The following is a 230686-nucleotide window of genomic DNA, read 5'->3' as shown; positions in this document are numbered from 1 at the left end:
CTCCTTCCAGCTGCCCCAGGGTAGTGTGGTTACCTCACTGTCGCTCTGGATCAATGGCCGGGAAGAAAAAGGCCTGCTCACCACCAAAGCCCAGGCAGATACCGCTTATAAAACCATTGTAGGCGTGCAGCGGCGCGATCCTTCTGTGGTGCACTGGCAGGAGGGGAATATTATTACCGTACGGGTGTTTCCGGTGCTGCGTAACCAGCACCGTAAGTTTAAAATAGGCGTTACCAGTCCGCTGCAGTTGCGGAACAATCAATTGTATTACACCTCGGTATTTTTTAAAGGGCCAGACTGGTCTGGTGCAAAAGCCACTACCGAAGTACAGGTAATGGGCCCGCAAACAGCTGTACACCTGCCGTTGAGTTTTGTGCGCGCAGGCGAACAGACTTATCTGCAATCCGGCAGTTACAAAACCGATTGGGAAATGAGTGTGAGCAATACAGAACCGTCCGGGGAAGCCTTTGTTTTTAATGGTAAAGCCTGGCACCCGGAGCCGTACACACCCGTAACCGATACTACCAGTTTTACCCATGTATATCTGGATATTAATGAAGCCTGGACCAGTGAGGAATGTAACACGGCCTACCAAATGGTAAAGTATAAAAAGGTGTATGTGGCCAATGAAAAGGATGAGCTAACGCAGGTAACAGAAGAAAATAAAAGCAGGCTGTTTAAAGAATTACGGCAGTACCGGTTCAGCCTGTTTCCGTTTTTCCGGATAAAAGAACCGTTTTCGGCGCTGGTGGTAAGTAAAGGTACTTTTACCTCTCCGGTGTTGCACGATTTAAAAGGGCACGGATTTTTACAACAGCTGCAGCAATGTTTTGCCAATGGCCAACGCATAAAGCTGTTTAATATAGGCGATACGCTGTCACCCTATATCCGTACTTTAAAAGAGTTCCGGGCTTTTCACTATGCAGCGGGCAATCTTATACAGTTAAGCGGGCTGCTGCGTAGCAGGCAGTTTGTAGCCGGTACAGAAAACGATAACCGTATAGAGTTACCGGAAGCAGGAATGGCCATTATACAAAGCGATAGCGCGCTGGCCCGTTCAAACGGTACTGCGCCAGACCATCTGATGCGTTTGTTTGCTTACAACCATATTCTGCAAAAATCAGGTACCGCCCTGCTGGCGGGGGAAGAGGTGCCCGAACCGGTAATTACTGAGGCACAGCAGGCCTATGTGGTATCGCCTGCTTCCAGTTTAATTGTATTGGAAACACAGCAGGATTACGACCGGTTCGATATCAAAGCCAGTAAAAACAGCCTGCAGAACGCCGCGCATCAGGCCACAGGTTCTGTGCCCGAGCCGCATGAGTGGGTGCTTATCATTATTGTATTGCTGGTATTAATTTTTGCGGTATACCGCCCTTCTCTTCTTTAAATCAATACGGGAATGACTGCTGATAAAAAATGGTTGTTTTTTTTACTGTCGGGTTATGTAGCCATTTTAATAACCGGTTTACATAACTATGTGCTTTGGCATTCCCTCAGCGTACAACTGGGGGGCCTTACCATCCTGTTGTCGCTGCTGTACCAACCCCAGGGGCCGCCGGTACGTCGCTATCGTTTTGGTATAGCAGCACTGGTGTTTCTGGTCTTGTTCTGTTGTTTACCTTTTAAACATTTTCTGCTGGCGGCATTGGTATGCGGGGCATTTTTTGCAGTGGAATGTTTTATTAAAAGGGTGCCCCTGGCTGCGGTGCTGGCGGTGTGTTTTGCCAGCAGCGCGGCCGATTTTGCAGCCAATCTGTTTACCTTTCCCATCCGGTTACAATTGTCAAAAATAGCATCGGGTATCCTTACCGCCTGCGGGCTAACCGCCTATGCAGAGGGTAATGTTATCCGGTGCGGCAGTACCAGTTTTGCGGTAGACCCTGCCTGTATGGGGCTACAGATGCTTATGGCCTCGCTGCTGGCTGCGTTACTGCTGGTAGTGGTGTATCAGAAAAGGTATGCCCGCCGGTTGCCGGCGCGCTGGGTGGGGCTGTTGCTGGCAGCTGTGCTTGTGCTGAATATTGTAGCCAACCTGTACCGCATTACCTGTCTGGTGTATTTTGCGTTACTGCCGGGTACCTGGGGGCACGAATGTATGGGCATCTGCTGCTGGTGTATATGCGTACTGGTGCCGGCTGTTTTTCTTACCCGTAAACTGGTGCAAACAAAAGGAGCGCTGCTGCCATCCACTCAACCGGTATTGCCTGCACGGCGGGTTAGTTCCATACTGCATGTACTGTTACTGGCAGGTGTTGGCGCAGCGCTGGCCCTGCGCGGCCATTACCAGGCGCCCCCGGCTACTTCCCTTACCGGCCGGCTGCCGGGGTATCAGAAAACACTGCTGCCCGGTAATGTAGCGCGTTTTGTAAGCAGCAACGGGTTAATTTATGTAAAAGCTATTCCGGGCTTTTATGCTACAGAACATCATCCTATGATATGCTGGAAGGGTAGCGGCTACCAGTTTACCCATGTGCAGGAGCAGCAGGTGGCCGGGCATACTGTGTATATGGCACAGTTGAATCAGGATACCAACCGCCTGTATACCGCCTGGTGGTATTATAATGGTAGCCATCATACCATCAGCCAGCTTGCCTGGCGTAGCCAGGCAGCTACAGGCGCAAACAATTACGCGCTTATCAACATTACCAGCCATTCGGAGGATACCCTGGTAAAAGAAATTATAAATTTTACACATCAATACCATTTCTAGCAACAACGGGCGCGTAAAACCCTATTTTTAGGGCTGTTTAACCCTCAACGGCTTTTTTTTATGCGTACCCGATTTGTGTATAAGCCTGTTCTGGAAAAAACGTGGAAGTATCTGATAGGAGATGCGGCGGAATTTGCGCCGGAAGAGCAATCTTTCCATGGCATCTGTGTGCTGTCATTTGCCATCCTGTTATTCCTGCTGCCATTTAATGCCATTATTGGCTTGTGGAATGTGTGTGTTATGATGGCGGTATTATTACTGCTCATCGCCCTGTTTTATTACCAGGCGCGTTTTAAACACAGGCACCTGCTGGGTATTGTATCCTATGCGGTGGCGTCTTACATTACCCTTATCATTAATTACCTGTTTAATGCCGGCAGCCTGGGGCCTACCTTGTTTCTGTTTCTGCTCACTTTTCAGCTGTTAATCGCTTTCAGTAAACGGCAGTTGCATCTGGTATGGTTTTGCACCCATTTGTGTATTACGGCCGCGTTGCTGGTAATGGAACTCTGGTACCCGCGGTTTGTACCCTATACGTACGATTCCAAACAGTCCCGGTTTATCGATGTTATTTCCAGCTTTCTCATCATACTGGTGTGTATGTACTTTGTAACCATTTATCTGCGTAACAAATACAATACAGAACGGAAGGTGGCAGAGGAGCAGGCGGCAAAAATACTGCTGCAGAACCGCCAGCTGGAGCTGCTGAACCTGCAGAAGAACAAACTGTTTTCGGTAATGGCGCACGATCTGCGCGGGCCTTTCAACAGCATTGGCCAGGTGGTGGATATGCTGGATAACCAGGAACTCACGCCCGAAGATCATGCATTGTTTATGGGCCACCTGAAAGAGTTTACCGTAAGCACCTCCGATATGCTCAGCAACCTGCTCTCCTGGTCGTACAGCCAGCTACAGGGCATGCGGGTAAAACTCATCAGCCTGCCCGTAAAAAAAGCCGTGGAAGAGGTGGCTGCCACGCAGCGCGCTTTTGCCGATAACAAGGGCATTGCCCTTATGGTAGATATAGAAGATACCCACGTAGTACTGGCCGATCAGCAGATGCTGGAAATAGTGCTGCGTAACCTTATCAACAACGCTATCAAGTTTACGCCTGCCGGTGGTAGTATTCAGGTGCATTCGCAGCTGCAGCAGCATTACTGCGTTATTCATGTGCAGGATACCGGTATTGGTCTGGCACCCGAAGCCATCAGTCAGCTGTTTACTTTTAACCTGTCTTCTACCCGCGGCACCGGTAACGAAAAAGGGCTGGGCCTGGGCCTGCATCTATGCCGCGAATTTATGGAGCTGCAGTATGGCAGCATTACCGTTACCAGCCGCCCCGGCGCAGGCAGTACCTTTACCATTCGCCTGCCACTGGCAAATGCATAATATATACGCCGCAATAATGTTAACGTAACATACAGGCAGCAGGTAATAGGGCTGCTTTCCCTATTTTTATTGTATATGGATAACAGAAGGGAGTTTTTAAAAAAAGCGGCTTTATTATCCGGTGCGGCTGCACTGGCACAGTTGTTACCGGCATCTATACAAAAAGCACTGGCTATTGAGCCGGAAAAGGGAAGTACCTGGCTGGATGCAGAACATATTGTTATTCTGATGCAGGAAAACCGCTCGTTCGATCACTGTTATGGTACCCTGCAGGGTGTGCGGGGTTATAGCGATCCGCGGGCTATTCAGCTGCCCAACCAAAAGCCGGTATGGTTGCAAACCAATGCTGATGGCGATACCTATGCCCCCTTCCGTTTACATATGTACGATACCAAAGCCACCTGGATGCAGTCTTTACCGCATTCCTGGGATAACCAGGTAAATGCCCGTAACGATGGTAAGTATGATGGATGGCTGGAAGCCAAACGCTCCGGCACCAGAAGATATAGCCGTATGCCTTTAACCCTGGGCTACCATACCCGGGAAGACCTGCCTTTCTACTACGCCCTGGCAGATGCCTTTACGGTGTGCGATCAGCATTTCTGTTCTTCCTTAACGGGTACCACCCCCAACCGCCTGTATTTATGGAGCGGCACCATACGCGAAAAGGCGGAAGAAAACTCCCGGGCCTGCGTATGGAACGATGATGCAGGCTTTGGCTCGCTTAACTGGCGCACGTTTCCCGAGTTACTGCAGCAGCATGGACTTGACTGGAAAGTATATCAGAACGAATTAAGTGTAACCGGCCTGCCTGGCGAAAAAGATGATTGGCTGGCCAACTATACCGATAACCCGCTGGAGTTTTTTGCACAGTACCACCCGTTTCTGCATGGTGCATACCGGCAAAAACAGGCTCCGGATAAGGCGCAGCAACTGGCAGCGGAGTGGGAGGCCCTGCCCGGAATAGCAAAACAGATTCACCGCCGCGCTTTTACTACCAACGCGGGCGATGCGGATTATCATACCCTCAGCAACCTTACTTATGATGATGGTGGCGAAAAACGCGGGCTGAAAGTGCCTGCCGGTGATATTCTGCACCAGTTTCGCAAAGATGTACAGGCAGGAGAGTTGCCGCCTGTATCCTGGCTGGTGGCACCGCAACGTTTTTCCGATCATCCCAGCGCGCCCTGGTACGGGGCCTGGTATGTATCGGAGGTAATGGATATTCTTACCCAAAACCCGGAGGTATGGAAGAAAACAGTGTTTATTGTTACCTATGATGAAAATGATGGTTACTTCGATCATCAGCCTCCCTTTGTAGCACCCCATCCGCACCGTACCGATACCGGAAAAGTAAGTAAGGGCATTGATGCTTCGGTTGAATATGTAACTGCCCAACAGGCGCGTGACCGCAACGGTTTTCCCACCGCTTTTGAGCGCGAAAGCCCTATCGGGCTGGGCTTCCGCGTACCGTTGGTCATCGCTTCTCCGTGGAGCCGCGGTGGCTGGGTAAACAGTCAGGTGTTTGATCATACTTCCTGCCTGCAGCTGCTTGAGCAGTTTGCCAGCCATAAACTAAAAAAACAGGTAACAGAAACCAATATCAGCGCATGGCGGCGTGCTGTGTGTGGCAACCTGTCTTCTGTATTCCGCCCCTGGAATGGCGAGGTCATTGCGCCGCCACAGCCGGTAAACAAAACTGCTTTTATAGAAGCCATACACCGCGCACAGTTTAAACCCCTGCCTGGTGGTTATGAAAAAAATCCCGCCGCTTTTGTATCACCACAGGAAAAAGGGATACGCCCTTCCTGCGCCCTGCCATACGAGTTGTATGCAGATGGGGGATTGGATAACAACCATAAACAGGTTACACTAAGCTTTACAGCAGCAGACGAACTGTTTGGTAAAACAGCAGCAGGCGCGCCTTTTACGGTATATGCACCGGGTAAATACCGCGCAGCCTCCGGCAACCATCAGTCACCGGCAGCATGGGAGCAGGCCAGAAGCTGGAACTATGCAGTACGTGCGGGCGATATGGTTACAGATCACTGGCCGCTGGCACATTTTGAAAATGGAGTATACCACTTGCGGGTATACGGCCCCAATGGCTTTTACCGGGAAATAAAAGGAAGCGCGGCCGATCCGTTGCTACAGGTAACATCCCGCTATAAAGCACCAGGCTATCATTTGCAGGTGCAGTTACACAATACCGGCAATGAAAGTATTATTGTACAGTTGCAGGGGCGCTCTTATCATAAACAGCAGCAGCAGGTGCAACTGCCCCCGCATAGTAAGCGTACGGTGCAATGGAACTGCAAAACCAGCCACGGATGGTATGATTTCCATATCAGCATACCCGGGCACCCTGCTTTCGGAAAGCACTATGCAGGTCGGTTAGAAACCGGTGCACACAGCTACAGCGATCCGCTGATGGGAGGAGAGGTGTAAGTTGGGAGTAGGGAATTTGAAGTTGGGAGTTTTGAATTTTTACTTTTTACTTTTGATTTTTGACTTCAATGCGGCGTATTACAGTTGCCTTTAAAAAGATACCAGGCCAGCAATGCGCCTGCGGTTACCGCCGTAAGGGTAATCCAGCGCCTGCGTTTGCGGCGGCTGGTAACCTCTGCCTCGTCCTCTGCATATTCTTCCGGTTCTTCCGGTTCATCGGGTAACTGCGTTTCTGCTTCCGTAGGCTCCGGCTCCGGTTCGTCCACTACCTGTGGTTTAGATACAGGTGGCTCCGGCGCTGTTACTATTGGTGGTGGTATTGCCACTGGCGCCTGTTCAGCGGGTGGCGTAGGTACATATGTTGTTAATTTAGGAGCAACTGGTGTTATTACCGGTGTTTCCGGTACTGCATCCGCCACAGCGGTTACTACAGGCATATCTGCCGGCAGGGTAGGCGTTAGTTCCGTTGTAAGGCTGTGCAGCAAGTACACCAGCTGTGCGGCATTCAGCTGCCGGGCCACTGCATGCTCCCGTACAGTAACAAAAACAGCGGGCGCTGCCGCACACAGTATAAAGTAAGCAGAAGTACTTTTGATGCCCGAAAGATGTATTACTGCCCGGGTTACATCTCCTAACTGCTTGTTAAACAGGCGGTCCAGTAAACTTTCCCCGCCAGGCGCGGCCGAATTATCCAGCAGTTGCCGGGTTAATAACTGTGCGCCGCCGGTTACCTGGGTAATCATTCCCGATAAAATAGTGGGTATGGCGGCGTACAAAGCTTTGCCAATCCCTGTTTCAGTTTCATCCAGCAACCGGGCCTGTTGTATAATAAAATCGTTGTTAAAATGCTTATTGGCTGTTTCCAGCAAGGTAAATACCATCGCTTCTGATTTTAATCACTCAGAAACAATAACATAGCGATGAAAAAAAAGTTTAACGCCGGCCCAGCCAGCCAAAAAGGCCTTTGCCGCCGCTTTTGCGGGCCAGTGGGTTTTCCTCATCCGGTATTTCGGCTATCAGGGTTTTCCACAATGGTTCGGCTATAAACAAGGTGGCTGTGTACTGGCTCCATACCGGGGCCAGTATGGTGTGCATAGCGGTAGCGTGTCCCGTAGTATGTATAAATTGCTGTAACTGGTCTTTCTCTTCCGGGGCGTCGGTATCGGCAAAGCGTTTTTGTACCAGGCGCTCCATTTGTTCTTTTTCTATGGCGCTGCTTTTGTCATGCGGTTTTTTCAGTCCCGGTAGTATAATGGTGCAAATGGTTTCAAACAAATGCTGGTCAAAATCTGCTACCTGTACCAGGTTTTCCCGTTGCTGCCACAATTGCAGTATCAGCTGGCGCATCAGTTTTTCAGTAAGGGGCTCAAAACCGGTAAGGGTAGCCAGAAAGCTGTATACCTTGTGTTTATGCATCTGTAGTAACCGGATAAACGCCTGTTCTTCTCCCTGGGAAGACAGTTGAAGCAGTTCCGTTTCGTCGTATGATAAATGGGTATACATGTTATATGATAGCTTAACCCAAAGTTACTCTTCTTTGTTCAGGTGCGTGTAATAATTTGTTAATACTTAGCCATGGTTGGTTCGTGCTAATTTGCATGCTCAAAACGTACGTGTACTTTGAAAACCACAGACCAAATACAATGGCTGAAGGTAATGCAGGGCAACCAGAAGGCTTTTACCGCCTTGTTTGAAACCTGGTGGGAACCTTTATTTCAATATGCTTATAAAACCACCGGCAGCACCGTTGCAGCGGAGGAAATAGTGCAGGAGCTGTTTATTCACCTTTGGTGTAAAAGAGAACAGTTGCCTGAGGTACAGTCTGTACGCGCCTATCTTTTTACAGCACTTAAAAACAGAATACTCAATTATTTTACGGCCCGTAAAATGACGGTGGTGGATATTGAAGCGGCGGTAGAGCTGCAGGCTGTGGCTACCGCTTCTGCCATTATAGACCGTAAAGAAGCCGAGGAGCAACTGCAACAGGCGGTTGCTGTATTGCCCGATAAAATGAAGCAGGTGTACGAAATGCATTTTATTCATGGCATCAGCGTGGCCGAAATTGCACAGGCCACCGGTAATTCTGCCCAAACCATCCGCAACCAGTTAAACACGGCCCGTAAAAAGGCCATTGTTAACTTAATATTAAGCCTGCTTCCTTAATAGTTACCCGCTCTTTTTATCCTGTCTTATTACAAAAGGGTTTTATTGAACAAGGAGCATATACAGAACCTCTTACATAAGTACGAACAGGGAATCTGTACCGGAGAAGAAACAGTAGCCTTACAGCAATGGCTGGATGTGCTGGCCGAACGTGGGGGAGACTATGCGTTTGCTGCTGAAGAAAAGCAGCAGGTAAAAAGCAAGCTGCTGACATCGGTGCTTAAACGTGGCAACCGCCGGGGTGGTAACGTATTGCTTATACGCATGCGCCAGGCAATGGCAGCTGCGGCCGTAATAACGGCAGCGGCGGTGGCGTGGTGGTGGTTTCAGCATCCGCGTTTAATAAAAGTAGCGGCGGATAACGAAGTGGTGCGGATGGTATTGCCCGATAATAGTGTGGTGTGGCTGAATAAGCATTCCGCAATAGCCTACAATAACGGGTTTACACAGCACCGGTATGTTCAGTTGCATCAGGGCGAGGCTTTTTTTGAGGTGAAAAAAGATACCGCGCATCCTTTTTTAATTCAGTCGGGCGAGGTAACTACTACTGTAAAAGGTACTTCGTTTTCTGTAACAAAAGATTATTATAACAATGGCATAAAGGTATCCGTACTCACGGGCAGGGTAGCAGTAAGTACCGGTAAAGATACTATGGCCATATTAACGCCAGGCTGGCGCGTAAAGTATGTACCCGGCGTAAGTACCCATGTGGAAGACGCCATTCAGCCGGCAGAGGTAAATGGCTGGGTACAGGGCGAAACTGTGTTACAGCGCGCTTCGGTAATGGAAGTGGCCAGCTGGTTGCATACTCACTTTAATGTTACGGTAAACAACAGCAGTAAGAAATATACAGGAAATTATTATCTGTCGTTTAAAAAAGGAATCACGTTGCCAGAGGCTTTGCGTATTATCAATCTGGTTAGTTCCGGGCAGCATGCACATTTTTCGTTACACAATAACGAGGTTACTATAGACTAAGCACTCAACCAATAACCATCATATGAATTATTCTCTTTTCCCGGGATTAAAAGCACGGCGTGTGCTTTTAACAGCCGGTGTATTGTCCGGCCTTTGCCTCAGCAATGCCTTGCATGCACAGCAGCCGGCATCCAATGTACTGAAAACAGCTGTTCATGTGAATGCCAGAAAGCAATCGCTGGAAGCCATACTTACACATTTGTCTGCCAGTACCAAAGTGAAATTTGCGTATAACGCAGATGATATGAAGCAGCAGATAATCACGCTCCGCGAACAAAAAGACATTACGCTGGAAGAGCTGCTGAACAAAGTGCTGGCGCAAACAGCGTTAACCTATGAAATACATGCCAATACTGTAGTTATATTTCCTAAAGAAGATGGTGGTGCTGCTGCCATGCCCGGTAATGTACACCTGGCCAGCTATGTAATGCAGGCCCGCAAAGAAGTACTGAAAGGTCGTGTAGCAGATGGTAACACGCCTTTACAAAATGCCACGGTATATATTAAAGGCACTTCGCAGGGTACGGTAACCGATGCAGAAGGTAACTTTTCGCTGGAAACCGAAGGGCAGGAGGTGCGCCTGGTAATTTCACTGGTGGGGTACCAAACCCGCGAAATACTGGTAAAAGCCGGCGCCTTTACCGCTGTGCAGCTGGAAAGGGCTAAAGAAAGCCTGGACAGTGTGGTGGTAGTGGTAGGCTATGGTACCCAGAAAAGAAGTAAGGTTACCGGTGCGGTGGCCGAAGCTAAGCTGGATGCTATGGGCTCCCGCTCTTTCAACAACCTCAGCGAGGTGCTGCAGGGTAAAGCGCCCGGTGTAATGGTGCAGAACGAAGGGGGCGATCCTACAGCCACTCCTACCATCAGCATCCGTGGCCTGGGCGGTATCAACGGCGCGGCGCCGCTGTATGTAATAGATGGTAGCATCTATCCCGGCACACCCGTATTAAACCCTAACGAAATTGAATCTGTTTCTGTATTAAAAGATGCCTCTGCAGCTATCTACGGTGCACAGGCTTCCGGCGGGGTTATACTGGTAACTACCAAAAAAGGGCATAAGGGCGAAATGGCTGTTTCGCTGGATGCCAAATATGGCACACAGGCTGCATGGCGCAAGCTGCAGGCTACCAATGCCAAAGAGTTTGCCGATGTAATGAACCTGGCGGCGGATGTGGCAGGTAAACCCAGGCTGGATGCGTTTAATGCAGAAAAATATCCCGACGGACAAATTACCCGCACCAACTGGGTAGATGAAGTGTTTCGTTCCGGTACTATACAAGATTATAACCTTAGCATGGATGGTGGCAGCGAAAAGTCTAAATACTTCCTGGGCCTGGGTTACCGCAAAAACGAAGGTATTTTGCTGAATACCTACAACCAGCGTTATACCCTGCGTTTGAATTCGGAGCATCAGGTAAAGCCCTGGTTAAAAATAGGAGAGAACTTTTCTTATTTTACCACCAACGGCAATGGTGCCAATACCACCAGCGGTTATACCGGTGCTATTCTGGCAGCTATCTACTATCCCACCAATGTGCCCGTATACAATGCTGATGGCAGCTTTGCCGGTTTGCCTGCACAATACGCCGGTGCGTATGGCGATGTGCTCAATCCGGTTGCATATCTGAAAAGGCTGGATGCCAGCACGCCGTTTACAACCGTAGTGCTTAACCCTTATGCAGAAGTGGCACTGGTGCGTGGTTTAAGCTTCCGTTCTAACTTTGCCTATACCCAGTCATTTACTTTTGGCAAAGAGTTTCAAACCAGAGTGCCCGAAATAGGTCGTATTTCTACCAGCAACTCCCTTAATCAGAATGCTGCTACCGGTTCCCATATTCTGGCAGAACAAACGTTAAACTATACCAAAGCATTGGGCAAACACAACCTGAATGCTACTGCCGGTTATATGTATAAAAGCGATAAAGACCGCAGCTTCGGAGTAGTTACTACGGGTTTTGAAGATGAAAATCCTATTTACCGTTATCTGCAGAATGGTACGGTAGATCCTAATAACAAGCCTTCCAGCAGTTATAGCCGCGAGGTGCTTATTTCTTATATCGGCCGTGTTAACTACGATTATAACGGACGTTACCTGTTAAGCGCCCTGCTGCGTCGCGATGGTACCTCACTGGTAGCCACCAACAAGTTCAGAAACTATTATTCTTTATCTGCCGGTTGGGTGGTTACGCGGGAAGGCTTTATGGAGGGTGTTACCTGGTTAAACAACCTGAAGCTGCGTGCCAGCCATGGTGTTATTGGTAACCTGGGCAGCTTAGGCAGAAGTGCAGTAAGCCCGCCATTGCAGCAAATGCAGATTTATATGGGGCAAAACCCCACTACGCAAACCGGCTTTACCGCTACACAGGTAGCTAACCCGGTGCTGGGCTGGTCAGAATCTAAACAAACCAACTTTGGGGCAGACATTGCCGTGCTTAACAACAAGCTTACTATTACAGCCGATTATTTTATCAAGGAAACCGACAAAATGCTCATGCAGGTTACGCCTTTTGCTACTTCCGGTGCAGATGGTAAGTGGGTAAATGGTGGTAACTCCCGCGATAAGGGTATTGAACTGGGTATTGGTTATAACGACAAGGTGGGTAAAGACTTTACCTATGGTGCAGGTGCTACCATTACTACGGTAAGTAATAAACTGGTTTCTTTACCCGATGGTAACACACAAATCAGTGGCTTTCCTTCTGTAAGAGGTACGTTAAATCCGGTATTAATTCAGGTAGGTAGTCCGTTGTATTCTTATAACGTTATTCCTTACGCCGGCATTTTCCAAACACAGGAAGAAATTAATAATTATAAAAACAAAGACGGGCAGCTGATTCAGCCGAATGCAAAACCTGGCGATCTGAAGTTTATTGATGCCAGCGGTGATGGTAAAATTACCAATGAAGACCGTCGTATCAACGGCAGCGCGTTTCCTAAATTTACGTATGGCTTTAGCTTTAACGCGGCTTACAAAGGTTTTGATATTAACATTTTTGCACAGGGTGTACAGGGCAATAAAATATTCAATGCCATGAAGTATACTTCCCTCAACGCTGCTATTGGTCAGAATTATAATATGCTGAAGGATGTGCTGAATGCCTGGTCCGAAACCAACCGCGGCAGCAACATTCCACGTATTTCTGCCAGCGATGCCAATGGTAACTTTGGTAACACCTCTTCCTGGTATCTGGAAAACGGCTCTTACCTGCGTGTTAAAAACGTAACCGTAGGTTATACACTGCCTGCACCGCTGATGCGTAAATGGCATGTAAACAGTGTTCGTGTATATGCTACCGCTAACAACCTGTTCACCTTTACCGGTTACAAAGGTTTAGATCCCGAAGTGGGTATGAACCAGTACGGGGTTGATCTGGGCCGTTATCCGCAGTCAAGAACTTTTATGGCAGGTATTAATGTAAACTTCTAATCCATTACAATTATGCAATCTGTGTTTAAATATATCACCGGTAGTCTGGGCGCGCTTGCGCTTACTGCCGCTGTATCCTCCTGTACAAAGCAGCTGGATATTACGCCCGAAGGTTCGCCTTCTCAAAACAGCTTCTGGAAATCGTCGGTAGATGCGCAGAGTGGTGCCAATGCTATGTATTCTTTTTTCGACGATGAAAACTTTTACGGTCGTGGCTTCTGGTGGTTTATCAATGCCAGTGATGATATGGTTACCGGCCGTGTAAAGGCAGAAGGCGATAATATTAAAGATTTCAATGCCACTTTTATTGGTGGTAGTTATACCGAGTCGCAGTGGAGCATGCGCTACAAAGTAATCAAGCGTGCCAACGATGTTATTAACAATGTGCCGGGCATTGCTATGGATGCCAGCCTCAAAAACCGTATTGTAGGTGAGGCGTATTTTTTAAGCGGCCTTATGTACCTGCAGCTGGCAGCCAACTACGGCAGCACTGCTTCCGGTGTACCTATTGCCAACCGTGCCAACCCTTCAGATATTGAGGTGGTACCCTGTGCAGCCAGTGTAACCGATAACTACCGTTACCTGGTGAACGATTTAAAACAGGCGGCTGCGCGTTTGCCTTATTTTGATACCTATTCGCCAGACCTGTATGGCCGCCCGCATAAAACCGCTGCCTGGGCACACCTGGCAAAAGCGTATCTGTATATGAAGCAGTATGATAGCGCGGCCATGTATGCCGATTCGGTAATCCTGAGCGGAAAACATCAGCTGCTGTCTAAGTTTGAAGATGTGTTTACTACGGCCAATAACTGGTCTAAAGAATATATCTGGAGTGCCTACAGCACGGCCAAAGGTCAGGCTGGCTGGGGTAGTATTCTGCCAGGGGTAATGATGGAAAACAAAGGCTGGGGTAAATACAACGGCTGGGGTTACTATATGCCTACCAAAGAATTGTACGATGAATACGAAAGCGGCGATAAAAGAAGAGAAGCTACTATTCTGAAGCCGGGCGATAAACTGCAGTACTTTGGCGAAACCATTACTTATAAGTCAGACAATAGCCTCAGTGGTTACCAGTTTAACAAGTACACCGAGCCTTTCCGTTATGCCAACCCCGTAGGTACATATCTCAGTCCTAATGGCGATCATCCTACCACATCCCTGTGTCTGCCGCTGATGCGTTATGCAGAGGTGATTCTTATTAAAGCAGAAGCCAAAATTATGCTGGGGCAGAATGCCGATGCAGAACTGAACATGATACGCAAACGTGCCTGGCAAAGTGCAGATGACAACAGTTATCCTAAAGTTAGTAATGCTACCCTGGCGCAGTTGAAGCATGAGAGAAGATGTGAGCTGGCAGGCGAGTGGGCCGACAGGCACCGCGATCTGGTACGTTGGGGCGATGCGAAAGAGGCCTACAGCAAACCTCTGCACCATTACAATGGCAGCGTGGCGTGGCCCGCACGTAATTTCGATCCGGCTACCAAAGGCATCTGGCCTATACCGCAGTCGGTAATTGATAACAGCGAAGGTTTAATTCATCAGCGTACCGGCTGGTAACAGCAGCAGGTCAATACAAATACATTCATACAACCGGCTGCTTCCTCCCTGGGTGGCCGGTTGTCTTTATTTTTACAAGGCATGAAAAAAATATTCTTACTGGCAGCGGCCCTCCGTGCCTGGTGTGCTATGGCACAACCCGCAGTATATACTGCAGCTAACCTGCATTCGCATAACGATTATGAACAGGTGGTTCCTTTTCTTCCGGCTTTTCAGGCTGGTTTTGGTTCTATAGAAGCCGATATATGGCTGCACAACGGCCGGTTGCTGGTGGCACATACTTACGAGTCCCTTTCCCCTGAACGTACACTGGAAAAGCTGTACCTGCAACCGCTACTAAAGGTGGCCAATGCCAGCCGGCCCTTGCAGGTGATGATTGATATTAAAACTGATTCCATAGCAACGCTGGATTCGCTGGTGGCCCTTTTACAGCGTTACCCCACGCTGCAGCAGCAAAGCATCCGCTGGGTTATCAGCGGCAACCGCCCGCCGGTAAGCCGTTACAACAGTTATCCTTCGTTCATTCTGTTTGATGGGGAACTGGGTAAAACCTATCCGGCTGAAGTGCTGCCTAAAATAGCCATGATCAGTGGCCCCTTTTCGCAGTATACCTCCTGGAATGGCAAAGGCGTACTTACCGTAAACGAAAAAAATACCCTGCAACAGTTCATACAACAGGTACACAGCCTGCACAAACCCATCCGTTTCTGGGAAGCACCCGATGCAGTAAATGCCTGGTATCAGCTGATGCATCTGGGGGTAGATTATATCAATACCGATCATATTGAGGCTGCTTCCACTTTTATGCGCCAGTTGCCCTTCCGCAGTTATACGGCTACCCAAACGCATACGGCCTATACCCCCACTTATGCGGCAGACGGCAGTTCCAAACAACCTAAAAACATTATCCTTATTATAGGCGATGGTACCGGGCTGGCACAATGGTACACGGGCTACACGGCCAATAAAGGGCAGCTGAGTGTATTTAATGCCCGCTTTACCGGTTTATCTAAAACCACCTCGCACGATGCGTATATTACCGATTCTGCTCCGGGCTCTACGGCCTTCTCCTCCGGTGTAAAAACCAATAACCGCTATGTAGGGGTAGATCATACCGGCAAACCACTGGTATTGCTGCCGCAGATACTGCAACGCAGCAAAAAGATAACCGGTATTATTACCAGTGGCGATATTACCGATGCCACACCGGCCGATTTTTATGCCCACCGTGCAGCACGGGATAGTGCGGCGGCTATTTTGTCCGATCTGGCAGCGGCTCCCGTACAGCTGTTACTGGGCGCACCCAACAGCGGTTTGCCAGCTGCTTTACCACAGTTGCAGCAGGCGGGATATCGTGTAACCAGTTCGCTGGATAGCTTACCTGTTTCCGGCACGCAGCGTTACATTGTGGCCGATACCCGTGCGGGGCTTTCTATGCTTAAAGGGCGTGGCGCATGGCTTACCCAGGCTTTTGATAAAGCAACAGCAGCTTTGCAGCAACACGGCAAGGGCTATTTTCTGGTGGTAGAAGGAGCGCAGGTTGATTATGGGGGGCATGCCAATCATATAGGCTATATAGCAGAAGAGGTAAAAGATCTGGACCAGGTGATTGGCCGGGCTATGCAACTGGCCGATGCGGATAAGGAAACCCTGGTAATTGTCACTGCCGACCATGAAACAGGCGGCCTGTCATTGCTGGATGGCGATATTGCCAAAGGATACGTAAGTGGGCATTTTTCCACCAACGATCATACAGCCATACCGGTGCCGGTATACGCTTACGGTCCGCAGGCGCAGTTGTTTACCGGCGTGTACGAAAACACGGCCATTTTCTTTAAAATATTGCAGGCCCTGGGCCTGCAGCAGTCAGCCACCCGCTAAAATCAGCGGGCGGTTTTCTGCGGGTTTTGCCTACTTTAGCGTTTTGCCTTTATAACGCAATATCTGTTTGAAAGGGGAGAGCCATTATAGCAGGGATCATGTGCCGGATAGCGAACAATTGTTATTGCAGCAGTTGCAGGGTGCCGAAGCAGGCGCCTATCAGGCGTTTACCGTCTTCTATCATCAGTACTATCAACTACTGTATCAATATGTATTTCCGTTTGCGCAGCGCTCCGCTGCCGATACACAGGAAATTATTCAGGTGGTTTTTGTAAAACTCTGGCTTAAACGGGAAATGCTGGTAGGCATACGCCAGTTTAAACCTTATCTGTTCCGCATGGCCCGTAATGCCGTGATGGATTTTTACCGCCAGCGGCACAACCGCCATAAATACGAAACCTTATCTGCCGCCGCAGGCGATGCGCATTCGCACAATGCGGAGCATGATATGGCGTTGAAGGAATATCATCAGTCTGCCCAACAGGCCATCAATCAGTTGCCGCAAAGGCGGCGTACCATTTTTCTGCTGCGTACGGCAGACGATTTATCGCTCGATGAAATCAGCGGGCAGCTGTCCCTGTCTAAAGATGTGGTTAAAAAACAGCTGTATGCGGCGGTGGATGCCGTTAAAAAACACCTGCACGATAAAAACGGAATCATTTTTTTTCTCCTCACCGTCCTCTTTTGCTATGTAGCCGCGTCCTTATGGTAACGTACCTACATGCAGTACCATCTACTATTACAAAAACAGGCCGCAGGCACTGCTACCGAAGCAGAACTGCAACAGCTACAGCAATGGCTGCAAACGCTGGATGAGGCGACTTTGCGGCAGGTAATGCGCGAATATGCATTGCTCATGAATACAGAACGTTTACAGGCCACACCTGGTAACGCGGCCGTATGGCAGCAAATCAATGCCACGCTGCAGCAGAAGGGGGCTTTGCCACAAACGTCTGCACCGGGCATATCGTCTGTAACGGAAAACCGCCGTGTGCGTACACTCTGGCCACGTGTGTCGGTAGCTGCCGCGGTATTACTGGCGCTGGTTTCCGGCACCTGGTGGTGGATGAACAGAGGGTCCGTAGAGCCTGCAGAAGTGCGCACACTGGCAATAGCCGGCGATAAAGCACCGGCTGTTAACCGGGCTACGCTTACCCTGGCAGATGGCCGGGTAATTACGCTGGATAGCGCTGCCGGCGGCACGCTGGCACAGCAGCAGGGTATGGCGGTGGTAAAATTGTCAGATGGTGCCATCCGTTACCAATCGAACGGCACAACGTCTGCGGGCAATGCCGCCGCTGCGGTTAACACGCTGCGCACGCCCCGCGGAGGATTGTTTCAGGTAACCCTGCCCGATGGTAGCCGTGTATGGCTCAATTCTGCTTCCAGCTTACAATATCCGGCTGCGTTTACCGGCACCAACCGCACGGTAACGTTATCAGGCGAGGCGTATTTTGAAATAGCTGCCGACAAATCAAAACCTTTTCTGGTAAATACGGCCACCCAGCAGGTACAGGTGCTGGGCACTGCATTTAATATTAATGCGTATGATGATGAGGGAGCTACCCGCACCACCCTGTTGCAGGGCAGTGTGCAGGTGGCATTGCATACACCTGGCAACGGCGCTGCACAGCAAAAGCTCAGTCCCGGTAAACAGGCAGTGGCTACCCCGGCAGGTATTACCGTGCAGCAGCCCGATCTGCAGCAGGTAATGGCCTGGAAAGAAGGGGAGTTCCGGTTCAGTCATCTTAAAATCACCAGCATTATGCGGCAGATAGCCCGCTGGTACGATGTGGAAGTGGAATACCAGGGCCCCATTCCCCAAAATGAGTTTTATGGTGTAATACCCCGTAAAGAATATGTGTCACAAATACTAAAAGCGCTTACGCTTACAAAGAATGTGCATTTTGTTATGAAAGGAAATACTATTGTGGTAATAGCCGGTCCTGCTTAACCGGTAATTACATACCAACTATATCTGTATACACCGCAAGGTAAGCCCACAAAAAAAGCCGGCAGCGTCTGCTCACGCCACCGGCCGGTAGTATGGGTTTACGCAGTGTGTCATTTTGCGAACAACAATCAGGTGTAAACCTCCAAAACCTTAACAAAAGTATGAATTTGACTATTCATTCCGGGTGGCTATTGTCCCGAAAACTGCTCTTGATTATGAAATTATCTGCAATGCTTGTACTCGTGGCTACGCTGCACGTAAGTGCCCGCACCCATGCTCAAAAGGTGTCTATCTCCGGTAGCAATCTGCCGCTGGGTAAGGTGTTCGAGTTAATTAAGCAGCAAACCGGCTATGCTTTTGTGGCAGATCAGTCGGTGCTGGCGCGGGTGCCTGCGGTTACCCTGCATGTAAAAGAGGCTTCGCTGGAAGAGGTGTTGAACCAGTGTTTCCTGCACCAGCCGCTTACCTATACCATTTCCGATAAAATAATTGTAATAGCCCGCAAGGCGGAAAATACACAGCAGCTGAACAGCTATTATGTGCCGCCAGCTACCGCACCCTTAACCGGTACGGTAACAGACGAGGCAGGGCAACCGCTAACAGGCGTTGCCGTACAGCTGAAGCAGCAAAAGAAAGCTACCCAAACCAATGCAGAGGGGCGTTTCGAATTTGCCGCGCTGGAAGCAGGTACTTATGTGCTGGTGTTTTCCAGTGTGGGGTATGGGGAAAAGGAAGTAACGGTTGCCTTCAAAGGCACCGCACAGCAGGTGCGTGTTACCCTGCAGCAACAGGTAAACAACCTCAACGAAACGGTGGTGAAGGGCTACTATCAAACCTCCCGCCGCCAGAATACCGGTAACGTAAGCACCGTTAAGGCTGAAGATATTGCCCGCCAGCCGGTGGGCGATCCGCTGGCTGCCCTGCAGGGAAGGGTGGCCGGCTTATTTATTAGTTCCTCCAGTGGTTTGCCCGGCGCGCGTTTTAATATACGCCTGCGCGGACAAAACTCTATGAACCTGGGTAACGATCCGCTGGTGATAGTAGATGGTGTACCGTATTATACCGAAACACTTACCACTGTTACCAGTGCCAGCGGTACACAAAGTCCGCTCTCGCTCATTAATCCGGCCGATATCGAGCGTATTGATGTGCTGAAAGACGCAGATGCCACTGCCATCTATGGCTCCCGCGGTGCCAACGGGGTAATGTTGATCACTACCAAAAAAGGAAAAACCGGTAGCACCAAATACAATTTCAATGTATACACCGGTGGCAGCAAGGTGGTAAACACGGTACCCATGCTTAACACCGCACAGTATCTGGAACTGCGTAAAGAAGCGATGGCCAACGATGGTACGGCCCTTACCGATGCCAATGCTACAGATATTCTGAAATGGAGCCCGGATGAAAACAGAAACTGGCAGGATTACATGATGGGGCATACCGCCAAACTTACCGAAGCTACCGGCAGTGTATCCGGGGGTAATGCACAAACCCATTTTCTGCTCAGCGGATCGTACCGCAGAGAAAGTACTGTATTAAAAGGCAACCCGCTGTATCAGCGTGGTTCGGCACACCTTACGGCCGATCATACTTCTGCCGATGGTAAGTTTTACATCAGCGCCAACGTAAGCTTCAGCCGCGATAACGATCAAACACTGGCTTCTGCCTTGTCTGCGTTTTACAACGTAGCGCCCAATTATCCGCTGTACGATAGTACCGGCGCTTACTACTGGTTCAGTAACGAGCAAAACCCCGAAGCGTATCTGCTGCGTACCTCCCGCAGCAATACTTCCAACCTGGTAGCGGGCAGTAATCTGCGTTATACCTTGTTGCCGGGCCTGCAGTTGAAAGCCAACCTGGGTTATAACCAGAGTACCATGAATTCCACACAGGTGTTTCCCGATAAAACGTTTAACCCGGTTACCAGTACCGGTAGCATCAGCTACTTTGGTGCCAGCAATCTCAACTCATATATACTGGAGCCCCAGGTAGATTATACCCGCAAACTGGGCACCGGTACTTTGCAGTTACTGGCTGGTGCCAGCTGGCAGCAAAGCAAACGCGATGGCTGGCGTATTAACGGGGCCGATTTTCCCAGCGATGATCTGTTAACTGATATCCGCTCTGCCGGTACCTTAACGCCTTTTACTTCCGATATTGACTTCTATCGCTATACAGCGCTGTTTGGCCGGGTAAACTACAACCTTAGCGATAAATACATGGTCAACGCCACTTTCCGCCGCGACGGCTCAACCCGTTTTGGTCCGCAAAACCGCTTTGGTAATTTTGCAGCCGTAGGTGCTGCCTGGGTATTTACCAACGAGGCGTTTATGCAGCAGCTGCCGCTCATCAGTTTTGGTAAACTGCGGGCCAGCTATGGTTCTTCCGGTAACGATCAGATTAATGATTATGCCTATCTCGCCAGTTGGCGCTCGCCCGGTTATCCCTATAATGGTACCGGTACTTTAACGCCTACCCGTTTTGATAATCCGTATTATCAGTGGGAGTTGACCCGCAAGCTGGAAGCAGCGCTGGAACTGGGCTTGCTGAAAGATAGGGTGATGTTAACCGCCAGCTTCTACCGCAACATCAGCAGCAACCAGCTGGTTAATTATACTTTGTCGCCACAGGCGGGCCGTCCTTCGTACATAACCAACCTGCCTGCTAAAATCCTGAATACAGGGTGGGAGTTTGATGTCAGCACTACCAACATTCAAATGAAGAACTTCACCTGGCGCAGCTCGTTCAACCTTACCATTGCTAAAAACAAACTGCAGGAATATCCTGATTTTGAAAAAAGCAGTTATGCCAAAACCTATGTGCTGGGTCAGTCGCTCACCATTGTGAAAGGTTACCAGTTTACCGGCGTAAATACACAAACGGGTGTGGCTGAGTTTGCAGATCTGAATAATGATAAAGCGTATTCCGATCCGGAAGATATGGTGGTGCTGGGTAAAACCATGCCCGACTTCTATGGTGGTTTTCAAAACAGCTTTACCTGGAAACATTTTCAGCTCGATTTTCTGTTTCAGTTTGTACAGCAGGAAGGTACCAATATCAACTATGGCGGCCTGTCTTACTCACCCGGCACCGCTTACCGCAATCAGGAGGTATCTGTGTTAAACCGCTGGAAAAAGCCGGGCGATGTTACCAATATCCCCGCTGCCAGCGCCACTTCCGGCAAAGCGGCTTACAATGCGTACATGAACTATTACCGGTATTCCACCGCTGCCTGGGGCAATGCTTCTTATATCCGTTTAAAAAACCTGTATCTGAAGTACGATCTTACTTCCTGTGTGCAAAAATGGAAGCTGAACGGACTGGGCGTATTTGTACAGGCACAGAACCTGCTTACGTTTACGGATTACCTGGGCTTCGATCCTGAAACACAGGGCCAGGCTACACCGCCTTTAAAAACCATTACCGCCGGGGTGCAACTGTCATTCTAATAAACGTTACAAACATGAAAAGATTTTATTTATATATCCTCTTCCCCGCGCTGCTGGCACTTTCCTGCAACAAGTACGTAGATACGCCGGTGCCGCAGAACGAGCTTATTTCTGCCAAAGTATTTGAATCTGATAAAACAGCCACAGCGGCAGTAGCAGGTATTTATACGGAAATGAATAGCCTCAACTATTATTTCAGCAATGTGTTGATGAACTACCTCACAGCCATGTCGGCCGATGAGTTGTATTATGCCTCAGCCTTTGCCAGCTTTGATGTGTTTAAAAACAATGCACTGCTGCCTTCCAGCCAGTATGTAAATACGATGTGGACGCAGGCTTACTACTACATCTACAACGCCAATGCCTGTATCGAAGGGCTTACCGCCGCTACTAAGCTTACAGAATCTGTGCGTAAGCAATTACTGGGCGAGGCTTATTTTGTACGTGGTTTCCTGCATTTTCATCTGGTAAACCTGTATGGTCATGTGCCGCTGATTACCAACACTAATTATCTGGAAAATACCAACCGTGGCCAGGATCATCCGGATAGTGTATACAACCAGGTAATACGCGATCTGCAACAGGCCAAAGCATTGATGGGCGATGACTATCCCACTGCTGCCCGCACCCGACCCAATAAAGCAGTAGCTTCCGCTATGCTGGCGCGTGCTTACCTGTACACCCGCCAATGGGCCGCAGCAGAAAAAGAAGCAGGCGAGGTAATTGCCAATACGCGTTATCAGCTGCTTACCGATTTAAATACCGTTTTCCTGCTCAACAGCAAAGAGGCGCTGTGGCAGCTGCAACCGGTTAACGTGGCCGGTGGCCGCAATACCTGGGAAGGCTTTACCGCGTTACCTACCACGGCTACTGCGTTGCCGCTGTACCGGTTAGATAGTATGCTGGTGCGCTCTTTTGAAACCGGCGATGCGCGGCTGGCCAACTGGGCTGGTACCAGAACCACCAGCGCCGGTGTAGTAGTGTACTTTCCTTACAAATACAAGGTGCGCACCAATGCTGCCGCAGGAGTAAGTGAATATTCTATGGTGCTGCGTTTTGCTGAGCAATATCTGGTACGTGCCGAAGCCAGGGTGCAACTGAATAAGCTGAGCGATGCCCGGGCCGATCTGGATACACTGCGCCACCGTGCCCTGCTGCCTTCCTTACCTGCCGGTCTGGATCAGCCAGCGCTGCTGCGTGCCGTAGAACAGGAGCGCAGGGTAGAGTTGTTTACCGAGTGGGGCCACCGCTGGTTCGATTTAAAGCGTACCCAACGTGCTGATGCTGTAATACGCCCCCGCAAAGGCACCACCTTCTGGCAGGCTACCGATACCTTGTATCCCATTCCTGCCGATGCTATCAGAACTAATGTAAATCTTGATCAGAATGATGGTTATCGTCAGTAACAGTAGTAATCGTCCCCGTTACCTCACCCGTTCCGCCCTTCACCGGGCGGTTGCGGTGCTGGGGGTACTGGCAGGCGTTTCCATAGCCGTTAAAGCACAGCAGGTAAGTATTCAGCCGCAATTTCCACAGCGCCTGCAGCCGGTTACCATTACGTACACGCCGGCCCACCCGCAGCAGGCAAACGCCCCGGTGCTGGTATTTACCTATTCTAATTTTTACGGGCTGCCCCGGCAATTGCCACTACAAAAGAAAGATAGTGTATGGCAGGTTACCTTTCCGGTGCAGCATTATGCCACCTATGCTACGTTTTTTGTAAAAGATGGTAACGATACCATCCGGGCAGCGCATAACCGGCATTTTGGTATTCCGGTGTACCGGGCAGATCGTGTGCAGGTAAAAAACGGAAGACTTTACGAGAGCTACAGCCTTACGGCACAAATGGGCAAATCGCCCCGTCTGTCTGCCTTTCAGCGCGCCTTGCTACAGCTGGAACTAAAGGATTATCCGGATAATTTTGAAGCACAGGTGCGGTTATATGCCAACCGCATGGCTGTCGCTGATGAGCAGGAGAAGGGCGTATTAAAAAAAGAAGCTTACGCCTATATAGCAAAGGTGTTTGAACAGGATCCGGTAAAAAACGTAAACCTGGCTACCATGGGGTATCTGATTCTGGGCGATAACCGCAACGATTCTGTATATACCATTATCCGCGAACGTTATCCGCAGTCTGCTATGGGCACTGAAATGCGGATAAGCCGTATTGCAAAGGAAAAAGACACGGCGCTGAAAATTTCACTGCTGGAAAAAGAAATAGCTGCCACCACTGCTGAAAACCGCAGCGGCCTGGAAGAAGCGCATGAAATGCTGTTTGAATACTACACTTCCCAAAAGCAGGCCGAAAAAGCCTTACAGCATGCCCGGCAAACATTCAACCCCACCAGTCCCTATTATCCCAAACAGGTAATGCAGGTAGCAACCACCCTGGCGCAAAGCGGCCTGGCGCCGGATAGTGCGTTACAGTACGCATTACTGGCCCGGCAGCTGTCGCATCAATATCCTGCCGGGCTCATCCTGTATTTTAAAGAAACCGGACATATCCCTGCGTATGTAAGCGATAGTGCGCGCACTGCTGCACACCGCCAGGCAGAAGCATCTGCTTTGGCACTGGCAGGCATGGCGCTGGTAAACAAGGGCGATAGCACACAGGCTTTGCGCTATCTGGATAGCGCACTGGCCACTGCACAGGAACCGGCAGTACTACAATTTGCTGCTACCGCTTATCAGCGTTTACACCGTTATCAGCAGGCCTGGCAATGCTACCGGCAGCAACTGTTGTTACAAAAGGTAATGGACACTGCTATGGTGCAACTGGCAAAACACAGCTATACACAATGGCAGGGCGCAACAGGTAATTTTGAACAGGAATGGCAACACATACAGGCGCAGCGCCGCCAGCAAATGCGCCAACAACTGCAAAAGCAATTACTGCACGCACCTGCACCCTCCCTGGCAGATATGGTAAACCTGAACAACCAACCCGTACTGCCCGATACCTTACAAGGTAAGGTAATACTGATTGATTTCTGGGCAACCTGGTGTATACCCTGTATGCAGGAAATGCCTTATCTGCAAAAAGTGTACGATCAGTACAAACACCGCAGCGATGTATGTTTTATGATTGTCAACAGCGGCAGCCGCAACACACTTGCCGATGCACAAAACTGGTTTGGCAATAAAAAATACAGCTTCCCGGTGTACTTTCATACCAACCCGGGTGTAGCAGATCGTTTCGGGTTTAACACCATACCGGCGTTGTTTATCATAGATAAGCAGGGGAAACTGCAGTATAAGCATATGGGCTTTGAAGGCCCGCAGGTAGAGGAGCATCTGAAGGAACTGATTGATTTGTTGTTGTAGGTAAATTACCAGGACAAGAAAAATACATACTGGTTGGGTAGTTGGGAAACAGGCGTGTACATAATGCGTTACCTCTTTACTAACCAACCGCCAGACAAGCGGTTCCTGCCAATAACCTGTACATATCTTTTATAGCCTGTACAAGGTGTAAAGGGTGCAGCAAGCGGCTGCTTTTGCTATATTTGGCCAAACAAATATCCTTTGCAACTAACCGAAGAACAGGTGCTGGCGCTTGCGCCGGATGATGCGTCCCGCAAGGCCGGTAAAGACCTGGCTAGCCCCAATAAATGGCTTACCAAAGCCACCGGGCCGCAGGCGCTCTGGGGCGAGTGCCAGGGTAGTGGCAGCAAACCCTATCAAACCCAGGTTGATCTGGCAGGCATGGCTTTTAAATGCAGCTGCCCCAGCCGTAAATTTCCCTGTAAACATGGGGTGGGTTTACTTATCTTATATGCATGCAATGCAGCATCCTTTACACCGGCTGAACCGCCGGCATGGGTCAATGAATGGCTGGCCAAACGCTCGGAGAAGGAAGAAAAGAAAGCCGATAAAAAAGACAAGCCGGTAGATGAGGCAGCGCAGGCGAAACGCTTGCAGGCCCGCGAGCAGGGCGTGGAAGACGGACTGGCCGAGTTGCTGTTATGGATAAAAGACATAGTACGCAACGGTCTTATAGGCGTTCCCGAAAAAGATCCTGCCTTTTTTTCCAATATGGCCCGCCGCATGGTAGATGCCAAAGCCACCGGGCTGGCTGCGTTGGTGAAAACCGCAGGCAATACTAATTTTTATGCAGAAGGCTGGCAGAGCGGGTTTATGGATTTGCTGGTGCGTATGTATCTGCTTATTACCGGTTTTACCCACCGGGCACAACTGCCTGCTGCTTTGCAGGAAGATGTGCGCAGCCTGATAGGCTTTACCCAGAGTCAGGACGAGCTGAAAGCACAAACCGGTATTACAGATACCTGGCTGGTACTGGGCAAACAAACTACCGAAGAAGACAATCTTACTGTAGAGCGCAACTGGCTGTATGGTATACAAACCCAACGCAGCGCGCTGGTATTACAGTTCAGTGTAATGGGGCAGGGTTTTACCTATAACCTGCTGCCGGGTACTGCTATACAGGCAGAGCTCGTGTATTATCCTTCCACGCAACCTTTACGGGCTATTATCAAACAACAGCAGGGTACGGGGCAGGCTCCCGTTCCTGCCATGCTAAATGGCTGGCAGCAGGTGGCAGAAATAGAAGCCACGCTCCACAGCACACTTCCTTTCAGCAGTGAGCGCCCTTATATATTACAGCAGTTAACGCCGGTGCAATACCAGGGCCGGTGGTGCCTGGCCGATCAGCAGCAGCATATCATGCCCGTTACACCAGGCTTTGCGGGTATCTGGCAACTGCTGTCGGTAAGTGGCGGGTTACCGTTAGATATGGCGGTAGTGGGTAAGGAGCATGCGTTTGAGCCACTCGGTATATGGAGTAACGGGCAGTATATAGGTCTGTATCATTAATCAATCACAAACGTATTCAGCAAATGGAAATGTGGAATACCATTGTACAAACAGCCATGCTGGGCACCGCCAAAAAGCCGGTGCCGGTAAGCGACCTGGGAACGCAGGGAAGCATCGTTGCAGCGAATGATACCTTAGACAGGGAGGAGCAGTTGCTGCAACTGGCTGCGCTGGCTTTCAACTACCGGCAGGCAGGCGTACAGCCTTTATATAAAGAGGGGGTAGGTATTACACCGGCACCCGCCGAAGAAAAAACATACTGCAACCCTGCCGCAGCGCAGGCATTGAAAGAGGTGCTGGACGAAGATAGTATAGGCTTGCTGCAGTTATGGCTGCAACAGTGCGTGCGGGCGCAACAACTATTACCGCCGTTGTTGTTACCGGCGCTGCTGCAAAAATCTGTACAGCAAAAAACATTACGCCCCGCAGTGGAGCTGTGCATGGGTAACCGGGGCCGCTGGCTGTGCGGCTTTCATAAAGAATGGCTGGCTTTGCCTGCTATGTCAGAGGAAGACCGCTGGCAAACCGGCACACCCGATATGCGTAAGCAGGTGTTACAGCAGATAAGGGAAACCGATCCTGCAAAGGCGCTGGAATGGCTACAGCAAACCTGGCCGCAGGAAAATGCAGGTACCCGTGCTTCCCTCCTCAAACTGCTGCACACGAATATATCAGAGCAGGATCTGCCCTGGCTGGAAACCTTATTAACTGATAAAAGTCAGAAGGTAAAAGACGAAGCCCTATTGCTGCTGCAAAAACTGCCCGGTTCTACCGTTATACAACACTTCTGGCAGCTGGCGCAGCAGGTCATCAGCTTATCGCCTTCCGGCATCAGTATACAGTTACCTGCAGAGGTAGATGACCGTATCTACGAACTGGGTATTGATAAAACAGCCGGTAAAAACAATCAGGCCGATGAAGCCGGCATTATTTATCAATTATTCAGCTTTATTCCGCCGCAATACTGGGAGGGCTTTTTTGCTCAAAATGCCGAAGGGGTATGGCGCTTATTATCAGCAAAGCCACATACGGCAGCGGTACTGCCTGCTATAGGCCTGGCGGCGGGCCGGTTTAAAAATGCAGACTGGGCCGAACTGTTTACGACCGATGATCAGCGGTATTATCCGGAGTTGCTGCCACTGCTTACGCCTCAATTGCGCGAAGCCTATCTGCTGGCGCGTTTCAGCGAGGTGGGAGAGATGGCGGTTACCTGGCTTACAGAGCATACGCAGGAAGAGTTGTCGCTGCCGCTGGCCAAAGCGGTGCTGGGGTATACCTCGGCCAACCCTTATTTGTATACCCGCATTTTTTACAATAAAAATATCCGGTTGTTTCCGGTGGCGGTAGCGGCTGAGCTGGCTGCCTGTGCGCCGGCCAACGAATATCAGCGCAATGCCTGGAACAATACCTGCGAATATATCCGGCGGCTGCTACAGTTAAAACAAACGATTATACATTCATTTCCTTCCTCCTTATCATTCATAAAATAAACGCACCTATGTCACAGGTATTACGTGGTCATGCAGAAGATTTATACGCGCTGGAACTGGAAGAGCTGAAAAAGCAGGACAGCGGCAGGCGCCCCGCCAACTGGCAGCTTACACCGCAGTCGGTGGTTACCTATCTCGTTGGTGGTACGTTATCCAACGGGTTTGAAGTAAGCCCCAAATACATCGGCAACCGCCGTTTAATGGAAATAGCCGTAGCAACCCTCACTACCGATCGTGCCCTGCTGTTGTACGGTTTACCCGGCACTGCCAAAAGCTGGGTGAGCGAACACCTGGCAGCAGGCATCAGTGGCGATAGTACGTTGATTATACAGGGCACCGCCGGTACCAGCGAAGAAGCTATCCGCTATGGCTGGAACTATGCACGCCTGCTGGCCGAAGGGCCCAGCGAAAAAGCATTGGTAGAAACACCGGTGGCCCGTGCTATGAAAGATGGCAAAATAGCCCGTATTGAAGAGTTGACCCGCATAGGGGCCGATGTGCAGGATACGCTCATTACCATTCTCTCCGAAAAAACATTACCCGTACCGGAACTGAACACCGAAATTCAGGCGGTACGCGGTTTTAATATCATTGCTACAGCCAACAACCGCGATAAGGGCGTGAACGATTTGTCCAGTGCCTTAAAGCGTCGTTTCAATACCGTTATACTGCCGGTGCCCGATAGCATGGAAGAAGAAATGGATATTGTAAAACGCCGGGTAGAAAGCTTTGAAAAAGTGATGGAAGTGCCTGCCGAGCCACCTGCATTACAGGAAATTCGCCGTATTGTAACCATCTTCCGCGAGCTGCGGAGTGGCGTAACCATCGATGGCAAAACCAAACTGAAAACACCCTCCGGTACACTCAGTACTGCCGAAGCTATTTCGGTGGTGAACAATGGTATGGCCATGGCCGGCTATTTTGGTGATGGTCGTTTAACGGCCGAAGACCTGGCAGCGGGCATTACCGGTGCTATATTAAAAGATCCGGTGCAGGATAAAGTGGTATGGCAGGAATACCTGGAAACGGTGGTGAAAAGCCGGGAAGACTGGAAAGATATTTACCGGGCCTGTAAAAACGTGCTGTAATGAATCATATACTGGGTATACGTCACCACGGTCCCGGCAGCGCCCGCAATGTTAAGGCGTTTCTGGAAGCGGTGAAGCCGGATATCGTGCTGATAGAAGGGCCACCCGAAGCGGATGAACTGCTGCGCTGGGTGAGCGATGAAGGCTTGCAGCCGCCCGTGGCTATTTTGCTGTATCAGGCCGATGCCTTACAGCAATCGGTGTTTTATCCTTTTGCAGAATTCTCGCCCGAATGGCAGGCCATGTTATACGCACGGCAACACAACATTCCCGTGCGCTTTATGGATCTGCCGGTAGCGCATACGTTTGGCATACAGGCGCAGGAAGGGCAGGAGCCCGCTGTACCGGTAGCTATGGCTACAGAAGCACCGCCAGATGCAGAACTACCCGCTGTAGAAGTGCCGGAAACAGAAGATATATACGGTAACGCCCCGCTCCGCTGGATGGCGCATGCAGGTGGACATACCGATTCTGATAAATGGTGGGAGCATACGTTTGAAAACCGCGTCAGTAACGAAGAAGTGTTTACGGCGGTAAGTGAAATGATGCGCGCCGCCCGGGAAGATAAACCGGTGAAAGACCGGCAGGAACAACTGCGCGAAGCCTGGATGCGTAAAACCATACGCCAGGCGCAGAAGGAAATGTATACCGAAGTAGCGGTTATCTGTGGTGCCTGGCATGTACCGGCGTTAACACAAATGCCGCCGCAGAAAGAGGATAATGAACTGCTGAAAGGCCTGCCTAAGGTAAAAGTAGAATGCACCTGGATACCGTGGACCTACAGCCGCCTCAGCTTCAGCAGCGGTTATGGTGCAGGTATCAACAGCCCCGGCTGGTATAGTCACTTATGGCATTATCCGGAAGATGATGGCACCCGCTGGATGGCCGGTGTAGCCAAACTGCTGCGCGAAAAACAGATGGATACCTCTGTAGCGCATATTATAGAAAGCGTACGGCTGGCCCATAGTCTGGCTGCATTACGCGGTTTAACCAAACCCGGTCTGGAAGAACTGAACGAAGCCACCCTCAGCGTAGTATGCCACGGCGAGCCTATGCTGATGCAGCTGATTAAAGAAGAACTGATCGTCAGCAACCGCATCGGTACCCTGCCCGCAGGTATACCCAAGCCACCGTTGCAGGCCGATATAGAAAAATGGCAGAAAAAACTGCGGCTGCCTGCTACGGCAGCGTGGAAAGATTATACGCTGGACCTGCGTAAAGAAACTGATCTGGAACGCAGTATGCTGCTGCACCGGCTGCAACTACTGGGTATACATTGGGGCAAGCCTTCTGGGGTAAGCGGCAAAGGCACGTTTAAAGAACAATGGCGTTTGCAGTGGAATCCCGAACTGGCTATCGATATTATTGATAAAGGCAACTGGGGCAATACCGTAGAAGCTGCTGCCACTGCTTACGTAATACATCAGGCCACAACCGCTGCTTCGTTGCAGGTGCTGTGTACTTTGTTGCAACAGGCGTTACCGGCAGAACTGCCACAGGCCGTGGAGGCACTGATAGTACAGGTGACCAACCAGTCTGCGGCCACCGGCGACGTAATGCAGCTGATGCAGGTAATAGCTCCGCTGGTTACCGTAAGCCGGTATGGCAACGTACGTAAAACAAATGCGGCGCTGGTTACCGGTATTGTAACGGGTATGATTACCCGGGTATGTATCAGCCTGCCTGGTGCCTGCACCGGCATTGCCGATGATGCTGCCCAAAAAATGCTGGCCCTGTTTCTGGAAATGAACAATGCCATCAGTCTGCTGCAACAGCATGATAGCACACGCGAATGGCAGCAAACCCTGCAACGCATAGCAGGCAGCAATTCTACGCATCCGGTAATAGCCGGTTACTGCACCCGTTTACTGGCCGATTATAAACTGCTGGAAGGCGAAGCATTGGTGAAAGTGTTTTACAGTGCCGTATCCGCTGCTGTAGCGCCCGCATTGGCTGCCGCCTGGATAGAAGGCTTTTTAAAAGGCAGTGGCACGCTGCTGCTGCTGGATGCCGATTTGTGGCTGGTGGTGAACGACTGGGTAAAACAACTGCCGGAAGAAAGCTTTATTCAGGTATTACCGCTGTTGCGCCGCACCTTCTCGCACTATACCACACCAGAGCGTAGAAAGCTGGGTGAAAAAGTAAGGCAGGGCGATACTCCAACCGGCAACCGTACAGCAGAACAAACGGTAGATGCCGCCAGGGGCGAACGGGCACTGCCGGTTATTATGCAATTACTGGGCTATCCTGCCCTTTAAAACAAACTGACACCAATGACACCGGAAGAACAACATATACGCAAATGGCGGCTGGTACTGGGGGGCGATGATAATGATGGTACCGCTATGCAGCTGGAGAAAAACGATCAGCAGATTGACAATGCTTTGTCGGCCCTGTACGATAGCGACCGCAAAGGTGGCCTCGGCCCTTCCTCCCCCAATGTAAGCCGCTGGCTGGGCGATATCCGCAGCTTTTTTCCCAATACCGTGGTACAGGTAATGCAGCAGGATGCCCTGGAGCGCCTGAACCTTACCCAGATGCTGTTTGAAAAAGAGATGCTGGAACAGGTAGAGCCTGATGTACATCTGGTTGCCACGCTCATGAGCCTCAGCAAGGTAATACCCGATAAAACCAAAGACACCGCCCGACAGGTAGTACGCAAAGTGGTAGATGCCCTGCTGCGCAAACTGGCGCAACCCATGCAGCAGGCCGTTACGGGCAGCCTTAACCGCAGCGTGCGCAACACCCGCCCACGGCATAACGAAATTAACTGGCATACCACCATCCTCAAAAACCTCAAACACTACCAGCCCGATTACAAAACCATCATCCCCGAACAACGCGTCGGCTACGGCCGCAGACGCAGTGCCTTAAAGGATGTGGTGCTATGTATCGATCAGAGTGGCTCTATGGGTACCTCTGTGGTATACTCCGGCATCTTTGGCAGCGTAATGGCCAGCATACCCGCCGTAAACACCCGCATGGTGGTATTTGATACAGCCGTAGCCGATCTTACGGAAGAACTGAATGATCCGGTAGACCTGCTGTTTGGCGTACAACTGGGCGGCGGTACCGATATTAACCAGGCACTTACGTATTGCCAGCAGGTAATTACCCGTCCGCTGGATACGGTACTGGTATTGATTACCGACCTGTACGAAGGTGGCGATGAAAAAGCCATGCGCAAAAGAGCCGCTGAACTTACCGAAGCCGGTGTGCAGGTAATTGTACTGCTGGCGTTGAACGATGAGGGAGCCCCTTTTTACGATGCCAGTAATGCGGCGTATTTTTACAGCCTGGGCATACCCGTGTTTGCCTGTACGCCCGATCTGTTTCCCGATCTGATGGCAGCCGTGTTAAGCAAACAGGATATTACCGGCTGGGCAGCGAAGGAAGATATTGTGTTGAAGAAGTAAGTATACTACTAAACCCCTGATATGAACAAAATGAACAAGCTGCTGCGTTGTGTGCCTTATGTGCTGGTTGGCATTATTCACTTGTTTGCCTGGGTGCAGATCCTGGCAGGTGCCAACGAGCCAGGGCTCCGGCATTACCTGGCTTTATTGCTATTGGCAATAAATGGAGTGCTCTATTTCAAAAAACACCAGCAGGCACTGATTCTTACTGCGCTGATTTTGGTTTTGTCTTCTCTGAACCTGATTGAATTGTATACTTATACAGGCTGGTACAGCTGGTTTGTAAGGCTTGGAGGGTGGGAGGTTTCCTTGCCGGGGCTTCAATGGAAGTCAGTGGGTTTGTTGTTGCTGTATGCCCTTATGACGGGTCGTTACTGGGTAAACAAATATATGGATAAGAAATATGGAAAGCTGGAAACAAGTGAGCAGGACGTAAATGGCACCTCGTTATGATGCAGGAAATAAGGGATAGACTGGATGGTGAAATTGTGCGTGCTGTTCATATTGAGCGTTGTGAATATGACGATGAAGTAGATGATCCGCCTCATTTTGTGGAGCGTATGGTGTTGGAAACGGATAACGTAGCAGTAGAAGTAACGGTGGATGCTGATACTGACGAACTGATTGTACAGTGTGGGGAGAAAGGTGGGTTTGATTTAAAACCAAATGCACAATCGCACCGTTTTCCGGAACTATTGGATAAATATATTATCGGTGTTTGGTTTGCGGTAAATCAGAAAGGGTACTTTGATCTGTTCGCGCTGGGGGTAGACGAGTTTTTACCGAATGTAATCATCAGTTGTCAGGCTTCTTCTTTATATATCAGGCTTGCAGGTGCTGCCATAAAATAAAAAGCCCTGTAAATGCCGGTAACTGATTTTCTTATTGTCTTGCCCGTAACAGATGCCCATATGTTTGCAGTAGCGATGTGCTGTCTTTGCTAAGGGTGTCTGTTATCTCTGGCTTTATATGCAGCAGATAATATTCGCTGCTTACTATTGATTCCGCTTTTTCCGGTTCTACACCATCTTCTATACTACCGGAGGTGTCATCCGTTAATTGATATAGTGTATTGTCTTTGGTGCGGATGAGCCAACTGTTTATCGTCTCCCAGTCACCTGCGTCTCCCCAATTATAGGCTATATCGCTTTTAAAGTGTAGCTGCCTGCGGGTATGGTTAAATACCAGTAATACTATGCGGTTGCTCCAATAATCTCCGGGTACGCGCGCAATCAAAGCGGTGTTGTCGGCATCCAGCGCAAATTTGCTTATTGCAAAACTGGAATCAACCCCGGAAATTTCTTTAGGAAATAGTGCAGTCATAGCACTATCCAGACCAATACCCATAAACGGCGAATCTCCGTTTTCCAGATCGGGCGGGCTCACTGCCAGTGTATCAAAGTTTATTTCTGTAAACTTCGCCAGTAGCTGGTCGTAGGAGGTGCCAAATGTAAGCGGTGGAGACGCTGCTGTAGCTGCTTCATTTGCGTTTGCCTCTTGTTGCTGTGTGTCACAGCCCGATAAGCTTAGTAAGAGTAGTATAAAGAAAACGTTGCGCATGAGTGTTTGATAAGGGTACGTGAAAATAAGATAAACACCCTAAATCCGGCATTGAATTTCTAATTTGCTGCCTGTAACCCTTAAGTTGACTCACCTGTTTACTCAGGGGCCTTTAAAAAATGAAAATAAAGCGGTATGAAGCAGGAATATTTCAAATTCAAAAAATTGTTTACAGGGTTCGGATGTTCTTTTGGTATGATAGGGGTAGTCGTGGGCATTCTTTCACTGGTAGAACTAGTACCCGTGAACATTAATGGAAAACCTTATTATGGAATGAAGGGTTTGTGCGGAGGAGTTTTGTTTGGAGGAATGGCAACCGTTTCGATGACCTGTTTCAGCTATATTTTTCTGAACATAGGGGTGTTTGTATTCAATTTGTTTAGCGGCCAGCAGCGATAAAACGCAATTGAAAATGGATACAGAAATCATGTAGAAGTATTCAAAAAGGTATGAAGAAGATAATGGTAATTATACTGTTGCCGTTTTGGGTAAAAGCACAACGATTCAATACGGCATGGATTAATAATTGCAGAAGCTGCAATGTTTTTTTGGTTAAGGTTTTTATGGATACTGATAGCATTAGTAGCCAGGGGTTCAGTGGTAAATTGCGGAATGGAAAAATTACTGAATTGAACAGGTGGCATAATAACGAACTTGAATGGCGTGGCCAATATCAGTATGATTCTAAAGGGCGTGAAATAAGAGAAGTCTCTTTTGATCCCGTGCTGAGTAAAACACGTACTACCAAAACGTTGCTTGATGTAAAGGGGCGAACCGCTGGGGTAGTGGTGTCATCTGGTAAAAGGATGATAGAAAGAGCCAGGTTTACTTATTTCGGAGATTCAGCTGTTTTTACCTGGTTTGAGGCCGGGAGGAGCAGGTTGGCTAAGAAGGTTGAATTGAGAGATAAATGGCAACGTTTGGTGGCTGTTAAAGAAAATGGTTTTTCTGACGATCCGGCAGATGCCTGTAGAGATTCTATTGTTTATAGTTCTAACATATCTGGCGACTCCGTTATCAGCGTTTTTTCGTTTCAGAGCAGTAGTTACTGTTTTGACTGTCTCAGAGATGTTGAGGATAGCGTTTTCGATAAAACTACTAAGCAGTTAAAGCGGATAGTTGGGTCGTGGGAAGGGGAGGTAGATACTATGTATTATCACTACTATGATAGTGCTGACTGTAAAATTGTTAAGCGGTATACAGGTGGCCAGTTAACCCGGTATAACATAGACAGGGAGGTTAATGGAGCTTTTTTACCTATTATGCAGTATGCCAAATGGCACAATCATCTTTATTACTACGATGATAAGAATCGTACCCGAAAGGTGGTTTATCAGTATGGATATCCCGTTGTATGTAGTACGCGTACCTATGTTATCAGTTATTTCTAAAATAAGTATGCCGTTCATGAAAGGTTGTGTTGTGTTGATATTGTTGCTGGCGTTTAATGAGAAAGTGAACTGGTAAACGTGAGGTATTAGTAGACTTGAATTAATATGGTTGAAATTAAATTGATATTTTCTGTTGTTGGGGCTTCACTTAACCCTTTAAGTTTGAGTGAAGTAATTAAAATAGCAGCTACCAGATACTGGTTCAAAGATGATGTAATACCCAACAGGGCGAAACTGATAAGAAGAAAAGAAACTTGCTGGGAGTATGCTTTTGATGTTTTGAATACGCTGGATGTAAATGAGGTGACAGGGATGTTTTTATTGAAATTTGATTCTGTGCTGGAAGCATTGGCATTATACATTAACGGGAATAACCTTGAATCAAAATTGTCTCTTGTCGTTAAAATGTATGGTGAAACACCTGCAGTTCAATTTGATAAGGAATTTCTGAAAAAAATAGCTCAAATAAATGCTGAATTAGAAATTGATCTTTATATGATTGATGAAAATGATAAATCAGACGTTTAAGCTTAAGACCCTTATTGCATGGCGCTATTAAAACTGTTTTATACAGCTATAGAGTACAACATGAAATATCTTTTTTTTCTGTTCACATGCCTGGTTTCTCCATTATTGCTTACAGCTCAGTTGACCAGACTGGAGCACGCTGATAGTTTGTTCAGCACGTATAAGCAGCCGGTTATTGATCAGAAAGTATACGACCAGTTGCAGCAGGATGAAGCGGCAATTTACATTGGGTGTTATTATGCTACTGATAACAGGGGTAAAATAACATCTCAGCGGCTATTCCCACTTGATGGAATAGGCAATGATTACCTGCTTACCGATACATTGTGGAAGTCTGTGCTATCATCAATGAAAGAGGCGGCGGATAAATGGGTATTCAAGCCCATTGTATGGAGTACGAAAAATAGCGCGCTGGATGTAATAAACAAAAACCCGGCACAGCGCCCGTTTTCCGGTCGTTCGCATTATTTCGTCATTTTTGAATTGTCCGGCGGGCCAATGCCGGCCATTCACAGAATCAGTTTCAAAAAAATATAGCAGTCTCTATAGTCGTAAGAAAATACGTAAGGGTGAATAAACATTTACCCGATGTACCTGCTGCGGAAGTGGTGGTGAAGAAGGGGTTGACCTGGGCGAAATGCAAAAGCAATTACTGAAGAAAATGGAAGAAATGACCTTGTATATGATTGAGCAGGAACGCCGGTTGAAACAACAGGAAGCCCGTATTCAACAATTGGAGCAGCAGCTCAAAATAAAACCTTAGCAAAAGTGTAGGTAACCAATGGCCGTTTTTTTAAGGAATTCCAGCTAAGAATCGTTACTTTGTACTAACCCAACTTAAAAAATACGCATGTCGTTATATTCTACACTAAATGCTAACTGTATAAAAAGCTGCCTGGTACTGGTTTGTTTTTTATGTGTAGCCGCCAGCCGGTTGTCCGCACAGTCCGACAGCAGTTTGCAGCAGATCAGCAAATCGTACGATCAGTTGAGTACTTCCACCTTAAAAAAGCTGGAATCTAAATACGCAGGCCTGGAGAAGCTGGTACAGAAAAAGTCTGAAAAAATGCTGGCCCGCATGAAGCAAAAGGAGGCGAAACTGCAGAAACAGCTGGAGGGTAAAGACAGTGTAGCCGCCAAACAATTACTGGCACAGCAACAGGAAAAGTATAAACAGCTGGAAGCGAAGCTCAAAAACACAGCTGGCAGCACCAGTGCCAATCCACTCAAAGAATATATTCCCGGGCTGGACAGTCTGCAAACCTCTATGCGTTTTCTGGAACAGGCAAAAGGTAAAATTCCAGGTTTGCCGGCTGATAAACTGGAGCAGGTGCAGGCACTGAATCAGCGCCTGAAAAGTTTGCAAACGCAAATGCAGCAAGCCAATGATATCAAGTCGTTTGTTAAAGACCGGCAGCAGCAGCTTACATCCCAGCTGAGTAAGTTCAATATGGGCAGCCAGCTTACCGGTATCAACAAAGAAGTCTACTATTATCAGCAACAGCTACAGGAGTACAAAACGCTCATCAACGACCGTAAAAAGCTGGAGCAAAAAGCATTGTCTGTTCTACGCGAAACACCCGCTTTTAAAGATTTTATGAAGCAGCACAGTTATCTGGCTCAGTTGTTTCCTTCTTCTCCCGGCAGTAGCAATGGCGCCGGGCTGGCAGGTTTGCAAACCCGCTCACAGGTAAATCAAATGATCAGCGATCGGCTGGGCAGTGCAGCCAGTGGGGCTGCCGGTGCAGCAGGGGGTAGTAATCCGCTGCAGGCACAATTGCAGCAGGCGCAGGGCCAGCTGGATCAGTTGAAAGATAAAATCAATAAAATGGGGGGCGGCAGCAGCGATATGGCTATGCCCGAAGGTTTTAAACCCAACGGACAAAAAACAAAAAGCTTCTGGAAGCGTATTGAGTATGGTGTTAACCTGCAAAGTCAGCGCAGCAGCAACCTGCTGCCTTCTATCAGCGATATCGGATTATCACTCGGATACAAACTGAACGATAAAGCCACCATCGGCGCAGGCGCCAGTTATAAACTGGGCTGGGGGCGTCCTTTTAACAATATTAAATTCACCAGCGAAGGCGTAGGCCTCCGTTCCTATATCGACATTAAAGCCAAAGGCAGTATCTGGATCACGGGCGGGTATGAGCTCAATTACCTGCAAAGCTTTGGTAAACTGGAAGAAATCAGTAACCTCGATGTTTGGCAAAAAAGCGGTTTGATTGGTCTCTCCAAAAAATACAAAATCTCCAAAAAACAGGGCAACATGCAGTTGCTGTGGGATTTCCTCAGTTATAGCCAGAAGCCGCAGAGCCAGGCTATTAAGTTCCGGGTAGGGTATACGCTCTAAACTGTATACTCTTTTTTCAACCTTAATTCCTTTATATTTTATACCATACTATATGAGAATAGCTGTCTTATTTGTACTCCTGCTATCCGGGGCCGTAACCCAAATGTGTGCGCAAACCAGTTTGCCGGCATTATCTAATAATGCAATACCCAGCATCATTCCCCCTGCGCCGGAAGCGTTTGCATTAACACGATACGGGAATAATCCTATTGGTCTATCTACCGGAGCTGTACAATACAGCGTACCCTTGTATACTATCAGTACAGGAACTTTTTCTATGCCATTGTCTGTTAGCTATAGCTCTAACGGACTAAAAGTAGATGAAGTAAGCGGAAGGGTAGGTATGCAATGGAAAATGGATTTTGCCGGTATTATTACCCGAACAGTTATCGGCGATCCGGATGAATTGCCGTCTTATATGTCTCCTACCAGTGATGTGTTTAGCAATGAATTCTACGATTTCCTTCGCTTTGTGGGGCCCGGTGGAAACGGAGCCAAATCTTTTCAACCAGATATATTTACTTATGCCTTTCCAGGTTATTCCGGCAAATTCATTATTCATGAGGGAACCATTGTGCAGATTCCTTACAATAACCTGAAAATAGAAAAAACAACGTTAGACTTTACCATTACAACACCCGATGGAATCTTGTATTCTTTTGGAAATGGTTATTACGATGGTACTCTAAGTAGTTCAGCTGGCGGTAACTCCGGTGTCTGTATACCGGAAAATGGTGGTTCTGTTCAATCCAACAGCTGGTATCTCACCAGTATCCGTTTAACCAATGGCGATCTTATCAACTATATATACGAATCTATCCATCCGTCTAACGGGTTACAAACAGTTAAATATCTTACCGGTGTAAACCAAACCTATACTTTTTTACCGAGCAATCGTTTTCAGAATCCACCGTTAAGTTATGTGCCCATTCAGCCGGTGCAAACCTGTTTTCAGTTGAGTGAATATACCAGTGTGGTGCTGAAAGAAATTCAGTTCCCGGGAGGGAAAGTGAGTCTTTCGTACTCAGGCAGGGAAGATATTATGGGGGAGAAAAAGCTGGATGTCTTGCAGGTTACCAACCAGGCAAATCAGGTAGTAAAGCTTTTTGGGTTTAACTATGAATACTCTTTTTACGGTAATACAGACTACGATATCGGGGTTCCTTTACAGCCCACTATTCAGGCTGCCTATCCCGAATTACGCAAACGGCTGTTTTTAACCAGGGTTGAAGATCGTACGCAGGATGTGCTTGCCTACACATTTGAGTATGAGAGTATTCATTCGTTGCCGCCCCGCCTGAGTTTTGCGCAGGATTACTGGGGCTTTTTCAATGGTATTAAAAACCAGTCGCTGTTTCCGGCATATACCTACGCGGGGCAGTTTAATGAAGGGGGGTATGATGTAGGGGCCGATAGAATGGGTGTTTTTGAGCACAGTTGTAAAGGAATGCTGAAGCGTATAACGTATCCTACAGGTGGTTCCACCAGTTATGAATATCAGCCGGCATTTAAGGCCGATTATCAGGTAAACAAGCTTTCCTACAATCATATCACCTTTTACGGTAACACCGCTTCCACGTACACCCGGTATGTGTCTGGTAACTATACTTTTAGTCAGAATCGTTATGCCAAAATCCGGTTTTCCTGCAGCGCTACGCCTTGGCAGGGCAAACCGTATACCTAAAAATCCTACCTCCCGATGCAGATCCTTATAACGACTGGATTACACCACTTTATTCCACCTGGGCAAACATTAATACGTCTTTTGATTTCAATTTTTTAAATCTGTATGGGGCTGCTTTCAAAATTGTGGTGTATTCAGCGTATCCTCTGCCGGTTCATTTTGATGTAAACATTGACAACCCAGATGATCATGCTGTTCGCCCCTTAAAACCTGTAGGTGGCGTAACAGTTAAATCTGTTGCAGATCATGATGGTGCAGGCAATCTGGTAAATCGCCGGAATTTTATCTATGAGTTTGGTACTAACCAACCCGATTTACTCATGAGTTATTTTCCGGATAACCTGTCAGACGAAGGACTGTTTTATACTACCATCAGAGGTACAGAAAACGATTATTTCTTTTACATGTATCAGATTATGTCCAATACCACTTACGGAATGTATGTAAACGATTACTCCACTATCACTTTCCCCAAAGTAACAGAACAATGGGTGGATCAAAATGGAATAGTTACCGGTGGCATAGAGCATGAGTATATGGCAGGTGGAAAAAGCAGGCCTGTGTCTTTTGGTAATAAGGTAATTCCGGATTATGTGCATGAGTATAGTTCAGCTATACCCGGTGGCGCACAAAGCAGTAACGGCGATTTGCATAATGGAAAAGAGCTGACAACCCGTACTTTTAAAATGGTGGGCCAGGTAAAAAGATACATGAGCGAGACGGTGAATCATTATTCTACAGAGCCTTCTACCGCTTTTACAGGAACCTATTATGCCGTACAGCAACTGATATCGCGTCCTTATTATGGGTATGAAGCTGGTGTTCCTTACTTTGCCGATTATAACGTAAGCCGGTATTATGTGTATTCCAACTGGCTAAAACTAGATGAAACCATTACCACCACTTATACCGATGCGGGTGAGGCACTGCAACAAACACAACAGTTTCAATACGCCAATACTACACACATGCAACCTACCCTGGTTAAAACATTCAATAGTAAGGAACAGATAAAAACCGTCATTAATAAATATCCGCACGATTTTGCTGCTACCGCACCTTACGGTGATATGGTAAGCCGCCATATTATTACACCGGTGGTAGAACAGACACAACGCAATGAAAGTATCCTTTTGCAGGAGCTTGCCCGCACCAAAACCAATTATAGCTATCTGGGACAAAATACCTTGTTCCGTGCCGCCAGTATTGCCAGTTCCATAAAAGGTAATGATCTGGAAACAGATGTCAGCTTCGACCAGTATGATGATAAAGGAAATGTTTTGCAGTATACAGGCAGAGACGGCGTAATTACTTGCTTTGTATGGGGCTACAATAAGCAGTTTCCGGTAGCAAAAATTATCGGTAAAGCCTATGTGGATGTAATAAACCAAAGCGGTGTTAATATGAGTATTGTCAACAGCCCCGCCACGGATAATGCATTGCGCACAGAACTCAATAAAATACGGACATTGTCTAGCTGTCAGGTTACCAGTTTTACCTATGCGCCGTTGGTGGGCATGACCAGTCAGACCGATCCTGCAGGGCGTATTACTTACTATGAATATGATGCTGCCGGAAGGCTGCATTTGGTGAGAGATCAGAGCAACCATATTGTAAAAATGATTTGTTATAATTTTTATGGCCAGCCTGTAAATTGTAATTAACCTTAAACCCAAAGCAAAATGTTTAGTAAGAAAAAATTTTATATAACATTCAGAGGTATTTGCGTTTTCCTTGCACTGGTTTTACAGCGGTGTTACATTCAGGCTCAGTCAAATGGGCCTTCCGGCGTGAGGCAGCCTGCTGCATCTGCACAAGCTACTCCGGGGGCTTATAATGCGGGTGTTCCGTTAAATTATGTGCGCGCCTGGGTGCCATTAAAACCTTATACGCTGGAGGCGGATGTAATCAGCACCTCCCGGCAGGTAAGTGAGGTAAATGGTTCCACGCAGTATCTGGATGGTTTGGGGCGTCCCCTGCAGGTTGTAAAATGGCGTGCTTCCCCTTTGCAGAAAGATGTGGTAGCCCCCAGCATATATGATGAGTTTGGGCGTGAGCGTTTTCAATATCTGCCCTACAGTTATACAGACAATGCAGCAGACAATACCGATAAAAACGGATTGTTTAAGAGTAATCCATTTGAGGAGCAGAGCCTGTTCTACAGTACCAGGTATAATACGGCGCAGCAGCAGCCGGCTTTTGCGGGAGAGAGCGTTTTTTATAACCAGACCAATTTTGAAGCATCGCCGTTGAACCGGGCAGAAAAAATCATGCAGGCGGGTAACAGCTGGCTGGGAAGTAACCGCGGGGTGCAGCAACAATATCTGGTGAATACTGCTGACGATGCTGTACGTGTATGGACAATCGGTTTCTCAAATGATCTCACAGCAGCTGCTCTTATACCTGTCTCCGGTGCTATTTACCAGCCAGGGCAGTTGTTTAAAAACGTAACTATAGATGAAGCTAACCATCAGACCATAGAATATAAGGATAAAGAGGATCATGTAGTACTTAAAAAAACAGAAGCAGGAGTGCTGCCAGGCACCACAACCATTGACTGGTTGTGTACTTATTATGTATATGACGATTTGGGGCTGTTGCGGTTTATTATTTCTCCGCAGGCGGTGAAAATGGCTGAAGTGGCAGGATGGAGTCTGACCGGTCTGGCAGATGGTCTTTGTTTCCGTTATGAGTATGACGGTCGCAAGCGGATGGTAGCTAAAAAGCTGCCTGATGCAGGTTGGGTGTATATGGTTTACGACAGCCGTGATCGTCTTGTGTACACACAGGATGCCAATATGAGAACGCCCAACAATTGGTGGCTGGCTACCCTGTATGATAATCTCAACCGCCCTGTTCAAACCGCTATGTTGGTGAATTACACAGGCACGCGGGAAGCGCTGACCGAATTTGCAAAGGGGTTACCGGACAATGGTGTTACGGGGCCGGTTTCTACTGCCGGAAATGGGGTTGGTACGCCGGCCATGGATATTTATATCAATGAATGGCAGGCGGGCATTAATTATGATGCGGGTAACTCCATCGAATTTTTGCAAGGCTTTGAAAGTGGTAGCAATGCTGAGTTTACAGCTCAGATTGTACCGGTTACCACTTCCTCCCTAACCGGCAGCCAGGATGTTAATGGTTATCTGGTGCCGGGTACGGGACAGTTGGTGCCGCTTACGTATGCCTATTATGATCATTACCTGTGGGGTACTCAAAAGCAATATAATGCTGCCAATAACAGCAAGCTGGGAATTGGTGCCAATGTATATGGCGATCCGTTGCCCTCAACGCGTAGTGTTTTAACAAAAGGGGTTATTACCGGTTCGCGTGTTCGTGTAATAGAAGACCCGGCCGATCTTACCAAAGGTGGTTGGCTGGAAACAGTGAGTTTTTATGATGATAAAGGGCGTGTGATACAAATAGTGAGTGATAATTATAAAGGAGGGCAGGACGTGGTAACCAGCCGCTATAATTTCTCTGATAAAGAAATCAGCCAATATCAGGTACATAATAATAACAGGGCGGGTGTTTCCAATAACCGCGTGTATACAGAAACGGATTATGATCATGATGGCCGCGTTATTGAAATACGGAAAACGTTGAATGATGATGCAGCTACGCAGCGTATTATTGCGCACAACAGTTATGATGCTATGGGTAAGCTGAAAACGAAACAACTGGGAAAGAAGGCGGGTGGCGGCAGCTGGCTGGAAACACAGGATTATGCTTACAATATTCGTGGGTGGCTGAAAGGCATCAACTGGCAGGGCTATGAAAACAGCACCAGCGCTACCACTCCTGCTGCTGACCGCTGGTTTGCGATGGATCTGAGTTATGACTGGGGTTATGATACGCGCCAGTACAACGGAAATATAGCAGGGATGCGCTGGCAAAGCAAGGGTGATCAGCATGAACGGAGCTATGGATTTGGGTATGATGCTGCAAATCGGTTACTGTTTGGCGATTTTAAGCAAAATGATAACGGCTGGAACAACGATAAAGGTGTTAACTATAGTATGCACCTGGGAGATGCCAGTCTTAATAACACCTATGATGCCAATGGTAATATTAAAGAAATGTGGCAGAAAGGCTTTATGGCACCTGGCACAAGTGATTGGGTAGATCGCCTTAAATATAACTATGGTAATGGAAGCTCGAATCGTTTACTTTCTGTTACTGACGAGGTTAGTAATGAAGCTTCCACACTTGGAGATTATCACACACCTGCAGGAGTTACTCCCGGCTATGTGTATGATGACAATGGGAACATGGTAACCGATAATAATAAACAGATCCGCACAAACGGAAGCAAAGGTATTATTTACAATCACCTGAATTTGCCCTGGGAGCTTACCATGTACAATGGTGCTGCCAAAAAAGGTACTATTACCTATATATACGATGCAGCTGGCAATAAGCTGGAAAAACGCGTAGCTGAAGAGCCTGCCGCTTCTAATGGCAATGCAGGCAATCATGTAATAACCACTTACCTGAATGGTTATGTATATGAGAATGATGTATTACAGTTTTGGGGTCATGAGGAAGGGCGTATCAGACCTGTAAGAAATCCGGCTGCGGGTAGTGTTACCGGTTATGGCTTTGATTACTTCCTTAAAGATCATCTGGGTAATACCCGTACTACATTAACAGACGAAGAGAGCGGGGTTAAAACCTACAGGGCCACAATGGAGGAAGCTGCAAGAAATGCTGAGGGGGCTTTATTTGAAAATATTCAGGAAACAGAATTTGTCAAACCCGGCGGTTTTGATACCGATCCGGATAATGTCCGGGTAAGCAGGTTATATGGTAAGGTGAACAACAATAAGCGGTTAGGACCAGGCATTGTACTAAAAGTGATGAGAGGGGATAGGTTTAAAGCCAGAGTACAAGCCTGGTATGATGCACAGGTACAGCAAGGCGTAGAAAACGATCCCAATTATAATATCATCGCATCTATTGCATCGGGTTTGGTGGGAGGTGCCCCAGCAGGGGGAATCCATAGCAGCAACCCGGTTACATTTCAGAACAGTGTATCCGGAGCCATTGGCGCGTTTATGGGTATTTATAACCCGGACCCCGGAACAACAAGCAGGCCTAAAGCGTATTTAAACTGGATATTACTGGATGAGCAGCAGCTAGAACTGGTAAACATATCCGGAAACAGCGGCGCTGTAATTGTGCCGGCAATATCGGCTAATGCCATAAAGTATCCCGTTCAGGCTGCGGGAGGTGATGAAATTCAGGTGCAGCGCAATGGCTACCTTTATGTATATGTGTCGAATGAAAGCAAAGGGGATGTTTATTTTGATGACCTGATAGTGGAGCATACGGCCGGGGAATTACTGGAAGAAACCCATTACTACCCATTCGGACTAACGATGGCTGGGATATCTTCCAGGGCTTCACTGTTTGGAATTCCGGAAAACAAGATAAAGTATAACGGTATCGAGCAAAACAATGACTTCGATTTAAATATGTATGATGCCTTCTATCGTAATCTTGACCCTCAGATTGGAAGGTTTTGGCAAATAGATCCTAAGATTGAACAAGGATATGAAAATGTTTCTACATATTCTTCCATGCACAATAATCCAATCTTAATAAGCGATCCTTTAGGTGATTTTGATGATTACAAGTTGAAGCAAGACGGGAATATTGAATTAGTGAAGACAACAAATGATAAGACTGATAAACTATATGCAACTGATCAGAATGGAAATGTGAATAAGGATAAATCTATTACCGTTCAAAAGGGAATAATAAATAATGTACAAAATAATCCACCTACCAGCGAAAATCCAAATGGTACTACTACATTGGGCACAATATCTAATAAAGCAGTGGCGAACAGCGTGTTTAAGTTTTTGGCAGATAATTCCTCTGTAGAATGGGGCATGATTTCATTTGGTCAGGCAGCCACTGGCTCAGCGGTCCAGGATACAAGGATAACCACTAGTCATGATAAGAGTAGTAACAGATCATTAGGCTATCTTTTGGATAAGTATGCAGAAGAGGCTAACGAGTCCGGGCGTTTAATTTTCGAAGTAACTCATAGCCATCCTGCTACTCCAGGCAAGATTGTTGACTTTCCTTCAGGATTTCACAGAGATGGATCAACAGCCCCCTTAGATGGGGATCGGTATAAGGCTGCCCAAATAGAAGTTTCTTACAAAAAAAATAGAGTATATTTAGGTGTGTATGACGTTGCTACACAAAAGTATATTTGGTATAATTCACAACGATTCATCCGAAAATAGCATTATCAAATGAAAGCCATTTGTTTGTTTTTTCTAATTGTGGTGGTAATAGCCTGTTCAGAAATTAAAAATGAAAATTCCTATGATGTCCCCATGCTCAGTGAGAAAATTAACGCTTTTATCAATGCTAAAAAGTGCTTTGGTGAGAACACTGATATTTTGTTCGTAAATCTTGATGTGCAAAGAGATACTCTTTATCTGGATATTGCAAATACCTATCCAAATCTTAAAGTAATGCAATTTGTTTACGATACAACTATGTATGGAGTACGAACTTTGTTTCTTGGTAAAAAAATTAAAGGATTTTACAAAAAATCATCAAATAATAACTTTCCTTCTGATATTGTTGAGATAAATAAAAACCAACGATGGCTATTGGAAAGAGAATTTACAAATTGGTACTTTGTGTATTATAAGGGGATATTAATTAGAAAGTCTCTTGGATGCGATGCCGACACATTAGCTAAGTAGGGGAAGAATATCGAAACTCTTGTATGCAAAGCAAGAGGTTAAAAACCGTGAGTGGATTACCTGCATTTTTTCTGTGCCTGTGTTGGTTTTGAGGCGGGGACAGTGTTATATAACATGTAACTGAAGGGTGGGTGGCGTTATGGTGCTGGCAGGCGTATGCAATAGGGCATTCAAAAAAAGCCCCGGTTACCGGGGCTTTTTTTGAATGCTTGCGAAGAAGTAACTGAAAATCCGGAAGTTAGTTGCAGGCTCAATGATATGATGAGGGATGGGGGGAGAATGCATAAAATTGTATTTTCTAATGCAGCACTTGTGAGAGCTGCACAGATTCACCCTTAATAATTCTGTTGCAGCTTTTGCGGGGTGGGCGATGTTGGCAGGCGGGAAGTACTAACTGGCTTACGGGAGCGCCAAGTCATATCCGAACACCAAGGCTGGGAGATGATGGATGATAGGTTACCCCAACCCCTCCCTTAACTCCTTCACCGCCTCATAAATCTTATTATAAATAGTCCGCTCAGATAGCCCGGTTACCCGGGCTATCTCTGTATACGACAGTCCTTGGTAAAACTTCAGCTGTATCAGCTGCTGCTTACGCTCCGGCAGGCGGCTGATGGCTTGGTTCAGGTGCTGCTGTATATGCAGGTCGTTTTCGCGGCTCAGGTGCAGCAACTCGGGCGAGGGAGAGGTATGTATATGCAGGTGCTCATCGGTAAGCGGCTGCTCCGTTGTGTTTTGTTTAAACAGGCGTCTTTTAAATGCGGTGGTAATATAGGTAAGCGGGTGCGTTATGTGTGCCAGCTGGTGGCGCTGCTCCCATATCTGCATAAACTGCTGGCTCAGGGCGTCTTTTACTTCATCCCGGTCGTCTGTTATCTGTAAACCTATTGCCAGCAGGTACGGAAAAAACAACCGGTACAGGGCGTAAAATTCTTGTTCCCCCTGTCTGGATACGAATACACTCCATAACGCCTTTATCTCTGCTGCTTCCTTCGCTCCCATGTAAAAAGGCGGATTTTTGCGCGAAACTAGCCGCGCAGGTGAACGGCGGGCTTACGATATCAGGAAAAAAAGCACTCCGGCAATTGTTCCCGATTTCGCAAATGGATCGGAACGGCTTGCTGGTATTGGATTGTAGCGAATGGCTGACGCAAACATGACAAAGCGCTCTCAAAATGCCAGGGTAAAAAAACGTGGCTTGCTGCTCTATTCAGCAAATCATTTTCATGCAGGCTCCTTCCTTACCTGAGGATTTTTTAATGAACGAATCTTTTGTGCGCTACTGCCTGGATACAGCTACCCCGGCAGAACATAGTTACTGGGCGGTGTACCAGCAGCAACAGCCGCACCTGCAGTCTGCCATGGCACAGGCGAGGGATATGGCACTGGCCATGTACCAGTGGGGGCAGCAGCAGGAAATTACAGCCGCACAGCAGCAGTTGCAGCAACTTATGCAACAGGCAGCATTACCACCGGTAAGGCCATTACACCCGGTAAAAAGGCACTGGCTGGCATGGTCTGGTGTGGCAGCGGCTTTAGCGCTGGCAGCCGGGGCGTGGTGGCTGGCTGTACGTACACAACCGGTGCAATGGATAAGCTTGCAGGCCGGTACAGGTAAGGTTACGCAGTTTACGCTGCCAGATAGTTCGCGCCTCTGGTTGAACAGCAACAGCCGCCTGCGGTATGCCAAAGATTTCACACACAACAGACAAATCATACTGGACGAAGGGGAAATGTTTTGCGAAGTGCAATATGCGTTGCAGGCACCCTTTTCTGTTACCACCGCTTCCGGGTTGGTGGTGCGGGATATAGGTACGGCCTTTTCGGTAAAAAGCTATCAGGCCCTGCCGGAGGAACAGATAAAAGTTACCGATGGGGTGGTAGCGGTGCAACAGGCGCTACAACAACTGCCATTGCAACTGCGCAAAGGCAGCGGCCTGGCGGTAAACCGGCAAACGGGTAAAACCACAACAGAAGCGGTGCAGCAGGGTGATACAGAGTGGATCAACGGCCGGGTAATGCTCAACAACGTTACGTTCCGGGAGTTTCTGCTGGTGCTGGAAAATCATTATGGCATGCCCGTAAGGGTTTCTGATGCGGCGGTGCTGAACTGCCGTATCTCTGCCAGCTTTTCAGCGGGTGAACCCATACAGCAACTGCTCGATAACCTGAAGCTGATCTATGGCATTGACTACACCATTCATCAAAACCAAATCAGGCTGCATGGCAAAAAATGTAACTAAGCATAGCAGGGTAAGGTGGATGTTGCTGCTGGCGGCCTGCTGGTGTTTCCTGCAGGCGGGGGCACAATTAACCGGCAAACAAACCCTCTCGTTTACGATAGAAAACGGCTGGCAGTTGGATAAGGTGCTGATGGAGCTGTCGCGCCAGTCAGGTGTAAACATTGCTTTTAACCCGATGGAGCTGAAGCAGGTTGCGGTAAAACCACAAAGCTTTACGGCTACCAGTCTCGAAACTATCCTCAACAAAATACTCGGCGCTACACCATTCACCTGGCAACTGCAGAACAGCCGGCTGGTGGTATTCCGTCGCCTGGCTAAACCGGTTACTTCGGCTACAGATCAGTTGCTGCATAATCAGCAGGTACCTGCTGTAAAAGCATCGTATGCGGTTAGTGGTGTGGTGCGCAATGAAGAAGGCAAACCTTTAATGGCAGCCACTATCTGGTTACCGCAATGGAATCAGTATTATATCACAGATGCGGCGGGGCGGTTCTACATCACCGTAAAAGCAGCTGAAAGCCTGGTGCTGGAAGCGGTATATGTAGGCTATAAGCCGGTGGCTATTGAGTTATCAGGGGTAACCAATGATACCCTGCTGCCCGATATTCAGCTGAAAGAAGTGAGCCTGCGTTTAAAAGATATTGCTGTTACCGCCGGCCGCAATTTTGAAGGCAGTTCCAACTCTTCTTTTATCATCAGCCGCGAGGTAATTGAGCAAACGCCTGCGTTGAGCCTGAACGATCTGCTGGGGCAGCTGCCCAACAAAATGGTACCATCGCCTTCGTTGCAGAATGTACAAAACCTCAACCTGCGTTCGGTGTTTCAGGCAGGCGATAAAAATCCTTTTCAGTTAAACAATGCCTTTGGCATTGCCATCGTAATGGATGGTAATGTTATTTCCAATAACCTCAACATGCAAAGCTATAACCCTGGTATGAGCGGGGTGGGTAGTTCTTTTGTAAAAAGTGGCAACGGATATGGCTTGTCGGGTTCGGGTACTACATCCTATACAGGCGATTATACCTATGGGGGTATTGATCTGCGGCAGATTGCACCGGATAATATTGAAAGTATTGAAGTGGTAGCCGGGGTGGCTTCTGCTAAGTACGGCGATTTGAGTGATGGGGCTGTGATTATTGAAAGACAGGCGGGCGTATCCAAAGGCAATGTGCGTATGCAGCTGCGGGATAACGCTACCAGCTATAGCTTTTCCAAAGGGTTCCGTTTGTCTGAAAAAGCGGGTGTGCTCAGCACCAGCCTGGGGTATGTAAGTTCTTATGCCGATGCGCGGGATAAGCTGAAAGCCTACCGCCGTATGAACAGTAATGTATCGTATACCAATTACCTGGGCAAGGCAAAGCGGTTGAAAATGACGGCTATTGCCGATTACTCCCGCAATCTGGATGGTATCCGGCAGGATCCGGATGATCTTACTGCCACCCGGGTAAAATTCGATTCTTGGAATGGTTCGCTGGCGGGCCGGTTCAATTACCGGGTAAATGGGGGCTTCATAAAAGATGTAAGTGTAAACCTCCGGTACAGTCACAGTCATCAGTACTCGTACCGGGAAGAGTTTATCAATAACTCCTTTGTGTTGTATACCCATGCTACAGAAACGGGTATGCACGAGGGTATTTACGACAAAGGCATTTATACCGCTGTAAGTATTATAGATGGCCGGCCGGTGAATATTACCGGTACGGTAGATGTGGCGGCGGCTTTCCGCACCGGCAGGGTAACCCATGCGCTGAGTATGGGTGCATCGTATAACTGGGGTAAAAACATGGGTAAGGGGCAGGTGGTAGAACCCGGTATGCCGCGTACGCTGGCTGCCAACAGCACTACTTCTCTGTCTGCAGGCCGGGCAGAGCGGTATTACGATTTCAGCAGGGTAATTGCCCAGAAAGATATGGGTTTGTATGCCGAGGATATATTTAAAGTGCGGGTACATAACCGCTACCTCAATGTACGCTCAGGCATCAGGCTCGATGTGCAGAATGGTTTTCTGTCTGCATCGCCGCGTATCAATACTTCATACGAACTCAGCCGCAGGCTGCGCGTGGGGCTGGCTTATGGTATCTTCTTTAAATCGCCTGCCCTGGCACAGCGCTATCCGGGGCCGGTGTTTAACGAAATTATGGTGGCTAATTTTTACAATGGTAAGGTGGAAGAAAGCCAGAGCCTTATTTATCTGTACCGGTTTAATCCGGTCAACAACCAGCTGCGCTCGTCCCGCAACCAAACGCTGGAGTTTTCTTCCCAGTACCGGCATAAAGGCTTTTCAGTGGGTATGAACGCTTATGCCAAATGGGCGGATAATGGTATTACCACCGTTACACAACGGCAAATACAGGAAGTGCCGGTGTATAGCGCCCAGTACCAGCCGGGGGCCAAACCTGTGCTTACGCAAACAGGTACCAGAAAGCACAATCTGCAGTATTATGCTTTTGCCAATACACTTACCTCCAATTCGCAGGGGGTAGAGCTGATGGGCACTTCCCCGCAGGTAAAGGCCATGGCTACTTCTTTCTCGCTCAGTGCGGGTTTTACACGTACGCATTATTTCGACAGGGCACCCAGTTATAGTTCTGTTACCCAGGATGGGCCTACGCTTACCATACCCACCTTTGGTTATATGGGCCTGTATCCGCCGCGTGAGTATACTACTTATTTCAGCAGCGGACGTTTTACCTCTGTTACACACGTGCCCCGTATCAGCCTTATACTTCAGTTTACGGCAGAATGTATGATTATGCAAAAAACAGTACGTGCGGCTTCGCAGGGTATTCCTTATGCGTATTATAACAATGCGCAGGAATATATACCTATTACCAAATTCAATCCTGCCGATCCTATGTACGGGCATTTGTATAAACCGGAATCAGAACTGAACGATCAGAATGTACCCCGTATGGTTATGAACTATCACCTTACCGTAGGCAAGGAAATCCGTAAAAAGTTCCGGGTATCGTTTAACGTGTACAACGTATTTAATTATCAACCTTATTATATCACTTCTTCGGGTACGTATCAGTACCCCAACACAGCACCCACTTTCGGGGCTGAACTATCTGTAAAACTGTAAATACAATCAACGAATGAAAAAAATGATCTGGTGCGTGTTGCTGCTGGCGGTTGCCGCGGTATCGTGCAAAAAAGACAACGAGCGCACGGGTATTACACCGGTAAACCTGATAGTGAAATTATCCTACGGGTTAGATTCCAGTAAATATACGCTGCCGCTGGCAGGGGTAACTGTGCGTATTAAAAATACGTTCACCGGCAGTACGCAAACCTTGGTAGCGGCCGATTCGGGTATTGTTCACTTTAACGGCATTCCCGCAGGCGCTTATGATATTGATGCCGTTATGGCTTTCAGCCCGGCAGGATACATGCAGTACACCGGTTTGGAAGTAAGTGATTCTATTACGTTCAACGGATCTGATAAAAACAGGCAGATCAGCATTGGTGCCAATCAGGTTATTAACCTGAACCTGGTGGCGGGTACTACCGGCGAATGGGTCATCAAGCAGGTGTATTATGCCGGCTCTGATACTAAAAATGGCGCTATTTTCCGCGATCAGTTTATTGAAATTTATAACAATACCGATCATGCGCTGCTGGCCGATAGCTTGTATGTGGCACAGCTGTTTGGCCGTCAGAACAATACAGAATCTGCCCACTACCTCCAGGCAAACAGGCAGCTGGACTGGAGCAAATCGAAAGATATGCCGGCTGGTATTGATGCCAATAACGACTATGTGTATGCACGTAATCTGTTAATGGTGCCTGCTACCAAACGTATGGTACAACCTGGTGAAAGCATTGTAATTGCACAAACGGCGCTTAACCACAAAGCGCCTTTTACCGGTGCAGATGGTGAAACTATCACGGTATTAAATCCTGCCCTTACCATCGATCTCAGTGGTGCCGATTATGAAGCGTATTATGCGCCGTATCTCCCCAATCCTTATCCATCCGATATAGACAATCCCGGCGTGCCTAATATGGAAGTGATACAGATGGATGGCAGAGATCTGGTTATTGATAACCTGGGGCGCGACTCCTATATCATTTTCAAAGTAGATGCTTCGCAGAAGGTAACAGAGTGGCCGCGTTACAACCTGCCTAAAATAGCGGCATTAGGTTCTACAGATAAAAAATATATGCAGGTGCCTGTAAAGTATGTGATAGATGGGGTGGAAGTAATGCAGGCTGCTGCCAGTGCCCGCGCACCTAAAAAGCTGGGCGCGCTTATTGATGCCGGTTTTACGTTTGTACCGGGTGGCAGTTATTCTTCCCAATCGGTCATCCGCAAAACAGCCGGTATGGTGAATGGTGTGCGTAAACTGAAAGACACCAACAACTCAACAGAAGACTTTGACTATTTCAGCATAGCAAATCCACGTGGTTTTAAATGAAACAACTGATTTTTTTAACCGCATCTTTATTATCGGGTTGCTTTGTCCTGGCGCAGCAACCCGATTCTGTAGCCATACAGCTGGCGGGCGATTCTGCAGCGTACGCCGTATACCGGTTTGCACAGCTGTCGCCCGCTTTTATTCAGCAGGGTATGCCACAGGCGTTTAATCATGTAAAGGTGGGCGTACTGCATACCAGCGGTGGTTTGGCAGCCACGCAGGATGCTTCACGTACCCAAAGCGTGCAGGCAGCTACAGATGGTAAGGTGGTACTGGGTAAAGTACACCTGTGGGGTGCTTTTGCTTTTGAACGTACAGCAGAAGACAGCACCCGTTTTGCCCACCAGACGCGTAATATTACCGCTGCACCTTTCTATTATGGATCGCCGGGTAAGGTGCATTACCAGCGCAAGGTGTATAAAGCCAACGCTATGCTGCTGCGGCCGTTTTTCAACAACCGGCTGCCACTGGGTGCCGGTATTGATTACCGCATAGGCAACCACTTTTCGGTAAACGACCCCCGGGGAAACATTACCGAGTTTGAACTGAAAATGAACGCCACGGCAGGGTATACACTGGTTAAAAATGTTACAGCAGGTGTACAGGGTTATTATGGTTACGGGCAGGAGGTGTTGAGTATAGGGTATAAAAACCCGCAGTACCGGCAAAGCCCGCTGTATCCGCTGTATCAGACCTACGTAATTAACGGTTATGGCGAGCCGGAGTATCAGCCTAACGATCTGCGTTACCGCACCGCCCGCCAGATGCGCGGGGCAGGGGGCACGTTACAGTATAAAGTCGCGAATAGCTGGTTAGCACTGCATGGCAAATGGGAAAAAGAAGAACAGAAATACCGCGATCAGAATGCCACAGGGTTTAACGAACTGGCAGTGTATGATGTGCATACCACACAACTGAACCTGTTATGGAACAGAAGAGGCCCCCACAATGGCCTTACTGCACAGCTGCAATGGCACCAGCAGCGGGGTAAAGATTTTAACCTGAAATACCAGGCCAACAATTACCGCTACAATGCCTTTAGTTATACCGGTGCCCTGGCTTATACCGTGCACAGCACTGCTGCTACGTTTAACTATGGCCTCCGGGCCCAATATAGCAGTCAGCAACGTATCGATGGTATTTATGCCAACCATCTGCGGTACGTACGTGCTTCTGTAACACCCTCCTGGGGTGTTAACTTCCGCACTGCCGGTAAACTCAACTGGGGTATAGGTGTAAACGCGGTGTACGATAAAGCGCTGGATCATACCGCCAATATCTCTGCCATTAATGTGAGTTATTTTACCCGTGAGGTGATGTATCATGATTATTATTATCAGACTGCCGACGTTGCAGGTGGTGGGTTAGGTATACACATCAACCATGCTTTTGATGGCTTTAACGCCGGTATAAAAATCAATGCCAGCTACCGCCGTGCCCTGCAGTGGAATGGGCGGGAATGGCCGCAGGCCCTGTATCCCGGCAGGGATCGCTTTATGGCAAATGCTGCGTTGGTTTTCTTTTTTTAAAAGGTATTTTACAGTGGTATGAAAAAGATAGTGATCGTTATTCCGATAGTGCTTGTTTTTATTACATTATGCTCCTCCCGGGTAGCACGTTATTACGCTGCCGAAACTGATTCGTTGCGGTTGTTGTATGCCAGAACCATTAAAGAATGGCCGCGCCCCACTATAGACAGTGGGGTGGTATGGCAGGAAATGCAACCGCTGCCTGCAGAAAACGCCTGGGTAGCGGGTATGAACAACCCCGAGGTACAGCTGGGCTATAAACTGTTTTTTGATCCGCGTTTATCCAGCTCCAATCAAATCTCCTGCAGCAGCTGTCACCATCCCGATCTGGCCTGGGGCGATGGTAAAGTGGTATCTGTGGGGCACGATCATTTGCCCGGCACCCGCAACACGCCATCGCTGCTGAACCTGGCCGCACACAAACAGTTTTTCTGGGATGGGCGTTCGTCCTCGCTGGAAGATCAGGCTATTAACCCGCTGGCCACGCATCACGAAATGGATATGGATGTGCCGCTGCTGGCTTCCAAACTACAGGCTATACCCGGTTATGATTCGTTGTTTAAAGCCGTATACAAAACCAAACACATTACCATAGATCATATAACCGCTGCGCTGGCTGCGTTTGAAAAAACACTGCAGAGCCGCAAAAGCCGGTTCGATTTGTTTATGCAGGGCAAATACAGCGCCCTCAACACCGAAGAAATTAAGGGGTTACACCTGTTCCGCACCAAAGCCCGGTGTATGAACTGCCATAACGGCCAGTATCTTACCGATGACCAGTACCATAACATCGGCCTTACGTATTACAAACGGAAGTATGAAGATCTGGGGCTGTATAAGGTAACCCGCAAACCGGAAGATGTAGGTAAGTTCCGTACCCCTTCTCTGCGCGATCTGGCTTATACCGGCCCGTATATGCATAATGGGTTGTTTCCTAAACTGGAGGGCATTATTAATATCTACAACAGCGGCATGCAGGTTAAACCCAAACCGGGTATGGAAAACGATCCGCTGTTTCCGCAAACGGATAAGCTGATGCAGCCGTTGGATTTGCAGCCCGATGAAAAAGCAGCGCTGGTGGCGTTTTTACAGGCCATGAGTGTGCAGCCTTTCCGCATGAAGCGGCCGGAATTGCCTGAGTAAATACCAACAGTATTTTGGGTTTTCCGGTCATGCCAACCAATGGTTTGTAGGTATACGTTGGAGAAAAAGTATGGTGATAATGAAAACCTTAAGGCGTAGGATAATAAAGGATACTATAACCGGAAATAATATGCACAGGATAAAACTGGTGATTATAGTTGTTTTACTGCTATTGTATGGTATTGCGGATATTTATTTTCTTTCTTACTACTCAGGCAGTTTTTCGCTATTCCGGCTTGTGAATCCTTTGCTGGAGTTCATCACTTATTATAATCTTAGCCAAACAGTATTCAGCATATTGTTTCATGCTCCGGCTATTGTGTTACCCGTATGTTTGTGCTGTTTGATGACAAAGCGGGTGAGGCGGTACTATATTGTAGCAGTTATTTTTATTTTGTTTGTACCCTCTTTAATAAACGCGTAAAATAAAGGTGAACCATACGGCCGGATACCGGTTTTTATGTAGGCACTTCATTTGTTGCGGATACTTTTGTTACAGGTAAATTTTATCCCATGGCAGGTAGCTGTTGTACAACAACTACCCGGCATGGGATTTTTTATGGATAAGAGGTTATCGGCCCATAATAGGTATAGTCCATCTGCTTTAGTATATACCCGTTCTGGTCTTTTATCAGTTTCAGGCGCATGAAATTATCGTATTCGTAAAAAGTGGTTTTGCCGCTGGCATCTGTTTCACTGGTAATACCTGCGGAAGGCAGATAGGTATAGGTAAATACCTGGGCGCCGGGCAGGCCGGTTCTTATTTTGTTTAGTTCAGTTCGCAGCTGGCTGTCGGTATATTGGCCGTTTGTGTTGTTGAGAATGGCCATGTTTACCAGACTGCTGACTGTTGCATAGGTGCTGCCAGCTACTTTGGCTACCGGATAGGCATTGGAATAGCCGTATAGGTACACATATTTTACATCATCCGGTTTTTGCTGTTCCAGCGCGTTGCCTTTGATATCGTACTGATTAATAAGTAGTCTTGTTTCAGGCGTAAGTGTGGTGTATCCTCTGGATATACTTTTCAGATAAATGCTTTTGCCTGTATGCCATAAATCGTGATTATAAATCAGTTGTTCTGTAAGCTGATTGTTTCGGTAGCTCTTTATAGTAACCGGAACTTTTAACATGTTCCTTGCCCGCATGGAATCGTAAACAGCAGTACCGGTAAAATTATTAGCATACGCAAAGGTCGTTTTTAAAGTGCCGCCTGTACTGTTGTCACTTTCTTCCTGTGTGGGGTTAAAGTTTGCAATGCTTTCAAATAATGTTTTTTTCCACGTGGTAATCACTTTTAACGGACTGGCGTTTTCATACATCTTCACTGTGTCCTGTTTGTATTTTAAGCGGTAAGGCTTATAGTAGTACACATCAAAATAGGCCTGGCTTCTTCCGTATACGCCTGATGATAGCAGCTGGTCAGCCTCGCAGGTGGTGTAGGGCATTACCTTAATGTTTTTAATAGCTGGTATGCTGGCAACAGTATCATACAGGTATACCGATATTTCTTCCCGCAGTTTAGCCTTCCCGGCGTTATAGTAAGTTTTCCGTTTGGGCAGGCCTTCTTCCCAGCTGTTAAATACCGAAGTGAAGGGAGGTACACGTAAAGCGGTAAAATGTTGCGGCATGGTAAATTCATAGTCTATCTCACTTTGGTCTGACAGTATTTCTCTGGCTTCCGGATAAATTACATAGCTCCCTGCCGAAATGCCGGGAATGTTTTTGGGGTAGGTGCTGCGGGAAGTAATAGGGCAGGCATTAGTGCAGCCCGGAAATGCATTCGGGCTCAGCCTTTCTACCGTGTATTTAACCATCTGATAGTCGTAAGTTGGTTCTGTTAACAGAATACCGTTTGATAAAGTTGAATCTGTACGTTTATCGTAGTTATAGTTTCGGACGATATTGTTGAGATGGTTTATCCCATCGTGCTGCGTTATCCTCTTAATGCGTAGTCCGCCTCCAGGCCATCTTTTGATGGGTTTGGTGGAGTCATATCTGAGATAAGCAAAATTCAGATAGCCAAAGTCAAATGGCTCAGGTGTCGTTCCTCCAATGGTATAGGTGCCCGGCTCCAGAAACAGCGTGGTGCCTCCATAAGTATTGGTGTTGGAATTAGTGGTGGTTGCTGTGTAGATGCGCTGTCCATTGGGAGCGTTTATATACAGTGTGGTAGAAGGGGGCATTGAAGAATAGGAAGTGCAGTTGGTAGCGTTTTCACCCTCCATGCAGTTACCGATGCGGAATGCCACATCTACCGACTGTGCATAAGGAATGGTGATCGTCTTTTCTAAAAAGCTGTTACCACTGTTAGATACCGTTACACTCTGAGAATTAAATACCGGAATGTACATGTAGGGTGGCAATGCCCCCACCATCACTGAGCTATAGTCGTTCGCTTCAAAATCAAACTGCGTGTATCCGCCGGTGGGGTAAATAATTCTTTTTAATACCCCCGACCGGATTTGTACAGTGTCAGTTTCCCGGTTGGCTCCGGGAATATATACCCCATTAGGATTGATATAAGCAGGTATCAGCGTGGTATTGTTTTTAGCATTGTAAAATCCCCAGTGATCCTGTGCTTTGCTGGTAATTCCTTCGGCAATATTGTTATAATATTCAAACAGATGTTGTTTTTCAACAGCATTCAGGCGACCTTCTTTTACACCTGTCAGTTTTAGCTTGTAACCTCCGTTAAAATAATCGTAAACCAGGTTGGTTCTTTTCATCTCTTGCCCCCATGCATTCAGTTGTATAATGGTATCTATCTTTTTATCATCACAATCAGTACGGTTGCCATAAGCAAAACGCAGGCTTCCCTGTGTGCCGGTTATTGAAGTAAGCAGTACGCCGGCTATTATCTGATTTTGTGTTCTTATAATGGTTTGGTTAGGAAATTGGGTCTGGCAGGTGGTATTGCCGGGTGCAGTTTGTAACAGCGTAGTGGAATAGTCTGCATTGTTATGGTATACATGACCTGTATATTGGAAGGTGATAGAGTCGCTGTTGTTGGGAAACAGTATTTTAGAAATATACCAGGCGGTAGGCGCAAATATTTCAGAGTCTCCAATGTCTGTCTGCGTGGTTTCAACAGCGCCGAACAGGTATTTATAACCATTGTCGTCTGTAATTTCAAACGCATTGCCGCTTATGGTGATTTTGTAGTTGCTCAATGGCAATGTCTGAAATCCGGTACCCGTATTAATAAACCTGCCTCCCCCGCCTGGCAGGTTAAAAGTGTAAATGTCCGATTCGCCATCGTTCTCTCCAATGGCAAAGTACCGGATGCTATCGGTATAAGGTTGAATAGCCTGGCCGTTGCCCAGAGGCAGGGCATTGTATGTATAGTTAAATCCTTTTCCATGCTCATCGGGTAACCCTACTATACTTCTGGTAATTACGCCTCCTGTATTCATACTCCAGCCAAACCCCACCCGCGAAGCTGCAGTTTGAACCTTTATATCAGAAGCGTCATATTGCAATACAAGGGGGATGGAGAAATCTTTGTTAAATGCTACATTAAACAAGGGAATAGAAATGTCAGGTTTCCCTGAATACAATCCTACCGGTACTTCTCCATAACGAGCAATAGCTGCTGCATTGGGAGGGGGAATAACCACATTGGCGTTTAATGGCGCCAGATTCTGAGAGTTTACTGATAATGAGAAGAATAGAACAGATGCTATAAAGGCCGTGCGCTTTAATATCAGGTAAAGGGTAGTCATGGTTAAGGGTTGGTCGTTGAATTTAAAATAAATGTAATTTATTTTTTGTATATTGCTGTAGTAACCTTAAGCAAATACTTATTCCTTAAAAAACACTTATGCAAAAAATAATACAACCTGTTTCTCTTTTATCTATTTAATTATCACGGTTAATAACACAGAGTCAGTTACTGTTATGTCCTTGTTAATCAGTGATACATTGCTTCAAAAAATATTTATGAAAGAGAAACAGTTATACCTTGTTATATTGGTAATTATTTTTTTTTATAACAAAAATATCCGCTCAGGTAAAACCTATAGCAGAAACGTTGCCCGTTGCTCAAACAGTAGCTGCCCGGCCCGCGGCTTATGCTTCTGGTCTTCCATTAAATTACGTAAAATCCTGGACGCCTCTTCGGCCAATTACTACAGAAGCGGATGTGGTGTCTTCTTCCAGAACCGTCAGGGAAGTAAGCAGAGCTACTACCTATGCAGATGGACTGGGCAGGCCTCTGCAAAATGTTAACTGGCAATTTTCTCCTGCCAATGGCTCCGGTCAGAGTTTTGATGTGGTTACTCCTGTTGTGTACGATGAGTTTAGCCGTGAGAAGTATAAATACCTCCCCTATACAGCTGCCTCTGCTAATGGTGATTTTAAAACTACTCCTTTTGCGGAACAGGGCGCGTTTATGACGGCTCAGTACCCTGGGGAAGAGGTGTTTTACAGCCAGACTAATTACGAAGCTTCTCCATTAAGCCGGGTATTGGGTATTATGTCACCGGGCAACAGTTGGTCGGGTAGTAGCAGGGGCGTGCAGACGGCTTATGAATGTAATGCTGCCAATGAAGTACGTATATGGGCCATTAGTGCCACATCCGGCGCTGTTCCGGTAAGCTCCGGTTATTACAATAGCGGTGCTTTGTACCGGACTGTTACAACTGATGAGCATAGCAAACGGGTGGTGGAATATAAAGATAAGCTGGGGCAGGTAATTCTGAAGAAGGTAGAAATTACCAGTGGCGCTGTTGTAACAGCCTTTGCAGGATGGCTGCATACCTATTATGTATACGACGATCTGGGTTTGCTGAGATATGTTATACAGCCCAAAGGGGTGGAGCAACTTAGCGCCAGCTGGGTGTTTGATGCCGCTACCTGGGCTGCCAGTAATATAGCTAAAGAGCTTTGCTTCAGTTACGAATATGATAACCGAAATCGTATGATTATTAAGCGGGTGCCTGGTGCCGGTGAAGTATATATGGTGTATGATGCCCGTGACCGGCTGGTGATGACGCAGGATGCCAGAATGCGTGCCGCGCAACAATGGCTGGTAACACAGTATGATGAGCTAAACAGACCTTTCAAAGCCTATTTATGGACAAGCGCTGCCGTTCGTACTACACATGCTGCTTCTGCTGCCGGTAGCATCAATTATCCTGGTGTAGCCTCGCCTGCGGATGGCTATCTTTCTGTAACATTTTATGATAATTATGATTGGGTAAGTACTTCTGGTAGTGGTTTAACAGCTGCCTTTGCTTCCGCTGAAACTACCGCAGATTTTCTCACAGCTTCCGATGCAACTTTTCCTTATTCGCGTGCTATTACGCCTGTTACAACTGTAAGGGGCATGGTTACCGGTACGCAGATAAGGGTATTGGGAACTTCTCAGTATCTGTTCTCGATTAATTTTTACGACGATCGTGCGCGCCTTATTCAAACTAAAAGCACCAATATAAGCGGTGCTACCGATATCGTAACCAACCAATACAGTTTTGATGGTAAAGTGCTTATGGCCAAAGCCTCACATAGTGCCACGGGAATGACGCCAGGTACGGTAAAAGTGATCACGAAGCACGATTATGATCATGCCGGCAGGTTGCTTTCGGTAAAGAAGCGGGTAAACAGCGGTTCGTGGGTTACCATAGATACTTTATTGTATGATGCAGCCGGGCAGCTTTTAACAAAACAACTGGGGCGTAAAAAACCGGGGGGTGTGTACAATAATCAGCCGATAGAGACGCTTACATACGCTTATAACATCCGCGGGTGGTTAACGGGTATTAACAGGAATTACGTAGCCAATCCTTCCGGAACAAGCAATTTCTTTGGGGAGGAGTTAAGCTATGATTATGGCTTTACGCAGAAGCAGTACAATAGTAATATAGCCGGTGTTACATGGTGCAGCCGTAACGACCAGCAGGTGCGATCCTATGGATATACTTACGATGCAGCCAGCCGTTTACTAAAGGCTGATTTTACCGAGAAGATCAATGCTACCACCTGGAACACTTCCCTGGGCCGGGACTACACTACCGTTATGGGCAATGGCACAGACGCTGCCCAGGCTTATGATGCCAATGGCAATATTTTACGGATGCAGCATTACGTTACGCCTTCCACCAGACTTGATGATCTTACTTATAATTACGATTTTTCTATTGGGGGAAATCGTTTAAAGCGGGTTACAGATGCTTTTAACAACCCGGCCAGCACCCTGGGCGATTTTAAAGAAATTACCGGCGGACAAACACAGGATTATGACTACGATGGCAATGGTAATATGGTGTATGATTTAAACAAAGGCATCAGCAGTATTGCCTATAATCATTTAAACCTGCCTTCCTTAATTACGGTTACCGGTAAGGGTACTATTGCTTATACCTACGATGCTGCCGGTAATAAGCTTAAAAAGGCTGTAACCGATGCCACTAACAGTAATACGGTTACCACTACCACCTACATAGGCAGTTTTCAATATGAGAATAACGACTTAAAGCAGCTGGCGCATGAAGAAGGCCGCATACGCCGCAAGCCTGATGGCAGCTACGTATACGATTACTTTGTAAAAGACCATTTGGGTAATATCCGGGCTACGCTTACCGAGGAAGAAACGGTTGCTGTTTATCAGGTGGCTACAATGGAACCGGACAGTGCTGCGCAGGAAGAAACCTACTACGCCAACCTGTCGGAAACGCGCGCGTTAAAGCCGGCCGCTTATCCGGATAGAGATTCTGCCAATAAATATGTGGCAAAACTGGATGGCAAACAGAATAAGCTGGGGCCATCGCTATTGCTGAAAGTAAATGCCGGTGATAAGATTAATATACGGGCCAAAAGCTGGTATCAGCGTAACGGAAAAAACGAGGATCAGTCGCTGCCTTTTACGGGGGCTGCTTCCGGTTTATTGGGTAATGCTGTAGAGGCAGGAATACTTCACAATGGGCCGGTTTTACAGGCAGCCTCTGGTGCTAGTACTATTTTACCGGGCGTTTTAAGCTTTTTACAAACACGCGATGCGCAGGACGAGAAAATAACGCGTAAACCCAAAGCGTATCTCAATTGGGTGCTGCTGGATGAAGATTTGAAACCTGTTAAAGAGGATACGATAAGGAAATCACTTAAGCAGCCGGAGTATGCAGGTTTTCAACGTGTTGGGGAGGAGGGGGAGCTTTCGCAGCATGTAAAAGAGGGATGGGAGGTAGAAAAGAGTGGGTACGTATATGTATTTACGAGTAGTGAATCTGCGGATGCCGAGGTGGTATTTGAAGAATTAGGGGTAACTTCCATACAGGGGCCGTTGCTGGAAGTGGATCACTATTATCCGTTCGGATTATCTATAGCTAACATATGTAGTAAGTCCGAAGGGAAGCTATATAATAAGGCAAGATATAACGGCATCGAGTTTAATAAAGATATAGGTTTGAATAATTATGAGGCGTATTATAGGATGCTTGATCCCCAGCTGGGACGTTGGTGGCAACTAGATCCTAAACCAGATCATTCAGTAAGTTCATATTCATCTATGGGGAATAATCCTATAATGAATATGGATTTTCTGGGTGATACAATGCGAGGAGTGAATGAGAGTTCGGGACAGCGGATGCTAGCGGCTCTTCATCAAAATTTCAGCGGCCTGCGGGGTACTGAACAATTATTGAAACTATTTACAATGGGCAGTGATAAGGTTTCTTTGTCAATGATAGATGAGAAAGCGTTTAATGCGGCTATAAGCGGATTGGATAAAGATGTTCAAGCTTTAGCTACAGGTTATTTCAATGTAATAAATTCAACAAGCACGCAGTTTGCAGCTATTATCGATTCCAGGAACGGAGAAACTGTAGACCTGTCTCAGGCAAAAAACATAGATAAAAGTTTATTTTCATCAATGGAGGGATTGGACGGTGCGAAAATACAGGGTGGGAAGTCTATAAATTGGGGGCCAGATGGAAGTCGAAACGGACAAGGATTAGTTGCAATTAATATAGCGAATACTACTAAAATTGAGGATTTGACTACTTTTTCGGGAAGGTCTGCTTCATTTGGCCAGATGCTGCATTTTCCTTAAACCATGAAATGATTGGTCATAACCTTACCTCGGAAGTTCGATGGGGAGATGGGTATACTCAGAGAAAAGGCGCTATTCAGGTCGGTGCGACTATGAGTGACAACATTTATCTTAGAGCACATGGAGCTCCTTATTACAGGAATGGTGCTGATCATAATGGAAATGTTCCAATGCCTGCTAATTCTGCCAACTCTATTCCTGATCATTTAAAACCTAAGAATTAAATGTATAAGCTTTTTGTGCTGCTATTTACTGTTTTACTTTTCTTAAAATCCGGGATTGGGCAGGAAGTTTATTCTTGTGATACTAGTCGGAGTGAATTTGAAGAAATCGTTGGCAAGGATATGCAAAATATTATAGGTTCTGGTGCCGCTACCTGTCTTAGTCTATACGAAGGACAACGTGGATATAGTTCTTCCTGGAGTTTTGTTTTTTGGGTTAATAAACGTGGGAAAAGTATAAGTCGACTGTATTACAACGTACGATATGTAAAGGGGAAACTGAGATTTAACAAAAAGAAATCGTTCTTAAAGACGGATTTGTCAATTGACAAGCTCATACTTATTGGTAAAGAAATAGCTCAGGTTCCTGGTGATACTTTGAGCGATTTATCTCATGATCATGTGTTTAGAATAGATGCATATCTGGATGGAAAGTCTGCTAAGATTCAGTTCTGTGAAAAGCAATGGTTATTCTTTACAAGTAAGATGCATGACAGATATTTTGATGATTTAATTGCATATTTAAGAGGTGAAGCTGATTGCTTTAGTAATTGATGTAGTATCCGGGATAGAGCAGCGTTTAATAAAACATGCTCATTGTAAACAGAGAGGTAGTATACGTAAATTATGCTTATACCTTTTTGCATGTATTTTAAGCTTGGGATGTTCTTTTAATAAGAAAAGTGATGGGGATAGTGCTAATAAGCCTGTTTCCTTAGTCAAGGATAGTGTTCAGGCGCGTGACGTAGCTATAGCTGCTTTTGATGAATATGCTTCACAGTCTAAGGATTCTGTAGTGAAATATGGTTTGCGTAATCTGAATGACTCTTGCACTAAATACATTTATGGTATTAATGGTCGAGATGTGGTAGATACTTTGAGCGGCATTGTTGTAGCTCAATGTAGTATTAAAATGGTTGGTTTTTCTTTGAATAATAAGAAATGCAAATTTGAGTATGCTATTTTTGTTCACGATTCAGTTCCTGAAGTGTTTACTTGGGCAAAGCAGCCTTTAATTCATGCTTTCGAATGCGATATGATTACTCAGAAAATAAACAAAGCTTTTCTGGGACAACATTTTTCTTTTACTTATAAGAAAGATCTGGATAAGTGGTACAAGCAGTCGTTAGAAGAGAGCAGAAAGACTGATTTTTTTAAAACTGCAAGCTTGCATCCGGAATTCATAAGGCTTGTGGGAATTGGTGAGTGAAACTAGAACCGGACAGTGCTGCGCAGGAAGAAACTTATTACGCCAACCTGTCGGAAACCCGTGCTTTAAAACCTGCGGCTTTTCCGGATAGAGATTCTGCCAATCAATATGTGGCCAAACTGGATGGGAAACAGAAGAAGTTGGGGCCATCACTGTACATGATGGGCCGGTGCTACAGGCGGCATCCGGTGCCACCCCTATACTTCCTGGGGTGTTAAGCTTTTTACAAAAGCGTGATGCGCTGGACGAGAAAATATCGCGTAAACCTAAAGCATATCTTAACTGGGTGTTGCTGGATGAAGATTTGAAGCCTGTTAAAGAAGATACCGTAAAGAAGTCACTCAAACAGCCGGAGTATGCAGGTTTTCAGCGTGTTGGGGAGGAAGGGCAGCTATCCACGCATGTAAAAGAGGGTTGGGAGGTAGAGAAGAGTGGTTACGTATATGTATTTACGAGTAGTGAATCTACCGATGCTGATGTGATATTTGAGGAATTAGGAGTTACTTCCATACAGGGGCCGCTGCTTGAGGTGGATCATTATTATCCGTTTGGATTAAATATTGCGGGAATCAGCAGCAAGGCTGAGGGTAGGTTACGGAATAAGTTGAAATATAATGGTAAAGAGCTGCAGGATAGAGAGTTTGCTGATGGTAGTGGGCTGGAGTGGTTTGATTATGGAGCCAGGATGTATGACCTGCAGGTGGGTAGGTGGTATAGTTTAGATCCATTGTCAGAGAAAATGAGAAGGTATTCGCCATATAATTTTGCTTTTGATAATCCTACCAGATTTAGTGATCCTGATGGAATGGCACCATTTGATCATGTTTATTATAATAGTGGTGGCGAAGAAGTTCATAGAATTAAAGATGGAAGTAAACGTATAACTCCGGTAGTAATACATGAGAAAAGTCAGGCATCATTTGATGCAAAGATAAAAAGTGGAGGTGCGACAGTTGAAGATTTAAAAGGTTTTGGCTATACATATGACACAAAGGCGTTTTCGAAATTTTACACAGATAATGAAACTAAATTTCAGGCAACATCCGTTGGCGGGGTATCACTGACGGGGGCAGATAAGGTATTAGTAGACGGAAAAGTAACCGATAAAAATAGCCTTTATTCGGAAGCCACCGGCAATACCGTTCTAAAAGACGGTGTTGTGACTGTTGGGGAAAATCCTGCAAAATCGGCTTACTCCATGACTGGTTCGGTTTCGGATGCTGGCGATGAACCAGGGGCGGTTGGGGCGGTACACCTACATCCAACTTCTGGCACTATGATGGTGCAAATTGAAAGGGGAGCTTCCATATATCAAAGGGAAATAATTGGCGGGCGGCCATCTCCCGGGGACTATGACGAACATCAAAGAAAATTTGAACAGGCAGGCTCGCCTGCAGGACTTTCCGCGATCCGTTGTAGTTGATAAAAAGTATATCTACCTGCATAATTCAGGGGCATCTAATACAATAAAAATTCCAAGATTATGACAAGGTATTGTTGGATAATATTTTTAATTTCTGGTTTAGGACATGGCTGTGATAATCAAACCAGAAATGATGGCAATAATAGGAATGCATGTTTTGTTTATCCTAAGGAAATAGATAGCTTGCATTTACAGGAATTATATGACAGCGCCAGATGGTATGTGTATACGTGGCACTGTGATGGTATATATAATGCTGGGAATAAGGTGTCAAAAAATATGTCGTTTGGTGAATTGCCTTTAAAGTTCAGAGGTGTGTCTTTGAGAAAAGATGTAATAGAAATAAACTTTTATTTTTTCGACGAAATTGAAATGCGTTCGATATTGACTAGTATGACAAAGGATAATAAGCAGTTTTTGTCGGGTGTTGCATTTGATGTTAAGACAAGGAAAAGAGTCTATATGCTTTCACCTTCTGGGTTTCATGCTGTTGAAAAAGGAAGCAATACCAGATACGATAACCCTCTGCAGCCGGAGGTTTTGGACTATATAAAAAACAACTTTGGTAAGTTAAATATCTGCTTTAGGGAAGAGGTCGAACGCAGAGGAGTAATGTCTTTAAAATAACCGGATTAAACGAGCTTTATTGCTTCATCCCTCGCTCCACTCCTTCACCGCCTCATACATCTTATTATAAATAGTCCTCTCTGATAGCCCGGTACCAACGTTCAGATTGAGAAAGGTTTTTTTGTCGATCTTTATAAAGTTTATGGTGGTCACCCTTCTGGAATCCCGGGAGAAGGGTCGGGAGATTATCAGGAGCATACAAGGTCTTATCAGGCTGGCCAATCAAAAAATGGAGTTCGGTCAATAGTATTAGATTCAAAGAATATTTATTTATATAATTCCAGTCCTAATCAAACAATTGTAATTCCGAGATCATGATGCGTTTATTTTCTTTTATCACCTTATCGCTTTTTTTAGCGTGTAGCTCGCCAAAATCTGAGAAGGATTCTGCATATTCAAAACAGATAGATAGTTTACAGGTCAGGGATTTATATGATAGCGCCAGGTGGTATTTATACACGTGGAATTGTGATGCTCTTTATAAGCCAAAAGAAGATAGCCTGGTTAGTAAGCCTTTGTCTGAAATTGATTTGAAATTGAATCACCTCGTGGTTAGACATGATACTTTAATCTTGTTATTTGATTTTGTAGACAAAGGAAAGGTTATACTGGCTGGAATGACAAGAGATAACCGACAGTTTGTGTCAGGAGTTGGGTTCAATATTGGAAACAGGAAGAAAATATTTATGGTTGATTCTAATGTCTATTTTTCTCATAAGGATGATCCTGAAAGTAGATATGTAAATCCTCTACAGCCGGATGTTGTCGGATTTATAAAAAGGAATAGCAAAAGGCTGAATCCGTGGTTTAGGGGAGAAGCTGAACGTAGAGCTGTGATCTGATTATCCTGTGTATGTCCGGAGTTGCCTGAGTAGTGTATCAGATGGGACGAGGCTATCTGTTATGTAAACAAAGCGGGCGTGAAGATGCCCGCTTTGTTTTTTTTAATCTGTAAAGCGTGTCCATTGCCTGCGCAGCAGCCATCGTATATAAAAAGCATACAAAATGCTGGCTGCCATGAGCGACAGGGTATTTTTTAGCCGCTTTTCCCATTTGTTGATGCCGCTGTAGCTGTAGGCTTCCTGCCATATACCAGCTGCTATGAGCGCGAAAAGTAACATGCTTACAAACAGAATAACACCAAAAGATAGATTATGCACCCTCAATATAACTTCCGTTATTATGAATAAAACAAAAATCGCAGACGTGTATATGTTAAACCAGAGGACGGCTGCATAAAATAAAGCGCGCCCTGCATAATCTCTCCACACCGGGAAATCAGATGGCATACGGTGTTTCATAAAATGATCTCCCAATGCAATTAGTAATCCTCCTGTTAGCGCAGCTACCAGTATCTCAAGCGTATTTATCAATATTAGTTTCAGTCCCGTTATCAGCATTTGAGCTCCTGTTTAAGTTGTTCCAGTGTAATTTCTTTTTTCAGGTATTGTTCCAGTAGTTCAAAGTTAATCCGGGCAACGGAATCTGTTTGTTTAGCAGCAACGCCTTTATTATCGTTGATGAATTGTGCAAAGTTGTCTATAATCCCCCGCCATAACTTGTCTGCGTCCTGATATCCGGTGGTAGAAAATAGTCCTTTAATTCCGCTTGCTAATGCAATGGCATTGGTAGTGTATTTGTCCATACCGCCAATATAGAAATAGCTGGAGCCGCTACCATCAGACCAGGTGCCAAACCTGCGGTTACCGCTTACCGGATGTCCGCCATCTAATGGGGTTTTCATAGTCGTGAATGTAAATTGATAATGTTGTGTTGCGGTGCTGGGCGAAGTATAAGAGGACTCTATCACCGTTCCATCCAGTGGCATGTTTATATGAACCAATGCACCGATAGAATTCTCATAAGGAGCGTTCCATAGCTGCGTGTCGTCCACACCGTTGTGTACATAAGGACTGAAATTGACAATGCTCGGCCTCTGGATAAAATCGTTGATATGCAAACGGAAGTATTCCAGCAGTGTTTCATTGGTTGCAGTTACCTTATTGATTTCCGGCATGGTAGTGATTTTTATCGGGAACATATCCGAATTGGCTACCAGCGAATGCGTTTGGGTAAGGTACTGGAATGCAAATGTACCATAAGTAGCATGTAAGGAATTGACCCTGTTTATTACCTGTATCATAGGCTGAAATTCGTATAATTGCTGAAAGAAGGGGCCATGCTGCTTCACATGCTGTAGTTCAGGGCAGGCGAGCAGTAAGGTTGCGTCTGCATTTAATGCCTCTTCCAGTTCATTCAGGCGTTCATAGTAATAGCCGTTTTCATCTTTCAGCAGGAATTCTCCACCACTGCCGGGCAGTATGGGGGTAACTGGCGGGTCCATGTAAACTGGCGGCGGTTGAGGGCCGATAGGCAAATGCGGATCCAGCCAGGGACTGGGTACGGTAGACCCCCCCCCGCCGCTACCGCCGGAGCCTCCTCCGCCGCCGGGCAGTGTTGAGCCTGGTGTGGTTCCTGTGCCTCCGCCATTGGTGGCATCTGTTTCCATGATAGTGATTACCCATTTACAGTCTTCTGTTTCGTAACGGCAGTCCCCCGCTACGCGCCTCAACTCACCACATCCGGTTTGTACATAACCGATACATTCATATACGGCTGATACAGTAGTTCTTGCATTCCGCTGTGCCGGCGATTTTATCAGCGGATGAAATGTGCGTGGCAACCTGTGGGTAGCGTTGTCGTGATTGAATAACCGGCCGTCCACCACTTTAAAGGTGGTATCGCCAAATATCCGGTAGTGATGATACATCAGTTGTGTGGCCACAAAGGTTGCATTGAAGGTATGGGGTTCGTTGCCAAAGCCGTATAATTCGTAATCTTTGGCCTGAATATGCATAAACTCAATGCCTTTACGCGTGATACGGCAGGCCAGTAATGCTTTTACTGCTCTTGCTGCTGAATCAGCAAAGGGCAGCATTACCAGGGTGTCGCCGGCAGCGTTTACTGGCATTACAATGACTTTATTCCAGACTGCCATTCCGTTTGTCTGAATAATGCGGTCCAGAAAATGATACTGGTTTTCCTGGGTGGCAATAGCATCGGAAATGCGTTGCAGTACAGGTGGGTTACCCTCAGGTACCGTGAGGAATTTGCGTACTGTTTCCGGGGTGTCGTTGCGGTTACTCAGGTACTCCTTTTTGGAACAGGAGTTAATAAGCAGTGCAGTCAATAATACTGCACATCGTAGAAGTGTTCTCAGGTAATGCATGGTTATGGTTTTGATCAGGATATTCTAACGGGTGTTGGTTTAATTGCAGTTTGCAGCAGGTTGGATGATGTAAAAGTAGCAGATGTATAAGGCATTTAAACAGGTGATAAAACGGTATATTGCTCCGTTTTTTCACCGGGTGATGCCGGGTGTTCGGTAATAAGATATCTTCTTTGTTTGCAAAAAATAGGGAGGATAAAGTTTTTTATATATATTGCTGTAGACAACCTGATGCATTGTATGCACTCTTTAAAAAACACTTGCTTTCTTACTCTGAAATGTGCGTCTGGCCTGTACAAAAGCTTTAAACACAACCTAAACACTTATATATGTTGCTATATCTTACACACATGCGAAGGCTGATGCAAAACAACTTTGCCCTGTCTGTTGTCCTGCTTTGTATTACCACTGCCGGTGCACAGGTAAAGCCTGTTACAGAAAGTGTACCTGCTGCACAAAGTGTGGCCGGCAAGCCGGCTGTTTATTCCGCAGCCATACCACTGAATTATGTAAGAACCTGGACACCTGCACGTCCTTTTACTGCTGAGGCAGATGTAACTGCTGGCGGTAGAACGGTGCAGGAGGTGGCACGTACTACACAATATGCAGATGGTCTGGGCCGGCCGCTACAGGCCGTAGCCTGGCAGGCATCGCCCGCCAACACGCTGGGGCAGAGTTTTGATGTGGTGGCACCGCATGTGTATGATGCGTTTGGGAGGGAGAAATATAAATACCTGCCGTATACTGCCACTACCAACAACGGGGTGTTTAAAACCAGCCCTTTTACAGAGCAGGAAACATTTATGGCGGCACAGCATCCCGGCGAGCAGGTGTATTACAGTATGCAGCAATTCGAAGCTTCTCCCTTAAACCGTTTACTTACCGGTTATGCCCCTGGCAATAGCTGGGCGGGTAGTGGCCGGGGGGTACAAACGGCTTATGAAGTAAATGCGGCCAACGAGGTGCGTATGTGGTCTGTAGCAGTTTCTGCAGGTTCGGTTCCATCCAGTTCCGGCTTTTATCCGGCTGGTGTTTTGTTCCGCACGGTGGTTACCGATGAACATGGAAAAAGGGTGGTGGAATACAAAGATAAAACGGGACAGGTGGTATTAAGTAAGGCAGAGGTTACGGCTGGTGCGGCGGTAACTACCCATGTGGGATGGTTGTGTACCTATTATGTGTTTGACGATCTGCAATTGCTGCGGTACATTATTCAGCCCAAAGGTGTGGAGGCTTTAAGCAGCTCCTGGGTGTTTGATGCCGGTAGCTGGCAGGCCAGTAATATTGCAAAAGAGTTGTGCTTCAGTTATGAATACGATAGCCGCAACCGTATGGCCATAAAAAGGGCGCCGGGTGCGGGAGAAGTGCATATGGTTTATGATGCAAGAGATCGCCTGGTGTTAACGCAGGATGCTAAAATGCGTGTGGCTCAGCAGTGGCTGGCAACGGAATATGATGAGCTCAACAGGCCGGTTAAAACGTTCTTATGGGGTAATGCTTCCTCCCGCGAAACGCACGCTGCTGCAGCGGCGGGCAGTAGCAGTTATCCGGCTGTTGCCAATCCGGCAGATGGCTATTTAACAGTTACTTACTATGATAACTATGATTGGGTGGCAGGGGCTGGAAGCGGTTTGGCAGCAGCTTTTGCCAGTGGTGAGGCTTCGTCCGATTTTATGGCAGCTTCTGATGTAACCTTTCCCTATCCGCGAAGTGTGGCTGCTTCTGCCTCGGTTAAAGGGCAGATAACCGGCGTAAAAGTACGGGTGCTGGGTACGACCCAATACCTGTTCAGTATCAATTATTACGACGACCGTGGGCGTGTAATACAGGTAAAAAGCACCAATATCAGCGGTGCCACCGATATAGCCACCACGCAATACAGCTTCGACGGCAAAACACTTATCACCAAATTATCGCACGGCGCTTCGGGCACAACACCGGGTACAGTAAAACTGGTTACCCGGCAGGACTATGATCATGCAGGCCGCGTGCTCAACATTAAAAAGCAGCTGAACAATGGGGCATGGGTTACGGTAAGCAGTATGACTTATGATGCCGGGGGACGGATGCAAACCAAACAGCTGGGCCGCCAGAAACCGGGTGGTGTGTATAATAATTCCCCGTTGGAGACACTTACCTATCATTATAACATACGCGGCTGGCTTACGGGCATTAACAAAGATTATGTGGCCAACCCCACCGGCTCCGGTAATTATTTTGGTGAGGCACTGAACTATAATTATGGGTTTACACAAAAGCAGTATAACGGCAACATAGCAGGCATTACCTGGTGCAGCCGTAACGATCAGCAGGTGCGGTCTTATGGTTATACCTACGATGCCACCAGCCGTTTGTTGCAGGCCGATTTTACAGAAAAGATCAACGCCACCACCTGGAACACTTCCCTGGGGCGCGATTACACTACCATTATGGGCAATGGAACAGATGCCGGTCAGGCGTATGATGCCAATGGCAATATTTTACAAATGCGTCATTACGCTACACCGGGTGGTTTAATTGACAACCTTTCCTATAACTATGAGTTACCTTCCGGTGTTAATGGCAACCGGTTGAAAAGCGTAACTGACGGCGCTAACAACCCTGCCAGCACATTGGGTGATTTTAAAGAAATCACGAGTGGGCAGGCGCAGGATTATGATTATGATGCCAACGGTAATCTGGTATACGATCTCAATAAGAACGTTACCGGTATTACGTACAATCACCTGAACCTGCCGTCTCTGGTAACGGTTGCGGGAAAAGGCAATATTGCTTATACCTATGATGCCACCGGCAATAAGCTCAGAAAAACAGTTACCAATAATGTGAATGGGAATACCGTTACCTCTACTACCTATATAGGTAGCTTTCAGTACGAAAATAACGATCTTAAACAGCTATCACATGAAGAAGGTCGCATCCGCCGTAAGCCGGATGGCAGTTATGCCTATGATTATTTTGTAAAAGATCATCTGGGCAATGTGCGCGCCACCCTTACGGAAGAAGAAACAGTAGCTGTTTACCAGATAGCTACCATGGAAGCAGACAGTGCGGTGCAGGAAGAAACCTATTATACCAATGTGGCAGAAACCCGTGCCGTAAAACCAGCGGCTTATCCCGATACCAGCAGCAGTAACCAGTATGTGGCCACACTGGATGGCCGGCAGAAAAAGCTGGGGCCATCTATATTACTGAAAGTAAATGCAGGCGATAAAATTAATATCCGTGCAAAAAGCTGGTATCAGCGTAACGGTAAAAACACAGACCAGTTATCGCCTTTCACTTCGCTGGCTACCGGTTTATCTGGTGGTGGAGGCATAGAAAGCAGTATGTTGCATAACGGCCCGGTGGTACAGAATGTATCGGGTGCGCTTACGGTGGTGCCGGGTATACTCAGCTTTTTACAAACCCGTTCGGCCAGCGACGAAAAGGTTTCCCGTAAACCGCTCGCTTATGTAAACTGGGTATTGCTGGATGAAGATCTGAAACCTTACCCTAAAGATACCCTCTCGAAATCTTTGCATCAGGCAGAATACGCCGGATTTCAGCGGGTGGGTGAGGAGCAGGAACTGAAGCAGCATGTAAAGGCAGACTGGGCTATAGAAAAAAGCGGTTATGTATACATTTTTACCAGCAACGAATCTGCCGATGCTGATGTGGTTTTTGAAGAATTAGGGGTAACTTTCGTACAGGGGCCGCTGCTGGAGGTTGATCATTATTATCCTTTCGGTTTGGCCATCGCTGGCATCACTTCTAAAGCGGAAGGCAAATTGTACAATAAATTCAGATATAACGGTATTGAGTTCAACAAAGAACTGGACCTGAATAACTATGAGGCCTTTTACCGTATGCTCGATCCGCAGATAGGTCGTTGGTGGCAGGGCGATCCCAAACCCACGCATTCCGTAAGCCCCTATTCTTCCATGGGTAACAACCCTGTACTGAATATGGATTTCCTGGGCGATACCATGCGGGGTGTAAACGGGGCTTCGGCAGAGCGTATGCTGGCGTTGCTGAAACAAAATTTCAGCGATATAAAAGGTACGGAAGCCCTGCTGGGGTTATTTAAGATGAGCAGCGACGGCGTTTCTATGGCAGGCATTGACGCCAAAGCGTTTGATGCTGCCATAGCAGGGCTGGACGAAAGTACACAGGCTTTGGCCCAGGGATTTTTTACGGTGATTAATTCTAAGAATACCCAGTTTGCGGCAGTGATTGATTCTGATAAAGGAGAGAAGGTGAATTTGTCGGAAGCTAAGAATATGCAAAAGGGGCTGTTTGATGACAAACAGGGAAAAGATGGTGCCTATATTGGAGGCGGAAAAAGCTTGTATTGGGGGCCGGACGGAGGCAGATCTGGTCAAGGCCTTGCTTTAATAAATCTTGCCAGTAAAGAAAACGTAAATGGGGTTAGAACTTCTGACGGAACAGAGGTGCCTTATCCTGTTAGTGCTGCCTTTTCTTTAAATCATGAGATGATTGGTCATAATCTTACTGCGGAGGTTAACGGGCATCTGATGAACTTTCAACGCGCACCAATTATAGGTAAAGGTGCCATCAATAGCGATAATATTTATCTGAAAGCACACGGAGCTAAGTTGTATCGTGATGAAAAAAATCATAATGGCGGTCAATTGATGGGCAAAGAGGCGGCAACGGCTGTTCCTGAACATTTAAAACCTAAAAATTAATGAACAGAATCTTTCTATTATTCTTCTTTCTGCTTTTGGTTTCTGTTGATGTCAGGAGCCAGCAACAACGTGCCTTCTCCTGCGATACTGCCAGAAGAGGTTATGAGCAGTATCTGGATAAGGAGGTGCAAAAAATCGTTGCTGCGGGGGCCTCTGTTTGCCTTAGTTTATTTGAGGAAGGGCGCGAAAATGCAGATGCTTATGCTTTGGTGTACTGGATTAATAAAAACGGCAAACGGCAAAACCGGTTATATTATAACCCGGATTACGAAAAAGGGCAATTCACCGGCCTTAAGAACAATTTTCTTTCAAGGCCGGTGGCTTTTGATAGTCTGTTACAGGTGGCGCGGCAAATTGAAGCAATACCAGGCGATACCATGAGCGTTATGTCTATGGATCACATATTCCGGTTGCATTTCTTTCGCAATGGAGCGCACCAGGTAGTTCAGTTTTGTGAAAAAGAGTGGTGGAAGCACGGAGTGGGCGCGTATGATAAATATTTTGAGCAGTTGGTGTTTTACCTGAGAAAGAAAGCGCTGGCCTATACCGGATTGCCGGGGTAAGAGTGTTTTATATGAACAAGCCTCTTTTCTTTCATTGTTGCTCTTCGTTACATTATTGCGCTGCTTAATTTGCTGAATAGTCCCGTCAGATGGTTTTTTTTAATGGGACTATTCAGCAAATTTTTATTCGGATGAACAGGTTTTTACTTCATGAAGCAGGCCATCCTTTAACCTGAAAATGATGATGGAGGCTACATTGGGGTTTGATCCGGAAACAGTAGCAACGTTTACATAATATCCATCAGGGGCACTGTCAAAGCCAGTCAGACTTTCATACATCCTGTGATGAATATTATCAGGGTAAAAATGTACCGAAATATACTTAAAATAGGGATTGGAGTAGCCTAATTGAAAGGGCCCTAAAGGTGCGGAGCCGAAGGAGGAAGGAGTGGCTAGTTTTTCACACATCTCACTTAATGATGTACAATAGTAGTACAATGAATAAGAATAAGAACTGCCGTCTAAAGGATTATAAATGCTTTCGATCCAGGGCGGCATTAAAGATGAATAACAGACACCATTGTCATTAGCATATTTTTGTGCATGGAGGCTGATGCTATTAGATGCTTTTCTATCTGCATCTTGCTGAGAAATGTCGGAGGTGTATGTGCCTGCCGGAACACTGTATTTTATGGGGATGGTTTTTCCCGGACTGCAGTTCACGCTGGTAAAAAAGTCATGTTTTTCCAGGTTGTAGAAAGTTGGCCAGCTGGCTTGCAGGCAAACCCCATGTTGATTAGCATATGCTTGTCCCTGATTATCTATGTCGTTTTGCGTCATTTCGTCAGCAGCGGCCTGAGAAAAAGTGGAACTAAAGGTATTGGCGGCAACTGTATAGGGTACAGCTGTACCGTTTTGTCCGGCCGGGCAATTGTCTTTGTAAAAAATGCTTGTCTTTGCAGTGTTGTAATAAATCGAACTGGTGGGGCCGTTAGTAAGTGACACCCCTACCTCGTATTCCATTTTTTTTATAATATACTGATCATTGTCTTTTACATGAAATAACCTGTTTTCTGAATCATATTCATAGTATATAGCCTTTCCACGCGTATCTGTTTCACTGGTCATACCAATTAATGGCATGTATTTATAGGTGTTTATTATTTTGTCGCCCAGGTGCGTGTATAGTTTGTTTAATTCATCCTGCATCTGCTGGTCAGAATAAGCGCCTGCCGCATTGTTTAATACAGCTGTATTAACAATACCGGTAGCTGTAGTGTAGCTGGTTCCTGTAATTCTTGCTACCGGATACTGCCCCTGATATCCCCATAGGTAGGTTTCTTTTAATCCGTTTCTTGAGTCAATTTCCAATAGGTTTGAGTTTGGGTCGTACGCAAGAACATGTTGGATCGGCTCTAAAGGGTTATTCAGGGTCGATCCTTCAATCCATTCCGGTAGTACCCTGTTATTTCCCCAGTCTTTATAGGTGGTTACGTTAGTGGCAAGCAATGCCTGGTTGTTATAGGTTTTGGTAATTAAGGGTTGAGATATCCGATGCTGGTCAATCAGTTTTTGCTGGGCAACCGTTGGTGAGCTGATGTCCTGGGCATATTGGTATTCGGTAGTTATTACCTCGTTTTTACTGTTTATAGCTTCTGTTTTTCTTAATTGTACGTAACTGTCTTCTGTGTAATGATATTTTTCAACTTTTGTCAGTGCCCCTGAAGAGGATAGGATTGTGGTGGTTTGTTCCGTTTTTCTGAAGTCGCAGGATATGTCCTGATACAGGTTGACGGTATAGGATGCTTTCAGGTCAGGTCTATCCAGATCAGTTAAGGCTACAACATAATTGTTGAACGTTTTTTCGTTGAATTTCTGGTATAAAGAAGAGGTTTCTTCTTTTAACTGAAATTCATTATTCTCAAATATGAACTTTTTCTCCCCAATCAAAAGTCCACTTCGCCATCCGTTTGTGTTGGAAGAGGGTGTAGTAAATAAAACCGTTCCCTGAATGGTAAAGGGAATAGGGTCCGCATCTGTGGCAAATGCGCGCTCTGTGGCTCCTGTTATCTCTCCGTTTGCATCTTTTTCCAGCTCTGTTACGTAGTTATACAGGTGATTTGATTTTCTGTTACTGTAAATGGTATTAATGCTTGCGGATGATAAGGTGTAGGTTTTTACCCCCAATCCTTTATCAAAAAAACGGGGTTCTGTGGTTTCTACAATGGATGAGTTGGCAGAGGGAAACTTTGCTGCGGCATTATAATAGATTTCTCTTGAGCGTGCCAGTTTGTGTCCATCGTAATCTCTGATGTATTTCACCCGTGCACCGCCGTATAATTTTTTGTTTACACCGTAATTGGGTTCGTAATGAATGGTGGTATAGCCTTTTGTAGGATAGGTTATTTTGGTAAGCATGCCCAGATTCACATAGTTGGCTACAGGAAGGCGGTTGCCGAAGAAGCCTTCCCGGGTAGCCAGAAAATCAATCAGCGACTGTGGAATGCCCTCGGGTGACCCGGTTGTATTATCCGGGTTTACCAGCAGGCCCTTATTGTTTATTTGTCCATTATAATAGCCATAGTAATCCTGTGCAAAGGACAGGCGTTCAGGTAACAGTTCGGGATTTTTGTATTCAAATGAATAAACCTGTGGTTGGTTTATGCCATTTAACCCTTTGCCTTTCATCGTTACATTTTGAAGATACTGTCTGCCATTGACATGAGCGTGGCTGAATTCAATGGTCTGAACAACACTATTATTGCTGTTTACAACTTCTATTTTATCAAAGCTGAGGGGCATAACAGAAAAAACCGGACTAACCTCATAGGGGTTATCATATACTATACCACGCGTTACAGGATCGGGTCGTACACCATTGAACATGAGTTGAAAGTCGAAAGGAATATACAGTCCGGACGGAAGTTGGCTGCTGGTGAAATTAACGCGGGTTATTTCAGATGCGTCTGGCTGCTTCACAATAATATTACTCACCGTTTTAGATCTGGCGAAGTTTCTCCAGTAAGTAATACCACTGTTCTCCCATTCGTAGTCATTGTTATGCATTTCTGCCTGTTGCGTAATGGAGGAGGTGTATTTGTAATAGTTGTCGATGTAATTAATGGTTATTTCACCTCCGGAGTGGGTTACCAGTTTCTTTAAATAAAAAGTGGTGGTGTTATCAAATACCTGCTGTAACCCGCTGCCTGTATGGTGCATTTGCAATGCGCCTGATATTCCATTTACCGGGGCAACCGTAAAGCCTATCTGAAATATTCTTTCTGCGTAGTGCTGTCCGCCAAATTCGTATCGGGTTCCGTCGGGTGTGGTAACGGTAAAAACGAGTATATTATTAAAATCTATCAGTTGCAGGTTGGGGTCGTTTAACACCGGAGGTGGTTCATTCACTAGTGCTACTTCTATATGAACTTTGCTGTCACTGACTGCCTGAGGTTGATTGTTTTCATCAAGATAAAACGTTCCTGAATAACCATTGAAATTAAACATGAACCAGTCTTTCTGCGTATCTACTCCGTATTTCTTTGGACTGGCAGCATAAGGGATGTTTATATTGTTTCCGGTGGTACCCAGTATCTTTTCCCGGTTCCAGAAAGTACCTTGTTCATCTGGTAAGCCGCGGATAACACGTGATATTGCCCCTCCTGCCTGTAAGCTCCAGTTCATTCCTATGCCATTGTAATTGTCATCCATCTTTATTCCATTTGAATAGTAGTTGAGCGACAATGGCATTTGCAGTTGCCCCAGTTTAATAGTATACAAAGGGAGCGTGTAACTCATGGCCCCCGATGCATAGCTTATTGGTAAGTTGCCATGTCTGGCAAACTGGTAAGAAGTGGGGGATGGGGAAATGATATTGGATAAATGGCTTTCCTGGCTGTTGGCTGAAAGTTGAAGAAACAGTATCATCAGGAAAGTACAGATTTTAATAACGGAAGCATACCACGGTTGTGGTGTACGCAATGAGAAAGGGCGCATAGGCATTTAGTTTTGGATTTAGGTGTTATAAATATAAGCATTTAATATAAAAGCCTTAATTGCTGATTGCATTAAAATACCTGGATTCGGGTATTTTTTTGCTTCAAATCATAATTAATTTGCATAATCACTATTCATATGTAATTCACTGCTAATGAAAATTTGCCGCCTGCTTTTTTGCGCCTTTATCCTGCAGTTTTATGCGTTTTACCCTGCAGCTGCACAAAAAAATGATACACTGGTAGGTGTTATAGATGACGCTTTTGATGTAAATCCGCTCGGCACCTATAATCATATTATTCCGCTCAACATTCCGCCTGGTGTAAATGGATTGGTTCCTTCGCTCAATCTCGTGTATGATTCCCGGCAGGGGATGTCTGAGCTGGGATATGGCTGGTCATTAAGCGGGCTCTCTACCATTACCCGTTCCGGCAATAATTTCGCGCAGCACGGAAGGGTGAATGGTATTCGCTTTAATGCTAAGGATGCCTTCCTGCTCGATGGTCAATTCTTATCCTGCGTGGAGAAAGTGAATGGCAGTGCCAATTCAGTGTACCGGACCGAGAATGAGAGCTTTGCCATCATCCGGGCCATAGGCGCAATCCCGTACAGTCAGGCATCACCCGAATATTTTGTGGTGAAGTATCCCGGTGGATTAACCTATTACTATGGTCTGTCAACCCAGTCAAGACAGGCTGTATCTCCCCATCCGGGAAAAACAGAAGTGCTTGAATGGCATATTTCAAAAATAGAGGATAACTATAACAACTATATTGAGTTTGAATACAGCCTGCAATCCGGCAACACCATACGGGTAGAATCTATCAGTTATACCGGAAACACCAAAGCAGGTCTCCGGCCTGCCAGCAAAATTTTATTCAATTACGAAGATGGCGCTGCTAAAGTCAAAGCCAATGTCTCCTTTCTGGCCGGCAGCAGCTTTGAAAAGCCTGACAGGCTCAGTTCCATTCAGATGCAGACCAATGGCAGAAATACCAGATGCTACTTCTTTGAATTCGATCCTGGCACGCATCAGCATCTGGTGCAGATAAAAGAGTGTAGCGATGTCATGGGCAAAAGTTGTATTCCTGCTACTACTATTCAGTGGAACAGGGATAGTGCTTTGCAATATGCCGGTGCTGAAACAATCAATTATCCTGAAGCGCTGGGGGCTAATACTTTTCTGAAGGATCTGAATGCCGACGGCGAAAAAGAGTTTATCAAAGTAAGTAATGAAAAGGTAGGTGGTAAGGATTCTGTTTCGCTACATATTTACGCACGCAAAGGGAGTGTATTTGCCTTGCAGAAAAGTGTACGGATTGCCGGCGGGCCATTTTTTAACGTGAATGATATTCTGTTTCCTGATCTCAACGGAGATCATCTTGCCGATATTGTAAGCGCTACGCTTGTTTTCGTTAACAAAAGCACACTGTCTGATTTCCATTTCATGATGGATACCTGCTTTCCATGTAATGGTGCTCTTTTCAATCCCTATCGGGAAAGAAAGGTGGTAGATATGAACGGAGATGGTAGGGATGAAATTATGATCAACGCATCCCTTAGCGTCAATTACCGGTTTGAGTTTTATGGTCTGAACGATCAGCATAAATTTACGCAACTGGGAAGTCTGGCTTATTCACTCCCTAATGTAGTAAGGCAGTTAGAGGGTGATTTCATCGCATCGGGAAAAACAGGCCTGTTGCCGCTTATGAAGGTGAGTAATATGCTGGCCGGACCACTGTTTTACGCAGATAATACATGGCCGGGAAATTTTAATATAGAAGCAGACACCATGACTTATGTTTTGCCTGCTGTATTTACAGAGGCCCATGTGGCTAATATGAAGTTTATTGATATCAATGGCGACGGCTTATCCGATCTGACTATTCAAATGCCTTACCAACCTTTACAGATCTGGTTATTTAATGGCAGAAATTTTACTACAGCAACAGCTATTCAACCTCTGCCGGCGTTACCGCCTGCTACCAGAACCTCCTTTGGATATTTTACATCCACTACCTTCCTGCAGTATCTGGTTGCCAGGGCTGATAATGATGTACAGGTGTACGATATCATTGTAACCGGTGCGGGTTCGGTAGATTTTGTAAAGTCCGCTACTCCATTCAAAGATGTGGCTGGTCTTAAGCTTTTTACAGATTGGGATAAGGTGAGCTTTGAAGATGTTAACTGGGATGGTATGCCCGACCTGATAAAAAGAGGGGCATCTGAAACCCGGTATGTCGCACTTACTGCGCATAACAATACGGTGAAGTTGGTAAAAGATGGCTTTGGTAACGTTGTAACTATTCAATATACAGGGCTGGGTGATAGCGCCGCTTACTCATGCGACTTCACTCCATTGCGTAGTAACTATTTTCATTACCGGGGTTCATTTCCTATAGTGCGTTCTATATCCTATTCCAATGGTGTTTTAACAGATGGTGAGGGCTTAAATACCGTGCAGTACCGCTATAAAAACCTGATAGCAGAAAAAACAGGCAGGGGGCTGGCGGGATTTCAGACGGTAACAAAAAGGCAAAAGGAAACCGCTATTGAATTGGTTCATGAATATGCGTATGAATTTCCGCTAACAGGCAAGCTGCTGAATGAAACCAGGAAACAAAATAATATTCCTTACTTTCAGCAGGAAAATACATGGAGCTTCCAGTTATACCGCAAGGGTAGCGAATACGATGAGCAGGCAGATAGTTCTGTAACAGCAAAGTTGCTGCCTGTTGAAGCAACGCTGCTTAAAAATAAGTTTCTCCAATCTAAAGCATCGGATAGCAGAACGGCATTGCAGCTGCTAACTGCTTTTCCCGATAATATCGACTACAACGTTATTAAAAATGACTCATCGGCCATAACTACTGCCGGTGCACAACGCTCTGCCGGTGTGGTACTTAAGTCTATAAGGCAGTTCAGCCTGTCGCAACTCACTTATTGTCCTTTGTTGTCGTCGTCCCGCATCAGTAAGTATGAGCTGGATGGGCAGCTTATTTCACGGGTAACCGTTCAAAACCAATTCAACCGATATGGTAATACCACCCGTTGTGATATTGACTTTGGAGAAGGAACTGTATCCACTACCGAAAAAACATTTGTTCACTTTAACGCCAATACCACACCTGACGGAACTTATATCATAGGGCTGCCGGTTACGGAGGTTACTTATGTCAGAAATCAGAAAATCAACCAGCAAACAGCCAAAAGAACAATAGATTGTGAGTACAGTAAAACCACCGGCGCCCTGGTAAAAAAGATCCGCCAGAAAGCAGATCCCCAGCTGCGGCAATTGGTGGAATGGAAGTATGATGAAACCGGCAATGTTGTTCTGAAAAAATCGTACAGAGATGCGGGTAAACCTGTTGTGGAAACCTTTACCTATAGTGAAGATCGCCGTTTTGCCACCGGTTTTACCAATGCAATAGGTTTTGTTACTACACGGGAATATGATGATTACACCGGTCGTAAATTATCAGAAACCGACGCCAATGGCTTTAGCATGCGTTTTCAGTTCGATAAGGCTGGAAATCTGGTTAAGGAGATATTTCCTGATGGAAATTTTGCCTCTTACAGGTACCGGTTAAACGATGGCGATTTACACGATAAAGATAAAATAGCGTATTGGGTAGCAACACAATCAGGTAAAGAGCAGGCAACTATCCGTTGTTTCGATCTCAAAGGCCGCTGTGCTGTTTCTACCTTTCCGCTGGTAGATGCAGAAGAAGATGAAACCGGTTCCCGGGCAAAGGTGGCAGTAAAAGGGCAGTCGTATGACCGGCAGGGTAATCTAAAAAATGTTATCAAACCCTGTTATGCTTACCAGCAGATAGAGGGCGATAAGGTGGATATAGAAGAAGATACCAAACAGAAAAAGTTAAGTACAGTATATGAGTATGATATGCTGGGTAGGGTAACAAAAGTGATGAATCCCGATCAGAGTTATTCCACCATCGTTTACCAGGCTAACAGTAAAACCGAAACCAGTTTCAATGGTTCTAAAAAAACAATTATATACGATGCCAAAGGGCAGGTTATTGAAATCAGAGATGCAGCAGGTCATAGTCTGAAATATCAGTATGATCTCTGGGGCAATCTTTCAAAAATTGTTCAGCCCACTGGTACCATCGATATAAGTTATGATCTTATAGGCCGTAAAACGCGGGTAAAAGACCCTAATGCCGGCATTATTGAATATACTTATGATGAATTTGACCGGTTGCTTACAGAAACGACCAACGGCAAAAGAACCATCAGGCTGGAATACGATGCGCTGAGCAGAATTTTACGCAAAATTACCCCGGAAGGTGTTATTGAATGGAGTTACGATCAGTCTGTAAAAGGAAAGGTAGATCGTATCAGAGATAGCAATGGCAATATTACAACATACGGGTACGATCATCTTGGCAGGCCTGTTCAGCAGATTCAGATCATCAACGGCGTTACCTATACCTATACTTTTGGTTATGACTCTTTATCAAGGGTGATATCCAAAACATATCCTTCAGGTTTAACGGTATTATCGTTGTATAAAAACAATGCCCGGGTAGGTATAAAGGTACAGTTACCCGGTTCCACGGTAAAAGAGATATGGCAGGCAGATGCCATATCTGCCACAGGTCAGTTATTACACAGCAGGGCAGGCAATGGTGTGGTTACCACTTATTCTTATGATGAAAGAAACGATCTGTTAAACGGAATCAAAGCGGTGAGTACCGGCAGAAATACGCCCGTTACTGTTCAGCATCTCGCTTACCGGTTTGATGGCGATTATCGTATAACCAGCAAAGCAGATTCTGTATTCAATATAGCGGAAGCCTACGGTTATGATGTTGTTGGCAGATTAACACAGCATTCCATGCATCGGAACAATACCGGAAGTACATGGCAGTTTGAATACAATCTTTCCGGCAACCTGCAGCAAAAAGGCGGTACAGGAGTGTATCAGTACGATCCGGCTGCCAATCAAAGAGTACGGTATATATACAACAATGGCAACAAAACACATGAATTTTCGTACGATGACTACGGTAATCTCATTGCTGATAAGGCAAAGCAGCTTTCGCTTGATTACACTTATTTCAATAAACCGCGGCATATAGAAACGCCCGTTACACAGTACGATATAGGGTATGGCTGGGATCAGTCGGCCACCAATACCGTGCTGAAAAAAGACCAGCATATATCCCGGGAATCTGTTCACCCTTCTGCTGATTTTGAAATCATCCGCTCCAACGGCAATACCAGCCGCATTCATTATCTGTCAGGTGGGGGAGGTCTGGTAGCTGTTGTAACCATAACAGATTCGGGTAGCGGCAGTTTTACCAATATTGCTTACGTACATAAGGACCATCTGGGATCGGTGTATGCCTTAACCGATAGCGTGGGCAATCCATCAATTGCCTATTATTATTCCCCTTTCGGAGAAAGGCAGGTACTGCCCTCTTACAAATACAACGACACTACTTCATCCATCGCAAAGGGATATACAGGTCATGAACATCTGGAAGCATTCGGATTGTTAAATGCCAATGGGCGTTATTACTTTCCCGAAACAGGGCGTTTTCTTTCTCCCGATCCTTTTGTGGAAGATCCTGCCACTTTACAAAGCTTTAACCGCTACAGCTACGTGCTCAACAATCCTGTTAATAATGCCGATCCTTCCGGCTTCTGGTCTATCAGAAAACCATTCAATTTTAAAAAGGAAACCAGGGCCCTGAATCGTGGAATTAAAAATATAGGCCGCGAGCTGGGGCAGGCTACCGATAAAGTATCCCGTTTTCACCAGGATATTTACAACGAAGGAGATCGCTTCCTGGACAAATATGGTAAGCAGGTTGTGATTATTGCGGCAGCAGCTACCATCACCTACTTTACCTGCGGGGCAGGCACAGCTGCTTTCTGGGGTGCCGTTGGTAAGGGGGCATTGGTGGGCGCAGGTATCAGTGGTGGTATGACGGCGGCACAGGGCGGAAATTTTAAAGAAGTAATGAACGCGTCTTTAAACGGCGCCATGAATGGTGCGGCCGGTGCAGCTATGTTTTATTCAATAGGTTCTGGTTTTGAAAAACTGGGTAAAGAGGGCCTGAATCCCGAGCTGGGGTTTGCCGGTAAAACGGTGGCGCATGGAGTTGGAGGTGGTATTAGTTCTGAAATTTCAGGTGGCAACTTTCAGCAGGGCTTTATAGAAACCTCTATTGTACACGGCCTCAGCCCTGTTAACGAAAGTCTGTTTGGGTTACATCCCGATCATAAATTTGCCCGCATAGCCTTTTCCGGGTCCGTAGGTGGTATTGCTGCTTATGCATCTGGTGGTAATGTTTTGTCAGGCGTTACCACCGGCAGTTTTTCCCGCTGGTTTAATTGTGAGGCACATTTGCCGCCAACAGACAATCCCTTATATCAATTTCTTGATCCTGCTTACGAAGCCTGGAAATGCGACCAGAAAGTAATCAATCCCGGATTCAGAAATTCTAACCTGGAATTTGAACGGGGCGGAGGGGCTATGGAGTGGGGAGACGCTCTATTCCCGATTTATGAACAATGGCGAATGAAAGATGCCAGAAAGCAGGAGTCGGTGCCTCAGCAAATGAAGGTGCATTGACAACGCCCGGAGGAAGCCTGTAAGTCTTCCCGATGATAAGTAGCATACTCAGGAAAGCGTAGACTATACTGCAACCGTTACTCATCCAAAAGAAAGTAAAGTGAAGGTTACTAAACCGTTGTTTTTACTTGTAAGTATCATGCTCTGTTCAGTTGCCAATGCGCAGAAAGGGCTTCTTCGTGAAGAAACAGGGGCGTCCTTTACACAAAGGGAGCCACTTGTTTATTCACCGCGTTCTCTGTTTAGTGAGGCTACCATTGCTGCCGTAACGTTTGCCAACGGGCAAAAGGGGGTGGAACTGGCACTTGTCAAAGGCAGAGGCAAAAAATGGCCTCCCGTGGTAGATCTTGCAAAGATGGTTATGAAATCAAATCAAACGGAGGTTGTTACCACCACTTCTATAAAAGATTCCGGCAGTTTTAAGGCTGATAAAAGTATATACAGGTGTGCATTGTATAAGCTTACAGAGCAGCAGATTCAGTTGATCAAAAATGCGGAGTACTTAGAAATCATGTTTACTGTTAACAACAAGCCATATGCTATCCGCATTAAACGGCACTCACTGGAAGCTGTGAAAAAGTTATTTGCACCTCTTTAAATAAGAAGCCCTGCGCAAACAATGCCTCAACAGAAGCGTTTTTAAACATTCTGACTGCGTGGTTATTCTGGTAGATTCCTGCGGGCGGCACCAGGAACAGGTGCACCACCAGTAAGGTAAATGGCTTCAGGGCTAATGCCACCAGGCTGGCTCATTTACAAAAGCAACCTTTACAGCAGGTACTATCTACCTGCTTTACTAAAGATCATCGCATAAAATCCCAATATAAATCCTGGCTGGTAGAGTTGGTGTGGTATTGTTACCCGCATCAGGTAATGGTGCTAACGCTGCCTGGCCAAACGCCTTAATATCTATTGGAAATTCCGCTTCCGGTCACCTTTATATCTTCGAATACATTTGATTAATAAAATATATGTGATGTTTTGTTACGCGCTCCTGATTGCGCGTATTCTGAAAATCAGCCATTTATATTACTTTTTAAGGCAAGCACTTTATCTGTTGTAACGTCAATGGCAAAGGCGAAGAGGAAAATATTGATGAGCTCATCGGTGGTGCCTATAAAACCCGGGGCATAATATTTATAGGCAATCATGCATATAATCAACGCCAGTAATATCGTCTGCAATAAGGCATATATCCACCAGTTTTTTGCAGCAGCCTGTTGTAATGTTTGTATGGTTTCAAGCGAGAGTATTGTTGTTTCGTAGTATCCTTCGGCGTCTGGCTGGTTTGCAACGGCAGGGGTGGGGGCTGCGCCGGCTTGTTGCGGGCCGCCAAACCTTGCCTGTGGTTGCTGCCAGGTGTTCTGTAACCGGGCGGCGGCAGCGGGTACCTGAGAAAAATTGTGATTTTGTTGTGTTTCAGAAAAAGCAGCTGACCAGGCAATGTAGGCAGCCTGAAACGCATTCATTTGTGGACTGTTGTCAGCTATAAATCCGGCTTTAAAGGCTTTTTCTGTTTCGTGGCATATGGTGGCTAAAGCAGCCTGCACATTGGCTTCCAGCGTGTTTGCCCATAATAAAGATTGGCTTGTTGTTGCTGTTTCCGGGGCCGGTGGTTGCGCCAGTAACCGGTTAATTTCAGCGAGTACGTTGCTGATTAAATCCGGTATTACGTTCAGGCCGGATGGGTATAACTGGCCGGCAGTTCCCAGAGCAGTAACAAGAGGTGTTATTTGTTGGGTATAGGATGTTACAAATGTTGTTGCAATTTGTATAATGCTATTAAGTCTGGCACTAGCAGTTACTGCGTCGTTTTTTGATAATGCAGTTACGGCCATATCGTATTTTGCATACGCTTCCTGCAGGCTGGTGGTAATATATGGTTCCCGGTCCTTTTTTTCAAAAAAGGAACTCATTCCCTGCAATTGAGTGTTAGCAATATTCATGCGGGTTTCCCAGTCTGTTTTTAATGCCGCATAGTCTGTTGTTGCTTTGTTTAATGCCTCTTCAATGGCCTTATTCCTTGCTTTCCATCTGCCCGGGCTGGCTGTAGTTAAAAGCAGCAGTTCTTCCATAATTGTTTTTACTCCTTTTTTCAGCTTGCTGTCTTCTATATTACTGGTTGCCCTCCTTATTTTTTCCATCACCTCATACAATTTCGTTTTGGCGTTTTCATGGTCTTTTTTATCCTGCAAAAAATGCCGTATACAAAAACCTGCCAGTAAGCCCGCCAGTATTAGTATTACAATCCAGCATTTACTACGTGTTTTTGTAATTTCAACAGGTACAAAAAGGGGGGCTACCAGTTCCGGGGCACTCACTTTTATTTTGCCGCGAGTTACTCCCCGCGGTAGATTAGCAATTGCTTCCTTATTGAGGCTGTATTTAAGAGAAGCATTGGTGTTGGCTTCAGAAACGTAGGGCGTTGCGGGAAACGTTAGTAGCTGCTGCTGGCCAGGCAATGTAAGCCAGAGGGCCATTTGTAAAGCGGCTACCCTGCTTCTACCGCTGGTTTCTGTAATATCAAAATTACCTTCTTTTATATCACTGTCTGAAATGTGTATGTATACAGTACTTACGGTATCCAGGGTAGCAAAGGGTCTTATCAGGCTAAAGGGAACATGTATGGTGGTGCCGCCGGGTCTATCTGTAAATGCAACAAGTCCTTTATACGTACCTGGTTGCCGCAACTGATCTGTTTGTATAGTAAATAGCAGATAGGGGTTTTCTCCTTTAATAAGCATTAGTCTGCAACTTGTCATATAAATGCTGTCAAAACAGTTATTTAACTGCATAAAAACCGGATAGTTATATTTAAGCGCTACCGTCTTCTGCAGTTTTTTTTCCAGCTGTAGTGGAATGGTTAGTGTTTGCTGCTGTGCCGTTGCTTGTATAGAAAATGTGTCGGGTACTGCAAAACGTATCTGGGCTTGCAGTATAAGTATACAACAGAGGCTTATTAAAAGCAGGGTGATTTTTTTCATAAGAAATTATTGTTTGGTGAATGTTAAGTCGGTACTGCCATAGCAGGTGAATACAAAGGGCGGCGGATTACCGCATTGTACCAGGTTACTGTTAAATAATTGAATGGCATCGCCTAAAGGCACGCCGTTCAGCAAACTTCCGGTTACTTCTTCCACAAACCGGGCTGCAAGGCCGGATGTAATATCGCATTCAGTACCCACTATGGCACATGCGCCGGATGTCCAAAAGCCTCTTACTATAGAAGCAGGGCCTGTTACGTTCAATTGTGCTGATGAGCAGTTTATAAGCAATACCAGTGGCAAGGGGGCATCTTTCCATCTTTTCTTCGTGTAATAGTAGTTAAACAGTATTTCTTCATAAATCCATTTATCCTTTGGAATGGGGGTGCTGTTGTTCCACTCAGATGGGGGAAAGGTAAGAATACGGGGTTCTTCCGGTTCATTGGCTTTTAGCTGGGTTTCCATATGCCCTACAACAATCAGCATCACTGGTCGCCTCTGGTTGTCCCATAACCAATCCATCAGGTTCATGGTTGGGTTTACCAGTACTACCTGGTCTTCTCTTAGTTGCGCATGCTTTTTCAGGGTAGTGTGCAGGCGGTCTGTATCGGGGTCTTTGGAATTACAAACGAGAAGTATGGAGGAATTATCGGACAGTTCTATTTTCCGGTGATTGTCAGAAGGGGTGTCTCCTGTAATAATCTGTTCTATCTTATGTCGTAATCCCCAGAAGCCTTCCACACAAAATACTTCTGTATCCGGATTATGGGGGCACCCAAATCCTTTTTTGTTTCTGAAGGCAGCATGCTCATCCGGTGCAAATGGCCGGCCCATACATACCGGAAATGCTGCTTCCCGTGCAGCGTCTTTGTACGGAAGTATGTAGTCGTATAAAAGAGGCCAGGGAAAGGCATTGTTCATGTTATGTCTTCCTATCTGTATGTTTAGTGCGTGCTGCTCTCTAACCAGGGCAAGCGCGTCTCTCAACTGCTGCGTACCTCCATGTAACTGTCTTAATAACCGCTCTCCGCTACGCGCCATTTTTTTTATGGCCTGCAAAAAAGCATCATCCGGCGGGGTGCCGGGTGTTTTACGAAATGAGAAACGTGCATACCCCTCCGGTGTAAAATACAGGTTAGTGAGTAACTGGTTATGGGCTTTCTGCGCTTCTTCAATCATCTGCGGGGTAAGGGCATGTACCTCACAGGTAACATCGTCTTTTTTTACAAACAGGGTATGCGTGCCGCCTGCATCTTTGTTCATGCCTATATACAGGTCTCTGGCAGGCATTTCATCCAGATTGGTAAATTTTTCGGAGGTGGCCAGATCTGGTTTAACACTCAGGTTTTTCGAAGAGGATGCATCTTGCTTTTCCCGTATTATACCTGCTTCCAATATAAAAGCCTGTAAAAGGCTGTTTTTGAAAAATACACAAATGCGTAACTGCGCTTCCGGAAGGGCAGGTGCCACCAGTAAAAAATCTGCCTTTTCAGATGCGCCCAGTAAGGGCAGCTTTACCTGTTGAAGGGCGGCTGTTTGCAGCCTAAATTCTTTTGCAAATACTACTATGTCCAGCAAATGTCCTTCTTTGTTTTCAGGGTCAGGTAACAGTGGGTCTATCGCCTGCACCAGCCCCTCCACCAGGTTCTCCTGTAGCGATTGACCAATAAGCACTGTTAAACGATAAGTTCTGCCGGTATAAAGTGGTTTGCCGGCATCCACCGGCGTAAATGTTAGTGTGTCTGTAAACTCATCTAACATTACATTTACCCGCCGTTCCTGTTTTTTCCGCAGCAGCTCAAAAACGTCCCGGTTGTTCACCAACTCCTGCCAGGCAGTTTGTATATGTTTTATATGGCCCATTTGCTCTGTAAGGCGTTGTTCGCAAAGGGAGAGGTTGGTAAAGCCCATAAACCCGCGCTTAGGAAAAAGTGCTTCCATGCCGGAAAATGAATCTGTTTCCGATTCCCGCTGTAACTGAAGAAAATTACGGATTTCAAAACCGGCGGTTGAATCTTCATTTACCCGTGTAATAAAATCCATGTTGTTGCCGGGATGAGTGGTGGCAGCCAGGTGCTGTATTTTATTCAGGTAGGTGTCAGCGGCTGTGCTTATGCGTAGGTAGTGGCCAGATTCCGGAGAGCTGTATACAGTTATTTCAGGGTAGGGAACTGACGATTGAAAATCATATTGCAGCAGAATTTCGGGTAGCGAAAAATCTTCCAGCAGCCGGGTAAACAATATTTTCAGCCAGTCAGCAGTGGCGGTAGGTGAAATGTTTTCCAGAAAAATGAGGTTAGTTGCGGGCAGTTGCTCTTTTAGCTTAGGGGTGGGCAGAAAATCATCCGGATAGCTGTATAAAACAACTATCAGCCGGGGCAACCGTCCGGGTTCCTGCAGATAATGCAGGTAGCTGCTAAACGAGCCAGCGGCCAGTATCAGTATATCCAGGTCCGCTTCCCAGGTGTAGTAAGTACGTATTCCGGAAGATTGAACACTTTCGTTGTGTAATCCGGGAAGGCTTTTCAATACGTTTTGTACCAGTTCTTCATATTCCTGAACAATGTTTATGTTTAATGGTAAAGAAAAGGGGGCATCAACAGCGCCCTTTACGTACTCCATTACTATAATTTCGTTGTTATACTGTTTAAATATTCCGGGGAAAAAACTGCCTGCTATATGCCGTGCTAAAAATAAGGGAAGTCCTGCGCCAGCAATAGAAGCCGGAAGCTCCAGATATACAGAAGTGGGAAATATGCTTTGCTGCCCCCCTGTATTTCTGAACCGGGGTTCCATCTGGCACATTTCAGCAAAAAGAATATCTGTTTTTACGGGTATGTAAATGTTGTCATGAAGCCATTCAGCAGCAACCCTGCGGCTTTCGTCCCTGGTCTCACTTTGTTCATTGGTGGTACGGCCCAGGCCATCTTCATACAATAATAATAAACGATCGCCTGCTTCCTGTATAGAAAGCTTCACCCATTTGTTTTTTTCCGGACTTTTCATACGTTGGTGTTTATCATAGGTACTTTGGGCGAAATGATTATCTTATTACGGAAGTCCTGTAACTATATCGTAAGCTTTGGTTACTTAATTTGTATATGGGTATATTTTCTGAGTGTATCTCCTGAGGCGGCTACTGTTTTCGCCTCCACTCTGAAACTGCCGGTTACATGGGCAGGATTTTTTAAGGTTACGCTTACTTTGTTTTCTGTAGAATAACCCATTTCAGGTAATACCAGGCTTTCGCTACCTGTACCGGAAACCGAAAACAATACCTGGCAGGGGTCTGTAACAGTTCCTTTAAAAGGAGCGCGTAATAAACCAGCTGTAATAGTGGGGTTAGTAAGCGTATCAACTACCGTAGTATCTGCGGTAAGTAATAATACATCCGGTAGCGCTGCAATAAATTGTATACTGGTATCCACCTGAACAGATTTTGTTTTAGCAGAAAACAGGGCTCTTCCCGGAGTTCCGCCTACTATTTCTGCTATAACTTTTCCGTAGGCGTCTGCTGTTAAGGTATCTGCTGTTTGTTTGTTGCGAAACGTTGCATTTTCTACCGTTACTATAATAGATTTGGCGGTGGCATCTGCCTCTGCATTTACCTGTATATATATTGTTGCCACTGAGGAATTGTCTGCTTCAACGGTGGTATTGGTAATGCCCGATATGCTGAGTATGCTATTAATGGCTGTGCCTCCTGAGTTTCCGGTTGTATAAATTTCATCATCTTTTTTACATCCCGTAATTAAAAGGCAACCGGATAAAAGCTGCAGTATTAGTTTCATGCTGTATTACTTAATGATGATAAATGAGTTGCATGCCGATTTATATCCCTGTTTACTCGTGGCTTCCAGGCGAATACTACATCCGGTGGGCAGGTTTAGCCCGCCTGTATTCATACTTATGGTAAAGGTTTTCTGAAGTGTTCCGTACGTGAAGGGAAAAGCCGCGCTCCATGATATGGATTTTACTTTTGTTCCTTTGTCAATCAGATAAATTTGAAAGCCCGGGTCTACATAAAGTTCCAGGGTTACATTATTGTCTGCCGCAGCATCCGCTATAGCTATCCAGCTTATTGTTACAGAGATGGTACCGTTTGCTACGGTGTTAGGGGTTGCTTTCAGTTTGGAAATATCAATTGCCATATTTTAATGAATTATTGGTTATTAAATATGCCTGTGAACACTCCGGAGAAAATTTCTTTTAATCCAATGTCTACAGAAAAAGAAACAAAAGGACTTAACGATGTGTGATAACGGTCGGCGTTAAAAACAGGAGAAGTGTCATACCGGTAATGAACAAGTGCTCCCACGTTAAACCGCGCAAACCGCCATAATCTATTGCCAACCCCTATTACCAGCGCCTTATCTCCTATAAAACCTTTTCTTACATTGGGCTTTTCTATAGAGCTAAGTGTTAGCCCTATCAGAAAAGAAGTAGTGGCGGCAATCCGGTCCCATCCTGTGTAATACCGTAGCGGTGTTTGCTTGTTTACTTCTCTGAAGTAAATGTTAAATCCGGTATAACTGATATATCTGTCTATACGCGCAGCATAGCCTGCAATTCCGGCATCCAGTGTTATAAACAGCCGCGCATTGGTTACAAAATCCAGTTCAATTAAAACCGGCGTTACCGTAAAGTACTCTACATTGGGTAAAATAATATTGTTGATAACCGCATCCATAAATGCAGTTTTTCCGTCAATTGCATCATCAGCATAATTAATTAATCCACGTATAACGCCCTGGCTCACACCTGTTGGAGGCGTGTGAAATGCCTTTTCAATGTTGCTTACATCATTCACCAGTTTGTCATAATCTGCATTACCTGGCGTTTTTTCAATCTGGCTCCAGTTGCTCATTGCCAAATCAGCGGTAAATGTATTCAGAGCAGTAATTATTTGGGCAGCGTTGCTATCGCCGGTCACCAGCGGGGCTGCCCGTAAGGTAGTTACCTTATCCATCAGGTCTATGTGGCTTTTACAAAACTGCAATAGGTTTTCCAATGGCGGAATAATGTCAATTTCCTTCCAGATATAATTGGGGTCTATTTGCTTTACAGCTTCTTTAAAATAAGCTACCAACTGTGTTTTGCTGTTGGCTAAAATAGTGGCATAGCTGGGAACGGGGCCCCCTGCTGCCCGCGCTTTCTGTTCTGCCTGTGCACGTGCTGCCAGCAGTTGTAACGCCGCCGAAATGTTTGCCTCCCGGGTAAGTGCTGTTTTCAGGCTGCTAAACTGAGCGGGTGTTAGCGGCCCCGGAGCAGAGGCTTTTATTGAAAAGTCGTATTGTTTTGCGGGCGAGCAGCCCGGTATCACAAATTCTATTGATGTTAAACCGTTTAATGTCTGAGGAGCTTCCGGTACAATAATGTTTCCGTTTCTTTCTGAAACCGCTACGGAAACCTGCTTTACAGTGCCGGGAAGATTAATGATTTTTAGTGTGAATGGAATGTCAAAAGGGATTTTTACTGAGGTGCTCTTTTTAGTGAAATCAACTTCAACTATACTAAGCCCGGTGGTGGATGTGCTTTGAGATTGGCTATTGTTGTACACACATAAGGCAGCAATAGCAAATGCTATATGTAATAGATGCTTCATACAAATGCTTCTTACAGGCGCATTCAATGCATGAAAAGATTTTTCCTGCACAGATGCATTCTTAAATGATAAATAATGATATTATGTTAATAAGGCGGGGGAGATATGCTAAGCACGTTAGTCGTTATTCACGGCTCAATATTACTAATCTCTGTTCATTTATGCAAGTTGAGCGTACTGAAAAAATGTAAAATACCTGGTATCAGGTATTTTATTGAATAAATGGTTAAACTGCGTTAGGAAGATGCCGGCTGGTATAATGCGCAAAGTAAAAGAAAGCGCCCGGAAAGTTTCCGGACGCTTCTTTGTATTGGTTTTTCAGGCAAATCTTTGCAATCGTTTACTGCTTTATTATTTATTAATGGGTATTATAAACATGCCATGCCTTACGGCAGCAGCCGGAATCATACATCCCATTCTATTGTTACTACAAAATAGTTAGCCGGTCGGAATTTCTTAGGACTGTTGGAGAAGTGCAGCCTGTAAATGAGGCTGGTTCATAACGCTGGTGTAAGCGTTTGCTAATACTAATTTGAATAAAATATTAGTACTGGCCAATTAAAATTGTGGTTCATTTTTATCTTGCCTGTGCCACACCGGCTTTTCCGGATCGGCTACACTGTCCCACATCCGTTAAAAAACGGTACCCCCTCCGGTGGTTTCACCAGCCCCTGTCTTTTGTTCCGCTTTTACTTATTTGTTAGCTTTAGTACACCTGCTAACACCCGCTATACCTTTTTTTACAGCAACCATGCAAAATCATCTCCTAAATATCTCTTATGAAAAAACAATTACTATTACTGTCGGCAGCCTTGCTGCTAAGCACACTTATTTTTGCCCAGATAATTGTTGAAGACTCTATTAACATCAGCCGTGAACGATGGCGGGATAGTACTTTCCGCATCAATAAACAACTGGTGCCTACGGGCTTACTACTGGAATACTCTATGGCCCCCTTTACATCCCTGCAATACAGTGGTGGCAGCAGTGTGGATACCATAAAAAGTGGCAATTATATTTTAATGCTGCACAATCTGCTTGGCTTAAGTAAAGTAAATAACAATGCCAGCCTGCAGCTGACTGATTCTTTGTATGTACGGGCAGTTACTTACTATCAAAACACGAAGGTGATCCCTTTTATTACCCTGTTTAAAAACTACAATACCATCCGTAGTACGGCATTAACAGAAGGGCTGTTTACTGTAGCGCCAGACAGTGTGGGGCTGCTGGATGTGCCGGGGCGTACCGTGTCTCCTTACAATACCAACCAGCTATTTGCTCTGGCTCCTTATATCAGCGATATAGAAGCGTTCGATCCGCTTGCATTTGCTTTTCCTGCTAACTTATGGGAAACAGGGGGCATTACTGGTATGACGGTTGATTTTGGCGATGGTGCCGGCTTCCGTACCATTACCGCAGGTAGTACCGTAAATGTTTCATATGCAACCCCTGGCAGTAAAGTAGTTACCGCGCAAATGGTATCAGGCGCGCAAACCTTTACGGCTAAATGCCAGTTACATCTTAGCCGGCCCACTGTTTTTGTTACTCCCAAATACAATTGGAAGGTAGAGGAACCTCCCGTATATCGTAACGATGCAGAATACTTTGGTACGGCTATCGCGGCAAAACAAATGATTTTTTTTACAGGTGGAATAAGTGGGGCCAATGCATTTGTAGAAACCAGTTGCGATGATGTTTTCGACAAACCTGTTATTGTAGTGGAAGGGCTTGATCCTACAAAAGCACTAACCCCGGCCGTTATGCGGGCACGGCTGAACAGGAATGCTTTTGTAAGTACCATGCTTTCTTACGGGTACGATTTTGTGTTTGTTGACTTTAATAATAACTCTTCCTACATCGAAAATAATGCTAAGCAACTGGAAAAAGTAATTGAACTGGTAAACGCTAATAAAACGGGCAACTTCAAAAGCACCGTTATTGGCTATAGCATGGGCGGGCTAATTGCACGATGGTGTCTGAAAGATATGGAAGACAGGGGCCTGCAACACAACGTAGAAAATTATATAAGTTATGATGCGCCGCACCAGGGCGCTAACATACCACTGGGGATGCAATATATATTCTCCGAAATGCTGAATGATATGCCCTACCTGGCCTGGTTTGGTGGCGATTTGGGTGGTGTGTCAAATAGCTTTTCAAGCCCTGCCGCCCGGCAGATGCTGAATATGCGTGCGGTACAAAGCGGCAACCCCTTTCTTCCTTATACCACCAGCATAGATCCGTTAAGAACCGCTTTTGCGGAGAGATTGAAGGCCAAAGGCTATCCGCAGCAAACGCATAATTATGGGGTGGCTTTTGGGCGTGGTGATAATGTGCCGGGTAACAAAAACGCCGGCAATGGCAGGCAGTTTACACCCGGCGATCCCTTTGGCCCGGGCACTAAAATATTTGAAGGGGGCGTTACCTTTTTACTGGTTAATTTTTCCAGTCAGGCTTATGCCTTACCGGAAAATAATACCGATTATATAGCCCGTTATCGCTTTTACGGGGTAACCATCCGAAGAATATTCGGTATCCCCCTGCTGCCTTCTATTAATATTAAAGTAAGGAATTTCAGAATAAGCAATCTTTATTCCTACGATGATGCGCCTGGCAGCTATGGTAATACACAAGATCAATTTGTAACCTCACTTAATGCCGGTGACAACAATGGCTTTGCCGGTGATGCCAGTTATTTTAATCACAAGGCACACAACTTTATTCCTACTGTAAGCGCTTTAGACTTGCAGAATCAGAATTACGGCCCTGCGGGCAACTACCTCAGCACCAATTTATACGTTAATGTAGATAATCAGATTACCAATACTTCTGGCATAACAGGAAATACATTTATCAATGCAGGCCTCTCACCATTTGAGGCAGCTATTACGGCTACGTCCAACATTACCGACGTAAATAATGATCACAATGGCGGAATGTCCTGGCAGGTTACTAACTTCCTTTTCCGTAAACTACTAAATACTTTAAACCCAAATTACGATTGTAACACCACCGGTTTCTGTAATCTTACCCCTGTTATTAATGGTAACTATTACATATGTTCTTCCGGTGGGTATACTGCTACCAATCTGCCCCGCGCAATTACCATCAGCTGGCGCAGCAAGTACGGTTATTTTTCCATCAGTGGTGGTCAGGGTACACCATTCATAACGCTTAATAAGGTGGCTGACGGGGTAGATGTGCTGGAGTTAACCATTACAAACGCCTGCGGCATCAGCAGAAAATTTGAGAAAGAAATTAAAGTAGGTGGTACCCCTGTTACATTTTTGCCATATGGGCCTGCCTGCAGCTTTCCTATTACGCTCTGTGCTAATCCCATACCTGGCAGTACCTACCGCCAATGGACGTTGCAAACAAGCGGTGGCACCACCAATCCATCCACCTCCTCGTGGTGTATTAATCTTAACTCCTCTACGTTACGGGCCACCTTAAACACAGATAACGAATGCGGTTTTGTATCCGGTTCACAACGCATTTACCTGCAGCCTTGTGCATTTGGTGTATCACCCAATCCGGCGCAGAATCATATTACCATTACTGCAGAAAATAACACGGTCTCTTCCGCTACGAAAACCGCAGACAATGGTGTAGTAACAGAACCTTTGCTTATTAAACGCATTGTTATATATGATGCCAGTGGCAATCTGCGTAAAACCATACAATGCTCAGGCGTCAATAGCAGGGAAGAATTGAATGTAGGTAACTTAAACAACGGATTTTATATAGTAGAAATTCAAAGTAATCAAAGTACTGTAAGGAAAAATCTGATTATACAGCGGTAATCCTGAATGGTCACATAAAGCAGGCTATCTCCTTTTGATAAAACAACGGGAGGTGGCCTGTTTGCATTCCGGGCACTGTCAGTTGTGATTGTAATGCTTTAATGCCGGCCTACAGCAGCTTTGAGCTGTGTCTTAATGGAAAAACTTTGTCTCCGGGCCAGCGAAGCCATTTTTTAGATTGCCTGCGCGTTATTAATGAATCACCTGCCACATTCATTTACAGAGGGGAAAGCAGGCACAATTTGTCAGCCCGGTATAGTACTAAGCTGATAATGAGAAATGATACGCGGGTTAGTGAGGCTGAGGCGCGAATATTAAACCAGCAGTTCAATGAACGTTTGTTCATGCTGGGCCAGGTTTAATATAAAAATCCCGTGCGCATCAGGCCCGGGAAAGAATAAAATCCGCAAACAGGGCGATACCTGTCTGCCAGTATAACTGTTCAGCTAAGATCAGATAAAATAGCACACCTTCCGTGGCCTGAATAAAATGCACAGGAGTTCCCGGGTATACCTATACTTTCCTGTGCTGCCGCGGTGGCTTTGCTCTCCGCCAGGCGGTAATTTTTTTCAGCAACATCGTTATCACAAAACTTACTACTGCCCCTACCACCGCCAGTATAGCTGTTTTAGCAAGGTCTGTACCATTTACAATAGCTACCAGGTTCAGCAGGTTGCCGCCGGCAAAGCCGGCGGCGGTTACTCCTTTGTCACTGCTGTTCATGGGGCAGCTCCTCCCATAGCTGTTTTACTTTGTCTTCTACGGTGGTTTGGCTTACGGCCGATAGTACGGCACCTGCAACGGCTATATAGCCTGCTACCTGGGTAATAATACCGGGTAGTGGTGTTTTAATACCTGCTATGGCTGCACTAATGGTTAGCAGCGCCAGGCCTATCAGGCGCAGCTTTTTAAAAAATACCGGCGTTGGGGCCAGCGCTCTTTGCGTAATACTGGATAGTTGGTTCATGGTGTGTTTTTAGCGTTTAATAATTGTTTTTCAGATAAGGTTTCCTGCTGGCTGATAATGCGTAGCCATACCTCTTCCTTTTTTGCCAGTGCGGCGTACACAATCTTTAACAGCTTTACAAAAGGCGCTCTGGAAAGGTTGCCACAACCCGGCGCGGTTAAGGTGGTTACGGGCGATATACAGCCCTCCAACTCGGCCATGGCGTTGTTGGCCGGGTGTATCAGTATATGGCTGCGTTTAGGTACGCCTGTTATCAGCAGGTGGTCGCCATGGTTTTCACTGTTCCGTTTTTTTATTTTATAGCTGCCTTCCGGTATACAGGAAATTTTCGTCTGGTTGTTTTTATCAGGCAGTTCTATGGTAAAGCAAAAGGGCTTGCCGTTGAGCATAAGTGTTCCGTTCGTACCATTTTTATAGTAGGTACGGGTAATTAATAGTTCCATACAATTTTGTTTAAGAGAAAAAGAAAACCGGCAGGGCAGGTGCGCCTGCCGGTGATGGTGTAGAGGGCTGGTTAGCCGCCAAACAGGGTAAACACAATGTCGCTTTCCTGGCCAATTTCTGTAGCATTGTCCCAGTAGCGCGCCAGGTATTCCCTGGTTTCGGCCACGCCTTCCTGTTGTAAAGGCCGCTCATCTTTAAACGGCGATACCGAGGTGCCGCTTATCAGGGTATCCCAGCCATGGCTGCCTTTCAGTCGGCTGTAAATGGTAATGCCCTTCTGGCGCTGCTTGTTAAAGCTGATGGCTACATAGCCCACTTCTGTTTTCAGCTTTAAGGTAGGGCGTAAGGGGCTGCGGCCGGCGTTTGACTGTGTGCCGATAATACCCAGTTCCCGGCCCATGTTTTCGGTATACAGCGGGTGGCGTTTAATGGCAATGGCCAGGCTCACCAGTTTCTTTACGTCCCGTTTGCGTAATACTTTTTTATACGCAACGGCTTCCTGCTGCTCCTGTTTTTTTACAGCCGATTTTTCAAAGCCGTCTTCTATTATCTGGGCGGTGTCTGCTGCTTCTGTAATAGTGGCGGCAGGTAACTCAATCTGTGCGCCTACCGTTGCAATCTTCAGCCTGAAGTTGGCTACCCATAGCACCAGGTCTGCGTCTGCTTTAGGTATAAAATGATAGTATGCTGATAGCATAAATAATAATCATTGGTTTTAATAGTGAAAAAAAATGTTGTGCCGTAAAACAGCGCACAACTGCTGAAAAGCGCTGCACATCTGCCCGTTGTTAGTGCAGTTGTGCCATTTTTCCGGTTAGAGGCGCCGCATAAAATGGCAGTACTGCTAAACAATATGTCACCTGTGCGCTTTTTTGTGTGGCTACTGCGCTTTTGCGCCGCACTACTGAAAACAAAAGCGGCAGTAGTGTCCGGAAAAAACAGAGCAATGCATTTTTTTGTGTGGTTACTTCTTTTTTTCCGGTTGGCTGTGCGCAAAAAATGCGTGCAGCTGCGCTTTTATTTTGCAGTGCTGCTTTTTCTGCTGTTGCTTGTGCGGCTTTTTTGCGCACAGCTGCTGCATAAAAAATCAGTTGTACTTTTTTTCTGGTGGTTACTGCGGTTAATAAAAGCAGTCATCCACTTTTTTTGTACAGCTGCGCGCTTTTTTGTGTCAGTAGTGCGGAAAAATGGGGCAGTTGTGCTGCTGTTTTTTTCGTAAGCCACTTGTTACGCAAAAGGGGGTATATAACCCGGGGCACTGCTGCTGTTTCCTGTACAGTATCCGGCAAAACAGCGGGCAGTTACCACCGGGCGAACGGCCGTTCTATACTGCCCTCCCTTGTTGGTACTGTAAAATTGTATCATGCTGTACAGTATTCCATAACAGATTATCTGCAGACACACGGTAATGCAGTAAATACGCGGCTATTTTCCTTAAAAAAATTTTCTAAATACTATCGTAAAAAATGTAATGTATTTTATTGTACTGTTTGTCAATCCTTTGCGGCGGGTTTATACAGGTTTTGTATCCGGGGTATCTCTGTTTTTATCCCGCGTTCCTTATCCGGTAAGTGTTTCAGCAATTGCCGGCAATAACTGGTCTGGTGCTCGTTTACGGCAATCAGGTATTTTACACGGTCGGTATTCAAATGTTTGGGCTGTGCATACTGTGCAAAGTTGGCGGCATTTACCGGTTTGCCCGAAAAACGGATAATGCTGCTCACGCTGCCCAGCATGGCTTCCAATGGATCGCCGGGTGGCACAATGGTTTGCAGCAATAGCCGGAAAGCCCAGGCGGTATCGTACATGTTGGCTTTCTGAAAATCAAGAAACAGATGAGGCGAAAGGGGAGCTGTTATCAGTTGTGCTGCGGCATAGTCAAAAAACGGCGCCAGCTGCTCCTCCATGCCCGGTTTGCCGGCATCCGCACAGGTTGCCGGCAAACCGCGGTGTTGCAGTGGCGCCGTTTTAACGGTATATATGGCCTGGTCTAGGCGCTTTTTTTTTCAGTAAGGGTTCCGGCTTCCTGTATCGTGTTTTTTATATGCCGGGTATACCATATGCTAAACTGCCCGGTGTTACAGCGCAGGGCCAGTAAGGTAGTAATAACATGTTCCTCTGTAGCCGGTGTTATCTGGTTGTTCAGTAACTGCTGCAGGTGCGTTATCAGTTGTTGGGCATACTGCCACTGGCTGTAAGTAATTACCTGCCCGGCCGGCGCCTGTATCAGTACCAGCGCTACTTCCAGTGCCATGGCAACAGGTAGGGTAAACGCCAGTGTGGTAAAACTGTTTTCTATGGCTTTATAAGCACAGGCCATCAGCGGGCGTTCTCTGGTTACAAATGCTTCCGGTAGTTTGCAGTCCGGCGGCATATGCGCTTTTAACCATCCTGCGCCCAATGTATCATACAATTGTAGTACCTGTTGCAACTTCGCGTTTACAACAGTGGGCTCTGCTACAGCGCGTTCGGCTTGTTTGGTTAAAAAGTCCAGGCTGCAAACCACATAGGGTATGTATTCCTGAAACAGGGCGGTAATGGCCGGATGGTTAGGGTGTTCTTCTGCTAACTGCAATAACTCATTGCAGCCCTGTGCCAGTTCCTGTAAAGCATTCGTGGCGTTTTTCTCATAAACACATCGCGTAACCGTGTTAAAACTGTTTTCAACTTTTTCAATGAAGGCAGCGCTGCTGTTTGGGAAATTGTTTAACATATTTCGGTTTAGTTTTTTGAAATGAAGCAGTGTTTGTTTTATTCAGTAGTCAAAATTTTATATAAAGGAATACCTCCCGGAATGCCCGCATTCCGGCTCTCTCGCACGTTTGTAGGATATGTGAATTCTACTTCTTACAAAAACATTGTATATCTACAATGTTGTAACAAGTACCAGGGCAGCTTTAGCCAGGATGATGGATTATAGGTAGCTAACAGGTAGCTGATGCTTTTTTTAAAGCGATGCGAATATAAATAAAATGTTATCAAATTAACAATCGTTTGTTTGATAGCTGAAATTTTAAGGTGGTTCCTTTTCTGCCGGGGGCTGTTCCTGCTTGCCGCTATCCTTTTTTGTTAATTGGGGTAAGCCGGGCTTTAGCAGCAGGCGTTAACAGTAATGAAAAAAAACGCCTTATTGGTATACGTGCTTTTCTGCATGCAGTTGGCTGCGTTTAGTCAGCACGCTGTAATACAGGGTAAGGTGTGCGATAGTGTTTCCCTTTCTGCTGTAGAAGGGGCAGATGTATTATTACTGGCACCCAAAAGCCATAAGCCCCTGTTGCAAACCCGCACCGGCAGTAAAGGTTTTGTATTTAAAAAAGTACCCGAAGGCAGCTATGGGCTGGTAGTGCTGGCTATGGGGTTTGTACATGATACGCTGCCGGTGTGGGTAAAAAGTGGCGATACGCTAAGGCTGGCCATAGCGCTGCGCCCGCAGGAGAATGAATTAAGCGATGTGGTGGTAAAAGCGGCTCCACGCCCGGTTTCTATACGGGGCGATACGCTTTCTTTTAACGCAGCCGCCTATGCGTTACGGCCCGATGCCCAGCTGGAAGATCTGTTGCGGCAGCTGCCGGGGGTAGAGGTAGATAAAGATGGCAATATTACCTACATGGGTAAGCGGGTAGATAAAATTATGATTAACGGGCAGGAATTTTTTCTGGGCAATACCAAAAGCGCCAACAGCCTGCCGGCAGAAATCATTGCCTCTATTGAAGCCTTCAGCACCCGGTCTAACGCAGCTACATTCAGTGGCATCCGCGAAAACAGCGAAACCCATACGCTGAATATAAAAACCAAAAAGGGGATGGAAGAAGCCTGGCTGGGCAGTGTATATGGCAGTAAGGGGCAGGATAACAATTATGCGGCTGGCGGCACCCTTACCAAACTGGGTAAAGAACTGATGCTGAAGGCCAACCTTATCACCAATAATATCAACAACCGGTTTACCGGCGTGGAAAGCAAAAGTTATACCCCGCAGGCAGGCCTGCAATCTACCACTGCCTGGGATGTGAATGTGATGAAAAAGTGGGGTGATAAACTTACCGCTAACCTGGCTTTTAATGGCAACGATGAAAAAACAGAGGTGCTGGAAAGCGCCGGCCGGCGTACTTTTTTAACCGATTCCAGCCTGCAGGAAAACCGGCAGGGCCATAGCCTGGTAGCTGATAAAAAATACCCGTTCAACTTCCGGCTCACGTATAACGCCAATGAACGGAATCAGTGGGAATTGGCTTCCTCCGTTACCTATAACCAGGCAGGCAACCGCCGGGAAGATACGGCGGCTATACAAACCCTGCAGCACAGCGGGGCAGGGTATACCAGCAGCCGTGTGCAAACACGGAATACGGATGAGCAGGAGGGGATAGGCATTACCAATCAGCTGGACTGGCGGCATCGTTTCGGCCGCCCCGGCAGAACGCTGCAATGGTCGCTCAGGCAATCTTCGCAAACCGGCAACAGTACCGGCAGCTTGTATTCATTGCTTAACGGGTATGCCCCCACCGGCGCCCTGCAGCAGCAAACATTCGTACACCAGCAATACCAGCAGCATACCAAGGGGCAGCAGTATGGTAGCGTACTTACTTATACGGAGCCTTTATCTCAATTATACAGCCTTTTACTGGCGTATAATGTTATTACATCAGTACAGCAGAACGATAAAGCCAGTTATGATTACGATAGCCTCACCGGCGGTTTCAACACGCCTACCCCCCTTACCAGTAACCGGTTCCAAAACCGGAATACCACCCATATGGTAGAAGGGGCTTTTGTTAGAAACGAGCGGAAGTTTAACTATAACCTGGGTTTGGGCTGGCAATACAGCCTTTTTAATAATATCAGTTTTTTGCCCAACCGGCATATCCGCCAGCATTTTACCAACCTGCTGCCCAAAGCCAGCCTTAACCTGCTGCTGCGTAATGGCAAAACGTTCAGCCTTAACTATTTTGGCTATAGCACAGCACCTGCTATAGATCAGCTACAGCCGTTGCCCGATCTCAGTAATCCGCTTTTTGTAAAATCGGGCAATCCAGATCTCAGGCAGTCTTTCCGGCACTCTCTGTCTTTAATGCTTAATACGGTGAACAAGAAAAACTACAACGGGCTTTCTATGGGCATAGATGCCAGTTTTGTCCGCAACCAGATTGTACCCTCCATCACGCTGTTACCGGGTGGGGTACAACAGCAGCAGTTTGTAAATGTAAACGGCAATTACCAGCTGGGGGCAGCGGCGGTGTACAGTTTTGGTTTTGCCGGAAAACAGGGAAAGAAAAACCGGGGCAGCCTGCAGAGTATTGTATCGCATGGTAACGATGTAAGCCTGATTAACGGCCGGCCCAACCATACCCGCAGTTTTTCCTGGGCCGAAAACTTAAGGCTCAGCTATAGTTTGGGTACCAAACTAATGGCTATTGTAACCAGTGGCAACCGTTTTACCCTCTACCGCTATTCCTTAAGTCCGCAGCAGAACACCCGTAGCTGGAACCACAATGCTACGCTCTATCTCAACTATGAATTACCGCTGGGTATTACGCTGCAGAGCAGTTATACCTGGCTGCGTATGGGTACATCGGGGCTACTGCCCGCACAATCCAGCAGTGTGCTTAACGCCGCCATTTATAAACGCTTATTTGCCGGTGGCAAATGGCAGCTGCGGCTAAGCGGGTTCGATTTGCTGAATGCCAACCGCAACTTTACCCAAAGTGCGGGGGCCAATTATATATATACCCGGCAAACCAATCAACTGCAGCGCATGTTGCTGGTGAGTTTGTTGTACAATTTTAAAATTTTACACGCTTCAGAAAGGTAATCAGGCGGCCTGAGGCTTCAGTAAGGCCTGTGTTTCTACCTCCAGGTGCATGGCTATTCTTACCAGGGTGGTGTATTGCATATTAATACGGCCATGCACATATTTATTAATCTCACTGCGGTCAATGTCCATGGCGCTGGCCAGGGCCTCCTGGCTCATGTTTTTTTGCTTCAGTAATTGTAAAATACAGTTGGCTATTATTTTAAGTACACGGCGCAGCCGGTGGGATATCATTTTGTCTGTAGGGGCCAGTTTGCGCTTTATAGCGCTGGCTGGCAGGCGTAGATGTTCAAACACGGGCAACTGCACAGCAAAACTCACTTTTATCAGCGTTAACAAATCTACATTGGAGGCGCCTCTTTCTACTTTTCCTAAATGGTTATAGTGTAAATTACATAAAGCCGCCAGTTCCTTCTGGCTTAGCTTTGGGGTCAGTTGTTTTCGGGTGGTGCGTATCTTTTCACCTGTTGGCTGTAGTTCTATCTCGGCGCGTATTTGTTCCGGAGTCATCCGGGCAATGTGCGCAGTGTTGGGTAAATTGTTGTTGGGTTTTGAATGTTATTTTAAAGTGTTCATTATATTCGCATATAGTGTAGAAAAATCTTTGGCACATTTGATGTTAAACGATTAGTTTTAATATTTTAACGGTGCAAACACCGTTTTTTAAATCCATATCCGCTGAATTTGGCAAGCCTTTTAGGGCAGTTTCCTGTGACAATGCCTTGATGAATAACATGAGATCGTAATGATAATCGGACGGATCATTTATGGATAGTGATACAGAATTAGATATACAGTTGGATAAACAGCTGCTTGCCGGCATAGCTGCCGGTAATGCAGATGCGTTCAGCCGTTTTTTTGAACTGCACAAGAAGCGGGTATTTGGCATTGCGTTTAAAATGACCAGATCGGCAGAGTCTGCGCGTGAGTTATCACAGGAGTTTTTTCTGAAATTATGGGAGAAGAAGGGGGATGTGGTTACGGTACACAACCCGGGTGCCTATGTGTATATGAGCGTATATTACCTCAGTATCGACTTCCTGCGCCGCAAGGGTAACGAGCAGCGGGTACTGGAGCTGAAAAAGATGGTTACCCGCGATTATACCAACGAAACACAGGAGTGGTTAGATGAACGGCAGCTGTTGGCTTATATTCAACAGGCCGCCGATAAACTTACCGGTCAAAAAAAGCGCGTTTTTGAAATGCGCTATGTACATCAGAAGTCTTACGAAGAAATTGCCGAGGCCCTTAAAATAAGTAAGGTAAGTGCGCATACCTATTTTTACGAAGCCCTGAAAGTCATCAGAGCGTATATTGATACTGCCCTGCCCGGGGCAGGTTTACTGGCCCTGTATTTTATCCTGCAGGATTAGTGTGTTAATTCCAGATAGCGCCAGAACAGCCACATTATCAAAATAGCAGCCACTGCTATCAATAACCGTAGCGCCAGCTGCCCAGGCGTAAAATGGCTGTGCTGCTTTTTCTGCAAGGGTACGTAGTTGACGGCTTCTTCACCTGGTGGCGTAACGGTGGTTTTCAATACCTTAATCAGTGCATCCACCTCACTGTAATCCATCCATTCTTCCGGTATTGCGGGCGCACCTGCGCCTGCCTGCTGTTCGTGTTCGGCAAGCAGTTTTTCCTGCCGCAGCAGAAATATCAACTCTTCCGCCAGCTGTGCCTGTTCAAGTGGGGGCATGTAGCGGGTGTTCAAACTGTCTAAGGTAAAAAGGGCAGCAGGCTTTGTCATATTCCGCTATTTGGCACTGATGGCGGTGTTGGTTTGTTGTTGCTGTAGCTGCTGACTTAACTTATTGTTTTCTTTTTTATAAAACAGGCATAGAATAAGGGTGCATTTCATGGCCAGCCAAACTGCAACAAACAGCCACACCCATCGTTTGTGTATCCGGATGGTAGGGTTTTTTACTTCGCTGTACACATCTTCCACGGAGGAAGTGCGGCGTTTGTTTTCAGGTAACGCAATGGCAAGGTCTGTTGACCGGGCTGTTTTTATCATGGTATCGTTGTTGAAAAAACCGGTAGTAATAAAATTACATTTTTTCCGGCTCAAAAAAAATATTTCAGATTTACCATAGAGATTGCTTTTCCCCGTTCGTCGTATTATTTATACGAAGTCACGTACCTGTTTATATGAGCATACAAGAATTACTCGCAGCAACGGAAAATAATGCGGAATTGGTTGATTTGATTTTGTGGGATCGCTATGTCGGTTTAACAAAACAAGGCAACGCCCGCATGCAGCAGCTGATGCAGCAGCCCGGTGCGGAGGAAGCTTTTTTGCTTTGTGAATATTATCTGGATACAAATGCACTTCCGGAACAGGAAGAGCAGCAGCAATTATTATTACTGCGCAAAGAACTGCTTGAGAAAAGCGCTGCGTTGCCCGTATTTATCACTACTCCGGAAACTCCTGTCCATACCACGCGCGTAAAATCAGTGATTTTCAGGCAGTGGCATTACTACGCCGCCGGTTTTGCCGCTGCGGTAGCAGGCGTTTACTTCTATTTTCAGCATCCCATAACCACGCACAAACCCGTTACTAAAGATGTTGCTATAGTAGCACCTGCCAAAGATGTAGCGCCGGGAAGAGACCAGGCGGTATTAAGGCTGGCCAATGGCGATACGGTATTGCTGGGTACCCGGCAGCCGGGCAATATTGCTACAGAAGGCAATACCCATGTAATACAAATGAATGGCGGTATGTTGTTTTACGAAGCCGCCTCCGGTAATGCAGCCTCAGGCACGGCTATGGTGTATAATTCCATTACCACGCCACGGGCGGGCAAATATGCACTGGAGCTGGAAGATGGCACCAAAGTATGGTTGAATGCAGCCAGCTCGCTGCGGTATCCGGTAGCTTTTAATGGCCGGGAAAGAGTGGTGGAGGTAAGTGGTGAAGCTTATTTTGAGGTGGCAGCCAACGCCCGCAAACCCTTTATAGTAAAAGCGGGCAAGCACACGGTACATGTATTAGGAACGCATTTTAATATCAGTGCTTATCCGGAGGAAACAACGGTAAACACTACGCTGCTGGAGGGGTCAGTGAGGGTAACCAACGGGGAGGTAGCTCAATATCTGAACCCTGGACAGCAAGCTCAGGCAAGCAATGGTGCGTTTAACATCAAACTGAATCCCAACCCCGACCTGGAAGATGTAATGGCATGGAAAAACGGTGTTTTCTATCTCAATGCCAGCAGCCTTAACCACCTGATGCTACAGGTTTGCAGGTGGTACGATATGGATGTGGAATATATCAATGTAAATAAATCAGCAGGGCGTTTCATGGGTACTATTCCCCGTGATGTACCCCTTTCTCAGGTGTTATACCTTTTGGAGCTTACGGGCAGCATTCATTTTTCAGTAGAAGGAAAGAAGATTTTAGTCAGACAATAACCAAACGTACCACTATGCAAACTTTTGCCCCATGCCATCCTGATGAGATGGAAGCTATTCTTATGCAGTTCAGGGAAGGAAAAGAAGAGGCTTTAAAACGGATTTACAGCATGTTCGCCACCAACCTCCTGTTTACCGCCAGGGGCATTGTAAAAAATGAACAGGAAGCCGAAGACATTGTGCTGGACGCCTTCAGCAAATGCTGGCTTAAACGGGAGTGCTTCGAAACCCTGTACAAGATTAAATGCTACCTGTATGTGGTAATTAAACATGCCTGCTTTCATTATGTAGACAAGCTGAAAACAAAAGCGAGCAGCCACCGCGAAATTTTTTACATTTCAGAAGAGGCAGATGGGTTTGTGCTGGAGCATATGATTAAAGCGGAAATGGTAGAACGTATTCACAAAGAAATTAATCTGTTGCCGGAGCGTGCCAGAACCATGCTTAACTGGCTGTATGTAGATGGGTTAAGCAACACCCAGATAGCGCAGAAAATGCAGATTCCGGTGGAGCATGTACGCGTAAACAAATCACGCGCCCTTAACCAGTTGCGCCAGGCGCTGAGCGGCAAACTGGCCTGATAGCAAAATTCTGCAACGGCCATTGGCAATCGTAAGCTAATTTTAAGGAAGTTTTTGTTTCTTTCTTCCAGAGAAACGCTTCTTATATAAATAAAATTACTCAATCATATGCCAATACTTATGAGAAATCAACCGTTGCAGATAGATGTAAATACCCTGATTTGCCTGCTTACAAAGGAAAGAGAAGGTAGCCTTGGTTCAATAGAGGCAGAACTGCTTACCGAATGGAAACAGGAAAATCCGGAAATAGCCAGCAGTATCAACAGCTGGAATAATGTAGCTGCTTTACAAAAATTATTAGAACAATATATTGCTGCTGCCGTTCGTGCGGAGGCCTTATGGCTGAAGCTGCAGCAAAAAGTGCAGACAGAAGAATTGTAAAACAAGTTCCCGCTGTTTTGGCGGATGTTCCTGTACAATGCTATGGCCATGAGGTAAATTGCCTGTATGGCCATATTTTTCCTGCGAAAAAACACAGATGTATTATTGGTGCTTGTGCTGTTTGTATTGTTGTTGCCTGGTTGCCACCAGCAGCGTACACGTACAGAAAAAGTATTTGCCGGTAAACAGCTGATGTATCAGTTGGTGCAGTTAGATAGTATTCCTATGGTATCGCCCTTGTTTTATACAGAAGGTTTTTTTCGGGTACACAACCATCGCATTTATCTTTTTGATTATGACCATTGCAGTGTACAGGTTTTTGATACAGCGGGGAATTTTCTGGATACTTTGCTTACAGAAAATACTATTGGTGAATACCGTTATGGCGGTTTTACGCCGGATGGCAGTATTTACCTGCTGGATAAAAATAATCAGATGCGTTTTTTTGACAGCACGGGCAAGCAGCGGGGGCAGCCTGTTGCACTTAACTGGCAGCGATCCAAATTAACTTATGAAAAAGAAGAATATACTGCTATTGGCACTTATAGCATCGATATTCAGGAGAGGCCATACGATACGCGCTGGTTGCCTTTTGATGCACAGCAGCGGCTGCTGATTCCGCTCTGGATTTCACCTCATATCAATAAACAGTTTAACCGGTACCGTTGGCAATCTGGCTATTACCAACAGGCGGCATTGCTGGGTGCGGTGCAGCTACCGGCTGCTCAGGTGCAGTCTGTATTCTGTAAAAGATCCTCCCTATATACTGCCGTGTTTAATAATATTCCCGATTTTGATTTTGGAAGCGCAGATGTGCGTGATGATACCATCTATGTAAGTGAAGCCATTGATTCTGCTATTCATGTATACGCACCGGATCAAAGCTATCTGTACTCTTTTGGGCGTCAGGGGCAGCATATGAATCAACAATATCCGCAAACTACAAATGAAAAAAAAGATAGAGTTGCCAGTTCAAAAGCTTTGTCTGAAACGGGTTATTACTATCACATTTTCTGCGATCCTTCCTCCCGCCTGGTTTTCCGGTCGCATACCACCCAAAAAGGATCTGGAAGCGGTTTGCAGGTATATCAGCATGGTGTGCTGGTGGCGGAAGCGGCTGTGCCGCAGCGTTTTAATGTGATTGGTAAAATAGGCGATTGGTATTATGCGGATGGAATGGTGGGTGGGTATAACCGCTTGTTAGGTGTGTTTCGTTTTCAACTGTTGCGGCGCTCCCTTTAGCGGTAACATGTGTTCCCTTTTGAACGCATTTCAGAGTGGTATTTTATAAAAATTACTACTCTATTATGCAACAGGCCCTTACCGTAAATCCGGTTAGTTTCCGGCAGTTTGTATTTGTACATTATAAGCAGCAGTTGTTGTTCTCTATACTGGGTATGCTTACGCTATTTATAGTGTACAAAATATTGTATCCATTTCCCGATACTTATGTAGATTCTTTTCATTACCTGAGCCTTGCGGAAGATGGTAATTATATTTCCGTATGGCCCATGGGGTATAGTTATTTCTTACGGGCAGTCCATTTTATTACTCCTTCACATTTGTTTTTGATAACAGTGCAGTTTGCATTACTGCAGGGTGCCTGCCTGTGGATGGCTTTTACGCTGTTTTATCTTTTTCAACCAGATGAACGCCTGAAGAATGCTGTATTAATATTTCTGGTGTTTAACCCCATGAGTTATTACTTGGCCAATCTTATTTCCAGCGACGTTTTTTTTGCCGCACTCAGTGTGGCATGGCTTACTATTCTTGTTAAAATGTTATATGAGGCCCAATATTGGCATATTTTGTTGCAGGGGCCGCTGCTGGCTTATCTTTTTTTGGTGCGCTATCAGGCGGCTTATTATCCTATAATAATGATAGTAGCTTTGTGGCTAGCGCCTATTAACCGGGTATGGAAAGTGCTTTCTGCGACAATAGGCGTTTTATTGCTGGTATGGATAGTAAATACTACCCTGCAAAAAAACCTGCGGCAGTATGGCAGAAAGGAATTCTCAGCCCAGAGTGGCTGGATTCTCGCAAGCAATGCCTTGTTTATGTATCCTTACATACGGATAGACACGGCAGCTTTTCAGGGCGAACGTCTGCAACAAATGGATCAGGTGGTGAGTACATATTTTAAAGCGAATGATTTAATGCAGCATCCGTTTTACCCTTGGGACGGTCCTCAGTATATGTTGGGGGGGCGGGGGGCGGTTATGTGGTATCATCTGGCTACGGTAGAAGAGGCTGCTCAGCCTGATAAGCCGGTGTTCTGGTTGTATAACCGCATGGGCGTGCATTGGGCTAACTACGCTAAAGCCCTAATAAAGCAACATCCCTGGGCATATGTGCAATATTATCTACTGCCTAATGTAATTACTTATTTTCTGCCTGTAATTGAACAATTTACGGTGTATTCTATGGGGCGTAATAAAGTGCCCACACGGGTAGCCCGTTGGTTTGGCCGGAAGGATAGATATATATCAGCTGTATGGCCAAAGGGTTCTTATTATTTGCTATGGGGTTTTCGTCCGCTATTTCTGCTGTTAAACCTGGTATTGCTGGTATGCGGAATTCAGCTTTTAAAAAAAAGAAAACAAATTCAGATGCATCCTGTACAACAGAAAATTCTGATTGTGCTAGGGTTGGCGTTTGTGGGTAATGCGGCATTGTTGATTATCTCTATACCTGTTATGCTGCGCTACCAGGCATTCGCCCTGTTTCAGGGTGTTTTACTGCTACTGGCTATCATAGCCGTATTGCAAAAGAATGCTAAACTAAACGAAGTCTTGTTTCGGCCGCAGAACTAGCTTTTTCCTGCAAAGAAGCAATAATCGTGAATAGACTGATGTTTTATAGAAGTGGAATGAAGATATTGAATTCAAATATAATATGGTAGTGCCTATCAGTTGTGATAAAGGCTCCCTTATGGAGGATTAGCGTCCCTGGAAAATGAATTTGAAGTGCTGTATTTTACAGTGTTATTTCATTTCGATATTTGTCAGATATTTACAGGTAAAGTTTCTTGTTTCACTTTTTGATACTTTCTCTTCTTTTAACAAATAAAGGAACCGATGATCAGGTATGGATTTATATTGTTTGGGTTAATAGCTTTTAGTTGTGGTATTGCACAAAGAAAAATCATTGATTTTGACACAATTGAAAATTGGGAATCTGTTTCCAGTACAGCAATTATAAGCAATAATGGGAAGTACATAATTTACGGTATTGAGAAGAATAATGGGAAACAACTATTGTGTGTGAAGGCGGTTTCTTCCCGGTGGAATAAGAAATATTCAGGCTGTTCGGTAAAAGCGGCCGCTTTTACACATGATAGCCGTTTTTTGATATTTAGCTGTGGTAAGGATAGTGTTGGAGTTCTACAGTTGGAACAAGACAAGTTATATTATTTGTCTTCTGTACAAAAGTGGGAAATGGTTCAGAAAGGCGGTAATGAGAATTTGGCATATATCAGCTATGATTCAGTTGGAACTCGTTCGTTTATTCTGATGGATCCTCTGATGAAAACTATGCACCGGATTCCAGGGGTGAAAGACTTTTGGGGTAATAAAGGGAAAGGGCAGGTTTATCTGAGTTTTCAAAAAGAGGATGGAATTGGATGGTGTGATATATTATCTGGTCTTGTTCAAACTATCTGTTCTGGAAAGAAAATTTCAAGTAAGGTCGCGGACGGTAGTGGTAGAAAGCTGGCTTATACTGTCGAAGTAGATGGCGGTAATTTACAATTATGGTTATACGACGCACGAATAAATACCTCTACACTGCTTAGTTCTCTAATTCCCGTATTTAGTGACAGTGCTGTGTTTGCCGGCATAGATGGCTTTAGTGCTAATGATAGTGTATTATACATTGGATTACAAAAGTCCGCTGTAGATTCTTCAAACAGTTTGACGGCTGCTTCAGTTTGTATTTGGGGTACAGAAGATATGTCGGAGCCAATTTTTCGATATTGCAAAGATCTTCCCAGTCAGCGGACCAATAAGAGTTATGCTGCCATGCTGCTGTTACATTCTAAAAGTTGTATCAGGTTGGCGCAGGGAGATACTGTTATAAGTCAGCCAGACCAGCGTAACAAAGATTGGTTTATCAGGTCTGTGTTTGTAAACGAAGGTAAGGTTACCGGTTCCTGGAGTGAAATAATATCCGGTAATACCGGAGAAATGCGAGTTCTGACGAATATTTTGCCGGACATTGATGCGAACTTTGTGACTATATCCCCTTCAGGGAGGTATGTTATGTATTATGATAAAACTCTAAAAAGCCATTGTAGTTATGATATATCGGAGCAGGTTACAAGACAGGTAACTGCATCTGTTAATAATGAATGGGGGGTGCCATCCGAAATTGATAGTAGCGTGGTTTTAGTACCTGAATATTCCGGCTGGCTGGGGGGAAGGGAAGATAAGGTGTTTGTTGGAGATGGATATGATATCTGGCTTTTAGATGCTTCCGGTAAGCAAAATCCCATGAATGTGACAAGAGGGATTGGAAGGCGACGGCATTATGTGTTTAATATTACAGATCAAAATAGTCTCTTATACGCTAAAGAACAGCCATTGCTGATAAATGCTTTTGATAAGAGTTCAAAATTATTTGGTTTTGCATTTCTGATGCCTGGACAAAAACTGGATACTGCTCGTTTGATATTGCAGCCTTATTTCTATTTCGCTGCTCCCTATATGGATCTTGGAGTGATGAGAACCAGTTTTTATCCTGTAAAGGCTACTGCTGCTGCTGTATACCTTGTTCAAAGGATGACAGCCAGTGAATCTCCTAATTATTACACTACTACCGATTTTGTAAATTTTTCTTTGCAGTCAGATGTTTTTCCTGAAAAAGTGTATTCTTGGGGAACTTCAGAACTAGTACACTGGCTTACACCCAATGGTAAGAAAGTACAGGGGCTTCTTTATAAGCCTGCAGGGTTTAATGTAAACGAAAAATACCCTGTAATCATAAACTACTATACAAAACAGTCAGATGCTTTGCATGTATTTCGCCGACCGGAGATGATGACTTTTGATGTTAACATTCCGTGGTTTACGAGCAGAGGTTATCTTATATTGAAAGCAGATATTGATTTGAAAACAGGTAGTCCTTCGGAAAGTGCTTTTCAGTGTGTTAATTCGGCGGCAGATTGGTTATGTTCGTTAAGTTTCGTTGATAAAAATAAAATTGGATTAGAAGGGCACAGTTTCGGCGGATATGAAACCAATGCGATTGTAACCAGGACAAGTAGATTTGCAGCAGCAATGTCAGCAGCAGGAATTAGTGATCTGGTTAGTTTTTATGGTGGTTATAGGCCAGGCTATTATTGGTCTTTGCAGAGTGATGTTGAATTGCTAAGTTTTAAAATGGGAGGAAGTTTGTGGCAGAATCGTGATGGTTATTTAGATAATTCTCCCATCCTCGCTGTAGATAAGGTGACAACTCCATTGCTGATTATTCATAATATTAACGATCTAAACGTTCCATTTACCCAAGGGGTCGCTTTGTTTATGGCTATGAGAAGATGCAATAGAAAGGCCTGGCTTTTACAATATGACAGCAGTAAGCATCTCGTTAGTAAAGGTTTAGAAAGTAAGGATTACACTCTGCGTGTTACTGATTTTTTTGATTGCTACTTAAAGGGAAGGCCAATGCCACGGTGGATGAGTTCAAAAGAAGATGCACAGTTTAAGCGATTTTTTTAAATTAAGGATATATGTCATTCACTTTTGTTTGAACATAAATTGCCTCCATTTCGAAGATGCTATTTGTCAGACTTCATGTTATAGCCCAATGCTTTCATTGTAAAAATGAAATAATATTTCCTGGGATTAACTTAAATAACTCGAGGTTATGCCGTTTTTAGAAATGAACTTTTGGGGACTGTGCCACTTTGCACTTATCGAGAACAATAAAATAGAATATGGCCCTATTCCACAGGAATGAGTGATATTCTTAAGTGTGTCCGTTACGGGCGCAAACTCTGGTGGGTAAGTCCTGAATGTGCCTTGACAATGGGAAGCGTTAACCACTGGCAATGGGTCTCAGTGAGGAAAAATTGGGCTACGCACGTAAAGGCTAATAGCGAGGTGTTCAAAATCATATACTGAGACAATTGAGCAATAACTGCTTAAAGTAAGAAGGCTTCACAAGTCTACTCGACATCGTAAAGCCTTCTAAACTGTTTATGTTTAATGAACCACCATATGCTGAACGTAACATACGTTGGTTTGAGATGACAGTAAGGAAAGTAATCCCTTACATCCTACTCGATTTTGCAAGTACTAGTTGAAAATTGTGTAGTACTTCCGGATACAATCTTTAGTTTCTGCTTGTGTGATGGTCGCGTAGTTGTACTGATAGCCTGATAATGCGCTTGTGGTTACATAGCCCAAAGCGTCAGTTGTACATACACCGTCACGGTTTTGATCTAAAAGAATGTGTGCGCCGGTAACTTTACTGCTTTTTAATGCAAAAGCGCCGCCAATAGCAGCGATAGTAGCAACTGCTGATAATACAATTTTTGACTTGTTCATAACTAAGTGCTTTTTTGATTCCAAAAAGCTAAAGTTGTTTATTAAAAAATTGCCTACTCTTTTCACTGGTTTTCGGTAACCCAGGTTAGTTCTCTGATGCATCATAAGATTTAACAGTCTAAAATTAACTGATACGGGTGGCTGGTATGGAATATTTATGTGTATGAGCAGGTACAATCTGGCGAGCAATGTACTCTATATGCATCGTATGTTGAGTTAGACACAGTAGTTTTTCAGTATTCCCGTTTTGTTCAGATGAATCGGGTTGTTCGAACCTGTTTTAAAGCAAATGACTTAATGTAGCACTTTATCCATAGTATTTGGGAAACATACTAGAAGAATGAAGGCATGTTCCAGCCGCAGAATCAGGCTGTTCCTGCATAGGAGAAAGAATAGCGGAAATTGTTGCCTGCTAAAGATGTAACAGATGAAAAAAACTGCCATTATAATAGGAGCCGGCCCCGCCGGATTAACCGCCGCTTATGAATTGCTCACCCGTACTGATATTGTACCGATTGTACTTGAAAAAGGCGGAGATATTGGTGGTATTTCCAAAACAGTGAATTATAAGGGAAACCGGATTGATATAGGAGGACATCGCTTTTTCTCGAAAAGCGACCGGGTAATGAACTGGTGGCTACAGTTTATGCCGGTGCAGCAAAGTGGGGAAACGGTAGAGATTACCTATCAGAACCAGAAAAGAAATCTGGTGGTTGCAGGTAAAGAAGCGCAGCCGGAAGGGGATAGGGTTATGCTGGTTCGTAATCGATTGTCGCGTATCTATTTTTTAAGAAAATTCTTCTCCTATCCTATAAAGTTATCCTTAGATACATTACTAAAGCTGGGGCCGCTTACTACGCTTCAGATTTTGTATTCTTATTTGCACGCACGCGTATGGCCTGTAAAGAATGAGCAAAGCCTGGAAGATTTTTTTATTAACCGATTTGGTAAAAAGTTGTATCATCTTTTTTTTAAGGATTATACCGAAAAGGTATGGGGCGTATCTTGTAATAAGATATCGGCTGAATGGGGGGCTCAACGCATCAAAGGGGTTTCTATCAGTGCTGCTGTTGGACATGCGCTGAAAAGCATGTTTCCGAAAAAGAAAATGGACGAAGATATTCATCAGAAAGATGTAGAAACCAGTCTTATTGAGAAATTCCTATATCCGCGTCTGGGGCCGGGGCAACTATGGGAAGAGGTTGCCAGGCAGGTGCAGGAACTGGGAGGCACCATTCTGTTACATGAGAATGTGCAATCCATTGAGGGAGATAAGGGGAGGGTTATTTCTGTAACCACTTTTAACGATTACAGCAAAACCGAATCTGTTTGGGAAGGGGATTATTTTTTCAGTACCATGCCTGTACAGGAACTGATAGCCGGGCTGGATGATGTGGTACCCTCTGCTGTACAGCAGATTGCAAAAGGATTACAATACAGGGATTTTATTACTGTGGGGGTGTTGTTGAAAAAATTGACCGGTAAACTGGAGGATACCTGGATTTACATACAGGAGAAAGATGTGAAAGTGGGCAGGCTGCAATTGTTTAATAACTGGAGCCCTTATATGGTTAATGATCCGGATACCATTTGGGTGGGTATGGAATATTTCTGCAACACTACCGACTCATTCTGGCAGCAGCCAGATGAAGTGATTAAACAAACCGGTATTCTGGAATTGCAGAAAATGGGGCTGGCATTGGCTTCTGATGTACTGGATGCTACGGTATTGCGGATGGAAAAAACCTATCCTGCTTATTTTGGCACCTACGAACGTTTTGAGGAGATAAAGCATTTTACAGATCAGTATACCAATCTTTTTCTGGTAGGACGAAACGGTATGCATAAGTACAATAACGCCGACCATAGCATGCTTACTGCAATGGTGGCCGTAGACAATATTGCTGCGGGTATTACCAGTAAAGAGAATATCTGGAGTATTAATACCGAACAGGAATATCATGAGGAAAAAGCGGATAGCAAGGAACCTGTGGTAAAAGTGATAAACCCTACTTCTACTAAAACTTACGATTTTGCCAACGCTGAAAAATAGCCATATGCAACAGTTTGCTTTTGCCAAACCTTTATTTTATTACCGGCAGCATCGGGTTGCAATGATTATTATACTGACATTGCTGGTATTGCAGTTTATAGCATTTAAACTGCTATACCCACATCCGAATTTTATGCCTGATTCATATGGATATCTGGAGTCTGCCCGTAATAATGAGGTGATTAGTACATGGCCTACGGGATATTCCCGTTTTTTAAAGTTATTAAGTGTTTTTTCACGTAACGATGTGGTGCTGGTTTTTATACAATACTTTTTTCTTCAAGGTTGTATTTTATATTTTTTATTTGGTACAGCTCATCTGCTTGAGTTGAAAAAGGGGTGGTTATATTTTCTGGCTTTTTTGTTTACACTTAACCCCACCGCGTTGTTGATTAGTAATTATGTGGCGTCTGATGCGCTGTTTATTGGTGGTAGCATCTTATGGTTTTGCCTGATGTTGCAGTTGCTGATGAAGCCGGAGCGATGGATGGTATGGGCGCTGGTCGCAGTTTTGTTTTTACTCTTTATTGTACGTTATAATGCAATTTATTACCCGGTAATAACAGTGGGAGTGCTTTTGTGTTCCAGGCTGAACCGGGGCATTCGCCTGAAGGGGGTAGGGCTGATAGTGCTGGTGCTGGGACTGTTTGTGGTGCAGAATTTATGGGAGTACAAAAAGCTGACCGGTACTGCACAGTTTTCTCCGTTTGGCGGCTGGATGCTGGGGGGCAACGCATTATTTATGTATAGCCGGTTGCCAAGGGATACCGCAACACCTCCAAAGCAATTTGCACGTATGCACGCGCTGGTAAATCACCATCTGGATTCGCTGGATACCGTAAAGCACAGGCCTGATTCTATGATGGGAATCTATTATATCTGGAGAGGGCCACAACGTATTAATATGGACAGGAAGTATCAGGGGGATAGCACTGCATCGGAACTAAAGCGCTGGGCTACGATGGCCCCCTTTAATCAGGCTTATGCCAGCTGGTTGATAAAGAAGCATCCGACAGCTTATGCCAGATATTTTATGCTTCCCAATGTAGGAAATTATTTTACGCCACCCGGTGAGTTTTTAGATGTATACAATCAGGGCAGAGATAGTGTCCAGCGGGTCGCCCGTATTTGGTTTGGATATTCGAATGGTTATGTGAAAAACTTTTCCAAGCACCTGAAGGTAACCGGATATGTTGCTGCACTGAATACCTTGTTTAATATACTGTTTTTAGGTGGGTTACTTGGTTTTCTACTTTTAAGCGGATTTAAGGCGCCTGCTGGTTCCGCAGTGCTTAACAGGTGTCTTCTGCTGGCAACTATAGTTTGGCTGGGTAATTTTCTATTCAGTGTAGCCTTGGCCCCTATCGTATTCCGTTACCAATTGATGGCTATGGTGCTTTCAGCTTTTTTTGGATGTGTGTTAATGAATCTGCTCTACCGCATGAGCAAAGATGAAGCAGCCAATCGTACTGCTGTAACTCATTTGCAACCTGCTTAATATTAACATATGATAACTGTACAGGATATAGAAATGCCAGCCGCTTACCGTGAATGGCTGGTTCAGAAGCATATGCCTTTTGCAGACAAGGGAATATATATTCAGGTAGGAGAGTTGCCGGCTATTACTGGTTGGATGCTGGAGTTGAGTGTGATTGCATTACAGCTGGATAGTTTTATGAACAAAATGCTACCCTTTATTGCGGATGAACGTGTGACTTTTATTTTGCCTGTGGAAAAAGAGGCGGCGGAAGTGCTTATAAGGGCGGGGGCGGGGTATGCGCAGGCTGCCCGTATTATAGTGCTTTATTCAGTCCGTCAGCAGGAAATAGCAGCATTGGCGGAAAAGCTAATATCGCTTACTGAGGAGTTTCGTTCACCACAGATACCTGGCACTTGCTGGTTGGGAGGATGCGTATATGTACGATACGGCCCCTTTCGGGTAATGCAGGAGTCTGCTGAAGCTTTTTCGGTTCCCAAAAATGTATCCTGGCCGTTTGGTGTCAGGAGGCCTTCATCCAATAGTTCCGGTAAAAAAACACTGAACAATACCTATCGGATTACGGAGTTGATCAAGCATAACCCTAAGGGAGATGCGATGAAAGCAATATATTATAAAGGTTTTTTTCGGGTAGGCAAATGTTTTATTAAGCAGGGGCGGATTAACACTTTTATGGATCCTGTTGGCAGAGATGTGCGGGACCGCCTGAAATGGCAATATCAATTGCATCAGGAATTAGAGGATATGAAAGGTTTGCCAAAGGCATTGGATTTGTTTGAAGAGGATAGGGATTGCTATCTGGTAACGGAATTGATAAATGGATATCCGTTTACACAAATGGTGCATGGTGCTATGTTATTTAATACATGGGCAGGAGTGCCGGATAGAAGCCGGCAGCAAATATTGGGGGTGCTGCTGCAGATTGTACGGTTGGTTGGGGAGATGCATGCGAGGGGATATTTACACCGGGATATTGCTCCGGAAAATTTTTTGATAGTAAATGATCAGGTATTTATGATAGATCTGGAGCTGGCCTGGAACAAACGTACCGGACAGCCATCTCCTGCATTTATATTAGGTAGTCAGGGATATATGTCGCCTTCTCAGGAGGCTGCTCTTATACCGGTGGAGGAAGATGATATTTATGCATTGGGAGCACTGATGGTATTTACTTTTTGCAGCTATCAGCCGGCCAGAGTAAATGAAAATCTCATCGAAATGCAACAGCGTCTGCATTATTTTACAGGGTCTTCAGCATTGGCTGATTTGGTAATTGCCTGTTTGCAGCCTTTAGCAGAAAAGAGGCCTAGGCTTTCTGAAATCGAAGGTGGGATAATTGGATACAGCAATCTGTTGTTGGCTGGAAATATTTGGGAAGCCAATTCTGTAGAAGTGAACGGATTGCAATTAAGGAACTGTGTACAGAGATGTCTGAATGCAATCAATAGTCCTTTAATGGCCAGCGAGGAAGGCATATGGTGGTCTTTGCCTCGTCAAAATCGCCTTAGGCAGGAGCTTTTAGTGCAGCGGGTAAGGACTGTATATCCTGCTTTTATAGATGGTATTTCAGGGGTATTATGGGTATTGGCTGTGGCTGAAAAGGCGGGGTTAGCGGCTGGTGAACGCACCCGCTATCAGACTAATCTGGAGGTGCTGAAAACTAAGTTTTTATATGCCGGTAATACCGGGCATGGATTGTATGAGGGACTGGCAGGACTGGGGGTTGCTTTATCGGCAGGTATTAAAGCGGGTTTTATATTGGATGATGCAACTGCCAGGCGGGATATCTTGCATTGTCTTCAGCAGGATGTTACAGGAGTTGATGTGGCGGTCGGTGTTTCCGGCCATGGATTGGCTGTTTTATGTTGTTTGTCGCATCTTGATCCGGATAAAGCACAGGAATTACTGGAGAGCGACATAAAATATTTATTGCAGGAAGCGAGCCACTGGAAGGGAAAGGGTATTGGAGCAGGCTTTTCAAATGGACTGGCAGGTGTACTTTACTTTTTTTGGACCTACCTGCATTGGTTTGAGCATGCTGAGGTACGTAAATGTGCTATATCAGGCATGGAACGGCTGCAAAAGTTACATCGGCAGGGAATTGAAAAAGACCTGTGGCTGGAAGGTTGTACCGGGTGGATAAAAACATACTTGCGGGCTTTTCAGATTACGGGTGATCCGGAATACAGACGAATGGCGGAATCTCTACTTGACAGAATACCATTAACTATTGGTTCAAATTCGTATGGTTACTTACAGGGCGTATGGGGCCTGGGAGATGTGATGGTTGAAGCTGTAAAAGTTTTGAAAAGAGAAAATGATAAAAAGCGCGTGGAAAGTCTGGTTGGCCGTACTGCATGGCTTTTGTTTAATGATACGGAGAGCGAAGCCTATTGGGTTTTACAGACGGGAGATGCGCCGGTGGCCGGGGGAGTGTCCGATAATGCAGGCGGGCTTTTTTTTCTGTTGCGGGTTCTTTATCCTGACTCTGTAAGTGCTTTGTTTGACCCGCTTTAAAAAATATCGCCTTTGTGGTTTCATTTTTTAATGTAGAACCTTCTTACAAAAAATACTAACATCCGATGATCAGATACGGCTGCATTTTATTGGCGTTGCTAAATTTGGGTTATTCCAACGCTCAAAAAAAAATAGTTGATTTTGACGCCATCGATAATTGGACATCTGTTTCCCGTACTGCTGCTATAAGTGGCAATGGAAAGTATATGGTATATGGCATTAACAAAAATGGAAAAGCTAGGGCGTTAAGGATAAAAGCAGTTGAGGGTGCGTGGAACAGGGAATTTGTAAACTGCCCGGCGGCAGGTGCAACTTTTACAGGTGACAGCCGTTTTGTGGTGTTCAAGTGTGGCAAAGACAGTCTGGCGCTTCAGCAATTGGGCCTGGATAAAGTGTATTATCTTTCTGCTGTACAAAAGTGGGAACTGGTTGGGATAGGAGATAGAGAAAGGTTGGTGTATATAACTTACGATTCTGCCCGGAATCCATCATTAGTACTACTTCATCCCCAAACAGGAAAGTCGCACCGTATTGAAGGAGTGAGAGATTTCTTTGGGAATAAAGGGGAGAATTCCGTTTTTCTGGATTTTATAAAAGATGACAAGCTGGGATGGTTAAACACAGAGTCGAATCAGGTACAGGTGATTAATTCCGGAAAAAAGATCAGTAACAGGGTTGTAAATAGCAAGGGTAATAAGCTGGCTTATTTGATAAAAGCAGAAGGAAGTTCGCCACAACTCTGGTTATATGATGCCAAAACAAACGCTTCAGCCCTGCTAAGTTCTGATATTCCTGTTTTTAAAGATAGTGCTGTGTTGGTAAATATAGATAGGTTTAGTGGAAATGACAGTGTATTATATCTGGGTTTACAAAAGCCTATGGCGCGTTTTTCCTCAGGAGATAAACAAGCAGCAGGTGTTTGTATCTGGGGTACGGAAGACGTATCTGATCCGGTCTTCAGATTTTGTAGAGATTTACCGGAAATGCCTGAAAGGAAGGAGTATGCCGCTATGTTTTTATTACAGCAGAAGAAATTCATCCGCCTGTCTGAGGGCGATACTGTTGTTATTAGGCCAGACAGGAATAATTATGACTGGTTTATCAGGTGTGTATCCATTGAAGGAGGACAAATTACGGGGCGGTGGAACGAGCTTGTTTCCGGAAATACGGGTGACAGGTGGAAACTCGATAATCTGAGACAAAATATACGTGGTGATTTTATGAGTATATCGCCTTCCGGAAGATATCTGGTGTATTATGATCGTATATTCAAGCAACATTGTAGTTATGATCTTTATGATCAGGTTACCAGACAAATTACAGCATCGGTGAACAACCAGTGGGCTTTGTTACCTGATCATGATAGCGGCGGAATTTATGTGCCCGACTATTCGGGTTGGCTGGAAGGCAGCGAAGAATTGGTATATATCAGTGATGTTAGTGATATATGGCTTCTGGATGCTTCCGGCAGGCAAAAACCTCTGAATGTAACCTCTGGAATAGGCAGACGCAATCAGTATATATTTAACATGGTGAATAATGGTTCTGGTAAACGAATAGGTAAATCTGCCATATTGTTGAGTGCATTTAGTAAGAAATCCAAGTCTATGGGGTTTGCTTTTTTGGCACCAGGGAAACTGCTGGATACCACTCGTTTATTATTACAACCTTATTTTTACTTTGTAGCACCCGGGATGGATATCGGGGGCTTATATGTTGGTTTTGATCCTGTTAAAGCTACAGGTGCTTCTGTGTATCTTGTGCAGAGAATGACAGCTAGTCAGTCTCCTAATTATTTTACCACTACAGATTTTGTAAATTTTAAACTACAGTCAGATCTGTTTCCTGAAGCCCAATACGATTGGCCTGCTTCTGAGCTGGTAAGTTGGCACACACCGGATCACCAGGAGGTACAGGGAATTCTATTCAAACCTGCAAGCTTTAATCCCACTAAAAAATATCCGGTAATTATTAATTATTATGAAAAACAATCTGATGGGCTGAACGTATTTCGGGAGCCGGAAACGATGACTCATGATGTAAATATTCCATGGTTTGTAAGCAGGGGATACCTTGTGTTAAAGGCGGATATCAAATACAAAACGGGGCGTCCTGGCGAAAGTGCCTATGAGTGTATTAATGCTGCGGCTGATTTGCTTTCCACCCTTCCTTATGTCGATAAAGAAAAGATAGGCCTTGAAGGCCACAGTTTTGGGGGGTATGAAACCAACGCTGTTATTACCCGTACAGGTAGATTTGCGGCAGCTCTTTCAGCTGCTGGTATTAGCGATCTGGTGGGCTTTTATGGGGACTACCTGCCTGGTTTTTATGTATCTCTGCACAATCTTGTGGAGTATTTTTGCTTCAGAATGTCAGGAAGTCTTTGGCAGAAACGGAACGATTATCTGGAAAATTCTCCTATACTGGTTGCGGATAAAGTGACTACTCCTTTGTTGATAATGCATAATATTAAAGATTTAAATGTTCCTTTTACGCAGGGGACTGCTTTATTTATGGCTATGCGCAGATGTAAAAAGAAAGCATGGCTGCTACAATATGATAAAAGTAATCATTTAGTTAGCAAAGGGGTAGAAAGCAGAGATTATACGACCCGTGTAAGCCAGTTTTTTGACTATTATTTAAGGGGGGGGGCGTTGCCACAGTGGATGGAATCTAGGGAGGATGCGCAGTTTAAGCGGTTTTTGAAATGATTTGTTTTTGATAGCAAATTCATTTATATGCTAATTCTTGTCCGTCTTTTTATTTAAAACAACTGTTGCTAGAGATGTATGATAATTGAGAAAGGAGGTGATTAGATAAAAGAATGGCTCTGTGTTTATCTAGATAGCGCCATTCTTTGTTTAGTATTTCTTATGGATGAGAAAGGTAATAGGCTCGGTTGCACAACTTGAAGTCGGCAGCAGTTATGGTTACATAGTTGTAAAGATATCCTTGTTGATATATCGTACTCTTGAAGCCAATAGCTTCAGATGTACAAACGCCATCTCTGTTCTGATCTAAAAGTATGCGTGTACCCATGGTTTTGCCAGTTTTTAAAGCCAAGGTGCCGCCAATGGCTGCGATTGCTGCAGTGATGGATAGAGCTATTTTTGCTTTGTTCATAAATAATGATTTTTTGATTCAAAAAAGCTAAAATTGTTTATTGATGATATAGAATATGGTTTTTTATACAAGTGTAGATCCATATTTTTAAGTTTAAGGATGAGCCAGATAATAGGAACTTGAACATAGTTTGCTTTCAGCAGCCGTTGCAGTTATATAGTTGTAAAGATAACCTGATTGAAATGTTGTGCTTTTGAAACCCATGGCTTCTGTTGTGCAGATTCCATCCCGGTTTTCATCCAAGAGAATTGCGGTGCCATCGAATTTGCTTGTTTTTAAAGCCAACGCGCCCCCTATGGCTGCGATAGTGGTAGCAGCAGACAAGATAATTTTAGACTTGTTCATAATATGATGCTTTAAAACAAAAAGCTAAGGTTGTTTAGTGAAAGATATTTACTCTTTTAACTGGTTTTCGGTAATCCTATATTCTACTCAGATGTGTAGAAATATTTGTAAATGAAATAAATTTTTAAATGGTGCTGGGGTGGAATAGTTCTGATAAGTTATGGTGCACTGGGTTTTATAATAAAGTATTGTTAGTTTATGCGACGTGTTGTGTGATGAGTTGAATGGCTATGTTTCTTGTATAGAGTCACATTAATTAGCATTAGGGCGTAATTAGTTAATAAGCTTTTTGACAGGCGTTACTCTCCTGTTGTGTTAGTGTTACATATCTATACAAAATTTAATAGAAAGAAGTTTTTAGCTGACTATTGATTTAGTGTTTCTGGTGCACACCGGTAGTATTTTTTTTGACAGAATTTGAATTCCTGTTCTGTAATGGTAGCATAGCCATAGTTGTAATAATATCTTTCGATTAGTAAAATATGGGTAGTGGCTATGCCGACGCCGCAGGGTATGTAACAGTAGCCAGGAGTGAAGTCGTTGCTTAGGTAAAGAGAGCCTTCCTGCTTTTTTTTAAGTGAAAAAAAGGCCCCTAAGCACGTTGTTCCTGTTAAAAGAAATATATATGCTCTTGCTTTTTTCATTTGATGTTCGTATCACATGCTTAATTGTGAAGGTTTTTTTAGTAAATACTATTATTAAATTAGGGGTTAACTAAGTAGTATTTTTTTGCGCATTGCTTTTCATCTTCCGATGTTGCAGTTACATAACCTAGTACATAGCCACGCTGATATGTATTGCTTACGAATCCTGTTTCCTTGCTTGTACAAACACCATCCTGGTTTTGGTCATATAGGAACTGGTAGCCACTAATATTTCTGAATTTTAATGCAATAACTGTACTTGTTATGGCGAGTGCCGCAATGCTTGTTAGTGCAATTTTTGATTTTTCCATGTCTTTTTGATTAGAGAGGTGAGGGATAAAAATATTGCTGGCAGCGGTTGAGAGGAATAAGGCTCTATTCCTAGAGGATAGAGCCTTATTAATGGAATACTATGGAGTAATTTGATAGTAAGCTCTGGAGCAGTCTTTGCTTTCTTGCTGAGTTACAGTTGCATAGTTAAATAAATAGCCTTGCTGATATGCGATGCTTTTGAAGCCCAGAACTTGAGTGGTACAAGTTCCATCTTGGTCTACGTCAATCAGTAAAGGGGTGCCACTAAACTTGTTGGCTTTCAATGCAAAAGCGCCGCCAATAGCAGCAATAGCAGCAACTGCTGATAGAATTATTTTTGAGTTGTTCATAACTAAACGCTTTTTGATCCAAAAAGCTAAAGTTGTTTAATAAAGAATGGCCTACTCTTTTTACTGGTTTTCGGCATCTCCATATTAACTCCCCCCGATGCATCTAAGGTTTTAACATTCTAAAAGTAGCGGCTATTTGAATGTTAGAGTGGAATAGTTAGATGAAATATTGGTACACCCTTTTTTGTTATGCTTATCCTTTCTGTTCCTTCTTAATCTGAAGCCCAAATGGCAGGATAATAAAACTATTGGAATATGAAAATAACTGCTGTATTTAAAAAAATGCTCCTACTAATTGTACTGGCCAGTTCTCAGCAACTTCTTGCCAGTCAGTTTTTTACTATCTCTGTAAAAAAAGTGACTTTTAAGCAGGCAGCCATCGAGATAAAGGCGAAAACCGGTTATGTTTTGCTCTATAATGAAGAGCAAACAGGGATGCCTTCAGGCATCTCAATTCAGGTAAAAGACGGAGATATCGATGAAATAATGCATCAGTGCTTATCTGGCTTACCTCTTTCTTATGTCATAGCAGGTAAAAATGTGGTGATAAAGGCAGAAGCCTTTAAAAGGCTTATACGACAAACAGATGATAAGGTCTTGTCTGGCTATATATTTGATGAAATCGGTGGGCCGCTGGGAGGTGCTACTATAGCCGTAAAAGGGAAGAAAATGGTAACTGCTTCCGCCAATAATGGCAAATTTACACTGGCGGGTGTTTCAATTGGAGATGTGCTTGTTGTTTCTTACGTAGGATTTGCTACTCAGGAGGTGGCAGTTTTGAATTTCGACAACAAAGTGATCAAACTTAGCATATCTAAAAGTCAACTTGATAACGTAGAGATAATTGCCTATGGCTCTACTACAAGGAGGCTGAGTACGGGCAACAGCTCGTCTGTTAAAGCCGCTGATATTGAAAAACAGCCGATTAATAACCCTTTGCTTGCCCTGCAGGGTAGAGCAGCGGGGGTAGTAGTAACGCAGTCCACCGGTATGCCTGGCGCTACTTTGAATGTAAGAATTCAAGGTACCAATAGTTTGATGGCAGGTAATAACCCCTTTTATGTAGTAGATGGCGTGCCTTATACCTCTGCGTTGCTTGCTACCAGCGGTGGTAGTGGTATTTGGGGTACTCCACAGGGAAGACTTGCCGCTGATGGCTCCAATATACCATCGCTTGCAAATGAAGGCAGCGGGAATCCATTTTCTTATCTTAATCCAGCGGATATTGAAAGTATAGAGGTACTTAAGGATGCAGATGCAACGGCCATATATGGTTCGCGGGCGGCTAATGGAGCCATACTTATTACTACAAAAAAAGGTAAAACCGGACAGACGCGGGTTGACTTTAACCTGAAAGCGGGTTGGCAAAATGTTGCTAAAAAGCTGCAGTTGTTAAATGTCCGTGAATATCTGGATTTGAGGAGAGAAGCGAAGAGGAATAGTAATGAAGCCATATTGTCAACAGACTATGATTTAAATGGCACCTGGGATACAACCAGAGCAACAGATTGGCAAAAGGAGATTTTTGGCAATGGTGCAGGTTATTTTGATGGCCAGATAACAGTGTCTGGCGGTAACAATAGTGTGAATTACCTGATTGGAGGCGGAGTGCAGCGGCAAACAACAGTGCTGCCGGGTGATTTTTCTGATAAGAAAGCATCGATGCATTTTTCGCTTCGTTCCAGTTCTGCCAATCAACGGTTTAAAATACAGTTAAGCAGTAATTATATGGTGGATAATAACACCTTACCCACTATAGACCCTACTGCATATGCCATTAGTTTAAGCCCCGTGGCGCCCGCCTTATATAACGCTGATGGTAGCCTTAACTGGGCGTTGAATAGCAGTGGAAGAACGACCTGGCCGCTGGGGCATCCATTCGCCGAATTAAATAATAAATTAAGGGTGAACGTAAATAACTTGGTTAGCAGTTTGGTGCTGGGGTATATGGTGTTACCCAATCTGGAATTAAAAACCAGTATGGGATATACTTATATGCAGTCAAACGAAATTGCTTCTTCCCCATTATCTGCTAAAGAACCAGCTTTGAGAAATAACAGCTACAGGCAGGCCACTTTTACTTATAATAACATAACAAGCTATATAACAGAGCCGCAGCTTAATTACAGGCTTTCTTTAGGGAAAGGTAAGCTGGATGCATTGGCGGGGGTTACGATTCAGCAGAATAACAGCAGAGGGCGTTCGGTAACAGGGATGGGGCAGATAAGTGATAACATGATGGAAAATCTTTCTGCGGCAACTTCAATATTCTCCAGTGGTGAACTGGCTACTAATTATAGATATAATGCTTTCTTTGGGAGGTTCAATTACAATTATCTGGACAAGTATATTGTTAATTTTAACGGAAGACGGGATGGTAGCAGCCGTTTTGGGATAGATAATCGCTTTCATAATTTTGGATCTGTAGCAGGCGCATGGTTGTTCTCAAATGAAAGTTTGATACACCTTCCCAAATTTTTAACTTTTGGAAAATTGAAGGCCAGTTATGGTACAACGGGAAACGATCAGCTTGGTGATTATACTTATATGGATTTATACGGCGCTTATCCGGTTGGCGTGCCTTACCAGGGAATTCCTTCTCTTGTTTCCAATGGTCTATTCAATAGCAAGTTGCAATGGGAGATAAACAAGAAGCTGAATATGGGTTTAGATCTTGGTTTTTGGGGTGAGCGGATTTTGTTGGGGGTGAACTACTCCAGAAACCGCAGCAGCAATCTTTTGCAGAGGGCGCGTTTACCTATTACTGCCGGGTTTCCCTCGGTGATTGCTAATTTTAACGGGATAGTACAGAATACCAGTCTGGAGGTAACGCTTAGCACAGTCAATTTTAGGACTAGTTCTTTCAGCTGGAATACTAATTTTAATTTAACCCTGCCTAAAAACAAGCTGGCTTCCTTTCCGGACAGAGATAAGCTGACTAATTTTAACTATCAGCTTGATGGTCCTTTGGGCGCGAGAAGGGTATTACGTTATGGTGGAGTGAATACGCAGACAGGGGTTTATATGTTTAAGAATACACAGGGTGACCTTGTTACTGCTCAGGCAAATGCTGATTTTGTATTTGTTAATATGCAGCCAAGATTGTATGGGGGATTAGATAACAGTTTTTCATATAAAGGGATAAGGTTAGATGTATTATTTCAGTTTACAAAACAAAATGCACAGCGATTTTTGATGAATGACCTTCCCGGAAGAAGCCTTGTAAACCAGCCGGTGTCGGTATTAAACAGATGGAGAAAGCCGGGAGATATAGCACTTATACAGCGTGCTAGCAGCGCTTTCATTAGTAATCCTATTACCCTTACCGATGCTGCATTTGAGGATGGCTCTTTTATCAGGTGTAAAAATGTGTCTGTTTCCTGGGAGTTACCTGCGAAATGGATATCTGTTATGAAAATGAATAGCTGCAGGATTGCCTTAAATACCCAGAATTTATTTACCTGGACAAAGTATTCCGGCATTGATCCCGAATCAGGGGCATCTGCATTGCCGCCTATGCGGGTGTTTGTGCTGGGAGTACAGGCTGGATTTTAATTGTTTAGTAGTACATAACATCATTAATTATGAAATTGTATAAAAATATTCGTTTCTGTGCAGCTCTTTTATTATTGCTTACTTTGAATGGGTGCAGTAAACTGGTGGAGGTAGACGTACCTGTAACCTCTGTTACAGGGGAAAGTGTTTTTGCTTCCGGAGAAACAGCAATTGCATTTGTTACAGGTATCTATGCCAAAATGGTGGAAGCGCCGCCAACCGGCACGGGCATAGGTTCCTTATCTCTTTTGCCCGGCCTGAGCGCTGATGAGTTTGCCTTGCTTGCAGGCCAAAGTGATGCTCTGTTACAGGCATATTACAGAAACCAGCTAACAGCTGATGTTACCTCTAGCAGAGGACATTTTTGGACAATACTGTATCCGTATATATATACGACAAACCGGGCCATAGAAGGTTTGAGAGACAGCAAAACACTGGATAAGGTAATCAGAGAGCAACTGCTGGGTGAGGTTTTGTTTCTGAGGGCTTTTTGCTACTATTATCTCGTGAATTTTTATGGAGATGTTCCTTTATTGTTAACCTCCGATTATCACCAAAATGGAACTGCGTCACGAACTGGGAAAGAGGCTGTTTATAGGCAGATCGTTGCCGATTTAACAGATGCTAAAAGTTTGCTGCGTAACAGATATCCGGAGGCCGATCTGATTTCAACGTCTTCTGTAACGGCCCGTGTAAGACCTGTGAAATTTGTTGCGGCTGCTTTATTGGCCAGAGTATATATGGATCTGAAAAGCTACTCCCTGGCTGAAAAGGAAGCACTGTCTGTAATTGGTGAAGGTGGGCTTTATGCACTGATGCCTTTAGATGATGTATTTACATTGAACGGGAATACGAATAGGGAATCTATCTGGCAGTTGCAGCCTATTGAAATTGGGAAAAACACACAGGAGGGATGGCTATTCAACTGGCCATCCGGATCGGGGCCTTCAACTTTTACTGATTATCCGGTGTTTCTGACCGATCTTTTATTAAACAGCTTTGAAGCCGGCGATATGAGGAAGGAGAAATGGGTGAAGACGGATACTGTTCAGGGAATTGCCTATTCACATCCGTATAAATACAAAAGTGCTGCGTTAGGAACTGAGGTTACGGAGCATACTGTTGTATTCAGATTGGCAGAGCAATATCTGATTTGTGCTGAAGCACGTGCAAGGCAAGGTAATACTGGTGGAGCTGATTCTATGTTAAATGTTGTTCGCAAACGTGCGGGGCTTTCTGCGATTACTTCATCTGGTATGAGCGAAGCTGTTACCTCTGTTATCCAGGAAAAGCAGATTGAACTATTTTCTGAGTGGGGCAGCCGATGGCTTGATTTAAAAAGAACGGGTTTAGTTGATCAGCGGATGCAGACGGTTACCCCTTTGAAGTCGGGAGAAAGCTGGCGATCTTTTCAGCAGTGGTATCCTGTGCCGATGTCTGAAATATTGGCAAACGCAGGACTCGCAGGGCAGCAAAACGATGGTTATTAATCATCTAACTATATCACATCATATATTTCGACTATGAAATTAACGATAGTTTTTGGAGCGGCAATATTGTTTTATATTACGGTAAGCTGTAAAAAATCCATTCCGGAACCTGAGCAGGTTGCAGCATTGAATGTTGTTAATGCTGTAGTAGGGGGAAAACAGATTAAACTGAATAGTTGGTTAAGAGACAGTGCGCGTGCCTATAATTACAGAGCCTGGGGGGTAACTGCAGGGGAAAGCCGTAAAGTATATTTATACCCGGTGGGAGATTCATTGAAGCCATATTACAACCAGGCTCTAGCCTTGAAGAGCGGACATTTGTATTCATTGTTTTTATGTGGGCAGCCAGGGGCTGTGGATACGTTATTAACTGATGATGCCATCCCTGATTTTTACACGGACAGCAGCATGGGTATAAGGTTGATTAACCTTTCTTCAGGGAAAAAGACATATTCAGTCACAAGGGCATCTAACGTGCAAAATCTCCTTTTTTCCAATATTGGGTACAAAGCCCCTACGGACTTTGTAAAACTGTCGCTCCGGAGTCCTGTGCCTGCTTCTGCTGTAACTTTCCAGGTGAGGGATGCATCTAATAAAATATTAGCCAGCTACACTTTGCCGGAAAACGCTAATTCCACTTATGCCAATGTAGGCATTCGTAATGCACGCGGCCGTAATCTGACGCTGGTTATAAGAGGGGCAGAAGATGCCGCTCAGGCTGCTAATGCCATAGGCTTATTCCCGGTTCCACATTACTGATTATTGGTATAGACTTGTTCCTTAATATGGTATGTAGGTATTCCCTTAAGCAGGGGTTACTTACATACCTTTCTTTTTTAACAATCTAGCTATGCCGTTATCTGAAATAAACAATTTACTCGGTAATAAATATCAGATTACTGAAAATGGTGTTGCGGAAACATATAATTACCTGACTGCCAGTTTTATAAATGAAAACGGTGATATCTCCAATTGTATCATTGTTTTTGGAGAACCGGATAACATTGCGGAGTATTACGACCGTTGGGTAAGAATTGCCCCGAGAATACAATTGCCGGAGATAGTAGACTCCTTTTTGGAGAATGGAAAAGCATACCTGGTAGTAGGGGATACTGCAGATGCTGATTGGGCTAATGCTATCCACATTGTTTTTGGTCATGCGGGTTGGTGGCTGCTGCCTTACGAAAACCAAAAGCTGTTGCTAAGGTATATTAAGGAAGTGCTGATGATTCTCCAGAGTCTGGAGGCTATGCTGGAGCCCGTTTTTGTTTCTCCGGATCTCTTTGGGCTGCACAATAAGAAAATACATTTAAAATTACTGCCGGATGAAATGCTTTGGAACAGGCAGGACTTGTTTGCACAGAAACAGAATAGTTATAATCTGGCATTAATGATTGTTCATTGTTTAACTGATCTTGTTCCGGTTAAATTAGATTATCAGCATCCTGTTCGTTTGCGTAGGAGTTTATTGTATTTTATTGCAGACAGCGAACTTGTGGATGTTTTGATAAGATGTTTGAGCCCGGATAATGGAGGTTTGGTTTCGCTGCAGGAACTATTTACTCAGGTTTTTGCTTTTGAAAGACGGGTAGCTGCGGGAAAGTTTTCTTCTGATGTGTTTTTTTTTAATGCCTCTTTTAATTTTCTGGAAGGCCTGGAGCAGTTGGTGATTAAAAGTTTAGATGAGATTGCCACCTGTGGGCAGCAGGAACGCAGGACTGGGGCTAATGGGTTTGCTAATTCTTATGTAGAAAAATGTTTTCTTCTACATAAACTTACGACTATGATTTCAGTACCGGTTGAATATGCCGAAAATAAACACGGTGCTGACAAATTCTCCGATGCAATGGATGTTGCGTCTGGTGTGGCAGGAGCATATTTATATACACTGGCATGCTCAAGGCAAGGCGATGGACAGGAAATTAGCACAAAGACAGAGGGATATATTAATAAGCTGATTGGCAGTCAGTTGGCTGACGGAAGCTGGGATGGTCTGACTATTGGAAGTAGAAGTTCGGCTGCAGCTTTTTGGAATGGTGTTGCCGGAATAGCTTTTGTATTATGGTTGGAATATAGGGTTTCCGGAGAGCAACATGTATTGCTGGCTGCCAGACGAGCGATGGATTGGCTGAAGAAACAGGCTGTTTACAAAGATGGACATGTTTATTGGTATAGGGCCGGGGGACGTTTGTTGTTACCCGGTTTTGCTGGAGGAGTAGCAGGCATAGCTTTTACTTTCATTGTGGCTGCTGAAGCAACGGGAGATGCTGATTACCGGGAAGTTGCTGAAAAAAGTTTAATGGCTTTGCCGGACAGGATGTATATGAACAGGTTTGGATATTTAAATGGTTTGGCGGGCCTGGGTGATGTTTATATGGAAGCCTGGCGTGTTTTTAATAGTGCTGTGTGGAAAACAAGAGCTCATACAATAGCTGAAACATTGTATTATACCAGTAAGTTAAATGAAAGCAATTCTTTATGGTGGTCAGGGGATGACGGTAACAGCATTTCCAACAATAGCTTATTTACAGGAGACGCGGGGATTCTTTATTTTTTATTGCGGTATTTACGGCGGGATGTAAGCCATTTGTTTGAGCAATAATTGAGGACTGCCTCTTTTTGCTGTTTAAAAGAAGCAGTCCCCATTTATTTATTAGCGTGCCAGCCAGGTAGGCTCTCCTTTTTCCATCTTTTTCAGCGCTTCCGCAAAGCTTTTAATTTCTGGTCGCAGTGCTACTGCTTTTTGTTGCCATTCGATTGCCTCCTTATTGCGTCCGAGTTTAAATAATAGGTTTGCATAAGTATCTATATAGCCTGCATTCAGTTTGCCAGCTTGTTTTTCTTCTGCATCAATAATGTGTTTTTTTGCAACCATAGCTGCTTCTTTTAATATTCCGGTGTCGTTGACGTGAAAAAAAATGTCGTACCAGATTTGGTTATTCGCCATGGCAAATCCCCATTTTTCAGATGGAGGGTTCTTTTGGATACTATACAGCTGACTTTGTGCAAGCTTATTCCAGTCAGGCTTTGTAATTTTATACCAGTTTTGCTGGGCAATATTTATCAGGTTATCTGCATTGGTTGCATCGTAGCGTTTTGTAATCACTTGCTTCATTTTATTCCAATCCGGATTGTTAATTATCGGTTTGTTAAAATCATTGTTCTTCACAAGCATTGCATTAATCTCTTTTTCAATAGCGCCGCTGGCAATGCCTGCCGATATCCCTTTTGCCTGTAAAAGGGAGTCTGTTATTTGTCCGTTTTTTTCCGGATAAAACAGAGTAAATAGCTTTTTGTCGGAAGTTAGCAAATAAGGCCCGGTAGCGGCCAGTAAATCAAGGTTGTATAACGCAGCACCGGTAAGCGTAGGTATATATTTTTCTATGCAATTGCGGGCCAGCGAGATAGCTGTTTTAGAATCCCTTGTGCGTTCTGCTTTTCGGATCAGGGAAGGAGCCAGCGTATAGTCTTTTTTTCCGGCTTTCCAGTCGGCTAGCTGGCGGGCATATACCCGGCCGCTATCTGCAGCCGTTTGCATAATTTCAGTAAAGGTTGTTGCCCTTTTCGCACCGGCCTCCCGGTATACGATGTCTCCGTCCGGCGCTATTATCAGGTAAGAAGGATAGGCTGTTACGTGAAAACGCTGACGTATCTGACTAGCCTCCGAATACCAGGTTTTAATTTCCTGACTATCGTTGTCTGCGGTATCCATCTGGACTTTTACCGATACAAAATTCTGATTAACAATTGCCCCAACCGCTTCCTGAGGATAAACTTCTTTATCCATTTTTTTGCACGGGCCACACCAGGTAGTATAACAGTCTACCAATACCAGCTTATTTTCTTTTTTTGCTTTTTCCAGTACTTGTTTCCAGTTAAGGCCGGTAGTAAATTGGATGCCTTGTGCGGCTACTCCCATAAGGGCGTATAGGTAGATACTTCCTGTTAGCACAAAAACTTTCTTCTTCATGTTTTGACTTTGACGTTGATTCGTCAGAAGTCAGGAATACACGAAGCGTAACGTTGAATTAGGGTGTTTGTTTTGCCAACGAAACTAACGTATTCAGACTGGACTGATTAGGTATAATAGAAATTAGTACTTTATCCGCCGAGTAAACCTGTTGGTACGGCGTTCCCTTTGGCCGAAAATGATTGAAGAAGCTTCGGGCAGTATCTACACCCATGGTTATATAGGGGAAGTTTTGTAGCTGCATGGTGCGGTACAAAAAACGGGTTTTGCTAAAAGAACCGGAGGTAATAAAATAGAACCGGAGTTGCTGCGCAGAATCACGTTTTTGAGTGATTTCGATCAATTCTGCCTGGCAATGGCTGCAATCTGGCTGAAAATAACTTAATACAATTGGTGTGCCGGTAGGAATGTTTTGTGAATACAGGGTGGTAGCGCTGTCCATCAGCAATAAGCTAAAGGGGGGTATAGGATCACCAGCTTTTGGGGGTATACCCTTGACGGTACCGGTAGAAGCAACGGAAATAGCGCCCACAATAAGTATGAGAATTACCGTACCCATGCTGCCGTATAAGAATTTGTGCGCTCGATAAAAAAGTGGCCGTTGGCTGTTTTTTTTGTGCAGAATAAGTGCTACCAAGGCCAGCAGCGTAAATGCAATATTGAATATAAGATGCTGCGTCCAGTTCATATTTTCCAATATGCCACCACAGCTGCACGGAATATCGGATGCGTATTTGAGTATGTAAATGATGTATACAGTAAACCCCATCATAAGCAGAAAGCTGCCAAACAAAGCTGCTTTACGGGTACGATGTATAAAAAGCAATATGCTAAGCAATATTTCTGTAGCTGGGGTGATCCAGGCAACAATGCCGGCAAAGCGTTTAAGGGGTGATTCCTGTAGCTGTTCCGTAAACTTTTGATAATCGATCAGTTTGCTGAGAGCTGCATACATAAACAGCAGTATATACAGCAAACAAATGATTTCAATAATCCACTTTTTCATGTTGCCGGCTGCTAATATTCGTTTACTGCACTGGTATCGTTAATTACCACCTGTTTAATGCTGGCGATGTTGGCACCAATAGGCTTGCTGAATATAGGGTAGCTGCGCAGGCCAGCTTTCTGCAGCAGGTACTGCATACTTACCCGCAGCACGCCCATGCCATATACCACGCTGCGGCTGAAGTTGATAGATGATGCTTCGCGGAAGTATTTGGTAGGACAGGTGATTTCAGCAATATCATAGCCATGGTAAAACACCTGTGCCAGGAATTCATTGTCAAATACAAAATCGTTCGAATTTTCGTGAAAGGCAATGTTTAACAGCACATCGCGGCGGTAAGCGCGGTAGCCGGTATGGTACTCGCTCAGCTTTTGCCGCATAATGGTGTTTTGACAGCGGGTGAGAAAACGGTTGGCGATGTATTTATACAAAGGCATGCCTCCCTTGCGGGCGCCACGGCCCAGCATGCGCGAAGCCAGCACCACGGGGTATACATTATTGGCTATAATAGTAACCATGCTTTCGATAAGCGTAGGGGTATACTGAAAATCGGGGTGTACCATAATCACAATATCCGCCCCTATTTCCAGCGCCTTCTGGTAAATGGCTTTCTGGTTGCCGCCATAGCCCATATTGGTTTGCTGCCGTACAATATGCTTAATACCCAGTTCGCGTGCCAGTGCTACCGTATTATCGGTACTGGCGTTATCGCCCAGTATAATTTCATCTACCAGTGACTGGTTAATCTCTTCGTAGGTTTGACGAAGGGTTTTTTCAACATTGTAGCCGGGCATTACCGCTACTACTTTTTTACCGTTAACCATATCATTCCTTTTTTTAAAGGTAGCAAGGGGCGGCAGGGCCGGGTGGAACAGCCAACAGATATTGGGGGGCAGTTGCCGGTAAAACAGCAAATTTAAGGTAGTTATTTTGTTATGCTTTTGAACTTTGGTACTTATTAATGTACCATATGAAAGGATTAACGAATAAAGTGGTGGCCCTGCCGGGAGGTTTGGGCGACCTTGGCTATGCTACAGCCCTGCGACTGGTACAGGAGGGATGTAAGGTAGCCATACTGGATATTGATGCCGGTAAAGAACACCTGGCCACAAAAGCAGGGTGTGCTTTTGTACAGGCCGATATAGCTAACGAAACACAGGTACAGCAGGCCTGCGAAAAAATACGTACACAACTGGGGCCTATAGATATACTGGTAAACGCCGCTGCCTGTTTTGTGTTTAAAGGCGTGGAAGCTACGGCGGCTGACTGGCAGCAGATACTGGCCGTAAACATACAGGGCACCTCGCTGATGGCAAAGTATGCTACAGAACAGATGAGGGCAACGGGCAAGGGCTGCATTGTCAATTTTTCATCGGTAAGTGGTTTTGTGGGGCAGGCTAATTTTGCTACCTACAATGCTACCAAGTTTGCCATACGTGGCTTAACCAAATGCTGGGCGCAGGATCTGGCCCCAATGGGCATACGCGTAAACAGCATTTGCCCGGGTTACATTTATACCAGCGCCTTTGTAAACAGCTGTAAAAAGTTAAATCTGAACATAGAAGAGGAAGACAAACGCGCTGCTGCGCTGCATTTGCTGGGCAGGCAGGGACGCCCGGAGGAAGTAGCCAGCGCCGTTGCCTTTCTGGCCAGTGATGAAGCATCCTTTATAACAGGCAGTGACCTGCTGGTAGACGGAGGCTACCTGGCACGATGAAAACATTATACTATCCGCAGTTTGATGAGCTGGTGGTTACCGAGCAGCCGGTACCCGAAGTGGCTGCCGGTGAGGTGCTGATGGAAGTAGCGGCCTGCGGTATCTGCGGCAGTGAGCTGGAATCGTTTGCGCACCGCAGCGCCAAGCGTACACCGCCTATTATTATGGGCCATGAGTTTTGCGGCGTAATTGCGGCTACCGGCACAGGCGTAACGCAATACCACACCGGTGATAGAGTGGTAAGTAATGCACTGGTGTTTTGCGGGGAATGTGACGCCTGTCGTGTGGGCGCCACCAACCTGTGCCGGAAGCGGCAGGTATTCAGCATACACCGCAATGGTGCTTTTGGCCAGTTTGTAAACGTGCCGGTAAGCAGCCTGCTGCCCTGGCCCGAAGGGGTACCGGCAGAACAGGCCTGCCTGGCAGAACCACTGGCAAATGGGGTGCATATGGTAGCGCTTACAAAGCACGTGGCTTGTAAACGCGTGCTGATACTGGGCGCCGGCCCTATTGGGCTGATGGCCCTGCAGGCGTTTAAGGTACTGCGCAATGCTACCTGTTATGTATCGGACATTAATACACAACGGCTGAACACCGCCCGGCAACTGGGCGCAGCGGATACGCTGAACCCGGTGGAGGATGACCTGCCCCCACGCATACGCGAAATAACCGCCGGAGAAGGCGTGGATATAGTGGTAGATGCCGTGGGACGTATGGTTACCACGCAGCAGGCCGTGCAGGTGGTACGGCCCGGCGGTGCCGTGGTGCTGATAGGCTTGCAGGAAGATGCAAAAGCCATCAGCAATTACGACCTGATTGTAACGGAGAAAATGGTAACCGGCAGTTATGCCGCTACCCAGCAGGATATGGCCACGGCTTTGGAAATGATTGCCAGTGGGGATGTGGATGTAAGCAGCTGGGTGCATACCTACCCGCTGAGCGATGGGGTAAATGCTTTTAAGGATATGCTGCACGCGAAAAACGGCCATATAAAATCAGTTATTATACACGGATTACAAAACGAACAGCTATGACAAAAGGGAAAGTAGTGATAACCGACTACGGTTTTAAAAATATAGACAACGAAATGCGGGTATTGCAAACGGCCGGTTACGAAGTGGTAACCGCACAATGCAAAACTGAGCAGGAAGTGATACAGGCGGCCGCCGGCGCCAACGCGCTGCTGGTGCAATGGGCCCCCGTATCGCCGGAGGTAATCAACAGCCTGGACCAATGTAAAATAATAGTACGCTACGGCATAGGGGTAGATAATATTAACCTGCCTGCAGCCGCACAGAAAAACATACCGGTATGCAACGTGCCGCAGTACTGTATTGATGAAGTGGCAGACCATACGCTGGCGCTGGCTTTATCGTTATGCCGGCAGCTGACTGCCACCCGGCAGCAGATGGAAACACAGTGGAAGATAACACCGCCTTACCCGATGGAAGCGTTGCGTTACCGCATGTTTGTAACCGCAGGTTTTGGCCGTATTGCACGCGAGGTGATGGCTCGCGCCAGAGGGTTTAAATTTAAGCTGGCAGCGTACGACCCCTATGTAAGTGCGGAACAGATGGAGCAACTGGGCGTTACCAAACTAACACTGGAAGAAGCGTTAACACAGGCCGATGTGCTGAGCCTGCACCTTCCACTGATGGAAGATACCAAACACCTGATAAATGAAAATACCCTGCGCCGCATGAAGCGCAATGCCATTGTGGTAAACACTTCACGGGGCGGGTTGATAGACAACTACGCGCTGGCCACTGCCCTGGAGCAGGGCCTGATAGCCGGAGCAGGGCTGGATGTGTTTGAAGCAGAACCCCTGCCTGCAGAACACCCTTTACGCAACAGCCCCAACGCGGCCCTTACCTCGCACACGGCCTGGTACAGCGAAGCCAGTGTACCAGCTTTACAGCAGCTGGCAGCAGAAGAAGTACTGCGCGGACTGAAAGGACAGGATTTGTTAAACCGCGTAAATTAAAGCCATATGTACATTATTGAAACCTATTCGTGGGCGGTAGCTTGCGCGGTAATAACCATGATATGCTGGGGTAGCTGGCCCAATGCCCGCAAGCTGGGGCGCAGCACCTGGCGGTTTGAATTGTTTTACTGGGATTATGTAATGGGGGTATTGCTGGTGAGCAGCGTGATGGCCTTAACCTGGGGCGCGCATGGCACCCAGGGCCGGAATATATGGGACGACCTGCAGCTGGCCAATACCAGCGCCCTGTTATCGGCAGCAGCAGGCGGGGTAATATTTAACGCAGGGAATATATTGTTTATGGCGGCCATTGCATTTGCCGGCCTGGCGGTGGCTTTCCCCGTAGGGGCGGGCCTGGCCATGGTGCTGGGCATACTGGTAAACTATATAGCCGTACCGGCAGGCAGCCCGTATTTTTTATTCGGTGGTATGGTATGTATTGTACTGGCTATACTGCTTTCCGCAGCAGCCTATCGCCGGCAGGCGCAGCAGCTGAATAAACCACCGTTAAAGGGTATACTGCTGGCGATAAGCGCCGGTATACTGTTCGGTTTTTTCTATCGTTTTATAGCCGCTTCTATGGCTACGGATTTCAGTAACCCGCAACCGGGGCTGTTAACGCCTTATACGGCGGTATTGTTTTTTGCCATAGGCACGGTGGTAAGCAATCTGTTGTTTAACACCCTGCTGATGTACCGGCCGCTGGAAGGCAAACCGGTGCGTTACAGCGACTATTTCAGCGGAAGCCTGCGCGATCATTTTTCGGGCTGGCTGGGTGGCGCTATATGGGGCCTGGGCATATCGCTGAGTATACTGTGTGCCGGTAAAGTGGGCTATGCCGTATCGTTTGGCCTGGGGCAGTGTAATGCCATGATTGCTGCTATATGGGGCGTATTTGTATGGAAAGAATTTAAAAACGCACCGGCAGGCACCAACCGGTTGCTGTACGGCATGTTTGCCTGTTATATGATGGGTATACTGCTGATTATTGGTGCCAGAGAAAATTAATGACTAAAACGGACATACATGAAGATTATACGTTTTTTAAATGAGCAGGGAACCGTTGAGCTGGCAGGATACTACAACAACGATTATTATATACTGGAAGGCGATTTGTTTAATTATACACGCACCAACCGCAAAGCGGTGGTGAAAAAACTGCTGGCCCCCCTGGAGCCGGCTGCCATTTTATGCATAGGCCTGAACTATAAAAAACATGCGGAAGAAAGCAACCTGCCTTTTCCGCAATGGCCGGTATTGTTTGTAAAAGGCAACAATGCCTTACAGCACCCTGATGAGCCCATTGTGCTGCCCCGTTACCTGCGGAGTGATGAGGTGGATTATGAGTGTGAACTGGCGGTGATTATTGGCAAACGCTGTAAGAATGTAACGGAGGAAAACGCGCTGGATTACGTACTGGGCTATACCTGTGCCAATGATGTAAGCGCGCGCGACTGGCAGCTGAAACGTGGCGGCGGCCAATGGTGTAAGGGTAAGTTTTTTGACACGTTTGCACCGCTGGGCCCCTGTATTGTTACCACGGATGAAATAAAAGACCCCAATACGCTGGAAATAAGCACTATTTTAAATGGAGAAAGAGTGCAGCAGGGATATACAGAAGATATGATATTTAACATACCCGCCCTGGTAGCATTTGTAAGTGCAGGCACTACACTGGAGCCGGGTACGGTAATACTAACGGGAACACCGCAGGGTGTGGGCATGGCTGCCAACCCCGCACGCTGGCTGAAAGCAGGCGATAGTGTAACCATCAGCATCAGCGGTATAGGCGAGCTGACCAATACCGTGGTAGAAGAAACAGAACCTATATACCAATAGCCATATGAACATCATAGACCTTACACACCCGCTGGAGCACGGACAGGATACTTTTCCGTGGGACCCCAAACTGAGTATTGTGCCCCATGGCAATACCCGTACATTAAAATACAACATTACGCAGATAAGCATGAGTACCCACCAGGGTACCCATGTAGATGCGATATATCATTTTCTGGATGAGGGTAAAACCATTGACCAGATGCCACTGAACTGGTTTTTTGGTCACACGCACCTGCTGCGCATACCCAAAGAAGCCGGTGCGGATATAACGGTTGCCGATTTTGCACCCTATGAGGCTTTGCTGAAACCGGGGGCACGTATTATATACGAAACCGGCTGGCACCGGGAATTTGGTAAGGAGCATTTTTACAGCGCCTTCCCCAGCCTTACGCAGGAAGCCGGGCGTTACCTGGCAGATAAAGGTATTCGCTTTCTGGGCATGGATACGCCTACGCCCAGCCGCGACTGGTACGAGATGCACCACGATATATTGCTGCCGAAAGAGATTGTGATAGTAGAAGCCCTGGCCAACCTGCACAACGCACCGGACGAGTTTATATTCGCCGGCTTTCCTTTAAACATCAAAGGCCGGGACGGATCGCCCATACGGGCGGTAGCTTTTACCGGCGGCTTTGAGGGCGTACCTGCCTAACCCATAATTGTAGATACCATGCCTGTACATAACACAAAAAATATTTTCTTTTCTGCCCTGCTAACCCTGTTTACGGCCCTGAGTACAGCCCAGGTAAAAGTGGGGCAGCTGCTTACCGAAAACCGTATAAACCCGCAGGGGCTGGATATACAGCAGCCGCGCTTTAGCTGGCAGCTGGAAGGAAAGGAACAGAACCTTACACAGACGGCTTATGAGATAAAAGTACTTACAGGTGGCAAACCGGTATGGAACAGCGGACAGGTAAAAAGTGCACAGAGCGTGCAGGTAGCTTACCGGGGCCCTGCGTTGCAGCCAGGTACCACCTACGAATGGACGGTACGGGTATGGGATAACGCAGGCCGGGTAAGTACATTCAGCACCCCGGCCTTTTTTACTACCGGACTGCAGACCACCGCTGCCTGGAAAGCCCGCTGGATAGAACCGGGCTACCAGGAAGATACCCTGCTGCGGCCCTGCCCCATATTCCGCAAACAGTTTACCCTTACGCGCAAGCCGGTAAAGGCCGTGGTATACATAACCTGCCACGGGGTATACGAAGCGCAGCTGAACGGTGCAAAAGTGGGGGATGCTTACCTTACACCAGGCTGGACCAGTTACCCCAAACGATTACAATACCAGATGTATGATATGGGTAAAACCCTGAAACAGGGGGAGAATACCCTGGAAGTGATGCTGGGCAATGGCTGGTACCGGGGCGTACTGGGTTTTGAAGCGCTGGAAAATACCTATGGCAAAACGCTGGCGCTGCTGTTACAGGCAGAGCTTACCTACAGCGATGGAACAAAAGAATATATTACTACAGACAACAGCTGGCAAAGTACCACCGGACAGGTGCAGTATGCCGATTTTTATAACGGGGATATTATTGATTACCGCCGGGAAAGAGCGCCCTGGGGCGCGGTAAAGGAGATGGATTACGGGTTTGGTAACCTGATAGCTACGGTAAATGAACCGGTACGCAAACAGGAAAGCTTTACGCCGGTAAAAATATGGCGTACCCCTAAAGGGGAATTGCTGGCCGATTTTGGGCAGAACCTGGTGGGGTGGGTAACGGTGAAAGTAAGTGGCCAGGCAGGCGATACCATACGGCTGGACCATGGAGAAGTGCTGGACAAATACGGCGAATTTTACAGAACCAACCTTCGCAGCGCCCGTTGCAGCGATATGTATGTGTTAAAGGGCAACGGAACGGAAACACTGGAGCCGGTATTTACTTTTCATGGTTTCCGGTACGTGCGGCTGAAAGGCTTTAGAGAAACAGTGAAGCCCGAACAGCTTACCGCCAGTGTTATTTACTCAGACCTGCCGCAGACCGGCAGTTTTGAATGCTCCAACCCGTTGCTGAACCAGCTACACCATAACATTGTATGGAGCCAGAACGGCAATTTTGTGGATTTGCCTACCGATTGCCCGCAACGCGATGAAAGAATGGGTTGGATGGGGGATGCACAATTATTCAGCCGTACTGCCGCCTTTAACCGGAACGTGAACAGCTTTTTTACGCGCTGGCTGGCGGATATAGCGGCAGACCAGTTTGCAGACGGAAGTGTACCGGTGGTGGTGCCCAATATTCTGGGTGGTTTTGGAGGTGTGGCCGGCTGGTCTGACGCGGCTACCATTATTCCCTGGAATATGTTTGAGGTATATGGCGATAGTCAACTGCTGGCAAAGCAATACCCTTCTATGAAAGCCTGGATAGATTTTATGGATAAGAACAGCACCGGTTATATGCGAAAGGAAACCTTTCAGTATGGCGACTGGCTTTCTTTTACCACCGAAGGGGCAGCAGAGGTAAACAAATCGGCCGTTACAGACATAAGCCTGATTGTACAGGCGTATTATGCATGCAGCGTGCAACTGCTGGTAAAAGCGGCCACGGTACTGGGGCATAAAGAAGACAGCATCCGTTACACCCAACTATTACAGCAGGTAAAAGAACTGTTTGTACGGGAATACGTTACCCCGGGCGGCCGGCTGGTAAGCGCCACGCAAACCGCCTATGTGCTGGCGCTGCATTTTGATCTGCTGCCCGAAGCGCAGCGGGCAGTGGCGGCAAAAAGACTGGTAGACAATATCAGAAGTTATAAAAATCATATTACTACCGGCTTGCTGGGTACTTCTTATATATGCCATGTACTTTCCCGCTTTGGCTATACCGATGTGGCGTATGACCTGCTGCTGCAGGAAACCTATCCTTCCTGGCTGTATCCCGTTAAAATGGGCGCTACCACTATATGGGAACGCTGGGATGGGATAAAAACGGACAGCAGCTTTCAGCACTGGCATATGAACTCGTTTAACCATTACGCTTACGGTGCCATTGGCGATTGGATGTACCGCGTAATGGCGGGTATTGGAACGGACAGCGTGGGTGGCGAAGGGTATAAAAAAATAGTAATAAAACCACACCCCGGTGGGGGACTGGATTATGTGAAAGCAGCGCTGCAAACCTATTACGGAAAAGTGGCGGTACACTGGAAAAGGGTGAATGGTACAATAAAGATGGAAGTAGCTATACCTGCCAATACTACGGCTACGGTGTATGTGCCGCAACGGGATGGGATTACTTACGAAAAGGTATCTGTAGGATCGGGCCATTATCAGTTTGAATCGAAATAAATGAAAAAAATACTTACCTATATAACAGCCCTGTTGCTGGTGTTTGCCGCGCAGGCCCAGGACAGGGTTTGGCAGGGTGCCTGGATTACCGGCACGGAAGATACTGCCGTACACGAATCGCCTTACTTTAGAAAAGGGTTTACCCTAAATAAAAAGGTAAAAAAGGCCACCGTATACATGTGCGGTGTGGGGTACCATAAGCTATATATAAACGGCAGGCCGGTAACCGACCGGGTACTGGAGCAGGGATATACCCGCTACGACAAACGCCTGCTGTATATAACCTATGATGTTACCCCGCTGCTGAACAGCAAGGCCAACTGCCTGGCTGCGGAGCTGGGGAATGGCTGGTACAACGTGCAGAGCCGCACTATATGGTTTTTTGACAGGGTAGGCTGGCGGAAAACGCCGCGGATGCTGCTGAATATGGATATTGTATATGCAGACGGCAGCCGGGAAACACTGGTAACCGACAACAGCTGGAAATGGCGTACCGGCCCTATGCGTTTTAATGGCCTGCATGCGGGAGAAGTATATGATGCACGAATGGAAATACCGGACTGGAATACCATAAAGTGTAACGAAACCAGCTGGAAACCGGCTACTATAACCACCTCGCCCGGTGGTAAACTGGAGCCGCAGCCGATGCCGGGGGTAGCGGTGATTAAACGTATACACCCGCAAAGCTGCCGGCAGCTGGCTGCCGGGCGGTGGTTGTTTGATATGGGGCAGAACTTTGCCGGTGTGGTTACCCTGCGTGTAAAAGGTACAGCAGGTGATACGGTAACCCTGCATTTTGGTGAGGTGCTGAACCCGGACGGTACCATGAACCGGGAGCACAATGCCTCGCAGATGGCGGGCTTTGAACAGTACCTTCCTTTTCAAACCGATAAATATATATTGAAAGGCGGGGGCGTTGAAAGTTATACCCCCCGGTTTACTTACCACGGCTTTCAGTATGTGGAAGTGCATACCAACCCGGCTGTTACCCTGGACAAACAAAGCCTGGAAGGACTTTTTTATAGTACGGACTTTGCAGAAACAGGAACCTTCAGCAGCTCAGACACCATGCTGAACAAGCTATATACGGCAGCACAGCAAAGCTACCGGAGCAATTTTATAAGTATACCTACCGACTGCCCGCAACGGGAGAAAAGCGGGTGGACAGCCGATGCCCATATTGCCTGTGAAATGGGGTTATGGAACTATGCTGCTGCACCAGGTTACCGTAAATGGTTACGGGATGTGCGCGATGTGCAGCTGGAAGATGGCAACCTGCCGGGCATTGCACCTACCTTAGGCAGGGGGTACCATTGGACGGGCCCGGACGATGATGGTTTTGGACCTGCCTGGGGTAGCGTACTGCCCATTATAAGCTGGTACCTGTATAAGTATGAGGCGGATACAGCAGTACTGGCAGAAAACTATACCGCCATTAAAAAGATAGTGGACCGGCTGGCCCGCCGTGCTGAAAATTATATTTATTCTACCGGCTTTGGCGACTGGCTGTGTATACAGGAAACGCCGGTGCCGCTGATTTCAACGGCCTACTTTTACAACGATGCCCGGCTGCTGAGCCGCATGGCAGCTATATTGGGGAATGCAGCAGATGCTACCACGTACGGGCAGCTGGCAGACAGTGTGCGTGCTGCCTTTAACGCACGCTTTTTTAACCCGGCTACCGGCCTGTACCGCGATACAACGGTTACGGCCATCAGTTGTGCGTTGTTTTATGGCCTTTGCCCGGAAGAGCACCGTAAAAACGTGGAAGCCAGCTTACAGGCTGCGGTGCTGCAAAGAAATTATCATGCAGACTGGGGCATGCTGGGTACCAAATACATACTGCATACATTAAGTGATGCCGGTTATGCCACTACTGCTTACCGGGTGCTGACCGATACGGGTTTTGCTGGCTGGGGCAACCAGATGGCGCGGGGCGCAACCACCCTGTACGAGGATTGGAAAGGAGAGTTTTCGCGCAACCATGCCTACGGGGTAGATTATGCCGCCTGGTATTTTACAGCGCTCGCCGGCATACGCCCCGATGAAAACAAACCGGGATTTAAGCATTTTACGGTGCAGCCCGTTTTTCCGGAAACATTGGATAAAATAGAAGTAAGCCATGACACCCGTTATGGCGCCATACGCGTAAGCTGGCAGCGTAACGGAAAAGAGATAGAAGTAAAAGTGACTGTGCCGGAACAAACCACGGCTGGTTTGCGGCTGCCCGGTAATGAGCAGTTGCTGCAGCCCGGCCATTACCGGTTTACGGTGAAGGGTTGATGGCAGCGGGTGCCTCATTTTACTGATGAGGCACCCGTTTCCTTTGCCGCCGTACTTTCCAGTATATATTGTGTAAACACCAGTGCAAAGGCTATTTCGATAGTCATAATAAATAACTGGTACCGTAGTACGGGACTGGAGGCGGTGATGTTAAAAGCAAAATCGGCCAGCCACAGAACGGTTACTGCCAGCAGGCTGTAAAACAACGCCGGTGATAAACGCCGGAAGCTTTTAAGGCAGTAAAAACAGATACACGAGAGTACAAAGAAATAATGCACAAAGGTGCTGAGTGCCGGATAGATAATAAATAACTGTGTGCGGAAATTGATGAGGCTGTGGTGTACCCGGAGGGTGGTAAGCTGGTACCACCGGATGGCAGGGCCTCCTATGGTATCGCGCTGCAACGAAAAAGGGTTATAGGCATCTACCAGCACCTCCTGCGGCGGATTCATATAACGCATAATGTTGGGCACGATAAAATACCGGAGAAAAGCACCCGGGTGTTTTTTAATGATATAGGTGCCATAATCGCCATACAGCGGACTAATGGGCGCAAACTTTACAAAATTAAGATTCATACGGTCTTTGCCATAAATACTGAACATATGCTGTATCAGGGGGGAAGGTTGCATCCACATATAAAAACTGCCCCAGGTAGCATCGTTGGTAAGCACATCTACCTTATAATGTGGCCCGTTAAAATAGGCCCGCACCCGGTTATCCAGCGCCTGAAAACGTGGCGGTACCGCACTGCTATCGTTTCTGTATACATTTTCATAAATATACAGCGCATTGCTGGCCATTTTCCAGGAGCCGAAAGGGGAGAATGATGCTACCCCGTAATCTTTTTGCATAGCATGCGTGGTGTACGCTATAAAACTACCCAATACCACCAGCTGCAATGCTATACCCGCTATAACAATTCCCTTCTTTTGCCGGCTGAGTAAAAAAGCCAGCGTACCTACCACCGGATAATACAAGGCATTGTAACGCACCGTAAACACTGCCAGCAACAGCAGGGCGTGGGTAAATAGCATATACGGAGCCGGCCGGAAAATAAGCCAGATGAGCTGGGTAAACCAGAGCAGGCTGAGGGTGGTAAACAATATATCGGACAATATAAGGTTGCTCATGAACAGGAAGATGGGATTGAGCAGCAGAAACAGGAACAGTACTATAGAAGTGATTTTATGAAACCCGAACCAGTAGCGGAGGGTGAAAAAGAAGTACAGCAAGGCAAGGTTAATAATAAGATACTGCACCACCAGCACGGCGTAGGCAGAAGAAGAGCATACATGTACCAGCCGCAGAAACCAGGAATACCCGATGGGCCAGGGCCCTACGCGGGCATGGTTAACGGCACCGATGATATAATAATAAGAATCGAATATAATATTGGGATGCGGATAGAAGGATTTAAACACCAGCCAGCTGATAGTAAGCACCACCGCTGCAGTGTACAGGTACAAGCGGTTGGAACGATGGAATACAAACTGTGAAAAGCTGGTAAACTGATACGTGGCTGCGGCCTGATGCAGACCCGGGCTGGTGGTTAACATTGTTGTGTGCTGGTTTGCGGTAAAATTATCAGGGCCTTTGTATTAATCGGGAACACCTCACCGGCAAACGGGTACAACCTTTTGGGTGTGAAGTGTACCCGCGGGTTACAATGCCTGCTCCCCCGGAATGCATACCAGGTGGTTACTTTTAAAACAACATGGAATACACACTGACTATTGCGGAAAAGAAGGTGGAAACACCGGATACGGTTACCATCCGCTTCAGGCAGCCTGCTTTTAAGAAAATGAAGTACCGGGCGGGGCAGTACATTACCGTGATAGTTACCGTAAACGGCAGAAAGTACCGGCGGCCTTATTCCATTTCTTCGGTATACGGATTAGATACTACTATTGATATAACGGTAAAGGAAGTGCCGGGTGGTGTGGTTTCGGGCCATATTGTACGCCACTGGCAACCCGGTGATAGTATTGCTGTAATGGAGCCGATGGGCGATTATCTGCTTCCGGAACAAACGGACGGACATACGTTGTATTGCTGGTGTGCCGGCAGTGGTATAACCCCCAATTACGCTATTATAAGAGAGGCCTTGCACAACCGGCCCGCACTGGAACAGATAGTGCTGGTATATGGCAACCGGCATTATGGTACTACTATTTTTAAAGAAGAACTGAACAGCTTGTTAAACGCACATGGGGAGCGTTTGAAAGTATATCATGTACATTCCCAACCCATAGCAGGAGAAGCCGCGTATTACAACCGGCGTTTGGATAGCGCCTGCGTAAACCGCTTATTGCAACAGGGGCAGGGCCCTGCGTTACATTATATATGCGGCCCGGCAGCCATGACACAGCTGGTACAGTCAGCACTGACAGAAAAAGGAGTAGCGTGTGAACAGGTGTTTACCGAAAGCTTTGAGAAATACGATACCGCTGCTTTGCCGGATGGAGTGGTAGCTGCTGCTGCCATTGTGCAGCAGCACGATATAACCCGGCAGCTGGCGGTGGCGCGTGGCAGCAGCCTGCTGGATGCCTGCCTGGATGCAGGATTAGATATAGTATATAGTTGCCAGGGTGGCAGCTGCGGATTGTGCACGGCCCATGTGCTGCAGGGCGAAGTGTTTACCACACAGGCACCCGGTTATGGCCGGGAAGGCGATAGCTGCCTGCTGTGCAGCAGCTATCCGTTAACAGAACAATTATCACTTCAAATACCATAAACTCATGAAAGTTGTATTGCTGGCCGGCGGACTGGGCACCCGTTTATCGGAAGAAACGATAGTGAAACCCAAGCCTATGGTAGAAATAGGAGGTATGCCCGTGCTGTGGCATATTATGAAAATATACTCTGCACATGGCTTCAACGATTTTGTAGTATGTCTGGGATACAAAGGGTATGTGATTAAAGAGTATTTCGCCAATTATTTTCTGCATGAATCGGATGTAACCATCAGTCTTAAAAACAACTCCGTACTGGTGCATGATACGCATACGGAACCGTGGAAAATAACTCTGGTAGACACGGGCTATAACTCTATGACCGGCGGCCGCATCAAGCGCATTCAGCAGCATGTGGGCAACGAAACTTTTTTGCTTACCTACGGCGATGGCGTGGGAGATGTGAATATTACAGACCTGGTATCCTATCATAAACAGCGTAAGAAATTCTGCACCGTTACTTCTGTACAGCCCTCGGGCCGCTTTGGTGCCCTGAACCTGGCCGATGATGACAGTGTACACTCCTTTATGGAAAAACCCCGCGGGGATGGTGCCTGGATTAACGGGGGATTTTTTGTGTGCGAGCCCAATGTGTTTGACTATATAGAAGGGGATGCCACTATATGGGAGAAAGAGCCGATGGAGCAACTGGCAGGCGAAAACCAGCTGGCGGCTTTTAAACACAACGGCTTCTGGAAGCCGATGGATACCCTGCGCGATAAGCATGAACTGGAGCAGGACTGGCTTTCTAATACAGCACCCTGGAAAATATGGTAGTATGAGCTTTAACCGTTGTTTTGAAAACAAGAAAGTACTGATTACCGGCCATACGGGCTTTAAGGGATCGTGGCTGGCCATATGGCTGCAGCAGCTGGGCGCGCAGGTGTATGGCTATGCGCTGGACCCGCTTACGCCCGACGATAACTTTGTGCGCTGCAACCTGGCAGGATATATACACCATACCACCGGTGATGTAACGGACCGGCGTGCATTGCAGCAGGTGTTTGATACGGTGCAGCCGGACATTGCTTTTCATCTGGCGGCGCAGCCGCTGGTACTGCTGTCGTACAACGACCCGGTAAATACTTTCAGCACCAATATAATGGGGGTGGTTCATTTTCTGGAAGCGGTAAAACGCACCCCTTCGGTAAAAGCAGCAGTAAACATAACCAGCGATAAGTGTTATGCCAATAACGAATGGACATGGGGCTATCGGGAAAACGACCCGATGGGCGGGCGTGACCCTTACAGTGCCTCTAAAGGCTGTGCAGAGCTGGTAACTGCCTCTTACCTGCATTCGTTTTTTCAGCACAATGCCTGTGTGGTGGCCAGCGCCCGTGCGGGCAATGTAATTGGCGGGGGCGACTGGGCTGCTGACCGTATTGTGCCGGATTTTTTCCGCGCGGTAAAAGCCAATAAATCCATGGTGTTACGCAACCCGTATGCCACCCGGCCCTGGCAGCATGTGCTGGAGCCGTTAAGTGGTTACCTGCACCTGGCCTGGCGCTTACTGGAAGAAGGGCAGGCACTGGAAGGCGGCTGGAATTTTGGCCCGGAAGACAACGCCAACTACAGCGTACGTTACCTGATAGAGGCACTGGTGGCGGCCGGCGCCAAAGGCAGCTTTGAAATAGCCGGAGAAGCCGTAAAACCACATGAAGCTACTTTTTTAAAACTGGATATATCTAAAGCCGTAAACTACCTGCAATGGCGCCCGGCGTTGAGCTTTCTGGACACCGTGCGGTTTACAGTACAGGGCTACCAGGCAGAAATAACAGGCAGCAGCAACCTGCTGGCAGAACGGATAAAACAGATACATGAATACACGGCACTGGCCAGATTGAAAAACATTAAATGGGCCCAATGAAATTTGAACCAACAGATATAGCCGGCCTTACCGTAATCCACTACCAGCCGTTTGCAGACGCGCGGGGTGGTTTTGTAAAAACCATACACCGCGAAAGCTTTGAGCAGGAGGGCCTGGAGTGGCAGTTTGCCGAAAGCTATTTTTCTATATCGGCCCGGGATGTAATACGTGGTATGCATTTTCAGGTGCCACCACACGACCATGATAAGCTGGTGCATGTGGTAAAAGGCAGTATAATAGATGTTGTGCTGGATATAAGAAACGATGCACCCACTTATGGCAGCTGGGTAGCCACGCTGTTAAATGACGAAAACCGGAAAGCCCTGTATATAGGCAAAGGGCTGGCACATGGCTTTTTAAGCCTGGAGCCGGATACGATAGTGGAATACCATACCACCACTCAGCAGCACAAGGCCTGCGAAGGGGGCGTGTTATGGAACTCGTTTGGGTATGAATGGCCGGTAGCTGCACCGGTATTATCGGAACGGGATAAAGGCTTTGCCGCATTCAGCCACGCACAAACCTGGTTTGCATGAACATACTGATTATAGGCGGATCGGGCCTGGTAGGAGGGAACCTGTACCGGGAGCTGCAGAAGCAACCTTTTGTACAAAAGTTGTTGGCTACCCACATTAGTTTTCCGGTGCCGGAAACGGTGTTTCTGGATCCGCTGGTGAATATGTCGCCGGAGATTAGCGCCGCCCCCTGGGATGTGATTGTACATACCGGTGCGCTGACGCATGTAGACCGGTGTGAGCAGGACAAGGAGCTGAGCTATGCCCTTACCGTGCAGAGTACCCTTAACCTGCTGCAACTGGCTGCCACCAGTAACGCCTTGTTTGTATACCTGGGTACAGACTATATTTTTAACGGAGAAAACGGCCCCTATGCAGAAGACGATGCGGTGGACCCGTTAAGCGTATACGGCCTGCATAAGCTGGAGGCCGAAACAGCAGTGCGGCAATACAAACGACATCTGGTAGCGCGTATTACCAATGTATACGGAGCGGAGGTGCGCAACAAAAACTTTATTGCTGCCATGCTGCAACGTTTGAAACAGGAAGAGCGCCCGGAAGTAAAAGCACCGTATGACCAGTATGCCACACCGGTAAATGCTGCGGACATAGCAAGGGCGCTGGTACTGCTGATACGCGACGGGGCAGAGGGGGTATACCACCTGGGAGGAACGGATTATGTATCGCGTACGCAATTGCTGCAGCGCATAAATGTGTATTACAATAACCGCATACATATACAGGCGGTAAGCACCGCTGCACTGGGCCAGGCGGCTAAAAGGCCGCTGCGCGGCGGATTGCTGAGCGGCAGGTTTATGGCCGCTTACCCGCATTTTACATTCACCAATATTGATGACTATTTAAAACACACCTGATATGCCAGTATACGCCGACCAGACCACTGATTTTAAACTGCATGTGAGCCGGCCTGTAGTGCCAGGTAAAGACTATATACCTGTAACCGGAAAAATTATAGAAGCGGATGACCTGCTGCTGGGAATGGAGGCAGTAGCCGATGGCTGGCTGACAGCCGGCAGGTTTGCGAATATATTTGAGAAAGATTTCGCTGCTTATTTTGGCGCCGCCAGAGCCTTGCTGGTGAACTCCGGTTCCTCTGCCAACCTCACTGCTTTTTATACTCTTACCTCACCCAAACTGGGCGACCGTGCCATACAACCGGGCGATGAAGTGATTACGGTGGCAGCAGGTTTTCCTACCACGGTAAACCCGCTAATACAATTTGGGGCCATACCGGTTTTTATTGACGTGGATATTGCTACCCATAACGTACAGGCTGATTTAATAGAGGCAGCCGTATCGCCCCGCACCAAAGCCATTATGATGGCACATACACTGGGTAACCCTTTTAACCTGGCAGAAGTGATGCGTGTGGCGCGCAAGTATAACCTGTGGGTAGTGGAAGATGACTGCGACTCGCTGGGCGCTACCTACAACGGACAAAAAACAGGCACCTTTGGCGACCTGAGTACTTTTTCGTTTTACCCCGCGCACCATATTACCATGGGAGAAGGCGGCGCTGTACTGATTAATAATCCGCAACTGGCGAAGATTGCAGAAAGCTTCCGCGACTGGGGCCGCGATTGTTACTGCGAACCCGGTAAAGACAATACCTGCGGCTGCCGCTTTGCACAGCAGTATGGTAAACTGCCTTACGGCTACGACCACAAATACACTTACTCGCATATCGGCTTTAACTTAAAAGTAACCGATATGCAGGCTGCCATTGGCGTATCGCAGTTTAAGAAGGTAGACCGCTTTGTGGAGAAACGCCGCGCCAATTACCGCGCTTTATATGAGCGCATGAAAGCATTTGAAGCGTTTTTTATACTACCGGAACCTACACCGGACAGCGACCCATCGTGGTTTGGCTTTTTGCTGACTTTGCGGGAAGGCGATGCCGCAGACAGGCATATGCTGGTACAGCACCTGGAGGCAGAGAAGATTGGTACCCGTTTGCTGTTTGGTGGCAACCTGCTGCGCCAGCCTGCCTATGCAAATACACCACATCGTGTGGCCAGCAAGTTAGACAATACAGATACGATAATGAACCAGAGCTTTTGGCTAGGTGTATGGCCGGGACTGGATGAGGTGCATTATGATTATATAGCTGACGTGATACAGCGATATATACATTCGTGAACGGAAGTGAATTCATAGGTTAGCAACTTCAGCGTAAGACTAATCCGAAAAAGAAAACTGTTTTTTAAGAACGGGTATTTACTAAACGTACATTAATAAGATGCGTGAGTAGAAAAAAAGGGGGATGGGGATGAATAATATTTTATGTTTTTTACCGGATGCGGTTAAACTTTTAAACAGGTATATTACACGATATACCTGTTTTTTATGGCAGATAATGAGCCTGAACAAAAAGAACAAAAACTGCACGGCTATCTAATCCCTTGAAAATAAGTACAGGTGATTGTTTTTTGTGATGGAAAAAACAGATGATTATTAAAAGTATGTGTTGTTTTTTGTTAGGTTTCAGGCGGTTGTAACATTCTGTAAGTGTTCCGGTTCTTTCAAGGATTAGATAGCGGGAAACCCCCTGTCTGCATATGAGTAAGCATAAGTTGCTGATTGTTGAAATTATTTGCTGCCTGTTAATTGTATTGTTTTTGTATGCCAGCTTTACCAAGCTGCTGAACCCTTATGCGTTGCGGCATGACATGCTGAACCAGCCTTTTCCGCGCTGGTTTAGCAGGCAGCTGATATGGGCAGTGCCTGCTGTAGAGATAGTATTGGTAATATTACTGGTGTTTGAGGTAACCCGGAAGATTGCTTTATGGGGCGCCCTGGTGTTGTTGTTGCTGTTTACTGTGTATACAGCGTTAGTGTTACTCCATTTTTTTTCTTACGTACCCTGTGGCTGTGGTGGCGTAATACGCAATCTGAGCTGGCCGCAGCATCTGGTGTTTAACCTGTTTTTTACAGGTATAACCGCTGTAGCCATAGTGCTAAGACGGAAGGTGCAAATGCATTAATTGTCCGTACTCTTTATTAACCATAAAAATTGATGACGATGAAAACAATGAAAACAACACTTGTGTTGACCGCTCTCGTATGTGGCACCTTTGGCGCAATGGCGTTTGAAAAAGTAAAAGCACCTTGTGAAGCTGAGCAGCAGTATAGATATACCAGTGCTGCCGGCTTTCAGCCTGTTTCTGACACCTATTATTGCGCTCAGGTAGGGGTAGGGAATAACTGTACTTATTATAAATCAAGTGAGGTTCCTGCTGTGTATACAGTTTGTGTTGTCGGTGTGTATACCGATCCTGGAAAGTAACTGTAATTGGATATGACGGGGAAGGTATTACCTTCTCCGTTTTTATCTTTCATTTTGAGTAATGCCACTTCTTTGAATGACTTCGTCTGGAATGGGAAGGGTGTATAGTTTGCTGCGTGGTGGTAAAATAATGAGTTGGTTGTTGGTAAAACGTTTGGGTTGAATGTTATAGCCCTCGCTGTTTAATCTTCTGATATCGCTCCATCGAAGCCCCCGCATGATTAATTCTTTTCTCCGTTCTTCTAAAATTAACCTGAGTGCAGCTAATGCATTATCGGCTTTAAGAGGTGTAAAGGCACTGTCAGCAATTCTGTTAATCATCAATTTGTTTAACCATGTTATAGCAGCCTGTGTGTTACCTTCACGTGCAAGGCATTCTGCCCGGTTCAGATACATTTCATCTACTGCCAGGCCGGTGTATAAAGTTACATTGGAGCCATCGTAAAAACCTTTTCTTCTGGGGTAGGTTTGGAATAGGTTAAAGAAGATGTATTTTCTTAAGTCAGCATTGCTGTAAGACCGGTAAACCAGGCTATCGATAAAAGCCATACCTGCCAAAGGTTGTATGCATTGGTATTGAAGAGAAGGGATTCGTGCATTGTACATGTTTTCAGGATTGATTACCCTGAACGGCATGCTACTGGAATGGGAGATATCGATGTTATAGTTGATAAGAGAATCATGCAGCTGCAGAGAGCTGTCCGCGTACAGGCCAGCCTGCGGATAGGAGCCCATGGAAAGATATACCCGGGATAGCATGGCATAAACTGATGCTTTGCTGGGACGGTTGCGGATGGTGCCTGGCGTCGCTGTGGCTACTAATGAAGCAGCCTGTTTAAGATCTGTTGTAATTTGTTGATAGGTTTGAGATAGGGAAGCACGTGTAATTGCTTCGTGAATATCGGATGATAGTTTTAACGGTATACCTGAATTTTGGCTGGCATTGCCACTGTTGAACGGAGGGGCAAATAGCTGAGCTACATTAAAAAAGGCAAAACTCCGTTTGAAGAGTGCTACGGCTTTTACGTTATTATAGTCTGCAGGCCTGTCTGTAATTGATAAATGGGCAAGTGCTTCTAAAACTACATTGCAATAAAACACCTGCTGATAGGGAGTATTCCAGTCGTATATATCCTGCGTACCTGCATAAATATCTCTTTCCCATAAGTAAGTATTGCGTTCTAAGATGGAACGTAGTGGGAGATAAGAGTCTGAGAAATAATAGTCATCTGCTGATAATTCTCCCAGACCACACGACCGGTCCATGATGGTTTCATTATCCAATAAATTATAACAGTCATCCAGCGTGGAAGGAATAAAGACATTATTGTCTGGCATCTCGTTTAATAAACTCTTTCTACAGGCTGGACTTGCGAAAAGCAGGCAGATCAGGAACAGTGTTATTTTGTTCTTCATTGCTTAAAAATTATAGTTAATGCCAGTGGTGCAGGAAAGAAGGGCAGGGAATACCCAGACGTGCGCAGAACCATGAGGGACATAGTCTGGGTCAATACCAGAGCGGTTAGCGCGCCATAAAATCCGGACATTATTTACATAAGTGTATATCGTGAATTTTTTACGTGATGGTTGCCAGGTGAGTTTAATGTCCTGCAATCTTATATGGTCTCCGCGTTCTACAAGCTCATCTGATACTTTATAAAAGTCATCTCTGTTTCCATCAAAGGGATAAATCAGAGCTGGTATGTTTGTGAAATTTTCATCTCCCGGTTTTTGCCAGCGTTGCCGGTATTCCGGATGCCCGGCACTGTTGTCTGCAATAATACTTGAATAGTTTAAACCGGGCTTTCGGAAAAAGTAGCCTGTTTTAAAGGTGAAAAATAAGGATAGTGAAAATTGTTTCCAGCTAATATTATGTATGACGCTGCCGAAGGTGGTTGGGTTGGTAGGGCCTTGATAATGGATGTTTTGTATATTTTGAGAATTGTAAATATTTATATAGTCGGTAGAGCGGGCTCCATTTAAGACACCAACGGGATTGCCCTGATCATTCAACCCCAGGTAAGGAAGGCTGTATAATGAATAGAGCGGCTTGCCTTCCACAGGATTTAACTCGATTGGTGTGAGGTAATTGGCAACAGATGGCTGTTTACGTGTATACTTTTTCACCTTGTCATTATTGTAACTGAGGAGAATAGCGATATTCCATTGTATATTACCTTTAACCGGGATTACATTCAGGGAAAGGTCGATGCCTCTTGCTTCTGTGCTGGCAGCGTTACCTGTATAAGTAGAGAAACCTGTTGTAGGATCTGCTGTTGCGGGGCCTATAAGATCAGAGCCATCTTTCTGATAAAACTCAAAGCTGCCATAAATGCGCTTTTGGAGCATGGAAAAATCTACACCCAGATTTATGATTCTTACTTTTTCCCAACCAAGATTAGCATTAGCGGGATTAGTAACTGTGCCGGAAAAAGACCCAAACCTGTTGGTTATTTTGGTTCTTAAGGCGGTAGTAAAAGCAGAAAGTCTGGTGTTGACATTGCCGGTATATCCCATAGTAGCCCGCAGTTTTAACTCCTCCAGCCAGTAGTTGCGCGGATAGAATTTTTCATTACTTATCAGCCAGCCTAACCCTGCTGACCATAAGGGAACACCTTTGTTGTTAATGTTTGCGCCAAACAGGTTAGACTCATCTCTGCGGAGGCTGGCACTGGCGAAATACCGGTTACGGAAAGTATAGTTGTTGCTGATGAACCAGGATAGGAAATTGTTATTTAATTGTTGCCGGGAGTTGATAAAAGGGATAGTGGAAGCTGTTCCGGTAACATAATTGCGATAAGCAATAGTATAATCTACCGGGATTTCTTTTTGAGTAGTATAATTGTATCCATATTTACGGATGGATGTAATTAGCGCATCCATCATTCGTATGTCATAACCGGCGATAGAGAAAAGACTATGTTCTTTCCCAAATGTTTGCTGGTATTGTGCCATCAGACGGGTGTTGTGAGAATTCAGATTTGATATTGCTTCATTCATTATTCCGTCTTTAGGGATGGGATTACTAACTGCACCATTAGCCGGATTGATTTGGGAATAGGTATTGATAAGGTTACGTGCTTCAAACATGGCCAGAGAATAATAATTCCGGGTTCTTTTGTTACTGGTGCTATATTGATAGCTAGCAGATAATTGCAGGCCTTTTATTAGTAGGTAGCGGGCCTGGAAGTTCAGACGGCCTTCATTTAACCGGTCTGTATTGTTTGCATTATTAAGTTGATCAAGCGGCCGGAATTTCCAATCTATTAATTTGCCGCCACCAGCTGTATCTGTATACATTCTTCCGTAACCGAAGGGTATAGTGAGTGCCTGTTTGTTTGAGTGAGCAAGCGCCAGATAAGGCCAGGGCATGGGGGAGTTATCGTTGTTTGCTTTGGTCAGACTTTGTGAAAGGGATGCTGCTGTATAAATTTCCAGATTCGTTTTGGGAATGCGGATGCTATTGGCTGCATAGAAGGTATACCTGTCGATGCCATTTCTTTTTAGTTCCTGCTGTTTTTTATTGAAACTGGCTGATACATAATAGTTGTCGTGCGAGGTTCCTCCTGCCACGCTTAGACTGTATTGCTGATTAAAGCCCTTGCGGTAATAATATTTGTCTAGATCTGTTCTGGTGTCTGTTGTTGTCAGTTGCTGCATTTCTTTTGCGGAATCCAGGCTGCTGAGCAGTCCCTTTTTGGTTCTTACCATAATCTCCACAGCAGGGGAGAGGACAGTGCTGGGCGCAATGTTGTTGTAATGCCCATTATTCATTAGAAAGGTTTCTATTTCAATGTAATCTGCAGGAGCAAGGGCTGGGCTATAGTATAAATCAGGCTGTTCAGAAAGGGTATAATTGGTAAAAAGCTTTACCTGTGGTTTTTGAAAATAGTGGCCTTTTTTAGTAGTGAATACAATTACGCCATTGCCGCTGAGGGCGCCCCAGATACTGGCACTTGCGGCATCTTTTAGTAGGGTTACTGATTCAATATCGTTAGGGTTAATATTGGCCAGATCGCCATCGAAAGGGAAGTTATCCATGATGATCAATGGCTGAGGACTGGAATTAATGGTGCTTCGCCCACGAACAGATAGTGTGCCCTCATTAGCGCCGCTTCCAAACGGTATGTTTTTAATAAACTGCATACTGCTCATCATACCCTCCAGCCTGTCCAGTATATTAGGGAGAATATTTCTGTTCACCAGTTGGTTGTCCATCACTGCAAATGAGCCGGTAGTGCGGTCTTTATTCAGTTGCTGATAACCGGTGCTGACTGCTACCGTGTCCAGCGGTTTGTTATCAATACGTTGCAGAAGAATCTGTAATACTCCATTGCCGTTTATTACCCGATGATAGGGAAGATAGCCTATGGCATTCACCTGCAGGGTTTTGCCGGGTGTAATGCGGGTAATAGAGAAGTGGCCGTTGCTGTCCGTTATCTGTCCGCGTTGTACATCCTGCAATTGCACACTGGCACCTTCTATAGGAAAGCCTATGCTGTCGCGGATATAACCACTTACCGTATAATATATTACAGTGTCTTTTACCTGCGGTGCCTGTTGCTGCTGCGGGGTGATAACAATTTGCCCGGAAATATATTGATAGACAAATGGGCGGTTGTGTAGCAGCAGCGCCACCCATTCGGATACTGTTTTTTCTGCACGCGGAATATTGCCGGTGGTATAAGCTTGCAGCAGGGCGGGAGAGAAGGTGAAGCGGACGCCGGATTGGGTTTGTAGCTGACTGAAGGCATCTGCCAGCGGTATGTTGTTGAATTGCAGTGTTATTTTCTGATGGATGTTTTGCGCGTATACGGAAAGGGAGGCATGCATTGCCAGCAACAGCAATGGGATGAATAGCAGTGTTTTGGCCTTGTGGCTAGGTTTCCATTTCATGCGGCGTAGATGCTTGCTTCCTGCCTGCAGGAATAAAAGAAATACAACAAGCTTTTTGTGTATAGCAATGAAATAGAAAGTTAATGAAAAATGTTTATACATTTTGTTCCGGGCAAACGAATTTGCCCGGGAACAAAATGTATTCCCCGCATGGGATGTTTTCAATTGGAACGGTGTAAATAAATAGGTTAGCAACCGTACCGTTTTTAATGAAACTTCCTGTGGACACAGAAAATCAGCTTTAGTCAGATATCTTCGTTTTTAACCAGAAAACAAAGTATATAAATAAGATACCTGAACCAGGAAAACGGGGGATGGTACGGTGAAAAATATTTTTATTTTTTGGAAATGACTACCTGTTGGCCGTTGATGTGGTAAGTGGTGCCGGTGGCGGCGCAAAGAATATCAAGCATTTGTAAAAGTGTGGCGTTGCCGGAAAGGGTGGTGCTTACGGTAAGGGTAGCAATAGCGTTAGTGGCAAACTGAATGGTTACGCCGAAGCGGGAGGAGAGGCGGTTGGCAATTTGCTGCCAGGTAAGGTTGTTGAAGCTGAGTTCAGCATTCAGCCAGCTGGTAGCTTTTTCCTCTGTTGTTGTATAGGCGGTAAACTGATTGCCTTCAATACTGGCTTCCAGACCCTGGCTGGCGGCTAGTACCTGCAGCAGTTGCTGGCCTCTTTCTACTTTTACTTTGCCGGAGGTAACGTTAATGCTTACCTGTCCGGAATTGGGCAGCGCGGTTACCGAAAAAGTAGTGCCGAGTACAGTGGTGTTTACCTTACTGGTTTGTACGATAAAGGGTTTGCCTGCATTGCGGGCAACATCGAAATAGGCCTGTCCCGTAAGTTGTACGCTGCGCTGAGATTGTCCGAATTTTTTGCTGAAACGCAGGGCAGAGCCTTTTTGCAGAATAACGATACTGCCATCGGAAAGCGTTATATAGCGGTCGGCGTTATCTGCGGCAAGTGTAACAGTACGGGGAGTAATGGTGAGCAGGGTAATAACGGCTGCAGCAACAGCAGCGGCAGCAGCACTGCGCCAAAGCCATCGTTTTTTTGTTATGCTTTTTGCTTTTGCGGCTTCTTTCTGTAGCAGCCTTTGTTCTATGGCCTGCCAGGTGGGTAATGCAGGAGTAGCTGACTGAGACAGATAAGGTTGTGCCGCTTCCTCCATAAATGCATCTATGGCAGTTTCCTCTTCCTGATTCAGAAGGGACAGCAGTTCTCTGGTTTCCGCCTCGGTAGCGGTATTGTTGTTAAAAGCGTTCCATAAATACTGAAAACGCTGTTTCTCCTGTTGCATACAATAAAGTTAAGCTTCTCATGCGTTTGTTTTGTCCGTGGGATGCCGAGAAAGTAAACTGTGTATGGCGCCGGGTATGCTGTGCATGCATACCTTTACGAAAAATACCGGAAAGCGTTATGCCCCCAGTAATTTGAAATTAGTACGAAGATCGTTTAAGGCATTGCTGAAATGCGATTTTACGGTTTCTTCCGACAGCTTCATTTCAACGGCTATTTCGCGGTTGGTGAACTTTTCCTGTTTTTTGCGCACCACCTCTTTCCGTTGCGGAGTCAGCTGCTCTATACTTTGATTGAGTAGGCTGATGGTTTCGTTTTCATGCATTTCCTGGTACGGATTAACAGCCTTTGGGAGGCGGTCGGCAATATTTACAGCAATGCGCCGCTGGTTGTTACGCGCTTCTATAAACCGCAGAATCATATTGCGGCATAGTTTGCGGAAATAAGCCGCCGGCTTTTCTGCATACAGCAGATGATCCCGGCCGGTCCACAGTGCTTCAAAACTATCCTGCGTAAGATCACGGGCGGTTGCCGGATCTTTAATCATGCCCAGGAAGGTGTAATAGACTGCTTCTTTGTTCCTTTCGTACAAAGCGCCCAGTGCTGAAAGGTCGCCCGAGGCTACTTTTTTATAAAGCAGCTCTTCTGAACAAAATGGAGTAGTTGCCACGTTACTATTGGTTTGTTTGCGTATAGTTATAGATGTATAGAGATACCGTTTGATTAATTTAAAATGTTTTTAAAGGTTGGTTAAGGGAAGAAGGCAACGGTTAGGTTGCAAGCATCGGTATAGCTAAGATACTATTTTAGTATAGATAAAATACAATAAAAAGGAGCATATATAACAACAGTGTGTGTAATAGATTTTGATAGAAAAACTGTTATGAAATGTATGTGAGCGACTTATGTGTAGTACAGGTGTGACGTGAAAATAGCACTTTTCTGCCTTTTTGAGAGAGCAAGCTGATGTAAATAACTAATTAGCAATCCTTTTCATCAGTTGTTCGTTGTTAGCTATCTTTGCTGCACCTTAAACTTTTTAAAAGACAAAATATGCGGAAACGGCTGTTATTTCTGCTAAGGGCGGTGCTATTTCCCCGCCTGAAGCTAAAAGCTTTCCTGTCAGTTTCAGTAAACTCTGCTGTTCTGCCGTTTTATTACCCTATTTCCTAAATCATCTCTCCTGTTATGAACAAATTTATTGTATTGATGATCAATGCGCTGGCATTGGTTGGTTTTCGCAGTTATGCGCAGGTGGATATTCAAACCGGGTCATCTGTGTGGTCGGTACCGGTATATTCGCACAGCGATCCTAAAAGTGGTCTATCTCACGCGGTAAGTCTGGATTATAGCTCTGGACAGGGCATTAAAACAAACCAGGTGGCCTCCAATGTAGGACTGGGCTGGTCTTTATCAGCCGCCGGACAGGTGGTACGTATGGTGAACGGTTTACCGGATGACCAATATAATCCGGAGCCGGAAGTAGACGGCATGGACGATTATACAGCCAGCCATAACATTTATGGGCAAACCAACGCTGGTTTATTGGCGAAATACTATCCCAACGGGTACCTGTATAAGAAGTATGACATAAACTATCTGCCTTTGCAGCAGGCTTTTCAGGCCAGATTTAAGCAGGGAGAGCATTTTGATTATATGATTGCGCCTAAAGCTGCGGAGGATACCGAGCAGGATATGTTTATGGTAAACCTGAACGGAGCCTCCAAAACCTTTGTGATTGGAAGGGACTTTACAGTAAGGTATACTGACGGCAGTTTTTTGCAAACGCACATTATAAAGGAGGAGAAGACAGATCGCGGTTTATACAATCAGAATATACAAACCAAGATACTGGGATTTGTGATAACCGATGAACATGGAGTAGAATATACCTTTAATAAGTACGAACTGGAGGAATTGCATGAAGTAACCGATGTGGGCCGTTTTTCGAACGTAAATAAGCGGCATAAGCCCACGGGAAAGTACGTTATTAATAAATGGGTGCTGACTTCTATACGTGAGCCTTTTTCGCAGCGTGAGATACAGTTTGAATATGAAACCCAGCATTGGGAATATGTAACGGATATTATACTGAACAGGGTAGGAGAACCTATGCGTGGGGAGAAACCGGAAACACAACTGGTGAGGGGTATTTCATCTCTCATTTGTAATGCAAGTACTTATACGCAGGTGTTAAGTGCTGTAGTTTATCCGGATAATGTAAGAGTGCAATTGCACTATAATCCGGTATTGCGGGCAGATATTTCAGGTGCTGCCGCTGTAAGCGGGATTGAAGTGTTTTCAGGCAGCACACGGCTGCGGAGGCTTACTTTGGATATGGGATATTTTTCGGGTAAAGAAGTGCTGGATGCGGCAGTGGTGCCTGCACAGTCGTTAGATGCTATTAAAACCGCAGGGTATTATTATCGGGATGATGTGCTGGATATTTATCGTTACAGACTTGCTTTGCTGAAGGTACATGTAATTGACACCTATGGGGTGGACGAGGAGCTGCATGAGTTTGAATATTATACAGGGGCGGAAAGTGCAGATGCAGGTGTTTGTGTGCCCGGCCGCCTCAGCTTTCGACGGGATTTTTCCGGCTTGTATAACAAGAGCATGGATATTGCGGTTTCGCAGCAGTGGGGCACCACTTTATTTCCAGTTAATTATAACGGCAGGCATTTTGACGATACAGAGGAGGCTAAATGCGGATTGCTGAAATCGGCCCGGAATCCTTTGCGTGGTACTACTGTTTATAAATACCGTACCGATTACCTGGCTACTATACCCAGAAATGCAGTATTGGTGGATGAAGTGAGGCTACTGGATCTGGATGGAAGAGAGGCACAGGCGAAAGCTTACGGTTACCCTTATCCGGTAGCTTCCAGCGGTTTTAGCAGAACAGTGTACAATACCAATCTGGGCCCATCGGTTAATACCAGTTTGATTGGCCGTACTTACCATTTGGTATATAATAAGGATGGAGATCGCCCTTTTGTTGGCCGGTATATTTTGTATATGGCCCCCAGCCCTGCCGCTGCAACCCTGCAAAGCCTTACCAGCAGAATTATTACAGAGGCACTGACCCCCTATCTGGGTTCTATAGGAGGGCAACTGGCCGGGCAACTGATTGCCAATGTGTTGGGGGGCATTATTGATAGTTTGTTTGGCAGCGATACCGCTGAATTTGAGCTTATTTCAACAGGGCCTAATGTGATATGGGATTATAACCCGCTGCCGGTACTGATGTCGGAGGTAACAGAGTACGAAATTGTAAATGGAACAAAATATGCCGCAACGGCTTACAGGTATAAGAGTAGCCTGGATGTATGGATGGAGTCGTATGATATTAACAAATTTCCTATTGAAAAGTATGATTATCCGTACTCTGGTAAGCAAATGGTAGAGCCGGAGCGGCTGGGACACTTGATAAGTGTTACCAAACTGGACAGGGCAGGAGAGGTGATTTATGAAAAAAAATACGATTACAACTACCAGAAAGAGGTGTTGGACAACAGCTTTAAGTCGGTAAAATATGGTGCTACACGATATTATTCCGGTGCCTTTAATATGTCGCCTCAACCGTATGACAATGGCACCATTAACAGTTCATGGATGGTGGCGGATGCCTATAATTGTATGGTTGGTCATAACTTTATGGTAGATGAAAGCGAACGTTACCTGAAGCTGCCTGATGGCCGAAACAGCGAACCTGCCAGAGTACACCATACGTACAATTCCAGCAATAATTTGCCTAAACGGTCGTACCGGATAAACAGTGATGGTAAATGGAACGGAAGTAGTATGTTTTATGCTTCGGACTATTGGGATACTTATACCGGAAACACTATTCTGCAGCAGATGAAAGGCAGCAATATGCTGCGGAGAACAGTAGCTGTATTAACCTGGACGAGAGCTTCGGCCACAGCTCCGGTATTTCTGGTAACGGGCGTAACCCTTACTGAATATGATGCTGTTACCATGCGGGAAAGTGTGGTAAAAACCTACCCGCTTACCGCTCCGCTACAGATAACTGAGGAACAACTGGATGAATTTGATGCCTTTACCTTACCTGCATGGCTAACGGGTAGTGGCATAGCAGCGTCTGTAGACAGCAGAAAAGTATATAAGAACTTTATGTTGTCTGAAACCTGGACGCGCAATAACACCAGCTGTGTTACCATTAAATATGATGCGGAAACTTTATTGCCTGCTGCGGCTGTTGAAAACGCGACAGATGCAGAAGTTGCTTACACCTCATTTGAACACAGCGATAAAGATGGCTGGCAGTATAATAATACCGGTATTACTACAGGTGGGCTTATGGGCTTTTTTGCTTTTAACCTGCAGACCGGTACGTTAAAAAAAACAGAATTGAATGCTTCCAAAACTTTCCGTGTTACTTTATGGAGCACTGATAACAGCACACTTGTGAACGGTGTTGCTGGTACTACTCTCTTTAGCAGACCGGGATGGGTACTGCTGCAGTACATGGTTACCGGACAAACACAGGTAGTGATTTCAGGTACAGCTACTATTGATGAAGTGCGGTTGCTGCCAGCTAATGCGCGGATGAAGACTTTTGATTATGATGGCGGAACCCGCAAGCAACGTGCTGAAAATGATATGAACAACCGGGTGGCTTATTTTGAATACGACGGCTGGCAGCGGTTAATTGTGGCGCGTGATGAGAATAAGGATATTATTAAGAGATATTGTTACACCGCCGCTGGTAAGGAAAGTGCCTGTAAGGAGCCGGGTGAATATGTGTCAGCAAAGTGTGAGCATGTGTATGCGAAGCTCACGTATGAGAACCATTCTTATTCGAATGGCAGGACGTATGCAGATATTGTGGTGCGCTTTTATGCAGACCAAGCCCGCCAGCAACCCTGTGCGGTACGTGACCTGACCATTAGCTGGACGAATAGAAATGGCTGCCTTACCGTACCCTCTCTTTTTGGGGGCTCGAGGACAGTAAGTGGATGGTCTGTAGTATTGGGTAAAAGGGTATTTGTTGGACAGAGTACAGGAACCTGTCCTACCTGTCCGTCCGTTTATTGTGATAATCAATATTTACTACAGGCGGGAGCCGGTTATGATGTAGTATACTAAAGTTTAAATGCAAACACAGATATATATGAAAAAAGTGTTGGTATTGTTGTTAGTGATTTTGGGGGTAAATGCCTCCGTTGCACAAACACCTTCTTCTGTTACAGAATGGAGTATAAAACGACAGGGAGTTAAGCTGCCAGATGATGTATTGCAGCTGTCTCCGGCAGACGGAACAGTAAGTGTAACGTATAAAGACGGCTTTGGCAATAAGACACAAACGATAGTGAAGAGAGGGAGCCCGCAACTGAAAGATGTGGTAAGCTTTAGCGTATATGATGATAAGGGCCGCGAGCCCAGGCAGTATTTGCCTTACGTGGCCAATACCAATAATGGTTCCTTTCAGCCGGATGCACCTGCCAGCCAGGCTCTTTTCTTTAACAATTTGTATGGTGGGGCGGGATATGCTTATGAGGAAACCGGATTTGAGCAGAATGGACTGGCGCGGGTTAACAAGCGATCGGATGCCGGCGCAAACCAGGTAGGTAGTGAGAGGGGGCGTGAGATGTTATACGATTTTAATACCAACGCTGAGGAAGTGCATATATGGCATATTGGCAATGGTGAAAATAACCTGCCTTATACCGGTGCCAGCGAATGGTTTGGAGATGGGGTATTATCAAAAGAAGTGGTTAAAGATGAAAAAGGAGTTAAAACCATTACTTACGCCGATTATCGTGGCAGAATTCTGTTGCAGAAAGTACAGCTGGAATCGGGTACAGCTTTAACCAATACACATGCCGGCTGGCTGTGTACTTATTTTGTGTATGACGATTTTGATCAGCTGCGTTATATTGTATCACCCAAAGCGGTTGCCTGGCTACAGGGTAATAATTGGGCAATGACTACAGGAGTTGCTGACGAGCTTTGTGATAAGTACTATTACAATGGATATGGTGATATTGTGGCCCAGCGTATGGCTGGAGGAGGATTGGTGGAAACTGTGTATGACAGGAAGAGGAGACCGGTATTTGTGCGCAGTGCGCTGGATAAAGCGAGAGGACGCTGGAAAGTTACTTTCAGCGATGAGCAGGACCGGCCGGTTATAAAAGGTTTTATGGTGAGTGCATTGGAAAGAACCGTATTAGCGGAACAGGTGGCAGCTAAAGAGGTTACCCCTGTTGCTATGTCGGCTGGGGCTACGGATAACAGCGGTGCGCTGGAAAGGCTACGGATAGCATTGAGAGAGCAGGGGCGGCTGAAATATATAGCTGGTGAGGAGATTACGATAGAAGCTGGGTTTGAGTCGGAACTGAATGCGGAGTTTGAGGCATTTATTGAGAAAACAATTCCTGCCGGTACCGGCCAACAGGTGATGGTAGCAGGTAATTTTATGCCCTCCAATACCCAGCTGACAACATTGGAGGTACATTATTACGATGACTATTCTTATTCGGGGGCAAAGGCTTTCAGTAGCAGCTACCGGTTTGCGGCTACCAATGATTTGAACGTAATGCCTGTGACAAAAACACTGCGGACACTGAATAAGCAAACAGGTGTTCAGTACCGGATTATTGATGACGAAGATTATACTACGGATGGTTTTATTACTGCCACCACTTATTATGACGAGCGGGACAGAGAAACACAACAGCTGGCAGATAATTATCTGAAGGGAATGGATGTAACTACTTTGCAATATAATTATGCGGGGCTGTGTTTGGGAGTTAGTGTAAACAGAAATGTGCCTGGTACTTCTGTCCGTGATTTTTACGAAGGTTCAGCTTATGTATACGATGACGGCGGTCGTATAGTGTCGGTGGCTAAAAGTTACAATACTAATACCTGGAAGCGCGTGGTGGCCTATAGTTATAATGCGCTGGGGCAACTGTCGCAGCAGGTATTATCGCCTGATTACAACAGTAATGCTGGTATTGAAACCCGCGATTTAACCTATAATGTAAGTGGCACACTTACCGGTATTAACAAAAATTATGTAACAGACCAGTCGGTATCTTCACAATGGAGCCGTGCTTTTGGCGAAATAATAGGCTATGATAATGGAGAAAATGGTATTTTTTCAGCGGCCCGTTATGATGGTATTATTGCAGGCAATGCATGGAAAAGCCAGGGGGATAATAAACCAAGGCGCTATAACTATGAATACACCAATGCCGGCGCTTTAAGTAAGGCTTTATTTACCCAGAAAGAGAATCCCGGTTCAGGTATCTGGGCAGCTGATAAAACAGACGCCTCTATGCCGAAGGCTACGTATGACGGAAACGGTAACATTACCGCACTGCAGCATAGGGGAAATTTGCCCGGCAAGGGTGCGCCTGTATTGATTGACAATCTTACTTATCAGTATGATAAACAGGAGAACAGCAACCGTTTAACGGCGGTAACGGATGCAGTAACCGGCAACGCGAATGGTTCAGTGGGGGATTTTGTAAATGGAACAGGAGTACCTGCCGTACAGTATACGTACGATGACGCTGGTAATCTGATAAATGACTGGAATAAAAATATCAGGGCTGCCGGGGAAGACGGTATAAGGTATAATATACTAAACAGACCCTGGAAGGTAACCAGGCAGGAGAAAGCTACCCTACAGTATGTATACGATGCTGCCGGTAATTTGCTGGCAAGAAAAGTTACCAATACAGCGGTTAGCCCTAATACAGTGGTTTGGAAATATTACCTTGATGATCTGGTGATACAGGATAATGTTCCGGTATATTTTCGTAACGAAGCTGGCCGCCTTCGCATAAGTCAGGCAGCTAGCAGTGCTGCTGATGCAATGCCGGCACTGACTATTGGTGGAAATGAGGAATTACTGATAGACGGGAAAGCTGCTTTTTATGATTTTTATGTAACTGACCACCTGGGTAGTACACGTGCGATATTAACAGAGGAAACGCATGTAGAAGATCATATGGCCACCATGGAGCTGAGCAATACCACCCGCCAGGCATATGAAGAGCGCGTGTTTGGTCAGGTAACTGCTGCGGGAGAACCCGCTGCTGCCAATGAAGTTAAGAATACGCGCAGAGATATGCCGGTGGCATGGGGCAGCCATTATAATGATGCCGGTAATAAAAAAGCCAGCATGCTGAATAAAAACACCCCGGTAGGCCCCAACATGCTGCTGAAAGTAATGGCGGGGGACGAGCTGAATGTGCGCACGGACTATTTTTATAACGAAACCCCCACGGGTACAGATAACGGGTTGCCGCAGATAGTGCAATCGCTGATAGGCGCCTTTAGTACCAGTGCGCCGGCCATTGAGGCGGGAGCAAAGGATGCTGTGGCCCAGCTGCAGGCTCAGTTGCTTAATTCGGGAGACCTGCTGGCTTATGCCAATAACCCGGATAATAATATAGCAGGCTCTGCTGCACCGAAGGCTTATCTGAACTGGCTGTTTCTGGATGAAAATTTTCAACCAGTGCCTTACGATGCCACATCAGGAATGGGTAGCGGTGCCCAACGGGTAACTGCCGCCGGAGATGGACAGGCTCCGCTTGTAAGAGCGGGCATTAAGGTGCCGGCCAACGGTTATGTGTTTGTATACGTAAGTAATACCAGTACTACCAATGTATGGTTTGATAATTTTACGGTGAGACATACACGCGGCCGTTTGCTGGAAGAGCAGCATTATTATCCTTATGGATTACAGATTGCAGCTATCAGCAGCAAAGCTTACGGTAAACTGGATAACCGTTTTGGCTTTCAGGGATTGTACAGCGAGTATGAGCCTGAAACCGGCTGGAATAATTTTCAGCTACGTGATTATGATGCACAACTGGGCAGGTGGATGGCCGTGGACCCGTATGCACAATATGCAAGTGGATATACCGGTATGGGAAATAATCCGGGAGGACTGGTAGATAAGGATGGGGGGATGACGCATGCAGGCGGGGGAGCTGGTTCGGTGGTAGGACTTGTAGTGGGCGCAGCCATGCCGTATGTAATAGAAGAGGTATTCAATGTAAATATTCAGTATAAAGGGCTTTGGGTTGCAGCAGGAGCATTTTTAGGTGCTGGTGTTGGTTATGCTTTAGGTGAAACCTGGTTTCCGGAGGCAAGCTATTCTGCAGGTTTCGGGGATAATCTGGCAGCTTTTTACAAAGGTGTTTTTGGTGCAAATGAAGATGATCAGGTAAACTTCGGATCTTTGTTCAAAAGTACCAATGGCGGCGGCAGAGCAGCTGTACCTGATGTTTGGGGTTGGGTAGGTAATGTGACCGGTGGAATTTCGGATATATTTGCGTGGCTTAAAACCATTAAGTTACCATCTATACCTGTGAAGGAGATTGTAACACCCAAAAATTTTCTCCTGGAGATTTACTTTAAGAAGAGTACTTCTGACCTGGATGATAAGAAAAATAATAGTAAAAAACTGGATCGTCAGATAAGAAAATTAGACCGGATACTGACCGGAAATAAAACAGTTACTGTGTTTATTAAAGGGGGATTGAAGAAGGCGGATGATGGTAGTGATATAGAAGCTCCGGAAGGTACACCAGAAGGCGGTGACTACTACTATAAATATAGAAGTGCAACCGAGTTGGCGGAAGACAGGGCAATTAAAGCACGCAAGCTGGTTCAACAACGTTTGATTGTGCTTTATGCAGACAGGATTAAAATTGAAGGCGGTTATGAAACCGGTGATTGGAGAGCATCAGGAAAACTTAAATATTAAAAAGGTATGAAGTGTAAATGGTTAGTTATGGTGGCAATTTTAGTATTGCCATATTGGAGCCTATATGCCCAGCCGCGTTTTGATTTTTACGGAAATATGGTAGTGCTACCAGTTTTATCGTCTGCAGATGAGCAGGGGCTTGTAAACGGAACGGTACCTGACCCGGTAAAAAAAATGCTGCTTACCGGGCAGGAGAGTTTTCACCTGGGGGACTGGAGCACGGTACTTTTTTTAAAAAAATATGTAGCGGCACAGTTACCTGCAAAAACGAAAAATGAACAGGCAAAGGCATTGTCTGCCTTGCTTTCGTTGGCTGGCTTGAATCACGCAACCGCCAGTAGAAAAGATGGTACTCAGCAGGTATTGGTGAATGTAGGCGGAACTTTTTATTATAGTGCGCTTACTTTAAAGCAGGATGGGATGAGGTTAATAGCGCCGGAAGTGAGGTTGGATGAAGATGTTCAGGATATCACCCCGGTACTGATGAAAGGAAAAAATATCTGTTTAGATGCTCCTGCTCCGGAACTGAGCGGCAGCGATTACCGGCGGAAGACCTGTACCTTTTTCAATATTGCTACGGATGCAGAAGACAGTATTGAGTTTCGTTATTCTCCGCGGTATATCAATTTTTCCCATGATTTTCCTATGAGTATCAGGGGCGATGGATATAAAAATTATCCTGTAAGCGCAGGCTTTAAGAGTAGCCTGTTTCAGGCGCTGGATAAAAAGATTGCAGTATGTAAGAATAAAACCGACAGCATGCGTTTTGTGCTTCGTTTTGCGCAGTCTGCCATAGAAAGCGGGGATAACGAAGATATGTTTGGGTATGCAGGATACCCAAGTTACCCGGAGCATACACTCAGCCTGGCTGAAGGAGATTGTGATGATAAGTGTTGTTTATATGTATTTCTGCTGAAGAAATACTTTCCTGCCCAGGCTGTTGTTATGTTGTATTACAAAGAGCATCTTCAGGTAGGCGTGGCAGATACTATGTTTGATGGCGCCACCGAAGGATACGTGCTATATAAGGGCAGAAAATATATGGTGGCTGAAACCATGGATAGTGTGGGCGAACTTGGGACTGTTTTTAATACGCTGGGCCAGCCCCTGGCTATTTATGAGGAGTAGAGAAAGGTATAGCAGCTGAAAATAGAATGATTAGAAAAAAAGGCGGGCCCTGGGAACAGGGCCTGCGTGTGTTTGGACATGACTGTAGTGCCTAAACCGAAATGGCACCACAAAACGTTGATACGGTTATGATTATATCATGCCCGTATTGGGTAATTGTTTTTTGTTGCTTCTTTTATGAATAAACTGATGCACCATGGTATACAGTATAGGTAAAATGAGCAATGTTAAAACGGTTGAGGTAACCAGCCCTCCGATAACAACTATAGCCAGCGGCTTTTGTGTTTCGCTACCAATGCCGTGACTGGTGGCAGCAGGCAGCAGGCCAATGGCAGCCATAAGGGCCGTCATTACCACGGGGCGTACCCGGCTGATAACCCCATTGCGTATAGCCTGATGCAGCGGCATTTTGGCTTCGAGATTTTTACGGAATACACTGATGAGGATAACTCCGTTTTGTATACACACCCCGAACAAGGCTATAAAACCAATACCGGCACTGATACTAAAGTTCATACGCGTAATGTGCAGGGCCAGAATGCCCCCTATTAACGCAAACGGTACGTTAAGTATGGTAAGAATAGAATCTTTTACATTACCAAACGTAATAAACAGAATGAGGAAGATGGCCAGCAGACACACAGGCACTACGGTGCTGAGGGTTTTGGTGGCACGCTGCTGGTTTTCGAATACACCATTCCACGTCATATTATACCCCGCCGGCAGTTTTACGGCAGCGTTTACTTTGGCCTGCGCCTCTTCAATGGTGCTACCCAGATCGCGCCCGCGGACGCTGAATTTTACCGGTATATAGCGCATGTTGTTATCGCGGTATACGAAAGCCGGGCCCGTAAGGGTTTGAATATGTGCTATTTCACTTAGCGGTATTTTTACCCCATCCTGCGTGGGTATCATCAGTTGTTCTATTTCTTCCTGCGTATCGCGGAAGTCTTTCTGGTAACGGATGCGGATATCAAACTTACGTTCTCCTTCATACAGCTGGGTAGCTGCTTTGCCACCTACTGCCATTTCAATAACATTCTGTGCATCGGCCGTGCTGATGCCGTATAAGGCCATTTTCTGCTGATTAAGACCAATGCGGAATTCGGGCTGCCCCAGATTGCGCAGTACGCCCAGATCTTCCACGCCTTCAATTTTACCCAGCACACTTTGTATGTGGGTGGCCAGGGTATCGAGCGTGTTAAAATCGCTGCCGAATACCTTAACGGCCAGGGAGGCGGGAATACCTGCTACTGCTTCATCTACGTTATCGCGGATGGGTTGGCTGTAATTGAGCAGCAGGCCGGGTATTTTACTCAGCTGCTGATTCATACTGTCTATCAATACCTCTGTGCTTACGCCTTTACGCCATTCGCTTTTAGGTTTGAGATCTACCCCTATTTCTACGTTAAAGAAGCCTTTGGGATCGGTACCATCGTTGGTGCGGCCTACCTGGGTAAGGGTATGCCTTACTTCGGGATAGCGGCGGATAATGGCGCTCATTTTATCGCCTATTTCGCGGCTCTGGTTTAAAGAGGCGCTCATGGGTAGTTGTGCTTTTACCCACAGGGCACCCTCATCCAGATCGGGCAGAAACTCGGAGCCGAGAAACTTAAAGCTGAAGAAGGATACCGCCATGAAAGCAATGGATACCAGCAGGCTGGCTTTGGGGTATTTATACGTACGATCGAACAGATTACGGATACCGTTTTCGAAAAAGCTGACAACGATGTTGTGCTTTTCGCGCACGTTTTTGCGCAACAGAATGCTGCTGAGTGCGGGTACCAGTGTAAGGGTGAATAATAAGGCACCTAGCAAGGCGAAGCTGAGGGTGTATGCCAGCGGACTGAACATTTTACCTTCTACCTTCTGAAAAGCGAATATGGGTATTAAACAGGTGATAATGATAAGCTTGCTGAAGAAGATGGCCTTACCCATTTCTGCACCTACCTGTTTAAACAGGCCCAGTTTGGCCAGCTTGTTGAATTTTTCCATACCCACCTGCCGGGCTTTATGATCCATAGCCACAAACAGGCCCTCTACCATTACCACGGCCCCATCTATGATAATACCAAAGTCAATGGCGCCCATAGAAAGCAGGTTGGCGCTCATGCCTTTTAACCGCATACACATAAAAGCAAACAGCAGACTGAGCGGAATGATAATGCTAACGGTAACGGTGGTACGCCAGTCGGCCATAAACAGCAACACAATGGCGGTTACCAGCACAATGCCTTCTACCAGGTTGTGTAATACGGTATTGGTGGCAAATTCCATGAGGGTAGTACGATCGTAAAAAGGAACAATTTTTACATCTTTGGGCAGAATGTTGTTATTGAGTTCTTCTACTTTGGCATGAATGCGTTCCAGTACCTGCGCGGTGTTTTCGCCCTTGGTCATTACCACAATACCTTCAATTACATCGGGGTTTTTATCCAGTGCTACCTGGCCCAGGCGGGGCTTGCCGGCTTCTTTTACGGTAGCCACATTTTTTACCAGAATAGGTACGCCATTTTGTTTGGTAATGATAACGTTTTCAATTTCATCGATGCGGTTTAGCAGACCAATACCGCGTACCACATAGGCCTGGCCATTGCGTTCAATTACATCGCCCCCTACGTTGATATTGCTTTTGGCTACTGCATCGTACACATCCAGCGAACTGAGGCCGTATTTGATAAGATAGTTGGGGTTTACGCCAATTTCAAAGCTTCTTTCCTCGCCGCCGAAACAGTTTACATCGGCAATGCCGGGAACGGATTTAAACTGCCGGTCGAGCACCCAGTCCTGTATGGTATACAACTCTCTGATATTACGGGTATTGCTTTTAAGCGTATACCGGTACACCTCGCCGGTAGGGCCGTAGGGAGGCTGTATTTCGGGCTTAATACCATCGGGCAGGTCTACGTTCATAATACGCGCCATTACCTGCTGGCGGGCAAATGCATCATCTACATTATCGTCAAATATCAGCCGTACATAAGACAGACCAAAGGAAGAGGTGGTGCGCAGGTTTATTTTTTTCTGTACACTGTTAAGCACCGTTTCCATAGGAATGGTAACGAATTTTTCTACTTCTTCCGCACTGCGGCCCGGCCACTGGGTAATAATAATAATCTGGGTATTGGTTACATCGGGGAAGGTATCTATGGGCGTGTTTCTATAGCTGATAAAGCCTATAACGCCCAGTACTGCTGTTAAAAAAAATACCAGGTACCGGTGCCGTAGTGAAAAATGGATAATATTTTTAATAAACTTGTTCATGTTGGCAGGGTTTAATTGTTCTGCAATTGTTCAAACAACAGCAACTGGTTTTTGGTAACTACCAGCTGACCGGGCGTAACGCCACTGCGCAGGTAAGTAATGTCGCCCAGGGTACGCAGTACTTCTACCGGCGCCACCTGCATGTCTTTTTTGCTGTTGAATACTACTACAAAGTCTTTTCCGTTCTGCTGTACCAGCGCAGCAGTGGGAATGCTGATGGCGCTATCGGTACCGGCATTGGTTACCTGTACTTTGGCAAACATTTCCGGCTTCAGCAACAACCCCTCATTAGGCAGGTTAATGCGTACACGCATAGCTTTATTGGTAGGATCGAGCACCTCGCTTACCTGATCTATTTTACCGGCAAAGGTTTTGCCCGGATATGCCAGTGTGCTTACCTGCACGGGGGCACCCTGCTGCACTTTGGGTATATCGGCTTCAAACACATTGGCCCAAACCCATACTTCTTTCATGTCGGAAATAGTAAACAGATTATCGCCCATATCAGGACGGATATAAGCACCTGAAGTAACTTTCTTTTCTACGATATAGCCATTGATAGGAGCGGTAATGCTATACACGCCGCCTGGCTGGCTGTTGCCGCCGTTGATGCTGAGGATGGATTGTATTTTTTGTTTGGCGGCTTCTGCTTTAAGGTAGGTTTGCCGGGCTTCGGTATACTCCCTTTCGCTGGAGATGCCACTTTTGTACAGGGATTCTGCATTGTCCAGCTGCCGTTTGGCAATAGCCACATCTGCATCGGCGCCCGATAAATCGGCATAGTTACCGGCCACATCTGCGCTTTTAATAACGGCTATCACCTGTCCTTTCTGCACTTTATCGCCCAGGCTAACTTTGGTTTCCATTACCTGACCGCTGCTGTGCGGGAAAATTTTAACCACACTGTTTTCATTAAAGCTTACCTCGCCGCTGAGGGTTAATGCATCATCTATACGGGCGCTGCGTACGGTATCCAGCTGTATCATGCCGGCCATAGTATCGCTGAGTTCAAAACCGGTGTTTTTTTGCTGAGGTTCCTGTTTTTCCTTACAACCTGTAAATGCTGCCGCGGTAATGATGATGGCGGGTATAAAAATAGTATATATAGAAAAAGGCTTTTTTTGACTGTTGCCTTTTACCTGTTGATTTATGTAACGCATATTGCTTGAGTTAGAATGAGTATTAAGGTGCTGCTGGTTGTTATTGTACCACATCGGTGCCTACGGCATAATTCAGGTCTTCGCGGGCCATGGCCAGGTTAATCTGCTGCTGTATAAGGCGTTGTTGTACAGCAGTGAAATCGGTAAAGAAATCGATAAACTCCGGCAGGCTTACCTGTTTTTGCGCATAGCTGTTGAGCATGTTCTGCTGCATTTGCATATAGCTGCTATAAAACTGCTGCTGTGTACCGCTGTTTTGCTGAATGGCCAGGTTTAACTTATGCCAGGCATTGCGAATATTGTTCTGCAGTTCCATGGCAGCATCCTGCGTAATAGCCTGCTGCTGTTTAATACTGTATTCTGCGTTTTTAATATTACCCTGGTTGCGGTTAAACAGCGGAAGCGGCACGGAAATGCCAACGCCCCAGTAGTTATAAGCCACATTACTGTTTTTATCGAAATTGGTTTGCACCGTAACATCGGGCACGCGCAATGCTTTCTGGTAGGCCAGGTTCTGCTGCTGAAGCAGGGTTTGTGTTTGCTGTAACTGATAATAGGGGTTATGCTGCTGTGCGGTATTGATAAGCGCCTCTACGTTATCGGGCAGGGAAGGAGTGACGCCGGAAAACAGCTGGTTGCTTTCTGCCGGTTTTACAAAGCTGCCGTCTTTTACCTGTAGCAACGTGCGCATATCGGCCTGTGCATCAGCCATATCTTTTTCCAGATCGGTCATATCCTGCTGCAGGGTAATTACCAGCGCCTGAATACGCAGATAATCTTTCTGGGCGATGTTGCCCAGTTGCAACTGGGCTTTCATTCCATCTGCCAGTTTGCTGAGTTGTGCAAGCTGATTCTGGTAAATGGCTTTGCCGGCAAGAAGCCTGGCAACGGTATAATAGCTGGCATGCAGCTGGTAACGCAGGTTGCGCAACAGATTCTGCAGCTGCCATTCGCTTACTTTACTGTTGGTTACCGCCATATCTATCTGTTTGCCGCGTTTACGTGCGGTATAAATAAGCTGCTCCAGCTGTACGGCATACTGGCCCATAGAAGTACCATCGTCCAGCCTTTTGTTATAGGGCAGCCACAGGCCGTTGGCAGCTATTACCTGGTCGGTGGTTAATACGGGGTTATTCCACAATTTAGCCTGCTGTATCAATGCCTTTTGGGCATCCATATTGTAATGGGCGGCGAGTAGCTGCAGATTGCTGTCTATAAATCTTTTTTCAGCCTCTGCCAGGGTGTACCGCAGGGTATCGGGGGCAACGCCCTGCTGTGCTGCTGCATGGGGGCTGTGCAGCAGGCCACAGAACAGTAGCGCCAGCCCTGCAAATAGCGGGGTGAACTTTTTGTTCATTATTGTTAATGTTGGGTTTATGAAATGAGCAGGGCGGGAAAGCCGGTTATAAGGGCTTGCCATAGCGCTGCGTTACCTGTTACCGGCGCTGCATAGCGTGCATGCGGGCACCAGTGATAGAAGGAGGATGCGTAACACCTGTAACAAACTACGTACAAAAGCCTGTAAGTTATATACCTGTGTGGTTACCACATAGGCTTACTGTGCAGACCATGACTGTTGGGATGGATGATGTATTACCTCCGCCTGATTTAAGCTTTAGGAGGCGGGGGATTGATTTCGCGGAAGAAAAGGAAATTATACACTTCGCTGAGCGGATGCAGATAGGTTTGTTTGGGAACGTTGAAAACGCGTTGCGGCTGCAGATCATCAAACGTGATCATTTTAACCGGGGCGTGTTTGTGTAGTTGTAAGGCAGTATGATCGCTGTTCTGCTGTTTGTACTCGGGCAGGGCGCCTTTGTGTTCCAGCACTATTTCAGCTACGTATTCAACAATGGAGTTGATTTCGTTTACCTCGCCAATGCTGTGTTTGTGGGTTTTGAGGGGCTCAAAGTCCTGCATGTAAATACTCAGGTTGAGTATTTGCAGTGCTACTGTAAACAGCAGCAATCTTGCTATATGAAACTTGATACCTGTCATGTTCAAAACACGGCACAAGTTTACATCGGAAATTTGATAAGACAATGTTAACGGGGAGAGAATTATCCTGTTTAAGGTGGTTTTAATTCCGCCCCCCGTTGTATGGTTGGTGTATTAACTCAGATAATTGCGCTCATCTCTGTATTCCTTTCTGATGCTGCTGGGCGTTTTACCGGTTTTGCGGGTAACCGCGCGGGTAAAACAATGCCTGTCTGCATATCCTAATTCGTCACTGATGTCTTCAAAGGTTTTTTCGCTGGTTTTAATCAGAAACACGGCATACTTCATCAACTGATCTCTTATTTCTTTTTCCAGCGAAACACCATACAGGGTGTAGTACAGGCGCGTAAGGTTTTTGCCGGGTATGGCATACTTACTGGCAATATACTTAATGGTGTGTATGTGTGCATTGGGCTGTGTGCGCAGCTGCCACCTCAGCTCCTGAAGCTTGGTGTACTCATCAGGCGGCTGCACGGGGTGCAACTTTGCGTCTGACAGGTATTGGCGGTACAGCTTTTCCAGCAGGGTTCTGATGTCGAGTGTGGCATAGAACGGATGCGGCGTAAGATCTGTAAGCTGCTCCAGCACATGCTGGGCTTCGTACCCCATGGTAGCAGCAGACAGCGGGTGAATAACCGTGCCGTTGTTCTGCACGCGATCCATTAACTCTTTCGCATGTGTGTTGTGTTCTGCAAACTCTTCCAGAAAAGCAGGTTGTGTTACCACCACCAGCCATTGATGGGTACCGGCAGGGAGATGAAACTCCGTATCGCCTTTGGGAAAGAAGAATTGCTGATAAGTTCTTTCCTTTAACGGATGCCGGGTGTTGTGCAGTTGTACTTCTGAATGCCCCTCGAGTGTGCAGTGTAGTTGTGCAACAGGCTGGTCTGTACTGATACGCATAGATACAGGCTGTTGAACAATAAATACGAAATGATACACCGTGAACTTTCTGGACTCAAAAGTTTGTGATAAAATGGTGCCGCTGTTAAAACGCTGGCTTTCCATAGACGGAGTCCATGGCAATTTGTGTTTGGTGCTAAGATGGCGGGAGGGATCCGTCTTTTTTCCTTCCTCCGGCAAACCAAACCGGTAGAATGTTACTTTCATAGATATTGACAAAAAATGTTTTGGTCAGCCGCATCATTGGTTAGTTGATGCCGGATTGACCGGTGAATAAAGAAAACTGTGAGCCTGAACTAAAGCTGCCCTTTCACGGTAAAGGGATAGTAGTCATAGGGGATTTGTACCTTTAAAATAGTTACTTTTTTATAACATTCAAATTAAAATTAACGGAACTTATTACCGGTTTATTGTAACAGTTGCTTAACAACTATGTAATGCTTTCAGAAACTTATAGTTAAGTGAATATTATGTTCTTTAAAGGATATAGAAGAAAGTGTGAAATTTTACCTACAGGTAATTAAAAAGCTGCTCCGCAGGCGGTAACCGTATGTTCCGCCGTTAAAACTGACGGTAACGGAAATTTGATGCAATGGCTGCTCTGTACTCCCTTATATAAATGCGTGCCTCCGGGTGCGTAAACAGTGTGCTGTTATACCTGTGGCTCACGGTGTCATGGGTAAACAGCCCTGTCATTTGCCTTCTTCCATCCCTTTGTCTGTGGGATGTTTTTATACACCTGCCTGCCCTGGTTGCCCTGTGCTGAGAGCATTCCGGCGCGGCAGGTTTTTTGGGAAAGGCAGGTAAAATGTGCACATTTTCTAGCTATAAATACTCATTTTTTGCAAAAAGGCCACCTGGGCATTAGGGGGGAAGTAGTGGTTTTGTCTCTATCAGCAGATGGAATTTATCTGTTAATAGAACCCTTTTAGTCTTATGAGAAAATTTGTATGCGGAACCTTACTGCTGGCAGCAGCTATTGCCGGTACCACCAGCTCCTGCTCTAAAGGAGACAGCGGACCTTCGGTTCCCGATTCACTGAAAGTATCTTTGTCGGCCACTACGTTATCCGGAACCGGTTTTGACGGGGTAACCGTAACGGTTAAAGACCGGTCTGGTGCAGATGTAACCGGTGCCGTACAGTTATACGCAGATGGCGTAAAGTTTACCGGACCGGTATTTTACCCCGACAAGGTTAAAACCGTGAAGATCAGTGCCCAGAAGGGCTCCGTGCCATCGAACATTGCAGAGGTGGTAGTAACCGCCCCCGAAGCATCGCCCTTTACACAGAAAATTCTGGTAGAAGATTTTACCGGTACCTGGTGTAAATACTGCACCAGGGCTGCGGACATACTTACCAGATATACCAGCAAACAGCCGGCATGTATTTCGGTAGGTGTACATGGGGGAAGAGCGGGTGAACCCTTTACTTATCAATATCTTAATACGTTTATGGACCGGTTTGCGATAGATGGATTTCCCTGGGCTGTGTTAAACCGCGACAGCAAATGGAATGAGAACCCCGCTTTGCTGGATGCTGCCCTTAAAAAATGGGCGCCGCTGGGCCTGGCCATTGAAAGTAAAATTGAGAGTGGCAATATTACCGGCAAGGTAAAGGTGAAGTTTAACCTGACTACCAATGTAGATATGCGCGTGGTGATTATGCTGGTGGAAGACAAGCTGGTGGCAGACCAGGAAAATGCTTACGCCGAGTATGGTACAGTACCCACTATAAAAAATTATGTGCATACCAATACGTTGCGCAGAATTGCCAGCGATGATGTGTTTAGCGGAGACCCCATACCTTCAACCGCTGTAACCAAAGGCAATGTGTGGGAAAAAACATTTTCTCTTTCAACTACCGGCAGAACAGGTATTGGAACGGATTATACCGCCATACCTGCCAACTGTAAAGTGGTGGCTTTTGTGCAGTACGGACCAGAGAACAGCACAGGCAGAAAAGGCGCTATTAACGTGCAGTACACCAACGCGGGTGATACCAAAGACTTTGATTAAACATTTTCTGAATTACGGGTAGTAAACGCTCCTATGTCATTAAGAAAGCATCGGCTGAAGTGTAGCCTGCTTTCTTAATGACTCATTTATTTATGATAGCAATATGAAAAAGTGTGTTCAACTGCTGCTGGCATTGATGCTGGTGCTGGGCCATGCGTATGGCCAGGAAAGCTTTCCTTCTGTAACTGTTAAAAACCTGCAGGGAAAGGATGTGGATTTTTCTAAACTGATTGGGCAAAGTGGTGATACAGCAGTGATTGTAAGTTTCTGGGCAACGTGGTGTGTACCCTGTGTAACGGAGCTGGATAATATTAATGATGTGTATGCCGACTGGCAGCGTACGAAGCCGTTGAAACTGATAGCCGTGAGTATTGACGATGCACGTACCAGCCGCAGGGTAAAGCCTTTTGTGGCTGGCAAGGGATGGCATTTTGATGTGTTGCTGGATGAAAACAACAACCTGAAACGTGCTATGAATATTACTGATGTGCCTTATGTGATGATTATCAAAAACAATAAGGTAGTGTATCAACACACCGGTTACGTGGCCGGTAATGAAGACGAGTTACTGGAGAAGATTAAGAACCTTTAAAAACAATGGATCTGATGAAAAAAGTTTTGTTTACGCTGGCCCTGGGCGTTTGCGGAAAGGCAGCAGTTGCACAACTGGACCAGCTGACAAAGGGCCATTTAAGCGGCAGCTTTGAAAGCTATACACAATACTACCGGAAGGATGAAAAAATAGATGCTATTCCACCGCCTGATAAAATAGGTTCTAACAACTTTTTTAAACTGGACTATACATACCGGCAGTTTACCGCAGGGGTACAATACGAAGCGTATTTACCTGCGATACAGGGCTTTCCTTTCAACAGCACCAAACAAAACCGCAGCGAAGGAAAACTGGTAAACCGCTATTTCAGATATGCGGGCGAACGTTTGAGTATTCAGATAGGTGATTTTTATGAGCAGTTTGGTAGCGGCCTGGTGTTCAGATCGTGGGAAAACCGGCAGATTGGTATCAACAATGCGCTGGAAGGGGTAAGTGTGCAGGCAGAGCCTGTTAACTTTCTGAAACTGAAAGTGGTGTACGGGCGTCCGCGCAAATACTTTGATTACGCAAATGCGCTGGTAAGAGGGGCGGATGCGGAAATAAACATGAATGAGTTGTTTACTAAAAAACCTTCGGGTAATGTGAATGTAACCGGTGGTTTTAGTTATGTAAGCCGTTATCAGGAATATACAGGTACGGCTGATAAATTTCCGGCTACGGTAGATGCCTGGAGTGGACGCATGAATATTGATAAAGGCAATGCCTCGCTGGGAGTGGAGTATGTACATAAGGCTTCTGACCCGCATACAGCTAACGTATATAGTGATGAAGCGGGAAAGGCTATTCTGATTAACGCGGCCTATACTGCCGGTAAGTTTGGTGCTAACCTTACCTACCGGGGCATGAGCAATATGGACTACCGTAGTGAGCGGGAGGCCACTGGTACTGTGCTGCCGGTAAACTATATACCTGCTTTAACGCGCCAGAACGACTACCTTACCACCAATATTTATGTGTATAACGCACAGGTGGCAGGTGAGGCCGGAGGGCAGGCAGATGTGTTTGTAAACCTGGGCTCTTCTAAACTGTCACTCAACTACTCGCAATACAGCGCCTTAAACAAACCCGGTGCTATTTTAAGCCCGGGTAAAGAGTTGTATTTCCGCGATGGGAGCCTGGAATGGAAAAAGCGCTGGAACGCCAAATGGCAGAGCATACTGGCTTACCACTATGTAAATTATAACAAGTATATCATTGAAGGAGGGGCGCATGAAATGGTACAAAGCCATATTGGCCTTGCCAACATTTTATATAAGTACTCGCCTAAAAAGTCGGCCCGGCTGGAGCTGCAGCATTTATATACCAAAGAAGACAGAGGCAACTGGGCTGCTGCGGTTACCGAATGGACGTTTGCACCTATGTGGAGTGTGTATGTAAGTGATTTATTTAACTACGGCGTAACTGATACGCATTATTACAATGCAGGCGGCAGCGTAATGAAAAACGGAACACGTTTTAGCCTGGCATACGGCCGCCAGCGTGCGGGCCTGTTTTGTGTAGGAGGTGTTTGCCGTTATGTACCTTCGGCCAGCGGAGTTACCGCTACGCTTACCGTTACTTTTAATAATTAAGAGACAGTAGTAATAAATACCCCTTTTGATGTACGGGCAGTATCTGTAATAAGATGCTGCCCTTTTTTATAAACCACTTTCGTGTGTGGAAAGCCATGCGGCATACTTTGCTTTGTAATGATCCCGGGTGGCGGTATCTGCCAGTATAATATCCATGCCGCCATCGTAGGGTGCCAGCAGGCACTTGTGCTGAAAGGAGACAAAGAATGCAAGCAGTTCCCAATTAGCAACATCTCTGAGAATAGCGTTGTGCTGATGCGGTTGCCAGTTTAGTTCTGTAAACATGGGGAGTGCAAACTGACCTTTACAATAATGCTCCGGGTTGAACTCGTACAGGTTAATAGGAGCCATTTGGCTGAATGTGAAGTGAGTGATGGACGTTACCGGTTCTTCTGCTGCAGATGTTGTATCATTTTCCTGGGAGTGGGTATACGTTACCATTAACAAGGGGGCATCACAACCCACAACATCTGTAATAAGTGTATTCTGTCTATGTAACAATATTTCCCAATCTTCCTGGTCGGCGGCATAACGCTGAGAGTTGGGGAGGCTGTGAATTCTAAACCATTTGTCTGGCAAGGCATCTCTGAATGTATAATATAATGGAATTGTTTCAGGCCATGTGGCCTGCCATAAGGCGTTGAACGCTTCTACAGTCATAGCGTTTTTTAGAGGCAAAAGTAATGGCTCTATGTTTGTTTTTCAAGGTATAGGCGGAGCTAAAAAAAAGCCGGCGTTTCAATTTGAAACGCCGGCTTTTTTATTTCAGTAATCTAAATGCTGATTAAGAAGCTTTTTCAGTCTGCACTTTCACTTCTTCAGATTTACCCAGTGGTTTGTTTTTTGCCAGATCTAACAGAATTGGCGCAGCCACAAAGATAGAAGAGTAAGTACCGGTGATAACACCGATTAACATAGCGAAAGAGAAACCGCGGGTAACTTCGCCACCAAAGATAAACAGGATAAGGATGGTGAGGAATACGGTTAAGGAAGTCATTAACGTACGGCTCAGTGTTTGGTTGATGGCGCGGTTAATAACTACATCTTTCGCTTCACCTTTCATCAGTTTCACATCTTCCCTGATACGGTCGTACACAATCACGGTATCGTTCATAGAGAAACCGATAACGGTTAAGATAGCCGCGATAAAGTGCTGATCTATTTCCAGCGGGAATGGTACTACTTTACGCAGGAAGCTGAATACAGCCAGCGTAACGAATACGTCGTGCAGCAGTGCTACAACGGTACCCACAGAGAAGCGCCAGTCGCGGAAACGGATAAAGATGTATAAACAGATGGCGATGATAGCCAGCACGGTGGCTTTGGTAGCGCCCTGTTTCAGATCGTCTGAAATGGTAGGTAATACGGTTTGTGAGCTTTGCTTGTATTTAGAAGCAAACTCGCTGTAGGTAATACCTGCCGGTAAGTGTTTGCTCAAACCGCGGAACAGGGTTTGTTCAACAGAAGAGTCTACGTTATTACCGGTTTCGTGAATTTTATACGCGGTGGTAATGTTCAGCTGATTGGCTTTGTCTACTGTTTTAATAACAGGGTATTCGCCAAATACTTCTTTCAGATCATCGCTTACTACCTGTTGGTTAGGTACTTTGTCGAACATAACGGTATAGCTACGGCCACCTTCAAATTCAACACCGTAATCGAAACCGTAGAAGAAAGAGCCGATACCCAGTAGTGCCACTACAATAGAGATACCGTAGGCTACTTTGCGGTATTCAACAAATTTGTAAGCAGCATGCTTGAACACTTTTTGTGAAACACCGGTAAAGTATTTAAAGTGACGGTTTTTGTTGGTGTAGATATCTGAAATTAAACGGGATACCATGATACCACAGAACAGGGATAACAGGATACCGATGATTTGCGTGGTTGCGAAACCTAATACCGGACCTAAACCAAAGTAAGCCAGAATAATAGCGGTTAACAGGGTAGTTACGTGCGCATCCAGTACAGGAGCGTAAGAACGTTTGTAACCATCGGTTACTGCATTCTGATACCCTTTACCTCTGGTTAATTCTTCCTTGATTCTTTCAAAGATGATTACGTTGGTATCTACCGCCAGACCAATGGTTAATACCAGACCGGCAATACCAGGCGCTGTAAGCGTAAAGCCCAGTGCACTTAAGATACCGATGGTAAATAACAGGTTAAGGATAAGCGCAATATTAGCTACCCAGCCAGCTGTGTTGTAGTACAGCAGCATAAGGGCGAAGATTACCAGGAAGGAGATACCGAAAGACAATGCACCACCTTTTACAGCTGCATTACCCAGGGTTGGCCCGATAATTTGTTCCTGTACAATTTTAGCAGGAGCAGGCAGTTTACCTGATTGCAGAATGTCGGCCATATCCTGTGCTTCTGTTAAAGAGTAGCTGCCGGATATTTCAGACTGACCGTTAGGGATGGCTGTATTTACAAAAGGAGCGCTGTAAACTGTGTTGTCCAGTACAATAGCGATAGGCTTTCCAATGTTTTTGGAAGTCATATCAGCCCAGATTTTGGTACCGATAGGGTCCATTGCCATTTTAATAGCAATACGGCCTTTATCGTCGTAATCCTGACGTGCATCGCTTACATTCTCACCTTCCAGACGGGCGTTACCGTTATCCAGGGTTTTAACAGCATACAGCAGCACTACGTTCCTCATTTTAGGATCGTCGCTGTCTATTTTGCCGTACATAAACTGCAGGTTAGAAGGGAATTTGTTTTTAACGATATCCATGCGCAGGTATTTACCTACCACACCGGAATCTTTCAGCATAACATAACCAATATTGGCAGGATACTGAACGCTGCCGTTCTGTGCACGCTGTGGTTGTGCCAGCGCAATGCTTGTGCTCAGCGGAGCATCTTCAGGCTTAACTTTAGAAGTATCGGTTTTAGCAGTAGCTGCACCGGCTTTGCTGTCAATATCAGATAAAGTACCGGTAGAAGCAGTATCTGCTTTAGCTACAGCGGTAGTGTCTGCAGCAGCATAGGCTGTAGCAGTTGCGGTAGTATCAGCAGTAGTGGCTTTAGTGCCTTTCAGGTACTCTGACAGTGCTTTTTCAGCAGCGGCGTAAGGCTCGTATACCTCAGCTATATTATACAGTTCAAAGAACTGCAGGTTGGCTGTAGACTGCAGGTAGTGACGTACCCTTTCCGGATCATTAATGCCTGCCAGTTCAATGGTGATGATGCCTTTAGCCGGATCGGGGTTAATGGTGGGAGAGGCCACACCAAAACGGTCGATCCTGGTACGTAAAATACGGTAGGTATTATTGAAGGCGGTAGTAGCTTCTGCACGCAGGTAGTTGAGTACAGTAGCATCAGACGCGTCAAACTTAATTTTGCTGTTACTTTTTGATGCAAAGAAAGGCGCCAGTTTTGCGCCGGAAGCGTTTTTCTGAAACTCTTCACTAAACAGAGAGATCAGATCTTTACCACTATTGGCCTTGCGTGCAACAGCAGAATCCAGCGCTTTGTTAAAAGCAGGGTCTTTACTGTTGTTAGCCAGAGAACGGATAAGACCATCCAGACCTACTTCCATTGTTACACTCATACCGCCCTGCAGATCCAGACCCAGCATCAGTTCTTTCTCTTTGGCACTACGGTAAGTAGTAAGGCCGAGGGGACCAACTTTGGCATCTTTAGAGCTGTCGAGCAGGTGCTGTAAATGTTCTTTCTCTATCTCCTTTAATGTGTCGGAATAAGCTGACTGTAAAGCCTTATCCGCCGGATACTTTACTTCCGGTTTTGGATAATTGGCGTTTAACCACTTTCCAGCCTTTGCTTCCATTGTGCCTTCATGGCTTTTTACAATCCATGTAAACGACAGTTGGTAGAGACAAATCAAAATCAGCGCAATCGTAAAGAAACGCACCAAACCTTTCAGTTGCATACTTATAAGGGTTTTCTAAATTTTAATGGCGGCAAAGATAGGGGAATTCGGGATTATTGCACATCTGCCAACTTTATATCAAAATACAGGACAGAGTTTGCGGGAATTCCTTTCTGCGCGGTACATCCGTAACCGAGGTAAGAGGGAACAATTAATCTGATACTTCCACCTTTTTTTAACAGGGAGAGCCCCTGTTGCCATCCATCAATAAGATTGGTCATTTTTATAGTAACCGGTGTGGTAGACTGATCAAAAACAGAACCATCCAGCAAGGTGCCGGTAAACTGCACGGATACAGTAGATTGTGCATCGGGTATTTTACCGTAACCACTATCCGTTATCTGATAATACAGGCTTGTAGGGAGGCGTGTATAACTGATTTGCCGGCTTTCGCAAAAGGCCTTCATGCGGGGCTCTTCCGTTTCCGGCGCCATAGCCTGGCAGCCCTGATCGCTGTTTTTAAGGCAGGAATAGCCCAGCAGGCAAATTGCAACAGTTAGAATGGTATGGGGGAGGTTCTTCATTCGCTCGTTTTAAACGGAAACTAGTTTTCAGACTGTTCCGGGTGTCCGTGTGCTGCTTGTGCAGCTTTTTCTTGTTTATGTTTTTTGGCCATCAGCTCGCGGTACTGCTGTTCGTACATATCCCATTTGTATTTTTTGTAAAAAATGGCAATAAACACGGCAATGGCTGCCACAGCAATGGTAAGTACGTTTGGATTAAACTGGCTGTTGGCCACCATGTTGGCCCTTTGGTACCAGCCGGAACCCAGTGATAGCAGAATTCCACCGCCAAACAGCAGCCCCACAGGCAGCCCTACAAAGAGCTGGCGCATGGTTTTTTTCTCTTTTTCCCGGTTTTCCTGCCACCAGATAATGAACTTTTCTTCCCGTTGCGTAAGCATGGTGCAAAGATAACTGATTCAGGGGGGCTATTTGCTAAGTGTTGAATATTAACTATTTTGGCAGTCTTAAACCTGGTACCTTGAATAAATACAACAATATCATCCGCGATTTTTTACTGCAACACAAGCAGTTGACACTGGGTAAAATAGGCAGTTTTACGATTGTAAACGAGCCTGCTGCCGGTGTTGATGCCGGAAATGTAGTTTTTGTGGCTGATAAAAAAGCGGAAACCAGCAGCGCGCTGCTGGATCAGATAGCGGAAAAGTCTGGTAAAGGCCGGGGATTGGTAGCAGCGGATCTGGAATCGTATCTGGAGCAGATGCGGCAATTTATTAATATAGGCAAGCCTTATGTTATTGAAGATGTTGGTGTGGTATCGCTGAATAAAAGCGGTAATTATGAATTTTCCCGTAACGCAGCCACTCTTTCACTTACATCGCCTGTAGGGCAGGCGGCAGAACAACATTTTTTGCCGGAAAGTACCGGAGGCACTGCACGCACCGGTAAACGTAATGGTATAATGGGGCTGGCGGCTGTTATTATATTGCTGGTACTGGCAGGTGTAGGATATGGTATATATAATATGGCGCGCAATGGTAAAAGCAACACAGCCACAACTGATACGGAAACTACAGAACAGCCTGCCACAGATACCCCTGCTGCCGCCACTTCAGCAACTGCCTCCGGGGATGGAACTGCCGTGAACCCCGATACTACAGCAGCAATAACAACCACAACTGCAGCACCAGCAGTTACCACTGCCGTATCCGGAGACAGCGCCCATTATCGCTTTGTGTTTGAAACCACTGCCAGTAGTGAAAGGGCACATGCGCGTACGGCACAACTGAAATCTTTTGGCGACCCTGCGGGTTTTGATAGCAGTAAACAGGAAGATGGCACTTTTAGTTACCGTTTATTTCTGCGCCAGAAAATAGCGATAGCCGATTCTACAAGAGCAAAAGATTCTGTTCAATTATATTTGAGTAAGAGCGTGAGGCTGGTAAAAGAATAGCTCTTTTACAAAAGAGTAACATATTTTTGTAATATGAAACTCTTAAAAACAACCTTTATCTGGCTTATAGCCTGCGCTTTTTTTGCATGTAGTAAAAAAGAAATTGTAACCAGCACTCATTCTGGTACTGCCAGCGAATTTAGTTTTGACTGCAGAGTGCTTCTTCGTTCGGATCAATTAGCTGTTATTGAATGGGATGAGCCAGAAGTACCATTTACTTCGATCCGATATGATGTTTGGGTTAACGGTATACTTGTTCGTGAAAATCTGGTAACGCTTACAGACACCCTTACAGGGCTTTCACCAGACAGTATTTATGACGGAAGAGTAGTTGCTTATAATGAGAGTAATAAAAATGAAAATGCCAGTGACAGCTTTCATCTTGGAAAAATAGAAGGGTTTATTTATTATACAGATAACGTTGCTTATAACAGGATATACTGCATTAATATGTATACCGGTGCCCAGCTTTGGGAGAAAAATAACTACGATATAAGTAGCATGAGCTCCATTGCCCGGCCTGTTGTAGTAAATGACACTTTGTTTACCTGTTCGGGACGTCAGGTGGCTGCTATGAATGCCAGAACCGGCGTGTTGTATTGGAATACCAAGGTAGATGATATTCACAACAATAATTTTCTGGTGTATGAAGGTGGGGTGCTGTATGTTAACGGCGACTTTATGGATAACACCCTGTTTGCCCTGAATGCCAGCAATGGGAATACAATCTGGTCGGCTTTAATTGGCAGACCTAATACGTCTCAGGCACCTCTGTTTGTGAAGGGGGATAAAGTTTTTTCTTCGTCTGGTTCGGATGGAACTATAGCGGCATTTACTAAAACTACCGGCAGTTTGCTGTGGCAGTATACAGCCCGGCGTTCTGATGATGTATCGTATAATCCTGTTCAGATTAATGCTAATATGTACACATGGGATCAGTTATTAATTGTGCAGAGTTCTAACGGATATTTACAGGCGATAAATCAGGCAACCGGAGCAAGGGTGTGGGAACGTAAAGTAAGTGGTGTAAACTTTTCCGCAAATTCTCTGGGCTTTTATCAGAATTATTTACTGGCAAGTGGTAATGAGGGAAGCAATGATGGGTTGCAGACGGCGGTATATTGTATTCAGGCGGAAACAGGAACGATTGTGTGGCAGAAAACAGGCACGATGGGAGGTAAATCTTTGACACAGGGAATTCTGATGAACGGAAATGCCAGAACTTATCTGAACGGCAGCGGTTTTGTAAGTGCAGTGGATGTAGCTACAGGTAATGTTATCTGGGACGCCCCGTATGTTGGCGGCGGTCTTGTGTACGCCGAAAACGAATTGTTTGTATCCAGCCCTGCTGTTAACAGTATTACGGTATATGATGGCTTTACGGGTATCAGCAAAAGAACACTTCCGTGGGAACAGTATACCACCAGTACTTCTACACCTGTTGTAATGGTTAACAATAAAGCGTATTATCCTTTGACCAGCGGAATGCTGAAATAAAATATAAAGTACTCTGTTAAAAAAAGAAAGCTGTCTCTATATGTTTAAAACATTGGAGACAGCTTTCTTTTTTATAAGATAATTGTAAATTGGCAATTGCCAACTCACCACTAATAATCCATACCACCCATACCAGGAGCAGGAGCGTGGCTGTGTGCAGCTTCAGGTTTTGGCTTATCAGCAACCACACACTCGGTGGTTAACAGCATACCAGCAATAGAAGCAGCGTTTTCCAGCGCTACACGGCTAACTTTAGTAGGATCGATAACACCTGCTTTAAACAGGTACTCGAATGATTCGGTACGTGCGTTGAAACCGTAATCAGCTTCACCTTCACGGATACCTTGTATAATGATAGAACCTTCCAGACCGCAGTTGGCTACAATCTGACGCAGTGGCTCTTCCACAGCGCGACGAACGATGTGGATACCGGTAGTTTCATCAGCGTTGGCGCCTTTTACTTTATCCAGAGACTCAACGGCACGGATATAAGCAACACCACCACCAGGAACAATACCTTCTTCAACAGCCGCTCTTGTAGCGTGTAAAGCGTCGTCTACGCGGTCTTTTTTCTCTTTCATTTCTACTTCTGTAGCAGCACCTACGTACAGTACAGCAACACCACCGCCTAATTTAGCCAGGCGCTCCTGTAATTTTTCTTTATCGTAGTCGGAAGTAGTATTCTCGATCTGAGCTTTGATCTGATTAACACGGGCAGTGATATCAGCTTTTTTACCTTTACCACCAACGATGATAGTGTTGTCTTTGTTGATAGTGATAGATGCAGCCTGACCTAAAGAAGTGATATCAGCAGCATCCAGTTTGAAGCCGGTTTCTTCGCTGATAACAGTACCTGCAGTTAACACCGCAATATCCTGTAACATTTCTTTACGACGGTCGCCGAAACCAGGTGCTTTAACAGCAGCTACTTTCAGTGTACCACGCAGTTTGTTTACTACCAGGGTAGCCAGCGCTTCGCCTTCCAGATCTTCAGAGATGATTACTAAAGGACGGCCGCTTTGAGCCACTTTTTCCAGAATGTGCAGGATATCTTTCATAGCGCTGATCTTTTTATCGTAGATCAGGATATAAGGATTCTGCAGATCTGCTTCCATTTTCTCGCTGTTGGTAACGAAATAAGGAGAGATATAACCGCGGTCGAACTGCATACCTTCTACCACATCAACAGTAGTATCGGTGCCTTTAGCTTCTTCTACGGTAATAACGCCTTCTTTGCCTACTTTAGCCATTGCTTCGGCAATCAGTTTGCCAATAGCATTGTCGTTGTTGGCAGAGATAGTACCAACCTGCTCAATCATTTTATTGTTGTTGCCAACATCTTTTTTCTGGGTAGCCAGGTTAGCTACGATAGCCTGAACCGCTTTGTCAATACCGCGTTTCAGATCCATCGGGTTTGCACCAGCAGCCACCATTTTCAGGCCTTCGCTGATGATAGCCTGAGCCAGAACAGTAGCAGTAGTAGTACCATCACCTGCAATATCAGCAGTTTTAGAGGCTACTTCTTTAACCATCTGCGCACCCATATTTTCGATAGCGTCTTCCAGTTCAATTTCTTTAGCAACGGTAACACCGTCTTTAGTAACTGCAGGAGCGCCGAATTTTTTCTCGATAACCACGTTACGGCCTTTAGGGCCCAGGGTTACTTTCACTGCGTTAGCCAGGGTATCAACACCCTTCTTCATTTTATTTCTTGCTTCGATGTCGAAGTAGATTTGCTTTGCCATAGTTATGGGAATTAAAAATTCAAACTTTTAAATTCAAAAATGTAAAGAACAGTCGTTTTTTGACCTTATACTTTTCAACTTTTGACTTCGCAATTAAACGATTGCCAGGATGTCACTCTCACGCATAATCAGGTATTCAGCACCTTCGATGGTGATTTCAGTACCTGCATATTTGCCATATAAAACTGTATCGCCCGCTTTAACAGTAACTGGTTCATCTTTTTTACCGGTACCGGCAGCTACTACAGTACCACGTTGTGGCTTTTCTTTAGCAGTGTCGGGGATGATGATACCACCCGCAGTTTTTTCTTCGGCAGGAGCTGGTTTTACGATCACCCTGTCGTGAAGAGGGGTAACATTGAGTTTTTTGGTAGCCATAATGTATCTGTTTTTTAAAATTTTTTGACAAAAGGATGTTAACGATTTCTGTGCCGGGGCGCAAAAACAGGTCAAAATTACATTTTTGGTCTGTTGCCGGGCGATAGTAGGGTAAAAATGCTGCCAGGTTTGTCGCAAATACCGGTTATGCTAAGGAGGATGGTGACAAGCCGTCAGCCTTATTGACATACAGTATGTCAATTGTTTTATACGTAACGGGTAATCTGCTATCTTTGCCGCCTTTAAAGTTCTTTTTTCATGATTAGCAGAAGAAATATACGGGTGAAGGTGATGCAACTGGTCTATGCCCTTGAGGTGATGGACGACGAAAAAGCCAGAAAAAACCCGGTGCAGGCTTTATCGAAAAAGCTGGAAGAGTCCCGTGAATTGTTTGTTTACCTGCTACATTTTATTACCCAGGTGGCGCAGTACGCCGAAATAGATGCCAAGCACAGAGCATCTAAACATCTTACTACCAAAGAAGATTTGAGTGTTAACACCAAAATTGCCGGCAACGAGCAGTTATGGAAAGTGCTGGAAAGCGGTACTTACCGTAAAGCCGTGGAAACCACTATGCCAGGAAGTGTGGATAGTGCAGACTGGATTAAAAAGATGTATCTGCGTTTGGTAGATACGGAAGATTACCAGACTTATATACAGGTAGATAACCGCGACGATAAACAGGCGGAAAAAGACATTCTGCGTTTTATTTTTACCGATCTGATGCTGCCTGACGAAGATTTTTTATCTTTTGTGGAAGAGCATTTTACCAATTGGGATGATGATGCGGAAATGATGAGCCAGCTGATGCCGGCCTACCTGCAGAAATCTTCTGCCTATGACCTTACCGATATGATGGGTACGGAAAAATGGCAGTTTGCACGTGATCTGTTGAATACCGTGCTTGAGAAGGGAGAACACCTGCAGGAACTGATAAAGCCCAAGCTGAAAAACTGGGATGCAGAACGGATTGCCCAGCTGGATATGATTCTGATGCAGATGGGAGTGGCAGAGTTTCTGTATTTTGATACTATTCCGCCCAAGGTTACTATTAATGAATACATTGATATTGCCAAGGAATACAGCACCCCACAGAGCGGACAGTTTGTGAATGGTATACTGGATGGTATACACAAAGAGCTGGTGGCAGGTGACAAAATGCACAAAACCGACTTTAAAAAATAAATAACCGATTGAAAATGAAAGCGCTGATTGCTGGTATGTGTTTAGCGGTTGCGGGTATAACTGCCTGCAACAATTCTTCAGGCTCTGCCAAAGGCGGGGGAGTAAATGCTGCAGCAGAAAAAACGCAGCAGGATACGGCACATTTTACCACTATACAATGGGTTGACTCGCTGGTAGAATTGGGTTCTCTTACCATGGGAGAAAAATCGGAGGTGAAATTCCGGTTTAAAAACACCGGTTCGTACCCGCTGGTAATAGCCAATGTGGTAGCGGGTTGTGGCTGTACCATTCCCGGATATACCAAAGAACCGGTACCACCGGGTGGAGAGGGCATGGTAACCGGCGCTTTTGATACCAAAAAATCGCATCCCGGTAACCTGCGTAAAAACATTATGGTAACGGCCAATACCCGGCCGCGCCAGCAGTTTGAACTGGTATTTACCGGAACTATTCAGGACATCAAGTAAAACAAAACGGGCAGGTATTGCCTAAAGCAATAGATTTGCACGAATTTTCAATTTTATACAATTAACGCTCATGTTGTATTCAGTATTATTAGCAGCGCCACAGGGCCAGGCGGGAAGCCCTTTACCAACCTTTATTATGATGGGTGGTATTATGGTGGTTTTCTATTTTTTCATGATTCGCCCCCAGGCTAAAAAAGCGAAAGAGCAGAAGAAATTTATTGATAACCTGCAAAAGGGTGACAAAATTGTAACCATTGCCGGTATACACGGTACTATCAACAAAGTAAACGACGATAATACCCTGCAGCTGGAAGTAAGCCCGGGCAGCTATATTAAAATAGAAAAATCTGCGCTGAGCCAGGAATGGACTACCGCTATGCAAAAAGCAAACGCAGGTACTATTGCTGCTGCAGACAGCAAATAAATAATTATTTACAGGTAATTACTTGTAATTGGGGAACAGCTGTATCAAATGCATAATTTTGATACAGCTGTTTTTTTATATCTGAAAACAACCTTAAATCTTATAGATGAAAAAAATTGTACTGCTGTTAACAGTGATTTTTGCTATGGCTTTGAGTGGAAGCGCTCAATTTACCACTACTAATCTGGATTATTTTACTACGGTTACTTTTCCGGGAGGATACGCTATAGGCGACTATGTTGAATTTGTAAAGGCTAATCCGATGAGTGCGTGGGCCTCAGGCAACTACGAAATTTCTATTACCTACACCCGGGGCAATATGGCAGCCGCAGCCACGTTCCGGGCCAGTCTTTCTCATTCCAATCCTGCAGTCTGGCGTGAAGCAGGAAAGGTGAATAGTAATAAATATCTGGGAACATCTGCCAATTTTACGATTGATTGTAATACCGAGTACACTAATCCCCGCTTTAGAATAAGAGCTATTGGTACAGGCGGGGTGCTTACCGATGCACAAGTGGTTTACATCCGGGTAAGATCTGTTAACCACAACCTGGCCTGGACTACCTTAAATGTTACAGGTAATGATGTTACGATTAATAAGTTTTCGCCTATGACGGATGAATGGAGCTTATATGTTGGTACTCCTTACTCCATTGCGGGTGCCAATCTTGCTATCAGTGCTATAGCTAATGGAAATGTGGGATTAGGCACTGCTACGCCAGCTTACAAACTGGATGTAAACGGCACGGCTTATGTTTCAGGATCAACTATTTCAGCCGGTCAGGTTACGGCCATGAATGGTACAAGATTGAAAGCTACCAGTGGAAATGGTGTACAGATTACCGGGGCAGCTGGTATAGGTATAAGAGGAGTTGGTACCAATACAACTGCCGGATATGCTGCTATTCAGACGGCTTATGATAATGTGAATTTTTTATGCCCGCTAACGTTACAGGATCAGGGAGGCAATGTATTGATTGGCAAAACCACACAAACCAATGCTAACTATAAGTTGGATGTAAACGGAATCATTCGCGCCAACAAACTGGTTGTAAATACTACCGGTGCTGACTTTGTATTTGAAAAAGGCTACCACTTACCCTCATTAGACTCCGTAGAGCAGTATGTAAAGGCCAATCAGCATTTACCGGGCATAACGCCCGCTGCTGAAATGCAGAAGGAAGGTGTTGAAGTGGGAGAACAACAAACTAAGTTGTTGCAGAAGATAGAAGAACTTACCCTGTATATTATTGAGCAAAATAAGAAAATTGAAAAACAAGGCGCACAGCTACAGCAGCAGGGCGAAGAAATCAAACAGTTGAAAGCAAAGCTGAAATAGAATAGTTTTGTCTGGCCCAATTTAACAGGGCATCTGTATGATACTGAAAGTGGGACTTACAGGAGGCATTGGTTCCGGTAAAAGCACAGTTGCCGGTATATTTAAAGTGCTTGGCATTCCGGTTTTTGATGCTGATGCGGCTGCTAAAGAAATAATGGCTAAAGACGAAGAGTTGCAACAAGCTATTATGCGCACCTTTGGCGATGAAGTGTATGCAGGCGGGCAGTTGAACCGGAAGCTGCTGGCGGGTATTGTTTTTAACGATGCCTTTAAACTGGAACAGCTGAATGCATTGGTACACCCCGCTACTATAAAGGCTGCTGAACAGTGGATGCAGCAGCAAAAAACACCATACGCAGTAAAGGAGGCAGCTTTGTTTTTTGAAGCCGGAACGGCTACCGATCTGGATTATGTAATTGGGGTTTTTGCGCCCAAACCATTACGTATACATAGGGTAATGAAGCGGGATAACGTAACACGGGAAGAGGTGCTGGCCCGTATGAGCAGGCAGATAGATGAAGATATTAAAATGCGGTTGTGCGATTTTGTGGTGGAGAACAATGAACAGGAACTGCTGATACCGCAGGTGTTGCAGGTACATGAAGCATTAATAAGTAAAGCCGGGAATTAATTACCCGGCTTTACTATTTTATAACACCAGCGCTTCAGCTTGCCTTCAAAATCGAAAGGGGTGGTAGCACGGGTAATGTCTTTTATATCGTTAGCCCGTACGTTTTCGGTATCCAGTATAAATTTGGTATAGTTGGTACTGAAGTATAATACACCGCCTGGTGTAAGCGCATATAGCACATCATTAACTAACTCTGTATGGTCTCGCTGTATATCCAGAAAGTCTTTCATACGCTTGCTGTTGCTGAAGGTGGGTGGGTCCATCACTACCAGGTCAAACTCCCCCGGTTTCAGTGTTTTCAGGTACTGCTTTACATCCGCATGTACAAAATGAAACTTTGCAGGATTGGTTAATGCATTGGCCGCAAAATTATCTTCTCCCCAGCTGAGGTAAGTTTTAGATAAATCAACAGATGTTACAGAAGCAGCATTACCGGCAGCAGCATATACCGAGAAAGAGCCGGTATAGCAGAACAGGTTTAACACCCGTTTGCCTTCGCATTGCTCCTGTACCATTTTACGGGTAATACGATGGTCGAGAAACAAACCTGTATCCAGATAGTCGGTAAGGTTTACCAGAAAGTTCAGATTGTTTTCCTTTACAGTAAAGAACTCTTTTTCGCCTGCGAGTTTTTCGTATTGGTCCTGCCCGCGGTGGCTCATGCGTTTACGCTGGCGTACATATATATGATCGGCCGGAATAGCCAGCACACGGCTTATAACAGCCAGGCACTCATCCAGCCAGGTTTCATGTGCTTCGTCATCCATTCCATGCCTGCGCAGGTATTCAGCAAGGTATACCTTGTCTTCGTACAGCTCAATACAAAACGGAAACTCCGGCAGGTCATGATCGTACACCCTGTAACAGGCAATCTGCTGGCGTCTGGCCAGTTTGCCTGTGTGTTTGTACACCTTTGTCAGCCGGTTTTCGAACATGATTAATTTAGACTCCATCGGGCAAAGCTAATTAAAGTTCCCTGAAACAGGTGGTAGGCTATCGTTCAGCCGGTTTGTATGTTTGCACCCGTTTGCCATAGGGGGGCTTATTGCAATAATCTACGCTATAGCAAAACAGTTATTCTTATTTATAACCAGATTTGACAGAACACAACCCGATCTCTTATGACCATGAACACAAACAGCAGGCTTGGCCTGGCCGTTGCCGCACTGTGGGCAGCAGGTATTGCAACCGCTAACGCTCAGGATTTTCCCGGACTCAGAACCAGCAATTACGCAGGTGTAAACAGTGTATTTTTTAACCCGGCGGCTATTGCTGACAGCCGTTACCGGTTTGATGTAAACATGCTGGCTATTCAGGCCCAGGCAGGTAACAAAGAGGCATCTTTTAAACTGTCGGGCATTGGCCATTCATTCAAGGGCGATAGCGCCATCAGCGCACAGTTATTTGGTAAAAACAATGGTAAAGCCAATGGCCTGGCCAACCTGGCTTTACACGGCCCCTCAGTAATGTTTAACGCCGGAAACAAGTACAGTTTTGCGGTTACCACACGCAGCAGGCTGCTGATGAACTTCAGAGACCTGGATGGCAGGCTGGCCAGGCAGATTATTGATAAAGACCTGCCTGGTACACAGTATCCTTACACCATTTCCTCTAACGGCAGCATGCGTATAAATGCCACCGGGTGGACGGAATTTGGTGCTACCGTAGCGCGTGAAGTATTGGATAAAGGAAAGCACTTTGTAAAAGCAGGTATTACGGTAAAATACCTGGCAGGCACCGGTAATGCTTATGTAAACGTTACCGATTTTAATGGCGTAAAAGAGTTTGATGCCAGTAAAGCAGGTTCGCATCTGGTAAACACTACCGGGCAGATAGGCATGGGCTTTTCCGGTGTTAAAACGGATGGTTTTGAAATTGGTGACCTTACCAAATTCAACAGCAGTGGTATTGGTGCCGATCTGGGCTTTGTATATGAATTCAGACCCGACTACGAAAAGCTGCACGAAGATGCGCAGCGCTGGAACGACAGAGTGAACAAGTATAAACTGCGTGTGGGTGTGGCAATAACAGATATTGGCCGGCTGAAGTTTAACCCCGATGCTGACAGAAGCGGCAACTACGATATTCATATTAAAGGCAGTGAATGGTACGATCCTAACGAACTGAAAGGCGTGGAGGTAGATAACTACAGCGAATACTTCAGCAGCCGCAACCAGTTTTTTACCAGACATGCCAACACGGAAAAATATAGCGTAAGCCTGCCTACGGCCCTGCATGTAGATGCAGATTATTATATTGAAAAAGGGTTTTATGTAAACCTGGCTACACAGTTAAGTCTGGCGGGCAACAAAACCAAAGTATACAACAGCACTTATTACAACAGCGTTAGCCTTACCCCACGCTGGGAAAAGAAAACCATAGGCATATACCTGCCTTTGAACTACAGCCAGCTTACTAAATTCAATGTAGGTTTAGGCGCGCATCTGGGCCCGGTGTTCTTTGGTTCGGGTAGCATTTTTAACTTGTTGTTTGGTGGCAGCCGCCAGGCAGATGCTCAGTTTGGTATTCATGTGTACGGGCTGAAGAAAGTAAGTAAGAAAAAGAAAGTGGTTACAGAAACAGGTTCGGTTGCCGCTCCCATTAATTAAATACATTTCCTTACACAAAGGCCGTGTCAGCAATCTGATGCGGCCTTGTGTTTGTATCGGGTTTTAATTGTGTTCAGGGCTTGTTTTATTCCAGGAGCCCACCATCAGGCATTTTGCCATGAATGGGGATGATTTTACTCATCAACGTGTTACCTGCCGATAACGTGTTGCGCAAAAAACTGGTATATGATTGGTGGTGCTATCAGCAACAATCTATAACATGACGCAACCTGAAGAACACTGCCTCTGGTGGCAGAAAGGCATTATTTATCAGATTTATCCCCGTTCGTTTCAGGACAGCAACGGAGATGGGGTAGGAGATATTCCCGGCATTCTAAAACGGCTGGATTATCTGAAATGGCTGGGCGTAACCGCTATCTGGATATCGCCCCTGTATCCTTCGCCCATGGCCGATTTTGGCTATGATATATCCGACTATTGCAATATTCATCCATTGTTTGGCAATCTGGCCGATTTTGATAAGCTGGTACAGGAGGTGCATGCAGCGGGAATGAAATTGATTCTGGATCTGGTGCCTAACCATACTTCTGACGAACATCCCTGGTTTGTTGAATCCCGCTCCTCACGCGATAATGCGAAAAGAGACTGGTATATATGGAAAGATGCGCGGCCGGATGGCTTGCCGCCTAATAACTGGCTGAGTATGTTTGGAGGTGGTGCATGGGAATGGGATGAAACCACACAACAGTATTATTACCACGCTTTTCTGGTAAAGCAGCCCGATTTAAACTGGCGTAACCCGCAGGTGCAGGAAGCCATGCTGCAGGTAATGCGCTTTTGGCTGGATAAAGGGGTGGATGGCTTTAGAGTGGATGTAATGTGGCACATGATAAAAGATGAACAGCTGAGAGACAATCCGCCCAATCCGGCTTATCAGCAACATATGGCAACGTACGAGCAATTGTTACCGGTATACTCCACCGACCAGCCCGAAGTACACGATATTGTAAGTAAAATGCGGCAGGTGCTGGATGGCTACGACGATCGTATGATGATAGGGGAGATATACCTGCCCATAAGCAAACTGGTTACTTATTATGGCGTAGACAATAAAGGCGCACATTTGCCTTTTAACTTTATGCTGCTGAACATGCCCTGGAATGCAGCAGAAATTGCAGCTGCCATTGATTTGTACGAAGGGGCTTTGCCACAGAATGCCTGGCCCAACTGGGTGCTGGGCAATCACGATCAGCCGCGCATCAGCAGCCGGGTAGGGCAGCAGCAGGCAAGGGTAGCTGCGTTACTGTTGCTTACGCTGAGAGGTACGCCCACCATTTATTACGGGGAAGAAATAGGTATGCGGGATGTACCCATTCCGTTTAACGAAGTAAAAGATCCGCAGGGGTTGAATATGCCGGATAAAAACCTGAGTCGTGATCCCGCCCGTACTCCTATGCAATGGAGCAATAGCGAATACGCCGGTTTTTCCGATGCTGCACCGTGGCTGCGGCTGGATAGTGGTTTTAACCGCACCAATGTTCAGCACCAGAAAGAGGAACCACTGTCTGTACTGTTATTGTATAAACGGCTTATTGCGCTACGGCAGGCGCAGCCTGCACTATACCGCGGTCGTTACCAGCGGGTATATTCTGATACGCAAATGCTGGCTTATCTGCGCGAGGAAGAAGGGGCCCAAAGTTATCTGGTAGTGCTGAACCTGAGCCACAGACCCTGTTATTTTACCCCCGCTTCTGTTGTTATAAAGGGCAAAGTAATATTGGCTACCTCGCCGGAACTGGAAGGGCAGGTTATCAGCAATACCATTAACCTTGCCGGAGATGAAGGGGTAATTATTGAACTGGATACGCTTTAACTACTATAGATAGATAACATATGAAAACTACCAGGCCATACACTTTTACGGTATGGGCACCACAAAAAAAAAGCATGCAGCTGCATGTGGTATACCCACAGGAACAGCTATTGCCTATGACAAAAAATGAGTCGGGCTATTTTGCCATTACCCTTAACAATGTGGCGGAAGGAACACGCTATTATTACCAGCCGGAAGAAGGGAAAGATGTGCCTGACCCCGCTTCTCACTACCAGCCGGAAGGTGTGCATGGCCCTTCTGAAGTAGTACATCATACCTCATTTGCCTGGGAAGATGCGGGCTGGTGTGGTTTACCGTTTAACCAGCTGGTGCTGTACGAGCTGCATGTAGGCACTTTTACACCGGAAGGTACTTTTGAAGCCATTATACCCAGGCTGGATTATCTGGCAGAGATAGGCGTGAATGCGATTGAGCTGATGCCGGTGGCGCAGTTTCCAGGCACGCGCAACTGGGGGTATGATGGTGTATTTATGTATGCGGTACAAAACAATTACGGCGGGCCGGAAGGATTGAAAAAGCTGGTAAACGCCTGCCATAAAAAAGGTATTGCCGTGTTGCTGGATGTGGTATATAACCATCTGGGGCCGGAGGGGAATTATCTGGGTGAATATGGCCCCTATTTTACAGGCAAATACCATACACCCTGGGGCGATGCCATCAATTTCGACGGTGAATGGAGTGATGGGGTGCGGGATTTCTTTGCCGATAATATTACGCATTGGTTTACACATTATCATATAGATGGTTTGCGGGCAGATGCCATACATGAGGTATACGACCGCGGTGCAGTGCCTTTTTGGGAATACTGTTACCACCGCGTGCAGTGCTTGCAACAACAGTTAGGCAGGCCATTGTATATGATAGCAGAAAGTGATTTAAACAGCCCACGGGTTATTAAACACCCGGAAGCCGGAGGCTTTGGATTTACCGCGCAGTGGCTGGACGATCTGCATCATGCCCTTTACGTTTTGCTGCATGAAGAGGGGCAGAAGCATTATATAGATTTTGGACGTATGCAGCAATTGGCCAAAGCCTATAAAGAGGGATTTGTGCATAGCGGGGAGTGGGTGCAGTTTCGCAACCGGCGGCACGGAGCATCTTCTGCCGGTATACCTGGTAGCCGGTTTGTAACCTTTAGCCAGAACCATGACATAGCTGGTAACCGCCCCAATGGGGAAAGGTTATCTATGCTGGTAGATTATAAACGGCTGCAGCTGGCAGCAGCAGCTGTGCTGCTGGGGCCTTATGTTCCGTTATTGTTTATGGGAGAGGAGTTTGGGGCAACTACGCCTTTTTTCTTTTTTGCCGACCACTCCGATGAGCAGTTGAGACAATCGTTACGGGAAGGCCGTAAAAAGGAGTTTGAAGCCTTTCAGTGGGATGCAGAGCCACCGGATGCTTTGGATGAAAAAGTGTTTGCCGACTGTAAGCTTAACTGGCAGCAGCCGGAAGCCGGCGAACACCGTTTGTTACTGCAATGGTATAAAGCGTTGATTCAACTGCGCCAAACCAACCCGCTGTTTCAGAACCTGAATAAAAACAATATAGACATAACTGTTTTTGCAGATGCAGGTTTGGCTATGCTCCGGCAGGATGATAAGGGATGGGAGCGTATACTGTGTTTATTTAATTTTTCTGATGCACCTGTAAGATATACGCCTGCCGATGATTACCAATGCATAGAAAAGCTACTGGACGCTGCAGAAGCGCAATGGCATATGAATGTAACAGATGATGATGCACCGCTTACAGGTACTGCGGAGAAAGGAATTTTGCTGCCCGGGTGCAGTGTGCAGGTTTTGCGGGTGCAGTTGGCGGGTGTAAAGTAAACGTGCTGATGATAGTAAAGTATTGCCGTAAGCAAAAAACAAAGGCCGCTCCTGCAAAGGAACGGCCTTATACTATGTAAATAATTATATACTATTTCAGCTTAGCCAGTGCCTCTTTAATGCGTGCCCATGCTTTTTCAATGTTAGGCAGGCTGTTGGCAAAGGAGAAGCGAACGCATTTAGGCTCGCCAAAAGCATCACCCATTACAGAAGACACGTGTGCTGTATTTAACAGATACATGCTAAAGTCGGCAGAATTGGTGATGGTAGTTGTACCATCAGACTTGCCAAAGTAGTAGGAGATATCCGGGAAAATATAGAATGCGCCTTCAGGCTGGAATAATTTGAAACCGGGAATATCTTTTACCAGTTCCAGTACTCTGGCTCTTCTGCGTGTAAACTCTTCTGTCATTTCTTTAGAAGGCTTCAGATCGCCTGTTAAGGCTGCTACTGCTGCTTTCTGGGTAATAGAACAGGTTGCACTGGTCATCTGGCCCTGAATTTTTTCCATAGCCTTAGCTACTTCCACGTTAGAAGCAGTGTAACCTAAGCGCCAGCCAGTCATGGCAAAGCCCTTACTTAAACCGTTAATTAATATAATACGGTCTTTCAGCTCCGGAAACTGCGCAATGCTTTCATGCTCGCTAACGAAGTTGATGTATTCATAAATCTCATCAGAGATAATGTAAATGTTGGGGTGTTTGGCAAAAACAGCAGCCAGTGCTTCCAGTTCGGCCTTGCTGTAAACAGCGCCGGAAGGGTTACAGGGCGATGAAAACAGGAACAATTTGGTTTTAGGCGTAATAGCCGCTTCCAGTTGTGCAGGGGTAATTTTAAAGCCGCTTTCCAGTGAAGTTTTTACTTCTACCACTTTACCACGGGCAATTTTTACCAGTTCAGAATAAGTTACCCAGTATGGCGTAGGAATAACCACTTCTTCACCATCATCTACTACCGCCAGAATAGCGTTAGCCAGGCTTTGCTTGGCACCGGTTGAGGTAATGATCTGCTCGGGTTTATAATCAAGGTTGTTGTCGCGTTTTAACTTGGCGCAGGCTGCTTCACGCAGGTCCAGGAAACCCGCAACGGGCGTGTAGTGGCTCCAGTTGTCGGCAATGGCTTTTACAGCCGCTTCCTTCACATGTGCAGGGGTATCAAAATCAGGTTCACCCAGGCTCAGATCAATTACGTCTACGCCTTTTGCTCTCAGCTCACGGCCCAGTTTGGCCATTTTCAATGTTTCAGGCTCGTTAAAACGTTGCAATAACGAAGATAGTTGCATAGCTTATTTCCAATTTGGCACCAAATGTAAGCATTAAGCAATTGTTTTCTTTTAAAAACTATCTATATGCAAGGTAGTTTTTTTGAAAAAAATTGACTGTTTGCCGCTTTATATTGAATAAAAAGCTATTGTATGGCTATCTCCTGCGCGTCATCAGGCTGTCTATACTGTGCAGAATACCATTTACCGTAATCAGGTCTCTGGTTTTCAGCCTGTACAAAGTAGTATCCGGCCGCGTAACTGCCCGTATAGCGGGGGCGCTGGCACCAAACCGGCTATCTGTGGCGGTAACCAGCACCAGCGTACTATCCAGCCCGGTTTTAACCATATTGCCGTTAATAAAATCGTGAGACATAAGGGTGGCATTGGCCACATAATGCTGCCGCACCATGCGCGAAACAGAATCGGCTTTAATAAGATTGGTATCTCTGATGGTTACATCTGTAATACCAATTCTGCGGAAGGCGTTGTTGGTAGGGGCAAATACCGTAAACTGGCTACCGGTATTAAAAGTGTCTTTCAGCAGAATTCTTCTTGCTGAGTCGCGGAAAACAGCAGCGCTGAAAATAGAGAAGGTTGTATCGGCCGTAATTACATCATAAATTCTTTTTTGTGGTGGTATCAGTACAGAGGTGAGCGGAAGCATAACCCCGTTGGCTGCTGCAAGGTAGTTAGCCGATACGGGAATATTGTTAACGTAAATGCCATCGTTTCTGTTGGTATACAGGTAATAGCCGGCGCGTGTTTCTATTCTGCCCCCTGCTGTAAAGTTGGCCGGGGTAACAGTTTCGCCTACCAGGTGGTAACCGATTAAAACAGACAGGCTGGTTGTATCCATACTGTTAATAACAGCTTCTGTAAACCCCGCCCTTTCAAAAGCCGAATCATGCGGTACAAATGCAGTTACACTGGGTGAGTTGCTTAACAGCGTGCTTTGTCCGGTTCTTTCTAAGGCCCTTACAAACAAAGAATATCCCCTGTTTTGCTGACTTAAAATGGTTTGGTATAAGGATTCTTCAGGCGGTTCGGCCAGTTTGTTTTTACAACCTGCTATTGCCGCAAAAGCAACAGCGGCGCTCAGAACGGAATACAAAAACTGCTTCATTAAAACGAAGATATTAAACTTTTCAGCTTTACTATTAAATAACCCACCCTTAACAGTAGAGTAACAGAAGGGTGCGTATTTGAGCCTGAAATTAAAACCAACTTCCATGTTATCCATTGCTGAACAATTGGATAAGCTGCTGTTTGCGCTTATCAACCAACGCCTCAGTGTAACCTGGCTCGATTCCTTTATGTTACTATTGCGCGAACCACTCACCTGGGTACCGTTGTATGCCGGCGTGCTTATATGGGGTTTTAAAAAAATGCCTGCACAGGTATGGTGGTTTCTGGTGTTTAGTGCCGCCACTTTTGCTATTACCGATTTTAGCAGCGCCAGTTTGCTAAAGCCGTGGTTGCAGCGGGTGCGCCCTTGTTATGATGATGCGCTGGCAGGTACTGTACGCTCGCTGGTAGGTTGCGGAGGGCGTTATTCTATGCCTTCCAGCCATGCAGCCAATCATTTCGGGTTGGCTATGTTCTGGTTTTGCAGTGTATTACGGGTTACGGGTAAACGCTGGCATTGGGTGTGGGTATGGGCATTTATGATAGGCTATGCACAGGTATATGTAGGCAAACATTTTCCGGCAGATATTATAATTGGTGCTATACTGGGTATGCTGGCCGGCTGGCTTACATTCCGGATATTTGACGTGGTAATTACGGGATATAAAAAAGGACAAACCACATTTCCGGCATGATAGGTATACCTGTTTCTCAACGTGTTTTTCAATGTTTACTGCTGATAGCTGTTTTGCTAAATGCCACTGCGCTTTTCAGTGATATTCTGGAGCCAGACGGGGCTTTGTATGCAGCTATCTCCAAACGTATTGCTTTAACGGGCGACTGGATTAACCTGTATGGAGATGGGCATGACTGGCTGGATAAACCGCACTTACCTTTCTGGCTGGCAGCCCTGAGTTTCCGTTATCTGGGCATAAGTGCTTTTGCCTATAAACTGCCTGCTTTTGTTTGCTGGCTTGCCGGCTTGTATTATACCTGGCGCCTGGCGCTGGCATTGTATGGCCGGGCGGTGGCGCAGCTGGCAACGCTTATATACGCCACTGCCTTACATGCCATACTGGCTAATTTTGATGTAAGGGCAGAAGCTTACCTAACCGCTTTTGTAGTGGCGGCCATTTATTATTTGTACCGTGCAGATGAGGCGGGCAAACGCTGGCTGTATTTACTGGCGGGTGCTTTTTGCTGCGCGCTGGCGGTAATGACCAAGGGTGTTTTTGTACTTATTACCATTGGCGCGGGCCTGGCGGTGTACCAGTTATTTACCCGGCAATGGAAATGGTTTTTGTTATACTGGTGGGTGGTGCTGGCGCTTACCCTGGTGTTTATACTTCCGGAGTTGTACTGCCTGTATGAGCAGTTTGATAAACATCCGGAGAAACTGGTGTTTAACCGCACGGGTGTATCGGGCATCCGTTTCTTTTTCTGGGATAGTCAGTTCGGGCGTTTCTTTAATAGCGGCCCTATAAAAGGAGAGGGAGATGTATTCTTTTTTCTGCATACGGTACTGTGGGCGTTTTTGCCCTGGAGTATTTTTTTATATGTGGCTGTAGTGCAATTGTTACGGAAAAAAATACCGTTTCAGCCCCGCCATTGGGTAGCAGCGGGTGGCGCACTGGTTAGTTTTCTGTTATTTTCTTTGTCCAGCTTTCAGCTGCCCCATTATATAGTTATTGTGTTTCCACAGCTGGCTATGCTTACTGCTGCCTGGCTGGTAAGCCTGAGTACACCAAAGGCAATTGCCCGGGTAAACGGAATTATTACCGGTTTGCTGGTACTGTTAGTAGTACTTATGCTGGGCCTGGCGGTTATAAGCCGTATGGGCAACACGTTTTTACAAATAACCTGGATACTGGTGGGGGCAATTGTTGCCTTATTGGTATACCGCAAGTCTGGCATTACACAGGTAGCAATAAAGGGTACTGCTTTTGCGGTGCTGCTGTTTGTTTTTATGAACCTGCTATTTTATCCGCCGCTGATGCAATACCAGGCGGGTATGCAGGCGGGTAAATGGTTGCGGCAGCATGGGGCAGGTAGCAAGGCAGTGCTTTTCCGTTGTAATATTTATTCTTTTGAAATGTATGCGCCGGCTATACCCGAACGGGCAGCAGATATGCAGCAGCTGGATAGTTTATGTGCAGCTACGCCCGGCGCAGATTGGTATATGTTAGTACCACAGAACGAGGTAACTGCATTGCAAAGCAATACACTGCATATACAAAAAGTGGCCTCATTTGGTGGCTTTCATATCAGTCAGCTTACCGGTGGGTTTATTAACGCAGCTACACGTGCGCAGCAACTGGAGTATTTTTACTTATACCGTGTTATGGCTGCAAAGTAACGTTTCAGCCGGTTTGCCGTAGCTGATGTAAACGTGCATGTTCATTTACATAGCACTGATGTATAAACACTGCTGAATGGTTCATCTTGTCTGCTATGTGTTCAAAGGAAAGTTTTTGTGTATGGCGTAACTGAAACACGCTCTGCTGTATCAGCGCCGGTACCGCAATCGTTGTGCTACCTGCAGGTTGCGCGGCTTTTACTGGTGCTGGGCATTCCAGTGCCCTTGTTACCTTTTGTAAAAAGTCCAGCGCCTGGTGCATTTCAAAACACACCCTTCCTTGTGGCAGGCGTAATAAAGCGGCTATACGTTTTATGGGAATACCCTGCAGGTAATATAACGTCATTGCTTTTTGCCGCAATGGAGGCAAATAGCGCATCAGGGCTTCCAGAAGCGTTATTCTTTCTTCTTCCAGTAATTTTTCCTCCCATTGTTGCTGCTGGCTGTACCAGTCCAGCGTTTCCTGGTTGCATTGTTTCATAGTAGTTTATGTAGCAGTCAAAAAAAGCCGAACGGTTTAACGGAAAGATATTGGATGGGAAACCAGTAGTTTATACAGGTTTTTGTAAGGCATTTTTTTGTTTTAAATGCCCCTGATACAAATATATGTAGATTAATCAGAAAAAGTAAGCAAAATTGGTCTTTGTGATAAATAAAATTTTACCCATTGAGGATTATAAGATGACGCCTTATGTAATGAAACACTGAATTTATTAGCAAGTTTTGTCCCATGGCTATCCATATAGGGCAAATTATAAAGTCTGTGGCTGAGGAACGCAAAATGGGAGCTACCGAACTTAGCCAGCATTTAAACACCTCACGCGAGAATGTGTACGACATTTATCGCCGTGAAGCCATTGATACGGCCAAGCTGCTGCAGCTATCCGTTATTCTCAAATACGACTTTTTTGAGCATTTTTATCAGGAAGAGCCGTTGAAGGCCCTCCGCAACGATATTGTTACACAGCAGCAACAGGAAATTGAGGCGCTGAACAAGTCGCTGGCAGAATGCAATAAAACGCTGGTGCTGTATGATGAGTTGTTTTTAAAGAGTAAACGGGTAGATGAACTGGAAGAGGAAAAAGCCCGTTATTTCAGACCCAACGAAACCACCGATACTGCCGGTAAAGAAGGGGAGTGAAAAGCACATATCTAAACTAAAGAACGTACGTTTGTGTTTTAAAACCTTGTATGTCCCACGAAGCGATTTCGGTTTTTGATATGTTTAAAATTGGAGTTGGCCCTTCCAGCTCTCATACCCTTGGCCCCTGGCGCGCTGCGCAGCGTTTTGTTTCCACTATTCAAACCCGTTACCCCGGTATTCATCCTGTTTCTGTTCAGGTATTACTGTATGGCTCGCTGGCTAAAACCGGTAAAGGGCATGGTACAGATGTGGCCGTGCTGATGGGCCTTAGCGGAGAAGATCCGGTAACGATTGATGTAAATTCTATTAATGATAAAATAGCGGCTATTGGTGAGTTGCACCAGTTACATTGGGGGGCACAGCATTGGATAGCCTTTCATCCGGACACGGATGTGCAGTTTCTGTTTAACGATTCGCTGCCTTTTCACCCCAATGGTTTGTCTTTTCTGGCCACTATGGAAAATGGCGATACCATAAGCGAAACCTATTACTCTGTAGGTGGCGGCTTTGTGGTACAGGAGGGGGAAAAAGCCTCTGCCGCTGCCAGCGTAGACCTGCCTTTTCCTATTAATACCTCTGATGAGCTGTTGCACTGGTGTATGAAAACCGGCCTTACCATTAACGAGGTGGTAATGGAAAACGAAAGTGCGTGGCGAAGTGATGCGGAAACGCGTAAACGTGTACTGCAGATATGGTATACCATGCGCGATTGTATTTACAGGGGTATTCACCAGCAGGGTATTTTACCGGGCGGGCTGAATGTGCGCAGGCGGGCGGCCGATCTTAACCGCCGGCTTACCAAAGGCGCTACGTATACCGATTTTGACAGCTGGCTGGAAGTAATACGCCGCGGAGGCGCCAGCTTTCAGTATATATTGGATTGTGTAAGTTGTTTTGCGTTAGCGGTAAATGAAGAGAATGCTTCTTTTGGCCGTGTGGTAACCGCACCAACCAATGGTGCAGCAGGTGTTATACCGGCGGTATTGCTGTATTATATAGCCTTCTGCGATGGAAATGAAGAAGACAAGATTATACGCTTTTTACTTACGGCTTCTGAAATAGGCAGCATATTTAAAAAGGGCGCTACCATTTCTGCTGCTATGGGCGGTTGCCAGGCAGAAATTGGGGTATCATCTGCCATGGCGGCAGCTGCGCTGGCAGAAAGCCTGGGCGGTACCCAGCGCCAGGCTATTATGGCTGCTGAAATAGCGATGGAACATCACCTGGGCCTTACCTGCGACCCTATAGGCGGCCTGGTACAGGTACCCTGTATAGAGCGCAATACCATGGGGGCTGTAAAAGCCATTACCGCTGCACAATTAGGCTTACAAAGCACGCCCGATTTTGCCAAAGTATCGCTGGATAAGGTAATAAAAACAATGTGGGATACGGCGCTGGATATGAACAGCAAATACAAAGAAACTGCCGATGGTGGCCTGGCCGTACATATTCCCATTAGCCTTAGTGAATGTTAGCGCTGAAAAAGCGGCATGCCTACACTGAGGGTAAGCGTCTGGTTGCGTATATTCCTTTCCGGATGGCCATAAAACTCTACGGAAGGGGATAACGCACGGGAATACTGCAGGCCGATATTGAATTTTTTAAGCTGGTACTGCACATTCAGCAAAAAGCGCCTTTCCGAACTTCTGATATTATACATACGCCCCGCAGCAGTTGCTGCAACTTCTTCTTTACTTAAAAGGGTGCTGGTTACACCGGGCGCTGTGGTAGCGGGTACAAGCTGATTGTTATTGGCATCGGTAGTGCGGGCCTCGCGCTGTACCAGTGTTTTTTGCAGAAAGGCAAAGCCGGCACCGGATGATACTGCCAGATTGCGCCTTACCGCCACATCCATAGTTACCGGCACCTGCATGTAAAAAGCCTGTTTAACCACATCCTGATCTACCCTTGCAATGGCACTGGCTGCATCTCCGTTACTATTGGTTACAGGTGTAATGGCTTCGCTTTTTATCTGCCCGTTAAGGCTGCCGGATGATAATACGGAGAAACCGGTGGTAAAGCTGATGTTTTTACTTACGTGAACGGACGCCGTTACAGATGGGTAAGCAGGCAGGTTGTACATCATGTTACCGGTGTTGTAATATTGGCTGGTAAGGTTATGATTCAGCTGTACTACCAGTGATAATAAAGGCTGTTTGTTTTTCAGTGCTGCTTCTGCGGCGGTGGCAGGGGCTGCTTCGGGAAAAAAGAGCAAAGGCAGCCGTTCCGGTATTCTTTCTGCAGATACCGGTAGTGTACCGGCTTCAGACGGCAGGGCTGTATTAACAGGCATAGGCTTTATATCTGTTAAAGCCAGTAAAGTATTCACAAAGCTGCTATCTGTACCGGCTGTTTCAGGTATAAGTTTACCATATGCCGGTATAAGTGCAGTTGCCATAGTGGCGGAATGCCGGTTTAAGTGGGCGCCGGGTTTATTGCCAGAAGCCATAACAGGCATAAAAGGGGAAGTACCGGTACCTGCATAGGCCGGGTTAGGAAGTGGATGAGCAGTAGCAGGGCCATCTGCATAAGACAGTTCAGGCAATACAGTACGGTGGCTGTCTGTTAATAAAACAGGCATACAAAACAGAATACCCAGGCAGGCTGCAGCCACCAGCATAAATAATATGCGTACAGGGCGCACAGGTGCGGAAGGAGGTGCCTCCTGCGGCAGATGCTGGTTAAGCATTTGTACCATCTGCTCCCATCCCTGGTTTTCTAGTTGCTGCAGCTCAGGCATATTTCTTTTTTAAAATGTCCTGCAATCTTTTTTTTCCTTCCATTAAGTGCCAGCGCGAAGTGGTTTCGCTGATACCCAGTGCCCCACCAATTTCTTTGTGCGAAAAGCCCTGCATCAGAAACAGACGGCATACTTTACCGGTTACCTGGGGTAGCAGATTAAAGTAATAATCCATATCGCCTTCGCGTGCCGGAAGTGGCTGAGAATAGTGGAGTGTATTGGTTTCGAGCTCGTTAATATCTGTGGTTTGTATTTGTGTTTTGGTTTTACGGTAGTGGTCTATGCATACGTTCCGCAGAATAGTTTTACCCCATGTTTCAAACGAAGCCCGGGAAGCGTCATAGTCTTTCAGATGCTGAAATATTTTCAGAAAGGCTTCATTTACCAGGGATAAGAGTGTCTGGTTGTCGTTGGTAAACTCTTTTGCCACGGTATAAAACAGGCCAAAATACTCCCTGTACAGCTGCTCCTGCGCTGCGCGGTTATTTTCGCAACAAAGCGTAATAATATGTGACAGGTTTTTAACGCTCACAACACTCCGGCGGAATTTATTTTACCAGTGTAACTGTTTTAACCACAAAAGCAGTTGAATCCAGATAGCGCAGCCGTAAACTATCGTTATTTACCATCAGCAGCTTCATGCCGTACATAAATTTGTTTTTGGTGCCTGCAAACAGCATCGAGTCGCGGGCTATTTTCAGGCCCCATACGCCTTTATCGTATGGAAACACGGTGGTATCGCAGCCGCCAAACGTACTGTCTTCAAAACTGTACTGGTTGTTAAGGCTAAAAAAAATATGTGCGCCGTTAATATGGCAGTTTTTACTTATTACACTGTCGCCTCCGTTATGTGCCGGTACTTTAATGTCTTTAATCTTCCATTCATGCGCGGCAATCAGCTGCAGGGTGGGGTCTACCGGGTAATCCTCTGTTTTGGTACTACAGGCGTTTAAGCCGGCTAAAGCGCCCATCAGCAGTGTGGTAAGTGTGTAAGTAATCGTTTTTCTGTTCATATTCTTAACGGGTTCAACTATTCCTGCTTCTTTTACGCGCAGGAACGGGTTAACGTTGGGTGAATGCAAAAAATAATCAGCGGGGAACGGTGGCCTTAAAAATAAGCGGCCGGACTACACAAAGGTAGCCCGGCCGCAACATATAAGATGCACCTGAAAAGGTGTTAGTTGTAAAGCGGATTTACTTCCAGCTCGGTTATATCTATCTCACTGTAGTTTTTAATTTCGTTATACAGCGTATCTCTTTCAACCGGTTCTCTTTTCGCCTGTTTAATCAGCGATACCAGTTGGGCGGTAGAAAGGGCAGGGGTTTGCTCTTCGCTGCCGGCCATAGAGTAAATTTTAGTGGTATCGTCAATAGTGCCATCCAGATCGTTTACGCCAAAGCTCAGTGTTAACTGGGCGTTCTGGCGGCCCAGCATAGGCCAGTAAGCTTTCAGGTGCGGAAAGTTGTCCATATACAAACGGGCAATCGCATAAAGGCGCATGTCTTCCACTACCGGGGTTTCTGCTACATGGCTCATATCGTTATCGCCATTGCGAAACTTTAACGGAATAAAGGTGTTAAAACCGCCGGTTTCATCCTGCAGGCTGCGCAGGCGCTCCATATGGTCTACCCGGTGCCAGTATTGTTCCAGGTGGCCGTACAGCATAGTGGCATTACTGTGCATGCCCAGGTTGTGTGCCGCACGGTGTATATTCAGCCAGCCATCTGCATCCACTTTATCGGCACAAATCTGGTCGCGTATTTCTTTGTGAAATATTTCAGCACCCCCGCCAGGTAAAGATTGTAAGCCTGCGTCGTTCAGCACCTTCATGCCTTCCTCTACACTTAATTTAGCTTTGCGGAACATGTAATCCAGTTCAACCGCGGTAAAGCCTTTAATGTGCAGGTCGGGCCGGTGCTGTTTAATTTTCTGCAGCAGTTCTACAAAAAAGTACAGGTTCATTTTAGGGTGTACACCACCTACAATGTGTACCTCGGTAACAGGCTTGCCATCGTATTTTTTTACAATGTCCAGCATCTGGTCTATAGTCAGTTCCCATCCTTCCTCGCGGTTTGCGTACAGGCGCGAGTAGGAGCAGAAATGACAGGTGAACATACATACGTTGGTAGGCTCAATATGAAAATTACGGTTGAAATAGGTTTTGTGGCCGTGTTTCTGCTCTCTTACCCAGTTGGCGAGTGCACCGGCAAATGGCAGTGATGCTTTTTCAAACAAAATAACACCCTCCTCATAAGAAACCCGGTTGCCTGCCAGAATTTTTTCTCCTATCTGTTGTAGTTCCCTGTCTGTAGTAGCAGCTACTATCTGACGGGGATCCGCGCTTGTTGAAAACATAGTCTGCTTATTTGGCTGTAAAATTAGTCATTTATTGCTTTAACAGCTTTGTGGAATAACTATGATCGGTATAATACAGCTTTACAATATAAATACCAGTGGCGCAATGCGCAATATTTACCGGCAGGTAAGCAGGTGCGGTACCTGCCAGGTAGTTTTTTACCGCTACCAGCCTTCCCTGCATATCATATACACAAACACCGGTAAGCTTTTCAGGTATCTGATAGTGCTGTATTACAAAGTTGCCGTTAACGGTGGGGTTAGGCGTAATTAAAAAGCCTTTCTCCTTCAGCGCAGGTAATACTACTTTGGTTTTGATGTTTACATTGTCAATGTAAATGTTGTTGCGTCCGTTAGATATGCTTCTGAATACCACCTGAAAATTACCGGAAGCAGGAAGCAGATTGGTAAGATTAATGGAATCTCTGCGGTAAGCACCGGTATCGGAAGGCGTAAACGGTATGCCTGATGAGGTACCGCTGACGGTTTGCAGTTCCAGTCCGGTTTTTTTGTATACGCTCTGGTAGGTTGCCCCACAATCGCTGGTAACCAGTACCTGTAAAGTATCAGGCGTGCCCGCCACAGCACTGTAACCGGCAGCAACATCAAATAAAAGAAACAAGCTGTCTACCGTACCATACTTTACCACAGGGGTTCTTAGTTCATCTGTGGCATTGCTGTATATATAACCAAAGTTGGTCATTACCGCCGCTGCTGTATCACTCAGCTGCGCCAGTGTAGCGGCCTTGCGTACTTTTTGCCAGGTGGTTTTATTGTCCGGGTTGTACACGCCCCAGCTTTCAGGAACAAATGTACCCTCAAAGCTTTCGGTAAGGGGGGCGTTTACTATACCAAATATAGATATGCCTTTATACAAAGTATCGTTAGAAGGTTTGCCGTCAGCAGTATTGTTTGGTTGGGTAACCCAAACTGTTACGGTATGCTGTCCTGTACCGGAAGCGGTTAATGCCGGCAAGGTAATAAGGGTGGTATCACCAGTAACCAGGTTACCTGTCCATGCCTGTACAGCGGGCGCATTATTGTCCAGCTGATAGTGTATGCTGGCGCTGCTGAGTGCCATCCGGCCTTTGTTGCTTAAAGTGGCAGCGGGGTGTATGGTAAAGGCGTTGCACAAAAAGTCTTCTGCATATACATTTTGTATAGTGGCATCTATAGCCGTTAAAGACACTTTGGATACATCAATACTATCCAGGTAAAGGTTGCTGCCTGCCCCGCTCATGTTTCTGAAACGGATAATCATTTTTTGTCCGCTTACCAGGTAAGGGGTAAGGTCTACGGTATCACGGCGCCACTGGGCAGAATTAGGAATAAAGCTACTGCTGCCGGTACCCGATACCGTAGGCAGCGATGGTGGTGTTTTGCGGTATACCACAACAAAGTCGTTACCGCAGTTATTGGAAATGGCTACTTCCAGCGCATCATAGAACGAAGTGCCCCGGCTTCTGTAAGCTACGCTGAAGGTAAGGCGCGAACTATCGGTATCTGTATCAAAGTCAATAGGAGGCGTAACCAGATCGTCCCATCTGCTGCGGGTATTAGATGCATTGTTAATTACAGCAGAGCCAGTGCCGCTGGCAGCTGCATTGGTGCTGCGCGTCCAGGTAGTGCCATTGTCCGGATTAGAAATATACCATCCGGCAGCCGGAAATGTGGCAGATTCAAAATTTTCGGTAAAAGGAACTGTTACAGATGCATTATTAATATATACTATTCTTGTAAGCGTATCATTAGCAGTATAACTATCACCGGTGTTGTTAGGCTGTGTGGTAAATACAGTAAGTGTATGGTTACCCGTAATGGCGTTTACAGCCCCCAGGTCTACCAACGCATCGCTACCCACGGCCAGGCTACCGGTCCATACCTGGGTATTAACAGTAACGCCATCCAGTTGAACAGTAAAAGTGGCACGGGTAAGCAGGCTGTTACTCAGGTTACGGAGGCGTGCGGTAATGGCAGAACCGTTGCATACCACCGGAATATTCAGTCCGCTTCTTATACCTGGTGTTAAAGTAACCAGGGCGGCATCGTTTACACCAGCAGGCGGAATATCTGTTTGCGAGTTAGCCAGCGTACTCCGGTATACTGTAAGCGCATTTTCCATACGGCATATCTGCCCGGTAGTAAACATACCGTAGCTTACATCGTAACTATAATCCATATAGTTCTGGTAGTTAATGCCTGGTGCAGTGGTGTTGCAGGCATCGGTAATGGTGCCTGCCAGTATTCCGTCTGAGCTGTTGCCCTGGTTGGGGGTATCATCTGTACAGTTTACAGGCAGGTCGTAGCCGCTCTGCGTATCGAAGTCGCTACCGTTACAGGCCCCGTCATCATCACCCCATATATGATAGAGATAAAAGAAATGCCCCGTTTCGTGTACCAGCGTACGGCCCAGGTTGTAGGAAGGCGATACATAGGCGGGGTTATTGCCAAAAGCTATATAGTTTACCACAGTGCCCTGCTGGCGCTGGGGGGTAGTGTATGGAAAAGTAGAAACCCCCAGTACACCATCGCTAAAGCGCGTAACCCATACATTATAATACCTGCTTACATCCCACGCGTTCATGCCGCCGGTGATGTTGGCTTTTACTTCGTTGTACGAATTAATGCTGTAGGTGGTACTGCTGGTTTTACGTTCAATGCCACTGGTAAAAGCGCCCAGGGTATCGGTACGGGCCAGCAGAAAACGGATACGCGTATTACCGGCCCGGGCCAGAAATGCAGCGGGTAAAATGCTTTTGTCTGCATTAATGCCGGCGTAATCTATATTCAGTTTTTCAATCTGTTCATACACATCCCGGTCTGTTACCAGCTGCGGGTTGGGTAGCACAATATGCACCACTACCGGTATTACAATTTCATTGCCTGCATTGCTGTAAGGAGAACTGCCTGTATTCCGCGTTGCGGTAAGCGTGCCCGATGCAGCGCGTTGCAGATAGTTCTGGTATTTTTGCTCCCCTTCGGCTTTCCATTGTGCAGCCAGTTCGGGGTGTTGTTGCAGTGTGGCCTGCATGGCCTCCATAGTGGCACAGCGGCGGTGTATAACCGTATCTGAGTTTTGGGAATAAACGCCTGCGTACATGAGTAATGTACTGCACAATGCCAGCGCCCGCTTATACAAAAGCATAATAGAATTTAATCTTTAAGAGCCAAAACTAACCTCTTCTGTGGCCTGAGCTTTTAAACTTTTTTCCGATGTAAATTCCTTTGTTGGGTACTCTCTTGCTTACAAATTCAGGTTAGCGTTAGCTGGTTATGATAGTTGTTATATTAGTATACCTGCAATGGTTGCTGATAAGTAAGAGGCCAGGGTACCGCATAACAATGCTTTCAGCCCCAGCTTTGCCAGGTCTGTTCTGCGCCCGGGTGCCAGCTCGCCAATACCACCTATTTGCATACCCACACTGCTGAAGTTGGCAAAACCACATATAGCAATACTTACAATCAGTAATCCTTTGTCTGTTAAAACCGGTACCGTTTTATTGGTCAGGTTTTGAAAAGCTACAAATTCGTTGATAGAAAGCTTCTGGCCCAACAGCGTTGCTACACTATTTACATCGCTGGTGGGTACCCCCATAGCCCAGGCAACCGGGTAAAAGCATTTGGAGAAAATATAGTTTAAAGTAAGATCAAAATCAGGATTGAATAAATGGCCTGTCCAGGTTAACAGCGCATCCAGCACAGCAATTACCGCAATAAACCCGATAAGCATGGCTATTACGTTCATGGCAATTTTAAAACCATCACTGGCACCGTGCGATACGGCATCAATTACATTGGTGTAATTGCTTTTTACTTCCAGCTTTACCTTACCCATGGTCTGGCTTTCTTCTGTTTCCGGAAAAACAATTTTAGAAATTACCAGTGCACCCGGTGCCGCCATAAGGCTGGCAGTAATCAGTTTAGGGGCCAGGTCCAGGCCGGCTGCGGCACCCATGTTGGCGTATACCACCAGTATACCCCCTGCAATACAAGCCAGGCTACCACTCATAGAAGCCAGCAATTCGCTGCGCGTCATACCCTGCAGGTAGGGGCGTATCATTACCTGGGCTTCTACCTGGCCAACAAAAGCACTGGCCACGTTGCTCAGTGCTTCTGCACCGCTTACGCGCATAATAAAATTCATGGCGCGGGCTATTACCGCCACAATACGTTGCATAATACCAAAATGGTAAAAAATAGCCACCAGCGCACACACCAATATAATAGTAGCTGTAACGTTAAAGGCAAACACAAACCCACCGCCTATATAATTACCCATAGTGCCATCCGGCTGCTGGGTAATGATGCCGCCGTATACAAACGAAGCACCCTGGCGGGCAAAATGTTCCAGGTGTTGCATGCCGTGCCCCAGCGCCTGAAAAAAGCGGGATACAGGTGGCACCTTAAATACCAGTAACGCAATAATTATCTGCAAACCAATACCACTTACTACCAGGCGGTAATTAATACGTTTTTTATTGTTGGAGAAGAGATAAGCAATACCGAGGATTAAAACAATACCCATTATTCCCTGAAATCGTCCCATATGCAAAATAAATGTGTTGTAATGGCGATGAAGGTAGGTATATTTGGGCTTCCCATTGCCATTATGAGAAGAATTATTGCCTGTATCGTTTGTATACTAACTGTTACCAGCCTGCGCGCACAGGATTCTGAACCCCTTCTTTCCCGTCTGAAACAGACGCTTTTACAAGCCCCGGAATACGACCGCATAAAGCTGCGTACCATCGATTCGTTAAAACAGCAGTTGCAACAACCCGGTAATCAAACCCCACCCGCAGCGTTTACCATTTACGCCCGTTTGTTTGAGGCTTATAAGCTGTTTCATTACGATTCAGCCTACCATTATGCCCGTTTGCTGCAACAGACAGCCTGCCGCATGAAAGACAAAGGGCGGATTGCCTACGCGCGTATTCAGCTGGGATTCACCTTGTTATCTGCAGGCATGTACAAAGAAGCAGAAGATTCTCTGGCCAATATGTATATTCTGGCAGAGCCGGACAGCATTCAGGCGCTTTACTATTCGCAGATGGCCAGGTATTATTACGATCTGGGCGATTTTGACAACGATGCCTATCATAAACCGGTGTATATACGAAAGGGGGATGTGTATATTGACTCTGCCACACGGCTGTTTCCCGAAGATTCGTTTGACAGGTTGTATCTGCTGGGCCTGCGGGCTATAAAAGCAGGCGACAAAACGGCGGCTCAGGAGTATTTTGGCCGCATTATTCACCGGCCTAACCTGTCCGATCATGAACTGGCTTTATCTACTTCCACCTTGTGCGATATTTATGTGCGTAACAACCAGCCCGATTCGGCCATTCAGCTGCTGGCCCAGGCAGCCATTGCCGATATACGGTCTGCCACCAAAGAAACTTCTGCCACCTTTATACTGGCGCAGCTGCTTTATAAAAAAGGCGATGTGCAAAATGCCTCTCTGTGTATTAACAGTGCTATAGCGGATGCCGTGTTTTACAACGCCCGCCAGCGCAAGGTGCAGGTTAGCTCTATTCTGCCATTGATTGAGGCCGAAAAACTGAGCGCGGTAGAAAAGCAGAAGAAAAGCCTTATTACCTATGCTGTGGCGGTTACCCTGCTGTTGCTGGCCGTAGTGGTGCTGGCGGTGGTGGTAGCACGGCAGGTGAAAAAGATTAAAGCCGCGCAGCAGGTAATTGTGGAAGCCCGGGATAAAGAACATGCGGTGAACGAACGGCTGGCAGAAACCAATGAACGGCTGGCTGATGCTAATAAGATTAAAGAAGAGTATATCGGGTACTTTTTTAATGTAAATGCGGAGTTTTTTAATAAAATGGAGCGGCTGAAACAGTCGCTGGAGCAAAAGATTAACGACCGCAAGCTGGATGAAATCCGCTTTATTGTACATCATAATATTAACCTCAAAAAGGAAAAGGAAGAACTGCTACGGCATTTTGATCAGGCTTTTCTGAAGCTGTTCCCCCGGTTTATAACCGAGTTTAACGCCCTGTTTAAGCCCGAAGACCAGGTGGCGCTGAAAGAAGAGGAGTTGATGAACACCGACCTGCGCATATTCGCCCTCATTCGCATGGGCATACACGACAGCGAGAAAATTGCCCATATTCTCCAGTACTCCGTTAACACCATTAATACCTACAAAACCCGTATAAAAAACAAATCTATTGTGCCTAACGAGCAGTTTGACCAGCGGATTATGGATATAAAAACCGTATAAAACGGTTATATATGTAAATTCTTAATGTTTTTGCATTCTTCTGATAATGATGTAGTTATATTCTAATGGCTAACCATATACGCCAATATTTCTTATACACGGGCTATATAATTTGCTAACGGCTGGTAGTAGCTCGTTCTTTGACTACACAAATTAACCTTTTAACCACTTACAGTTAAAACCTACTGTTTTATGATGATGCGATTGCTTGAAAGATTGCTATGCAGTCTTGCATTCCTGTTGCTGCTGCAACCAGGATATGGCCAGAGCGGCACCCTGCAGGGCACCGTTACCGATGCAGGTGGCGCTCCTTTAGAGGGGGCTACCATTACCCACAAAAAAACGGGGCGCACTACCTTAACCAATGCCGCCGGAAAGTTTATCCTGAATGTATCTGAAAACAACGCCGTTATACAGGTGTTTTATGTAGGGTACGAAACACAGGAACTTGCCGTAAAAGCGGGGGAGAATGCAACCATTAAATTAGCGGCTTCCAATGCCGCGCTGGATGCTGTAGTGGTAGTGGGTTATGGAACTGCCAAAAGAAAAGACCTTACCGGGTCTGTGGCCTCGGTAAAAGGGGATGTGATTAAAAACCAGCCGGTAACCAATGTAACCGAAGCGTTGCAGGGCAGAACCTCCGGTGTGGAAATTATTAAAAATTCCGGCCAGCCGGATGCCACGCCTACTATTATTATCCGTGGTTTATCTTCCCTGCACCAGCCATCTCCCTTGTACATTGTAGATGGGGTGCGTGTACCTGGCGACAACATTAATATACAGGATATTGCCTCTATAGATGTATTGAAAGATGCCAGTGCCGCCGCTATTTATGGTTCGGCCGCCGCAGGCGGGGTAATTGTAATTACCACCAAAAAAGGATCGGGTACAAAACCCACTGTAAACTTTAACGCGCGCTACGGCATTACTACGCCTAAGCTGGTACACCTGCTGAACAAAAACGAGTATATCCGTTTACAGAATCTGGTGCAGCCTAAATATTTTGCAGGCGCCACCCAAACAGATACCCTGCCCGATACAGATTGGGTAAAAGAGCTGTATGGCAATGCCACCGAGCAAAACTATAATCTGTCTGTTTCCGGTTCTTCCCCTTCGGTTAACTACCTGGCTTCGGGTTTTTACAATGCACAAAAAGGTATATACATTAAAAACTACTCCAACATTGCCGGTGCGCGCGTAAATACCGATTTTAAGCTGGGCGATTATATTAAAATAGGAGAGCAACTGGCGGTATCACAACGTAAAACTGCACCGCCGGTAGGCAGTGAGGCGCAGTTGCACAATGCCCCTTTCCGTACCTTACCTGTTATACCGGTACGCAGAAGAGATGGCAGCTGGGGCGTAGTGCCTCCCGGTTACAATGGGCTGGCGTTTGGTGGCCCCAACCCGGTAGGCGCAGCAGAATCGGCAGATGCCATCAACTTTAAAAACAATTTCCAGGGTAACGTATATGCCGAGGTAAAACTGCCTTTGCACCTTACTTTCCGCACCAACCTGGGATATACGTATTATAATGAAACGCAGGATTATTTTCAGGGTGCTTTCAACTTTGGTACTGTTGTAAACAACATCAATTCGCTTAATAAAATATCTGTGGTAAGCAGCCAGGTACTTACCAACTATGTGCTTACCTACGATCAGACTTTTGGCAAACACAGCCTGAATGTTATTGGTGGTTACGAGCAAATTACCAACAAGTTCAATAACATCAACGCTACACAAAGTTATGTAGGCCTGCCCGGTTATTCGTTTATACAAACCACACAGTCTTCCAACACCCTGTCTGGTAAAAGCGATAACAATGGATTGATTAAATCGGTATTCGGCCGTTTAAGCTATAACTACAATAACCGTTACTATGTAACCGGCTCTTTACGGCGCGATGCCAACTTTACCGTGTTTGGGCCCGATCGTCAGCGCGGTACTTTTGGTGCGGTATCTGCGGGCTGGAACATGAGCGAAGAAGCATTTTTTGCACCGCTGAAAAACTCGGTAAACCTGTTGAAAATCCGCGGTAGTTATGGTACACTGGGTAACAGTGCTATTAACCCATATACGTTTGCTGCGTTGTATACACAATTCTTTGGGCCCAATGGTTTAGGCTCGCTATCCGGTGCTAACTTTTCTCCCGGTGGGCCTTTAAGTATTGGTAACACCGTAAGCGCTATTCCCAACCCCGATCTGCATTGGGAAAGCATTTACGAAACCAATATTGGCGTAGATGGGGAAGCTTTACAGGGTAAATTATATTTTACCGTAGAGTGGTATAAAAAAACTACCAAAGACATGTTGTATGCCCTGCCGGTAGCACTCAGCAGCGGTATTACGCAGCCTTACTTTACCAATATTGGCCAGGTGGGCAGCAAAGGGGTAGATGTGCTGGTTGGTTACCGCAGCAAGGCAGGTAAGCTGAATTATGATGTTAGCGTTACAGCCGGCTTTAACGCTAACAAAGTAGATAACCTCAGTGGTATTACCACCGATGCGTTGTTTGATGGTTACAACTATTATAATAATGGCGATGCAGGTTTTTCTATTATGCCTAACATGCCGCTTACCATTACCAGAGCGGGCTTACCCTTTGGCTCTTTCTACGGCTATAAAGTGCTGGGCATATTTAAAACCGATGCAGAAGCGCAGGCCAGCGCACAGCCCAATGCCAAAGCGGGCGACCTGATTTTTGCACATGATCCTAAAAACGGAAATACCTTGTCTGATGCAGACCGCCAGGTAATTGGCAACCCCAACCCTAAACTGGTGTATGGCGCCAATGTACGGCTCAACTATCAGGGTTTTGATATGGCTATGTTGTTTAACGGTGTGGCAGGCGTGGATATTTACAATGGTGTAAAAGCCTACGAAATGTATCCCTGGGCAGATGGTAATACTACTTCTAAAGTATTCAATGCCTCTTTTCTGGGCAGTAACGGCTTAACTGATCAGCCACGTATAGGTGTTAAAAATCCGGATGGTTCACTGGCTATGGACCCTAACAAAAACTACACCTCTGTAAACAGCTATTTTGTAGAAAGCGGTGCTTATGTAAAACTGAAGAACGTACAGCTGGGCTACACATTTGCCAATAACCTGCTTAAAAAAGCCAGCATTAAAACAGCGCGTGTGTTTGTAATGGCCAATAACCTGTTTACTATTACCAGCTATTCCGGTCTGGACCCTGAGTTGGGCAGCAGCTATTCACAGGCAGCACAGTCTGGCTTTGTAGGCACCGGTGCGGGTGTTACCACCCGCGGTGTAAACGCTGTGTCTCAGTATCCGCAAACGCGTATTTATTCTGTAGGGGTTGACCTTACTTTTTAATTGAACCTATTCAAAATCATTATATGATAAAGCAGTTATCACTATTACTCATGGGGGCGGTGCTGTTATTCGGCTGCCGTAAAGATCCTGCGCTGGTAAGCCCTACGGATAGTTATGCCACCAACGTATATCCCAAAACACTGAGCGATCTGAACAGTGTGCTGGCTCCCTGTTATTCCAACCTGCGCGATCCCAATCTGTTCGGCTTTAACCTGTCGCCCAAAGCGCTGGCCAACTGTACCCATACTGCCAACAGCTCGTATGGGGGAGATGCCTCGTGGAATGAAATGACCAATACCAACCTTACCATTACCAACCAGTTTGTGCTGGGGGCCTGGACATCTTTTTATACCGGCGTAAAAAACTGTAACGCCACCCTGGCAGCAGCAGATTTTTATGCGGCCAATTATGCAAGGGCAGAAGACAAAACAGCTATAGACCAGGTACGTGGCCAGGCATTGTTTATGCGGGCGTATTACTACTTTAACCTGGCTGGTTATTTTAACGAAGCCTATATTACCACTACAGGTGGCGGCGATAAAATGGGCCTGCCTTTATTTGATAAACTGCCTGCCAGCCTGGACAGTACACAAAAGCCAAGGGCAACGGTACGCGCCACCTGGGATTTGATTATTAACGATCTTACACAGGCTGCCACATTGCTGAAGGGCAAAGTATGGACGGGTGATGAGCAGGGCCGCGTAAGCGAATGGGCGGCCAAAGGCCTGCTGGGTAAAGCCTATGTATTTACGCAGGACTGGGCCAAAGCCAGAACCGTGTTGCTGGATGTAATTACCAACAGTGGTAAAACCTTAATGCCTTATGCTAAATACCGCGATGCTTTTATAGGTATTTCTGCCAATGAGTTTAACGAAGAATCGTTGTTTGAATTAAATATTGATGAAGACTCCAAAGGCAACTACGGTGTATATGGCAACACCCCCAATGCCACAGCTATTACCGGTTTAATATGGCCGCCGTGGGCTTTGGGTAATGATGGCACCGAAGGCAATGCCAACCCGCTGGGGTATGGGAATGAGTTTTTGCACGATCAGAATGTACTGCGTTTTGGTTACCAGGCAGGTACCTATACATTGGTAAACAACCCCGCTTTTGATGGTTCCAAACCTGCCGGTTATACCAACCCGCAAAAAGTAATAGACCCGGTGTACAAAGCCAAAGCTTTACTGGTGCGTACTGCACAAACGGCCGACCCGCGGTTGTATGTAAATGCCCTGCAGCCCTGGCTGGATTCGGTAAAGTTTGATGGTAAAAACTGGTATCCGGTATCTAAACCCAACTTTCTGGCTTCTACAGCCGGTGCATATGGCTGGAGCTTCCGCAAGTATGCACCCAATTTCAACAACATTAACAACACCGGCCCGGCCGATGCCTGGAACCAGTACCTGCTGCGCCTGGCAGATGTGTATCTGCTGTATGCCGAGGCCAGTAAGGGAGCAGGCGATAATACCACTGCCCTGGAATACCTGAACAAAGTAAAACGCCGCGCATATGGTTACGCCATCAACAGCGCTTCACCGGTAGATTATACCAGCCTTACCGCTACTACCAGTGCAGCTGCGGCCGGCGATCCGGTACTGGGTAACAACCCGCTGTATTACGAGCGTTGGGCCGAGTTGTTTAACGAAGGGCATTGGTGGTTTGATCTGTGCCGCTGGCGCATTGGTAAGTCAGAAGCCACTTTCTACGGCACTGCTTTAAATGTAAACGGACCGTTTCAGTGGAACGATGCCAAATCTTACACCTGGCCTATTCCTTTAAATGAATTGAACAGCAACGGTAAAATAGCCGGGCAGCAAAATCCGGGTTATAAATAGTAAACAGCAGCGAAGTATATGATGAAACTGAAGAAGGCCCTTCCCCTGGTAGCAGGGCTGGTGCTGTGGCAGCATGCCGCAGCACAGCCCCCGGCTACTGCGGTTACAGCGGCCATGGGCAATGTTCGTATGGAATTTACACTGGGCAGGCAGGGCAACCCGCAATATGCCGTATGGCTGGGTAGCCAGCCGGTAATACTGCCTTCCGCGTTAGGCTTACAGCTGCAGCAGCAACAGTTGCAAAAGGGTTTTGTAATACAAGGTATTGACAGCACTGCTACAGACAATACCTGGCAGCCGGTATGGGGCGAAACGCGTACCATACGCGATCAGCACCGGCAACTGACCATACACCTGCAGCAACCGGCAACGGGTATACTGTTGGATGTGGTGTTCAGGGTATTTGCCGATGGCGTAGGTTTCAGGTATGCGTTTCCCCGCCAGAAAGGGTTACAGCACTTTGTGGTAACAGATGAGGTGACTGCCTTCCGCCTGGCAGGCGATCATAAGGCGTTCTGGATTCCGGGCGATTATGATACCAACGAATATGCGTATACCACCAGTAAGGTAAGTGCTATTGACAATAGCAAAATGGTGCATGCCAGTACAGATATTGCAGTAAGGGTGGTGCCGGATAAACATGCTGTGCAAACGCCGCTGATGATGAAGTCGGCCAAAGGTATTTACCTGAACATACATGAGGCTGCGCTGATCAACTACCCGGCTATGCAGCTGCATGTAAGCACTGATTCGCTGTTGCTGCGCGCAGCGTTGGTGCCCGATGCCCTGGGGCATAAAGCGTATCTGCAGGCACCCTGCCATACCCCCTGGCGTACAGTAGTGGTAAGCGATAAAGCCACGGATATACTGGCTTCGAAAATGATACTGAACCTGAACGAGCCTTCCAGAGCGGGGGATAACACTACCTGGATAAAACCCATGAAGTTTGCAGGCGTATGGTGGGAAATGCAAACGGGCCAGAGTACCTGGAGTTATGCCGCAACAGCAGACAGTACTGATGCCACAGGCGCATTAATTGCCAGTGGCAAACATGGCGCTAACACCGCCAATGTAAAACGGTATATTGATTTTGCCGCTGCCAACGGTATTGCTGGCGTGCTGGTAGAAGGCTGGAACGTAGGCTGGGAAGACTGGTTTGGTACCTGGAAGGAAGAAGTATTTGATTTTGTAAAACCTTACCCGGATTTTGATGTGCAGCAACTACAGCAATACGCTGCCGCCAAAGGTGTGCAGCTGATTATGCATAACGAAACCTCCGGCGCTGCCACCAGTTACGAACGGCAGATGGATACTGCTTTCCGGTTTATGAACCGTTTTGGCTACCCGGCCGTTAAAACCGGTTATGTGGGCCGTATTGTGCCCCGTGGCGAACACCACGATGGGCAGTGGATGGTAAACCATTACCAGCGTGTAGCGCAGAAGGCATTACAACACCAGGTAACCGTAGACATGCATGAGGCTGTACGCCCCACAGGGCTGCACCGCACCTATCCTAACTGGATGGCCAGCGAGGCAGGCAGGGGTAATGAATACAATGCCTTCAGCAACGGTAATGCACCTGAACATGAAACCATATTGCCGTTTACCCGTCTTATGGGTGGGCCTATGGATTATACGCCGGGCATTTTTAAACTTAAGGGTTATGCCGCAGCGGCGCCAGACAGGCAGGTACATACCACGCTGGCCAAACAGCTCGCCTTGTATGTTACATTATACAGCCCCTTACAAATGGTGAGCGACCTGCCGGAAAACTATGCCGCACACACAGATGCTTTTGAGTTTATTAAAGAGGTGCCGGTAGATTGGGATGATACCCGCATAGTGGAAGCGGAGCCGGGCGATTATATTACTATTGCCCGTAAAGCAAAAGGAAATGATAACTGGTTTGCAGGTGCTATTACCGATGAAAATGCACGTACTGCAATCATTCCACTATCTTTTCTGGATAGTAACAAACAGTATGAGGTTACCATTTATGAAGATGCTGCCAATGCACACTGGAAAAACAATCCGGAGGCGTA

Annotated in this window: 160 protein-coding genes (2 of these 160 running past the window's edge); 104 read left to right on the top strand and 56 right to left on the bottom strand. The window is 46.0% G+C overall.

The window, feature by feature from the left end:
• From IEY13_RS10205 to IEY13_RS10190, 4 genes are all read left to right on the top strand, one after another.
• On the top strand, positions 1-1390 hold the 3' portion of the coding sequence (locus tag IEY13_RS10205) for an XrtN-dependent VIT domain-containing protein (protein WP_188951877.1). 1115 nt of this gene lie to the left of the window's left edge; 1390 of the gene's 2505 nt are visible here — the last part of the coding sequence; its start codon lies beyond the left edge, outside the window; the stop codon is at positions 1388-1390.
• 12 nt (positions 1391-1402) lie between these two features.
• Positions 1403-2713, top strand: coding sequence for an exosortase N (xrtN, locus tag IEY13_RS10200; RefSeq protein WP_188951876.1), 1311 nt, complete (start codon positions 1403-1405; stop codon positions 2711-2713).
• A 60-nt stretch (positions 2714-2773) separates the two neighbouring features.
• Positions 2774-4102 (top strand): sensor histidine kinase, encoded by a 1329-nt coding sequence (locus IEY13_RS10195; RefSeq protein WP_188951875.1) that lies wholly within the window; start codon positions 2774-2776, stop codon positions 4100-4102.
• A gap of 75 nt (positions 4103-4177) precedes the next feature.
• Positions 4178-6550: a phosphocholine-specific phospholipase C gene (locus tag IEY13_RS10190; protein ID WP_188951874.1), complete on the top strand. Its 2373-nt coding sequence runs from the start codon at positions 4178-4180 to the stop codon at positions 6548-6550.
• A 65-nt stretch (positions 6551-6615) separates the two neighbouring features.
• On the opposite strand, the gene IEY13_RS10185 is transcribed toward IEY13_RS10190, so the two are convergent.
• Together IEY13_RS10185 and IEY13_RS10180 are read right to left on the bottom strand one after the other, a co-directional pair.
• Positions 6616-7431, bottom strand: a complete 816-nt coding sequence (locus tag IEY13_RS10185) for a DUF937 domain-containing protein (protein WP_188951873.1) — start codon at positions 7429-7431, stop codon at positions 6616-6618.
• A 52-nt stretch (positions 7432-7483) separates the two neighbouring features.
• Positions 7484-8053, bottom strand: a complete 570-nt coding sequence (locus IEY13_RS10180; RefSeq protein WP_188951872.1) for an RNA polymerase sigma factor — start codon at positions 8051-8053, stop codon at positions 7484-7486.
• A 117-nt stretch (positions 8054-8170) separates the two neighbouring features.
• Between IEY13_RS10180 and IEY13_RS10175 the strand changes: the two genes are divergently transcribed.
• The 17 genes from IEY13_RS10175 (at position 8171) to IEY13_RS10095 (ending at position 33643) form a co-directional block, all read left to right on the top strand.
• Entirely contained in the window at positions 8171-8713 is a 543-nt protein-coding gene (locus IEY13_RS10175) for an RNA polymerase sigma factor (RefSeq protein ID WP_188951871.1), read from the top strand.
• Between the two features lie 45 nt (positions 8714-8758).
• Positions 8759-9691, top strand: a complete 933-nt coding sequence (locus IEY13_RS10170; RefSeq protein ID WP_188951870.1) for a FecR family protein — start codon at positions 8759-8761, stop codon at positions 9689-9691.
• Between the two features lie 22 nt (positions 9692-9713).
• The gene (locus tag IEY13_RS10165) at positions 9714-13118 is read left to right on the top strand and encodes a TonB-dependent receptor (RefSeq protein ID WP_229687808.1); all 3405 of its coding nucleotides are present in this window, start codon (positions 9714-9716) and stop codon (positions 13116-13118) included.
• Between the two features lie 12 nt (positions 13119-13130).
• Positions 13131-14678 (top strand): RagB/SusD family nutrient uptake outer membrane protein, encoded by a 1548-nt coding sequence (locus tag IEY13_RS10160; protein ID WP_188951869.1) that lies wholly within the window; start codon positions 13131-13133, stop codon positions 14676-14678.
• An 81-nt stretch (positions 14679-14759) separates the two neighbouring features.
• Positions 14760-16559: an alkaline phosphatase gene (locus IEY13_RS10155; protein WP_188951868.1), complete on the top strand. Its 1800-nt coding sequence runs from the start codon at positions 14760-14762 to the stop codon at positions 16557-16559.
• A gap of 67 nt (positions 16560-16626) precedes the next feature.
• Complete coding sequence (locus IEY13_RS10150; RefSeq protein ID WP_188951867.1) at positions 16627-17271, top strand: RNA polymerase sigma factor; 645 nt, start codon at positions 16627-16629, stop codon at positions 17269-17271.
• Between the two features lie 9 nt (positions 17272-17280).
• The gene (locus IEY13_RS10145) at positions 17281-18513 is read left to right on the top strand and encodes a FecR family protein (RefSeq protein ID WP_188951866.1); all 1233 of its coding nucleotides are present in this window, start codon (positions 17281-17283) and stop codon (positions 18511-18513) included.
• 215 nt (positions 18514-18728) lie between these two features.
• Positions 18729-21965 carry a SusC/RagA family TonB-linked outer membrane protein gene (locus tag IEY13_RS10140; RefSeq protein WP_188951865.1) on the top strand — a complete coding sequence of 1079 codons (3237 nt, stop codon included), beginning with the start codon at positions 18729-18731 and terminating at the stop codon, positions 21963-21965.
• A gap of 14 nt (positions 21966-21979) precedes the next feature.
• Complete coding sequence (locus IEY13_RS10135; RefSeq protein ID WP_188951864.1) at positions 21980-23371, top strand: RagB/SusD family nutrient uptake outer membrane protein; 1392 nt, start codon at positions 21980-21982, stop codon at positions 23369-23371.
• The gene (locus IEY13_RS10130) at positions 23352-25289 is read left to right on the top strand and encodes a redoxin family protein (RefSeq protein ID WP_188951863.1); all 1938 of its coding nucleotides are present in this window, start codon (positions 23352-23354) and stop codon (positions 25287-25289) included. The genes IEY13_RS10135 and IEY13_RS10130 overlap by 20 nt, the downstream gene beginning before the upstream one ends.
• A gap of 201 nt (positions 25290-25490) precedes the next feature.
• On the top strand, positions 25491-26798 hold the full coding sequence (locus tag IEY13_RS10125; protein ID WP_188951862.1) for an SWIM zinc finger family protein: 1308 nt from the start codon (positions 25491-25493) through the stop codon (positions 26796-26798).
• A gap of 23 nt (positions 26799-26821) precedes the next feature.
• Positions 26822-28288, top strand: a complete 1467-nt coding sequence (locus IEY13_RS10120; RefSeq protein ID WP_188951861.1) for a DUF5691 domain-containing protein — start codon at positions 26822-26824, stop codon at positions 28286-28288.
• An 8-nt stretch (positions 28289-28296) separates the two neighbouring features.
• Complete coding sequence (locus IEY13_RS10115) at positions 28297-29376, top strand: ATP-binding protein (RefSeq protein ID WP_188951860.1); 1080 nt, start codon at positions 28297-28299, stop codon at positions 29374-29376.
• Positions 29376-31634, top strand: a complete 2259-nt coding sequence (locus tag IEY13_RS10110; RefSeq protein ID WP_188951859.1) for a DUF5682 family protein — start codon at positions 29376-29378, stop codon at positions 31632-31634. The genes IEY13_RS10115 and IEY13_RS10110 overlap by 1 nt, the downstream gene beginning before the upstream one ends.
• A 15-nt stretch (positions 31635-31649) precedes the next feature.
• Positions 31650-32792 (top strand): VWA domain-containing protein, encoded by a 1143-nt coding sequence (locus IEY13_RS10105; protein WP_188951858.1) that lies wholly within the window; start codon positions 31650-31652, stop codon positions 32790-32792.
• A 21-nt stretch (positions 32793-32813) separates the two neighbouring features.
• A complete protein-coding gene (locus IEY13_RS10100; RefSeq protein ID WP_188951857.1) occupies positions 32814-33245 on the top strand; it encodes a hypothetical protein in 432 nt (143 codons plus the stop codon).
• The gene (locus tag IEY13_RS10095; protein WP_188951856.1) at positions 33242-33643 is read left to right on the top strand and encodes a DUF6334 family protein; all 402 of its coding nucleotides are present in this window, start codon (positions 33242-33244) and stop codon (positions 33641-33643) included. The genes IEY13_RS10100 and IEY13_RS10095 overlap by 4 nt, the downstream gene beginning before the upstream one ends.
• Before the next feature lie 31 nt (positions 33644-33674).
• On the opposite strand, the gene IEY13_RS10090 is transcribed toward IEY13_RS10095, so the two are convergent.
• A complete protein-coding gene (locus tag IEY13_RS10090; protein WP_188951855.1) occupies positions 33675-34352 on the bottom strand; it encodes a hypothetical protein in 678 nt (225 codons plus the stop codon).
• A gap of 135 nt (positions 34353-34487) precedes the next feature.
• On the opposite strand from IEY13_RS10090, the gene IEY13_RS10085 reads away from it, so the two are divergent.
• The 10 genes from IEY13_RS10085 (at position 34488) to IEY13_RS10045 (ending at position 47042) form a co-directional block, all read left to right on the top strand.
• Positions 34488-34751 (top strand): hypothetical protein, encoded by a 264-nt coding sequence (locus IEY13_RS10085; RefSeq protein WP_188951854.1) that lies wholly within the window; start codon positions 34488-34490, stop codon positions 34749-34751.
• 230 nt (positions 34752-34981) lie between these two features.
• A complete protein-coding gene (locus tag IEY13_RS10080; protein WP_188951853.1) occupies positions 34982-35743 on the top strand; it encodes a hypothetical protein in 762 nt (253 codons plus the stop codon).
• 105 nt (positions 35744-35848) lie between these two features.
• Positions 35849-36271: a DUF4279 domain-containing protein gene (locus tag IEY13_RS10075; RefSeq protein ID WP_188951852.1), complete on the top strand. Its 423-nt coding sequence runs from the start codon at positions 35849-35851 to the stop codon at positions 36269-36271.
• Between the two features lie 60 nt (positions 36272-36331).
• The gene (locus IEY13_RS10070; RefSeq protein WP_188951851.1) at positions 36332-36808 is read left to right on the top strand and encodes a hypothetical protein; all 477 of its coding nucleotides are present in this window, start codon (positions 36332-36334) and stop codon (positions 36806-36808) included.
• A gap of 100 nt (positions 36809-36908) precedes the next feature.
• Positions 36909-37034 carry a hypothetical protein gene (locus tag IEY13_RS30310; protein WP_262891971.1) on the top strand — a complete coding sequence of 42 codons (126 nt, stop codon included), beginning with the start codon at positions 36909-36911 and terminating at the stop codon, positions 37032-37034.
• A gap of 87 nt (positions 37035-37121) precedes the next feature.
• On the top strand, positions 37122-38624 hold the full coding sequence (locus IEY13_RS10065; protein ID WP_188951850.1) for a coiled-coil domain-containing protein: 1503 nt from the start codon (positions 37122-37124) through the stop codon (positions 38622-38624).
• 52 nt (positions 38625-38676) lie between these two features.
• Complete coding sequence (locus IEY13_RS10060) at positions 38677-40308, top strand: hypothetical protein (protein ID WP_188951849.1); 1632 nt, start codon at positions 38677-38679, stop codon at positions 40306-40308.
• A complete protein-coding gene (locus tag IEY13_RS10055; RefSeq protein WP_188951848.1) occupies positions 40284-41972 on the top strand; it encodes an RHS repeat domain-containing protein in 1689 nt (562 codons plus the stop codon). Before IEY13_RS10060 ends, IEY13_RS10055 begins: the two co-directional genes overlap by 25 nt.
• Positions 41973-42098: 126 nt before the next feature.
• Positions 42099-46571, top strand: a complete 4473-nt coding sequence (locus tag IEY13_RS10050; protein WP_188951847.1) for a DUF6443 domain-containing protein — start codon at positions 42099-42101, stop codon at positions 46569-46571.
• 9 nt (positions 46572-46580) lie between these two features.
• Positions 46581-47042: a hypothetical protein gene (locus tag IEY13_RS10045; protein WP_188951846.1), complete on the top strand. Its 462-nt coding sequence runs from the start codon at positions 46581-46583 to the stop codon at positions 47040-47042.
• A 456-nt stretch (positions 47043-47498) separates the two neighbouring features.
• Here the strand turns inward: IEY13_RS10045 and IEY13_RS10040 are convergent, their stop codons facing one another.
• Positions 47499-48044 carry an RNA polymerase sigma factor gene (locus IEY13_RS10040; RefSeq protein WP_188951845.1) on the bottom strand — a complete coding sequence of 182 codons (546 nt, stop codon included), beginning with the start codon at positions 48042-48044 and terminating at the stop codon, positions 47499-47501.
• 224 nt (positions 48045-48268) lie between these two features.
• Here IEY13_RS10040 and IEY13_RS10035 point away from each other — a divergent pair, with 224 nt between their 5' ends.
• The 5 genes from IEY13_RS10035 to IEY13_RS10015 are packed head-to-tail and all read left to right on the top strand — an operon-like array spanning position 48269 to position 56378.
• Positions 48269-49285 (top strand): FecR family protein, encoded by a 1017-nt coding sequence (locus IEY13_RS10035; protein WP_188951844.1) that lies wholly within the window; start codon positions 48269-48271, stop codon positions 49283-49285.
• Entirely contained in the window at positions 49266-52370 is a 3105-nt protein-coding gene (locus IEY13_RS10030) for a TonB-dependent receptor (protein WP_188951843.1), read from the top strand. The genes IEY13_RS10035 and IEY13_RS10030 overlap by 20 nt, the downstream gene beginning before the upstream one ends.
• A 13-nt stretch (positions 52371-52383) precedes the next feature.
• Positions 52384-53706: a DUF4876 domain-containing protein gene (locus IEY13_RS10025; RefSeq protein ID WP_188951842.1), complete on the top strand. Its 1323-nt coding sequence runs from the start codon at positions 52384-52386 to the stop codon at positions 53704-53706.
• Entirely contained in the window at positions 53703-55235 is a 1533-nt protein-coding gene (locus IEY13_RS10020; protein WP_188951841.1) for a DUF6850 family outer membrane beta-barrel protein, read from the top strand. The genes IEY13_RS10025 and IEY13_RS10020 overlap by 4 nt, the downstream gene beginning before the upstream one ends.
• An 18-nt stretch (positions 55236-55253) precedes the next feature.
• The gene (locus IEY13_RS10015; protein WP_188951840.1) at positions 55254-56378 is read left to right on the top strand and encodes a cytochrome-c peroxidase; all 1125 of its coding nucleotides are present in this window, start codon (positions 55254-55256) and stop codon (positions 56376-56378) included.
• Between the two features lie 557 nt (positions 56379-56935).
• On the opposite strand, the gene IEY13_RS10010 is transcribed toward IEY13_RS10015, so the two are convergent.
• The gene (locus tag IEY13_RS10010) at positions 56936-60103 is read right to left on the bottom strand and encodes a hypothetical protein (RefSeq protein WP_188951839.1); all 3168 of its coding nucleotides are present in this window, start codon (positions 60101-60103) and stop codon (positions 56936-56938) included.
• Between the two features lie 308 nt (positions 60104-60411).
• Here IEY13_RS10010 and IEY13_RS10005 point away from each other — a divergent pair, with 308 nt between their 5' ends.
• From IEY13_RS10005 to IEY13_RS09980, 7 genes are all read left to right on the top strand, one after another.
• Entirely contained in the window at positions 60412-64425 is a 4014-nt protein-coding gene (locus IEY13_RS10005) for a DUF6443 domain-containing protein (protein ID WP_188951838.1), read from the top strand.
• Between the two features lie 224 nt (positions 64426-64649).
• A complete protein-coding gene (locus IEY13_RS10000; RefSeq protein ID WP_188951837.1) occupies positions 64650-65201 on the top strand; it encodes a hypothetical protein in 552 nt (183 codons plus the stop codon).
• Complete coding sequence (locus IEY13_RS09995; protein ID WP_188951836.1) at positions 65176-65856, top strand: hypothetical protein; 681 nt, start codon at positions 65176-65178, stop codon at positions 65854-65856. The genes IEY13_RS10000 and IEY13_RS09995 overlap by 26 nt, the downstream gene beginning before the upstream one ends.
• Positions 65853-66074: a hypothetical protein gene (locus IEY13_RS30125; protein ID WP_229687807.1), complete on the top strand. Its 222-nt coding sequence runs from the start codon at positions 65853-65855 to the stop codon at positions 66072-66074. Before IEY13_RS09995 ends, IEY13_RS30125 begins: the two co-directional genes overlap by 4 nt.
• A complete protein-coding gene (locus IEY13_RS09990) occupies positions 66068-67279 on the top strand; it encodes an RHS repeat domain-containing protein (RefSeq protein WP_229687806.1) in 1212 nt (403 codons plus the stop codon). The genes IEY13_RS30125 and IEY13_RS09990 overlap by 7 nt, the downstream gene beginning before the upstream one ends.
• Positions 67280-67339: 60 nt before the next feature.
• Positions 67340-67906, top strand: coding sequence for a hypothetical protein (locus IEY13_RS09985; protein WP_188951835.1), 567 nt, complete (start codon positions 67340-67342; stop codon positions 67904-67906).
• A gap of 314 nt (positions 67907-68220) precedes the next feature.
• Positions 68221-68748 (top strand): hypothetical protein, encoded by a 528-nt coding sequence (locus tag IEY13_RS09980; protein ID WP_188951834.1) that lies wholly within the window; start codon positions 68221-68223, stop codon positions 68746-68748.
• Between the two features lie 102 nt (positions 68749-68850).
• On the opposite strand, the gene IEY13_RS09975 is transcribed toward IEY13_RS09980, so the two are convergent.
• Complete coding sequence (locus IEY13_RS09975; protein ID WP_188951833.1) at positions 68851-69027, bottom strand: hypothetical protein; 177 nt, start codon at positions 69025-69027, stop codon at positions 68851-68853.
• 272 nt (positions 69028-69299) lie between these two features.
• Positions 69300-71135: a hypothetical protein gene (locus IEY13_RS09970; protein WP_188951832.1), complete on the bottom strand. Its 1836-nt coding sequence runs from the start codon at positions 71133-71135 to the stop codon at positions 69300-69302.
• 329 nt (positions 71136-71464) lie between these two features.
• Between IEY13_RS09970 and IEY13_RS09965 the strand changes: the two genes are divergently transcribed.
• Both IEY13_RS09965 and IEY13_RS09960 read left to right on the top strand, forming a co-directional pair.
• Positions 71465-75826 (top strand): DUF6443 domain-containing protein, encoded by a 4362-nt coding sequence (locus IEY13_RS09965; RefSeq protein ID WP_188951831.1) that lies wholly within the window; start codon positions 71465-71467, stop codon positions 75824-75826.
• The gene (locus tag IEY13_RS09960) at positions 75826-76389 is read left to right on the top strand and encodes a hypothetical protein (RefSeq protein WP_188951830.1); all 564 of its coding nucleotides are present in this window, start codon (positions 75826-75828) and stop codon (positions 76387-76389) included. The genes IEY13_RS09965 and IEY13_RS09960 overlap by 1 nt, the downstream gene beginning before the upstream one ends.
• A gap of 123 nt (positions 76390-76512) precedes the next feature.
• On the opposite strand, the gene IEY13_RS09955 is transcribed toward IEY13_RS09960, so the two are convergent.
• Positions 76513-80325: a DUF5977 domain-containing protein gene (locus IEY13_RS09955; protein WP_188951829.1), complete on the bottom strand. Its 3813-nt coding sequence runs from the start codon at positions 80323-80325 to the stop codon at positions 76513-76515.
• 154 nt (positions 80326-80479) lie between these two features.
• Here IEY13_RS09955 and IEY13_RS09950 point away from each other — a divergent pair, with 154 nt between their 5' ends.
• Positions 80480-86932 (top strand): RHS repeat-associated core domain-containing protein, encoded by a 6453-nt coding sequence (locus IEY13_RS09950; protein WP_188951828.1) that lies wholly within the window; start codon positions 80480-80482, stop codon positions 86930-86932.
• A 139-nt stretch (positions 86933-87071) separates the two neighbouring features.
• A complete protein-coding gene (locus tag IEY13_RS09945) occupies positions 87072-87530 on the top strand; it encodes a hypothetical protein (RefSeq protein WP_188951827.1) in 459 nt (152 codons plus the stop codon).
• Between the two features lie 418 nt (positions 87531-87948).
• Here the strand turns inward: IEY13_RS09945 and IEY13_RS09940 are convergent, their stop codons facing one another.
• The 5 genes from IEY13_RS09940 to IEY13_RS09920 all read right to left on the bottom strand — a co-directional run bounded on the left by IEY13_RS09940 (position 87949) and on the right by IEY13_RS09920 (position 95521).
• The gene (locus tag IEY13_RS09940; RefSeq protein ID WP_188951826.1) at positions 87949-89916 is read right to left on the bottom strand and encodes a hypothetical protein; all 1968 of its coding nucleotides are present in this window, start codon (positions 89914-89916) and stop codon (positions 87949-87951) included.
• A 6-nt stretch (positions 89917-89922) separates the two neighbouring features.
• Complete coding sequence (locus tag IEY13_RS09935) at positions 89923-92922, bottom strand: hypothetical protein (RefSeq protein WP_188951825.1); 3000 nt, start codon at positions 92920-92922, stop codon at positions 89923-89925.
• 80 nt (positions 92923-93002) lie between these two features.
• The gene (locus tag IEY13_RS09930) at positions 93003-93707 is read right to left on the bottom strand and encodes a hypothetical protein (RefSeq protein ID WP_188951824.1); all 705 of its coding nucleotides are present in this window, start codon (positions 93705-93707) and stop codon (positions 93003-93005) included.
• A 6-nt stretch (positions 93708-93713) separates the two neighbouring features.
• On the bottom strand, positions 93714-94067 hold the full coding sequence (locus tag IEY13_RS09925) for a hypothetical protein (protein ID WP_188951823.1): 354 nt from the start codon (positions 94065-94067) through the stop codon (positions 93714-93716).
• An 11-nt stretch (positions 94068-94078) separates the two neighbouring features.
• A complete protein-coding gene (locus IEY13_RS09920) occupies positions 94079-95521 on the bottom strand; it encodes a hypothetical protein (protein ID WP_188951822.1) in 1443 nt (480 codons plus the stop codon).
• 779 nt (positions 95522-96300) lie between these two features.
• On the opposite strand from IEY13_RS09920, the gene IEY13_RS09915 reads away from it, so the two are divergent.
• The gene (locus tag IEY13_RS09915) at positions 96301-99324 is read left to right on the top strand and encodes a T9SS type A sorting domain-containing protein (RefSeq protein ID WP_188951821.1); all 3024 of its coding nucleotides are present in this window, start codon (positions 96301-96303) and stop codon (positions 99322-99324) included.
• Between the two features lie 513 nt (positions 99325-99837).
• Here the strand turns inward: IEY13_RS09915 and IEY13_RS09910 are convergent.
• From IEY13_RS09910 to IEY13_RS09885, 6 genes are all read right to left on the bottom strand, one after another.
• Complete coding sequence (locus IEY13_RS09910) at positions 99838-100047, bottom strand: hypothetical protein (RefSeq protein ID WP_188951820.1); 210 nt, start codon at positions 100045-100047, stop codon at positions 99838-99840.
• Entirely contained in the window at positions 100034-100291 is a 258-nt protein-coding gene (locus IEY13_RS09905) for a hypothetical protein (protein ID WP_188951819.1), read from the bottom strand. Before IEY13_RS09905 ends, IEY13_RS09910 begins: the two co-directional genes overlap by 14 nt.
• The gene (locus tag IEY13_RS09900; RefSeq protein ID WP_188951818.1) at positions 100288-100734 is read right to left on the bottom strand and encodes a DUF5675 family protein; all 447 of its coding nucleotides are present in this window, start codon (positions 100732-100734) and stop codon (positions 100288-100290) included. Before IEY13_RS09900 ends, IEY13_RS09905 begins: the two co-directional genes overlap by 4 nt.
• A 71-nt stretch (positions 100735-100805) precedes the next feature.
• Complete coding sequence (locus IEY13_RS09895; RefSeq protein WP_188951817.1) at positions 100806-101432, bottom strand: hypothetical protein; 627 nt, start codon at positions 101430-101432, stop codon at positions 100806-100808.
• A 796-nt stretch (positions 101433-102228) separates the two neighbouring features.
• Positions 102229-102678, bottom strand: a complete 450-nt coding sequence (locus tag IEY13_RS09890) for a hypothetical protein (protein WP_188951816.1) — start codon at positions 102676-102678, stop codon at positions 102229-102231.
• A 47-nt stretch (positions 102679-102725) separates the two neighbouring features.
• The gene (locus IEY13_RS09885) at positions 102726-103448 is read right to left on the bottom strand and encodes a hypothetical protein (protein WP_188951815.1); all 723 of its coding nucleotides are present in this window, start codon (positions 103446-103448) and stop codon (positions 102726-102728) included.
• A 399-nt stretch (positions 103449-103847) separates the two neighbouring features.
• Here IEY13_RS09885 and IEY13_RS09880 point away from each other — a divergent pair, with 399 nt between their 5' ends.
• Positions 103848-106541 (top strand): outer membrane beta-barrel protein, encoded by a 2694-nt coding sequence (locus IEY13_RS09880; protein ID WP_188951814.1) that lies wholly within the window; start codon positions 103848-103850, stop codon positions 106539-106541.
• Here the strand turns inward: IEY13_RS09880 and IEY13_RS09875 are convergent, their stop codons facing one another.
• Entirely contained in the window at positions 106542-107051 is a 510-nt protein-coding gene (locus IEY13_RS09875; protein ID WP_188951813.1) for a helix-turn-helix domain-containing protein, read from the bottom strand.
• 257 nt (positions 107052-107308) lie between these two features.
• On the opposite strand from IEY13_RS09875, the gene IEY13_RS09870 reads away from it, so the two are divergent.
• Positions 107309-107914 (top strand): RNA polymerase sigma factor, encoded by a 606-nt coding sequence (locus tag IEY13_RS09870; RefSeq protein ID WP_188951812.1) that lies wholly within the window; start codon positions 107309-107311, stop codon positions 107912-107914.
• Here the strand turns inward: IEY13_RS09870 and IEY13_RS09865 are convergent.
• Together IEY13_RS09865 and IEY13_RS09860 are read right to left on the bottom strand one after the other, a co-directional pair.
• Positions 107911-108291, bottom strand: coding sequence for a C2 domain-containing protein (locus IEY13_RS09865; protein WP_188951811.1), 381 nt, complete (start codon positions 108289-108291; stop codon positions 107911-107913). The two genes, IEY13_RS09870 and IEY13_RS09865, sit on opposite strands and share 4 nt — an antisense overlap.
• Before the next feature lie 6 nt (positions 108292-108297).
• Positions 108298-108558: a hypothetical protein gene (locus tag IEY13_RS09860; protein WP_188951810.1), complete on the bottom strand. Its 261-nt coding sequence runs from the start codon at positions 108556-108558 to the stop codon at positions 108298-108300.
• A gap of 134 nt (positions 108559-108692) precedes the next feature.
• Between IEY13_RS09860 and IEY13_RS09855 the strand changes: the two genes are divergently transcribed.
• The 6 genes from IEY13_RS09855 (at position 108693) to IEY13_RS09830 (ending at position 116634) form a co-directional block, all read left to right on the top strand.
• Positions 108693-109955, top strand: a complete 1263-nt coding sequence (locus IEY13_RS09855) for a FecR family protein (RefSeq protein WP_188951809.1) — start codon at positions 108693-108695, stop codon at positions 109953-109955.
• 14 nt (positions 109956-109969) lie between these two features.
• On the top strand, positions 109970-110536 hold the full coding sequence (locus IEY13_RS09850; protein WP_188951808.1) for an RNA polymerase sigma factor: 567 nt from the start codon (positions 109970-109972) through the stop codon (positions 110534-110536).
• Between the two features lie 120 nt (positions 110537-110656).
• Complete coding sequence (locus tag IEY13_RS09845) at positions 110657-110917, top strand: hypothetical protein (RefSeq protein ID WP_188951807.1); 261 nt, start codon at positions 110657-110659, stop codon at positions 110915-110917.
• 66 nt (positions 110918-110983) lie between these two features.
• Positions 110984-112159 carry an NHL repeat-containing protein gene (locus IEY13_RS09840; protein ID WP_188951806.1) on the top strand — a complete coding sequence of 392 codons (1176 nt, stop codon included), beginning with the start codon at positions 110984-110986 and terminating at the stop codon, positions 112157-112159.
• A 65-nt stretch (positions 112160-112224) separates the two neighbouring features.
• Complete coding sequence (locus tag IEY13_RS09835) at positions 112225-113730, top strand: hypothetical protein (RefSeq protein ID WP_188951805.1); 1506 nt, start codon at positions 112225-112227, stop codon at positions 113728-113730.
• A gap of 264 nt (positions 113731-113994) precedes the next feature.
• Positions 113995-116634 (top strand): alpha/beta hydrolase family protein, encoded by a 2640-nt coding sequence (locus IEY13_RS09830; RefSeq protein ID WP_188951804.1) that lies wholly within the window; start codon positions 113995-113997, stop codon positions 116632-116634.
• Between the two features lie 579 nt (positions 116635-117213).
• On the opposite strand, the gene IEY13_RS09825 is transcribed toward IEY13_RS09830, so the two are convergent.
• Entirely contained in the window at positions 117214-117465 is a 252-nt protein-coding gene (locus IEY13_RS09825; RefSeq protein WP_188951803.1) for a DUF6520 family protein, read from the bottom strand.
• A gap of 427 nt (positions 117466-117892) precedes the next feature.
• Here IEY13_RS09825 and IEY13_RS09820 point away from each other — a divergent pair, with 427 nt between their 5' ends.
• The 4 genes from IEY13_RS09820 to IEY13_RS09805 all read left to right on the top strand — a co-directional run bounded on the left by IEY13_RS09820 (position 117893) and on the right by IEY13_RS09805 (position 126244).
• The gene (locus IEY13_RS09820) at positions 117893-119518 is read left to right on the top strand and encodes an NAD(P)/FAD-dependent oxidoreductase (RefSeq protein WP_188951802.1); all 1626 of its coding nucleotides are present in this window, start codon (positions 117893-117895) and stop codon (positions 119516-119518) included.
• Between the two features lie 4 nt (positions 119519-119522).
• Entirely contained in the window at positions 119523-121016 is a 1494-nt protein-coding gene (locus tag IEY13_RS09815) for a hypothetical protein (RefSeq protein WP_188951801.1), read from the top strand.
• A gap of 9 nt (positions 121017-121025) precedes the next feature.
• The gene (locus tag IEY13_RS09810) at positions 121026-123533 is read left to right on the top strand and encodes a protein kinase domain-containing protein (RefSeq protein WP_188951800.1); all 2508 of its coding nucleotides are present in this window, start codon (positions 121026-121028) and stop codon (positions 123531-123533) included.
• Positions 123534-123598: 65 nt separating this feature from the next.
• Positions 123599-126244, top strand: coding sequence for an alpha/beta hydrolase family protein (locus IEY13_RS09805; protein ID WP_188951799.1), 2646 nt, complete (start codon positions 123599-123601; stop codon positions 126242-126244).
• Between the two features lie 160 nt (positions 126245-126404).
• On the opposite strand, the gene IEY13_RS09800 is transcribed toward IEY13_RS09805, so the two are convergent.
• The 4 genes from IEY13_RS09800 to IEY13_RS09785 all read right to left on the bottom strand — a co-directional run bounded on the left by IEY13_RS09800 (position 126405) and on the right by IEY13_RS09785 (position 128307).
• A complete protein-coding gene (locus IEY13_RS09800) occupies positions 126405-126656 on the bottom strand; it encodes a hypothetical protein (RefSeq protein ID WP_188951798.1) in 252 nt (83 codons plus the stop codon).
• Between the two features lie 93 nt (positions 126657-126749).
• On the bottom strand, positions 126750-127001 hold the full coding sequence (locus tag IEY13_RS09795) for a hypothetical protein (RefSeq protein ID WP_188951797.1): 252 nt from the start codon (positions 126999-127001) through the stop codon (positions 126750-126752).
• Between the two features lie 703 nt (positions 127002-127704).
• Positions 127705-127956, bottom strand: coding sequence for a hypothetical protein (locus IEY13_RS09790; protein ID WP_188951796.1), 252 nt, complete (start codon positions 127954-127956; stop codon positions 127705-127707).
• Between the two features lie 99 nt (positions 127957-128055).
• A complete protein-coding gene (locus tag IEY13_RS09785) occupies positions 128056-128307 on the bottom strand; it encodes a DUF6520 family protein (RefSeq protein WP_188951795.1) in 252 nt (83 codons plus the stop codon).
• A gap of 255 nt (positions 128308-128562) precedes the next feature.
• On the opposite strand from IEY13_RS09785, the gene IEY13_RS09780 reads away from it, so the two are divergent.
• From IEY13_RS09780 to IEY13_RS09765, 4 genes are all read left to right on the top strand, one after another.
• Positions 128563-131862: a SusC/RagA family TonB-linked outer membrane protein gene (locus IEY13_RS09780; RefSeq protein ID WP_188951794.1), complete on the top strand. Its 3300-nt coding sequence runs from the start codon at positions 128563-128565 to the stop codon at positions 131860-131862.
• A gap of 29 nt (positions 131863-131891) precedes the next feature.
• The gene (locus tag IEY13_RS09775) at positions 131892-133352 is read left to right on the top strand and encodes a RagB/SusD family nutrient uptake outer membrane protein (protein WP_188951793.1); all 1461 of its coding nucleotides are present in this window, start codon (positions 131892-131894) and stop codon (positions 133350-133352) included.
• A 33-nt stretch (positions 133353-133385) separates the two neighbouring features.
• Positions 133386-134111, top strand: coding sequence for a hypothetical protein (locus IEY13_RS09770; protein WP_188951792.1), 726 nt, complete (start codon positions 133386-133388; stop codon positions 134109-134111).
• Positions 134112-134202: 91 nt separating this feature from the next.
• Positions 134203-135954, top strand: coding sequence for a lanthionine synthetase LanC family protein (locus IEY13_RS09765; protein ID WP_188951791.1), 1752 nt, complete (start codon positions 134203-134205; stop codon positions 135952-135954).
• Between the two features lie 51 nt (positions 135955-136005).
• Here IEY13_RS09765 and IEY13_RS09760 read toward each other — a convergent pair whose 3' ends face one another.
• From IEY13_RS09760 to IEY13_RS09750, 3 genes are read right to left on the bottom strand one after another with little or no spacing between them, the layout of a single operon-like run.
• Positions 136006-137322 (bottom strand): thioredoxin family protein, encoded by a 1317-nt coding sequence (locus IEY13_RS09760; RefSeq protein ID WP_188951790.1) that lies wholly within the window; start codon positions 137320-137322, stop codon positions 136006-136008.
• Between the two features lie 58 nt (positions 137323-137380).
• Entirely contained in the window at positions 137381-138328 is a 948-nt protein-coding gene (locus IEY13_RS09755) for a MauE/DoxX family redox-associated membrane protein (protein ID WP_188951789.1), read from the bottom strand.
• An 11-nt stretch (positions 138329-138339) separates the two neighbouring features.
• The gene (locus tag IEY13_RS09750) at positions 138340-139152 is read right to left on the bottom strand and encodes a glycosyltransferase family 2 protein (protein ID WP_188951788.1); all 813 of its coding nucleotides are present in this window, start codon (positions 139150-139152) and stop codon (positions 138340-138342) included.
• Positions 139153-139298: 146 nt separating this feature from the next.
• On the opposite strand from IEY13_RS09750, the gene IEY13_RS09745 reads away from it, so the two are divergent.
• The 8 genes from IEY13_RS09745 to IEY13_RS09710 are packed head-to-tail and all read left to right on the top strand — an operon-like array spanning position 139299 to position 149446.
• Positions 139299-140045, top strand: coding sequence for an SDR family NAD(P)-dependent oxidoreductase (locus tag IEY13_RS09745; RefSeq protein ID WP_188951787.1), 747 nt, complete (start codon positions 139299-139301; stop codon positions 140043-140045).
• On the top strand, positions 140042-141079 hold the full coding sequence (locus IEY13_RS09740) for a zinc-dependent alcohol dehydrogenase (RefSeq protein WP_188951786.1): 1038 nt from the start codon (positions 140042-140044) through the stop codon (positions 141077-141079). Before IEY13_RS09745 ends, IEY13_RS09740 begins: the two co-directional genes overlap by 4 nt.
• A complete protein-coding gene (locus IEY13_RS09735) occupies positions 141076-142029 on the top strand; it encodes a C-terminal binding protein (RefSeq protein WP_188951785.1) in 954 nt (317 codons plus the stop codon). The genes IEY13_RS09740 and IEY13_RS09735 overlap by 4 nt, the downstream gene beginning before the upstream one ends.
• A 6-nt stretch (positions 142030-142035) precedes the next feature.
• Entirely contained in the window at positions 142036-143037 is a 1002-nt protein-coding gene (locus IEY13_RS09730) for a GRP family sugar transporter (RefSeq protein ID WP_188951784.1), read from the top strand.
• Between the two features lie 18 nt (positions 143038-143055).
• On the top strand, positions 143056-143868 hold the full coding sequence (locus tag IEY13_RS09725; RefSeq protein ID WP_188951783.1) for a fumarylacetoacetate hydrolase family protein: 813 nt from the start codon (positions 143056-143058) through the stop codon (positions 143866-143868).
• A 4-nt stretch (positions 143869-143872) separates the two neighbouring features.
• Entirely contained in the window at positions 143873-144523 is a 651-nt protein-coding gene (locus IEY13_RS09720) for a cyclase family protein (protein ID WP_188951782.1), read from the top strand.
• A gap of 18 nt (positions 144524-144541) precedes the next feature.
• The gene (locus IEY13_RS09715; RefSeq protein WP_188951781.1) at positions 144542-147163 is read left to right on the top strand and encodes a family 78 glycoside hydrolase catalytic domain; all 2622 of its coding nucleotides are present in this window, start codon (positions 144542-144544) and stop codon (positions 147161-147163) included.
• Positions 147164-149446: a family 78 glycoside hydrolase catalytic domain gene (locus IEY13_RS09710; protein WP_188951780.1), complete on the top strand. Its 2283-nt coding sequence runs from the start codon at positions 147164-147166 to the stop codon at positions 149444-149446.
• 14 nt (positions 149447-149460) lie between these two features.
• Here IEY13_RS09710 and IEY13_RS09705 read toward each other — a convergent pair whose 3' ends face one another.
• Positions 149461-151005: a hypothetical protein gene (locus tag IEY13_RS09705; protein WP_188951779.1), complete on the bottom strand. Its 1545-nt coding sequence runs from the start codon at positions 151003-151005 to the stop codon at positions 149461-149463.
• Positions 151006-151163: 158 nt separating this feature from the next.
• On the opposite strand from IEY13_RS09705, the gene IEY13_RS09700 reads away from it, so the two are divergent.
• The 8 genes from IEY13_RS09700 (at position 151164) to IEY13_RS09665 (ending at position 157870) form a co-directional block, all read left to right on the top strand.
• Positions 151164-152183: a ferredoxin--NADP reductase gene (locus tag IEY13_RS09700; RefSeq protein ID WP_188951778.1), complete on the top strand. Its 1020-nt coding sequence runs from the start codon at positions 151164-151166 to the stop codon at positions 152181-152183.
• A gap of 4 nt (positions 152184-152187) precedes the next feature.
• Positions 152188-152958, top strand: a complete 771-nt coding sequence (gene rfbF, locus IEY13_RS09695; RefSeq protein ID WP_188951777.1) for a glucose-1-phosphate cytidylyltransferase — start codon at positions 152188-152190, stop codon at positions 152956-152958.
• 1 nt (position 152959) lies between these two features.
• Positions 152960-154048 (top strand): CDP-glucose 4,6-dehydratase, encoded by a 1089-nt coding sequence (gene rfbG / locus IEY13_RS09690; RefSeq protein ID WP_188951776.1) that lies wholly within the window; start codon positions 152960-152962, stop codon positions 154046-154048.
• Positions 154045-154584, top strand: coding sequence for a dTDP-4-dehydrorhamnose 3,5-epimerase (gene rfbC, locus IEY13_RS09685; RefSeq protein WP_188951775.1), 540 nt, complete (start codon positions 154045-154047; stop codon positions 154582-154584). Before rfbG ends, rfbC begins: the two co-directional genes overlap by 4 nt.
• Positions 154581-155438: an SDR family oxidoreductase gene (locus IEY13_RS09680; RefSeq protein ID WP_188951774.1), complete on the top strand. Its 858-nt coding sequence runs from the start codon at positions 154581-154583 to the stop codon at positions 155436-155438. Before rfbC ends, IEY13_RS09680 begins: the two co-directional genes overlap by 4 nt.
• A gap of 1 nt (position 155439) precedes the next feature.
• Positions 155440-156723, top strand: a complete 1284-nt coding sequence (gene rfbH / locus IEY13_RS09675; protein WP_188951773.1) for a lipopolysaccharide biosynthesis protein RfbH — start codon at positions 155440-155442, stop codon at positions 156721-156723.
• A gap of 419 nt (positions 156724-157142) precedes the next feature.
• Positions 157143-157568, top strand: a complete 426-nt coding sequence (locus tag IEY13_RS09670) for a MauE/DoxX family redox-associated membrane protein (protein WP_188951772.1) — start codon at positions 157143-157145, stop codon at positions 157566-157568.
• A 38-nt stretch (positions 157569-157606) separates the two neighbouring features.
• Entirely contained in the window at positions 157607-157870 is a 264-nt protein-coding gene (locus IEY13_RS09665) for a hypothetical protein (protein WP_188951771.1), read from the top strand.
• Between the two features lie 42 nt (positions 157871-157912).
• On the opposite strand, the gene IEY13_RS09660 is transcribed toward IEY13_RS09665, so the two are convergent.
• The 4 genes from IEY13_RS09660 to IEY13_RS09645 form a co-directional block, all read right to left on the bottom strand.
• Positions 157913-159286, bottom strand: coding sequence for a RagB/SusD family nutrient uptake outer membrane protein (locus IEY13_RS09660; RefSeq protein WP_188951770.1), 1374 nt, complete (start codon positions 159284-159286; stop codon positions 157913-157915).
• Positions 159287-159289: 3 nt separating this feature from the next.
• Positions 159290-162766, bottom strand: a complete 3477-nt coding sequence (locus tag IEY13_RS09655) for a SusC/RagA family TonB-linked outer membrane protein (protein WP_188951769.1) — start codon at positions 162764-162766, stop codon at positions 159290-159292.
• Between the two features lie 335 nt (positions 162767-163101).
• Positions 163102-164067, bottom strand: coding sequence for a FecR family protein (locus tag IEY13_RS09650; protein WP_188951768.1), 966 nt, complete (start codon positions 164065-164067; stop codon positions 163102-163104).
• Positions 164068-164184: 117 nt separating this feature from the next.
• Positions 164185-164736 carry an RNA polymerase sigma factor gene (locus tag IEY13_RS09645; protein ID WP_188951767.1) on the bottom strand — a complete coding sequence of 184 codons (552 nt, stop codon included), beginning with the start codon at positions 164734-164736 and terminating at the stop codon, positions 164185-164187.
• A 518-nt stretch (positions 164737-165254) separates the two neighbouring features.
• On the opposite strand from IEY13_RS09645, the gene IEY13_RS09640 reads away from it, so the two are divergent.
• From IEY13_RS09640 to IEY13_RS09630, 3 genes are read left to right on the top strand one after another with little or no spacing between them, the layout of a single operon-like run.
• Positions 165255-169181: a hypothetical protein gene (locus tag IEY13_RS09640; protein ID WP_188951766.1), complete on the top strand. Its 3927-nt coding sequence runs from the start codon at positions 165255-165257 to the stop codon at positions 169179-169181.
• A gap of 25 nt (positions 169182-169206) precedes the next feature.
• Positions 169207-173820 (top strand): DUF6443 domain-containing protein, encoded by a 4614-nt coding sequence (locus IEY13_RS09635; RefSeq protein ID WP_188951765.1) that lies wholly within the window; start codon positions 169207-169209, stop codon positions 173818-173820.
• A gap of 27 nt (positions 173821-173847) precedes the next feature.
• Positions 173848-174948, top strand: coding sequence for a hypothetical protein (locus IEY13_RS09630; protein WP_188951764.1), 1101 nt, complete (start codon positions 173848-173850; stop codon positions 174946-174948).
• 132 nt (positions 174949-175080) lie between these two features.
• Here IEY13_RS09630 and IEY13_RS09625 read toward each other — a convergent pair whose 3' ends face one another.
• The 5 genes from IEY13_RS09625 to IEY13_RS09605 form a co-directional block, all read right to left on the bottom strand.
• Complete coding sequence (locus IEY13_RS09625) at positions 175081-178212, bottom strand: efflux RND transporter permease subunit (RefSeq protein ID WP_188951763.1); 3132 nt, start codon at positions 178210-178212, stop codon at positions 175081-175083.
• A gap of 11 nt (positions 178213-178223) precedes the next feature.
• Positions 178224-179372, bottom strand: coding sequence for an efflux RND transporter periplasmic adaptor subunit (locus IEY13_RS09620; RefSeq protein WP_188951762.1), 1149 nt, complete (start codon positions 179370-179372; stop codon positions 178224-178226).
• Positions 179373-179412: 40 nt separating this feature from the next.
• Complete coding sequence (locus IEY13_RS09615) at positions 179413-180729, bottom strand: TolC family protein (RefSeq protein WP_188951761.1); 1317 nt, start codon at positions 180727-180729, stop codon at positions 179413-179415.
• Positions 180730-180980: 251 nt separating this feature from the next.
• Positions 180981-181376, bottom strand: a complete 396-nt coding sequence (locus tag IEY13_RS09610) for a hypothetical protein (RefSeq protein ID WP_188951760.1) — start codon at positions 181374-181376, stop codon at positions 180981-180983.
• A 108-nt stretch (positions 181377-181484) separates the two neighbouring features.
• Positions 181485-182480 carry a helix-turn-helix domain-containing protein gene (locus IEY13_RS09605; protein WP_188951759.1) on the bottom strand — a complete coding sequence of 332 codons (996 nt, stop codon included), beginning with the start codon at positions 182478-182480 and terminating at the stop codon, positions 181485-181487.
• A gap of 729 nt (positions 182481-183209) precedes the next feature.
• On the opposite strand from IEY13_RS09605, the gene IEY13_RS09600 reads away from it, so the two are divergent.
• The 3 genes from IEY13_RS09600 (at position 183210) to IEY13_RS09590 (ending at position 186473) form a co-directional block, all read left to right on the top strand.
• The gene (locus tag IEY13_RS09600; protein WP_188951758.1) at positions 183210-184289 is read left to right on the top strand and encodes an Omp28-related outer membrane protein; all 1080 of its coding nucleotides are present in this window, start codon (positions 183210-183212) and stop codon (positions 184287-184289) included.
• A gap of 103 nt (positions 184290-184392) precedes the next feature.
• Positions 184393-184881, top strand: coding sequence for a TlpA family protein disulfide reductase (locus IEY13_RS09595; RefSeq protein WP_188951757.1), 489 nt, complete (start codon positions 184393-184395; stop codon positions 184879-184881).
• A gap of 14 nt (positions 184882-184895) precedes the next feature.
• On the top strand, positions 184896-186473 hold the full coding sequence (locus tag IEY13_RS09590; RefSeq protein WP_188951756.1) for a DUF6029 family protein: 1578 nt from the start codon (positions 184896-184898) through the stop codon (positions 186471-186473).
• Positions 186474-186539: 66 nt separating this feature from the next.
• Here IEY13_RS09590 and IEY13_RS09585 read toward each other — a convergent pair whose 3' ends face one another.
• The 4 genes from IEY13_RS09585 to IEY13_RS09570 form a co-directional block, all read right to left on the bottom strand.
• Positions 186540-187133, bottom strand: coding sequence for a DUF3885 domain-containing protein (locus IEY13_RS09585; RefSeq protein WP_188951755.1), 594 nt, complete (start codon positions 187131-187133; stop codon positions 186540-186542).
• A gap of 124 nt (positions 187134-187257) precedes the next feature.
• Complete coding sequence (gene secDF / locus IEY13_RS09580) at positions 187258-190371, bottom strand: protein translocase subunit SecDF (protein WP_188951754.1); 3114 nt, start codon at positions 190369-190371, stop codon at positions 187258-187260.
• A 53-nt stretch (positions 190372-190424) separates the two neighbouring features.
• Positions 190425-190895: an FKBP-type peptidyl-prolyl cis-trans isomerase gene (locus IEY13_RS09575; protein WP_188951753.1), complete on the bottom strand. Its 471-nt coding sequence runs from the start codon at positions 190893-190895 to the stop codon at positions 190425-190427.
• A gap of 20 nt (positions 190896-190915) precedes the next feature.
• Positions 190916-191275, bottom strand: coding sequence for a hypothetical protein (locus tag IEY13_RS09570; protein ID WP_188951752.1), 360 nt, complete (start codon positions 191273-191275; stop codon positions 190916-190918).
• 80 nt (positions 191276-191355) lie between these two features.
• Here IEY13_RS09570 and IEY13_RS09565 point away from each other — a divergent pair, with 80 nt between their 5' ends.
• Both IEY13_RS09565 and IEY13_RS09560 read left to right on the top strand, forming a co-directional pair.
• Positions 191356-192288: a hypothetical protein gene (locus tag IEY13_RS09565; RefSeq protein ID WP_188951751.1), complete on the top strand. Its 933-nt coding sequence runs from the start codon at positions 191356-191358 to the stop codon at positions 192286-192288.
• Positions 192289-192321: 33 nt separating this feature from the next.
• Entirely contained in the window at positions 192322-193785 is a 1464-nt protein-coding gene (locus tag IEY13_RS09560; RefSeq protein ID WP_188951750.1) for a PQQ-binding-like beta-propeller repeat protein, read from the top strand.
• Positions 193786-193895: 110 nt separating this feature from the next.
• Here the strand turns inward: IEY13_RS09560 and groL are convergent, their stop codons facing one another.
• Positions 193896-195530 (bottom strand): chaperonin GroEL, encoded by a 1635-nt coding sequence (groL, locus tag IEY13_RS09555; RefSeq protein ID WP_188951749.1) that lies wholly within the window; start codon positions 195528-195530, stop codon positions 193896-193898.
• Positions 195531-195623: 93 nt separating this feature from the next.
• Positions 195624-195908: a co-chaperone GroES gene (locus IEY13_RS09550; protein ID WP_146830462.1), complete on the bottom strand. Its 285-nt coding sequence runs from the start codon at positions 195906-195908 to the stop codon at positions 195624-195626.
• 258 nt (positions 195909-196166) lie between these two features.
• Here IEY13_RS09550 and nusB point away from each other — a divergent pair, with 258 nt between their 5' ends.
• The 5 genes from nusB (at position 196167) to coaE (ending at position 199954) form a co-directional block, all read left to right on the top strand.
• The gene (gene nusB / locus IEY13_RS09545) at positions 196167-197093 is read left to right on the top strand and encodes a transcription antitermination factor NusB (protein WP_188951748.1); all 927 of its coding nucleotides are present in this window, start codon (positions 196167-196169) and stop codon (positions 197091-197093) included.
• 14 nt (positions 197094-197107) lie between these two features.
• Positions 197108-197560 (top strand): DUF1573 domain-containing protein, encoded by a 453-nt coding sequence (locus IEY13_RS09540; protein ID WP_188951747.1) that lies wholly within the window; start codon positions 197108-197110, stop codon positions 197558-197560.
• A 70-nt stretch (positions 197561-197630) separates the two neighbouring features.
• Positions 197631-197984 (top strand): preprotein translocase subunit YajC, encoded by a 354-nt coding sequence (yajC, locus tag IEY13_RS09535; protein WP_188951746.1) that lies wholly within the window; start codon positions 197631-197633, stop codon positions 197982-197984.
• Positions 197985-198090: 106 nt separating this feature from the next.
• Positions 198091-199323, top strand: coding sequence for a TMF family protein (locus IEY13_RS09530; protein WP_188951745.1), 1233 nt, complete (start codon positions 198091-198093; stop codon positions 199321-199323).
• Positions 199324-199360: 37 nt separating this feature from the next.
• Positions 199361-199954 (top strand): dephospho-CoA kinase, encoded by a 594-nt coding sequence (coaE, locus tag IEY13_RS09525; RefSeq protein ID WP_229687805.1) that lies wholly within the window; start codon positions 199361-199363, stop codon positions 199952-199954.
• Here coaE and IEY13_RS09520 read toward each other — a convergent pair.
• Positions 199951-200907 (bottom strand): class I SAM-dependent methyltransferase, encoded by a 957-nt coding sequence (locus IEY13_RS09520; RefSeq protein ID WP_229687804.1) that lies wholly within the window; start codon positions 200905-200907, stop codon positions 199951-199953. The two genes, coaE and IEY13_RS09520, sit on opposite strands and share 4 nt — an antisense overlap.
• Before the next feature lie 168 nt (positions 200908-201075).
• On the opposite strand from IEY13_RS09520, the gene IEY13_RS09515 reads away from it, so the two are divergent.
• From IEY13_RS09515 to treZ, 3 genes are all read left to right on the top strand, one after another.
• Positions 201076-202563, top strand: a complete 1488-nt coding sequence (locus tag IEY13_RS09515) for a DUF5723 family protein (protein WP_188951744.1) — start codon at positions 201076-201078, stop codon at positions 202561-202563.
• 220 nt (positions 202564-202783) lie between these two features.
• Positions 202784-204397: an alpha-amylase family glycosyl hydrolase gene (locus IEY13_RS09510; protein ID WP_188951743.1), complete on the top strand. Its 1614-nt coding sequence runs from the start codon at positions 202784-202786 to the stop codon at positions 204395-204397.
• A gap of 20 nt (positions 204398-204417) precedes the next feature.
• The gene (gene treZ / locus IEY13_RS09505) at positions 204418-206247 is read left to right on the top strand and encodes a malto-oligosyltrehalose trehalohydrolase (protein ID WP_188951742.1); all 1830 of its coding nucleotides are present in this window, start codon (positions 204418-204420) and stop codon (positions 206245-206247) included.
• Between the two features lie 91 nt (positions 206248-206338).
• Here the strand turns inward: treZ and IEY13_RS09500 are convergent, their stop codons facing one another.
• Together IEY13_RS09500 and IEY13_RS09495 are read right to left on the bottom strand one after the other, a co-directional pair.
• A complete protein-coding gene (locus IEY13_RS09500) occupies positions 206339-207529 on the bottom strand; it encodes a pyridoxal phosphate-dependent aminotransferase (RefSeq protein ID WP_188951741.1) in 1191 nt (396 codons plus the stop codon).
• 136 nt (positions 207530-207665) lie between these two features.
• Positions 207666-208634, bottom strand: a complete 969-nt coding sequence (locus tag IEY13_RS09495) for a fasciclin domain-containing protein (RefSeq protein ID WP_188951740.1) — start codon at positions 208632-208634, stop codon at positions 207666-207668.
• A gap of 106 nt (positions 208635-208740) precedes the next feature.
• Between IEY13_RS09495 and IEY13_RS09490 the strand changes: the two genes are divergently transcribed.
• Together IEY13_RS09490 and IEY13_RS09485 are read left to right on the top strand one after the other, a co-directional pair.
• Positions 208741-209331, top strand: a complete 591-nt coding sequence (locus tag IEY13_RS09490) for a phosphatase PAP2 family protein (RefSeq protein ID WP_188951739.1) — start codon at positions 208741-208743, stop codon at positions 209329-209331.
• Entirely contained in the window at positions 209328-210992 is a 1665-nt protein-coding gene (locus IEY13_RS09485; protein WP_229687803.1) for an ArnT family glycosyltransferase, read from the top strand. Before IEY13_RS09490 ends, IEY13_RS09485 begins: the two co-directional genes overlap by 4 nt.
• Before the next feature lie 4 nt (positions 210993-210996).
• Here the strand turns inward: IEY13_RS09485 and IEY13_RS09480 are convergent, their stop codons facing one another.
• Positions 210997-211473 carry a sigma factor-like helix-turn-helix DNA-binding protein gene (locus IEY13_RS09480; RefSeq protein WP_188951738.1) on the bottom strand — a complete coding sequence of 159 codons (477 nt, stop codon included), beginning with the start codon at positions 211471-211473 and terminating at the stop codon, positions 210997-210999.
• Positions 211474-211722: 249 nt separating this feature from the next.
• On the opposite strand from IEY13_RS09480, the gene IEY13_RS09475 reads away from it, so the two are divergent.
• Together IEY13_RS09475 and IEY13_RS09470 are read left to right on the top strand one after the other, a co-directional pair.
• Positions 211723-212133, top strand: coding sequence for a hypothetical protein (locus IEY13_RS09475; protein ID WP_188951737.1), 411 nt, complete (start codon positions 211723-211725; stop codon positions 212131-212133).
• Positions 212134-212183: 50 nt separating this feature from the next.
• A complete protein-coding gene (locus tag IEY13_RS09470; protein WP_188951736.1) occupies positions 212184-213611 on the top strand; it encodes an L-serine ammonia-lyase in 1428 nt (475 codons plus the stop codon).
• On the opposite strand, the gene IEY13_RS09465 is transcribed toward IEY13_RS09470, so the two are convergent.
• The 6 genes from IEY13_RS09465 to IEY13_RS09440 all read right to left on the bottom strand — a co-directional run bounded on the left by IEY13_RS09465 (position 213608) and on the right by IEY13_RS09440 (position 221778).
• Positions 213608-214876 (bottom strand): hypothetical protein, encoded by a 1269-nt coding sequence (locus IEY13_RS09465; protein ID WP_188951735.1) that lies wholly within the window; start codon positions 214874-214876, stop codon positions 213608-213610. The genes IEY13_RS09470 and IEY13_RS09465 overlap by 4 nt on opposite strands.
• Positions 214869-215408 (bottom strand): RNA polymerase sigma factor, encoded by a 540-nt coding sequence (locus tag IEY13_RS09460; protein ID WP_188951734.1) that lies wholly within the window; start codon positions 215406-215408, stop codon positions 214869-214871. The genes IEY13_RS09465 and IEY13_RS09460 overlap by 8 nt, the downstream gene beginning before the upstream one ends.
• 16 nt (positions 215409-215424) lie before the next feature.
• On the bottom strand, positions 215425-215889 hold the full coding sequence (locus IEY13_RS09455) for a hypothetical protein (protein ID WP_188951733.1): 465 nt from the start codon (positions 215887-215889) through the stop codon (positions 215425-215427).
• 164 nt (positions 215890-216053) lie between these two features.
• Positions 216054-217232: an aminofutalosine synthase MqnE gene (gene mqnE, locus IEY13_RS09450; RefSeq protein ID WP_188951732.1), complete on the bottom strand. Its 1179-nt coding sequence runs from the start codon at positions 217230-217232 to the stop codon at positions 216054-216056.
• Positions 217233-217263: 31 nt separating this feature from the next.
• On the bottom strand, positions 217264-220377 hold the full coding sequence (locus IEY13_RS09445; protein WP_188951731.1) for a T9SS-dependent choice-of-anchor J family protein: 3114 nt from the start codon (positions 220375-220377) through the stop codon (positions 217264-217266).
• A 138-nt stretch (positions 220378-220515) separates the two neighbouring features.
• Positions 220516-221778: a NupC/NupG family nucleoside CNT transporter gene (locus IEY13_RS09440; RefSeq protein ID WP_188951730.1), complete on the bottom strand. Its 1263-nt coding sequence runs from the start codon at positions 221776-221778 to the stop codon at positions 220516-220518.
• A 21-nt stretch (positions 221779-221799) separates the two neighbouring features.
• Between IEY13_RS09440 and susR the strand changes: the two genes are divergently transcribed.
• The 4 genes from susR to IEY13_RS09420 all read left to right on the top strand — a co-directional run.
• Positions 221800-223467 carry a SusR family glycan utilization regulator gene (susR, locus tag IEY13_RS09435; RefSeq protein ID WP_188951729.1) on the top strand — a complete coding sequence of 556 codons (1668 nt, stop codon included), beginning with the start codon at positions 221800-221802 and terminating at the stop codon, positions 223465-223467.
• 192 nt (positions 223468-223659) lie between these two features.
• On the top strand, positions 223660-226806 hold the full coding sequence (locus tag IEY13_RS09430; RefSeq protein ID WP_188951728.1) for a SusC/RagA family TonB-linked outer membrane protein: 3147 nt from the start codon (positions 223660-223662) through the stop codon (positions 226804-226806).
• Positions 226807-226829: 23 nt separating this feature from the next.
• Positions 226830-228644, top strand: a complete 1815-nt coding sequence (locus tag IEY13_RS09425) for a RagB/SusD family nutrient uptake outer membrane protein (protein ID WP_188951727.1) — start codon at positions 226830-226832, stop codon at positions 228642-228644.
• An 18-nt stretch (positions 228645-228662) separates the two neighbouring features.
• Positions 228663-230686 carry the 5' portion of a glycoside hydrolase family 97 protein gene (locus IEY13_RS09420; protein WP_188951726.1) on the top strand. It continues 94 nt past the right edge of the window, so 2024 of the gene's 2118 nt are visible here — the first part of the coding sequence; it begins with the start codon at positions 228663-228665; its stop codon lies off the right edge, out of view.

The organism is Filimonas zeae, from assembly GCF_014641615.1.
GTDB lineage: Bacteria > Bacteroidota > Bacteroidia > Chitinophagales > Chitinophagaceae > Filimonas > Filimonas zeae.
This window is presented reverse-complemented; position numbering and strand designations above follow the sequence as displayed.

Excerpts from the sequence above, each read along its gene's own strand:
- xrtN (WP_188951876.1), top strand. The coding sequence starts at position 1,403 with ATGACTGCTGATAAAAAATGGTTGTTTTTTTTACTGTCGGGTTATGTA.
- IEY13_RS10195 (WP_188951875.1), top strand. The coding sequence starts at position 2,774 with ATGCGTACCCGATTTGTGTATAAGCCTGTTCTGGAAAAAACGTGGAAG.
- IEY13_RS10190 (WP_188951874.1), top strand. The coding sequence starts at position 4,178 with ATGGATAACAGAAGGGAGTTTTTAAAAAAAGCGGCTTTATTATCCGGT.
- IEY13_RS10185 (WP_188951873.1), bottom strand. The coding sequence starts at position 7,431 with ATGGTATTTACCTTGCTGGAAACAGCCAATAAGCATTTTAACAACGAT.
- IEY13_RS10180 (WP_188951872.1), bottom strand. The coding sequence starts at position 8,053 with ATGTATACCCATTTATCATACGACGAAACGGAACTGCTTCAACTGTCT.
- IEY13_RS10165 (WP_229687808.1), top strand. The coding sequence starts at position 9,714 with ATGAATTATTCTCTTTTCCCGGGATTAAAAGCACGGCGTGTGCTTTTA.
- IEY13_RS10160 (WP_188951869.1), top strand. The coding sequence starts at position 13,131 with ATGCAATCTGTGTTTAAATATATCACCGGTAGTCTGGGCGCGCTTGCG.
- IEY13_RS10155 (WP_188951868.1), top strand. The coding sequence starts at position 14,760 with ATGAAAAAAATATTCTTACTGGCAGCGGCCCTCCGTGCCTGGTGTGCT.
- IEY13_RS10145 (WP_188951866.1), top strand. The coding sequence starts at position 17,281 with ATGCAGTACCATCTACTATTACAAAAACAGGCCGCAGGCACTGCTACC.
- IEY13_RS10140 (WP_188951865.1), top strand. The coding sequence starts at position 18,729 with ATGAAATTATCTGCAATGCTTGTACTCGTGGCTACGCTGCACGTAAGT.
- IEY13_RS10135 (WP_188951864.1), top strand. The coding sequence starts at position 21,980 with ATGAAAAGATTTTATTTATATATCCTCTTCCCCGCGCTGCTGGCACTT.
- IEY13_RS10130 (WP_188951863.1), top strand. The coding sequence starts at position 23,352 with ATGATGGTTATCGTCAGTAACAGTAGTAATCGTCCCCGTTACCTCACC.
- IEY13_RS10120 (WP_188951861.1), top strand. The coding sequence starts at position 26,822 with ATGGAAATGTGGAATACCATTGTACAAACAGCCATGCTGGGCACCGCC.
- IEY13_RS10115 (WP_188951860.1), top strand. The coding sequence starts at position 28,297 with ATGTCACAGGTATTACGTGGTCATGCAGAAGATTTATACGCGCTGGAA.
- IEY13_RS10110 (WP_188951859.1), top strand. The coding sequence starts at position 29,376 with ATGAATCATATACTGGGTATACGTCACCACGGTCCCGGCAGCGCCCGC.
- IEY13_RS10105 (WP_188951858.1), top strand. The coding sequence starts at position 31,650 with ATGACACCGGAAGAACAACATATACGCAAATGGCGGCTGGTACTGGGG.
- IEY13_RS10100 (WP_188951857.1), top strand. The coding sequence starts at position 32,814 with ATGAACAAAATGAACAAGCTGCTGCGTTGTGTGCCTTATGTGCTGGTT.
- IEY13_RS10095 (WP_188951856.1), top strand. The coding sequence starts at position 33,242 with ATGATGCAGGAAATAAGGGATAGACTGGATGGTGAAATTGTGCGTGCT.
- IEY13_RS10090 (WP_188951855.1), bottom strand. The coding sequence starts at position 34,352 with ATGCGCAACGTTTTCTTTATACTACTCTTACTAAGCTTATCGGGCTGT.
- IEY13_RS10085 (WP_188951854.1), top strand. The coding sequence starts at position 34,488 with ATGAAGCAGGAATATTTCAAATTCAAAAAATTGTTTACAGGGTTCGGA.
- IEY13_RS10075 (WP_188951852.1), top strand. The coding sequence starts at position 35,849 with ATGGTTGAAATTAAATTGATATTTTCTGTTGTTGGGGCTTCACTTAAC.
- IEY13_RS10070 (WP_188951851.1), top strand. The coding sequence starts at position 36,332 with ATGAAATATCTTTTTTTTCTGTTCACATGCCTGGTTTCTCCATTATTG.
- IEY13_RS30310 (WP_262891971.1), top strand. The coding sequence starts at position 36,909 with ATGCAAAAGCAATTACTGAAGAAAATGGAAGAAATGACCTTGTATATG.
- IEY13_RS10065 (WP_188951850.1), top strand. The coding sequence starts at position 37,122 with ATGTCGTTATATTCTACACTAAATGCTAACTGTATAAAAAGCTGCCTG.
- IEY13_RS10060 (WP_188951849.1), top strand. The coding sequence starts at position 38,677 with ATGAGAATAGCTGTCTTATTTGTACTCCTGCTATCCGGGGCCGTAACC.
- IEY13_RS10045 (WP_188951846.1), top strand. The coding sequence starts at position 46,581 with ATGAAAGCCATTTGTTTGTTTTTTCTAATTGTGGTGGTAATAGCCTGT.
- IEY13_RS10040 (WP_188951845.1), bottom strand. The coding sequence starts at position 48,044 with ATGGGAGCGAAGGAAGCAGCAGAGATAAAGGCGTTATGGAGTGTATTC.
- IEY13_RS10035 (WP_188951844.1), top strand. The coding sequence starts at position 48,269 with ATGCAGGCTCCTTCCTTACCTGAGGATTTTTTAATGAACGAATCTTTT.
- IEY13_RS10030 (WP_188951843.1), top strand. The coding sequence starts at position 49,266 with ATGGCAAAAAATGTAACTAAGCATAGCAGGGTAAGGTGGATGTTGCTG.
- IEY13_RS10025 (WP_188951842.1), top strand. The coding sequence starts at position 52,384 with ATGAAAAAAATGATCTGGTGCGTGTTGCTGCTGGCGGTTGCCGCGGTA.
- IEY13_RS10020 (WP_188951841.1), top strand. The coding sequence starts at position 53,703 with ATGAAACAACTGATTTTTTTAACCGCATCTTTATTATCGGGTTGCTTT.
- IEY13_RS10015 (WP_188951840.1), top strand. The coding sequence starts at position 55,254 with ATGAAAAAGATAGTGATCGTTATTCCGATAGTGCTTGTTTTTATTACA.
- IEY13_RS10010 (WP_188951839.1), bottom strand. The coding sequence starts at position 60,103 with ATGACTACCCTTTACCTGATATTAAAGCGCACGGCCTTTATAGCATCT.
- IEY13_RS10000 (WP_188951837.1), top strand. The coding sequence starts at position 64,650 with ATGTATAAGCTTTTTGTGCTGCTATTTACTGTTTTACTTTTCTTAAAA.
- IEY13_RS09985 (WP_188951835.1), top strand. The coding sequence starts at position 67,340 with ATGACAAGGTATTGTTGGATAATATTTTTAATTTCTGGTTTAGGACAT.
- IEY13_RS09980 (WP_188951834.1), top strand. The coding sequence starts at position 68,221 with ATGATGCGTTTATTTTCTTTTATCACCTTATCGCTTTTTTTAGCGTGT.
- IEY13_RS09975 (WP_188951833.1), bottom strand. The coding sequence starts at position 69,027 with ATGTTACTTTTCGCGCTCATAGCAGCTGGTATATGGCAGGAAGCCTAC.
- IEY13_RS09970 (WP_188951832.1), bottom strand. The coding sequence starts at position 71,135 with ATGCATTACCTGAGAACACTTCTACGATGTGCAGTATTATTGACTGCA.
- IEY13_RS09965 (WP_188951831.1), top strand. The coding sequence starts at position 71,465 with ATGTTGCTATATCTTACACACATGCGAAGGCTGATGCAAAACAACTTT.
- IEY13_RS09960 (WP_188951830.1), top strand. The coding sequence starts at position 75,826 with ATGAACAGAATCTTTCTATTATTCTTCTTTCTGCTTTTGGTTTCTGTT.
- IEY13_RS09955 (WP_188951829.1), bottom strand. The coding sequence starts at position 80,325 with ATGCGCCCTTTCTCATTGCGTACACCACAACCGTGGTATGCTTCCGTT.
- IEY13_RS09950 (WP_188951828.1), top strand. The coding sequence starts at position 80,480 with ATGAAAATTTGCCGCCTGCTTTTTTGCGCCTTTATCCTGCAGTTTTAT.
- IEY13_RS09945 (WP_188951827.1), top strand. The coding sequence starts at position 87,072 with ATGCTCTGTTCAGTTGCCAATGCGCAGAAAGGGCTTCTTCGTGAAGAA.
- IEY13_RS09940 (WP_188951826.1), bottom strand. The coding sequence starts at position 89,916 with ATGAAAAAAATCACCCTGCTTTTAATAAGCCTCTGTTGTATACTTATA.
- IEY13_RS09935 (WP_188951825.1), bottom strand. The coding sequence starts at position 92,922 with ATGAAAAGTCCGGAAAAAAACAAATGGGTGAAGCTTTCTATACAGGAA.
- IEY13_RS09930 (WP_188951824.1), bottom strand. The coding sequence starts at position 93,707 with ATGAAACTAATACTGCAGCTTTTATCCGGTTGCCTTTTAATTACGGGA.
- IEY13_RS09925 (WP_188951823.1), bottom strand. The coding sequence starts at position 94,067 with ATGGCAATTGATATTTCCAAACTGAAAGCAACCCCTAACACCGTAGCA.
- IEY13_RS09920 (WP_188951822.1), bottom strand. The coding sequence starts at position 95,521 with ATGAAGCATCTATTACATATAGCATTTGCTATTGCTGCCTTATGTGTG.
- IEY13_RS09915 (WP_188951821.1), top strand. The coding sequence starts at position 96,301 with ATGAAAAAACAATTACTATTACTGTCGGCAGCCTTGCTGCTAAGCACA.
- IEY13_RS09910 (WP_188951820.1), bottom strand. The coding sequence starts at position 100,047 with ATGAACAGCAGTGACAAAGGAGTAACCGCCGCCGGCTTTGCCGGCGGC.
- IEY13_RS09905 (WP_188951819.1), bottom strand. The coding sequence starts at position 100,291 with ATGAACCAACTATCCAGTATTACGCAAAGAGCGCTGGCCCCAACGCCG.
- IEY13_RS09900 (WP_188951818.1), bottom strand. The coding sequence starts at position 100,734 with ATGGAACTATTAATTACCCGTACCTACTATAAAAATGGTACGAACGGA.
- IEY13_RS09895 (WP_188951817.1), bottom strand. The coding sequence starts at position 101,432 with ATGCTATCAGCATACTATCATTTTATACCTAAAGCAGACGCAGACCTG.
- IEY13_RS09885 (WP_188951815.1), bottom strand. The coding sequence starts at position 103,448 with ATGTTAAACAATTTCCCAAACAGCAGCGCTGCCTTCATTGAAAAAGTT.
- IEY13_RS09880 (WP_188951814.1), top strand. The coding sequence starts at position 103,848 with ATGAAAAAAAACGCCTTATTGGTATACGTGCTTTTCTGCATGCAGTTG.
- IEY13_RS09875 (WP_188951813.1), bottom strand. The coding sequence starts at position 107,051 with ATGACTCCGGAACAAATACGCGCCGAGATAGAACTACAGCCAACAGGT.
- IEY13_RS09870 (WP_188951812.1), top strand. The coding sequence starts at position 107,309 with ATGGATAGTGATACAGAATTAGATATACAGTTGGATAAACAGCTGCTT.
- IEY13_RS09865 (WP_188951811.1), bottom strand. The coding sequence starts at position 108,291 with ATGACAAAGCCTGCTGCCCTTTTTACCTTAGACAGTTTGAACACCCGC.
- IEY13_RS09860 (WP_188951810.1), bottom strand. The coding sequence starts at position 108,558 with ATGATAAAAACAGCCCGGTCAACAGACCTTGCCATTGCGTTACCTGAA.
- IEY13_RS09855 (WP_188951809.1), top strand. The coding sequence starts at position 108,693 with ATGAGCATACAAGAATTACTCGCAGCAACGGAAAATAATGCGGAATTG.
- IEY13_RS09850 (WP_188951808.1), top strand. The coding sequence starts at position 109,970 with ATGCAAACTTTTGCCCCATGCCATCCTGATGAGATGGAAGCTATTCTT.
- IEY13_RS09845 (WP_188951807.1), top strand. The coding sequence starts at position 110,657 with ATGAGAAATCAACCGTTGCAGATAGATGTAAATACCCTGATTTGCCTG.
- IEY13_RS09840 (WP_188951806.1), top strand. The coding sequence starts at position 110,984 with ATGGCCATATTTTTCCTGCGAAAAAACACAGATGTATTATTGGTGCTT.
- IEY13_RS09835 (WP_188951805.1), top strand. The coding sequence starts at position 112,225 with ATGCAACAGGCCCTTACCGTAAATCCGGTTAGTTTCCGGCAGTTTGTA.
- IEY13_RS09830 (WP_188951804.1), top strand. The coding sequence starts at position 113,995 with ATGATCAGGTATGGATTTATATTGTTTGGGTTAATAGCTTTTAGTTGT.
- IEY13_RS09825 (WP_188951803.1), bottom strand. The coding sequence starts at position 117,465 with ATGAACAAGTCAAAAATTGTATTATCAGCAGTTGCTACTATCGCTGCT.
- IEY13_RS09820 (WP_188951802.1), top strand. The coding sequence starts at position 117,893 with ATGAAAAAAACTGCCATTATAATAGGAGCCGGCCCCGCCGGATTAACC.
- IEY13_RS09815 (WP_188951801.1), top strand. The coding sequence starts at position 119,523 with ATGCAACAGTTTGCTTTTGCCAAACCTTTATTTTATTACCGGCAGCAT.
- IEY13_RS09810 (WP_188951800.1), top strand. The coding sequence starts at position 121,026 with ATGATAACTGTACAGGATATAGAAATGCCAGCCGCTTACCGTGAATGG.
- IEY13_RS09805 (WP_188951799.1), top strand. The coding sequence starts at position 123,599 with ATGATCAGATACGGCTGCATTTTATTGGCGTTGCTAAATTTGGGTTAT.
- IEY13_RS09800 (WP_188951798.1), bottom strand. The coding sequence starts at position 126,656 with ATGAACAAAGCAAAAATAGCTCTATCCATCACTGCAGCAATCGCAGCC.
- IEY13_RS09795 (WP_188951797.1), bottom strand. The coding sequence starts at position 127,001 with ATGAACAAGTCTAAAATTATCTTGTCTGCTGCTACCACTATCGCAGCC.
- IEY13_RS09790 (WP_188951796.1), bottom strand. The coding sequence starts at position 127,956 with ATGGAAAAATCAAAAATTGCACTAACAAGCATTGCGGCACTCGCCATA.
- IEY13_RS09785 (WP_188951795.1), bottom strand. The coding sequence starts at position 128,307 with ATGAACAACTCAAAAATAATTCTATCAGCAGTTGCTGCTATTGCTGCT.
- IEY13_RS09780 (WP_188951794.1), top strand. The coding sequence starts at position 128,563 with ATGAAAATAACTGCTGTATTTAAAAAAATGCTCCTACTAATTGTACTG.
- IEY13_RS09775 (WP_188951793.1), top strand. The coding sequence starts at position 131,892 with ATGAAATTGTATAAAAATATTCGTTTCTGTGCAGCTCTTTTATTATTG.
- IEY13_RS09770 (WP_188951792.1), top strand. The coding sequence starts at position 133,386 with ATGAAATTAACGATAGTTTTTGGAGCGGCAATATTGTTTTATATTACG.
- IEY13_RS09765 (WP_188951791.1), top strand. The coding sequence starts at position 134,203 with ATGCCGTTATCTGAAATAAACAATTTACTCGGTAATAAATATCAGATT.
- IEY13_RS09760 (WP_188951790.1), bottom strand. The coding sequence starts at position 137,322 with ATGAAGAAGAAAGTTTTTGTGCTAACAGGAAGTATCTACCTATACGCC.
- IEY13_RS09755 (WP_188951789.1), bottom strand. The coding sequence starts at position 138,328 with ATGAAAAAGTGGATTATTGAAATCATTTGTTTGCTGTATATACTGCTG.
- IEY13_RS09750 (WP_188951788.1), bottom strand. The coding sequence starts at position 139,152 with ATGGTTAACGGTAAAAAAGTAGTAGCGGTAATGCCCGGCTACAATGTT.
- IEY13_RS09745 (WP_188951787.1), top strand. The coding sequence starts at position 139,299 with ATGAAAGGATTAACGAATAAAGTGGTGGCCCTGCCGGGAGGTTTGGGC.
- IEY13_RS09740 (WP_188951786.1), top strand. The coding sequence starts at position 140,042 with ATGAAAACATTATACTATCCGCAGTTTGATGAGCTGGTGGTTACCGAG.
- IEY13_RS09735 (WP_188951785.1), top strand. The coding sequence starts at position 141,076 with ATGACAAAAGGGAAAGTAGTGATAACCGACTACGGTTTTAAAAATATA.
- IEY13_RS09730 (WP_188951784.1), top strand. The coding sequence starts at position 142,036 with ATGTACATTATTGAAACCTATTCGTGGGCGGTAGCTTGCGCGGTAATA.
- IEY13_RS09725 (WP_188951783.1), top strand. The coding sequence starts at position 143,056 with ATGAAGATTATACGTTTTTTAAATGAGCAGGGAACCGTTGAGCTGGCA.
- IEY13_RS09720 (WP_188951782.1), top strand. The coding sequence starts at position 143,873 with ATGAACATCATAGACCTTACACACCCGCTGGAGCACGGACAGGATACT.
- IEY13_RS09715 (WP_188951781.1), top strand. The coding sequence starts at position 144,542 with ATGCCTGTACATAACACAAAAAATATTTTCTTTTCTGCCCTGCTAACC.
- IEY13_RS09710 (WP_188951780.1), top strand. The coding sequence starts at position 147,164 with ATGAAAAAAATACTTACCTATATAACAGCCCTGTTGCTGGTGTTTGCC.
- IEY13_RS09705 (WP_188951779.1), bottom strand. The coding sequence starts at position 151,005 with ATGTTAACCACCAGCCCGGGTCTGCATCAGGCCGCAGCCACGTATCAG.
- IEY13_RS09700 (WP_188951778.1), top strand. The coding sequence starts at position 151,164 with ATGGAATACACACTGACTATTGCGGAAAAGAAGGTGGAAACACCGGAT.
- rfbF (WP_188951777.1), top strand. The coding sequence starts at position 152,188 with ATGAAAGTTGTATTGCTGGCCGGCGGACTGGGCACCCGTTTATCGGAA.
- rfbG (WP_188951776.1), top strand. The coding sequence starts at position 152,960 with ATGAGCTTTAACCGTTGTTTTGAAAACAAGAAAGTACTGATTACCGGC.
- rfbC (WP_188951775.1), top strand. The coding sequence starts at position 154,045 with ATGAAATTTGAACCAACAGATATAGCCGGCCTTACCGTAATCCACTAC.
- IEY13_RS09680 (WP_188951774.1), top strand. The coding sequence starts at position 154,581 with ATGAACATACTGATTATAGGCGGATCGGGCCTGGTAGGAGGGAACCTG.
- rfbH (WP_188951773.1), top strand. The coding sequence starts at position 155,440 with ATGCCAGTATACGCCGACCAGACCACTGATTTTAAACTGCATGTGAGC.
- IEY13_RS09670 (WP_188951772.1), top strand. The coding sequence starts at position 157,143 with ATGAGTAAGCATAAGTTGCTGATTGTTGAAATTATTTGCTGCCTGTTA.
- IEY13_RS09665 (WP_188951771.1), top strand. The coding sequence starts at position 157,607 with ATGAAAACAATGAAAACAACACTTGTGTTGACCGCTCTCGTATGTGGC.
- IEY13_RS09660 (WP_188951770.1), bottom strand. The coding sequence starts at position 159,286 with ATGAAGAACAAAATAACACTGTTCCTGATCTGCCTGCTTTTCGCAAGT.
- IEY13_RS09655 (WP_188951769.1), bottom strand. The coding sequence starts at position 162,766 with ATGAAATGGAAACCTAGCCACAAGGCCAAAACACTGCTATTCATCCCA.
- IEY13_RS09650 (WP_188951768.1), bottom strand. The coding sequence starts at position 164,067 with ATGCAACAGGAGAAACAGCGTTTTCAGTATTTATGGAACGCTTTTAAC.
- IEY13_RS09640 (WP_188951766.1), top strand. The coding sequence starts at position 165,255 with ATGAACAAATTTATTGTATTGATGATCAATGCGCTGGCATTGGTTGGT.
- IEY13_RS09635 (WP_188951765.1), top strand. The coding sequence starts at position 169,207 with ATGAAAAAAGTGTTGGTATTGTTGTTAGTGATTTTGGGGGTAAATGCC.
- IEY13_RS09630 (WP_188951764.1), top strand. The coding sequence starts at position 173,848 with ATGGTGGCAATTTTAGTATTGCCATATTGGAGCCTATATGCCCAGCCG.
- IEY13_RS09625 (WP_188951763.1), bottom strand. The coding sequence starts at position 178,212 with ATGAACAAGTTTATTAAAAATATTATCCATTTTTCACTACGGCACCGG.
- IEY13_RS09620 (WP_188951762.1), bottom strand. The coding sequence starts at position 179,372 with ATGCGTTACATAAATCAACAGGTAAAAGGCAACAGTCAAAAAAAGCCT.
- IEY13_RS09615 (WP_188951761.1), bottom strand. The coding sequence starts at position 180,729 with ATGAACAAAAAGTTCACCCCGCTATTTGCAGGGCTGGCGCTACTGTTC.
- IEY13_RS09605 (WP_188951759.1), bottom strand. The coding sequence starts at position 182,480 with ATGAAAGTAACATTCTACCGGTTTGGTTTGCCGGAGGAAGGAAAAAAG.
- IEY13_RS09600 (WP_188951758.1), top strand. The coding sequence starts at position 183,210 with ATGAGAAAATTTGTATGCGGAACCTTACTGCTGGCAGCAGCTATTGCC.
- IEY13_RS09595 (WP_188951757.1), top strand. The coding sequence starts at position 184,393 with ATGAAAAAGTGTGTTCAACTGCTGCTGGCATTGATGCTGGTGCTGGGC.
- IEY13_RS09590 (WP_188951756.1), top strand. The coding sequence starts at position 184,896 with ATGAAAAAAGTTTTGTTTACGCTGGCCCTGGGCGTTTGCGGAAAGGCA.
- IEY13_RS09585 (WP_188951755.1), bottom strand. The coding sequence starts at position 187,133 with ATGACTGTAGAAGCGTTCAACGCCTTATGGCAGGCCACATGGCCTGAA.
- secDF (WP_188951754.1), bottom strand. The coding sequence starts at position 190,371 with ATGCAACTGAAAGGTTTGGTGCGTTTCTTTACGATTGCGCTGATTTTG.
- IEY13_RS09575 (WP_188951753.1), bottom strand. The coding sequence starts at position 190,895 with ATGAAGAACCTCCCCCATACCATTCTAACTGTTGCAATTTGCCTGCTG.
- IEY13_RS09570 (WP_188951752.1), bottom strand. The coding sequence starts at position 191,275 with ATGCTTACGCAACGGGAAGAAAAGTTCATTATCTGGTGGCAGGAAAAC.
- IEY13_RS09560 (WP_188951750.1), top strand. The coding sequence starts at position 192,322 with ATGAAACTCTTAAAAACAACCTTTATCTGGCTTATAGCCTGCGCTTTT.
- groL (WP_188951749.1), bottom strand. The coding sequence starts at position 195,530 with ATGGCAAAGCAAATCTACTTCGACATCGAAGCAAGAAATAAAATGAAG.
- IEY13_RS09550 (WP_146830462.1), bottom strand. The coding sequence starts at position 195,908 with ATGGCTACCAAAAAACTCAATGTTACCCCTCTTCACGACAGGGTGATC.
- nusB (WP_188951748.1), top strand. The coding sequence starts at position 196,167 with ATGATTAGCAGAAGAAATATACGGGTGAAGGTGATGCAACTGGTCTAT.
- IEY13_RS09540 (WP_188951747.1), top strand. The coding sequence starts at position 197,108 with ATGAAAGCGCTGATTGCTGGTATGTGTTTAGCGGTTGCGGGTATAACT.
- yajC (WP_188951746.1), top strand. The coding sequence starts at position 197,631 with ATGTTGTATTCAGTATTATTAGCAGCGCCACAGGGCCAGGCGGGAAGC.
- IEY13_RS09530 (WP_188951745.1), top strand. The coding sequence starts at position 198,091 with ATGAAAAAAATTGTACTGCTGTTAACAGTGATTTTTGCTATGGCTTTG.
- coaE (WP_229687805.1), top strand. The coding sequence starts at position 199,361 with ATGATACTGAAAGTGGGACTTACAGGAGGCATTGGTTCCGGTAAAAGC.
- IEY13_RS09520 (WP_229687804.1), bottom strand. The coding sequence starts at position 200,907 with ATGGAGTCTAAATTAATCATGTTCGAAAACCGGCTGACAAAGGTGTAC.
- IEY13_RS09515 (WP_188951744.1), top strand. The coding sequence starts at position 201,076 with ATGACCATGAACACAAACAGCAGGCTTGGCCTGGCCGTTGCCGCACTG.
- IEY13_RS09510 (WP_188951743.1), top strand. The coding sequence starts at position 202,784 with ATGACGCAACCTGAAGAACACTGCCTCTGGTGGCAGAAAGGCATTATT.
- treZ (WP_188951742.1), top strand. The coding sequence starts at position 204,418 with ATGAAAACTACCAGGCCATACACTTTTACGGTATGGGCACCACAAAAA.
- IEY13_RS09500 (WP_188951741.1), bottom strand. The coding sequence starts at position 207,529 with ATGCAACTATCTTCGTTATTGCAACGTTTTAACGAGCCTGAAACATTG.
- IEY13_RS09495 (WP_188951740.1), bottom strand. The coding sequence starts at position 208,634 with ATGAAGCAGTTTTTGTATTCCGTTCTGAGCGCCGCTGTTGCTTTTGCG.
- IEY13_RS09490 (WP_188951739.1), top strand. The coding sequence starts at position 208,741 with ATGTTATCCATTGCTGAACAATTGGATAAGCTGCTGTTTGCGCTTATC.
- IEY13_RS09485 (WP_229687803.1), top strand. The coding sequence starts at position 209,328 with ATGATAGGTATACCTGTTTCTCAACGTGTTTTTCAATGTTTACTGCTG.
- IEY13_RS09480 (WP_188951738.1), bottom strand. The coding sequence starts at position 211,473 with ATGAAACAATGCAACCAGGAAACGCTGGACTGGTACAGCCAGCAGCAA.
- IEY13_RS09475 (WP_188951737.1), top strand. The coding sequence starts at position 211,723 with ATGGCTATCCATATAGGGCAAATTATAAAGTCTGTGGCTGAGGAACGC.
- IEY13_RS09470 (WP_188951736.1), top strand. The coding sequence starts at position 212,184 with ATGTCCCACGAAGCGATTTCGGTTTTTGATATGTTTAAAATTGGAGTT.
- IEY13_RS09465 (WP_188951735.1), bottom strand. The coding sequence starts at position 214,876 with ATGCCTGAGCTGCAGCAACTAGAAAACCAGGGATGGGAGCAGATGGTA.
- IEY13_RS09455 (WP_188951733.1), bottom strand. The coding sequence starts at position 215,889 with ATGAACAGAAAAACGATTACTTACACACTTACCACACTGCTGATGGGC.
- mqnE (WP_188951732.1), bottom strand. The coding sequence starts at position 217,232 with ATGTTTTCAACAAGCGCGGATCCCCGTCAGATAGTAGCTGCTACTACA.
- IEY13_RS09445 (WP_188951731.1), bottom strand. The coding sequence starts at position 220,377 with ATGCTTTTGTATAAGCGGGCGCTGGCATTGTGCAGTACATTACTCATG.
- IEY13_RS09440 (WP_188951730.1), bottom strand. The coding sequence starts at position 221,778 with ATGGGACGATTTCAGGGAATAATGGGTATTGTTTTAATCCTCGGTATT.
- susR (WP_188951729.1), top strand. The coding sequence starts at position 221,800 with ATGGCGATGAAGGTAGGTATATTTGGGCTTCCCATTGCCATTATGAGA.
- IEY13_RS09430 (WP_188951728.1), top strand. The coding sequence starts at position 223,660 with ATGATGATGCGATTGCTTGAAAGATTGCTATGCAGTCTTGCATTCCTG.
- IEY13_RS09425 (WP_188951727.1), top strand. The coding sequence starts at position 226,830 with ATGATAAAGCAGTTATCACTATTACTCATGGGGGCGGTGCTGTTATTC.